Below are 229536 nucleotides of genomic sequence, written 5' to 3'. Positions count from 1 at the left end.
TAAACGAGAATGGGTGCTTGACCGGGCTGTCGGAGCACATGAACTCTCGTCCACAAATTGTGAATACCGCGACCTTAATCGTGCCCACGGGACCCGGCTCGCCCTGAGCATAGCGCTCGTCCCGCACCATGCATGAATCGGGAAATGTAGAGAAATACAAATCCAATGCAGCCTGCGCATCGCCATCTTGAAACATGAAAAAGGGTCTGGCTGTTGTCACGAAGCACCTCGATGATGGGATTGATTTAACGTCTAAATTCAGTCGTTGCTGCAAGCAGCCTTGAGGAGTTCAAGCGTGCTCGACACGTGGCTCAATTTAGATCCGTCCGATCTTGCGACCCAGTATGCCATTCGTGACGACGCGAGCGGCCGCACTACGAACATTAGATCGCAGCTTGACTGGGCGATGATGCAGCGCGGTATGTGAGCCTATTCTGAAGTGCAGAGAGCCCGCTTCGGCGGCCTCTTTTTTGTTGCTGCGCCGCGGGCAAAATTTGATAGACCGACTGGTTCTCCAAATTGCAGGCCGTACAATCTATTATTGATAATTAATATAACTTTCACAGACCATCAAGCGCTCACTCTCTTTGGTACGAACCAGCCCCTGCTTTTAGGTAGCAACAACAGCAAAGCAGCCACTACTTCGGCAAAAAGCCCATAGGTACCTTTCAATAGAGCGAAAAATGGGAGTGGTCCAATAATCACCGTAATTATTACCCCTTGTATAAGAAATACGGCCAGCAGAGTCGACACAATCACCACCGCAATTCTTGCCCAATTTTTGCGTGCCGATAATTTAAAAGCCAAAAATAATTTCAGAGCACCGAATGCGTATAATATTAACCCAATCCCGATTATTGCGGCGACTGGAATGGCCGGCGTGGAAACTGGCTCTCTTATAATTTTATGTGGAAAAATTCCACCCATCGTAGCGTAGAGATACTGCAAAGCGGCAAACCAGTAAATCACGATTGCAATTTTTGCAAAAACAGGGGCACTTTTTAGAACGATTAAATTGATTCCGAGAATATTTTTCATTATTATGGCGCCTTCTATTGAGATTAATTTACATGAGCCGTCATTCTGAAAAAATCAATGAACCACATTAAACCGTAACGTCCATAAATATGGACTGAACTGCTTCCAGTTTCAAGTCCAGCGCGTAGGATCGAATCTGCCATGGTCGTTCTTCTCCCCGATCCAGGTACCGGTGTCGACCGGCCGTTATGGGCCGTACGATTGATCGAGCCTAACGTTACCCCACCGCCGGCGTCTGCACGACGAAATTCAGCGATGAGCACTGCATTGAACGACGACCCGCTACACACTGCCGCCGTATCGCCCGGCCGCCTGTTGTTGCCGCCGGAGGCGCCGACCCTCGCACCCGGCATCGTGCACAGCAATTTCAGCGTTCAAGGCGACGCCCGTCAAAGCTTCCTCGCCTGGCAGGAGCGTATGAGTCCTGAGGTCGTTCCCTGATGCCGCCTCGCTGCATGGCCGCTGGGTTCACGCCACCACTCCTTTGACACGCATGCTGGTCGAGCATCTGGTGGCGCTAAAGCGGCAAATCGTCGGACTGAGCAAAGAGGAAGCGCATCAGTCCTGCCTCACCGCGGTAGAGCTACTCGTCGCAGCGTTCAGCCGTGAAGCGGGTCTTTCCGGCAACGGCCGCGCGGCGGTACGTGCTGCTGTTTATGGACAGGTGCGGCGGCATGTCGAGACTCATCTGCACGATCCGGATTTGTCGCCTGACAGCGTATTGGCATCGCTGCATCTCTCGCGCGCCAGCGTGTACCGCATATTCGAGCACGAAGGCGGGCTGGCCGCCTATATCCGCAGCCGCAGGCTGCGAACGGCGGCCGATGAACTGGTGCGCTTTCCGCATATCGAGGTACAGGACATTGCCTCCGGGCTGGGTTTCAATGATGCGTCGACCTTTACGCGCGCATTCCGTCGCGCCTTCGACGTCGCGCCATCGGAATTGCACGAGTACGCACCGTTGCTCCAGCGCGGCCATGCGAGGGCGGAGCGCTTCACATAGACAGGCAATGTGTTGGCCACTCGTTCTCGTACCGCGTCTGATATCGACAGCACGCGAAACCTATCGGCGCCTACGGGTTTTTACTGATCTCGACCTGTGTCGATACTGGCATCGTCGAGTCGTCGTAAGGGTATGTCCAACTTCTCCACGAAAGGCGAGCACACCATGACTACCGGCACAGTCCATCTCCACCGCGTCCTGCGCGCGACTCCCGAACGCATCTATCGGGCCTTCCTCGAACCCGATGCAATAGCGAAATGGCTTCCTCCCTACGGGTTCACCTGTCAGGTCCATCACATGGAAGCCCACGTTGGCGGCACTCACAAGATGTCCTTCCGTAACTTCGGCACCGGCAACAGCCACTCGTTCGGCGGCGAATATGTCGAACTGGTGCCGTTCGAGAAGATCCGCTACTCGGACCGATTCGACGACCCTAACCTGCCCGGCCAGATGCATGTCACCGTTTCGTTGCGGCAGGTGTCCTGCGGAACCGAGCTCACCATCGTGCAAGAGGGCATACCCGAGGTCATCCCTGTGGAGATGTGCTACCTCGGCTGGCAGGAGTCGCTTGTTCAGCTGGCAATGCTGGTCGAACCCGTCATCCCTGGCTGACAACGCTGGCACAGGCATGTACGCCTCTGCCTGAAGTGCCGCGCGGCGACCGCCATCGGCGGTTCGTCAAAGAAGGGGCGACGGTCCGCGATCGGCGCCCTCAATACCGCCCTCCTGTCGCGCCGTGATCACGGCGCGATTCGCACATTCGCCCCCGCCGGAATCACGACAAAACACCCCTCACCAAACCTCAAATGCGACGGGACGCCTGCGTCTCGCGTTGCAAAACACCATCCAGCCGCGTAACGGCTTGTTGTAGTTTTTTTGCTCGGGCAATAATGACTTCGCCGGATGGTCATGTGGATTGCAACAGTGACTTTGCGATGCCTCCCATCGGGCGTGGTAATGGGCGCTCAGTTCGCGCCAGCATGCATTTCGATCAGGGTTAACCCATCGAAAGGATGCGGCGCAGTGCATACGGTTTTTTTGCATGCCAGTTGTCCTCAGACGCGGGCGCATCTCCATCCAGGAGTGTCCAGCGGTGTTTCCTCCGTTCCACGAACTCAAAGGAGATGACAGATGGAAATCCGCGATCCTTCACCGGGCCTCTACAACGAAGATCTCGCACCGGCCAGGCAGCGCAACTGGGGAGCCTTCAGCATCTTCAATGTGTGGACCTCGGACGTGCATAGCCTCTGGGGCTACTACCTCGCCGCCAGCCTGTTCCTGCTGTGCGGCAGCTTTATCAACTTCGTGCTGGCCATCGGGCTCGGCTCGCTGGTGATCTTCGCGCTCATGAACCTGATCGGCTACGCGGGTGAGAAGACCGGTGTGCCTTACCCGGTGCTGGCGCGCGCCTCCTTTGGCGTGTGGGGCGCCAACCTGGCCGCACTGGTGCGCGCCGTGGTGGCCTGCTTCTGGTACGGCGCACAGACGGCGGCCGCTTCCAGCGCGATGGTCGCGCTACTGATCCGCAGCGACAGCCTGATGGCATTCCACAAGGGCACACACTTCCTCGGCCACTCAGGGCTGGAGGTGATCTGCTACGTGATTATCTGGGCGCTGCAATTACTCATCATCCAGAAGGGCATGGAGACGGTGCGCAAATTCCAGGACTGGGCCGGCCCGGCGGTATGGATCGCGATGCTGATCCTGGCGATCGGCTTGTGCGTCAAGGCCGGCGGTTTCTCGTTCACCAGTGGCATTCCGATGAACGTGTTGCTCGAGAAGACCAGCGACGCCGGCGTCAGCGGCGAGCCCGGCTCGTTCTGGGCGCTGATGGCGGTGGGCGCAACCTGGATCACCTACTTCGCGGCGCTCTACCTGAATTTTTGTGACTTCTCACGCTACGCGAAAAACCGCGACGCAGTGAAGAAAGGAAATCTGTGGGGGCTGCCGGTCAACCTGATCGCGTTCTCGCTGGTGGCCGGCGTCACGACCATCGCAGCCTTCAAGGTGTACGGCGAAGTGCTGCTCCACCCCGAACAGATCTCGGCCAAATTCGACAGTTGGGTGCTGGCGCTCATCGCGGCGCTGACCTTCGCGGTGGCGACACTGGGCATTAACGTGGTGGCCAATTTCGTCTCGGCGGCGTTCGACATCTCCAACACGTTCCCCAAGCAGATCAGCTTCAAGAAAGGCGGCTACATCGCCGCGGCCATCGCGCTGGTGCTCTACCCGTTCGCGCCTTGGGAAGGCAACGCCGCACACTTCGTCAACGCCATCGGCGCCACGATGGGCCCGCTGCTGGGGATCATTCTGGTGGACTACTACCTGGTGGCCAAGGGCAACATCAACGTCGCGGCGCTCTACCAGGAGTACGGTGAATACCGCTACGAGGGCGGCTGGAACGTCAACGCGCTGGTCTCCGCGGCGGTCGGCAGCGTGTTTTCGACCTTCCTGCCTAACTTCACCAACCTGCTGCCGGTCTGGTGGAATACCTATGGGTGGTTCTTCGGCGTGGGGATCGGCGGCGGCATGTACCTGATCATGGCGACGCTGCGCCCGCGTGCCGCGATTGCGCCGACTGGTGCCTGAAGGGGGTTTCTGGGGAGCGTCTGGGGGAGCGAATCGGGGTGCCAAAGGCACGCGCAACAGGCACGGCAACAATGCTGATGGCTGGCCGTCTCCGGTCATGCTAGGATTTCCTCAAACAACTCCGGAGACTGCTATGCCGTTCATCTGCGAAAACGTTGAATGCCGCGCCGTGCTGGCCCGCGGGCAGGTCAGATCCATTCAAGAGAACGAGGGATGGTGCTTCTACTGTCCAGACTGCAAAGCGAGGAACGCGTTAAAAGATATCGGCGAGCCGGGCGGTCCTGTCGAGTTGATCCAGCCGGAGAGATCCGATCTCCCGCACAAGGTAATTGCCACTGCTCGCCCTTTGGAGGACGGCAGGTATGCGGCGCAACTACGCGTACAAAGGGCGCTCGGTATGAAGGGGACTTACGCAGTCGAAGAAAATTGGGAACAACTCGGTGTATTCCCAGACCCGCACGAGGCCGTCGCGCACGCGAAGTCCATTGCAGCAGACTTGCTGGACCGGAAGGCATAGTCCCGCACGGAACGCTGGATCAGCGGTGCGCACCGTGCGCAAATCTTTAAGCTTCGGCGGGAGCGAGCTTGACGAATAGTCGGGCCGCTTCGTTGCCGTGCGACAAAGCACGCTGTGCAAGGGTGAGCGCTAACTGCGCGTCGTGGGCGACTGCGCTACGGTCCTGATCGAACAGCTTGACGGCGTGGCGCATATGCTGCCCCGCCTGATCGTGAAGCTCCGCTGCCGCTGTGTGATGTTTTGCCGCGTCGCTGTTTGTCGCAGGACCGGTCGAGGCAGGTGTTGCCTGAGGTGTACTTGCGCTGTGTGCGCCCGCGGCGTGTGCCTGATCGATCGCGTGTAACGTGTGGCCGTGGGCCACCATCGCCTGGTGTGCGGCGTGGGCATAATCTTTACCGGCCTCGAAATGCCGCGCCGCCCCGCGGTGATATTGCGCTGCCTGCTCGTGATGTGACGCCGCGGCTTCAAGATGTTCTTTTTTGCTGTGCTTCGTGCTCATACCGGCTCCTGTAAAACTGTTGGACTTACTCCGATGATGGTTTGCGCATCATCCGGCGAAGGCGAAATCAAACGCACTCAAACCCGCCACGCCGGCCCATCAGGAAAGTCATACTGATCGAGCGACGCCGCATGCATTTCAATGCTGTAGCCAGAACGTTGCGGCGGCATATAACGGCCATTTCGGATCACGACAGGATCGACAAAATGCTCATGCAGGTGATCCACGTACTCGAGCACCCGGTTTTCTAGCGACGCCGACACGCAGATATAGTCAAAAAGCGAAATGTGCTGCACGTACTCGCACAAGCCGACGCCGCCCGCGTGCGGACACACGGGCACGCCGAATTTCGCCGCCATCAGCAGGACGACGATTACCTCATTCAACCCGCCCAGGCGGCAGCTATCGACCTGACAGAAGTCGATTGCCTGCGCCTGCAGCAACTGCTTGAACATCACGCGATTCTGGCAGTGTTCGCCCGTCGCCACGCCGATGGGTCGAATCCGCTCGCGGATGGCCGCGTGGCCAAGAATGTCGTCGGGACTCGTGGGTTCTTCGATCCACCACGGATCGAATTGCGCCAGGCGCCGCATGTTCCCGACCGCTTCGTCGACATCCCACACCTGGTTCGCATCCATCATCAGCTTGCGGTTTTCGCCGATTTCTTCGCGCAAGATGCGGGCTCGGCGCATGTCTTCTTCGAGATTGCCGCCCACTTTCTGTTTGAAGTGCGTCCAGCCCTGCGCGACGCCTTCACGTGCGAGCCGGCGAATCTTGTCGTCGTCGTAGCCGAGCCAGCCCGCTGAAGTCGTGTAGGCCGGATAGCCGTGCGCGAGCATCTCCTTTTCGCGCTCGCCCCGGGTCTTTGCATGGCGGTGCAACATGGCGATGGCTTCCTGCGGCGTGATCGCATCGGTCACATAGCGGAAGTCGAGGCAACGCACGAGTTCTTCGGGGCTCATGTCGACGAGCAGCTTCCACACGGGCTTGCCTTCCGCTTTCGCCCACAAATCCCAGGCCGCGTTCACGACAGCCGCCGTCGCCAGATGAATGGCGCCCTTGTCCGGGCCGATCCAGCGCAACTGGCTGTCTGATGTCAGCGCGCGCCAGAAAGCGCCCATGTTCGCTGCAATATCCTCGAGCGTTTTGCCGACGACGAGGGAGCTAAGTGCCTGCACCGCACTCACACAGATCTCGTTGCCGCGCCCGATGGTGAAGGTGAGGCCGTGACCTGTCAGCGCCTGCGGCGAATCGGTTTCGAGCGTCACATAGGTGGCGGAGTAATCCGGCGCGGCGTTCATCGCATCGGAGCCATCGAGTGAACGCGAGGTAGGAAACCGGATGTCCCGGACGGACAGCTTGGTGATCGTGGGCATTAAACCCTCTCCTCTACGACAGCTATCGACTTCTGCCTATCAGCAAAGAGGGTCGCGGCATCGGAAGACGCCGCGACCCCTTCTCTCTCTCCGTACCGCGTGGCGACGTTCAATCGTAGAGCACAGCGGCAATCTTGGGATCGCTCATATTGCTCTTGTCGTACCAGTAGAAGCCCGTGTCCACTTTCTTGGGCAGCTTCTCGCCCTTCAACGCCTTCACGGCGGAGTCGACCACGCATTTGCCAATGCCGACCGGGTTCTGCGTAATGGCGCCGGCCATCAACCCTGAATTGATATCGTCTTTTTGCTCCTTGCCGGAGTCGTAGCCAATCAGGACGAGTTTCTTGCCCGATTCCTTGACGCCGATCGCGGCCCCCTCCGCCGAGCCTTCATTCGCCCCGAAAATGCCCTTGAGATTGGGATTGGCCTGAATCATCGTCTTGGCGATTTCCGCCGACTTCAAATGGTCGCCGCCGCCATACTGGACTGAGACGATCTTGATGTTCGGGTGCTTCGCTTTCATCTCATTCAGGAAGCCGTCGCGGCGATCGATACCGGTGCGGCTCGTCTGGTCGTGCACGACCAGGCCGACTTCACCGGCATTGCCAATCGCCTCGGCCATCTTGTCGGCGGCGAGCGCGGCCGCGGCAATGTTGTCGGTTGCGCACGTGGTCAGCGGAATGTCGCTGTCGACGCCGGAGTCGAAGGCAATGACCGGTATTTTGGCGGCCTGCGCCCGCTTCAACAACGGAATGGCCGCTTTGCTATCGAGCGCGGCGATGCCGAGCGCCTGGGGTTTCTTGGCGAGCGCGGCCGAGAGCATGTCGATCTGCTTATCAACCATGGCCTCGGTTTCCGGACCCTCGAAGGTGATCCTGACGTTGTGCTCCTTGGCCGACTGTTCCGCACCGGCTTTGACGGCCTGCCAGAACTGGTGCTGAAAGCCCTTCGAGATGAGCGGGATGTAGACGTCCTGCGCGTACGTCACACTCGTCCCGCCAATGAGCGCGCCAACGCCGACCACGACACCGATTAGTTTTCTTTTCAACATGGGGTTTCTCCTCCTAAGTTGGCCATCAACCTTCAGCCGTTGGGGGAGCCTTTGGCGCTCCCTTTTCTTGATCTTGTTCCGCGCAATACCAGCCTTCGTCAACCTTCGTCAGCTTTTCCTGCGCCGTAAAATATCGGCATAGACCGCGAGAATGATGATGAGGCCAGTCACCACGATCTGCCATTCCTGCGCGACGGACATGATGCGCAGGCCGTTGGTCAGCACGCTCATGATGAAAGCCCCGATGATGGTGCCGAGAATCGTGCCCGATCCACCGCTGAGCGAGGTCCCGCCGATGACCACGGCCGCGATCGCTTCGAGTTCGTAACCTTGTCCTAGCGCCGGCTGCGCCGAATTCAGGCGCGACGCGATGAGCAGCCCGGCGACGCCGCAAATTGCCCCAGCGAGACCGTAAATGGCGATCTTCCACCGGTCGACGTTCACGCCGGAAAGGCGCACGGCTTCTTCGTTGCTGCCGAGCGCAAAGGTGTAGCGGCCGAGCGCCGTGCGATTGAGCGTGATCGAACTCGCAACCGCAAGAAAAAACAGGATCAGGACTGCATTCGGCACGGGCAGGCTCGGCAGTACGTAGCCGATCAGCGAATCCTGAGAGATCCGGTAGAAGTTTTCGGTATCGCTGAAATAGATCGGCTTGTCGGCCGAGACAACAAGGGACAGCCCTTTCAGCAGCAGCATCATGCCTAAGGTGGCAATGAACGGCGGTATTTTCATTTTCGCCGCGAGGGTGCCCGAAATACTTCCGCAGATCGCGCCGGTTCCAATCGCCGCCACGACGCCGGTCCACATCGGCAAATGCCAGTAGGTCAGAAACACGCCGCAAATGACCGCCGTGAAGGTCATCAGCGTGCCAACGGACAAATCGATGCCGCCGGTGATGATGACAAACGTGCAGGCAATCGCCAGAACGCCGTTGACCGCCGTCGCCTGCAGAATCCCGAGCATATTGTCCATCTGCATGAACGCGGGAGACGCAAAGCTGAAAAAGATCAGCAGCAGGATCAGACTGCCGAAGGCGAGCAGCTTTTGCAGCGCGGTCGGCGTGAAGACGCGGGCCTTAAGGCCGGACAAGCGTCCCTGGTTAGCGAGCGCCGAAGTATCCGATGGCAGTGTCATAAACTGAACGTCTCCTCTTCAGGCTCACGCCGCTTTCAAGGTTTCACGCTGCGTCGCCAGTTGCATGATGCGCTCCTGCGTCGCCTCCGTCGCCAGAAGTTCGCCGGTGATGCGGCCCTCGCACATCACGACGATCCGGTCGCTCATGCGCAAGATTTCCGGCAACTCCGAGGAGATCATCACAATCGCCTTGCCTTCCTCGGCGAGTGCGCGCAGCAACTTGTAGATTTCGCTCTTGGCGCCGACGTCGATGCCGCGCGTCGGCTCATCGAAGAACAGCACATCGCAGTTGCGTTCGAGCCATTTCGCAATGACTATTTTCTGCTGATTGCCGCCCGAGAGAAGCCGCACCTCCTGCGCCGCGGAGGGCGTACGAATGGCAAGCAGATTGATGAAATGGGAGGCTGTCCGGCGTATCTGGGCGCGGCGCAAGAAAAAATTGAGCGACAGAAACTTGCGCAAATTGGACATCACGATGTTCGATTCGACGCTCATTCCAGTCGCAAGGCCGAAGCGCTTGCGGTCTTCCGAGAGATAGCCAATACCGTGCGCCACCGCATCGCTCGGATTCCTGATCGGCACCTTCACCCCTTTCACAACAATTTCGCCGGATTCGATCGGATCGGCGCCGAACACCGCTCGGGCAACCTCCGTGCGCCCCGCGCCCATCAAGCCGGCAAAGCCCAATATCTCGCCTTTTCGCAGCGCGAAACTCACGTCCCTGACCAGTGGCCCGGCATTCAGATTTTTGACTTCAAGCGCGATCTCGCCCTTGCCTGCCTCGTTGCGAGAAGGCGCTGCGTCGGTCAAGGTTCGCCCGACCATCATGCCGATAATCGCGTCGACGCTGGTGTCTCTCACGGTGACGGTGGCCACGTATTCGCCGTCACGCAACACGGTGACGCGGTCGGCAATCTGCTTCAGCTCGTCCATCTTGTGCGAGATGTAGACGATCCCCACACCCCGGCTCTTCAGCTCGCGAATGATGCGGAAGAGCTCGGCGATCTCGGCGTCGTTGAGCGCCGAGGTCGGCTCGTCCATGATCAGGACGCGCGAATCGAAGGACAACGCTTTGGCGATCTCGACCATCTGCTGCCTGGCAACGGTGAGGGTGCTGACAACCGCGCGCGGATCGAGCTTCACATGCATGCGGGCAAGAATGTCGCGGGCTTGTGCGTTGAGCTTGTCTTCATCGAGGAACAGGCCGAGGCGTCCGCGCGGCTCGCGGCCGATAAACATATTCTGGGCGACGGTCAGATGATTCATCAGCTGAAGTTCCTGATGAATGATGCCGACGCCCAGGGTTTGCGCCTCGCGCGGGCTCAAGAACTCGACGGGCTGACCGTCATAGAGGATTTCGCCGGTATCCCGGGTGTAAACACCGGCAAGGATTTTCATCAGTGTCGATTTGCCGGCGCCGTTCTCGCCCATCAACGCGTGGACCTCTCCCGCCATGAGCTCGAACTGGACTTCGTGAAGCGCTCTCACGCCGGGAAAGCTCTTGTTGAGCCTTTTGACGGAAATGAGCGGGGTCATGGCGCGGATTGAACGACAATTCCGCAACCGCCGCTGGCCTCATGGTGAGGAGCGGGTCGAAAAAGCGTTGGACGCCGTTGTGCCGGGCGTTGCCGGGTATTGCAGCAATAATCGCGGCAGAAATCGCGGCAGAAATCGTAACGAGAAGCCAGACACATTGCTGGGCCCCCAAACCGATGTGCCACGATTTTACGCTGCCGGACGGCAGCGGCTCAATTAGGCATTCCCTGGTATCGTCAGGCAAATGGTGCGGGATTCAGTAGGCAGTCAACGAACCCCGTCTTTCGTCTGCCGATGGGACAGCCTGACGCAGCACTACGCTTCTTCGGCCAGAATCTGCTGGATGACCTGCTCGAAGGTTTCCACGGGTTGTCCGCCGCTCACCAGATAGCGGCCGTTAAAGATGATCGCCGGCACCGACTGGACGCCCTTCGCCTGGTACTCCCGTTCTTCCGCGCGAACCTCGTCGGCATAGTCTCCGCTTCGCAGCACCCTGCCCGCTTTCTCGGCGTCGAGCCCCACGGATCGGGCCGCGTCGATCAGGACTTCGTGATCGCTCGGATCTTTGCCCTCGGCGTGATAGGCCCGCAGCAGCGCCAGTTTGAGTGGCAACTGCTTGCCCTCGATACCGGCCCAATGCATCAGGCGGTGCGCATCGAAGGTGTTATAGACGTGCGTACGCGGGCCGAAAGTAAAGCCGACGCTGGCCCCGCGCTCGCGGATCATGGCCTGCGTTTCGGCGATCTGCGCCGGTGTGCGGCCATATTTTTTGCCGAGATAATCGACAATGGCCTCGCCGTCCGGACCCATCTCCGGATTCAGCTCGAAGGGATGTACCACTATCTGGGCGTCGACCGCTTCGCCAAGACGCGATAGCGCAAGTTCGAGCGACGACAGGCCGATTGCACACCACGGGCATGCGATATCGGAGACGAAATCGATTGTTAGTTGCTGAGTCATAGCTTTCCTGACGGGAATAACCTGTGGCACGGCCGCCCCGGCGCGACGCAAAGACGGCCCACGGAGTAGCCTAGCCTGAATCGCCAATATTTGCAGCGCCACGCTCCGGACCTACGCCGAAGCGGCCATCCGCGTGGCCTCAGTCCGGCATTCCGTTGTGGTCGCCGAGCGGCCGGGTGGGCCAGTCTACCCAGCGGTCCTTGCGGGTCAGCTCGTATGTTTCATTGCGCGGGTAGCGAATGCGGTTGTCGTCGCGCGGAGGTTCGCCGATCACCATCAGTCTGACTTCGTCCTTCGTATTGTTGATGAAGGTGTGGCAGATTCCAGTGCCGGCCGGAAATGCGACGGAATCGCCTTCGGCAATGGCATGAAGCACGCCGTCGATCCAGACATCGGGCTTGCCTTCGAGCACGTAAACAAACTCCTGCTCGGTACTTTCGGCATGCGGATAGGATGTCCGCCGGCCGGGCAGAAGCCTCACATGATGAATGCCAATACGCGTAATGCCGAGCGCGGCGGAAAGCGGCGCGTCTAGCGCCATCTTCTCGGTATCGCCGCGATAGGAATGCGCATCCGGCTCTTCGAGTTCCGTCCAGTGCTTGATGAATTCGGGTCGGCTCATCGGGTGTTCTCCGTTAGGAACGACAGTTGATGATAGCCGCTTGCACAAGTCCGAAACGCATTCGGACCCGCAACGGAAATCCGCATCGACGCCAGGTCATTTCGGCGCACGAATGTTGAATGGTTTTCCCGGCACCCAGGCCCAGGTCGCAATAACCTTCGCGCCCTCAGGACCCGCGGTGGTGACATGGACGACGCCGGCGGGCATCCGGTAGCTCTCGCCCGCGTGCACGACGCGTGTGGGTTGACCATCGACCTGCACGGTAACCTCGCCCTCGAGCACGTAGGCGACCTCAGGCCCGGTCGCCTTGTGCCGCGGCTTCGAAGCGTTCGGAGGAAATTCGGCCATGCCCATGCCCATTTCGCGATCGGTTCCTGGAACCGGGACCCGTTGCAAAACGACGGTGTCTTTCGCCGCCGGTGCGCTTTCGGCAGCTTCGACCGATGGTTGGACACACATGAGCGCCGAAAGAACAAGCGGAAGGTAGCGAGCGCTTTTCATCGAAGATGGTCCTGCTTATTGGCCGTCGCTGGCGAGTGACGTGAGAATCCGGTATGCAGCGGTGACCCGCTCATTAATCGGGAAATTCTTGTTGGCGAGAATGACGATCCCCAGCCGCTTCTGCGGAATAAACGCGATGTACGCGCCGAAGCCGTTGGTCGAGCCGGTTTTATTGATCCAGACGTCTTCGCGAGGCGGCTGCGGCGGCGTGATTGCCGTAACCGGCGTTGCGTTGAAGATCATTGCCGATGAATTTCCATCCTGAAGCGTCTGCAATTTGACGGGATAGGGATATTGCTCCCATATCAGGTCCTGGGTCATCGGCCCTGCTTTGAAGTATCCGGTGTGGGTATCGGTGATCGCGCGCTGGAGTTTCGGGTCCAGCTTGATGAGATTCATGTTGGCTTCCACAAAGCGAATCATGTCGGCCGCCGTGGTCCTGATGCCGTAGGCTTCATCGGATAGCACCCCGGGCGCCATTCTGATCGGCGCACCTTCTTTCGTGTAGCCCTGAGCGTAGTCTTTCAATTTCCCAGCGGGCATGTTGATGTAGCTGCTCTTCATATCGAGCGCGGGAAACAGACGCTTTTCCACCAACACGCTAAAGTCCTGACCCATACTCTTCGCCGTTATCAGGCCAAGCGCGCCAATGCCGGGATTGGCATAAGTCCGATACGTTCCAGGCGCATAGGTGGGCTGCCACTGCCTGAAATATTGCATCAACTGATCGTTGTTGCGGATGTTGTCGGGCACCTGCAATGGGAGCCCTCCGGGCGTATGCGTGCCCAGATCAAGAAGGCTGACATTGCCGAACTTGCTATTTCGCAGTGACGGGAGGTACTTGCCCGACTGATCCGACAAAGACAGATAGCCGCTCACCTGCGCATAGGAGGCCAGCGTCGCCGTCAACGTCTTGCTGACAGAACCCAGTTCGAACAAGGTGTCACGCGTGACGGGCTGTCGGGTTTGCGTCGACGCCAGGCCGTAGTTGAATACGTAATGCCTGTCACCGTCGATGATGCCAACCGCCATGCCGGGAATGCCATAGCTCGTCATGACCGGTTGTATGGCGCGATTCACTGCACTCGCGATTCTGTTTTGCTGATCGTCGGCGGCGTGGCTGACGACCGCGGTTGCACAGGCAAAAAAACTTGCTGCTAAAAGGCTGACGGTTCTAAGCTTCATTTCCCTAATCTGTCAATTTCGCGCAGGTGGGCGAGATCCGGGCGGGTTCGCTGAGAAAGGAGTATGCGTGCTCGCGGATTCATCGACTATCGACGATATCTTGTTCGTGGCGAAAGAAAAACTTTCGCGTGACACGCGATATCCTTCCACCGCTTGCCGGCAATTCCCCACCCGCGCTCAGAACCGATCCATCGAACAGGGGTATGCGGGCCGCACGGCCAGCGTTACTCAAACTACCGCCGACCGGTGGCGCGCCCGCCCCGTGCGCCGACGATCAGTAAGATCCCATATAGTCGCGCTTGCCGATTTCGACGCCGTTGTGACGCACAATCGCGTAGGCCGTCGTTACGTGGAAGAAGAACTGGGGCAAGCCATAGTTTTGCAGATAGGCGCTGCCGACCAGCTTCTTCTCTTTCGGCGTGCCCGGACGCAGGACGATTTCCTTGTTCTCGCTACCTTCGAACTGGGCGGCCTCGAGCGTGCCGATGTACGTCAACGCCTTGGCGATAAGCGCTTGCAGGTCTGCAAACGTGACTTCAGTGTCGGGCCACGACGGCACTTCGACGCCGGCCAGACGCGAGCTGATACCTTTGGCGAAATCGGCAGCGATCTGTACCTGACGCACGAGGGGGAACATGTCCGGGAACAGGCGCGCCTGCAGCAGCGCGTTCGGATCGATGTTTTTTTCGGTGACGTGTGCTTCGGTTTTCTTCAGCACTTCGGACAATGCAGTCAGCATCTGCTTGAAAACTGGGACGGATGCGCTGTAGATGGAACTCGTCATGATTGCTCTTTCGGTCGATGTGGGATGCCGGCGCGGAAGATACCGCGTCGGCCGGTTTAATGTCTGGCTGGCGATTGACCGTGTTGGCCGTCGTGCGACATGCCTGAAACGGGGGAAGATTACCATCGTCCTGGTTCGAACGTTGGCGCGACCCTGTCAGCGAATCCAGGCGCGGACACGGTCCGTCGCGCAGTTCGGGCGGTTCGGGCGGTTCGGGCGGTTCGGGCGGTTCGGGCGGTTCGGGCAGGTGATATTCTTGCCGCTCGCTGTATTTCTGCACGCGGATGCGTGTGTTAAACGTTCCCGATCGAACACCAGCGGCCGAAACAACAACGCTTTCTTGCGTCGTCCGGCACAGTACTGCCAGATCGGCTTCAGACGAAGACGAACAAACAGGATTGAACGTCATGAACGACAAGCCAGATGTGGCGCCAGACAGCACAGCAGCGCGAGTGGCCTTGTGGCGTGCGCTGCATGTCGAGGCCGATTCCCCGCCGCATGTGCTGGACGACAAAATCGGCCTTAAGCTGCTGGCTCCGGACGAAAACTGGCGCAGCCGCGGGGACATGGACCCGCAGTTCACGCGTCCCTTCCGCGCGTCAATCGTGGCCCGCGCTCGCTTCATTGAGGACCTGGTCGTGGAACAGGCCGGCCGCGGGCTGAGTCAATATGTCATTCTCGGCGCGGGCCTTGACACCTTCGCACAGCGTCGGCCGGAGATCGCATCCCGCCTCAAGGTGTTCGAGGTCGACCCGCCAGGCCCTCAGGCATGGAAGCGTGAGCGCCTGATCGAGCTCGGTTTCGGCGTCCCGGACTGGCTGCGCTTCGTGCCGGTCGATTTCGAGGCAGGGGGAACCTGGCGGGACGGGCTCATGGCCGCCGGCTTCGATGACAGCAAGCCGGCAATCGTAGTCTCCACGGGCGTCAGCATGTATCTCACCAAGGAGGCGAACGCGGCCACGCTGCGCCAGGTCGCGGCCCTCGCCCCAGGATCGACGCTCGCCATGACCTTCCTCCTCCCGCTGGAAATGGCGGACCCCGAGATACGTCCCGGGCTTGAGATGGCGGAAAAGGGAGCGCGAGCAAGCGGGACACCGTTCCTCAGCTTCTTCACCCCGCCGGAGATCCTGGCGCTGGCCCACGAAGCAGGCTTTACGGAAGCACGGCACGTCTCAGCGGCCGATCTTACCCAGCGCTACTTCGCGGGAAGAACAGATGATCTGCGTCCGCCAAACAATGCCGAAGAACTGCTGGTCGCCAATACATAGCTGCCGCATACTTTCCGGCATCGACATCAGCCCCGCGCCGGCGAAGCGCGCGAATGAGCCAGGTCAATGAATACTAGCGACCTCGTCGGCGAACCCAAACCAGCAGGCCCGTGGCGACGCCTGCTATGGCTATGGATCGCGTTCTGGCTGCTCATGCTGGCAGTTGGAATGCAGGAATCTTTGTGGACAGGCAAACTGCTTGTCTGGCAGCCGCTCGTCGACTACGGCTCTTCAGCGCTCGGCGCCACCGTGCTGGCTGCCGTGCAGAAGGGACGCGCGGACCGGTTCGACAGTTTTCTCAACCAGCCACTGCAATGGTTTCTCCGCGTCTGGGCATGGATGCCACTGCAACTGGTCCTTTACGTCACTGCCGTGTACGCGTTGCGGATCGGCGTCTACGCACTCGCTGGTGTAAGGTTCCGGCACGGGCCGTGGGCCGAAGTGGCGGCGTACGAAGTGACGCAATTCGTGCTGTTCTACGCGTTGCTCGGGGGTGTTCAATTCGGCCTGCGTTCCTATAGAGCGTGGTCCGCCGAGCGGCTACGCTCCGCACAGCAGGCAAACCTGGCACGGCAGGCACAACTTGCCCAGTTGACCCAGCAACTGCAGCCACACTTTCTCTTTAACGCGCTGAACACCATTTCGTCGCTGATCCACAGCGATCCCGACACGGCCGACATGCTGCTCACCCGGCTCGCGACATTGTTGCGCGCAGCCACCGACGCGAGCCGGCATCCCGAACAGTCACTGGCCGACGAACTGACGCTGCTTCACGCCTATGCGGACATCATGGTCCGGCGTTTCGCCGATCGGGTCCAGATTTCGTGGGAGGTCGATACCACGGCACAGACTTGCCGTGTCCCCACGCTCGGACTTCAGCCGCTGCTGGAGAACTGCTTCCGGCACGTCGTCGAGCGGCGCAATGCGTTCACGCACATCGCGATACGCATACAGCGTAGCGCGAGCCATCTGCAGATCGAGATTGAAGATGATGGAGATCTGCAGCGTCTTCCCGATAGGCGCGGTGTGGGGCTTGGCAACCTCGAGGACCGTTTGCAATCGTTGTACGGCGCGCAGGCGAGTCTCGAATTGCGACTGCGCCCGGGTGGCGGCCTGATCGCCGGGATGAGACTGCCATGCGCGTACTGATTGTCGACGATGAGGCGCTCGCTCGCAGCAAACTGCTGCGCATGCTCCAGGCATTTCCCGACGTCGAGGTCATCGGCGAAGCCTCCGACGGCGCGGCGGCACTGACGCTTGCAGAAAAACTGCGTCCAGACGTGATCTTTCTCGACATACAGATGCCCGAGATCGACGGCTTCGACGTGGCCGCGTCGCTGCCGGACGACGGTCCGGCGCTGGTATTCGTGACCGCGTTCGACCAGTATGCGTTGCAAGCATTCGACGCTCACGCAGCCGACTACCTGCTGAAACCTGTCGAGCCGGAGCGCCTGCAGCGCGCCGTGCAGCGCTTGCGCAAATCGCTCCCCGGCACGGCACGTCCAAGCGTCGGCATGCCCGCCCATCTGATGATCGCCGACCGTGGGCAAACGCATGTCGTGCGTTGCGCGGATATCGAATGGCTGGAGGCTGCCGACAACTACGTCAACATCCATCTACCCGGGCAGAGTCTGCTGATACGCCGTACGCTCGCCGCCCTGCTCAATGACCTCGACGCTGCCTTTGTCCGTACGCATCGCGGCGCTGCCGTGGCGCTGGGCGCCGTGCTCACTGTGCGGCCACGCGGAAAGGGCGATGCCACAGTCGTTCTGCGCAGCGGTGCCGAGGTGCCCTGCAGCCGGCAGCATCGGGAGATGCTGATGCAACGCCTCCGGCGATAGTGCCGATCGCGCAATCCGCCCCATCGCAGACCCAACTCGTCCCAGTTCGATTGCGGATCAGGAGGCGTGAAACTACGCTGGCTGGCATCACGATAAGGATGATCCGGTCATGGCTGCGTTGCTCACGATACTTAAGTTCGCTATCGTCCTCGTCCTCGCCTCCTCATTGGCCGAGGCGCTGGTGCTTTCTGCCCGGCGCGGCTGGCGCGGCTACGACTGGCGGGCGGCCAGTGTCTCGGTGGCTGACTATCTCGTTCGTGAGTATCCGTTGCAATGGTTGCTGCCGCTTGCGTTCTGGAGCGACGCTATGAGCTGGTTCTGGCGGCACAGGCTCTGGACTTTACCGATGAACCATTGGAGCGGTTGGCTGGCGTGCTTCGTTGGTCAGGAGTTCTGCTATTACTGGTATCACCGTGCAGCCCATCGGACACGCTGGTTCTGGTGCACCCACGCCGTCCACCACTCACCCAACGAACTCAACCTGTCCGCCGCGTATCGTATTGGTTGGACCGGCCGTCTTACCGGCTCGCTGCTGTTTTTTGTGCTCGCGCCGCTATTCGGTATGCCGCCCAGGATTGTGCTGATGCTGCTTTCGCTCAACCTGCTCTACCAGTTCTGGCTGCACGTCACCTGGATTCCACGCCTTGGACCGCTGGAATGGATTCTCAACACGCCTTCCGCGCACCGAGTGCATCACGCGGCCAACATTGAATACCTCGACGGAAATTACGGCGGTGTACTGATCGTGTTCGATCGACTATTCGGTACCTACATCGCAGAACGGCACGACGTACCGTGCCGCTTCGGTCTGGTCCGGCCGACAACGACTTATAACCTGCTGACCATCGAGTTCGATCATTGGCGCGCGCTGTGGCGCGATCTCATGACCGCGCGTTCCATCCGCGAGGTATATGGCTATGTGGGCAAACCACCTGGCTGGCGGCCGGACAACAACGGGGAAACGACCGAAGATCTACGACGCCGGGCAGAGGCGCCATCCTTCGGCGTGGAACAGGGATAGGGGCTCACATCGGTATGAGATCGGTATGAGAGATGGGCAATCGACGGCACTAGAGCTGGGCTTCGATCGCCGCCTTGTCTATCACTGACCATACGTGCTCGATCTTTCCACGCTGAAATTGATAGAACACGTTTTCGGTAAAGGACACTGTCTTCCCGTTTACGTTGAGGCCAAGGAATTTTCCCTTCGGCGTACAGGCGAAGGCCAGGCGGCTGGCTATATAAGACGAATCGGCAACCAGCAGCTGAATGTTGAAATGAAGGTCTGGAATTTCATTGAAGTCTCTCTCCAGCATCTCGCGATAACCCGACAAGCCGATCCGCTGACCGTTGTAGCACACGTCGTCATGAACAAACTCCCCCAGCTTTGGCCAGTCCTGTTGATTCAGGCAGGCAATGTAGCCTCGGTACACGTTGGAGAGGTCGGCTTTATTCATGGCAATTGCCCTTTCCTTTTACGAGGTCCTGCCGCAATGTGGAACGAGTTGACACGCTGCAGCCAAGAATAGCACCTCGAAAATCGAATCGCGCCGTGTCCGTCATGCGCCCCCTGTGCCGCGTTCAGCTTTTGGGAAATAACGCGATTGCCCCTCAACAATGACAGCGCGCGGCCGATAACACAGGTGACGCTTTGGCGAATTGAATGTCTTCAATGATTCATGCGCTCAGGTGTAAGCTATGCGAAATTCAAGAATCCACCCCGCCTCGTTCGCCGCAAACGACAGAACGACCGGATGACGGGAGGGCTAAACCTGCCGTCCAGACGGACGGCAGGTTAATGGAAGGTTATATTTAAGCCACCTTCTCGCGCTGGAGACACTGTGATTCGACATGGCCTTGGCGGTTTGCTGCTTGCACTATGCTGTCTTGGCAGTGCAATGGCGGCCGGTCCCGATTGCTCGCGTTCATTTACGCTCGCCTTGCACGATCACGGCCTGCTCTATTCCGTCGATACCGACACTGGCATCGACAAAGATTTCGCCGACGAACTCATCCGCCGCAGCGGCTGCCAGATCCGGGTCAGCCTCATGTCGCGTGCCCGTATCTGGAAACTGATCGAGTCCGGCGCACTTGATTTCAGCCTGTCCGGAATTGCCAACGACGAGCGCAATCAATACGCGGATTTCGCCTGGTATTTCCGGAACAAATATTATTTGCTGGTGCGCAAGGATGCCGGCATCCATCAACTGACCGATTTCGAGCATAACAAGCAGTTTCAGCTTGGCGTCATCCGCAGCTTCCGTTACAGCGACTCCGCCAACCGGCTGGTCGATAAACTATCGGCCGAAAACCGCGTCAGCCAGGCAGGCGGCCTCGATCCGCTGTATCAGGCACTGATCCTCCGGCACATCCAGGGCATGATTATCGAACCCTTCGACTATCCCGCGCTCGATGAAAAGAAAATCCGCGACGTGACAACCATCGTGGAGTTCAATGACCCCGCCGTACCGCACGGCCTCATCATGTCGAAACGGGCACTGTCGGCAACCGAGCGGGAAAAGTGGCGTGCCCTCGTGAATGACATGCGCGCGGACGGCACCGTCCAGCGCATCTTCGAGAAGTACTTCAAATCCGACCTCGCTGATTCGATGGTCGACCTCCAGACGCCACCGTGAGCTGGGCGCGCCTTGTCCTGCTCCCGTTAATGGTCTTGTCCGCTTCACTCAGTGTTACCTGGATACTTTGGGACCACGAACGGCAAGCTGCCCGCCATGAACTGCTCGCCCAGTTCAACTTCTCGCTGGGCGACGCTGTCAGCCGGGTCGAACAGCGTATGGCGACCTATGAGCTCCTGCTGCGCGGCGTGCAGAGCCTGTTCGCCGCCACCGGCGAAATCAACCGTGACACATTCCGCAGCTACGTCGGCACGCTCAATCTCGACGCGAACTTCTCCGGCATCCAGGCCATCGGCATCGCCGAATGGGTACCGGCGACGCAGAAGGATGTTCATGTGGCCGCCATGCGTCAGCAAGGTCTGACCGGCTACACCATTGAGCCCCAGGGCTCGCGCGACAACTACGCGCCCGTCATCCAGCGTGAGCCGTATATTGGTCTCAATCGCGCGTCGCTGGGCCTCGACGCATGGGCCGACCCGGTGCGGCGGCGCGCCATGGAAAAGGCGCGCGATTCCGGAATGGCAAGCATCTCCGGGAAGGTCCGTCTTTGGGTGGATACGGAGGCCAACGCTCGCGCCGGTTTCATCATGTACCTGCCAATCTACGCACAAGGGCAATCGCAGGACAGCGTCGCGCAACGCCGGGCGCACCTGGTCGGCTGGGTCTACGCCTCGTTCCGCATGCACGACGTCGTCGCAAGTCTGTACGGCGATCAGCCACCGGGACTCACCATCGCCATCTACGACGGCATTGAACCGTCCCCTGCGGCACTGCTGCACAGAACACCTGCAACAGGCGGCCGGCGTCCGCCCGCGATCATTTCGGCTAACGAATATCTGGTCATTGGCGGACACGACTGGATGCTTTCGATGAGCGCTCAGGACGACTTCAAATCCCGTTTCGGCCGCAACGCTGAACTGCTGATCGCCAGCGCAGGCATCGGTCTTAGCCTGCTGCTCGCGCTGCTCACCTGGCTCATGATGACGGGTCGCGGCCGCGCGCTGCGGCTCGCCTCCACGATGACACAGGAATTGCGCGAGAACGAGGAGAAATTCCGCGCGATCGCCGACTGCACGGTCAACTGGGAGGTCTGGTGGGGGCCGGACGGCAAGCCTCGCTGGATCAACCCTTCCGTGCGGGAATACACGGGATATACGGTCGAAGAATGCATGGCCATGCCCGACTTTGCAGGCACCCTGATCTATCCGGACGATCGCTCGCGGGTTGCCCCTGAGTTTATGAAGGGACTTCAGGGCTTTCGCGGCGATGACCTCGAGTTTCGTTGTGTTCGCAAGGATGGCTCACTGGTCTGGCTTTCCGTTTCGTGGGTTCCAATCAGCGATGCCAAAGGCGATTTCATTGGCTTTCGCACCAGCGGGCGCGACATTACCGAGCGCAAACAGGTCGAGACCGAACTTCGAATCGCTGCCGTCGCCTTCGACTCGCAGGAGCCGATGATGATCACCGACGCCAACGCCAACATCCTGCGCGTGAACTCGGCTTTCACCGAATGCACCGGCTATACAGCCGGCGAAATCGTGGGCCAAACACCGCGAATACTGCAATCAGGCCGCCACGGCACCGCTTTTTTCCGCGAAATGTGGGAAGCCATCCACCGGGCTGGCGGATGGCAGGGAGAAATCTGGGACCGCCGCAAAAATGGCGAGGTGTATCCCAAGTGGCTCACGATCTCCGCGGTAATGAGAGCAGATGGTGTTGTCAGTCACTATGTCGGCACGCATCACGACATTACCGAACGCAAAATCGCGGAGGAAAAAATCAGGGAGTTGGCCTTCTTCGACGCGCTGACCCGTTTGCCCAACCGCACCCTGCTGCTGGATCGGCTGAAGCAGGCGATCACCTCCAGCGCCCGAAGCGAAGCGTGCGGCGCCTTGCTATTCATCGACCTCGATCACTTCAAGACGTTGAATGACACCCTCGGCCACGACAAAGGCGATTTGCTGCTGCAGCAAGCGGCGCAACGTCTGGCGGCCAGCGTACTCGAGAGCGACACCGTGGCGCGGGTGGGCGGAGACGAGTTCGTGGTGGTGCTGGGAAGCTTGCATGAAAACCGCGAGGAGGCGGCCAGCCAGACCGAGGCTCAGGGCGAAAAAATTCTCTCTGTCCTTGGCATGCCGTATCAGCTTGGCGACATTGAATACCGCAGCACCGCGAGCATTGGCGCCACTGTCTTCATGGGGCAGCAGGCCTCCATCGACGAGCTCCTGAAACAGGCCGACCTCGCGATGTACAAGTCGAAAGAGAGAGGACGCAATGCCGTGTGCTTCTTCGATCCGGACATGCAGACGGTCGTCGTGGAGCGGGCTGCGCTTGAGGCGGGACTACGCAATGCAATCGAGGAAGATCAATTCCTGCTTCACTACCAGGCGCAGGTCGACGGCGCTCGCGTCACGGGCGTCGAAGCGCTGGTGCGTTGGCAACATCCCTTGCGCGGCATTGTGCCGCCCGCCGATTTCATTCCGCTCGCTGAAGAGACCGGATTGATTCTTGCACTGGGAGGCTGGGTTCTGGAAGCGGCCTGCACGCAACTGGCGCAATGGGCAATGCGGCCGGAGATGGCTCATCTCACGATTGCGGTCAACGTCAGCGTCCAGCAGTTCCGCGAACCCGACTTCGTGGACAAGGTGTTGGCCACTATTAACCAGACAGGCGCAAGAGCGGACAGGTTAAAACTGGAACTGACGGAAAGCGTGCTGGTGGACAACGCGCAGGACATCATCCAGAAGATGGGTGCGCTCAAGGCGAAAGGCGTTGTCTTCTCACTGGACGATTTCGGTATCGGGTATTCGTCGCTTTCCTATTTGAAGCGTCTGCCTTTGGATCAGTTGAAAATCGACCGGTCGTTCGTGCGTGATGTCCTCGTCGATCCCAACGACGCGGTGATTGCCAGGACCATCGTAGCGCTTGCGCAGAGTCTCGGCCTGGGGGTCATCGCCGAGGGTGTGGAGACCGAAGCTCAGCGAGACTTCCTCGCTGCTGCGGGATGTCATGCGTACCAGGGCTACTATTTCTGCCGCCCGCTTCCCATCGAGGGCTTTGAAGCGTTTTTCAGCAAGCTCGAGTCGCGCCAGTGCGTGGCTGAATGATCTCGGCACGCCAGATTTAACGCGCCGTCCGTCCCCATCACCCACCCGATTCGCGCCGGACATGAAGGCCGGGGCGTCGCTCGCCGACGCTTATACCGGGCTTCAGCCAGAGCCCCGTCCGAGTGCCCGGCGTCGCGCGCGTTCAGGTGAATGGGATCCATGTACGTGACAAAATCATCCTGTTAAAGTGGTGGCATTATTCAGGTATACGCCCCAGGAGCTTACGCATGCCCCATGTGAATGACGGCGAGAACGGCAACCGGCTCGGCAACTATCTGAAGAACCGGCGAACCAAGCTCGATCCCGCTTCCTTCGGCATTTTCGGTGGACGGCGGCGGACGGCGGGACTGCGCCGGGAAGAGGTGGCGCAGCGCGCCAACATCAGCGCGGCCTGGTACACCTGGCTGGAGCAGGGTCGCGGCGGCAATCCGTCGGCGGACGTGCTGGACCGCATCGCCAAGGCACTCATGTTGACCGAGGTCGAGCGCGAACATGTGTTCCTGCTCGGCCTCGGCCATCCGCCCGAAGTCCACTATCGCGGTGGCGACGCGATCACGCCGCGACTGCAGCGCCTGCTCGATGCGCTGCCCTATAGCCCGGCGATCGTCAGGACTGCGACGTGGGACGTGGTAGCCTGGAACCGCGCCGCCGCGACCGTGCTCACCGACTACGGCACGCTGCCACCCGAAAAACGCAACATCTTGCGCATGATTTTCAGCGATCCTCGCGTCCGTGCCGCGCAGTTCGATTGGGAAAGCGTGGCGCGCTTCGTGGTGAGCGCCTTCCGGATCGATGCCGCGCGCGCAGGCGCCGACGCCGAGGTGGCGCCGCTCGTCGACGAACTGTGCCGCTCAAGTCCCGAGTTCGCCGCGATGTGGCGGGACAATGAGGTACAAACCCACGGCGACGGGGTCAAGCACCTGCGCCACCCCGTGCTGGGGCCAATTTCGCTGGAATTCTCGTCCTTCGCGATCGACGGGCGGCCGGATCTTCAGATGATCGTCTACAACCCTGCGACACCGGTTGATCAGGAGTTGATCAGATCGCTGATCGAGAGAGCGCCGGCAATCGCTGCGCAGTGAGTTCTGAAAGGTAGGGTGGGTAGCATACGAGGCAATCTCAGGAATCCTCCTTTCAATCACATATCGCTTACATTTCATTTTCGATGGCTACCTACATCCTGCTCGGCGGCGGCTTCGGCGTGGCTTTGCTCATTGCAGCGTGGGGAATCTGGCGCTTGAGATAGCGGCAGATCACTCGCCCGCAAGAAGTTGCTGTCATCAATACGCCGCACGTCTACGGAAATATCCATAGGTCGCGCCTCCGCTGAAATACTCAACCTAGAACACCTATGTCCTCCACTGCACTCAGCGCGGCCTCTTCTGCAAAAAAAGCCGCACCCGGCCTCGTGCTCGGCGCCATTGGGGTTGTGTTCGGCGATATCGGAACCAGCCCGCTCTATACGCTGCGCGAGTGCCTGAAGGCAGCAGGCGGCATCACCCAAACCAACGTATTCGGCATTGTGTCGCTGATTCTGTGGTCGATCATCATTGTCGTCACGCTGAAATACGTCAGCTTCGTGATGCGTGCGGACAACGATGGTGAGGGCGGCATTCTCGCGCTCACCGCACTTGCATCCGGCATCGCGCCGGTGCGGTTGCGCCGTGTTCTATTGACGCTCGGGGTCTTCGGCGCGGCCATGTTCTACGGCGATTCGATGATCACGCCGGCCATTTCGGTGATATCCGCAGTGGAAGGCGTGACGCTCGTGGACCCTCATCTGACCGAATGGATTGTCCCCATCTCGCTCGTCATCCTCACCGGACTTTTCAAAATTCAGAAACGCGGCACGGGCGCGGTTGGCAAAGTTTTCGGGCCGGTGATGATCGTATGGTTCGTGACACTGGCGGTGCTCGGCATATCCCATATCGTCACGCATACCGCCATTGTGCAGGCCGTCTCGCCGCTCTATGCCGTCAGATTTGTCGCTCACGCGCCGGCCACCGCATTCGTTGTGCTGGGTTCGGTTTTTCTCGCGCTGACCGGCGGCGAGGCGCTCTACGCCGATATGGGCCATTTCGGAAAAAAGCCGATCTGTCTCGCGTGGCTGCTTCTCGTGCTCCCGAGCCTGGTACTGAACTATTTCGGTCAGGCTGCGCTGGTTCTCGAAAAGCCTTCAGCGATTGCTCAACCATTTTTCCAGTCGGCTCCTGGCTGGGCGCTCGTACCGCTCGTCCTGCTCGCCACGGCGGCCACGATTATCGCGTCGCAGGCTGTCATCTCGGGCGCCTTTTCGATGACCAAGCAGGCCGTACAACTCGGCTTTCTGCCGCGCATTCCGGTCGTTCACACGTCGACGCACGAAATCGGGCAGGTGTATGTCCCGTTCATCAATGTCTCGCTTTACGCCGCCGTGGTTTTTCTCGTGGTGTTTTTCAAGTCCTCTGACAATCTGGCGGCGGCTTACGGTATCGCGGTGGCATCGACCATGCTGCTGACGACCTTGCTGATGTACTTCATCACCCACTGTCTGTGGAACTGGAAGCCGCTTGCAACCGCGGCTGTCATCGGGCCTCTCGCCCTCGTCGACGCGGTATTCGTCTCGAGCAACGTCAGCAAGGTACTTGAAGGCGGCTGGTTTCCGCTGCTCGCCGGGGGCGTGCTGTTTACCGTGATGACAACCTGGCATAAGGGACGTGAAACAGTTGTCGACAGGATGAAATCCGACAATATGCCGCTGGTGGCATTGATTCACTCCCTGTGCGACGGCGGGCACCCACCGCCGCGCGTAAACGGTACGGCCGTTTTTCCTGGTGGCGTCATAGACATGGCGCCATCCGCGTTTCTGCACAACCTGAAGCACAACGGCGTCATGCATCAGACCAACATCTTCCTTGCTGGCATGACGGACAACGTGCCGCATGTTCCCGACGAGCGGAAAGCGGCGGTTGTCGACCTCGGGCACGGATGCTACGCCGTCACGGTTCACCATGGCTTCATGGAAATTCCGAACGTTCCCGCCATTCTCGAACTGGCGCAGAAACAGATGCCGAACTGGAAATACGAACCTGCGGATACATCGTTCTTCCTCGCGCGCGACACCATCATGGCGACCGGTGAAAGCAAATCGATGCCGCTCTGGCGTGAGAAGCTGTTCGCGTTTCTTGCAAGAAACGCGGCGCAGGCTGCCGAGTATTACAGCCTGCCCGCTAACCGCGTGGTGGAAATGGGCGGTCAAATCAACATCTAGGCGCTGACGGTACTTGCGACAAACGCCCAGGTTCGCCGGACCCAGGGAAATCCCTTGCAATGCAGGCGGCCGCCTGAAACGCCGCCAGGCGCATGGACTACGTGATCTCGTGCGCAAGTGCAACGCGTAGCTATCGTTGCGCGTGGTAAATTCCGCCGTCAGGAAAAGAAACATCGAAAGCTCGGGTGGGTTGAACAGGCCCACCGCTCCCCTCGCTCAGGCTAAGCGCAGGCGAAATAAGGTGGATCGATGATCGACGTTAACCAGCGTATTGTCCGGCGGCTGGGCGTATGCGTCGCGCTTTGCGGCAGCGCCGCAGTGGCCGGCTGCATGGTCGGCCCGAACTACCACACGCCCGCCGCGCCCGCTACCGACACCTACACCGCCGCGCCAATGCCCGAGCAGACGGCCTCTTCTCCGGGGGCCGCCGGTTCGCCGCAGCGCTTTGTGCCGGGACAGGACATTCCCGCCGCCTGGTGGGCGCTCTTTCATTGCGAGCCGCTCGATACGCTGATCCGTCAGGCCCTCGTCAACAGCCCGAACATCGTCGCGGCGCAAGCTGCTTTGCGGCAGGCGCGCGAAAACTTCTCGGCGCAAGCCGGTGGCTCCCTTCTGCCCAGCGTCGACGCGCAACTTGGCGCCACGCGCGAAAAAGTAAACGGCATCGCGTTCGGCGAGCCTGGATTGGTCGATGAGTTCAATCTCTACAACGCATCGGTCAACGTGTCGTACAAGCTCGACGTGTTCGGCGGCGCGCGGCGCGAACTTGAAGCGTTGCACGCGCAAATCGATTACCAGCGCTTCCAGTTGCAGGCCGCCTATCTCGCGATGTCAGCCAACATCGTGACCGCGGCCGTCAAGGAAGCGTCTCTACGCGCGCAGATCGAAGCAACCGAGCGGATCGCCGCGGAAGAAGACGAGCAACTGGGCGTACTCGGCAAGCAGTTCGAACTGGGCGGCGTGGGCCGTACGGCGGTACTCGCGCAGCAGACCCTGTTGGCGCAAACCCGCGCAACGCTGCCGCCGCTGCAACAGCAACTCGATCAGGTGCGCCACCAGCTCGCTGTGCTGGCCGGCAAACTGCCCAGCGACGCCGCCTTGCCCGAATTCAAGCTCGAGATGTTTTCGTTGCCCGAGACGCTGCCCGTCAGCCTTCCGTCGGCACTGGTGCAGCAGCGGCCCGACATCCTCGCCGCCGACGCCGTACTGCATCAGGCCAGCGCGCAAATCGGCGTGGCGACCGCGGCGATGTACCCGCAGATCACGCTGTCCGCCAGCTACGGCGCCGAGGCACTGACGCCGGCGCAGGTGTTCAAGGCCGGCAGCACGATCTGGAGCCTGGGCGCCGGTCTGCTGCAACCGGTCTTCCACGGCGGGCAACTGAGCGCACAGAAGCGCGCGGCCGAGGCGGCGTACGAGCAGGCCGACGCCCAATATCGTGAAACAGTGCTGCTGGCGTTCCAGAACGTCGCCGACTCGCTACGCGCGCTCGATCACGACGCGACCGGCCTGAAAGCGCAGACGGACGCCTGGCACTCCGCTAACGATTCGTTGGAACTGACGCGCGGACAATATCGCGTCGGCGGAGTGAGCTACCTGTCGCTTCTCGATGCGCAACGCCAGTACCAGCAAACGGTGGTGAGCCTCGCGCAGGCACAGGCCTCCCGCTACGCCGATACCGCAGCCCTCTTCCAGGCGCTCGGCGGCGGCTGGTGGAACGCCGCTGCGCCGGCCACCGCTGCCGCAACAACGCATTGACACATCGCAGAACGGAACACTCGCTTCATTGCTCTTCGCAACACGCGCTGTCAGGAACGCTAAGGAACGCAACGTCCGGCGCCTCGCGCCAATGCCGTGCAAGGACATCACGATGACCGAAAGAAAACCGATGACAAAGCGGATGGTGATCATGCTGATCTGTGTCGGCCTGCTGCTGGCCGCACTTGTCGGCTTCAACCTGTTCCGCTCGCACATGATCGCGAAGTTCATGGCGGGCAACTCGGCACCGCCCGCCACTGTCTCGGCGGTCGTCGCCAGCTATCAGTCGTGGCAACCGCAGCTTGCGGCGGTCGGCAGCCTGCGCGCCGTGCGCGGCGTCGACGTCACCACCGAAGTCGCGGGCCTCGTGCGCGAAGTGGCGTTCAACTCGGGACAGGAAGCGAAAGCCGGACAGGTGCTCGTCAGGCTCAATGCCGACAGCGACGTGGCGCTGCTCCAGTCGCTCCAGGCAGCAGCAGAACTGGCCCAGACGGTCTACCAGCGCGACAAGGCGCAGTACGACATCAAGGCGATCGCCAAGGCGCAGCTCGACGCGGACGCCGCCGACCTGAAGGGCAAGAAGGCACAAGTCGCGCAACAGGCCGCGCTCGTCGACAAGAAAACCATCCGCGCACCGTTTGCCGGGCGCCTCGGCATCACCACGATCAATCCGGGGCAGTACATCAATCCGGGCGATGCGATCGTCACGCTACAGGCCATCGATCCGATCTACGCCGATTTCTACCTGCCTCAGCAGCAACTCGGCCTGCTCGCGATCGGCCAGACCATCGTGGTCGACACCAATGCGTACAGCGGGCAAACGTTCGTGGGCAAGATCCAGTCGGTCAGCCCGAAAGTCGACACCGCCACGCGCAACGTGCAGATCGAAGCCAGCGTGGACAATCATGAGCGCAAGCTGCTGCCGGGCATGTACGCGAACGTGAAGATCGACGCGGGCGCCGGACAGCGCCACCTGACGCTGCCGCAAACGGCCATCACCTACAACCCCTATGGCGCGACCGTGTTCATCGTCAAGCCGGGCACGCAACCCAACGCACAGGGCAAGACCTTGCCCGTCGCGCAGCAGGTGTTCGTCACGCCAGGCCCAACGCGTGGCGATCAGGTTGCGATCCTCAAAGGCGTCGAAGCCGGCACGCAGGTCGTGACGAGCGGGCAGCTCAAGCTCAAGAACGGCACGCCGCTTATCATCAATAACAGCGTGCAGCCAACAGACAGTCCGAACCCGACGCCTCAGGAACAATAGAGAGACCGCGCGATGACATTCACCGATCTCTTTATCCGGCGGCCCGTGCTTGCCTCGGTCGTCAGCCTGCTGATTCTCGTGCTCGGATTGCGCTCGCTGGCCGCCCTGAAAGTCAGCCAGTATCCGCAGACCGAAAACGCCGTCGTGACGATCAGCACGGCTTACTATGGCGCGAACGCCGACACCATCGCCGGGTTCATCACGCAGCCGCTCGAGGCCGCGATCGCCCAGGCGCAGGGCATCGACTACATGTCGTCGACGAGCAGCACCGGCGTGTCGACCATTACCGCAACACTGCGCCTGAATTACGATGCGAACCGCGCACTCACCGAGATCAATACGCAGATCGGCTCCGTGCGCAACCAGTTGCCGCCGCAGGCGCAGCAGCCGGTGCTGACAGTCCAGACCGGGCAGACCACCGACGCCATGTACATGGGTTTTTACAGCGACGTGCTGCCGAGCAACAACGTCACGGATTACCTGCTGCGTGTCATCAAGCCCAAGCTCGATTCGATCGAAGGCGTGCAGACAGCCGAAATCCTCGGCGGCCGGCAGTTCGCGTTGCGCGCATGGCTCGATTCAACGCGGCTCGCCGCGCACGGCGTGACGGCAACCGACGTCTTCACGGCGCTCGGCAACAACAACTACCTCGCGACGCTCGGCACCACGAAGGGGCAAATGGTCAGCGTCGACCTGAACGCGGGCACCGACCTGCATACCGTCGACGACTTCAAGCAACTCGTCGTCAAACAGAAGAACGGCGCGATCGTGCGCCTTGAAGACGTGGCGAACGTCGTGCTCGGCGCCGACAGCTACGACTTCAACGTCGCGTTCAGCGGCAAGCGTTCAGTGTTCATCGGCATCAAGGTCGCCCCGGATGCCAACATCCTCGACGTGGCCAAGCGCGTAAAAGCCGTCTTTCCCGGGCTGCAGAAGCAGTTTCCGACCGGCATGACGGGCGATATCGTTTATGACGCGACCGATTTCGTCAACACGGCAATCGTCGAGGTCATCAAGACGCTGGTCGAGTCGCTGCTGATCGTCACCGTGGTGATTTTCCTGTTCCTCGGCAGTTTCCGCGCGGTCATCGTGCCGCTGATCGCCATGCCGCTGTCGCTCATCGGCACGTTCTTCGTGATGCAGTTGCTTGGCTATTCGATCAATCTGCTGACGCTGCTCGCGCTCGTGCTCGCGATCGGGCTCGTCGTGGACGACGCCATCATCGTCGTCGAAAACGTCGATCGTCATATGAAGGAAGAAGGCAAGGCGCCACTCGACGCCGCGCTGATCGCCGCACGGGAACTCGGCGGACCGATCCTCGCGATGACCGTCGTGCTCGTCGCGGTGTATGCGCCAATCGGTTTTCAGGGCGGCCTGACGGGTGCCCTCTTCACCGAGTTCGCCTTCTCGCTCGCCGGCGCGGTGACGGTGTCCGGTGTGATCGCGCTGACGTTGTCGCCGATGATGTGCTCGCGCTTCTTTCGTGCGGACCAGGAGTCGGGGCGCTTCGCGCGCTTCATCGACCGCCAGTTCGATCGTGTTCATCGTAGCTACGGCCGTCTGTTGCACGCGACGCTCGACACCTGGCCCGTGTTCATCCTGATGGGCGCGCTGCTGCTCGCCGGCATGGTCTACCTGTTCATGACGTCGAAATCGGAGCTCGCGCCGCAGGAGGATCAGGGGATCGTCCTGTCGCAGATCCAGGGGCCGCCGAACGCGACGATCCAGCAGATGCAGACCTACGCAGACCAGGTGTTCAACATCTCCAAGGCGTTGCCTGAATACTCGCAGATGTTCCAGCTCACCGGTGCGCCGACGCTCAACCAGGGGATCGGCGGGGTGCTGTTCAAGACATGGGACCAGCGCAGCAAGGGCGCGACCGCTTTGCAGCAGGAATTGCAGCAGAAATGGAATGAGATCGCCGGTGCTCGCGTCGCGGCATTCCAGTTTCCGCCGCTGCCGGGCTCGCAAGGTTTGCCGGTGCAGTTCGTCATCAGCACGACCGAACCCTTCGAGAACCTCAACGAAGTATCGCAGGCAGTCCTGCAGAAAGCCCGCGCGAGCGGGATGTTTTTCTTCGTCGACAGCGATCTCAAGCTCGACAAGCCGGAAGCCACGCTCATTGTCGACCGCGACAAGGTCGCCTCGCTCGGCCTCTCGCAGAGCGACGTCGGGCAAGCACTCGGTTCGGCGCTCGGGGGCGGCTATGTCAACTACTTCTCGATCGCCGGGCGCTCGTACAAGGTGATTCCGCAGGTGTTGCAGACCGACCGCCTGAATCCTTCGCAGGTGCTCGATTACTACCTGCGCACGCCGGACGGCAGTGTCATTCCGGCTTCGACGGTTGCGCATCTCGAACACAACGTCGTGCCGGAATCGATCAACCACTTCCAGCAACTCAACTCGGCGACGATCTCGGGCGTGACCGTGCCAGGCGTGTCACAAGGCGAGGTGCTCGATTTTCTGCGCAAGGCAACCGCCCAGGCCGCACCAGCAGGTTATTCGGCGGATTACTCGGGGCAATCGCGACAATTCGTACAGGAGTCCGGTGGTTTCGTCATCACGCTGCTGTTCGCGACGATCATCGTATTCCTCGCGCTCGCGGCGCAGTTCGAAAGTTTCCGTGACCCGATCGTGATCCTGGTTTCAGTACCGATGGCGCTCTTCGGCGCGCTCATCTTCATCAACGTCGGCTTGACGACGCTGAACATCTACACGCAAGTCGGACTCGTCACGCTGATGGGGCTCGTCAGCAAGCACGGCATCCTGATCGTCCAGTTCGCCAACGAATTGCAACACGCCGGAAAATCGAAGCGCGAGGCCCTGGAAGAAGCGGCGGGCGTGCGGCTGCGCCCGATTCTGATGACAACAGCGGCCATGGTGCTCGGCGTCCTGCCGCTCGTGATCGCCTCGGGCGCGGGCGCGGCGGGCCGCAATGCGATGGGGCTCGTGATCTTCACGGGGCTCTCGATCGGCACACTCTTTACGTTGTTCGTGGTGCCGGCGATGTATATGTTCCTCGCCGCCGATCATCATCAGGACGCTGCAGCGGCGAAGGCGAGTTAGCGCTGTGTTTCGCCAGGTTCCTGGTCACACATCCGCCGCTTCACGCCTGCGCCTGCTTCCATTGCCGATAACGCCGCGTCAGCCGACGCGCGCGCAATTGATCGAGGATCAAGGTCAGGACCGCGGAATACCGGGCAGGTGCCGACCGTCCCGCACCGAGAGCACGTAAATGGCGTTTGACGAGTGCCATGCGGGCGAGCCCCGTGAGTGCCCGGTCGCGCCATTCAATCGGCTGAATGTGCGCCGCCAGATCAGCACCTGCCCGCCAGCGTGCGGGCAGATCGGGCATCACAGCGAGCGCCGTGGCCATGCCGACGACTGCGACGCCACTGTTCAGCACCTGTTCAGCCACAGCGCGGCGCCGGATGCCGCCGGTGGTCATGACAGGCATCGCGGCGACGCCGGCCAGATCTCTGGCGAATTCGAGGAAATAGGCTTCGCGCGCAAGGGTGCGCCCGTCAGCGGTATCACCCTGCATCGCGGGGCTTTCATAGCTGCCCCCGGATAGCTCGACCAGATCGACCGGCAGGTCATTGAGCCACAGCACGACTTGCCGCGCATCGTCTTCCGAAAACCCACCGCGCTGAAAGTCAGCGGAGTTCAGTTTGACGGCCACGCAAAAACCCGGTGAGACCATTGCGCGTACCGCGCGCACCACTTCCAGCAGCGGGCGGGCACGGTTGGCGAGATTGCCGCCCCAACGGTCGGCGCGGTGATTGGTCAGTGGCGAAAGGAACTGCGAGATCAGATAACCATGTGCGGCGTGAATTTCCACGCCTGTGAACCCCGCCTGTTCGGCAGCGTGTGCCGTCGCCGCAAAACGGCCGATGGTCTCGCTGATCTCGTCTTCGCTCATCGCGCTCGGCTGCGCGAACAGCTTGCTGTGTTTGCCGAGCGCCATCGGGACAGCCGAGGGCGCCCACGCGTTGCCGCCCATCGCCGCCAGCACCTGCCGGCCCGGATGATTGATCTGCATCCACACCTGGGCGCCGTTGCTGCGTGCCGCCTGCGACCACTGCATGAACGGTGCAAGGGGCGTATTGGCCTCAAGCACAATCCCGCCAGGCCCGGTCAAAGCCCGACCGTCGATCATCACGTTGCCCGTGACGATGAGACCCGCGCCACCTTCCGCCCACGAGCGGTATAGGCGATGGATGGTCTCGCCAGGCAGTTGCCCCGCGTCGGCAAGGTTTTCTTCCATCGCCGCTTTGGCCAGACGGTTGGGCAGCCAGGTGCCGTTGGGCAACTGCACGGGTGTAAACAGCGATGTAGTCATGGCAAAGTCAGTGTGCGAGATGGACGATGCCGCTATACTAAGATTAAAGTCAACTTGAAGGTCAAGCGCTATGAGAATCGGCGAACTCGCGGAAAAAACCGACCTCGCGCCGTCCGCCATCCGCTTTTATGAGCAGAGCGGCTTGCTACCCGCGCCGGAGCGCAGTCCTAACGGATATCGCGTCTACTCTGAGATGGCCGTTGGGCGCCTGCGTATGGTGCAGTTGGCGCAGAATCTGGGCTTCCCGCTCGACAAACTGCGCGAGGCATTCGCCAGTCACGAGACTTATCCGAAAGATGATTTGCTGCGCCAACTCGACACGCGGCTCGACGAGATCGAACAGCTCATGACCGCCCTGCGTGCGCAGCGAAAGACGCTACGCACGCTTCGCACCACACTCGCCGAAACCTGGGCGGCAGGAGATTGCGTCGACGGCTTTGAGTTGGCCAGCCGCCTCCTGGCAGAACAGCCGGAGCCGTCAGGCCGATCAAAACGTCGCGCGCAATAGCCCTTGGCAAAGCTATCCGAGATAGGGATATGCGCACGTGATACAGGGACAGCAGTTCGTATTACTCAACGTTCCGCTCTTGCTCGTCTCTCCTCGTCAATATCGGGCTGGATACGGCGTCGTACGAAACCGTCACCGTATCGAGCGCGGCGAGAAAATCCCTGGCATCAAAAATTTCTCCAAGACTTAAGACACCCCCTCGCGGCCCGGCCTTGCCGCTCAGCAATCGCTCAGTTGCCTCCACGATGATCGGTGCACTGACCGCATAGATATCGCGTCCCGTTGCCGTAATACGGCGCGTCGTCCCGTTCTGTTCGATCACGACGTCCACAATGAATTGCTGAGCCGATCGTCCCTGCTCATCGTGCGGCCGGGGTGTCGGCGTATTGGGATCACGAATGTCGCGCAGAGCCGAGAGCGCGAGCCAGGACTCGACCGTGTCGATGCGCAGATGACGCGAGACGGTGAGAACCTCCGTAAAGGGGAGCATCACCACCTCCATGGTGCCGAGCGGCGCCGGAAAAGACCACACGCCTTCGGGCGCTGGCTGCGGAACAGGCGCCAGTCTCCCCTCCGCCTGGATGAGCCGTCTCGCCCGATTGCGTTCGCCGGTCAGGCGCGTTCCGGGCGTCGGATGCCAACTGTCGAGCCCGATGGCGATATCAACCCTGTCGAGCGGCTTATCCTGATCTGCAGCCGCCGTCACCAGCAAATCGGCGAGTCCGCCATAGAACGCCGCAGCAGGTATGAGCGCCACTCCCGCGTCGCGTGCGCTCGTATCGCGTTGATCGACCAGCATCTGGAGCGCGGGCTGTTCGGCCGCGAGATCGAGATAAGGAATCCCGGCGCGCAACGCGGCGTCAACGACTGGCAGCGCGGTATCGAGAAAAGGTCCGGCGCAGTTAATGACGGCGTCCGCGCCACGGATCGCCGCGTCGAGTTGCGCAGGGTCCTCGATGGCAGCGACGCGCCATGGCGTCGAGTCACCGGCATCGCCTTCCCTCAGGCGCGCTGCATCTCGCCCTATCCGGACAACACCGATACCACGCCGCTTCAATTCCGCCACAACAAAACTTCCCGTGTGGCCAGTGGCCCCGTAAACCGCAACAGTCTTTCGGTCGCTCATTGTTGACTCCGGTACATGGTTGATAGCGATACAGACCTGTCTGTTTTATAATACAGATCTGTAGCGCTGTCAATCCTCCAGTGCTATGATCGAAAAAAGAGTTTCGGCATGACAAATCTTTCAAGGTTGACCTGAATGAAGAAGGGAGAACACACGCGCGAACCCGTGCCTGATACGCGTGAGCGCATTCTGCGGACCGCCAGCGAGCTTTTCTATCGGGAAGGCACGCGTGCTGTTGGCGTCGACCTTATCGTGGCGCAGGCGGGTGTCGCCAAGACGAGCCTTTATCGTCATTTCGGAACGAAAGATGACCTGATCGAAGCCTTTCTTCTTCTCGAAGACGAAGACTTCTGGCGGCATTGGGATACGGTTGCCGCCCAGCATAAGGGCGCGCCGCGTGAGGAACTGAACGCGCAACTTCAATGGATTGGCGAACGCATTGCGCGTCCGGGTTATCGCGGCTGCCCGCAGATCAACATCGCCGCGGAATATGCGGACGACAATCACCCCGCCCGCAAGGTCGCGGTGGCGCATAAGCGGGAACTGCGGCGGCGGCTCGCGGATCTTGCGCGAGCCTTGCGCGTCGATGAGCCGGAGACTTTTGCTTTACGGCTGGGAACAGTCATTGACGGCGCACTCAGCAGCGGGCACGCGCTGCACGCAGAGGGACCCGTACGGTTCCTGCAGGAATTGGCGCAGCTACTGATTCCGAAGAAAACGAGGAAAGTGACCGGCGCATCCTGATGCGTGGGCCGGCGCTTCGTGCAGAATGCCGGCCCAAGCTGCTACGTGCGTTACTCGCCGCTTCTCAAGCCGAGACCCGGCAGCGCGCGCGTGCCTTCCAGGGCAACGGAATGCAGCAGATGCGGATCAAGATCGAACGCCTTCAGGATGGTGGGCGCGACCTGCGTGGTCGTGACGCGCTCATCGATCCTGCGGCCGGGGTGGTGCAGCCCAGCATACGAAACGACGAGGCCGAGATGGCTGTCGTCGGGCGCATTGCCGCCGTGCTCTTCATCTTTCGCCGTGCTCGACGTGTAGATCACGCCGGGGTTCGGCTGCACGATGATATCGGGCGTGCGGCCTTGCGCCGGATCGCCGAAGCGGTTCACCAGTGAGGGGCCGTAGAGGATATACGCTTGCGGGCCGTCCGCGCAGATCCCAGGCGCGTTGCACGAGAGATTCTTCTTGAGCGTCGTGACCACCGCGTCGCGCTGCGATTGATCGCGCAGCCAGATGAGGCCGACGTCGTCGGTCTGCACCAAGCCTGTGTTGACGAGACCCGTGCCGTCGTTCAGGTTGCCGCTCTTCGTGTTGTTCTGGCCGAAGTTGCCGTTCGGATCCAGATAGTTGTTCGCTTCGAGCAACTTCGTGAGCGTGTCACCGTTCTTCACGAGTTTCGTGTGATCGGTGGGCGACTGGCCGTGCTTGGCGGTCACGATGATGAGCGTGGACGAGTAGAGGTTCTGCTGCTGGAGCGCGGCCACGACGCGGCCGAGCGCATTGTCGAGATAGCTGATTGCGCCCGTCACTTGCGGACCCGGCGTGAAGTCGGCGTCGAGATAGCCGCCGCCCGTCGCCACGGTGGCTTTCTGCGCCACGCTCAGCGTCTGGAAGTTGGTGCCGAAGAGCGTCGGCACCGGTTCGTCGCGCGTGCCGGTGGAGTCCTTGCCGCCGATCTCGTTGATGAGCGCCTGCACGTGATAATCATCGAACTTCTCGGTATGCGTATACGTGTCGAGGTAGTACGTTCTGGTAGCGGGGTCGATCGAATTGATCTCGGTGCGCGCAAGATCGTCCACGCCGCGGCCCGACGGGCCGTTCAGCCAGTCGTAACCCCACGCGTGCTTGTCGGCCCACGCGGTGTACGAATTGGGCATGTTCTCCTTGACGACCTCGAAGACCGTATTCGTCTTCACGTAGTCGTGCGGGTAGACGGGCACGCACTTCGCGCCGACGCGCGCACGCGGAATGGCCTGCGGATTGAACGCGCCGCCGCCGTCGAGGTGCACCAGTGGACCGCCGTTTTCGCCGTCCTTGCCGGTGGTTTCGTCGAATACGACGTTCCAGCCCTGCTTGCCGACGCAACCCGAGTCGTTAGGCGCGTAGAGCGTGCGGTCATATGAAACGTCATAGAAAAGGCCGGCGGATTTAGGCGAGCCGCCCGTTACGAGTGCTGTGAGGCCCGGGAACGAATCGGAAAGTCCGGGCGTAAACGCGTTCGCGTACGTGATGCCCGATTTCGCGAGAAGCGCGAGATTCGGACAGGCATTGCCGGCTATGCAACGCGCTACATCCTGCTCATGCAAGCCGTCGAAGCTGATGAGCAAGACATGTTTGACACCCTCCGTCTCACTCGCCTGTGCAGGCGCGAGTGCACCACCTAAAGCGAGCGCACTTGCGCCAAGCGCCGCCACACCTGCAGACCATCTCCGTGTCGTTTTCATCGTTACCTCATTTGCTCGTTGGGGGAAATCGTGCGAACGAGGTGCAATTTGCAGACAAATTACGTCGAAGCGATGAATTTAGACTTTCAATTACATTTTATTACACGGATCTTCGTAACCGCTAACCTTGAATCTGCAGGCTGAACAACTCGCCAGATTGCAGATGATGCGCGCCTCTCGACGAGCCGCTCAATCCGCCATGAGCAAACTGATTCTATCTGACCCGCAATAATCTCTTTCGAGCACCGATCATAGAGTTGCGTGGTGCGATGCCGTTTCCAGTTCCGCAAGACGCTTGCGCAGCAAGCGATCTTCCTGGAAGCGGCTGGTTTCGTCGCGGATCACTGCGACGATGCCGGTGAGTTCGTTCTGCGGCGAATGGAGTAACGCAACCGTAAAGGCAATCGATAGTGATCGCCCGTCCTTGTGCGCGGCGGGGACACGCAGCACGTCGTTGCCATAACGGGTTTCGCCTGTTGCCATGGTCTTGTGATAGCCGTCCCAATGGCGGCCGCGCAAACGTTCCGGAATGATCAAATCTAGCGACTTTCCCAGTGCCTCACTTTGCGTAAAGCCGAACATGCGCTCGGCAGCAGGGTTCCACAATGTGATGCTCCCGCTGGCATCGGAGATGATGATCGCGTCGCCGATCGCGTTGACGAGTTGCTCGAAGTCGATGGCTGCTTGCATGGCACTCCCCCGAATGAAAAATGCAAATCCTTAAATTGAATACGGCGCCCGCGAAGGACGCCGTATCCGCAGGCCCGAGCAGACAGAAGGACCCGCGGCGCGACACCGTTAAACCGCTCTGACTTCGCGTAGGTTGAAGATATCCTGCTTGCTGTAGCCAAGGCTCGCCAGTACTTCGTCCGTGTGTTCGCCGAGCAACGGCGACGCGGTGACTTCCGGCTTCATATCCGAGAATTTGATCGGACTGCCGACCGTCAGATACGTGCCGCGTTTCTTGTGCGGCACTTCGACGATCGTGCCGCTCGCGCGCAACGACGGATCATTGGCGAGCTCCTTCATCGTCAGCACCGGCGCGCACGGAATGTCGAACTTGCGCAAGATGTCGACCGCTTCGAACTTGGTCTTGTCCGCGAGCCAGCCTTCGATGGTGCCGAATATCTCAAAGATATGCGGTTGACGTGCTTCAGCAGTCTTGTAGGCTGGGTCATCGATCCACTCGGGTTTGCCGAGTGCCTTGCAGATCGGCTCCCACGCATGGCCCTGGATCGTGAAGTAGATGTATGCGTTCGGATCCGTTTCCCAGCCCTTGCACTTGAGCACCCAGCCCGGCTGACCGCCGCCGCCCGCGTTGCCGCCACGCGGCACTACATCGCTGAATTCGCCGTGCGGATACTGCGGATATTCCTCGAGATAACCCACGCGCTCCAGCCGCTGCTGGTCACGTAGCTTCACGCGGCACAGGTTCAGTACACTGTCCTGCATCGACACCGCGACCTTCTGGCCCTTGCCGGTTTTGCCGCGTCCAATCAGTGCGGTCAGAATGCCGATCGCCAGATGCATACCGGTGTTGCTGTCGCCGAGTGCCGCGGCGCTGATGGTCGGCGGACCGTCCCAGAAGCCGGTGGTGGACGCCGCGCCGCCTGCGCATTGCGCGACGTTTTCGTAGACCTTCAGGTCGTCGTAGTGATGGCCGTCGCTGAAACCCTTCACCGAAGCAACGATCATCTTCGGATTGAGTTCGTTCAGGCGTTCCCACGAAAAGCCCATCCGGTCCAACGCGCCCGGGCCAAAATTTTCGACCAGCACGTCTGATTCGCGAATCAGTCTTTCGAGTACTTCCTTGCCTTCGGGCTTTTTTGTGTCCAACGTCAGCGACTTCTTGTTGCTGTTGAGCATCGTGAAGTACAGTGCGTCGGCGTCGGGGATATCGCGCAACTGGTTGCGCGTCACGTCGCCCGAACCCGGTCTTTCAACCTTGATCACGTCGGCGCCGAACCAGGCGAGCAACTGGGTGCACGCAGGGCCGGCCTGAACGTGGGTGAAGTCGATGATCTTGATGCCTTCGAGAGGTTTGGTCACTTTGATATCTCCGTGGTTACGCTGGATCACTTTTTCATTGCCGCGCTTTGCGGATTCAGATTGGTCAGGCGGCCGCTTTCGGTGCCCGCCGCTTCATCGATGACGGCATTGATCAAGGTCGGCTTACCCGATGCGATCGCTTCGAGCAGTGCCTTCGTCAGTTCTTCCGGTGTGGTCGCGTGGTGGCCGACACCGCCGAATGCCTCGATCATCTTGTCGTAGCGCGCGCCCTTCACGAACACGGTCGGCGCGACGTCCTTGCCGCCTGTCGGGTTCACGTCGGTGCCGCGATACACGCCGTTGTTGTTGAATACGATCGTGCAAACCGGCAAGTCGTAGCGGCAGATCGTTTCGAGTTCCATGCCGCTGAAACCGAACGCGCTGTCACCTTCGATCGCAACAACCGGTTTGCCGCTCGTCACCGCCGCGCCGATCGCGAAGCCCATGCCGATGCCCATGATTCCCCACGTGCCCGAATCGAAGCGTTTGCGCGGCTCAACCATATCGATGATGCTGCGCGCGTAGTCGAGCGTGTTCGCGCCTTCGTTGACGACGTTGATGTCCGGACGCGTCTTCAGCACATCGCGGATTGCGCGCAACGCACTGTGGAAATTCATCGGTGACGGATTCTTGTCGAGCGTGGCGGCCATCTTTGCGAGGTTCTTGCTCTTGCGCTCGGCGATCGCACCGGTCCACTCGGCGCTCGGCTTCGCGTAGCTCGTGTCGAGGCCCGCGCGCAACGCCGCCACGCACGAGCCGATATCGCCGATCACCGGCGCCGCAATCGCGACGTTGCTGTCGATCTCGGTCGGCGAAATATCGACCTGGACGAATTTTTTCGGCTCTGCGCCCCACGTTTTGCCCTTGCCATGCGAGAGCAGCCAGTTCAGACGCGCGCCGATCAGCACGACAACATCGGCTTCCTGCAGCACGAACGAGCGCGCCGCCGACGCCGATTGCTCGTGCGTATCGGGCAACAGACCCTTGGCCATCGACATCGGCAGATACGGAACGCCGCTTTGTTCGACGAACGCGCGAATCTCGGCGTCAGCCTGCGCGTACGCCGCGCCCTTGCCGAGCAGGATCAGCGGACGCTTCGCACTCTTCAGCACATCGATCGCACGCTTGACCGATTCCGGCGCCGGCAACTGACGCGGCGCGGCATCGACCACTTTGACCAGCGACTGTTGCGCCTTCACGGCGTCCAGCGTTTGCGCGAGCAGCTTGGCCGGCAGATCCAGATACACGCCACCCGGGCGGCCCGACACTGCGGCACGGATCGCACGCGCCACGCCGATGCCGATGTCTTCCGCATGCAGCACGCGATACGCGGCTTTGGCGTACGGCCTGGCCGCATTCAACTGATCCATCTCTTCGTAATCGCCCTGCTGCAGATCGACGATTTCGCGTTCGCTCGAACCGCTGATCAGGATCATCGGGAAGCAGTTGGTGGTCGCGTTGGCGAGCGCGGTCAGGCCGTTCAGAAAGCCCGGCGCCGACACCGTCAGGCAGATGCCTGGCTTCTGCGTCATGAAGCCGGAGATGGCCGCTGCATTGCCCGCGTGCTGTTCGTGACGAAAGCCGATGAAACGCATCCCTTCCGCTTGTGCAAGCCGCGCGAGGTCGGTGATCGGAATACCGACCAGTCCAAAGATGGTGTTGATGTCGTTCAGTTTCAGCGCGTCGATGACGAGATGGAATCCGTCGGTCGTCTCGGTTGCCTGTTGCTTCAGGGTATTTTCTGCTGCAGGGCTGTCGGCTTCTGCCATGATGTCTCTCCTTGGTCGCGGGACGTTTATGGGGTTTATCGCGAGCTGCGCGCTCGCGTTGTCATTCATTCAGATGGGGCGCCGGACGACGGCCGCAGCCGCGCCTCGGCGATGACCACGTCAGCCGGCGCGCCCGAGTTCTCGATCCAGCGCTTTCTCATGGGTGCGAGGATGAATTTCGCGGACACGGCTGCCGCGATCGACACCACCGCAGCCGAGATGAACACCGTGCTCCACCCACCGTTCGCCGACAGCACTGATGCGATCGGCACCAGCATCGACGCGGTACCCTTCGCGGTATAAAGCGTCCCCGCATTGGCGGCGGCGTATTTGCTGCCGAACGTGTCCGCGCAAGTCGCCGGGAAGATCGAAAAGATTTCGCCCCAGCACAGGAACACGGCGGCGGCGAAGAACATGAATGCGTAGGGGTTGTGGCCGAACTGCATGAGTCCCAGCAGCGCGACGCCTTCGCCGAGAAAGATCATGAACATCGTGTTTTCGCGGCCAATGCGGTCCGACAGAAAACCGCACAATGGACGCGTGAAGCCGTTGCACAGGTTGTCGATCGACAGCGTCATCGTGAGCAGCGGCAGCGTGATGCCCAGCAGACTCACCGGCAGTTTGGCAAAGCCGTATTCCTTCGCGATGGGCCCAAGCTGCGCCGTCGCAATGATGCCGCCGGCCGCGACGAACACGAACATCAGATACAGCACCCAGAAGAGCGGCGAACGAATCATCTCGCCGGGCGTGTAGTCGATCTTGCTGGCAACCACGCGTTTAGCCGCGACCGCGGTTGCGGGCGGCTTCGGCCGTATCAGCATGGTGGCGAGCAGCAGAATGCAGACGCCCTGAAAAATGCCGAAGAACATGAACGTGTGCGCGTAGCCCGAGCGCTGGATCATGTTGGCGATTGGAATCACGGTGACCGCCGCGCCGGCGCCGAAACCTGCCGCGGTCAAACCGGCTGCGAGGCCGCGCTTGTCCGGAAACCATTTGAGTGCCGTGCCGACGCAGGTGCCATACACACAACCCGCGCCGATGCCGGCGATCACTGCCGCGACGTATAGCTCGGCGAGACTGCTCGCATGCGCATCGATGATCCAGCCGAGCGCCGCGCATAGCGAACCGCCGATCACAACCGGGCGCGGCCCGAACTTGTCGACGAGCCAGCCCTCAACGGGCACGAGCCAGGTTTCGGTGACGATGAAGACGGTGAACGCGGTCTGGATCGCCGCCTGGCCCCAGTGGTGAGCGTTGTCCATCGGTACGACGAACAATGTCCACGCATACTGCAGATTCGCGACGAGCCCCATGCACACGATGCCAATCGCCAGTTGCACCCAGCGGTGATGCCAGAACGCCGTACCGCCGCTCTGGGATACGTTGGAATGTCCCATGTCATTCGTCTCCTGTAAATTCCGTCGCGCTCGAGCGGCGCGTTGGACTGACGTGATCGAATCGCTTCATTGCGGTTTATCTACGGGCAACGAAGCGCCAGTGGTCGGCCAGAAGGAATTGCACTAACGAAAACCCTTGCCCGTCGATCGCACGACGACTGGGTTAAAGGTGTTTGGCGTAGAGCGCGTCTGAAGGATGCTGCGCGAGAACAGCGATAAGCGAAAGTTAAAACATTTTATGGTTTGCATTAGGCATACCTAATAGATAGGTCTGCCGCTTCTGGCTACGGGGTGGTGATCAGGGCAACGCGACTGCCCAGGCGACAGATTTCGTCCCTGACGTAGATGGCAAACCGATGTATACGCAAAAAACTATGATTTTTCGCAAAAACTTTAATTATTGTTTATCTATGCCCCGGCCTACTCTTGGTCATGCCACTTTCCTCAAGGAGACGACCATGAACCCGTCCCAGTTCGATGTTTGCGACAGCGCGCATGATGCGGAAATCAAGGCGCAACTGTGCGCCTATAACAGCGCATTCGATGAACTCGGCCTGCGCTTCCGTTGGGATGCGAGCACGTTGTCGTCATTAGCCGGGATCGACGGTGAGGAGGCGCAGATTGCTGCGTATATTGAAGCGCACCATCCGCACTTGCTGACAGCGTATAGCGCGGGGTTTCTGAGCCGGGCTATTCTCGAGAAGAAAACCGCTCGCTATCCAGCACGCCTGCCGATGCGCGTTGAAAGCGCATCGCCTCCGAACCATGTGGAACGTCAGCCGCAGATGAGCAGCCGGCGCGAGCGCGTGTCGTACGAGGTAGAGCTGCCGGCGCTGGCTGGTGTTTAGACGCGGCACGTCCTGCCTGTCGGGTCTGTCGTTTCCTGGCGCCTCATCGACGAGGTCGGTGAACCTGCTGCGTCAAAGCGTAAGCGGCCACAACAGCCGCGGTAAAGCCCGATGCCGAGCGATCAGCGTGCCGGCCGCCGGGACCCGATAGTTAAAGCGCCTTAGCGAACGAAAGACGCCGGTGACCGTTGCGGTCACGAACGCTCTGGCTTATGCCCGCCGTGCAGGCGACCAAATAGTCGCGCGCAAAGCAGCCCCATGGCCAGGATGCCGAGCCCGAACGCAACGACATCGCCCGTGATCCTCAATCCGAAATCGCCGACGCGGCAGACGAGCACGTAGCCGACGACAATATTGAAGAAGCCCCAGAGCACGTTCACGGTCGAGGAAGAAAGCCCTTGCCCCGGTGGCTTGGCGAACGGGCTCTGGAACGGCTCTCCCATCACACCGCTGACAAAATGCGGCACGGCGTTCGTGAGAAAGGCACCCCCAAAGAAGTAAGACACAAGATTCAGCCATTCCATTTTCACGCGCTCCTCGTTCCAGGTAGATCCATGATTTCCTGAGTCGTGCCCGTTTCGCCCAGTGTCGCGAACACGTATCTGCGAACGGCTCAGAAGTCGGCGAGCCGCTGCAGCAGTTTCACCGCAGACGCGAGTGTGTCCTGTTCTTGAGGGGACAGTTGCGCTTGCAGGGCACGGACCAGCCAGTCGTTTTTGGCGGCCCGGCTGGCATTGACGGTTTTCCGGAAAGTGGGGGTCAGGGCGATCAGGGTTTGCCGACCATCGGCCGGATCGGGTTCACCACGGATGGCCCCCATCGCCTCCAGAGCAGCCACCGTGACGCGCATGGACTGCGGGCGCACGCTCTCCGCCCGCGCGAGGGCGGAGACGGTTGCAGGGCCGTCACGATCCAGGCGGAGTAGAACCGACTTCTGAGCGGAGGTGAAGTCGCCCGGATGCGCCTGCTCCCGCACCCGTCGAATTAGTTTGCCCACGGAAATGCGCAGCTCACCCGCCAGGGCGGCCAACTGGGGATCGTCGGATGTGCGTGATTGTTTAAGCATGAGCCGACGGTAGCATATATACAGCTAATCTGTACAGTTTAGCTGTATATACGTGCATGACGGAATTTGTCAGTGCGAAGGCATTACCTTGAAAGCGGCTGGATATACGTGGAAAAAAATCGCTTCGCATCAATGTACGTAACTTCCTGCCGTGCTTCGAACGCCGATGTCGCAAAACCTATATTGACCGGACGAAGGAGCCTTTGAAGGCGCACTCTGACCACACTTTGCGACAGGTCTTAACACGGAGAAGGCGATGTCCGGCTTAGCGATTCAAGGCAACTATTCGACCAGCCCGATGGACTACCTGAGCAATCTGGATTCGCTCTCTGGAACGTCCGAATTGAACGGCAGCGGTTCCAGCGGCGCCATGAGCGAACAGCAGATCATGCAGTTCCTCCAGGAACTGATCGCCTTGTTCCAGCAGGCGCTGCAAAATTCAAATGGCGGAGAGTCCGACGGTGGCGGCTCCCCGGCGGTCGGAGGCAGTGGTGGCGGCGCGGGCGGTATGCCGTCGTTGCCTGCCTCCGGTTTGGGTGGCGGCGTGCCGTCTGTGGACGATGGCCCAACGGCGGCGACGCCCGCGGCAGCCGGGACGCCTTCGCCGGCTAGCACGCCTGCGGTGAATGACCTGGCAAGTTCGACTTCGCCGTCGAACGGATATAGCGCCACGCCGCAGCCTGCCGCGGCTGTTCCTTCCGCGACCTCGAATAATGCCGGCGGCGTACCTCAGGCCGCCGCGATCAGCGGCGTCAATCCTGCATCGACTCAGACGGTCAATACGGGGACGGGAAGCGATAAGACATTCAACGTCACCAACAATACGAATCGCACGGAGTCGTTCACCTATTCCGTCCAGGGCGCCAACAAGGGGACCATTACCCTGGCGCCAGGTCAGACGGGGGCGTTCACCGCCGGATCAGGCGATATCGGCGCGCGGATTTCGCCGTCGGATGCCAGCGGCAACACGCACCCGAATGAAGTTCTATACGAGGATGGCGGCGCGGACAACGGCCAGGCAACGGGTGTGGGCAACCCCGATGTGAGCAAGGTGGACGGCGACAAGGATTTTGCGGGCAATGATGAGAATATGACTGTCACCTTGTCCGATGGGCGCACGGCAGGTGATGGCGACGCGATCAGAGCCTACATGAACCCCACCGATGATGCGGCTGCGATGGGTTTGGCCGGGGACCCGAGTAAGACGGTGAATATTTCGATGTCTGATGCTGCGGGGAATACGTAGGGTGGACGAAATCGCCGATGACGCCGTCATTTCTGTAGAGGGCAAAAGGCGCAGAACGGCAGATTCAGTCCATCCTCGTTGTGGCTATACTCAGCGCTCGCACGGCCGTCATGCGCCGTACGCTCGCGCAGCCGCGCCCGGAGGAAAACAAAGAATGCCGAAAGACCATCGCACCAGGATAATTCACGGCAGGACGCCGGAATCAGCAGCCATGTTGGCGAACGTCAAACGAGCGATGGCGATCACCGCCACGCTTAACCGTTTGACGTTCAACGATGCAGACGAAGTTCGTGCCCTGTTCAGCGAACTTATCGGTAAGAAAGTAGACGAGAGCTTTTTGCTGATCCCTCCTTTTTATACTGCCGGTGGGGACGAAATTCGCGTCGGGCACAATGTCTTCGTCAATCAGAACTGCACTTTCTATGACCTTGGCGGCCTCGATATCGGAGACGATGTGATGATCGGGCCAAACGTGAGCATCATCACGGCGGGCCATCCGCTTGAACCCTCGCAGCGACGCACCGCCACAATCGGAAAGCCCATTGTGATTGAGAGAGGCGTGTGGATTGCGGCCGGCGCGACCATCATCGGTGGCGTAACAGTAGGCGAGAATTCAGTCGTCGCGGCAGGGTCGGTCGTCACCAGGGACGTTCCCCCGAATACGCTAGTCGGAGGAAATCCGGCGCGGGTCATTCGTTCGATTGCTGATTAAGGGAGTGTCCGCGAGAGATCGCGGCGCCGGCCCTTACTCGAACGCGGCGCGGCGCGGTGCCGAAGTCGAAGCCGGCGCGAACGGTGCGCCGCCGCTAGCGTCGGCATCGCCCACGTGGAAGGCCGCGGCCGCGCGTTGCAGACTCATCGCCTGCTCCCTCAGCGACTGCGCCGCAGCGGCCGCCTGCTCGACGAGTGCCGCGTTCTGCTGCGTCATGCTGTCCATCTGGGTGACCGCGAGATTCACCTGATCGATACCGGCGCTCTGCTCCGCCGCGGCCGCCGCGATCTCCTGCACGACGCCGGTCACGCGCATGATCGCGTCGCGCGCTTCGTCGATCGTCGAGCCGGTGTTTTCGACCAGCGTCGCGCCGCTGCCGACGCTGCCCACAGCATGACTGATCAGCTCACGGATTTCCTTCGCCGCGGTCGCGCTACGCTGCGCGAGGCTGCGTACCTCGCTCGCGACGACCGCGAAACCACGGCCCTGCTCGCCCGCACGCGCCGCTTCGACTGCCGCATTCAGCGCGAGGATGTTGGTCTGGAACGCAATGCCCTCGATCGTCGCGATGATCTCGACCATGCGGCCCGATTCGCTGGAGATGTTCTTCATCGCCGCGACGGCCTGCGTGATCATGTCGCCGCCGCGGTTCGCGATATTCGCGGCGCCGGCCGCGAGCTCGCTCGCGGTGCGCGCGTTGTCCGCGGTCTGACGCACCATCGCCGTCATCTGCTCCATGCTGGACGCCGTCTCCTGCAACGACGCCGCCTGGCTCTCGGTGCGCGACGACAGGTCCGCATTGCCGTTCGCGATCTCGTTTGCACCGCACGCGACGTTGTCGGACGCGTGCTTGATCTGGCAGATGGTGTCTGTCAGCGCGTCGCGCATCCGCTGCATCACATGCAGCAGGCTTGACGTGTCACCGTCACGCGTGCGGATCGCCACCGTCAGGTCGCCCGAGGCGATCGCATCGGCCACGTTCGCCGCGTAGGCCGGATCACCGCCGACCGTGCGCCCGATGCTGCGGTTAGTCACCGCGACGAGTGTCACGAGCGCCACCGACACCGCCACGAAAATCGCGCCGATCAGCCACAGCGACGTCATGAACGCAGCGTCGATGTCGTCGACGTAAGCGCCAGTCGCAATGATCCAGTCCCACGGCGCATAGCGCACCACATAGCCGATCTTACCGACCGCCTGAGCCGACGCCGCGCCCGAATGCGGGAACACATAGTCGACGAAGCCGCCGTCAGGCGCCTGCGCGACCGACGCGAACGTCACGTAATGGTGACGGCCGTCGGCATCGGCGCTGCTCGCAAGATCCTTACCTTCGAGTGCCGGCTTGATCGGATGCATCACCATCTGCGGCTTCGAGTCGATCACGAGGAAGTAGCCGTCTTCGCCATAGCGGACGCCGCGCAGACGCTCGAGCGCCTGCTTGCGGGCATCCGCCTCCGGCAGCGCGCCGCTTTGCGCCAGCGCCGCATACTCCGTCACGATGCTAAGCCCGACGTGCGCGACGTTCGTGAGGTCGTGCCTGCGTTCCTCGATGCGCGTCTCACGTGACTGCCACGCCGCCGACACCGAGACCGCGAGCAACGCAACGAGGCTGATGATCAGTGGCAGCCACAGCTTCTGCGTAAAACTGAGTTTGTGCATCCTGAGTCCTCGTCCAACGAATGAAAATCGCGCAGGGCTGTCGTGCAAAGCGGCACGTGAATGGGCGCGCCCAGTGGCGCCGGTGGACTAATCGGCGTCCAGGTGGTTCTTGCCCGAGTTATCGGCGCACACGCGCGAAAGCTTCATCCTGTGAAACCCTCGGTCGCCACCGTTCGGCTGCCAGCGCGGAAAAGCCGGGATCAGCAGCCATATCGGCAAACATCAAACCTGTGCAATACGCTCACCAACGGTCATCGACAGCCGCCCCGCCGCCAGATCGTCCGCGCCCATCGGTGCCACAAAAAACCCTACCTGCGTGCAAACACGGATCGACCGCAAACGCGGATCCGATGCCAGCGCCTGCTTAGCGAAAACACCATCTTGCACCTCATTTATGGTGCGAGTATATTGAACTACACCATCAACTATTTCTATGCGATATTAAATGACTAAAGATATCCTGTTGTCTAGTCATGGCCGCGTTGCGGTCATCACGCTCAACCGTCCCGAAAAGCTGAACGCGTGGACGACCCCCATGCGTAACGCGATCATTGAGGCACTGGATCGCTTCGACGCCGACGACGAAGTGGCGGCAATCATCATGACGGGCGCCGGCAATCGCGCCTTTTCGGCCGGGCAGGATCTATCGGAGGCGCATGACTTCGATGGCGAGCGCGCGGTTGCCTGGGTCAAGGAATGGCAGCGTTACTACGCTGTGCTGCGCGGCCTGAAGAAACCGCTGGTCATGGCACTGAATGGCACCGCGGCGGGCTCGGCGTTTCAGGTGGCACTGCTTGGCGATATCCGGATCGGTCACCCGGGCGTACGCATGGGCCAGCCGGAAATCAACGCGGGGATCGCGAGCACGACGGGCCCGTGGATCATGAACTCAATGCTCGGTATGTCGCGCACCATCGAACTGACGCTCACAGGCCGCCTGATGGACGCCGATGAATGCAAGAACATCGGTTTGATCCACCACGTCGTGGCGGAAGAAAAGGTCTTCGAAAAAGCGCTCGAGATCGCGACTGAACTCGCCAACAAGCCGCCGGTCGCGATGCGTCTCGACAAACAACGTTTCCGTGAAATGACTGAAGCAGGTTTTCAGGACTGCATCGAAGCGGGCCTTCGCATCCAGCGCGAAGCCTACGACTCGGGCGAGCCCGCCCGCATGATGGAAGAATTTTTCCGCAAGCGCGCGAAGTGAGCTGAGCGCAGTCCATTTTACCCCGCCATCCATCGAGCAGGAGACCACAGCAATGACGCAAGACTTCAACGAAAAGCGGCGCCGCATGTTGCAGGGTGCGGGGGCACTCGCGCTCGCGGGCGCAATGCCGGTACTGGTACGCGCCGACGACAGGCAGATCGTCGTATCGGATCCTGGTGGTCCTTACACGGCGGCCTACCGTCAGGCTTTCTACGACCCATTCGAGAAGGCGACCGGCATCAAGGTGGTGAGCGTGGCGCGCGAATCGCAGCCGGTCGCGCAGTTCGAGGCGATGGTGAAGACCCGGAATTATGTGTGGGACGTGACGACGCTCACGCTCTCCGCCGACATTCCGTACCTCGAATCGAAGGGCCTGCTGGAACCGATCGGCCTGAAGGCCTCGGACTTCCCGGACGTGATGCCTGAAGCGGTGACGACCGACTGGCTCGGTGTCGACGTGTATTCGACGGTGCTTGCGTACCGCACCGACAAGTTCCAGAACAACGGTCCGAAATCGTGGGCAGACTTCTGGGACGTCAAGCGCTTTCCGGGCCGCCGCTGTCTGCGCCGCAGCCCGCTCGACACGCTCGAGCAGGCATTGCTGGCCGATGGCGTGACGCTCGACAAGCTCTATCCGCTGGACGTGGACCGCGCTTTCAGAAGTCTCGACAAAATCAAGCCCCATATCGCCATCTGGTGGACTTCGGGCGCGCAATCGATGCAGGCGATCCAGAGCGGCGATGTCGACCTGATCTCGCTGTGGAATGGGCGCGCGCAATCGGCGATCGACGCCGGTGCGCCGGTCAAAATCGTCTGGAATCAGGGCTTGTATTCGATCGAAGGCTGGGGCATTCCGAAGGGCACGCCGCACGCCGAGATGGCCAAACAGTTCGTGCGTTTCTGCGCCGATGCAAAGCGCCAGGCCGTGCTCACCCAGACGCTGGCTTACGGTCCAACCAACCGCAAATCATTCGACGCGATTCCGCCCCAGCGCGCGTCTTTGTTGCCGACCGCGCCAGACAATATCCGCAATATGAAGCTGCCGAGTCCGCAGTGGTGGCAGGACAATCGCCAGAAGGTCACGGAACGCTTCAATTCATGGATCATTTCGTAAAGGTGCCACGATGAGCGCAAAGCTGGAAGCGATCGGCCTTTCCAAGCGCTACGGCAACACCGTCGCTCTGGAGCCGACCAGTTTGACGGTGCAAGCCGGCGAGTTCCTGACGCTGCTGGGTCCTTCGGGATCGGGCAAGACCACGCTGCTGCAGATGATCTCAGGCCTCGTCGCCCCCAGCGCCGGACGCATCGAGATAGACGGGCGGGATGTCACGCACGTCGAACCGGGCAAGCGCGGCATCGGCATGGTGTTCCAGAGTTACGCGCTCTTTCCGCATATGAGTGTGTGGGACAACGTCGCGTACGGCTTACGGATGCGCCGCAAGTCGCGCGACGAGGTGCGCGAGGCCGTGGACGGCGCCCTCGCGATGGTACGCATGAGCGAATACGGGACGCGTTTTCCGAAGGAACTGTCTGGCGGGCAGCAGCAGCGCATCGCACTCGCGCGCTGCTTCGCCTATCGCCCGTCAGTGATTCTGCTCGATGAGCCGCTCGGCGCACTCGACAAAAAACTGCGTGAGCACATGCAGGCGGAAATACGCCGCCTTCACAAGGAACTCGGCGCGACCTTCGTCTATGTGACCCATGATCAGGACGAAGCGCTGACCCTGTCGGATCGCATCTGTCTGATGAACGACGCGCGCATCGAACAGATCGGCACGCCTGCAGATCTGTACGACCGACCGGCGACGCGCTTCGCGGCCGGCTTCATCGGCCACTCGAATCTGCTCGAAGGCGCGCTGGCGGACGCACCCGACGCGAGCGGCGAGCCGATCCTGCTCGCAGCCGGCGGCCGCATTCCGCTGCCACGTACCTCGAAGATCGGATCGGCCGCGCGTCATACGCTGCTGCTGCGGCCCGAGGCGCTGCAATTCGTCGAGCCGAAGCACGGTTTCGTCGACGCCTGCATCGACGACGTGGTGTTCTTCGGCAGCGACACGCACGTGCAACTGTCGCTGCCCGACGGCAGCGAACTCATGGCGCGCTGCGCGCGCACGCTGAGCCCGCGTGTCGGCGATACGGTGGGTCTGATCTGGGATCCCTACCGCACCACGCTACTGCATGCATGACGGTTCGCGCCGCAAAGGAATTCCCATGACCCTCGCTACACACGTGCTAGGCCCGACCGATACGCCCCGGCGACACAGCACGTGGCTCGCAGCTTCGTTGCGCATCGCGCCGGCGGTACCCACGCTGCTATTCCTGCTGGTTTTCTTCATCGTGCCGGTCGGGGAAATCCTGCAAGGTGGACTCGTCAACAGCGACGGCACCTTCGGCTTCACGCAGTTCGCCCGTATCGCGCACACGCCCGTCTATGCCAAGGTGCTATGGATCACCTTCGCGATCTCGCTGCTCACGGCGGCGTTCTCAGTGGTGCTCGGCTATCCGGTCGCCTATCTGCTGAGCCGCGTGTCGGAGCGCGTGCGCGAGCGCTGGCTGCTATGGATCATGCTGCCCTTCTGGACCAGCTATCTGGTCAAAACGTACGCGTGGATGTTGCTGCTGTCGAAGACGGGCGTTCTTTCCACAATCGCGCTCGCGCTTGGCCTCGTGCATGAGACGACCGGAACGATCCCGTCGCTGACGGGCGTGCTGATCGGCATGGTGCATTCGATGCTGCCGCTCGCCGTCATGACGATGCTGCCGGTGATGCGCGGCATCGACGAGCGCTTTTCGCAAGCGGCCGAGACGCTCGGCGCCGATCGCAGTACGAGCTTTTTCACGATGTTTCTGCCGCTCTCGTCGCCGGGTGTGGCGGCTGCGGGCCTGCTCGTGTTCGTTTCCAGTCTCGGCTTCTTCATCGTGCCCTCCCTGCTCGGCTCGCCGCGCGAGACGATGATCGCGCAACTGGTGATTTCAGCGGTGCTCGAACTGTTCGACATGCGTTTCGCCGGCGCACTCTCCACTGTGCTGCTGATTTGTTCGATTGCGATTTTCTTCCTGTACGACCGCGTAGTTGGCCTGACGTCGCTGACGGGGGAAGTGCGTGAGCGCGTACGCGCGTCGCGTGCGCAAGGATTCAAGCTCGCGATGCTGATCTGGGCCGGGCGGATCTGCGCGCCGCTGGTCAAGCGACGCGGCACGTCCCCGCGCACCGGTGGCGTACGTGTATTCAGCCCGCTTGGCCTCTTCACGGTGGCGGTCCTGATCGTGCTGGTCGTGCCGGTGCTGTCCGTGATTCCCTATGCCTTTACGAGTGGCGACTTCATCGCCTTTCCGCCGAAGCTTTTCAGTCTGCGCTGGTTCGGCACCTTCCTCAGTTCATCGGTCTGGCAGAGCGCGGTGATCCGGTCGTTCGAAGTGGGATTCGGCACGGCGGTACTGTCGGTCGCGCTGGGTTTCGGCGCGACACTTGCGATGACGCGCATGTCGCAGCGTGCGGTCAAGCCAATGTTCGCGCTGATGGTCGCGCCGCTGATCGTGCCGCGCATCGTCGTCGCGGTTGGACTGCTGTATCTGCTGAGCCGCTTCGGGTTGACCGGTACCAACACCGGTCTGATCATCGGCCATACGGTGCTGGCCATTCCGTACGTCGTCGTGACACTCGCGGCCGGCTTTCAGCGCTTCGACTGGCGCCTCGACGACGCCGCTCGCGTAATGGGCGCGTCGTCATCGCAGCGCATTCGCACGGTGGTGCTGCCACTGCTGATGGCGAGCGTGAGCGCCGCGTTTCTGTTCGCTTTCCTCGTCTCGTTCGACGATCTGACGATCGCGATCTTCGTGAGCGGCGGCATCAATACCACGCTGCCCAAGCAGATGTGGGACGACATTCAACTGGCGATCACGCCGACATTGGCCGCGGTTTCGACGACGCTCATCGTCTTGATCGCGCTGGTGATTTCGGTATCCGCCTGGCTCAAGCGCCGCGTGCGTTGACCTTGCAAGCTTGATAAACGATAAGACATGCATTGCTATTCAGACTACTTTGCGAACCGTCATCCGCAAGACGAACTCGACTGCGTGCCGCTGCTGGCGGCCGGCCTCAGCGCTGATCCCGCGCATGTTTTCCTGCATTACGAAGACCGCGCAATTTGCTGTGCGGAAGCGGCCGTGCACATCGCCCAACTACAGGCGTGGTTCGAGCGCTGCGAACTTGCACAGGGCGACCGCGTCGCGGTGATGCTCGGGAATAGCCCGGAGCATATTTACCTGATTTATGCACTGATGCTGAGCGGGATTGTGTGGGTGCCGGTCAATACGAGGCTGCGTGCAGCGGGCCTCGAATACCTGCTTCAGCATGCCGAGCCAAAGCTGCTCGTCATCGACGAGGAGTTCGATGCGGTGACGTCGCAGATCGATTGCGGCAAGACGCGGCTCACGCGTTTGCCGGCCTTCGATGCCTCCGCGGCGGCACCCACGCTGCGCACGCCGGTCATCGGCCTACATAGTCCGCTTTGCATCATCTACACGTCCGGCACGACGGGCGCGCCCAAAGGTGTGCTGTTTACGCACCGGATGATGCGCATTGCCAGCGAAGCCGCCTTGCGGGTGGCCGACGTGCGTCAAGGCGACCGTCTTTTCATGTGGGAGCCGCTGTGCCATATCGGCGGCGCCCAGATGTTGCTGCTGCCCTTCCTCGTACCGGTCAGTCTCCACGTAGTGCCGCGCTTCTCGGCCTCGCAGTTCTGGTCACAGGTGACGCAAGCGGGCGCGACGCAGTTGCATTATCTGGGCGGTGTGCTCGACATCCTGATGCAGTTGCCGCCCGATGAGCAGCCACGTGACCATGCGCTGCGCGTTGCATGGGGTGCGGGTGTAGGGGCGGCCGCGTGGCACGCCACCGAGGCGCGCCTGGGTGTACGGCTGCGCGAATGCTACGGCATGACCGAATGCTCGAGCTTCGCGACGCTCAATTCAACCGGCAAACCCGGCTCGATCGGCAAGGTCCTGCCATGGTTCGACCTCGAACTGCTGGACGAGCACGGCCGCCCGGTCGCGGACGGCGAACCCGGCGAAATCGTGTTGACCAGCAAAGTGGATGGCGCGCTGCTGCCGGCCTATCTGAAGAACGAAGAGGCGACTCGCGCCGCGTTGCGCGACGGCAAGTTGCACACCGGCGACCATGCGCGACGTGACGCGGACGGCGATCTGTTTTTCATCGGACGGGGAACGGACAGCATGCGCGTGCGCGGCGAGAACGTGTCGGCATGGGAGATCGAACGTGTTTTTGCGGGGCATCCGGCGGTCAAGGCGAGCGCGGCAATCGGCGTCGCCTCGACGATAGGTGAACAGGACATCCTTCTGAACGTGCAGTTCAAGGGCGCAGCGGTGGAATGGGAGGCCTTGCACGCGTGGGCCGGCGAGCGCCTTGCAAGTTTTCAGTTGCCGCGTTATTACCGGGCGGTCGAGCAGTTCGAGTTGACGGCGAGCGAGCGGATCCGAAAGCATCTGTTGTCGCGAGACGTTTGCGATGCGTGGGATCGCCTGCAGCGCTGACCTCGCCACCCGGGCGAGAGCGGATTGCACTGACGTTTATCTCATTCCAGGAAAATCCATGTGGTATGCAATAATATCTATTCGCCACAAAGCAATTCCGGGAATGAGAACGTGAAACCCGCCCAGCCGACAAGCCGCCGCAAACGCACCACCCCACCCGCTGCTCCCGGCGAGGAGACGGCGATCGATCCGACGCAATCGTCGCTGTACGTGCAATCGGTGGAAAAGGCGATGCGGGTACTGATTGCATTCGACGGCACCAAGCGGCAATTGTCGCTTTCAGAAATCTCGGTGCTGACCGGCTTCGACATGAGCGCGACGCAACGCTTCACCTTCACGCTGGCGGCGCTCGGCTATCTGTTCAAAGATCCGGACAGTCGCAAGTACGAATTGTCGCCCAAGCTACTCGATTTCACTTACCACTATCTGACCTCCAACGAACTGGTGAGCCGGGCCACGCCCTATCTTCAGCAACTCGGGTCCGAAACGGAAGAGGCCACCAACCTCACGGTGCTCGACGACATCGACATCGTATTCGTACTGCGCATTGTCAGCCGCAATGTCTTCAACGCGCATGTCATCACCGGCTCGCGTCTGCCGGCTTATTGCACGGCGCCCGGCCTCGCGATCCTGGCCACGCTATCCGATGGCGAGGTCGACGATATCCTGTCGCGTACCAATCTCGTCCAGTACACCGCGTCCACCGTGCATCAGCCGCGCAAGATCAAGGAGCGCCTCGTGCAGATCCGCAAACAGGGCTATGCCCATACCGAGGACGAGTATTTCGTAGCCGACATATCCACTGCCGCGGCGATTACCAACGCGCACGGCCGTGGCATCGGCGCGGTCAACATCGCGATCACGCGTTCGCGCTGGCAAGCAGATCGCGATGAAAAGCGCTTCGCGGATCTGGTCGTTTCAACGGCTTCGGCTATTTCCGTACGTCGACGCGTGGACTAGATATTTGCTTCGGCGATCCCCCGCGCAGTCGGAACTTCGGGGATCGTCAGAATTCGGTTACAGGGCGCCTTTCACAACGTGCTTTCCGGTCGACCTTGCCCGATTGCGAACTCGGCAGTGACTGTCGTCCCCGAACGCCCAGCGTCCATTCTCAAGAGCCGGCGTTGGGTAACAATTCGATCGACGTATTCAGAGCCAGTCGCCAATCCGGGCGGCCAGCGTGCGCGTGCCGCGCAGTACAAGGTAGGCATCGTCGGGACTGACCGCAACACCTTGCGCGTCGCACATCCTCGATATCGATTTGTTGACCGTGGCCGGCATAGTTCAGTCGCCTGACAGCGCTACGATCTTGCGAAATAAGCATTCCTATTCGTACTGTCTCGACTTTTCCTGATTTTCGTTACCGCGACAGATCCGACCATGGATGGCCTGGCAGGACTCTGCCCTTATTTCGGGCAGTTGGTGGCGAATTGATCTGCGCGGCGCAATCAGGCGGTAACCGCTAGAATTGCGGTTTTAGCCCGGAATACGTGAATGTCTTTTGCCTCGCTTGGCCTGATCGACCCCTTGCTGCGTAATCTGCAAGACCTCAATTACCAGACACCTACGCCGGTGCAGGCCAAGGCGATTCCTGCTGTGCTCAGTGGCAAGGACGTCATGGCTGCGGCACAGACCGGCACGGGCAAAACGGCGGGTTTTGCGCTGCCGCTGTTGCAACGGCTGGTGCAACACGGCCCGGCGGTGTCCAGCAACCGCGCGCGTGTTCTGGTGCTGGTGCCCACCCGTGAACTAGCCGAGCAAGTGCTGCAAAGCTTTATCGATTACGGCAAAGGCCTCGACTTACGATTTCTGGCCGCCTACGGCGGTGTAAGTATCAACCCGCAGATGATGACGTTGCGCAAAGGCGTGGATGTGCTCGTTGCCACGCCGGGCCGTTTGCTCGATCTCAATCGCCAGAACGCAGTGCAGTTTGATCAGGTACAAACGCTGGTGCTGGATGAAGCCGACCGCATGCTGGATCTGGGCTTTGCGCGTGAACTGAACACCGTCTTTGCTGCCTTGCCCGCCCAGCGCCAGACCCTGCTGTTCTCTGCCACGTTTACCGACGATATCCGCGCCATGGCCGCGGGCATTCTGCGTGGCCCGGTCAATATTAGCGTCAGCCCGCCCAATGCCACGGCCAGCAAGATCAAGCAGTGGGTAGTGACGGTGGATAAAAAGAACAAGCCTGACCTCTTCATGCACCTTGTGGCTGAGAACAACTGGGAGCACGCGCTGGTGTTCGTCAAAACCCGAATTGGCGTGGATTACCTGGCGGCCATGCTGGATGAGGCGGGCTATGCGGTCGACACCATCCACGGCGACAAACCACAACCCGCGCGCATGCGCGCGCTGGAGCGTTTCAAGACGGGCGAAGTCCATATGCTGGTAGCCACCGATGTGGCTGCGCGCGGGCTGGATATCGACGACCTGCCGCTGGTGATCAACGTTGATCTGCCGATCGTGGCGCAAGACTATGTGCACCGTATTGGCCGTACCGGCCGCGCGGGCGCCAGCGGCGTGGCGGTGTCCCTTGTGTGTGCCGATGAAGCGCCGCAGCTGGCCGCGATTGAAGCGCTGATCCGGCAAACGCTGCGCCGTGAAGAAGAGCCGGGTTTTGAAGCCGAGCACCGCGTGCCCCAAACCAGCGCGACGGGCGAGATCATCAAGAAACCCAAAAAGCCCAAGAAGCCCAAAGCGCCGCAAGCTGCGCCGGGTGCCGTACCGGTGCTCGGCAAAAAACCGCGCCCGCCAGGTGGAGAAAACAAACACAAGCCTGCGACGCAACGTGCTGTGGCTGCGGGCAAAGGCACAAGCTCGTCCACTGGTAACCCATTCAGCGCGCAAAAGCCACGCAGCAAACCCGCCAGCAAGCCAGCTGCGGGTTCACGTAAGCCGGCTGGCAAACCCGCTGGTAGCGGCGGCAAACGCCAGCCCTCCTGAGTCAGTCCGTCAAGCCTTTGGTGGGGGCGTTAGGTTGCGGGAAGGATCCCGCTGAGCTACCAGGCATGGCAGAGCGCTTCTGTCACAATAGCGCTCTGCCGTTTCGCTGACGTACCGTCGGCAACGCCTCACAACTGACCTTCTCGTCAATGCGCATCTTCGGAATCAGCCTTTACGTCATCATCGCCCTGTTCTTTGCGGTGCATGCCGTGCGCAGCCAGCAGAACATGTACTGGCTGCTGATCCTGTTTCTTTTCCCAGGCCTTGGCAGTGCGGTCTACTTCTTTGTCATTTACTTGCCCTCCCTGCGCCAGTCGCGCGGGGCAAGGGCGGCAACGAGGGCCATCTCGCAGCTTGTCGATCCCAACCGAGCGGTGCGCGAGGCGCGCACGGATTTCGATCGCGCGCCGACCGTCGAGCATCGCATGCGGTTGGCTGCAGCGCTGCTCGATGCAGGAAATGCCGCCGAAGCCCTGGAGCATTACCAGGCGGCGACCAGCGGGCCGTTCTCATCCGATCCGGCTTTACTCCAAGGGCTGGCGCGTGCGCAGTTTGCCAACGGCAATGCTTCGGCCACGCAGGACGCGCTGGAAAAACTGTTCGCCGCCCATCCTCTCACCCGCCGGCAGCCGGAGCCTGCGTTGCTGTATGCGCGGGCCTTGGCCGCGATAGGCGCGCCAGGCACACGCGGCGCGTTCGAGATTGCGCTCGCGAGCGCAAGCGACGCTGCACCGCGTTGCCTGTACGCCGATTGGCTAGCGGCGCAGCCCGACGAGGCCGACCGCCAGCGTGCGCGCGAACTTTACGCTGAGATTGTGCAGGATGCCAGGCATTGGCCACGCCACGCCCGCGAACACAACAGCGAGTGGCTGCAACGGGCCCAGGCCGCCCAGAGCCGATAATCCACGGGCGCTCGCTGCAGAGCGGCAGACCTTTGGCTGCGAGGTCGATCCGGGCCGAAGTCTGCCGAAGGCCGCATTGATCCGGATGGATTCGAAAACGACCGGTTCATACGGTCTGCGCGCAAGCCGCGGTACATCGCAAACGTCAAGGAACGGACGACCGCAATCTGGCATTCCCAAGTTTCTTCATTCTGAGTCGAGCGCGTGACTGCCGACATTGAATTGCGGCTCCCGTGAGGCGTTTTCGAAGCCGCCGTGTGCGTGGTTTGCCACGCTGTCATTGATTGCGGCGACCCGCCGCGTCAGCCGCGGGTGGGTCCGGCAGATTTCAGTGAGGAAACCGAAGATGGGCGGCACCATCTTTTCCTGAGCCATAAACGCCTTGGATTCCATCGATGCATTCAAGCGTCGGCAGCCGCAACCCAGCATCTGCAATGCACCGCGCGACGCGTGGGTATCCTTTGATAGATAGGCGCCAATGCTGTCGCATGTGTATTCCCGGGAACGCGAGTAAGCCTTGCCGAGAAATGGGACGACGTGCGCCGGCAGCTTGAGCCCGTTGATCCACGGGTTCAAATGTCCCGCCGCATGATGGCCCAGCTCGTGACCAATCACGAAACGCACTTGGGCATCGCTATTCGCTTCGACGAGTGCGCCGGTCAGGAAGACATAGCGGCCGCCGAGCAGGCGCCGCGCAAAGGCGTTAAAAATGCCGTTCGAATTGTAGATGAAGGTTTTCGGCGGTTCGGACAGGCCGATCTCCCGCGACGCTTCGACGACCATCGCGTGGAACTCCGGGAACTGCTCGTTGCTGAGCAGCACCATGTTGCCGAATGCGGACGCGCGATAGCCCGCGGACGCCAGCCAGTAGAAGATCGCGGCCGCGATGCCATATCCCACGTAGAGGTGGACGAAGTGTCCCGCCTTGGGATCATTCCAATGATTGTAGATTGCCCGTGCAATGGCGAACCAAAGAAGGACGCCAATCACGATCATGACCCATTGATAGCGCTTCTCCCGCTTGTTTCTAAGCAGATCGAATGTATTCGTCATTCTGATTTCCCCCTGCCGCAAAGTTGTTAATTGGTTTTCTTCCAGAGCGGTATATCGGGCCACAGTAAGCGTATAACGTGTTTCGAATTTGTGCGCAAGCCGTTGAAGGTCGAGCGTAAGGTGTGAGCGCCGAGAAAGCGCTCGGTAGCGAGGAGAGTGTTTCCCATGAATCTTTCGACGTCGGGCGCCCGCTGTGGAGACTCCCGAGAATCTCTTGTGGATCCGCTTATGCCTATCGCATCAGGAAATGACCGGCCAGAAAGGGACGCTCGACGGGACTGCCTACATCGTCGACAATTGATCTTCATTTCGCCGACGATATCGTGCCCATGTTGAGAAGCAGAGCATTCACGACCTTTCTGTGCATCGCTTTGTTCGCGAACAGCGCAGCAGCTTCGGAGCAGTCACCGAGGCCACCAGGACCGGTAATGATGGTCCATTTCGATTACTACCCCAAGGACCTGCCACGAATTCACGTTCTAGAACATCGGCTGGAAAACGCGATCAAGCTTGCGGGCGCTGGCGAACTCGGTGAGACCGAATTTCACCTGGATGGCAATGACGGTTATTTGTATATGTACGGCCCTGATCCAGATCGACTGTATGTGGTGGTAAGTCCTATTCTGAAATCGTCCAGACTAATGACGGACGCAGAGGTCACGAGGTGGCATGGCTCCCGCACGGAAACGTTCGTGATACACCGAGGCGACGTGCGATAACGGCGCGACGCTCGAACTCGCCACTAGCGAGCGAGCCAAATGGACATCAATGAAGCTCCGTTGCCTGATGAAATTAGGTGTGGACGCGATATGAGGGGACTTAGTGTACTGTTCCGCCGTCAGTCTTCCGCAGTGGGAAAAGGGGTGACTGTCGCTGACAAGACAGACGATCTCGTCAAAAAACAGATTCGATAGCCGTAACTGTTCCGGCGGATCAGTCCAGTTTCCGACAACCAGATCTAAATCGCCCTGTTCCAACGCAACCTCGAAATCGAAATCCGTAGCGAGAGGATGCAACTCCAGCGTAGCGTGTGGCGCGGATGCTCGAAAGAGCTCAACCACGGCCGGCAAGAAGGCGACGTCCAGATAGTCAGGACATCCCACACGGAAGCAACGCAGCGACAAGGCCGCCTCGAACGGTAACGGCCTAGCTCCGAGACTGACTATGTCGCGCAACGCATTTTGAGCCGGCCCTAACAAGCTAAGGCCATACTCGGTAGGAACCATTCCGGACTTGCCGCGTATCAACAGTGGATCGCCGGTGATGTCGCGAAGACGTTTTAATGCGCTACTGATCGCTGGTTGAGATTCGTTCAGCGTGGCCCCCGCGCGTGTGACGCTACGCTCTGTCAGAATCGCGCACAGGACTCGCCGCAGATAGATATCGATTACTTCGCGTTGCCGGCTCATCTTGAGTTCCGTTCGGTCCAGGTTATCTCATGTCGACTGGATCGGATTGCCCAGCCACTTCGCATCAGTCCCAGTTCAACAATGTCAGCACCGGGCGGATCGAGCCGTGAGCGTATCCACTCACGGAGCTCCGCTAGAACTTGAGGCGCATGCCGGTGGTTACGAGAAACTCGGACGTGGAACTCGACGGACTTGTTGAGAAGATCTGCGCATGCGTTGCGGCGCCTCCAGCTCTCTGATACATGCCAACCAGGAACAGGTCGGTGCGTTTGCTTAACGAGTACACGCCGCCGATATTGATTTGCGCGTAGCGAGGCTCCGGTCCTGCCGAGTATCGGCCGAAGGTGTAGGCGTACGAAACGCCAGCCAGTAACGCGGGCGTGAACTGGTGCGTCAGTGTTGCTTCGAGGTTTTGCAAGCGCAGGCCTGTCGAATCCTGGTAGTCGAACAGCACGTTCGAATAGCCGAGTGTGGCCTGGACGATTCCAAAGTCATAGCTCAGCCCTGCTGCGGAGATTCGTTGCCGGGCGACCGCCGATCCGCCAGGACTTTGAACAAAGGGTGAAGTGAAACCGTACGATGCGTTGTCTACGGCACCTTGTGGGTTGTCCAGCGATGCGGGCTGGTTGTACTGCGCCATCGCGGCACCGAATTTCAGCGGACCGTTCACATAGCTCGCGCCAAAACTAAAGCCGCTATTGTTGGAGAAACCGTTCGTGGAGTTCGAGAACGCATACTGACCCGCAAGCGAAAGCCCGGTTATCGGCTGGACGGTATAGCGAACGGAATTGTTGAAGCGCACCGTGTCAAAGATATTGTCGTTATCGCCCACGTGCGTTCCGAACGCCGCGAATTGAGCGGCGGACTCGGACCAATAGAGTTGCTGAGATAACTCGTCATACTGACGGCCAAGCGTCAATGTGCCAAGGCGCGTACTGGACAAGCCAACGTAGGCTTGTCGTCCAAACATGCGCCCCCCCTGGCTCGTCGAACCATTCGTAATCGAGAAGCCGTTTTCCAGCGTGAAGACCGCCGAGGTGCCACCGCCCAGATCTTCCTTTCCTTTGATCCCCCAGCGTGGCAGTTGCTCCGGCCCGCTAATCATCGAGTAAAGCGACTTTCCGCCCTGGTTGGATGTGTAGCCGACTCCGATCGATATAAGTCCATAGAGGGTGACAGAACTCTGCGCATGCGAGGCCGCCGTGCACAACGATAGCCCAACCAGCATGACTGCCTGCATGGTCCGCACGCTGAGTTGTGCGGAATTTGTTCCAGTACGATCATGGTTTCTCATATGTAATCCTAACAATAGTAAATTGAATATATTTTGGTTGCTTGTTCCGCAATGTGTTCAAATTATTAGCGTCGACCGACTTTGCTGCGCGTCGTCTTCTACGTCGTCGTTGGCACTCCTGATGGGTTTGGAGACGAGCAGGAGATAGGCAAGCATCGAAAGAAACGCGATGACTGAAGCCAGCAAAAACGCATTCGCAATAGACTGGGTGCGGTCGAGTATCCAACCCGTTATAACCGGGGCGAAAGAACCGCCGAGGAAGCCGACAAAATTCTGCACGCTGCCTAGAGAAGCGACAAGATGACGGGGAGCGGCAACGCTCACCAAACCCCACGCGGAGCCGCCGGCGAAGTTGATAAAGAACATCGCGAGCGAGAGGTATCCCACTGCCAGCCACAGGCTGCCGGAAAATACGGTCGGAATAACAAAGATTGCGCCACCCGTGAGACCGACGCACAAAGGCAATTTACGGCTATTGATGGGTGTCCATCCGCGTGCGACTAGCCAATCCGCAACGTACCCGCTGGAGAACATCCCCACAGTGGCAAACAGGTAGGGAATGGTGAGAACCCAGCCGGTCCCGACGATGCTCAAATGCCGCTCGCGTTCGAAATAACCCGGAAGCCAGGCAAGGGTAAGCAGCACCATATACATCACACCGATGAAGCCCAACGCGATGCCCCAGGTGGTACGCTGCGTGAGCAGCCCTTTCCACTCTGCCGCGGTCGGTTTCATCTCTGCCCGTGCGGTGTCTTCCCCGTCCATGAAATACCTGGTGTCGTCAGAGGTAAGACGAGCGCTGTCACGGTCCCGGTACATCGAAAACCACAGGCCTGCAAGCACGATCCCTACGACGCCCATGATGACAAACATGCCACGCCATCCAAACGTGACCATGAGAACCGTTAGCAAGGGTGGCCCAACCATCGAACCCATGGTGGTCGACGCGAGGAAGATGCCAATGGGTACGCCGCGCTCGCGGATATTGAACCAATCGCTAATAGCCTTGACTCCGCCGATATACTGCGGTGCCTCCCCAACCCCAAGCACGGCGCGCACGGACAGAAGTTGACCCATAGAAGCGGTGACACCGCAGAGCGCCTGGGCGGCAGACCAGATCGACAAGGCGATGCCTAGCGACCACCGCGCGCCGCATCGATCAAGCACCGCCCCCAGCGGCAACTGTCCGAATGCATAAGCCCAGGAAAAGGCGGAGAAGATCAACCCCATCTGGGTCGCTGAGAGCAGTAGATCCCGGCTGATCAGGTGGTTCGCAATCGAGATCGTGCTGCGGTCAAGATAATTAACGATACCCATCAGCATGAGCAGCGTTACCGCGACCCATTGCATCCGGCGCACCCGTGCCGACTTTGAGACGTTCATCGTGTGGCTCCATGGCGGAAGACCGATTCATCTGATTTCGAACGGTCTTCCAAGGGTTGAGGTTGGACTTCACATCCGTGTAGCGACGCCGTTGATGTAGGCCGGTTGAAGATGGGGCCAAAACTCTACGATTAGTTGGTCAATTTCCTTTGCGAATGACGCTTTCAGATTTCTCTTGTTGCTTTCGTCGAGCCACGTCGCCTCAACGCCCGCGAGAGCCAGTTGTCGTGCTTCGGCGATACCCCAGCCGGTATGCTCGAACAAGCGCGTCCAGGAGTGCGCAAGGTCGGTGTGATGCAGATAGGGGTCGTCTGTGCCAATGTTGATAATGAGGCCCGCGTCGTGCATGAGCTTTATCGCTTTCGGGCGGTTGGCCGCATTGCTTTTCTTTGCGGTACAAACGGTTACGCAAAACTTGACACCTAGATCTCGCGCATACATGACATCCACCGGGTCGGCGAGAAGGTTATAGCCGTGATCGACCCGATCGCATTTCAGCTCCTCGATGCATACCCGAAGGTGCCGAGGCGGCGCGAAATTCAAGGGCTGATTGTCTTCACAAACATGGGCAGTCCGGCGCAATCCGCCGCGCTCGGCGAGGCGATATGCGTTGATGAATCGCTCAGGCGGCCCTTTTCCCTCCGCGAAGTCCATTCCTATGCCAACAACGAGATTGCGCCTTTGCTTGACGACTTCGGCGACCATGTCTTCGGCCAGTTGCGCGGACTTTTCCCTATCGATGCACGGAATCAGCAACGACGTCACCCCAAAATCCCGTTCGGCGGCCTGCATGCCGGCGATTAATCCGTCGACCATCGTTCCGTAGCTCACGTCGTTGAAAAAAAACTCCGTAGGATTGAAGAACAACTCGAGATGCCTGCAGTTGCCTGTGACGTGGGCATCTTCCACGACTTCATAGGCGACTCTGGAGAAATCTTCGTAATTCACAAGGCACTGAGCAGCGACCCGCAGAACCTCGAGAAATTGGGGAAAGTCTGCATATTCGTACAGCTTGTCGACGCCGCGTACGGGCAGCGGAACGCCATGTTTGTTGGCCAGGGCACCGATCGTGGCGAGACGGATCGACCCGAGAAGATGAATGTGCAAATCGGTTTTCGGAATGCGGCGAAGAAACGCCTTCCACTGCTCGTCAGAGTGCATGAGGACTACCTTTTCGTTGCAATCGGGGGTTGATGCTGGCTTGAGCGGCATGCGCCTTGATTCATTGCGATGTCGAAAGGATACAAGTGCGTAGATAAATTCAATTTGATTTTTCTATAGGTTCATTAAATAATATTTAATTGGAAAGAGGGAGGCAGCAAGGATGGTCGACGATCAACAGTCCTCGAGGAGACTGCTAACGGCAGTGTCGCTGCGTCAGATGCACTATTTCGTCACGTTGTGCCGAAAGCTTAACTTTCAGGTCGCTGCCGAGGAGCTTGCACTTACGCCATCTGCACTGAGCATCGCCATCAAGGAGATGGAGCGTCTGGTGGGGGCCCCGTTGTTTGTCCGCCAGGGGCATCGCGTCACGATGTCGGACGTAGGCAGCGCGGTGCGTCCTATTGCGGAACATCTCGTCAACACGGCTTCGAATGCCTTTGCCGACATGGCGCGACTTGCTCACGAGCATCAACAAACGGTCCGCATCGGGCTCGTCCCATCGATCGCCCGGTGGGCGTTCGAACGGCTTTCAGCGTTGAGCGCACAGCACCCGCAACTGAGGTTCGAATTTTTCGATCGACCCACCGGCATATTGGTGAGCGATGTTGAAGAGGCCAGGGTCGACTTTGGGATCGGGGTCGGAGGCGCAGAATTTGCCGCGCGGCTGAAGAGCTTCCGGCTGATGACCGACGAAATCGTCGCCGTGGTCCGGAAAGACGATCCGCTTGTCAAGCAGGCGTCTGTTACGTGGTCCGAATTGATCAACTGTCCCATCGGCCATTTCATTCGTGGTGGCGTGATGGATCTGGCCGGCGGATCGCTGAAATCGAGGCAGGTGGTGGTCAATGCACGCTACCAGGTTGCATTCACCGAAACACTCTATGGTTTGGTGCGCGCGGGCTTTTGCGTTGGATTGGTACCGCGGTTGACTGCCACCAGTTTGATGGACTCTGCGCTGACGTGGATCCCTGTCGCAAAGCCGCGGCTCACCCGGGACATCGTCCTGCTGACGAGCAATCTCCCTGTTCGCCATGCCGCTGTAACACAGTGCGTGGACTTCCTGAGGTCAGCTGACGCTTGATAAAAAGGGTTAGAGGAAATGTCGACTCGCGCGAGTTGCCACCTTTGACGGTTAGGCCCTGGTAGCAGCGTCGATTGAAGTTCAGGCCGGGGAAGCCTTCATTCACTCAAGACGCATTCCAGTGTCCCGTCAAGCGACGTTCGCAGGGCGCGAATTCGGGACACGTACCGACCGCAAGTGGCCGCTTTTGAGTTATCGAAGCGTGCTGAAGTCTGGGGACATGTCTTCGCCGCAGCAAGCGGCCGCTTACTGAAGTACTCCGTTCGGCGTAGCGCTGAACGAGATGAACCGAGCAATGGACCACTTGCCATCGGGCTGCCGTTTGAAAATGTCCATCCCCGCTTCGGTAGTCACGCTCGACTCGCCACCCTTCCGCGCAGTAAGCGTCCAGAACAGCCGGACTACGGCGATATCCCCGGAAACAATGATCTCGCGAAGATCGGGACTGTCGTAATGGAGTTGCAACTCAGGTTTTGCCAACACAGCACTGAGCCTCTCGCAGAGCGCGTCTCGGCTCCCATCAAGCGCTTCGGGAACGGTCGAAATCAGGTCGGGGGCGAACACGTCGCAGACCCCTGCAGCATCGCGAGCGTTGAATGCCACCGCCCAACGCTGCAGCCGATCCGTGATGGCGGCCCTGTCTGAATTCACGTCTGCGTGAGCTGGAGTCACCGCGCCGACGGCGGCAAACACGACGGCCATCGCCAGCAGCAATCTGATCATGGGAGGTCTCCAAATTAATGGGATTTGTTGCGATTTTTATAGGGAATAGCTCCCGCAAGAGATTAACAACAATGAAGGTGGTTAGCAGGGCTGTCTTCCTCGGGCTCTCTGTTTCCTGGTCGGATTCACGCCTCGCCCCACCTTTCAGCTCGTCAGTATGCAAGGATCGTCCATCGTTGGATTAAATCGATCGGGCTAGACGACACCGCCGACGGCACACACACGATGCGGCGAACGAAAGCATCATTGATTTACCGCCGTACCAGGAACCTCAGCGTCGTACAGTTGCTGCTCGGTCACACAAAGCTGGAGGTACGGTCCGATATCTCGGCATCGAGGTCGACGACGCGCTTGAGATGGCCGAGCAAACCGAAGTGTGAGCATGGATCGGGTTGGGCAGCAATCAACGCTGTGCGGCCGGTCGGCCGTCACGGCGCAACGTGGTCGAGCGCACAGACTACCGATGGAGCTTCGTGGTCTGGTCGAAGGGTTTGGACTCCCCCCGACCCACCAAAAATATTCCCTTCAGACGGCGCACTGCGCAACCACAATGATGAGTACATGGATACATGAGCTGCCGTTATGGTTGATGGCACTTGTCACTTTCGGTACGATATTTCTCGCGGGCGCGACCATCCATCTCGTCACCGGATGGCTTGCTGCCAGTCGATATGGGCGATCATTCAAGGCAATTTCGCCCGGTCTGCTTTCTCCACTCGGTATCATATTTGGCTTATTTATCGCCTTCACAGCCTCGCAGGTCTGGAACGATACAGCGCGAGCCAATGTCGCGGTCGCCACTGAAGCGAGTGCGCTGCGATCGGTTGTTGTCATGTCTGCCGTTTTGCCAGAAGAGGCCCAGACCGAGCTGCGAAGGATGGTCCGAGACTACATCCAGTACACCGCGACAACTGAATGGCCGCTTGAGGCGAAGGGAGCCGTCACACTTAACGTTACTCCTCCCACGCTGTATAACGCGCTGAAGTTCACGCTATCCCTGCCAGTCGTTACGCCCGGGCAACAGACAGCGCAGCGCGAGGTCGCAGTGTCCCTGCAGCATGCTCTCGAAGTGCGTAGCGAGCGCATCCTGATCAGTCGCAGCGAAGTGAATGGCGTCAAATGGTTATGCTTGACGTTTCTGGCGGTGTGCCTGCTGTTCGCCATCGCGTTCGTTCATTGCGACGACCGGCTGACATCTGCGGTGGCAATCGGTCTGTTTTCGGCGGCACTCGCCACAACCGTTTTGCTCATCCTCTCCCATGATCGACCCTTTACAGGGGAAGTCGCGCTGACGCCGGAACCGTTGTTGCAGGTGATGCCTGAGAATCGCTGACCGTTGTCGGCAACCCGTCCGACTTTGAACCAGCGGAGTGAGCTGTCATTGACCAGTCCGCGTCGGACAGAAGGCGACCGATGCGCGCGACGGGCAGCGCAATCTTGCCTTCCAATCTGTTCATTCGTGACCTCTTGTATGCCTGACTACCAGGTGGTTGAAGAACGTGATCCACGAGACCCGTCCTCACCATAGGAGAACGGGGGTCCGCTTCAACCAGACGTTAGTCGCCAGTTGCTCCACAACGAACCGAGCGACATCGGTGCGTGCGATCTTCCCGCCGTTGACGCCGGCGAGGTCAACGATAGCCCTGACGCTTCCGCGAGCTGGATCGTTGGTGAACATCGCGGGCCGGACTATGACCCAATCGAGTGAGCTGGCGCGGATCGCGGCTTCCTGACGCCCCTTGTCTTTGTAGGCATGGCGAAGCAGCAAGGGCTGGAATAGCCGGTCGAATACGAAGCCGCCGTGGCCACGGCTGTCTCCTACCCCCAAGGGCCGAGATGCAGATAAGACGGCGCACGCCGCTGCGGGCCATCGCCGGGAGCAGCGCGCGTGTCGCTTCGGTCAGAACGCTGACTTCGCTGAAGGGGCTAACGCCCGTGCCCAGCGAGCTGACGACGGCATCGCAGCCTTTCAAGGCGCGCATCAGGGCGCCTTCGTCGCAGGCATCCCCCTCAATGAGGTCTGCCCCTGGGAAGTCGGGCGCGCGCGCCTTCGAGCGAACCAACGCGACTACGGAATGACCCTTCTCCAAGGCGTCGTGGACGATCAGCCGTCCGGTTCCGCCCGTTGCACCCAAAACAAGAACCTTCATAGTCGATCTCGATAGTTGCTGGTATGAACGCCGCATTTCATAAGGAAATGGGCTCTTTTGGTTGTTCTGCCAGAATCACGATGGGGTAAGAATTTCCGGAGTAGATTTCCAAAGTCGTATCCCATCGCTGATCCGCTGACCTATTCTGTAGCGGCCTTCAGGGCCGCCGCGAAGACATCGCGGGCAGACGTCGCGCCGGGGACGTGCTCCGTACCCTCGACGCCGAGGTCCATCCAGCCTGAGTTGACGGCTTCATACATCGCTTCGGCCGGTCCCGTCTGGCCCTTCGGAACGCCGAGCTGCTCGAACGCTGCCGGCCACCCGGCCCGCGGTACAGCAAAAGCGTTGACGTCGACCTTCAAGACTTCACCCAATTGTGTCGCTACTTCATCCGCACTGACCATCGAACCGAGCTCGATGGCGCGATGCCCCGACCATGCCGGCCCGGTCAGAAGCGCTGCGACTTCGGCGCCGATGTCGTTGGTCGCGACCATGGTCGATTTCCGATCGGTCGGGTTGTAGTAGACGGGGAGCGTGCCACCTTGGGCAACATGCAAGCCGTAGAGGAAGTTTTCGAAAAATCCGCCGGCGCGCACATAAGCGATCGGCAATGTCAGGCCGCGAAATCCTTGCTCCAGAAGCGACAGCGCCGTGATCATCCCCAGCCCGCTGGTTCTGTTCGCCCCCATCGACGAAAGCGCAACCACTCGCGGCGGCGACGCCCTGGTGAGCGCCTCGACATAGTTTGCAATCACGCCTCTGGCTTCTTTGAAATCAGGCGAGGGCGCCCAGACAGCCGGCAACATGACGAACGCGCCTTCGACGCCTTTGAGCGCGTGCTCGATGGCTACCGAATCATTCCAATCGCCGTCTACCAGTTCCACGCCCTGGTTCGCCCAGTGAGCCGCCTTCTCGCGATTGCGGACCAGCGCGCGTACTTTCTTGCCGTGCGCCAACAGATGTTCTGCCGTTGCGCCGCCTACTTTTCCCGTGATTCCCATTACTAAAAACATATGCATTCTCCGGATATTGAGGGACAGAGGACTGCCCCGGTTGGCTTAACGAATGAGCGGCAGAATGGCTCGGATACGGGAGTTGCGCGCGTAAAGGCCGCCCCATGTCAACGCGCCCAGAACCAGCGAAATGATTTCTGGCGGCGATCCCAACTCACCAATGCGGATATGGGCGCAGATGGCACCTCCCAAATAGCCCGTCACCAGGATCGCGCCAAGGACGGCGGTAGCCGGGATGGCGTAAAGGATGGCGCAGGCAAGGACGATCGGACCCACGACGCGGGTAACGTCCATCGCGAACCCGGTTTCCTGCAACATGCTCGCGATCTGTGCTGGCACAAAAAGCTGAATAATCCCGTCTGCCACCAGAGCGATAACGACAAACGCGCTCATTACCCGGCCGGCCCACAGGGCGCGATGCAAGGTCATAGTTTCAGTCACTTGTTGTTCTCCGATGTGGGTCTCAATTTCGAAGCTTATTGTGTTTCTCATATATGATAAACGCCGATAAAGTGAACTAACTGTTCTCTTTGAAGTGAACAATACCGAGGCGCGAAAATGCAGAATCTCGAACCCCTCCTCATATTCGTAACGGTCGCGGAAATGGGGAGCTTCACCCGCGCGGCCGACAGCTTGGGCATCCAGAAGGGGAGGGTCTCAACAGCGGTCCGGAAGCTGGAAGAAGATGTCGGTGTCAGACTCCTGCACCGGACGACGCGGAGCGTGCAGTTGACAGAGGACGGACGTGCGTTTCATGCGCGCGCCCGCGATCTGCTTGCTGAAGTCGATGACCTGCACTCGATGTTCGCAGGCGAGCACGTGGCACTTCGCGGGCGTCTAAGGGTGGATCTTCCGTCCGAAGTGGCGCGCACCACGATCGTGCCGGCCTTGCCGGAGTTCATGGCGACTCACCCCGAGTTGGAGCTGGAGGTGTCGAGTACGGATCGGCAAGTCGATCTGGTTCAAGAGGGATTCGACTGTGTATTGCGGCTTGGACCGATACGGGACGAGACGCTGATTGCCCGCCCACTGGGCCAGCTGCGCATGGTCAACGCTGCCAGTCCCGCCTATCTGGCGCGCCATGGTGTCCCTCGATCGCTAGAGGATCTCCAGCGTCAGGGACATCGGGCAATTCATTTTTCGACGATGCTCGGTTCAAGACCTTATGGATGGGAATATCCGAACGGCGACAGCTACGCGACGCTTCAGTTGCCGGGTACGCTACACGTCAACAACGCGCAGATCTACGAAGCCTCTGCGCTCGCCGGCCTCGGCCTGATTCAGGCGCCACTCCTGGGGATTGGCCGATACTTAGAAAGTGGGACGCTTGTGGAGGTTATTCCCGACTCTCGTCGCCGGGCGCTCGCCGTGTCCCTCGTCGTAGCACATCGGAGTAATCTGTCGCGCCGAGTCCGCGCATTCATGAAATGGATCGAAGTTGTGCTGACGCCGTATCTGGAATGAGGGGTGGCGGATAAACGTTGATCGAGAGTGCCCTGGAATTGACGGCTCCGAAGCTGCCACTCGTCGGGGGCTGCAGTGGGTCGATCAGAGCCGGTCGTCTTAGGGCCCCGGTTCGGCCAGGAGCGGCTCGTCGACACAGCGGTGTGGGTCGTTGACAATCACGAACTCAGCTCTTCGCGATAGGGTCGCGCACATGACGAACTTCGAATGGAAATACAAGTCTGCCTGGGAAATGGCGGCGGCGCTGGCGGCCAGGGAGATTTCGGCCTGCGAACTTGCGGAAGCTGCCATTGCCCGAATTGAAAGCCTTGACGCGAAGCTGAATGCGGTCTGTGTACGCGACTTCGATCGAGCGCGTGATGCAGCGCGCGCCGCCGATGACGCATTGGCGACGGGCGAGCGGCGGCCCCTCCTGGGCATTCCGCTGCTCGTCAAGGAATCCTTCAATGTCGCGGGCCTGCCGACGACGTGGGGCTTTCCGCAGCACAAGGATTTCGTTCCAACGGAGGACGCCCTGCCGGTGGCGCGTGTAAAGGCCGCGGGCGGCGTGGTCCTCGGCAAGACGAACGTTCCGTTCGGCCTTGGGGACTGGCAGAGCTACAACGACATCTACGGCACGACCAACAATCCCTACGACCTGACCCGCTCGCCGGGCGGGTCATCGGGCGGGTCGGCCGCTGCGCTTGCCGCGGGCTACGTGCCGCTCGCGCTCGGCTCCGATCTCGGCGGATCGCTGCGCATGCCGGCACATTTCTGCGGCGTCTATGCCCATAAGCCTACGCTCGGGGTCGTGCCGGCACGCGGACATATCCCGCCGCCTTACGCGCCCCTGCCCGATACGGTCGATCTCGCGGTTATCGGGCCGATGGCGCGTTGCGCCGCGGACCTTGCGCTCCTTTTCGACGTCATGGCCGGCCCGGACGAGATCGATACGGGGATCGCTTACAGGCTCGACCTGCCGGCTCCGCGGCACGAGCGGCTGAGCGACTTTCGCGTGTTGGTCCTCGACTCGCATCCGCTCCTGCCGACCGACAGCGCCGTGCGGCTCGCGATTGGGTCGCTTGCCGAACGCCTTGGGGGAGCCGGCGCTCGGGTCGCCAAGGAAAGCGAACTGCTTCCCGATCTCGGAGATAGCGCGCTGCTCTACATGCGCATGCTGATGTCCCTTCTGGCCTTGAACTGGCCCGCGGACGTCTATGCCAATCTTCAGAAGCAGGCGGCGGCGCTGCCCACAGAGGCCTGCGGCCTGGACGCCGAACGGGTTCGTGGGGTGGTGCTGAGCCACCGCGACTGGATCGTAGCGAACAACGCCCGTTGCCAACTGCGTGCGCAATGGCGTGGGTTTTTCAAAGCGTTCGACGCACTGATCTGTCCCGTCTCGCCCGTGACTGCGTTCCCGCACGATCATTCGAATAGGGAAACACGGCGGATATTGATCGACGGTGAGCCCCATCCCTACGGTAACCAACTCATATGGCCAGGCGTCGCCACGCTTCCGGGCCTGCCGGCGACGTCCATCCCCATCGGTATGTCAGCGGAGGGCCTTCCAATCGGCGTTCAGATCGTCGGACCGGCATTCGAAGATCGGACGCCGCTCAAGCTAGCCCAATTGATAGAGGCTGAATTCGGCGGCTTCGTTCCGCCGGCAGACTTTTGACCCGCAATTTGCGAAGTAACAGCGAGATCGCACCATGACTACTGCAAGCACGAACCTTCAGCATCAACACGTCGTCCTGCTGGGTGGCACGTCGGGAATCGGCCTTGCCACGGCCCATGCCGCGCTCGCGGCCGGCGCCTCGGTGACGGTAGTTTCATCGCGCAGTCAGCGTGTCACGGAGGCCGTCGCCGGGCTCGGCGACCGGGCCAAGGGATACACGGTCGATCTGAGTAATGAATCCGCTGTGCGCGAGCTGTTCGAACAACTCGGACCTTTTGACCATCTGGTCTACAGCGCGGGAGATTCGCTGCAAACCGGGGCGCTCGCCGACATGGATCTCGATACGGTCCGTCGGATTTTCGATGTGCGAGTCTTCGGCGCCATTGCCGCCGTCAAACATGCGGCGCCGCATCTGCGTCCTGGCGGCTCCGTGGTGTTGACCAGCGGTGTCGCCAGCTTGCGGCCACAAAAGGGTTGGGTGGCGCTTGCCGGTGTCTGCAGCGCGATGGAAGGCTTGACTCGGGCGCTCGCCGTGGAGTTGGCGCCCATTCGCGTCAACCTGGTGAGTCCCGGTTTAGTGCGCACTCCGCTGTGGGCCACCCTGTCCGAATCTGAACGCGAGGCACTTTACGCGGCACGTGGGGCGGCTCTGCCCGTAGGGTATGTCGGCGAGGCTGAGGACCTCGCGCAAACCTACCTCTATTTGATGACCAATCGCTATGCCACGGGACAAACCGTCGTCGTGGATGGCGGTGGCGTGCTGGTCTGACAGGATTGCCGGCCGCCGGCACACCGCACGTTGAGGCTATGGTGTTATCACGGTCATCCTGAACGGGCCGCCGTTCGCCGCAGCATGCGCGACCGCCTCGTTCGCGTCATCGAGCGCAAACGTCGTCACGTCGAAATGCCCCAGGTCCAGCAGCCCACTGCGGATGAGACCCGTCATCAACGTCACCGCTTCCTTCGGATACATCCACTTGCCGCGCAGCGTGATGTCGTTGCGCATGATCCACGGATACGGCAGCTCGAGTCCCGGACCGCCCAGCATGCCGACTCCGCCCATCAGCACCACGCGCCCATATGAGCGGACCGCCATCACTGCGGCACGCACCGTGGTCGCGGGCACCGACGGCGGCATCAGATCCACGACGCAATCGATAGGTCCCGGTGCCGCCCGCTGCATGCGTTCGCGATCCGTGGCTTCGTCGCCGGTCAGTGCAACGGTGCGCACACGTTCGCCGAAGCGTCGCTTGAGATCCGCGAGCGCCTTTGCGTTGCGGCCCGGCGCGACCACGCACCGCGCGCCCATTGCAAGCGCCACCGCGACGCATGCGCTGCCGAAGTTGCCGGTCGCGCCGCTCACGAGCAGGATCTCGCCCGCCCGCAGATCGGACGCGAGTAACCCGCCATACGGTACGAGTAGCGTGTTGAGCGCGCACCAGCGAGCGGCGTCGGCCGGCTCGATGTCGCCGATGCGAACCGCGTTCTCAGTCGGCACCCGTAACCGCTCCGCAAACGGCCCATCGTGAAAATAGCGCCGCAGCAGCTTGCCACCCTCGCCGCGTGAGCTCCAGCCTTGCAGCACGATGTCGGGCATCAGCGCATCGTCGCGCGAGCGCACGGTCGGATCGCAGAATACCCAGTCGCCCGGCTGCAGCTGCGTCGCGTCCGGACCGGTCGTCCTGACGCGGCCGATGGCGCCGCAGCCGGGCACGATCGGCAATTCGATCGGATAGCGACGCTCGCCGCTGAACACCTCTTGCGCATAAGACAAGACCGGCGTCGCGACGACATCCACGATGACCTCGCCGGTGCCAGCTGAAGGATCCGACATTGATTCGATCGCGAGCGGAATGCCGAGCGTCTTCAGAATCGCAGCTTTCATGGTTTTTCCGTTGAGTGTGGGGGGACGGGACGATTCTGGCAGGCTTAGAATGAGCAACAAGGACCGGCACACTCCCAGGATTGCGCGATACCACCCTGCACGAAATAAAACCGATGACCGCCACGACTCGAACCCAGTTCGGCGACTTTCTGCGCTCCCGGCGCAAGAAACTGACACCGGATGCCGCAGGCCTGAACGGCGGGCGGCGGCGCCGTACGCCCGGCCTGCGGCGCGAAGAGGTCGCGGAACTGGCGGGCATCGGCGTCGACTGGTACGTGCGGCTGGAACAGGGGCGCGTTGGCAGCCCTTCAGAGTCGACGCTTGATGCGCTTGCGCAGGCATTGCGGCTCGACAAGGCCGAAGCAGCCCATCTGCGCGCGCTCGCGCGGCGCGACGAACCACGCGCGTTCGTGCGGGAGAGCGTGCCACCCACCATCGAGCGGCTCGTCGCGAGTCTCGACCTGCCAGCTTATGTGACCGGCCGGCGCTGGGACCTCCTCGCGTGGAATGCGGCCGCGGCGGACCTGCTCGGCTTCCATCGCCTCGCCGAGGCGGACCGCAACATCCTGATCTACATGTTCATCGAGCCCGAAGCGCGGCAGCTCTTCGCTGCAAGCTGGTCCGACGAGGCGCAGCGCATGATCGCGCTGTTTCGCGCGAGCCACGATCTTCATGCGGGCGACCCTGCGTTCGTCGCACTGGTGGAGCGACTGTGCGCAAACAGCGGCGAGTTCGCGAAGTGGTGGAGCACACACGACGTGCGCAGCGGCGTGTCGGGGCAAAAAGTGCTCGTGCATGCGCAGCGCGGCACGCAGCGCTACGAGTACGCGACGTTTCAGGCGAACGACGATCCCGCGCTAAAACTCGCGATCTATACGCCGGTTAGCGCCGACGCCGACGCCAGCAGCGAGTAAGCTCGCGAGCGCCCCCGTCAAAGGGGGCTTCAAACTGGGCATCTGGTTGCAATGATGCCGCGTTGGCACCGCTAACTCATTCCCCCGGCACCCTCACCCACCCTTCCATCAACACCCGCGCACTCCGGCTCATGATTGCCTTGGTGACTGTCCACTCGCCGCCTTCCTCCTGCGCCTCCGCGCCGACGCGCAACGTCCCCGACGGATGCCCAAATCGCACTGCATCCCGCGCGCCACCACCCGCGGCCAGGTTCACCAACGTTCCCGAAATCGCCGCCGCCGTACCAATCGCAACAGCGGCCGTCCCCATCATCGCGTGATGCAGCTTACCCATCGACATCGCCCGCACCAGCAGATCGACGTCACCCGCCGCAACCCGCTTGCCGCTCGACGCAACATAATCGGCAGGCTTGGCGACGAACGCAACCTTCGGCGTATGCTGCCGCGTCGCGATCTCATCGATATGTTTGATGAGCCCCATACGCACCGCCCCATGTGCGCGAATGGTCTCGAACATCGCCAGCGCCTTGTCGTCGCTATTGATGGCGTCCTGTAGTTCGGTGCCCTTGTAGCCGATCGCTTCCGCATCCACGAAAATGGTCGGAATACCGGCATTGATCATCGTCGCCTTCAGCGTACCGACACCCGGCACCTCGAGGTCATCGACCAGATTCCCCGTGGGGAACATCGCGCCGCCGGCACCCTCTTCTTCGGCAGCCGGGTCCATGAATTCAAGCTGAACCTCGGCAGCCGGAAACGTCACACCGTCGAGTTCAAAGTCACCGGTTTCCTGCACTGCGCCATCGGTCATCGGCACATGCCCAATGATCGTCTTGCCGATATTCGCCTGCCAGATGCGCACAATCGCCACACCGTTGTGCGGAATCCGGCTTGCGTCGACGAGACCTGCGCTAATCGCAAACGGGCCTACCGCAGCTGAGAGATTCCCGCAGTTGCCGCTCCAGTCGACAAACGCCTTATCGATAGAAACCTGCCCGAACAGGTAATCCACATCGTGATCCGGCTTGCTGCTCTTCGCGATGATGACGGTCTTGCTCGTGCTCGACGTCGCGCCGCCCATACCGTCGATCTGCTTGCTATACGGGTCCGGGCTGCCGATCACACGCATCAGCAGCGCGTCGCGCGCGGCACCCGGCACCTGGGCGGCCTCCGGCAAATCCTGCAACCGAAAGAACACGCCTTTGCTGGTACCGCCGCGCATGTACGTCGCCGGAATCTTGATCTGAGGTTTGTGGGCCATAAAAGTAGTGTCCTGATGAGGGTGGGCTTAAAAAGCTTTAAGCCGCCGCCTTCGTCGATTCAAGAAAGTCCTGCGCAAAGCGTTGCAACACGCCGCCGGCTTCGTAGATGGACACCTCTTCCGCGGTGTCCAATCGGCACGTCACCGGCACGTCTACACGCTCACCGCTCTTGCGATGAATCACGAGCGTCAGGTCGGCGCGCGGCTTGCGTTCACCGATCACGTCGAAGGTTTCGGTACCGTCGATAGCGAGCGTAAGACGATTCACGCCGGGTTTGAATTCCAGCGGCAACACGCCCATGCCCACCAGATTCGTGCGGTGAATCCGCTCGAACCCTTCAGCAACGATCGCTTCCGCGCCGGCAAGTCGCACGCCTTTCGCCGCCCAGTCACGCGACGAACCCTGACCGTAGTCGGCCCCGGCGATCACGATCAGCGGTTGCTTGCGCGCCATGTAGGTTTCAATCGCTTCCCACATGCGCGTGACCTTACCCTCAGGCTCGATGCGCGCCAACGAACCCGCCTTCACCTGACCGTCTTCCAGCACCATCTCGTTCTTCAGAGTCGGATTCGCGAAGGTGGCACGCTGCGCCGTCAGGTGATCGCCGCGATGCGTTGCGTACGAATTGAAGTCCTCTTCCGGCAAGCCCATTTTGGCGAGGTACTCACCCGACGCACTGTTCGCCATAATCGCATTCGATGGCGACAGATGGTCGGTGGTGATGTTGTCGCCCAGCACAGCCAACGGGCGCATGCCCTTCAACGTGCGCTCCCCGGCCAGCGCCCCTTCCCAATACGGCGGACGGCGGATATACGTGCTCATCGGACGCCAGTCGTAAAGCGGATCGGCCTTCTCACCCGTATCGACGGACACCGCGAACATCGGCTCATACACTTTGCGGAACTGCTCCGGCTTCACGCTCGAAGCAACGATCGCGTCGATCTCCTCATCCGATGGCCAGATGTCCTTCAGCTTGATCTCGTTGCCGTCAGCGTCGACGCCAAGCACATCCTTCTCGATGTCGAAGCGAATCGTGCCCGCAATCGCGTAGGCCACCACCAGCGGCGGCGAAGCCAGGAAAGCCTGCTTCGCATACGGATGGATACGGCCGTCGAAGTTACGGTTGCCGGACAGCACAGCCGTCGCATACAGATCGCGATCGACGATTTCCTTCTGGATCACCGGATCCAGCGCACCCGACATGCCGTTGCACGACGTGCACGCATACGCGACCACGCCGAAACCCAGTTGCTCCAGTTCCGGCATAAGACCGGCCTCTTCCAGATACAGCGTGACCGCCTTCGACCCCGGCGCGAGCGAAGTCTTCGCCCACGGCTTGCGGGTCAATCCGCGTTGATTCGCGTTACGCGCCAGCAAACCGGCGGCGATCATATTGCGCGGGTTGTTGGTGTTCGTGCAGCTCGTGATCGCAGCAATGATCACCGCGCCGTCCGGCATCAGGCCCGGCTCGTTCTCCACCTTGCCGCTGATACCGCGCGCGGCCAGTTCGGAAACCGGCAAGCGGCGATGCGGGTTCGACGGACCCGCCAGGGTACGCACCACGGTAGACAGATCGAACGTCAGCACCCGCTCGTACTCGGCGTGCTTCAGCGTATCGCCCCACAGGCCGGTTTCTTTCGCGTAGGTCTCGACCAGCTTGACGAGTTCGTCGTCGCGGCCGGTGAGCTTGAGGTACTTGATGGTCTGCTCGTCGATGTAGAACATCGCCGCCGTCGCGCCGAATTCAGGCGCCATGTTGGCAATGGTCGCGCGATCGCCGAGCGTCAGGTTAGCGGTGCCCTCTCCGTAGAACTCGAGGTACGCGCCGACTACTTTTTCTTTGCGCAGGAATTCGGTCAGCGAGAGCACGACGTCGGTCGCCGTAATGCCTTCAGCCGGCTTGCCCGTGAGCTCCACACCGATGATGTCCGGCAGCCGCATATAAGACGCGCGGCCCAGCATCACGCTTTCCGCTTCGAGACCGCCCACGCCGATCGCGATCACGCCGAGCGCATCCACCATCGGCGTATGCGAATCGGTGCCGACCAGCGTATCGGGGAAGGCCACGCCGTCTTTCACCTGCACCACCGGGCTCATGCGTTCGAGGTTGATCTGATGCAGGATGCCGTTGCCCGGCGGAATCACGTCAACATTCTTGAACGCGCGCTTGGTCCAGTTGATGAAGTCGAAGCGGTCTTCGTTGCGGCGATCTTCGATTGCGCGGTTCTTCGCGAACGCGTCCGGATCGAAACCGCCACACTCGACGGCAAGCGAGTGATCCACCACCAACTGCGTCGGCACGACCGGATTGACCATCGCGGGATCGCCGCCTTGAGCCGCGATCGCATCGCGCAGACCGGCCAGGTCGACTAAAGCGGTCTGACCGAGAATGTCATGGCACACCACGCGCGCGGGGAACCAGGGGAAATCCAGTTCGCGCTTGCGTTCGATGATCTGCTTGAGCGATGCAGTCAGCGTGACCGGATCGCAGCGGCGCACGAGGTTTTCGGCCAGCACGCGCGAGGTGTACGGCAGCGTGTCATAGGCGCCGGGCTGAATCGCGTCGATAGCGGCACGCGTGTCGAAGAAATCCAGCTGGGTGCCGGGAAGGCGTTTGCGGTTGGCAGTATTCATGGCGTAGGGGACAAAACAATTATGATTCGGGGACGATGGCGGCAGCCGTGCTTCACATTCCACTGCCCCTCTTTCAAGCGGCGCAACCCTTGCGTGTTAATCGAACAGTCTGTGTAGTTTAGCTTGCGGTGGCGCGCAGGCTTGCAGTGTGTTTCGTTGATGCGCCGCACAAAGTCCCGCGATAAGCGCTGCAAAAAAACAGCCTTGGCTCGGGGTTCCAGCGAGCCAAGGCCCAAACTTCATTACGCCGCGCTCATGAGACGCAATGGAGGAGAAACGCTTGCGGCTTTGCGCTTATTTGCGCTCACTCAAACGCGTTTGGCGAGCGGCACGAACGGCAGATCATCCGGACCGGTGTAATTCGCACTCGGACGAATGATCTTGTTGTCGATCCGCTGCTCGATAATGTGCGCGCTCCAGCCAGCCGTGCGGGCGATCACGAACAGCGGCGTGAACATCGCTGTCGGCACGCCCATCATGTGATACGAAACCGCGCTGAACCAGTCGAGATTCGGGAACATCTTCTTCGCATCTGCCATCACTGTTTCCAGACGCTCGGCGATATTGAAGAGCTTGGTGTTGCCCGCATCCTTCGACAACTTCTTCGCGATTTCCTTGATGACCTTGTTACGCGGGTCGGAGATCGTGTACACCGGGTGACCGAAACCGATCACCACTTCCTTGTTTTCAACGCGCTTGCGGATATCGGCTTCGGCCTCATCGGGCGTCTGATAGCGCGACTGGATCTCGAATGCGACTTCGTTCGCGCCACCGTGCTTCGGGCCGCGCAGCGCACCGATCGCACCGGTAATCGCCGAATAGATATCCGAGCCCGTGCCGGCGATCACGCGGCCGGTGAATGTCGACGCGTTGAATTCATGCTCGGCATACAGGTTCAGCGACACATGCATTGCGTCGACCCATGCCTTCGACGGCTCCACGCCATGCAGCAGGTGCAGGAAGTGGCCGCCGATCGAATCGTCATCGGTTTCGACTTCGATGCGCTTGCCGTTGTGCGAGTAGTGATACCAGTACAGCAGCATCGAACCGAGCGAGGCCATCAGCTTGTCGGCGATGTCGCGTGCGCCCGGCAGGTTGTGGTCGTCTTTCTCCGGCAGTACGGTGCCGAGCACCGAGACGCCCGTGCGCATCACGTCCATCGGGTGCGCGGCGGCCGGAATCCACTCCAGCGCGGCCTTGACGTTCGCGGGCAGGCCGCGCAGCGCCTTGAGCTTCGTCTTGTAGGCGATCAGTTCGGCCTGCGTCGGCAGCTTTTCGTGGACCAGCAGATACGCGATTTCTTCGAATTCGCATGCACCGGCGATGTCGAGAATGTCGTAGCCGCGGTAATGCAGATCGTTGCCGGTCTTGCCGACCGTGCACAGCGCGGTGTTGCCGGCCGTCACGCCGGACAGGGCCACCGATTTCTTCGGTTTGAAGGTGCCTGCGTTCGGCGTGCTGTTATCGGCTTCACTCATGATTTCGTCTCCAACTGCGGGGGTTGCGTTCGTGCGGCAATCAGCGCCGAGCTTGTCTTTCAGGGTGTCAATGCGGTGACCGGTGAAAACGGAGGCTAATAAGGCAAAGAATGGGCCAGGCGCAACACGAGCCGCTAAGTGCCTGATTTAACAAAAAATCGCCTCCTGACCACACCACCTTCTTATTTCATAAGTGAAATCACGAATTTCAAATTCGAAAACGACGAGTGCATAATGGGCGTCCTTCTGATCCTTCCTACCCCTTTTCCCCGACAACGAGCCGCCCGCCGTGAGCACGCCCCCCTTCGATCCCGCGCAACGCCCCCGCATCTGGGCCGTGAGCATCAGCCGCCTGCGTGATCTGTTCTTCGACATCGCCGGCGAGTACGTCGAACGCGCCGATCTGCGCATCGTCGCGCATGGCTTCGAGGACGCCGTGCACGAGCTCGACGTGGTTGGCGCGGGGCGTCCGGACGTCGTCATTGCCGGCGGCTCCAACGGCGCGTATCTGAAAACACGCGTCGGTGTACCGGTCGTGCTGATCAACCCGACGGGCTTCGACGTCATGCACGCGCTGGCGCGAGCACGGCGCGACGGCGCGAAGGTCGCGCTCGTCACGCACGGCGACACGCCCGACGAAGTGCGACGCTTCACCGCCGCGTACGGCATCGACGTAACGCTCGCGTCGTATCAGTCCGCCCAGGATGCGGAGAGTGTCGTGCTCGATCTGCGCGATCGAGGCATCGACGTCGTAGTCGGCCCGGGGCTCGTCACCGATCTTGCGGCGAGTGCCGGCATGGGCGCGGTGTTCCTTTATTCACGCGCGTCGGTACGCGCCGCATTCGATACCGCGCTCGAAGTCGCGCAGGCCACCCGCCGCGAAACAGTTCGGCGTCAGCGGCTCGACAATCTGCTGCAGCATCTGCGCGACGGCGTGGTGGCGCTCGATGCGCAAGGGCGCGTCGAAGCAATGAATCAGCGCCTCTCCAGTGTGCTCGGCCTCGACGCGGCAAACGCAGTGGGCCGCGTGCTGCTCGACCTCGCGCCCGATCTCGCGGGCAGCTTGCCGGACTCGGACGGCGACGCGTTCTGCACGGTGCGTGGCGTGAGTTACGTCGTGCATCGCGGGCCGCTCGCGAGCAGCAACTCAGCGCCGGGCACCGTCCTGACGTTTCAGGAATCGCGTGCCGTCGAGCGGCTCGACCGCACGTTGCGCTCGCGGCAGCGCGTGCAGCAATTCAGCGCGCGTTACCGGCTCGACGATATCGTCGGTGCGGCCGATTCGATCGAACGGGTCCGCACGCTCGTGCAGCGCTACGCCAGATCGGACGCCACCGTGCTGATTCTCGGCGAAAGCGGCACCGGCAAGGAGATGGTCGCGCAGAGCATGCATCAGCTGAGCGCGCGGCGCGACTTCGCCTTCGTCGCCATCAATTGCGGCGCGTTTCCTGAGGCGTTGCTCGAAAGCGAGTTGTTCGGTTATGAGGAAGGCGCGTTCACCGGCGCGCGCAAAGGCGGCAAGGCGGGGCTGATCGAAGTGGCGCACCGCGGCACACTGTTTCTCGACGAAATCGCCGAGATGCCGCTGTCGTTGCAGAGCCGCTTATTGCGCGTACTGCAGGAGCGTGAAGTGGTGCGACTCGGCTCGACGGAGCCGACGCGGGTGGACATTCGGGTCGTCGCGGCAACGCATCGTGCGTTGACCGAGGGCATCGAGGCGGGCAGCTTCCGCGCGGACCTGTACTACCGGCTCAACATTCTGAGCATCGCCCTGCCGCCGCTGCGCGAACGGCCAACCGATCTGCTGCCGCTCGCGGTCGAACTACTGCTGCAGGCCGCGTCGCGTGAACCGAGACTGGCGGCTCGCCTGCCCGATGCGGATGCGGCGAGGCGCGTCCTCGCTACACTCAGTGAGCCGTTGAAGCGATACACGTGGCCAGGCAACGTACGTGAATTGCAGAACGTGATCGAGCGGATTGCGGTTGAGCTGGCGGACGTGGACATAGACACGAACACGGAAGACGGCGCGGCAGAAACCATCTTTACGCCTGACGTACTGCGCACCGTCGCGCCCGAAATCTTCGAGCAGTCCCACGCACGCACGAAAAAAACGGCGCTGACGTTACGCGAACGCAGCCGTCACGTGGAAGCAGACGAAATCCGCGCTGCCCTCGCCGCCTGCGACGGCGATCGCGACGCGGTGTGCCAGGCGCTCGGCATCAGCAAGACGACCTTATGGCGGAAGCTGAACGCGGCGCAGTAGCCTGAACCGCGCCGCCACGCTTCACAGCATTCTTCGCCGCCTTCGCGCCGGCGCGCTCGATGAACATGCTGGGGGTCATCCCGCAACATCGTTTGAAATGCCGGCCGAAGTGGCTTTGATCGAAGAACCCCACCTCGGTCGCGACGACCGATCCCGGCACGCCTTCGAGCAACAAAATTTGCGCCCGCTGAATCCGCAGCCCGCACAGATAACGATACGGCGATGAACCGTACTGCTGACGAAACACCGTCGCGAAGCGCGATACGCTGAGCGCGGACAGCGCGGCGAGTTGCGCGAGCGTCACTGGCTCGTCGAAATGGGCTTCGATAAACGCCCGGGCGGTGTTGAGGCTGAGGGTCTGTTTCATGATGTCGCGCTGGTCGAGCGGGGCGTGGGTTGCTTCGCGAATCGCGTGACGGAAAACACGTCCAGCGGAATCTGCGTGCTGCCGGTGTCGACGAGTTCGGCCAGCGTCTCGCCGACGCCCGGGCCAATCTGGAAGCCCGAACCGCAGAAACCGAACGCGTAGTAAAGACCGTCGACCTGGCTGCTCGGCCCGATCACCGGTTCGCCGTCGGGCAGGTAGCTTTCCACGCCGCTCCACACGCGAATCACATGGAGCGGCGCCATCGCTGGCACGAGCCGCCGCAACTGCGCGAGTTGACGCGCCGTATTACCCGGCACGACCGAAGCGCGGCACGTCACGGCATCCGCCGGGCCACCGGGACCGCCGCCGAGAATGATATTGCCGCGCGGAATCTGACGGAAATAGATGCTTTCTTCCTTGATCGATGTGAATACACCCATCGACGACCTGAACACATACGGCACCGGCTCGGTCACCGCCATCTGCGGTCCGCTCGCGGTCAAGGGAACGGGCTCGCCGAACTGTTCGGAGAGACGGCTCGCCCACGCGCCCGCGCAGATCACGAGTTGCGCGGCCCAATACACGTCGCCGCGCGCACTCTCCACGCGAAACCGCCCACCGTCTTTTTCGACGCGCACGATCTCGGTGTTCTCGATCACCTGGGCACCGAGCCGCGCGGCCGCTCGGCCGAACGCGGGGGCAGCGAGACGTGGATTAGCGTGACCGTCGAGGGGCGAAATCGACGCCGCCAGTACTTCGCGTCCCAGAAACGGAAAACGCTGGAACATGGCTTCGCCATGCAGCACGCTGAGGTCGAGGCCGTAAGCACGGGCATCGATCGCGTACTGGTCGAAGTTCTCGACGTCCTTCTGGTGATAACACACGCGCGTGTGACCCGAAGCCAGAAACTCGATGTCTTCACCGAGCATATCGGCGGAACGTTGCCATGTGCGTAGCGCGCGATTGGCCATCGCCAGTTGCGGCAACGCGCGGCCCTGCCGGCGAATGCCGCCGAAGTTCACACCGCTCGCCTGCTGTCCCGTGAGTCCACGTTCGAGCAGAATCACCGAACGCTTGCGCTGACGCAGGAAGAAAGCCGTCGTGACCCCCATGATGCCGCCGCCGATCACGATGACATCGGCCTCATTCGCAGTCTTCGCGCTCATTCGCTCACCTCTTCGACAAGCGCCACGGGCAGCGGCTTGACTGGCGCCTGGCCGCGCAGCCGTCCCACCGAGGACAACGGCACACAAGCCGCCGCCGCGATGATCTCTGCACCTGCATGGCCGCAGTAGCGCCCCTGGCAGCGGCCCATACCGACGCGTGAAAACGCCTTCGCGCGATTGGCCTCCTGCGCGCCGGTCGCGTGCACCACACGGCGCAACTCACCGGCTGTAATCGCTTCACAGCGGCAGACAATCGTCTCATCCGGCAACGCCGCAGCGAATTTCGCCGGCCACGGAAAGGCTTCGCGCAAGCCCGCGGCAAAGCGCGTGAACCGCGCGAGTTCGGCGCGCAACTGCTCGACGCCTCCGACCTGCATGCCGAGATCGCACAACGCCGCCAACGCCGCGAGACGGCCCGAACGTTCGGCTGCGTCCGCACCGCGCACTCTTGCGCCGTCTCCCGCCAGATAGACGCCCTTGATGCTGCTACGGCCGTCGTGGTCGATTTGCGGAAGCCACTGCTGCGTGTTGTCGTCGAACAGGAAACGGCACCCCGCGAGGTCCGCAAGCTGCGTCTCGGGACGCAGGTGATAGCCGAGCGCGACGGCATCGCACGTGAACGCGAGCCGCTGGCCGTCAGGCAACGCCACCACCACGCCGCTCACGCCGTCTTGCGGCGAGCCTTCGATCTCCAGGGGCTGCACGCCGCGATGAACCAGCACGCGCGCCTTTGCAAGCACGCGTGTCAATGCAATGCCCTTTTTGAGCGCGGCCGGAATCGCCAGCAAACGGGGCAGCGCGGCCACGCGCTGCATGAAGGTCGACGTATCGAGCACCGCGGCCACCTGCGCGCCCGCATTCACGTATTGCGCGGCGACGAGATACAGCAGCGGACCGCTGCCCATCATCACGATGCGCGAGCCGATCGCACAGCCCTGCGATTTCAGCGCAACCTGCGCGCCGCCGAGGCTATACGTGCCGGCCTGGTGCCAGCCCTTGACGGGCATCAGCCGGTCTGTCGCGCCGCTGCAAACAATCAGCGAATCGAAGGTCAGCGTCTGGTAGCGTGTACCGCTCGCCAGATGCAGGGTGTTCCGCGAGATATTCCAGACCAGCGTCTCCGGCAGATAATCGATCTTGCCCTTGAGCGCATCGAAGCTCTGATGCAGTGACGCCGCGCGCGCCGCCTCGGTGCCGTACAGCGTCTCATAGCTGCGCGAAAACCCGTCCGGTTGCCGCCGATAAATCTGGCCGCCGTCACGCCGTCCTTCGTCGACGACCGTCGGCCGCAGCCCGGCTTCGACTAGCGCCTGTGCAGCACGCACGCCCGCCGGCCCCGTGCCGATGATCACTACACGCGGGGCCATACACCCTCCCCCGCAGCCGCCAGCTTCGTGACAATCGACATGCCAGGCGCCGCAGGCGTACTGCATGCCCGCACGCGTTCGCCTTGCGCCGTCCAGACCCAGCAGTCCTGGCAAGCGCCCATCAAACAGAAACCGGCGCGGCGGCCGTCGCCGAATTCGGAATCGCGCAACGTGTTCACGCCGGTCAGCAAGGCGACCATCAAGGTGTCGCCTTCCGCGGCTTCGCGCACGACGCCATCCACCGTGATCGGAAAGGTCTTGCGGCCCGTCTCCGCGAGGCGCACAAATCGTCCGTTCATACCGACGTCGCCTCCGCGGTCTGCAAGCGATTCAATTCGGCCGCGGGATGATGACAAAGAATCTCCGCGCCCGAAGGCAGCTTCTTCAAGGACGGTGGTGTCGTATTGCACATGCCGTCGATGCGCACCGGGCAACGCGCGCGGAACGAGCACAACTCGGGAATATCGGCGCTCGCGCCCATCGCCGGCAACGCGGCACAGCCGATCTCGCGGCGTGCATCGAGCCAGCCGGGTTTCAAGGCGGGCACCGAGTCGACCAGCAATTCGGTGTACGGGTGATACGGCGGCGCCGCGAGCACGTCGCGCTGCCCGGCTTCCACGCGATGCCCCGCATACAGCACGATCACTTCGTCGCAGATGGCGCGCACGGTCGAGATGTCGTGGCTGATGAACATGTACGACACGCCCAACTCGCGGCGCAATTCGGCCAGCAGATCGAGAATCGCCGCGCCGACTACCGTATCGAGCGCGGAAGTCACTTCGTCACAGAGAATCAAGGCGGGATCCGCGGCAAGCGCGCGCGCCAGATTCACACGCTGCTTCTGGCCGCCCGAAAGTCCAGCAGGCGTGCGCGTGGCGATCGATGCCGGCAGTTGCACCAGATCGAGCAGTTCCAGCATCCGCTTCCTCGCGGCCGAGCCACTTAGATGGTGATAGAACGCAAGCGGACGGCCGAGGATATCGGCGATCGAATGGCTTGGGTTCAGCGCGGTGTCGGCGTTCTGGAACACGATCTGGATCTGCCGGTACTGCTCCAGCGTGCGGCGCGACAGTTGCGCGGGCAACGGCTTGCCGTTGAAGAACACCTCGCCGCGTGCGCGGTCAACCAGACCCGCTACAACGCGCGCGAGTGTCGTCTTGCCGGAGCCGGATTCGCCGATCACGCCCAGCGTGCTGCCGCGCGGAATCGACAAACTGACGTCGTCGAGCACGCGCACGGCGGGATTGCCGAAGCGATCGATCCGGCCATAGCCCGCCGAGAGACCGCGGATTTCGAGCAGCGGCGGGATGTGTTTGGCCGTCGCCAAGGGCGTTTCCAGCTCCACTTCCGGGCGACGTGTAGCGGCAAGCAGTTGACGCGTGTAAGCATCCACAGGCGCGTCGAGCACCTGCGCGACCACGCCGTTCTCCTTGACCGCGCCGCCGTTCAGCACCACGATGCGGTCCGCCATCTGCGCGACCACAGCCAGATCGTGCGACACGTACACCGCAGTGGTACCGAGTTCGCGAATCACTTTCTTGAAGGCCGCGAGCACTTCAATCTGCGTGGTGACGTCGAGCGCGGTGGTCGGCTCGTCGAACACGACAACAGCCGGATCGGTGATCAACGCCATCGCGGCCATCAGGCGCTGCAACTGACCACCGGAGACCTGATGCGGATAGCGATCGCCGATCGTCTCCGGCGCGGGCAGCGCGAGCGCGCGGAACAGATCGATTGCCTTCGTGCGCGCCGCATCTTTCGTCATCAACTGATGCAGCAAGGCCGGCTCAGTGACCTGATCCATGATCGTGCGTGCCGGATTAAAGCCCGCCGCCGCACTTTGCGCGACGTATGCCACGGTACGCGCCCGCAACGCGCGACGGCCTTTGGCATCGAGCGACAACACCTCCACGTCGCCGACGCGTACCGAGCCGCCGCTGATCGAACAGCCCGCACGCGCATAGCCAAGCAGGGACAGCGCGATAGTCGTCTTGCCCGAGCCCGACTCGCCGATCAGCGCAAGCACCTCGCCCTTCTTCACCGAAAAATCGACACCGTTGACGATCTCCGTCACCGGCCCCGGCGCCGCACCGGCCACTACCCGCAGGCCCTTCACTTCAATCATGTCCTGATCAGCCATCATGCACCTCCATGGCTACGGCCACGACGCCGCAGGTTGTCGATCAGCAGATTCATGCCGATGGTCAGCGTCGCGATCGCAACGGCCGGCATCAACACAGCCGGCGCACCCTCCGACAAACCGCCGATGTTCTCGCGCACGAGCGATCCCCAATCCGCATTCGGCGGCTGCACACCGAGACCGAGGAAACTCAGCCCGCTCAGCAGCAGCACGATGAACACAAAACGCAGGCCGAAATCGGCGAGCATCGGATGAAGCATGTTCGGCAGCACCTCGACTCGCGCAATATAGAAGATGCCTTCGCCGCGCGCTCTTGCCACCTGCACGTATTCCAGGCCCATCAGGTTCACCGCGAGCGAGCGCGAAATACGGAATGCGCCGGGGATATAGGCCAAAGCGGCAACGGTGGTCAGCATCGTGATAGACGAACCGAACGCGGCGATCACAACCAGTGCCAGCACCTTGCTCGGAATCGAAATCAGCGCGTCAAACAGACGGCTCAGGATTTCATCGACCCACCGTCCGGACACGGCGGCCAGCAAACCGAAGAACGTGCCGATCAAACTGGCGAGCACCGCCGCAGCCAGCGCGAGGCCCACCGTATAGCGCGCGCCGTAGAGAATCCGGCTCAACATATCGCGGCCGAGGTAGTCGGTGCCGAGCGGATACGCCGCGCTATAGCGGCCAAAAATCTCCGTCGACGTCAGCGCGCCGCCTTTATACGGTGCGACCAGCGGCCCGATGAACGCAACGATCAGCCAGAACGCCACCAGTACGAGGCCAATCAGACCGAGCACGGAAAAGCGCTGCACCAGCCGTTTCAGGAGACCCTGTTTCAGCGCGGCCGCTTCGACGACGGGCGGCTCGACGGCGGGTTGATCGCGGCTCATGTCGTATAGCTCCGTGCCGGCGTGGGGAACATGAGGAACGTGGGGATTGGTAGGTTGGCTCATCATCGACGCAGCCTCGGGTTGGATACGATCTGACACAGGTCGGCGATCAGCACGAGCGCGAGATACGCCGCGCAGAACACCATGACGCAGCCCTGCACGAGCGGCATGTCGCGGTTGGTGACGGCATCCACCATCAGGCTTGCGAGGCCAGGATAATTGAAGATCGACTCCACGATCACCACGCCGCCGAACAGATACGACAGGCTCAACGCCACCGCATTGGCAATCGGCCCGATGGTGTTGGGCAGCACATGCCGCAGCACCACGCGCGCGGGCGAGGCGCCCTTGAGCACGGCCATTTCAACGTACGACGAATTGAGCTGATCGAGCACCGCGGCCCGCGTCATCCGCGCCATCTGCGCGACGATCACGCAGCACAGCGTCATCACCGGCATCGCATAGATGCGCAGCAGCGCGCCGAATGAATGGACCTCCGAGAGATAAGACAGCGCGGGCAGCCAGCGCAGCTTGACGGCGAAGATCAGCACAGCGATGGTGGCGATCAGAAACTCGGGCACGGCGACCGTCGACAGCGTGAGCACGTTGAGCGTGCGGTCGAGCAGCGAACCACGGAACATCGCCGACGAAATCCCGATTACCAGGGCCACGGGCACCGAGACCAGTGCCGTCAGACCGGCCAGCACCAATGAATTCGGCAGGCGCGTGGCGATCAACTCGCTGACCGGCAGATTGTTCGACAGCGAAGTGCCGAAGTTGCCGCTGACAATATGAATCAGCCATTCGAAGTAGCGTTGCAGCGCCGGCTGATCGAGGCCGAACTGATGCCGCAATGCCGTGACGGCTTCCGGGGTGGCCGCCTGGCCGAGCGCCTGTTGGGCGGCATCGCCGGGGAGCAGCCCCGTGATGGCGAACACGACCGCCGAGACCAGCAACAGCGTAAGCAGCGCGAGGCCAAGGCGCGCGGCGATGAGTCGTTGCGCATGTGCTTTCATCGAAAGTCTCCTCTGTCGATCGGAGTTAGCGCTTTAGCTGTCGATCGGAGTTCGCGCTTCAGCGCGCTACTCCGATCCCATGCAAAGCGCTTACTCCGATCCCATGCAACGTAGTTGCCGTTGAAGCCGCACGCCGCTCAATCAGAGGCGTGCGTATTGCCGGGTCTGACATTCCAGTTCGTCAGACTGGAAATCCTTCGTTAGTACCTATTAGCTACTACCGTTCACGCGCGTCGGCTTAGGCATCCAGCCAGACGTTTTCCGCGAACATGAAGCCCATCAGGCCAGCCAGCGGAATCGAGCCGAGACCCTTGAGTTTCGTCGTGTAAGCATCGAGCGAGCTCTGGAACAGCGGAATGCCGATGCCGCCGGTTTCATGCACCAGCACCTGCATGTCGCCGTAGATCTTTTTACGCTTCGCATCGTCCGGCTCGCCGCGTGCCGCAAGCAGCATCTGGTCGAACTTCGGGCTCTTCCAGTTCGCTTCGTTCCACGGTGCGTCGGACTTGAAGAACTGGGTGAAGATCACGTCGGCGCTCGGACGCGCGTTGACGCTGCCGAAACCCAGCGGATGCTTCATCCAGTGGTTCGACCAGTAGCCGTCGGCCGGCACGCGCGACACCTGCAGATTCAGACCGGCTTGCGGCGCGACCTGCTGAAGGAACATCGCCATTTCAACCGACCCTTCCGCCGCCGGCGAAGCGAAAATCTGGATCGGCGCGCTGCCGACCTTGGCCTTCTGGAAATGGAACTTCGCCTTGTCCGGATCGAAGGTACGCTGCGGCAAACCGGCCAGGTAGTACTTATTGGTCGGATCGATAGGCTGGTCGTTGCCGATCGCGCCGTAACCCTGGAAGATCGCGCGGCGCATCTGCTCGCGGTCCTGCAGGTACATCATGCCTCGCCGAAAATCGTCGTTGCCGGTAATGCCGCCTTCGTCGCGAACAATCAGGTCGGTGTACTCGCCCGTCTTCGTCTCAAGCACGGCGAAACCGCCGGCGCCCTTGATCTGGGCGGTCGAACGCGGGCTCACCGAGTTGATCAGTTGCACGTCGCCCGAGAGCAGTGCGTTCACGCGCGCGGATTCGTCGCCGATACCAATCAGTTCGACTTCGTCCAGGTGCGGCAGGCCCGGCTTCCAGTACTTCTCGTTCTTCACGCCGACCGTACGCACGCCCGGCGAGAACTCCTTGACCTTGAACGGACCGGTGCCGACCGCTGTTCTGAAATCTTTGGTGCCGTCCTTGATGATCTGAAAATGCGAGGTGGCGAGAATCACCGGCAGATCGGCGTTCGGACCTTCCAGCGTGATCGTCACTTCGTTCGGTCCCGTCGCCTTCACTTCCTTGATCTGATCGGCCAGCGTCTTCGCCTTCGATGCCGTCGCCGGATCCTTGTGCCGCATGATCGAATACACCACGTCCGCCGGCGCGAGCGGCTTTCCGTCGTGGAACTGCACACCGGTGCGCAATTTGGCGACCCACACCGTCGCATCCTTCGTGTCCAGCGAAGTGGCGAGCGCCATCTTCGCGCCGAGATGCGAATCGAGTTCGGTCAGGCAGTTGTAGAACATGAAGCCGCGGACATAGTCCGTCCCGAGCGCGCCCTTCGCGGGATCGAGCGTATCGGCCGCGGAAGCAGATTGTGTCGCCACCCGGATCTTGCCGCCCTGCTTCGGCTTCGCCTGCGCAAAAGCCTCACCACTCGCGCTCAACAGACCGGCGCCCGTGACCGACATCATGCCGGCTGCGGCCATCGCGCGCAGTACGCCGCGACGCGACGCGCCTTTTGACGTCAATCGCTCCAACTCCGTGCCGAGTTGAAGAGCGTCATATTGCGAGTTTTCCTTATTCATCGAACATCTCCGCGAGGGTGACAGGGATAGCTGCGTGGTTTGTACTTACAAATACAACAAGGGGAATCAGTAAAAAATGTCTTTGATGCGGTAGTACGTCCCCACCAGCGGCAGGAACCAGGGTTTGCCGGTATGGCCTGGAATCGCCGGCCATTCGGACTCGCGCCACGGATTGCGTTCTTCGTGGCCGTCCATCACGTCGGCCATCACCTGGCCCATGTGCGTCGACATCTGTGTGCCGTGGCCGCTGTAACCCAGCGAGAAGTAAATCCCGTCGTGTTGTCCGGCATGCGGTAAGCGATCCGCGGTCATGTCCACGAGGCCGCCCCAGCAATAGTCGATGCGGGCATTGCCCAGCACCGGGAACATCGCTGCAAGTCCTTGCTGCAGAATCCGTCCGCTCTTCGCGTCGGATGGCCGCTCGGATGCCGTAAAGCGCGCACGGCCGCCGAACAGCAAACGCGAGTCGGGCGTCACGCGGAAGTAGTTGTGCATCAGGCGCGTGGTGGTGTACGCGCGGCGGTTCGGAAACACCTGCGCCAGCAGTTCCGGCGACAGCGGCTCCGTCACGACGATGAACGAACCCACCGGCGCGAGACGCCGCCGGTACCAGCCAAACGGACCATGTCGCGACGGGCCGGTCGCGATCAACACCTGTTTCGCACGCACTTCGCCGCGTGCGGTGGTGACCTTGAAGCCGCTGCCGTCTTTCGCGATCGCGGTGACCGCCGCGTTTTCATACAGCTTCGCGCCACGGCGAACCGCGGCCTCGGCGAGTCCGACCGTGAACTTGCCCATATGCATCTGGCCGCCATGCCGTTGCAGCAGTCCGCCGTAAAAACTATCCGACTGGATCTCGCTGCGAATCCGCTCACGTCCGATTAATTCGATATCCGTATCGACTTCACGCCGGATCAACTCCGCCGTCTTTTCCAGATGCGCCAGGTGATGCGGTTTCGACGCCAGCTTCAGCTTGCCGGTCGCGCTGTAATTGCAATCGATGTTTTCCTCGCGGATCAGACGCTCGACCGTATCGACCGCATCGGAAAACGCGCGGTAGCAGGCACTGGCCCGCTCCACACCGAGTTGCGAAACCAGCGCGACGAAGTCCTGCGCGACACCGGTATTGACCTGACCGCCGTTACGCCCGGACGCGCCGCCGCCGATGCGCCCAGCGTCGAGCACCGTCACCGAGGCGCCGCGCTTGCCCAACGCCTGCGCCGCCGACAGCCCGGTGAAGCCGCCGCCGATCACGATGACATCGGTCTGACCTTCGACCGGACCTTCACACGCTGAAACGAGCGGCGGTGCGGTGTCGAGCCAATAGGAATCGAGCTTCATCCGGTCTGTCCTTGAGAAGGGCAATGGGGCAAACGGCGTTTACAGACCGAGTTCCGCGGCCAGATGCGGAATGTCGTTGACTTCGTAGTACTGGTAATACGGCGTCGACGGTTCGTGGCCGCGCTTGACGAAGGCCTTGTGCTTGATGCCCAGGTCGTGTGCGGTCATCAGGTCGTAACGCAGGCTCGACGACACGTGCAGCACGTCTTCCGGATTGCAGTTCAACTGGTCGAACATGTATTCGAAACCTTGCATGCGCGGCTTGTACGACTGCGCCTGCTCAGCTGTGAAGACTGCATGGAACGGCGCGCCGAGCTTGTCGACGTTGCTCTGGATCTGGTTGTTCGACGCATTCGACAGAATCACCAGTTTGTACTTCTTCGCCAGACGCGAGAGACCTTCCGGCACGTCCGGATGCGGACCCCAGGTCGGGACGGCCGTGTAAATCTTTTCTGCTTCCACTTCATTGAACTCGACGTTCATGCGCTTGCAGGCGCGGCGCAGTGCGTTGACAACCACATCGCGATACGGCTTCCAGGCGCCGAGCACTTCGTCGCGGCGATAGCCGGCGTAGAACGCGACCAGCTTCTCCAGGTCGTCGCCTTGCAGCACGTGGCCGAACATTTCGCGGGTCATGTCGGCCATGCGGAACTTCGTGAGCGTGCCGTAGCAGTCGAAGGTGATGTATTTCGGTTCGAATTCGATCATGGTGCAGTCCTATCGTTGTGGTGAACTCGCGGCGAGCTCAGTGGCGAAAACAGGGCAACTGTGTTGCATGGGATCGGTGCGCTCTGCGTGGGACCGGAGCGCATCCCTGTAAAAGATTTAATCAGCGCAAAAACATAGATGTTCCTGATTCGAGCGCTCTTGATGACACAAACCATGCGTTTTAGAGCCGTCGCGCAGCACAGTCTGCGGTGGGCAGGCTGCAAGCCCCGTCCGCATTGGCTTTGCGGCGCGCACTCAGGCGCGCAGATCAATCAGCACGCTCTTGAAACGCAGGTTTGCTTCGTAGGCCTGGCGACCAAGGTCCTTGCCGATGCCGGAGCGTTTGTAACCGCCAGTAGGGATCATGAAGTCGGCGGTGCGGCCATAGCGGTTGACCCAGACCGTCCCCGCTTCGAGACCACGCACGAAACGCAGCGCCCGGCCGAGGTCGGCGGTATGCACACCGGCGGCGAGGCCGTACTCGGGATGCTGGGCGAGCGAGAGCGCTTCTTCTTCAGTGTCGAAGGTCTGCAGCGTCAGCACCGGACCGAAGACTTCTTCGCGCACGGCTTCGGAATGGGCCGTGACGTCCGTGAGCAGCGTCGGGGTATAAAACGCGCCGCTCGACGCACCGCCTGCTCCGCCGTCGGCCCGCGTGCCGCCAAAGCGCAGCGTCGCGCCCGCCTCCAGCGTGCGTCCGACGATCCCTTCGATGCGCGCCGCCTGTGGCGCGGAAATGATCGGCGACAACGTGGTGCCGGCGGCCCACGTCGCGCCGGGTTTCAACTCGGCGAAGACCTTGCCGATGCGCTCGGCCAGCGGTTCCGCCAGGCTTCGCTCGACGAGCAGCCGCGAGCCCGCGACACACACCTGCCCAGCGTTGCCGGTAATGGCGCCGGCGATCCGCCTGGCCACGTCGTCGAGACGCGGCGCGTCGGCAAACACGATTTGCGGACTCTTGCCGCCGAGTTCCAGCGTGACCGGTTTGGTGCCGCTATGGGCGCAGGCCGCCATGATCGCCGCACCGGTACGCGTGGAGCCGGTGAAAGTGACCTTGCTAATCTTTGGATGGCGCACCAGTTCGTCGCCCGTGACGCGGCCGTCGCCCTGGATCACGTTGAAGATACCCGCGGGCACGCCTGCCTGCACGGCCAATTCGGCGAGCCGCAAGACCGAGAACGGCGTCATCTCCGAAGGCTTCAGCACGACGGCGTTGCCCGCCGCCAGTGCGGGCGCGATCTTCCACGAAGCCATCACCAGCGGGAAATTCCACGGCGCGATCGCACCGATCACGCCGTACGGTTCAGCGATCGTCATGCCGAGATGGTCGTGATCGGTCGCCGCCACGTCGCCGCCCAGCTTGTCGGCGAATTCGGCGTAGAAGCGGATGCCTTCGGCGGTGAACGGCACGTCCCAGCCAATGGCCTGAGCGATCGGGCGGGTCGAACCGAGCGCTTCCAGCCGGCCTAAGAACGGCGCATCGGCTTCGACCAGCTCGGCGAAACGGCGCAGGATCTTCGCGCGCTCACGCGGCGCCATCCGCGCCCAGCCACTCGTTCTACAAGCCTGCCATGCGTTCTCCACCGCACGGTCCACCATCTCAGCGTCGGCAAGCGGCACAGAGGCGTAGACCACGCCGTCCGAGGGGCGCGCCACCTCGATGCTGCGCACGCCGCTACGCACGTCGCTACGCACGTCGCCATCGACATACTCGCCGCCGATGAAATGTCCGCTGCGAATCGCGACGTCGTCCGGATTGAAGCTGTCCATGAGAAAAGTTTCCTTGTGACTGGCTGAGGGGTCCGCGCGGGGGCTTTTTGATAACGCCGCCGCCATGACAAAATCGTAGAGCCGCGGGCGTGGCATATGTCGCCGACAAAAATCCTCGCGCAGCAGAACGCGCCTGTAATGAGCGATCAAACGGGGTGTTTTGCATCGATTTGCGATGCGGCCCTTTCGAGCGCCCCGGATAAAAAGATCGTCCTAGTCACACCGCGCACCGGATGACACAGTGACGGCGTAAGCCTTCAGTCATTCAGGGAGTACGGCGTGTCCGATTCGATTACCTATAGACGCTTCACCCACGACGACATCGCCGCCGCGCATGCGCTGACAGTCGAGCTCAAATGGCCGCATCGCACGGACGACTGGAGATTCGTGGCGCAACTGGGCGTGGGTTTCGTCGCGGAAGATGCGAGCGGCGTGATCGGCACGGCCCTGTGCTGGAAGTACGGTGCCGACCGCGCCTCGCTCGGGATGGTGATCGTCGCCCCCGAGCAGCAAGGGCGCGGCATCGGCAGAAAGCTGATGAATCTGGTGCTGGAAGAACTCGGCAGCCGGGTCACGTTCCTGCACGCCACCACGGCAGGGCAGCCTTTGTATGAAAAGCTCGGCTTTCGCGCGGTCGGCACGCTCGACCAGCATCAAGGCGCCGCATTCCAGCCCCCGCTCGTGTCATTGCCGCCAGGAGAACGCCTGCGCCCGCTCGGTTCGAGCGATACGGCGCGGCTGGTCGAACTGGCGTCGCAGGCAAGCGGCCTGGATCGCGGCGAAATCTTGCCCGCACTGTTGAGCGCCGCCGACGGCATCGCCCTCGATCGCGACGGCGAGCTGGTCGGCTTCGCGTTGTTTCGCCGCTTCGGACGGGGCTTTGCGATCGGGCCGGTGGTCACGCCCGCGTCAAAAGATTCGAGCCGCGCCAAGGCGCTGATCAGCCACTGGCTTGCGCTCAACGAAGGCGTGTTCGTGCGCATCGATACGCCGGGCGAGAGCGGGTTGACCGAATGGCTGGAGCAGTTGGGGCTGCCGCGGGTGGACACGGTCGTCAAAATGGTTCGGCAGGCCGGTCCTGCAAGCGCGGGCAATACCAGCACCGGCGGCGGCGCCGGCAAGGACGCCCCCTATCTGCAATACGGCATCATCAACCAGGCGATCTGCTGATCCAATATGGCCTTCCTTTATAAAGCCGACCCGGCGCGTGGCGCGCAATGGGCCAAACTGTTCGCGCAGAAGGCACCGGACCTGCCGTTTCACATATGGCCCGACCTTGGCGATCCCGCTGCGGTGCGCTATCTCGCCGCCTGGCAGCCGCCGGAAGACCCCACCCGCACCTTCCCTAACCTGGAAGTCGTGTTTTCCGTGGGCGCGGGCATCGACCAGTTCGATCTGTCGGGCGTGCCGGCGCATGTGCCGGTGGTGCGGATGATCGAACCGGGCATTGTCGAAGGCATGGTCGAGTACGTCACACAAGCCGTGCTGACGATTCATCGCAATCTGTTCGATTATGGTCTGCAGCAACAACAGCAGATCTGGCGCGAACTGCCGCTCGGGCTGGACAGCGCTCGCCGCGTTGGCGTGCTCGGACTCGGCGTGCTGGGCACGGCCGTGCTGGAAAGGCTGCGTTTGTTCGGCTTTGCCTGCGCGGGCTGGAGCCGTTCGCCGCGCGAGATCGAGGGCGTTGATTGCTACGCGGGAGAAGGCGCCCTGGATGCGTTCCTCGCCCGTACCGACATCCTGATCTGCCTGTTGCCGCTCACGCCCGCCACACGTGGCCTGCTCAACGCCGGGCTGTTCGCGAAGCTGCCGCGCGGCGCGTCGCTGATTCAAACGGGCCGCGGTCCGCATCTGAATCAGCACGATCTGTTGGCGGCGCTGGGCAGCGGCCAGCTGCACAACGCCATTCTCGATGTCACCGATCCGGAGCCGCTGCCCGCCGGTCATCCGTTGTGGACGCATCCACGTGTCCGCATCACGCCCCATATCGCCAGCTCGACGCGGCCCGAAAGCGCCGTCGACGTGGTGCTCGAGAATCTGCGCCGCCATCGCGAAGGCCTGCCGATGCTCGGTCAGGTTGACAGGACCCAGGGATATTGAACGCGGCGCTGATGGAACGCCTACTGGCGCGGCTTTTCAGCGTCCGCAGCAGAAAATGCTAAGGCTGTGCATCAAAACGCGTCGGGCGCGCTTTTCAGGCAATTGTTTAGGTGAGCAGGTGATCGTCGTGGGTCAGTAGTATGGAACGGTCAACAGCCCTTTTCCGCGACGAGAAACCATCATGCCGATCCATTCGCTCATTGAAGCCGACCGCAAGCATCTGATTCACCCGGTCATCAATTACCGCACGCACGAAGCCCGTGGCGTTACCGTCCTCGAATCCGCCAGCGGCGCATTCCTGCGCGACGCGGCCGGCAATGAACTGCTCGACGCCTTCTCCGGCCTATGGTGCGTCAATGTGGGCTACGGCCAGCAAAGCATTGTCGACGCCGCCACCGAGCAGATGAAGAAGCTGCCCTACGCGACCGGCTATTTCCATTTCGGCTCGGCGCCGGCGATCGAATTGGCGCAGAAGCTGGTGGATGTGTCGCCCGCTTCGCTGCAACACGTGTACTTCACGCTGGGGGGCTCCGATGCGGTCGATTCGGCGATCCGTTTCATCACGCACTACTTCAACGCGACCGGACGGCCGTCGAAGAAGCACATCATCGCGTTGCAACGCGGCTATCACGGCTCGTCGACGATGGGCGCGGGGCTCACCGCGTTGCCCGCCTTCCACCGCAATTTCGATCTGCCGCTGCCGAACCAGCATCATCTGCCGTCTCCGTATGCGTACCGCAACGATTTCGCCGACGACGCCGCGCTGATCGCCGCCTCGGTTGCCGCGCTCGACGCCAAGGTGGCCGAGCTCGGCGCGGACAACGTTGCAGCCTTCTTCTGCGAACCGATTCAGGGCTCGGGCGGCGTGATCGTGCCGCCGGTCGGCTGGTTGAAAGCGATGCGTGCGCGCTGCCGTCAGCTCGGCATTCTGTTCGTCGCCGATGAAGTCATCACCGGTTTCGGCCGTACGGGTCCACTATTCGCGTGCCAGGGCGAAAACGTCGAACCGGATCTGATGACGGTGGCAAAGGGTTTGACCGCCGGCTACGCGCCGATGGGCGCCGTGCTGATGTCCGACGAAATCTATCAGGGCATTGCCGATGGCGACGCAGAAGCGGTTGTCGGCCATGGCCATACGTATTCGGCCCATCCGGTCAGCGCGGCAATCGGTCTCGAAGTGCTGCGCCTGTATCACGAAGGCGGCCTGCTCGCGAACGGCGTGGCCCGTGCCCCGCGTTTTGCACGCGGCCTCGACGCGCTGCTCGCGCATCCGCTAGTGGGCGACTCGCGCCATCGCGGCCTGCTCGGCGCGCTTGAACTCGTATCGGACAAAGACAGCAAGGCAGGTTTCGATCCCGCGCTGAAACTGTCCGATAGGATCGCTGCCGCCGCCTATGAAAACCGCCTGATTTTCCGCGCGTTCGGCGACAATATTCTTGGTTTTGCGCCGGCGCTGTCGTACACGGAAGCGGAGTTCGACCTGATGTTCGAGCGCCTCGAAAAAACCCTCGACGACGTTCTCGGACAAGCCGATGTCCGGGTCGCCTTGAAGGTCAAAAATCATGCCACTGCGTGCTAGAGTAGAGGGGCCTTCGAGACCCTTTCACCCATCGCCGGAGCGATAACGTTACGATGAGCAGCGACAGCAAGCTGGACCGGATTGACCTGCGCATACTTTCACAGTTGCAGAAGAAAGGCCGCATAACGAACGTCGAGCTTGCCGACGCAGTCGGCCTTTCGCCCAGCCCTTGCCTGATTCGCGTCAAGCGTCTGGAGAAAGCCGGTTACATCATCGGCTACGGTGCGCAGATCCAACTCGAAAAGCTCGGCGACGTACAGATCGTGTTCACCGAAGTCACGCTCGCTGATCATCGGCGGGAAGACTTCATCAAGTTCGTGAATGCGATTAAAGACGTCGACGAGATCGTCGAGTGTCATCTGGCAAGCGGCGGCTATGACTATTTGCTGAAGTTCGTCACGCGCAGCGTGAGCCATTATCAAAGCATCGTCGAGGGCCTGCTGGAGCGCGATATCGGCATCGAAAAATACTTCAGCTACGTGATCATCAAGTCGCCGTTCGTGAAGAGTCACTACCCGCTCGAAACGTTGTTCTCGCAGAACCACAACTAGTTCAATGCTCCGGTTTACGGATAATCGCTAAACCGGGATACCGGTTCGCTTTCTGTTGTTGCCGGTGTATAACCCGGCACGCTCGCGCGAAACTGATTGAGCAAACCATTGTCGACCTGCGAAAAGCCTTTAAGCTGGAGTTGCATCAACACGCGCGTGCCGGTGCTGGGCGACGTGGTCGAACTCGTGGCGTTGGTGTATTTCTCGAACGCAACGCCGAGCGACCAGCAATCCGCGTCGTATTGAAGTCCCAGCAAGCCTGCAATCAGCCGGTGCGTGCTCATGTCGTAATTGACACGCGCAACACTGACCACGTTGTGCAATAGCGGCCACTGCTCCGACACGATGAACTGATTGACCGGTTGATAGTCGAGCGTGCTATTGGCGCGGGTATAGCGATACGCGACATTCAACACCTGCTTCGAGGCCGGCGACCAGCCAAAACCAGCTTCCGCATTTGTCAGGTAGTGGTTGGCCTGGCTGTATTCCACCGCCTGTTCCGCTGAAATGCCCGGGCCCACCTTATACGACGCGCCGGCAATCACACTCGTGCGCGCAACGGTGCCGATTGGATCGTCTGTGTTGAGGGTCACGCGTGGCGTGCGAAAGTCGTACTGCTCCGCAAGAACAAAACGGGCTCGCTCGTCGCCGCTCGAAGCGTCGATGAAGCGCGTCGTCAGTGCAGCCGTGACGCGGTTGGCGTCGGACACCCGGTCATTGCCAACAAAGCTGTTGGGCATGAACAGTTCCGCTAGCCCGAAATCGGCCGTCGCCGTATCGAACAATGGCGCGAACGACTGATTCCGGTAAGGCGTGTAAACATAGAACAGCCTCGGTTCGAGCGTCTGAATGTACGATTGCCCAAAGAGCCGCACGTTTCGTTCGAAGCGCATTCCCGAATCGAGCGTGAATGTCGGCACGTTGACGTCAAACGTCTTCGGCTGCCCGGCAGGCGCATCCGATCCAATCGTCGTCAGGTCATACGCGGCGAAATGCCATGCGAGCTTCGGCGTGATGAACCAGCCGGGACGCTCGATCGGATAGCTGATGTAAGGGTTAAAAACGAAGCGGCTGCCTTGTGTCGCGTCGGCCGACGAGATCGTGAAGCGCGTCGCATCCGCTTCGGCGCCGAAGTCGAAGCCCCCCACGTCATAGCGCGCGTACTTAACATTGACCTGCGGTTCGCGGTTATAGGTCGAGTCGCTTGTAAAAGACTGCCAACGTTGCTCGCGAGCCAGCACACTCCACGGCCCGTTCGAGTAAGTCAAACCCGCTTCCTGCTGATACAGCGTGGTGGAACCCGTCGGAAACGCGACACCCGAGGCGAGATCGGTCACCACCGTCGAATCCGACACCTTGTTGTAGTTCACGTACGCGCCAAAGCCCGAACCGAGTTTCCAGGTCTGATTCAGCGCAATCGAATAGCGGTCGGTGTTCGTGATCTCGTCGTGTGGCAACCACGCAACCGAAATCGTTCCCGAATCGTTTGGCTGCAGATAACGGTAATCCGCCGTCAACATCTCGCCTCTTTTCGACATGATGCGAGGCGTCAGCGTCAAATCGTAGTTCGGCGCGAGATTGAAGTAATACGGTAGCGCGACATCGACGCCGTTGGTCGAACTCATCGAGAACGTCGGCGGCAGCAAACCGCTGCGCCGTGCGCCAGACAAGGGAAACGATAGCCACGGGCTCGCCATCAGCGGCACGCCCTGGAAAAACAGTACACCGTTGTGCGCAATCCCCTCGTCGCTGCCGCTATCGATATCGAATTCGGACGCCTTCAGATACCACGCCGGATCCGACTCACATTGGCAGGTGCTATACGTACCGTGGTGAACGACCGTGCGCTCGTTATCGAGCAGATCCACCCGTTGAGCGCTGCCCCATCCACCCGTCAGATGAAACCGGTACTTGGGCACGCTCATATAGCCTTCATTGGCGCCGACGTAAAAATGCGCGTCGGGGCCGTCGAACACGTTGCCGTTGTTGACCAGCCGCACCTGGCCGTAAGCGTCGACCTTGTCGCTATCGACGTCGTAGTGCAAGGCATCGCCTTTAACGATCGACGCGTAGCGCCGCAGTTGCGCGTGACCTTTCAGCGAAACGTCCGTGTCGGTAGTCGTGGTCACCGAATCGGCAATGGCCGAGGTAACGGGTTTGTCGCCCGGCCGTAAAAGCTGCTCGGTCAGCTGTGGATCAAGCCGCAGGCTCCAGACGCCGTCGAGCGGCTCCGGGATCGCAGACGCGCCGACCAGTTGCGCATATCCGGCAAGCGGCACGCATCCCGCCGCACCCAGCATGAACGAAACGAGAGGCCTTAAGCGTAGGCGTCGAAATACACCGCGTAGTATCAAAAGAGGTAAGTATTGGAAAGGATGGCAGATGCTGCAAGGCGAACAAAATCCCTGACTTGCGTCACGATGAACAGCGGTGAGTGCGCGCGGCGCTATTGGAGCGTGACGTCGCTAGCGCGGGGTTCCGGCGCGCTTGCCGCGCTCGCTGCACCACCCAGCGCCTGCAGCAAATAGGGAATCTGGTCCGCGGGCAACGAGAACGACAGCCCCGCGCTGCCGGATAGACGGAAGCGGATCACCACCATTCCCATACCGTTCAATCTGCCGACTTCCCAGCCCTGGCAGTGCAAGGCGAAACCCATTTCCTGATTGTTATGAATTACGCGATCGGCATGCTCGATTGCATTCGGGAGCGCCATCAGCAGCTCATTGAGCACCGAACGATGAAGCGCTGCCGTGGGCTGATTGCCGTGTATCAGCAGATATTGGCCGTCCGCCGTCAGTTGCATATCGGTGATCGAATTCAGCATGAAGGTCGACGGCTCAGACACGGCGTGCACCCTCCTGCACTCCTACGGAGCGGCCCTCCGCCGCGCTGGCCGTGCCACCGGACACGTCGCGCAGCATACGTATCGATGCCATTGCCAGATGCATTGAAAAGATCGGCGATGAGCTGACGCGCAAGACAGCCGAAAGAACCGCCGGTGAAAGAAATTCGATCATGATCAGCTCTCCAAAGGGTGCTACGAAGGTAGCGGAAGTTGACCATTTCACGATACCAGCGCAAGCACAGCGCCAGGTTACGCGCGCACTACACCCCCTTTGGATCTGTAACGCATTATTTCGACGTGCCTGTTGCAATCCGCGCCAGCCCGAGCAGGCGGCGCGCCGCGCCCGTTAGCACGCTTAAGGGGCGGAAAGTTTTCAGCAGCGGTTCGCACGGAAACACGATCCTATACTTCGCGCTTTCCCGAGCCATGGAACGTCGTTTCGAATGCATCGCTCGCTGTCGAGCGTTCTCGTTTGCGCGTCGCGCGCTGCATCAGGACAGAACCCCAAGATGAATCTTCAAGCTTTAACGAGCCGTATCGTGGGCGCGCTCTCGCTCGCCGGCATCACGCTGACCACCGGCACGGCCCACGCGGCACAGCCGTTCGTCGTGAAAGACATCCGGATCGAAGGACTCAAACGCATCGAACCCGGTACCCTGCTTGCCTATCTCCCGATCAAGCAAGGCAGCATGTTTAGCGACGATAAGGCCTCGGAAGCCATTCGCGCGTTGTACGCCACCGGCTTCTTCAACGAAGTACGTATCTCGGCTGAAGGCAATATCGTCGTCGTTCAGGTTCAGGAGCGCCCGGCGGTGGGTACGATCGACTTCGCCGGCATTCATGAATTCGACAAGGAAAACCTGACCAAGGCGCTCAGTTCGGTCGGGTTATCACAAGGCCGCTACTACGACAAGGCGCTGGTCGACAAATCCGAGCAGGAACTGAAGCGCCAGTACCTGACGCGCGGATATTACGCTGCCGAAGTCACCACCACGCTCACGCCAATCGACCGCAACCGCGTGGCGATCCTGTTCTCGGTCGCCGAGGGCCCGAGTGCGAAGATCCGCCAGATTAACTTCATCGGCAACAACGTATTCAGTTCGGACACATTGCGCGACGAAATGCAGATGTCCACGCCGAACTGGTTCTCCTGGTACACCAGGAACGACCTGTACGCAAAAGATAAGCTGACCGGCGACCTGGAGCACATTCGCTCGTACTATCTGAACCGCGGCTATCTGGAGTTCAACATCGAGTCGACCCAGGTATCGCTTACGCCGGACAGGAAGGAGATGTATCTCACGGTCACGCTGCATGAAGGCGAGCCGTACACGATTTCGTCGATCAGGCTCGCGGGCGACCTGCTCAATCGCGAGGCGGAACTGAACAAGCTGGTCAACATCAAGCCAGGCGAGCGCTTTTCCGCTGAAAAACTTCAGGCTGCCACCAAAGCCATCGTGGACAAGCTCGGTGAATATGGTTATGCGTTCGCCACGGTCAATGCATTACCTAAGATCGATCAGGAACATCATATGGTCGATCTGACGCTGCAAGTGGACCCGAGCCGCCGTGTGTACGTGCGCCACGTCAACGTGGTTGGCAACACGCGCACGCGCGATGAAGTCATACGCCGCGAAATGCGGCAACTCGAGAGCTCATGGTTCGATTCGAACCGGCTCGCGCTGTCGAAAGACCGGGTCAACCGCCTCGGTTACTTCACCGATGTCGACGTGACCACGGTGCCGGTGGAAGGCTCGCCGGATCAGGTGGATGTGGACGTGAAAGTAACCGAAAAGCCGACTGGCGCGATCACGCTGGGCGCGGGCTTTTCGTCGACGGACAAGGTGGTGTTGTCGGCCGGTATCTCGCAGGACAACGTGTTCGGTTCCGGCACCAGTCTCGCCTTGAACGTGAACACCGCGAAGACATACCGTACGTTGACGCTCACGCAGGTGGACCCGTACTTCACGGTGGACGGCATCAAGCGGATCACCGACGTCTATTACCGCACCAGCTATCCCCTCTATTACTACACGGATACGAGTTTCAAGATCGTTACCGTGGGCGCGGATCTTAAGTTCGGTATTCCGTTTTCCGAGGCCGACACCGTCTATTTCGGCGTCGGCCTCGAGCAGAACCGCTTGTCTATCGATTCCTCGACGCCTCAGAGCTACAAGGATTACGTCGCCGAATTCGGCCATGTGGTGAACAATGTGCCGATCACGACGGGCTGGGCTCGCGACAATCGCGACAGCGCGCTCGTGCCTAGCCGCGGCTATTTCCTGCAAGGCAATAGCGAAGTCGGCACACCCGCTGGCGGCACCGAGTATTACAAGGCAGACCTTCAGGCACAGTATTACTATTCATTCTCACGCGGCTTCATTCTCGGCCTGAATCTTCAGGGTGGATACGGCAACGGCTTTGCCGGCAAGGCGTATCCGATCTTCAAGAACTACTACGCGGGCGGCATCGGCTCGGTACGCGGCTATGAAGCAGGTTCGCTCGGACCGACCGACAAAACGACCGGCGATCCTATCGGCGGCTCCCGCATGGCTGTCGCCAACGTCGAGATGACCTTCCCGTTGCCCGGCACCGGCTGGGACCGCACTCTGCGCGTCTTCACGTTCCTGGATGCGGGCAACGTCTGGGGCAGCGAAGGCAACAGCACGGGCGCCAACGGATTGCGGTACAGCTACGGCGCGGGTCTCGAGTGGATTTCGCCGATCGGCCCGCTCAAGCTGTCGCTTGGCTTCCCGCTGATCAAACATTCCACCGACAAGTACCAGGTATTCCAGTTCCAGATCGGCACATCGTTCTGATCGTCTACGCTCGCGGTCATTGCACTGCGACCGCGCAGCATCACGTCGCCCATTCTGTCGTATTGCCAGGCGCCTGCGTGGCATGAATCGCTTCGCGGCCCGTTCAAAGCGCCGCATCTTCGCCCTCCTGCTCCGACTTCACAAAGTCTCCTCAAATTCGCCATTGTTGCTGCGACATTAATACTTATTATTTGCTCATCATCAGGTTGACCGCGTACGGTCCGCCTTCTGAGTTCGATATGTCGTTCCAAAGTGGCGTGTTGCCGACCGTGAACATCGCGCGGACTGCCACCGTCGATTCCGGTTTGGGGGTATTGCAGAATTATGACTATCAGCCTTCTTGTAGTCGAACCGGATCAATCAGTCCGGGATCAGTTGCGCTTTCACCTTCACAAGAATCAGATCACGCTCTCAGTACTGTATAGCGTGGCTCAGCTTGTCAGCCGGGTGGAACTGGAGTGTCCCTCTGCGATTCTATTGCGCGCCGAGTCGCCGATGGCCGAGGCGCGAGAGGCGCTGCGGCAACTGCGCTTAGGGGGCTACGACATGCCCATCTTCGTACAAAGCACCTCCGATGAGATCGTCGACAAAATCGTCGCTTTCGAATTGGGTGCGGACGACTATATCGTCGACCCCGTCGATCCATACGAATTGACCGCCAGAATCAAGCGCGCCGTGCAACGCAACAACCGGGCGCTTTGCGATGCGCCGGAAATCCGTGAGAAGGTGTCGTTCGGCAGTTACCAGATAGACTTCGCTACGCGACGTCTGGTCAAGGACGGCAGCGAAATCTCGTTACGATCCGGCGAGTTTGCCTTACTCAAACTATTCGCAAGCAATCCAATGCGAATATTGACCCGCTCGATGGTCAACAGCCAGCTAGGAAGGGCGGAGAGCCAGAAGGCCAGTCTGGATGTTGCAGTTTGCCGCTTGCGTGGCGTAATCGAGGCAGATCCGTCCGCCCCCAGGTTCATTCAGACCTTGCGCGGACGAGGCTATATGTTTGTGCCATCGCCGGAGTCGTCACCCTCGCATGGGGCGCGCGAAAACGCGAGTATTGCCGTGCACAGGGAGTTTGGCGAACGAAGCATCGGGGCCGTATAACGGCTGGGTCGACTTGAAGAAAATTTGATTTGCAACTCGCGTCGTGGAAGAGATATGACGCATACGTTGCACGAGGGAGGGTATTGCGAGGTGCCCGCGAGCAGAAACGTGTAACGCTTTGCGTGCATGCATGCCCCATGCAGCCATGCAATCCTACTTTTGACCTTCCGCCACGGCTAGCTGCATGATGGGCAACGTCATTGCGGCGTCGATCACGTCGATTATGTCGGAGTCGCCGAAATAATCGGAATACCGGTCACCGCTCGCCGCCAGCAGACCGCCAAACCCATAATGGAAATCCGCCGAAACAATGGGCCTGAACCCCGAGGCATAGTGGGGCCGCGAGACGCACCCGCGCAGATCATCCGCGATACCCGGCGGGCCGCTGCCATTACCGGGCGTGGAAGTATTCACGCTCTCCAGGCGCAACCCATGGAAGACCGAAGGAGAACAGATCGACGCCACGGCCAGAACGAGTACGAGGATACGCATAGGGAAATACTCAGAGTTGATCTTGTAAGTCAGACAGCCATAGGACACCGAAGTTTTTTTGGCTCAATTACAATCCCTTCCCACTGAACAGACATACTTGCGACACCGGGATTCGACAATGCCCAACGCTCAGCCGCGCCGCAGACGTACGCGGCCCGCAGGCGTAGCAGGGTCGTCCGTCAGGGTGTGACGCTGACCGCTGCGATGCAGACGCACGCACTCCCTGATCTCGGCCACGGTCGCGTCGCCGCGCACGGCAATGCAGGAATACTCACCGCTGCGATTGATCCATTCGACGATCCGGCAGCACTCGCCCCACAACTGCATGAGCGGCGCGGAGACGCGGCACCCGCGTATCTTCACGACGTCCGCAGCCCGTGGGGCGCTAACGCCGTTTTCAGCCTTGCCGCGGACGCTGGCAGCGGCGGTTGACTTTCGGCCGGGCCGGAAACCGCGCGACTCGGCGCGGCTTACAGGTGAGGCGACTTGCATAAGATTGCTCCACTGACGGAACTGACCACCGGAGATGGCCTCTTTGTCAGGCCACCGTAAAAGTGCCGTACCATCATAGCCAGACAACACGCAGACACCGCGAAGAAAGGATGGAGAAGTTGTGGAGATTCGCCCGCAACTGCGGATTGACCTGGCATTCATCTAAAATTCAGCCATGCAAAGTGAAACCATCCGAATTCGTCGAGACCACCCTTTCGGGATCTTTCTTTCGCGCATGCGGCAACAGCCGCGACTCAACATGCGCTTTGGCATTACCTGGAAGATGTTCCTCGCGGTACTGGTCGCTTGCCTGGCGATTTCTTTAACCATGGGCTACGCCCTGCGCGTGAGCTTCGAAAACGGTTTCCTGCACTATGTTCGGGAGCGCAACGCCGGGCGCATCAAGGCCGTCATGGCGAAGGTCACCAGCGAATACGCCGCTCACGGCAACTGGAATTTCCTGCGGGATCATCCCGACGCATGGCTCGTGCTGCTGGACGGCGCCGCACATGACGCCCTGCGCGAAGAACTCGCCACTGCGCAGACGGGCAAGCTGCCGGGCTGGCGAACCTTTCCCGGGAGCGGCAGCGTCCAGCAACTGCTCGGACCGTTGTCGGGCCCGTCTGAAGGGCCCCACTGGGGCATGCGCCTGCCGCCGGCGCCGCCGTCCAATGCGGACATTGCGATAGATCGGGACCGTGTGTCGTCAAGCAGTGTCGTGAGCGGCGACAGTCGCTATGACCGGGCGCCCCCACCAGCCCCTTCGATGCCGCCGCCCTCCTCGCCACCGTCGCGGGACGGTGCGGCTCGCGATACACCGCCCGAGGGACCACCCGTCACGCTCTACGACGCCAGCCACGAACTCGTGGCGAGCACCGGCCAGCCTCCGCCCCCCGGCAGCACGATGAGACCGGTTGTCTACAGCGGCAAGGTAGTGGGCTGGCTTGCCGTGAGCGGACCCGACACCCTGTCGGACGCCGCGGACATCGCATTCCAGGCGCAGCAGAAACGCGCGACCTGGGAAATCGCGGGCGTCGCGGTCGTGCTCGCGGCGCTCGTCGCGCTGATACTGGCGCGCATCGTTCTCGCGCCAGTCAAGCGCCTGATGAATGCAACCCACCGCCTGGCTGGCGGAGACTACACAACGCGGGTGCCGGCCGGCAGACGCGACGAACTTGGCCGGCTTGCGGGCGACTTCAACGTATTGGCCGATTCGTTGCAAAAAGCCGAGCGCTCCCGGCGCGATTTCATCGCGGATATTTCACACGAGCTGCGCACGCCGCTCGCCGTGCTCCGCGGCGAGCTGGAAGCCATAGAAGACGGTGTCCACATGTTCAACCGCGATTCGCTCACTTCCCTGCAAACCGAAGTGAACATGCTCAACAAGCTCATCGAGGATCTATACGAACTCTCTCTGAGCGACGTCGGCGCACTCAGCTATCGCAAGACACCGACCCATGTCGCGCAACTGGCGCGGGCTTCGATCGAGGCCATGCGGGAGTCGTTCAAGGCGAAACGCATCGAGCTCGACCTGACCTGCGCGCCGGAAATGGCCAGCACAACTTTCGCGGTCGATCCCGCGCGTTTCGTACAACTGCTGAAAAATCTGCTGCAGAATTCCTTGCGTTATACCGATCCTGACGGCCATGTGCAGGTGTCGCTTTCGCAAAGCGCCAGTGGTTGGCAACTTGACGTGCAGGACTCGCTGCCCGGGGTGCCCGAGGCCGCGCTCAAACATCTGTTTGACCGTTTCTATCGCGTGGACGAATCACGCAGCCGTCAGAACGGTGGCGCGGGCCTGGGCCTGTCGCTGTGCCACGCTATTGTGACCGCGCATGGCGGCACGATCGACGCCAAGGATTCGCCGCTAGGCGGCGTCTGGATTACTGCCCGCTTTCCGCCGGAAGGAGATTGATAACATGACCGAAGGGCACCCGCCGCACATCCTGATCGTCGAGGATGAACCGAAGCTCGCCGCCGTGCTCGAAGCGTATTTGCACCTCGAGGGCTTCGTCACCACGATCCTCGACGACGGCCATCAGGTGATGCCATTCATTCGCTCAACGCCGCCGGCGCTGATGCTGCTCGACCTCATGCTGCCCGGGCGCAGCGGCATGGATATTTGCCGCGAGCTACGGCAATTTTCGGCATTGCCCGTCATTATCCTGACCGCGCGTATCGACGAAATCGACCGTTTGCTGGGTCTCGAGATAGGTGCCGACGATTACGTCTGCAAGCCGTTCAGCCCACGCGAAGTGGTGGCGCGCGTCAAGGCCATCCTGCGCCGCGCAACGCCTGCCGCCGCCAATGCGGCTGCGACTGCGGACGGTTTGCCACAGACGCCACACGGTCTCGAGGTCGACGAGGCATTTCATCGTGCATTACTCGACGGCAAGGAGCTCAAGCTCACGCCGCTTGAATTGCGGCTCCTCGCGCTACTGATGAAATCGCCGGGACGCATTTTTCCCCGCGACTATCTGCTGAGTCATCTCTATGCGGATCACCGGGTGGTCACCGACCGCACGATCGACAGTCATATCAAGAACCTGCGCCGCAAGCTGCAGGGAGCACGGCCGGATAGCGAGCCTATCGCGTCCGTGTACGGCGTGGGTTACCGTCTGGAACTCTGATCTGTAGAGCCGGATGCCTGAATGTCGTGCTCATCGGGCGCCGGGCATGTTCGGACTCAGGTCGCCTGCCCCACAGCCGGCGTCTCAGGCGGCGGGCTCCATTGCGCGAACTCCTCGCTCAGAAAGTCGACACACACCCGTACCTTCGCCGACTGCGCAAGCCGAGCCGGATACACCGCCCACAGGTTAGCCGGTTGCGTGACCTCGGGCAGAACCTGCTGCAACTGGCCGCCATCGAGCAGCGGCCGCACATCCCACATCGAGCGCAGCACGATCCCGCGTCCGGCCATCGCCCATTGCACCGCCACTTCGCCGTGATTGGTCGACAACGGTCCCGTGACCTTGATCGACGCCGTTTCGCCGCGCACATTCAAGCGCCACAGACCGAATGGATGGTCGCGCTCCTTGATCGCGAGACACGCATGCGAGGAGAGATCGGCGAGCTGCCGTGGCGTGCCATGCCGCGCGAGATAAGCGGGCGACGCGCACAGCACGCGGTGATTCGACGCGAGCCGCTTGGCAATCAGATGTGGCGCGATTTCATCGCCGATGCGGATATCGAGGTCAAAGCCTTCGCCGCCCACGTCGACGAGACGGTCGAACAGATCGAGCCGCACACTCAGTTGCGGATAACGCTCGGAGAACCGGGCGAGTGCGGGCGCCACGAAACGGCGGCCAAACCCGAAACTGCTTGAGATGCGCAGCTTGCCGCCAGGAATGCGGCGCGTGGTGGAGACGTCTTCCACCAGTTGGTCGACGTCGTCGAGAATCTTTTCGGCCCACGTATAGACGCGCTCGCCAGCCTCGGTAATCGCGACGCGCCGCGTAGAACGATGCAATAAACGCGTACCGAGCGTAGTCTCGAGCACATTGATGCGCTTGCTGACATATGCCGCGGACACCGACAGCGCCTCCGCCGCCGCGCTGAAGCTCGATTTGCGCGCCACTTCACAAAACACGCGCAAATCGCCGAGATCGGGTGACGGGTTGGCATTCATAGGTCGCCTGGTCGCAAATGAGTTTGTACACGAATCGTGCACAGTGGCTTAACTAAAGCGACTATTTTATGCTTAAACAGCAGGAATAAAATAAGCCCTATCAGATCGTTGAAACATCGAACGCCTTAATGGAGGAGCAGGAACATGTCGAAGACCTATCGGATTGCGGTCATACCCGGCGACGGTATCGGTGTCGAAGTGATGCCGGAAGCCATTCGCGTGCTGGACACGGTGAAAAAGCGCTTCGGCATCGAGCTGGAGTATCAGCACATCGAGTGGGCAAGCTGCGATTACTACGCCAAACACGGCAAGATGATGCCGGACGACTGGAAAACCCAGTTGCAATCCGCTGACGCGATTCTGTTCGGCGCGGTCGGCTGGCCCGACACGGTGCCTGACCATATCTCGCTGTGGGGCTCGCTATTGAAATTCCGGCGTGAGTTCGATCAGTACATCAACCTGCGCCCTGCCCGGCTTTTCGCGGGCGTGCCTTCGCCGCTCGCGGGCCGCAAGGCGGGCGACATCGACTTCTGGATCGTGCGCGAAAACACCGAGGGCGAATATTCGTCGGTGGGCGGCGTAATGTTCGAGGGCACCGAGCGTGAGTTCGTGTTGCAGGAATCCGTGTTCACGCGGCACGGCAGCGAGCGCGTGCTGAAGTTCGCGTTCGATCTCGCGCAACGGCGCGAACGCAAGAAGATCACCGTGGCGACAAAGAGCAACGGCATCGCGATCAGCATGCCGTGGTGGGACAAATGCGCGGCCGGTGTCGCGGCGCAATACCCGGATGTGACATGGGACAAGCAGCATATCGACATTCTCTGCGCGCGCTTCGTGCTGAACCCGGATCGCTTCGACGTGGTGGTCGCGACCAATCTGTTCGGCGACATCCTGTCCGATCTCGGTCCTGCCTGCACGGGCACGATCGGCCTCGCGCCGTCGGGCAATCTGAATCCGGAGCGCAAGTTTCCGTCGTTGTTCGAACCGGTGCACGGTTCGGCGCCCGACATCGCCGGCAAGAACATCGCCAATCCGATTGCGATGATCTGGTCGGCCGCCATGATGCTCGACTTCCTCGGCAATCACGAAGGCACGGAACGCGAGGCGCATGACGCGATTCTCGCGGCGATCGAGGCCACGCTGATCGAAGGTCCGCATACCGGCGATCTCGGCGGCAAGGCGAACACCACCGAAGTCGGTCAGGCGATCGCGGCGAAACTCGCCTGAGCCGCTCTATCCCACCCCTCTGCGAGGACACTCTCGAATGAGCATGGAAGCCTATCCCATCGAAGTCGAATTCCCCGATATCTCGGCACACGAACAATCGTCGTCCGGCATTGCGTATGTCCATACGTTCGACTCGGGCGTGCCGGGACCGCATGTAATGATCAACGCGCTCACGCACGGCAACGAAGTGTGCGGGGCGATCGTCGTCGACGACCTGCTGCGCCGCGCGTTGAGGCCGCGTCGTGGACGCCTCACGCTCGCCTTTGCGAACGTCGCGGCCTATCGGCGCTTCGATTCAACGAAGCCCGATGCGGCCCGCTTCGTCGATCAGGACTTTAATCGCGTGTGGACCGCCTCGGTGCTCGACGATACGTCGCGCACGTCGAGCGAACTGGCCCGCGCACGCGAGATGCGCCCGGTGATCGACACGGTCGACGCACTGCTCGATCTGCATTCGATGCATGAGAAGAGCAAGCCGCTGATCGTGGCGGGACCGCTGCAGAAAGGCATCGACCTTGCCGTGCGTCTCGGCACACCCGCCACGGTGATCTGCGACGAGGGCCATCCCGAAGGCCGCCGCATGCGCGATTACGAAGGCTTCGGCGACGCGGATAGCACGAAAAACGCGTTGCTGATCGAATGCGGCCAGCACTGGGAGCACTGCGCGGTTGCCGTGGCGCGCGATACGACCGCGCGCTTCCTGCTGCTCGCCGGCGTGATTGACGAAACCGATCTGCCGGATGGCTGGCTGGCGCCGTTGCCGCCCGTTCAGCACATTGTTCGCGTAACACAGCCGGTGGTCGCGACCAGCATGGATTTTCGTTTCGCAGCGCCCTACACCGGCCTGGAAATCTTTCCGCACGCCGGCACGGTCATCGGCTGGTCGAACGGCGAAGCGGTGGTCACGCCTTACGACAACTGCATGCTCGTGATGCCGTCGCTGCGGCAATTGCGCCCGGGCGTCACCGTCGTGCGACTGGGCAAGATCGAACAAACCGTGACGAGCGCCAGCGCAAACACAAGCACGAATACGAGCGGCCTGTGAACCGGCTCAAGCACATTCAAAAGGTAACGTAAAGATGAAGGTTCAAAGCATCAAGCAAAGCGTGAATCTGCAGAATCTGGAGGATTGGGGCACGGCCGGGCTGCCCGGCACGACGCCGCTGCAGGTTTCGGGCGTGCAGCGCGTCATCAGGGGCAGTGAATCCATCGACACCGGTATCTTCGAATGCACGGCGGGCACGTACCGCCGCTCGGTCAAGCAGGCCGAGGTGATGCATTTCCTCGCGGGGCGCGGCCGCTTCACGCCCGACAACGAAGAGACCGTCCATTTCGCAAGCGGCGACACGCTCTTTTTCGAAGCCAATACAGAAGGGCTTTGGGAAGTCGAGGAAACGATGCGTAAGGTGTACGTGATCTTCTAAACGCTGCAAGGAGCGCCGCGTGCCGGCGCTCTTCTCCCACGCTCCATCCCCGCCTTATCCCGGCGCGTCTTATGCGCCGCGGCACTCGCAACACTTCGTGCCGCCCGATCCCCTACGAGCACTGATGCGCACCTGCAACATAGTCGGGTTATCCCGCGTTGCCCGGGAATATCAAACTGCTTACAGTGCCGCATGTTCGCATAAAGAATCACAGTTCTTTATGCGAACAAAACCACCGATAAAAAATTATTCCCCGACCGAGTCGCAAAACGTCCTCACCGGTCGAATTGGAGAGCACTTAATGAATCGCACCATCACATTGAGCCGGATTGCCTGCGCGGTCACCGCTCTCGCCAGCGTGCCGGCCTTCGCGCAAAGCAGCGTCACGCTGTACGGCATCGTGGATACGGGTATCGGCTATCAAAGCAGCCAGACTTCCCTTGGCTCGACGTCCGGCGGCAAATCTGCCGTCAAGATGATCAACGGCGTATGGGCCGGCAGCCGCTTCGGCCTGAAGGGTGCGGAAGATCTCGGCGGTGGCACCAAGGCCATCTTCCAGCTGGAATCCGGTTTCAACTCCGCCACCGGCGCGCAGCAGTACACGAACGCGCTGTTCGGCCGCCAGGCATGGGTCGGCGTGACGAACCCGACCTACGGTACCTTGCAGGCCGGCCGTCAATACACGGCGTATTACACGCTGCTGTCGCCGTATAGCCCGACCACATGGCTCACCGGTTACTACGGCGCGCACCCGGGCGACGTCGACGCACTCGACACGATCTACCGCGCGAACAATTCGCTGGTCTATACGTCGCCGAAACTGTACGGCTTCACGTTCAGCGGCTCGTATGCTGTCGGCGGCGTGCCGGGCAGCCTGAACCGCGGCTCGACGTGGAGCGGCGCGATCCAGTACCTCAACGGTCCGGTCGGCGTCGCAGTCGGCTTCATGCGTATCAACAATTCGACGCTGGGCGGCGGCGCGTACGGCGCGGATTCGACCGTGTCGAACAACGGCGCACAACCGGGCGTGTCGGCCGTGACCAACGGCTATCAGACGGCGCAAGCGCAGCAGCGCTTCGCGGTCACCGGCGGCTACAACTTCGGCAACGGCTGGGACGTGTCCGCTGCGTACTCGAACGTGCAGTACATTCCGGGTGTAGGCTCGAGCTTCCGCGATACGGCGATCTTCAACACGGCCGGCGTCGTGCTGCACTGGAAGCCGACGATCGCGTGGGACTTCGCAACGGGCTATAGCTACACGCGCGCAACGAAGGCGAATGGCATCACGAGTTCGGCGCAGTACCAGCAGGTCAACCTGTCCGAGTACTATGCACTGTCGAAGCGCACGGGCCTCTATGCGTTGCAGGCATTCCAGCGCACCAACGGCAACACGCTCGGCACGGCAGGTTCGGGCCACATCATCACGGCGACCGCGAGCCTCGGCGATGGCTTCCAGAGCGCGCCGTCCTCGTCGCGCAGCCAGTTCGCAGCCGGCGTGGGTATCGTGCACCGCTTCTGAACGGCGTACGATCGTAGAAGAAAGGAAGGCTCGTTACGACGAGCCTTTTTTCGCAATCAGGAGACCATCATGAGCCGCAGCTCCGCTGTGAACGTTCAAACGTTTATCAACGAACATCCCTTCTCGCCGTTCCAGTGGCTCATCTTTTTCATGTGTTTCATCATCGTCCTGCTGGACGGTTTTGACACCGCCGCGATCGGTTTCATTGCGCCGTCGCTGATCTCCGAATGGGGTATCACGAGACCGGCGCTCGCGCCGGTGCTCAGCGCGGCACTGTTCGGCCTCGCGTGCGGCGCGCTCGGCTCAGGGCCGCTGTCCGACCGCCTCGGGCGGCGCTCGATGCTGCTCGGCTCGGTGCTGCTGTTCGGCGTGGCCTGCTTCGCCTCGGCGTTCTCGAACAGCATCGAACACCTGACGATCTTGCGCTTCATCACCGGCGTCGGCCTCGGTGCGGCCATGCCGAACGCCGTGACGATGATGGGCGAGTATTGCCCGGATCGCCGCCGCGCGACCGTCATCAACCTGATGTTCTGTGGCTTTCCGCTGGGCGCGGCTTTCGGCGGCTTTCTCGCTGCGTGGATGATTCCGCACTTCGGGTGGCGCAGCGTGCTGCTGCTCGGCGGCATCACGCCGCTGTTGCTGCTGATCGTCCTCGTGCTGAAGATGCCGGAATCGGTCCGCTACATGGTGGCCAACAGCCAGCCGGTGGAACGGATCCGTGCGGCGCTGGCGCGCATTTCGAGCGAAGCAGCACAAGCCGCAAGCTTCGTCATGACCGAAACCGCGCCGCAAACCGGCGGCAAGGGCATGGGCGTGGTGCTCTCGCGTTCGTACATCATCGGCTCGGTGATGCTCTGGATTGCCTACTTCATGGGCCTCGTGATCTTCTACGCGTCGATCAACTGGATGCCGATTCTGCTGAAGGACGCCGGACTCACGCCGCAACGCGCGACGCTGATTTCGGCGCTGTTCCCGCTCGGCGGCGTGGGCGCCGTGCTGTGTGGCGTGCTGATGGACCGTTTCAACGCGAACCGCATCATTGCGGCCTGCTATGCGCTGACCGCGGTGAGCGTGTACTTCATCGGCCAGGCGGTCGGCAATGTCGGCGCGCTGGTGTTCATCGTATTCGTCGCGGGCGTGCTGATGAATACCGCGCAATCGTCGATGCCGGCGCTGGCTGCGGCGTTTTATCCCACCGAGGGGCGCGGCACGGGCGTGGCGTGGATGCTGGGGATCGGGCGCTTCGGCGGGATCGCGGGTTCGTTCCTCGTGGCCGAACTGACACGCCGCCACTTCACGTTTGGCGGTATCTTCGCGATGGTCGCGGTAGCGGGTCTGATTTCATGCGTGGCCTTGCTGATCAAACAGGCGGCGCGGCCGCATGTGACAACGGCGGCTGGGGCAAAAGCGGAGTCGTTCGGCCACTGAGTTGGATAGTTAAACGCTTCTATCCGGCCACCACACGGTTGCGGCCATTGTGCTTGGCCTGGTAGAGGCGCTCATCGGCGACTCGCAGGAGCGTGTCGATCGTGTCGCCGTCGCGGCCGAACTCGGAGACGCCCACACTGACGGTAACGGCGACGGGCCGTCCGGTTCCGGTATAGAACTCCTCCGTAGCCACGGCGCCCCGGACGCGCTCCGCGATCGAACGTGCCACGTCTAGCGCGGCTTGAGGCAGCAGCACCATAAACTCTTCGCCACCCACTCGCGCCACACCGTCATACGGTCGAATGGCATCAAGGCATTTCTGCACGAAGCGCTGCAACACCTCGTCGCCCACCTGATGCCCGTAATTGTCGTTGATCAATTTGAAGTGGTCGAGATCCAACGCAAGCAACGAAAACGGCGCACCACTTCGCCTGGCTCGTGCAATTTCCGCTTCCACTTGCTGGATAAACTCACGCCGGTTCGCGGCACCCGTCAGCGGATCAGTCGCAGCGAGATGCTCAAGCTTGTGATTGGTGCGTTGGAGCTCTTGTAGCGCGCTTTCCGTGCGTGCCATCGCCTCGGCGAGGCGAGCCATCAGCTCTTCCTGGCTGTAGATCGTCGAAAAGGACCGCGTCGTGCGAAACGCTTGAACGACGCCATAGCTCAGCAGGAAAAAACCGGCTGCGAAGATCGCGTGTGCCAGCCACCACATATGATTCCAGGGTTTGCCGAGAATGAACGCGAGAGACGCAAGCGCGAAGAAGGTGATCGAGATGCCGTAGATCACCATCAGCGGCGAGCGAATGCGACGCAGCATCAGCGTCATGACGTTCAACGTCGAGAAGATGAGCGCCCCGCCCTCCATCGAGAGTCGCACTGCGAGGTTGCCCGCAATTGGCGAGTTCGCAATGAACCCGACAACGATGTCAATCAGGACGAACACAGCGATCCACGTCAGCCACGGGCGCGGGTTCGCGCGCCGCTCGACCGCGTCCGGCGCGCGGTGGTACGAGTAAAGCCCGACCAACAGCAGCACCGACATCACCAGACGCGATGCCGGTCCATAGAGCAGGAATAGCCAGATATTATGGTGAGCCATGCCGGTGAACGCGCCGTGCAGCGCATAGACCATCACAAAGCCCAGAAAGCCCAAAGTCAGCCACCGCAGCAGCGGTTCACCCGACGACAGATAGCAACGCCAGGTCACATAGGTGACAAACAGCCCCTCGAGCGTCGCCGCCGCGATCGCGATTTCGTGGAACACATGGTTTTCGAACTTGAGGCTCGGGTCCTGAAAGAAAGCCAGATAAGCAATCAGGTAGGCGGGAACGAGCGCAAATCCAATGACCAGCAAAGCCGAGTAGACCTTGGTCACGATCCCGATGATGCGGGGCGGCTCTTCGATTGAGATGATCGTGCTCATGTGCCCGTCTCCGACAATATTGCTGTGATTTTTCACATCGCCGGGCGATTGACGCGTGAATCGGCCGACTCGGACGACGGCGCCATGCCGTCTTGCAGATCCAAGCATACTGCGCAGCTGACTACCTTCAGGTGATTGGAAGTATAAACGTCAGATTTCTTCTAGCGCCGTCTTTCATTGTGTGTCTACGAAGACGGGAGGTCTCGCTACCCGATTGCTACGGACCTCATACCGCCTCGAATGCATCGTCACGGTTGCTCCCAACCCCGGCCAGACCTCGTCGTGCATTATCTTTTGAGCGTGAGTAAAAAAGCGCCGCGCCTCACTTCCCGATAAACTACGCCGTTATTTGATTCGTTCGGTTGCCGCGATGGCGGGATACCACCGCTTTTGCACCGTCGCCCATCTAACGACAGGATTCTGGTAATGAAACGTGTAGTTGTATTGACCGTGCTCGCGGTGTGCCTCGCCCAGCCGGCAGTCGAAGCCCTTGCACAAACAGTCAGCGATCAATGTTTTTCGATCGGCGATATCGCCGGCCAGGTGGCGTCGTGGCGAGCGCACAAAAAGACGAAAGAGCAGGCGCTTGATCAGGCGGCAAAATACTACAAGGGAGAGTCCGACCGGCAGGCGGTCGCCGGCATCATCGAGAAGATCTACAGTCCCGGCGCCCCGCACATGACACCCGATCAGGCCAGCATGGCGTTCACATCGGAATGTGCTGAACAGCGCAAACAGCAGGCACCCACGCAGTAGCGCCTGCTGTTTGCGCGGATATTTCACCGCCCTATCGCCACGGTCTGGTTACCGTTATCGCTACCGCTTGCGAAACGCATCCAGCGATGTCAACGCGTCGCCGTGAAAATCGAACAACGTGTTGTTGTCCCATTGGTCACCCGCACCGACCTTCCATCCGACGTTCGGCGTCGGGATCCACGCGACCAACGATCTGCTGGCGATCGGCGCGGCACAGGCCTTGATCACGCTTGGCCGCGCCGTGCCGAACGACGTGTCGGTCATCGGCATTACCGACATTCAACTGGCGCACCAGGTGCACCCCGCGTTGACGACGGTTGCGATCCAGACGGCGGCCATTGCGGAGTTGTCGGTTGGGAGTCTGATCCGGTTGATTCAGGCGCCTGAACAGCAACCGTCGATGGTGCTCGCGCCACCGCCGCAACTCGTCGTACGCGCTTCGACGGGGCCGCGACGGATACGTTGACATGGCACTTTGACTGCGCTCCGCAGACCGGAATCCAACAAATCCGCTTCATTCCGTTTACAGTTTGCGGCAAGTACTTAAAATAAGCCGCTCGAGACAACGGCGTCTGAACGGATCCCGAGGTTGATGGCGATTCAACGGACCGCCTTCGATGCACACCGCATCGACAATCAAACGGAGGAGACATGCAGACAGGACGCAAGCTCGCAGCAGTCATCGCGTGGACCGTCACGTGGGCCGCAACAACAGCGCTGACGTGCCACGCCGCCAGCGCCGATGAAGTCCCTGTGCAAACCGTCGCACTCGCGGGCCTCGCGCAGCCCTCGGACATTCTGATCGACCACTGGGGCGTGCCGCACATCTTCGCGGCGAACGAAAGCGACGCCTTTTTCGTGCAGGGCTTCAACGCCGCACGCGACCGGCTCTTTCAGATCGACTTATGGCGCCGCCGCGGCCTCGGCGAACTCGCCGAGGTATTCGGTCCGGCGTATGTCGAGCAGGACAAAGCCACGCGACTGTTTCTCTACCGTGGCGACATGAACGCCGAATGGCAACGCTACGGTCCCGACGCGAAGCCCGTGGCCACGCGCTTCGCCGCCGGCGTCAACGCGTACATCGACTTGCTGGCGGCGCACCCGGATCAGATGCCCTATGAGTTTCGCAAAGTCGGCTACTGGCCGGCGAAATGGTCGGCCGACGACGTCGTGCGCGTCCGCAGCCACGGCCTTACGCGCAACCTGACGAGCGAGGTCGCGCGTGCGAAAGTGGCCTGCAACAGCTCGCTCGATCGACTCGATCCGCTTCGGCTTGCAGCCGGCCTGGCAGCCGCATAGGCCCGAGGGGCTCGACCCCTGCCTGCCTGACGATGTGCTGAAGGTCTTCACGCTCGCCACCCAAAACGTACGCGTGACGCGCGAATCGTTGAAGAGCGCCGACGCGTCGACCACCGTCATCGCCGCCGCCGACAACCCCGAGGAAATCACCGAAGGCAGCAACAACTGGGTGATCGCGCCGGACAAATCGGCCACCGGCCGCGCGATCATGGCGAACGACCCGCATCGCGCGTATGCGGCGCCGAGTCTGCGTTATATCCAGCAGATCAGCACGCCGACGCTCGACATCATTGGCGGTGGCGAGCCGTCGGCGCCTGGCGTGTCGATCGGACACAACGGCGCGATCGCGTTCGGCCTGACGATCTTCAACATCGATCAGGAAGACCTCTATGTCTACGAATTGAACCCGGCCAATCCGCACGAGTATCGCTACAAGGGTCACTGGGAGCCGATGCATATCGTGCGGGAGACCATCGCCGTGCGTGGCGGCGCACCCGTTGTCGCCGATCTGGCGTTCACCCGGCATGGTCCGGTGATCTACACCGAAGACGCGAAGCATCGGGCCTTCGCCGTTCGCACCGCGTGGCTCGCGCCCGGCATGTCGCCGTATTTCGATTCGGTGCGTTACATGCGCGCCAAAAATTTCGCGCAGTTCAAGAGCGCGCTATCGACATGGGGCGCGCCGACCGTCAATCAGGTGTATGCGGATACGCATGGCGACATCGGCTGGGTGCCAAGCGGTCTCGCGCCGAAGCGTCCGAACTGGGACGGCCTGATGCCCGTGCCAGGCGACGGCCGTTACGAATGGGCCGGCTTCTGGCCGCGTGACGACATGCCTTCGGCCTATAACCCGAAAGCCGGTTATTTCACGACGTCCAACGAGATGAACCTGCCCGCGGACTATCCCAATGCCGAGCGCAAACTCGGTTTCGAATGGACGAACAGTTCACGGCATCAACGCATCGACGAAGTGCTCAAGGCACTCCCCAAAGTGTCGATTGAAGACTCCGAGCGCTTGCAGAACGACATCGAATCGATCCCGGCCCGGCGCCTCGTCGCACTCCTCACGCCGCTCTCGAGCGACGACCCGGACACGCGTGCCGCACTCGCCATGCTCAAGGGTTGGGACGCGCAGATGCGCGCCGATTCCGCGCAAGCCGCGCTCGAAGAGGTGTGGCTGAGCCGGCATCTCGGCAGCGCGTTCAAGAACGCCGTCTTGCCGAAGGCTGCGGCGGCGTCGTTCGGTGCGCCGGATACCGCCGTCATGCTGGACGCCCTCGAACATCCCCAGGCTCGCTTTGGCGAGCAGGCCGAGACGAAACGCGACGCGGTGCTGCTGGCAAGCCTGCATGACGCCTACGGCGAGATGGTGCAACTGCAAGGCTCGGATGCAAGCCGCTGGCAGTGGGGCAAGCTGCAAACCAACCTGAACGCGCATCCGTTCGCCGATCTCGTCGATGCCGACATGCGCGCCAAGCTGAACGTCGGTCCGCTCGGCAAAGGCGGAAGTGCCTACACGCCAAATCAGTCGACGTATCGCGCGAGCGACTTCCGGCAAACCAATGGGCCTTCTTTCCGGGTCATCGTCGACGTCGGCAACTGGGATAACTCACGTGCCGTGAACTTGCCGGGCGAATCCGGCGATCCGGACAGCCCGCACTACCGCGACCTTGCGCAGATGTGGCTCAACGGCCAGTATTTCCCGCTACTTTATTCGCGCGCGGCCGTCGAGGCCGCCACCGAAAAGCGCATCCACCTCGTGCCGGGCGCACAGACAAATTGATCTGCTCCCCCGCTGTCGCAGCAGAAAATGCTGTGGCAGCGTGAAAAAAGGCGCCGCGCACCGTCAATGCCCCCATGGGATGATTTCATTGACTGCCGCGTACGCGTAGCATCAACGTGTTAATCGCCCGCGATACACCCGATGTGCGCGGCCGCGCCGCCGCATCGATGACTCGCCCTCGCCTCGTCCAGGGCAACCCGAAGGAGCAACCCGATGTCTCTCGCATTGACTCGCAATGAACTGATTCGCCCGCAGAATCTGATTGACGGCAAGTGGATTGACGCCGCCGACGCCGCCCGTTTCCCGGTCACCAACCCGGCCACCGGCGAATTGATCGTCGACGTCGCGAACAGCGGCGCAACAGATGCACGTGCCGCCACCGACGCCGCGTCCCGCGCGTTCCCCGCATGGCGCGACAAGCTGCCGCGCGAACGCGCGGAGATTCTGCACCGCTGGCACGCGCTGATCGTCGCCAATACCGAAGACCTCGCGAAGCTGATGTCGCGGGAACAAGGCAAACCGCTCGCGGAAAGCCGCGGCGAAGTCGCCTACGGTGCCTCGTACGTCGCCTGGTTCGCGGACGAAGCGACACGCATCTACGGCGATCTGATCCCGCAGCAACAGCGCGGCAAACGCATGAGCGCGGTGAAGGAACCGGTCGGCGTGGTCGCGGCGATCACGCCGTGGAATTTCCCGCTGGCAATGATCGCGCGCAAGATCGCGCCCGCGCTCGCAGCCGGATGCACGGTGGTGGCTAAACCCGCCGAAGACACGCCGCTCACCGCGCTCGCCCTCGCGGCTCTCGCGCAGGAAGCGGGCTTGCCGGACGGCGTGCTGAACATGCTGTCGGCTTCGCGCGAACAGGGGATTGCGGCGGTCGCTGACTGGCTCGCCGACGCGCGCGTGCGCAAGATCACATTCACGGGTTCGACGCCGGTCGGCAAGCATCTCGCCCGCGAATCGGCTGGCACGCTGAAGAAACTGTCACTGGAATTGGGCGGTAACGCGCCCTTCATCGTATTCGACGACGCCGATCTCGACGCGGCGGTCACCGGTTTGATGGCCTCCAAGTTCCGCAACGGCGGTCAGACGTGCGTGTGCCCGAACCGCGTCTATGTGCAGTCCGGCGTCTACGCGCGTTTCGCCGATCTGCTCGCGAAACGCGTCGCTGCGCTGAAGGTTGCGCCCGCAACCGATCCGGACGCACAGATTGGCCCGATGATCAACGAACGTGCCATCGACAAGATTGCCCGCCACGTAGAAGATGCCGTCAAACACGGCGCAAAAGTGCTGACGGGCGGCAAGCGCCTGACCGACCTGGGCCCGAACTACTATGCGCCGACCGTGCTGACCGATGCGCGGGAGGACATGATCTTCTGTTGCGAAGAAACCTTTGGGCCGGTGGCGCCCCTGTTCCGCTTCGACGACGAAGCCGACGCGCTCCGCCGTGCCAACGACACGCCGTTCGGCCTCGCGGCCTACTTCTACACGCAGGACGTGCGGCGTATCAATCGCGTGGCGGGCCAACTCGAAGCGGGCGTGATCGGCATCAATGAGGGCGCCGTGTCGAGCGAAGCGGCGCCGTTCGGTGGTGTGAAGGAATCGGGCTATGGCCGCGAAGGATCGAAGTACGGGCTCGACGATTACATGTCGATCAAGTACCTGTGTCAGGGCGGTCTGGATTAACAGGCCCCCGCGTGTTCTGCATTCTGCCGCATTGCCGGATTGCCTCGCGTCGCGCGTGGCGATTCGTCAAAGCGGCAGTCGCCAGTCAGCGGCTACTTCTGCAGCAAGGCCTCCTGATGCGCCTTCACCAGATCGGCCATGCTGTTGAAGCGAAAGTCGATCCTCGGCTGCATGCCCGGATTCATCGTCGCACCGAAGCCCTGCTTGGCGTGCCGCCGATAGATCCAGCATGATGCCAAACCGAATTCGTTCGCCGGCTTGTGGTCGTGAAACAGGCTCTCGGCCGTATGCAGGATTTTCTCTTTGCTGATGCCCCAGTCGCCCAGTTTCTCCAGCATGTACTCGAAATTGCGCGGTGACGGCTTGTATGAGCCGACGTCTTCGGCCGTGATGATTGCGTCGAACTCGACCTGAATTTTCGCGTTGCTATGCGTAAAACTTTCGTTGTCGATGTTCGACAGGATCACGAGCTTGTAGTGCTTTTTCAGGTACTGCAACGCACCCGCTGAGTCTTCGAACGCCGGCCAGTTCTGAATGGACTTGCCATACGCGATGCAGTCGTCGAGCGTGAATGGAACCTGCCATTCTTCGGCGAGCCGCTTGTAGACGATCGGCAGCAGCTCCTGATAGCGCCTCGCCGGCGTGTATTTCTGTTGCGAGGATTCGTGGCGCGCGTGCGCTTCGAGCACCTGGTCGCGCGTCAGCGGTTGCTTGACGCGTTCGAGAAGCGGCCGCAGGCCCTCGAAGATGCCCGTCTCCCAGTCGATCAAAGTCCCGTAGCAGTCGAACGTCAGCGTATCGAAGTCGGTAAGTTGCATTCCAATCCCCCTCAGTTGTTCCCAGGATGAAATCACAGTGTAGGGGTTTGTGACCGCACCCCGGTACACGGCGTCTCCCTCCCTCGTCATGCATCCCATTCATGACGCCCATTTTTGTCCCTAATTTGACCGGGTTTTCTCGCGGCTCTAAGGTTCGGCCATGCCTGCCGGACTCGTATCGCCGCTCCCGCCGATCAGCATGGCCGGGACGCGGAACCCTCAACATCATGACCTTCCCCATGCCATGAACTCTGACGCGACCGCCGCTCTCACACCTCTGCCCGCTGTTCGGCCAACCAGCAAGGTTCGTCGCGCAGTGACGACCGCGGTGCTCGGCCAGATCCTCGAATGGTATGACTTCTTTCTCTATGGAACCGCCGCGGCGCTGGTATTCGGCAAGCTGTTCTTTCCGGTCGGCAGCGATCCACTGACGGGCACGATCGCGGCATTCGGCGGCTTTACGGTGGGCTTCATCGCGCGGCCCATCGGTGGCGTCCTGTGCGGCCATATCGGCGACCGCTACGGCCGTAAGACCGTCATGATGCTGACGCTGCTGGTGATGGGCACGGCCACCGTCTGCATGGGTCTTCTGCCGACCTACCAGCAGATCGGCATCGCGGCACCCGTCATGCTCGTGCTGCTGCGCATCCTGCAGGGCCTGGCGGCAGGCGGGGAATGGAGCGGCAGCATCCTGCTGATTCACGAGAGCGCGCCCGCCTCGAAGCGCGGTGCGCTGGCGGCGTGGAGTCCGAGCGGCGCGGCATTCGGCTTCGTGCTGTCGACCGCTGCATTCCTGCTCGTGCAGACGCTCTCGCCTTCCGACTTCCACAACTGGGGCTGGCGTGTGCCGTTCCTCTGCAGCGCCGTGCTGGTCGCCCTCGGTCTATGGATGCGTCGCTCCGTCGACGAAAGCGCGGAGTTCGCCGAAGTGAAGGCCACGCGCCGCGACAGCCGCATGCCCATCGTCGAGGTGCTGCGTCAATGTCCGCGCGAAGTGCTGACGGTGTTCGGCCTGCGCTTCGGCGAAGGCGCCGCGTCATACATCTTCTTTGCGTTCTCGATTGCCTATAGCCAGTTCATCGGCATCAAATCAAGCTGGGTGTTAGGCGGGCTGACCTTGTCGATGCTGCTGATGATCCCCGTTTCGCTGTTGATGGGACGCCTCACCGACAAAATCGGCCGCAAACCCGTCTATCTCGCCGGCGCGATCGCGATGGTGCTGGTCGCGTATCCGTACTTCACGCTGCTCGGCTCCGGCGTGCTGTGGAAAGTCATCGCGGCGCTCGTGCTCGCCAACAGCATCACGCTCGGCATTCTCGAAGGCGCGCAACCCGCCTTCATCAGCGAATTGCTGCCTGTCCATCTGCGCTTCTCGGGCTTGGGCATCGGCCGCGAGATTTCGTCCGTACTCGGCGGCGGCCTCTCGCCGATGGTGGCGACCGCGTTGCTCGCCCATTACCGCAGCGCCACGCCCGTCGCCATTTATCTCGTCGTGCTGGGCTTGATCACCGTGCTCGCGACGTGTCTCGCGCCCGAGACCTTCCCCAAAGCGCTGCGACTTCAGGCGCAACGCAAAGAGCAGGACAACGCCTGACGTCCCGCCGATGTCGCGTCATCAACCCCTCATTCATTTCCCCACGTTGCCATCATGCAAAGCCTTCAAAGCAACAGTCTTTCGACGTACGCCTACGAACCTCGCGCGACCGATCACGCGGATCCTTATCCTGAGTACGCAGGTCCGATTACGCTCGACGCGCTGATCGGTGAGATCGAGCGTCGCCGGGACGAATTCGATCAGGTGTCGCATGTTCCGCGCGACATGGTTGCGAAGATGAAACGCGCCGGGATTTTCCGCGCGAGCACGCCACAGCGTTTCGGCGGCGACGCGCTGCCGCCGCCGCAATTCCTGCGCATCCTCGAGCGCATTGCCATCGCTGATGGCTCGACCGCCTGGGTCGCCGCGTTCGGCTCGGCGAACACGTATCTCGCCGCGCTGCCGATCGAAACGCAGCAGCACATTTACGCCGCCGGCCCGGACCAGGTCTTCTCCGGCGGCCTCTATCCGTTGCAACCGGCCACGAAGGTATCCGGCGGCTTCACGGTCAGCGGCCAATGGCGCTTTGCCAGCGGCTGCAAGGGCGCGGACTGGATCGGCGTCGGGATCGGCGGCACACCGGCAAGTTCAGGCGATGTCGGCGCGGGCAAGCCGTTCACCGCGGTATTTCCCGCGCATGAGGTTGAGATCGTCGAGAACTGGAATGTGGTCGGTATGCAGGGCACCGGCAGCCATGACTTGCGTTTACACGACAAATTCGTCGATACGCAATGGACTTTTGTACGCGGCGGCCAGCCGTTGATCGACGAACCGCTCTATCGCTATCCAGCTGTCGCCTACCAGGCGCAAGTGCACACCGCCGTCAATATCGGCCTCGCGCGCGCGGCACTCGATCTGCTGACGGCCATGTCCGGGTCGACCAAAACCACGACCGGCGCGCCGCGTCTCGCGGATCGAGGTTATTACCGCTCGGGCCTGGCGAAAGCAGAGGCCAACTGGCGCAGTGCCCGTGCGTTCTTCTACGAGTCTGCCGAGGCAGCATGGCAGACCATCGTTGCCGGCGATCCCGTCACGCAGGAACAGGCCAATTTGCTGCGCCTGAGTGCGACGCATGCCGCGCAGATAGGCGCCGAGGTCGTGATGCAGGCCTACCAGATGGCAGGGGTCGCCGCGATCTATCGCGAGAACCGGTTGCAGCGTCTGGTGCGGGATTCGATCGTCGTGACCCAGCACGCGTTTCTTGGCGAAGGGACTTACGACGCATCCGGCGCGCTGTTCGCAGGCGTGCCGCCGGTCACGCCTTATCCCTGATGCCTCTGACGCCCCTGACGCCCCTGAGGCAACTCGCACTCCCCAACCACGAGGCAGACAACGTGACGATCGAAGACACCAGACAGCGTTTCCGCGACGCCATGGCGTGCCTGCCCGCCGCCGTCAACGTCATCACCACGGATGGCCCAGGCGGTCGCTGCGGCATCACAGCGAGCGCCGTGTGCTCGGTGACGGACTCGCCGCCGACCATGCTCGTCTGTATCAATCAGGCCAGCTATGTCCACGACGTACTGCATCGCAACCGCAACGTGTGCATCAATGTGCTCGCCGCCGGGTACCAGGATCTCGCGCGTGATTTTGCCGGCATGACGGCGTGTTCGATGGACGAGCGGTTCGGACGACATGCATGGGCGAGCGGACACACTTCGGTGCCCGTTCTCTCGGATGCGATTGCCAGTCTGGAAGGCGAAATCGTCGACATCAAGACGGTCGGCTCGCACTCCGTCATGTTCGCGCAGATCCGGCATATTGCGCTGCGATCCGATGGTGACGGGCTGATCTATTTCGGGCGGCAGTTCCATCGCCTGACGCGGCCGGCAGCGGCAACGCCATCCGTTAGCACGCATACGGCGAGGTAAACATGGAGGTCTGCTTGTTTCTTCTCGCCCACTGCGATGACACGGACAAAGCGCAACCGTCTATCGACCCGTCGTTGCTCGAAGCGGCATCGCGTGAAATAGAAGGGCTTGCCCCAGGGCTGACGCGTTTCGTGATCCATCTCCCTACGGCGTCGCCGAATGGCGACCCTCTGTCGAAGCCCCCTGCTTCGGGCCCCTGCTGCGCATTGCAATGGTATTTCGACGATCTCGGTTTGCTCGAAACAGCGCTGCAAACCAACGGCGCGATGCACGGGATCGTTGATCGCATAACGCACGCTGCCAAAGTCAATCTCACGTTCGCACAGCAAGTCATGGCGGTCAGGCCATTCGCCACACCGAATCCAGGCGGCGCCGGCCATCGCGCTGAACGATGCACCTATCTCGTCAGCTACGAAGGCGAAGCGGAAGATTTCAACGCATGGCTGACGCACTACCTCACCCATCATCCGCCGCTGATGGCGCAACTGCCCGGTATTCGCGAGCTGGAAATCTATACGCGACTCGAATACCGATCCGGCCTGAGTATTCCGCGCGCCACCGCCATGCAGCGCAACAAGGTCGTCTTCGACAATCCCGAAGCACTCGCCGCGGCGCTGGCGTCGCCGATCCGCGCACACATGAAACAGGATTTCAACGCATTTCCGCCGTACAGCGGACCCACCCCGCATTTCCCTATGCGCAGCATTTACGGTAATCTGAAACCGACATAAACGCCCCTCATTGCCGCGATCCGAACGTCATGACCAAGTCGCACCCCGGCATTACGGATTTGAATCTGCTGCGCGTGTTTCTGGCCATCTCCGATCTGCGCAGTCTGACCGCCGCGGGTGAGCGCCTCGGACTCACGCAACCAGCGGTCAGCCATGCGCTGCGCCGTTTGCGTGTCTTGTTCGACGACCCCCTCTTCGTTCGAACGCCCACCGGCATGGTCCCGACCGACGCGGCTTTGCGCTTGCATGCGCCCCTCACACAGGCGTTTGGGATCATCAACGTAGCGGTCCAGCAACTCGCGAAATTCGACCCCGCCACCGCGCAACGTGTATTCCACGTTTCCATGTCGGACATGTCGGAGTTCTATTTTTTGCCCCCCCTTCTCACGATGCTCGAGCAGAACGCGCGTGGCATTCGCATCGAGATCGCGAACTTCCCCGTCGACTCGGTCAGCGCCGCCATGCGCAGCGGCAAGATCGATCTGGCGCTCGGCTACGTGCCGGGCCTTGATCCGGGCTGCGTGAGCAGGACCCTCTTTGTCGACGAACATGTCTGCGTGGTGCGGGCAGGCCACCCGCTACGCAAACAGAAGCCGACCAAGGAAGACCTCGCAGGCTTGCGCTACGTCTACGCCAGCACAAACGCAACCGGGCACAGGATGGTCGAGCAATGGCTGGAAGAACTGAATCTGCGCCGGGATATCGTATTGCGCCTGCCCCATTTCGTGGTGGCGCCCGAAATCGTTCAACATACCGATCTCGCCGTCATTTTCCCCAGGAGCATCGCGCAGCGCTTTAACCGCAACAAGGCCTTTCGCATCCTTCCGTTGCCGTTCTCCCTGCCGCCCATCGAAATTCAGGTCCATTCGCACTCGCAATTCTCGGCGGACCCGGGCATTGCATGGCTCCTCGATGCGATTTACACCATGTTCCATCAGCCGTCAGTCGGTACAGAGACGAGAGGTCTATGAATCCTGGGGCGTTACAGTGCGTATGTTGTTCGATGCAGCGTGGCGGTCAGGCTTCAGTGTTATGGATGAAATACGGCGGCACGTCCGGTCCCCACAAATACAGCGAGTCTTCAGGCGGAAAATCGCCGGCCGGCCAGACATGGCCCTCGGTCACGAAATCGATGTCCGCGGAAAATTCGGAGAACGAACCCCACGGGTCCATCACGTAGTGGAAGTAGTTCGAACCGAGCACATGGCGGCCCGTCCCCCAGCCGCGCGTGTAACCCGCGGCCGCCATTTGCGACGAGCCGGCGCCGACTTCATCGATACCGTCGACATCCCATGCGACGTGATGCCAGCCCTTCGCGCTGCTCTTCGCAAACGCGACGAGATGATGATCGCTGCCGTGCACACCGTGCATGAAGGCGATGATGTCGGCCGAACGGTCGGATAGACGCAGGCCTAACGCGCGCTGATAGAAATCGGTTGCACGCAGCGTATCCGGCGTGAACAGCAGCACGTGGCTCATGCGCCGCGGCCTCACGATATGCGCCTGCGAACGCGGATGCGAGCCGCGGTGATCGGCATCGATTTCAGCGCGGCCAAATGGCGTTTTTTGGGCCGGCGTGGTTTTCGGTCCGACGCCGACGTGAATCAGATTGCCGTCGGGATCGACGAACCACAGACCGTTATCCGTATGTTGCCGCCCTTCAGCAAGCGCCGCGGCGTCAGCACCGACACGGCCGCCCGCTTCGCGCACCTGGCGCTCCAGCGTATCGAGATCGCCTTCGAAGCAATTGAAGCTGAGATACGCGAGCGATTTGTTCGCGGCGGGGAGAATACGCGCCCAACGGTGTTCGTCCTGGGCGCGCAACTCCAGTTGCGTATCGGGGCCCTCGCCGATGTCGCGCACGTCGAGACCGAACGCGCCGTAGAAATGCCGCGCGTCAGCGATCGAAGGCACGTTCAGCGCGAAATGATCGATTGAATGAACGGCGGCGCGGCGCGTGGATGCATCCTCGCTCATCTCTGTCTCCAGCGAGATAGTGCCCAACTCCCCAGCTCCTGGCGCGGCACCGGTAGCGGCCTCCAGGGACCGAGCGACGGCGCCGCGCGATGAACCACCCGGGCGCGTCAGCCGCGCGCGAGTTCCTGCACGATCGGATTACGCAGCGGCATGAATCCGTCAACGCTGACTTCGCACACGTCACCTGGCTTCATCAGCAGCTTCGGCTCACGTGCCCAGCCAATGCCCGATGGCGTGCCGGTCACGATGATGTCGCCCGCTTCGAGCGTGATCGCTTCGCTGATCGTGGAGATCAGCGTTTCGATGTCGAACACCATGGTGTCGGTCGAGGCGGACTGCACGACTTCGCTGTTCAGGCGCGTTTCCAGTTGCAACCCACGCGCGCCGTGCGGCACTTCATCCGGCGTGACGAGTTCGGGACCGAAAGCACCGGTGCCGTCGAAGTTCTTGCCCACCGTCCATTGCGGCGTCTTGAACTGATAGTCGCGCACGGAGCCGTCATTGAAAAGCGCGTAGCCCGCAACGTGCGAGAGTGCGTCCGCCTTCGCGATATGACGGCCACCGCTTTTCAGCACGACAGCTAGCTCGCCTTCGTAATCGAGCGCATCGGACACGTTCGGACGCACGATCGGTTCGTTATGCGCCACCAGGCTCGTGTTCACGCGCAGGAACAGCGTGGGGTAGTCCGGCTGTTCGTATTTGCTCTCCTGCGTGTGGTCGCTGTAGTTCAGACCCACACAGATCACCTTGCCTGAGCGCGTGAGCGGCGGCAGAAACTTCAACGCCGCCACGGACCGCTCGCCACTGACTTCAGCGCCGGCCGCGTAGGACACGAGATCGACGCCTCTTGCCAGCAGGTCGTCGAGCGACGCCGGGCCCAGCACTTTCACCTTACCGTCTTTCAGCAGACCCAGCTTGCGCTGACCCTCTTCTTCAAACTGCACGAATCGCATTTCGTCCTCCTCCCATGTTGAGAACGATCTTAACGAAAAAATATATATAAAACAACTTTAAATATTTTTTATTGTCGACGCACGCAACGCTTCGGCGACCAGTCGCGCGGTTGTGCCGAAGTGATCCGCGAGCAGCGAACCCGCCAGTTCGACGTCATGCGACAGCACCGCCTCGACAATCGCCTCGTGCTCGGCGGCGACATTGCGGTCGTGCCCATGCGGCGCGGTAGCCGACAGATGCCGGTAACGCGCGGTCTGATCGCGCAGCATGGTTGCGAACTGCGTCAGCCAGGGCGACTGGCAGCCGGCGATCAGCGTTTCGTGGAACCGGTTATGGGCAATTTCCCACTCTGGATTGAGCCGGTCGGGGTCGGCTGGGTCGTAGACAGGCAGGCGCTGCAGCAGATGATGCGCAGCCAGCAGTTCGCCCTCCCAGCGCGCATCCCGGCGGCGGATCGCCCGTGTGATCGCCAGCCGCTCGATGTCCTGGCGCGTCTGCGTGATGTCTTCCAGCTCGTCCAGCGAGACCTCGGCGACGCGAAAGCCTTTCTGGTCGATCGCCACGACAAAACCGCTCGCGCTCAGACGCGACAACGCCTCCCGCAATGGAATGGCGCCCACGTCATAGCGTTCGCCAAGCTCCCGCACACGCAGCTTGCTGCCCGGCTCCAGCAGACCGGCGATGATGTCGCGCCGTAGCAGGGTTTCCAGCGCGGAAGCTATCGTGCGGCCCGAGCCGTCGTCGAGTACTGCTGTCGCGTCGCTCATGGCCGCGTCCTCAATCTGATGGAAGTGATATAAATGCCAATTTTATATATATTTTTTGATTTTACCAGCTTCATCGCCGAGCAACTGCAGTGGCATCGCGACTTCCTCCCCGGCGCGTGGGCATTGCATCGTCCGCGGCACAACCCGCTATCCTTTGGCTACCGAAGATCAGGAAAAAAATGGATATGAATCTCAGGGCGTTACAGTGCTTCGTGATTCTGGCAGAGGAGCTCAATTTCAGCCGCGCCGCCGAACGCCTGCATATCGCGCAGCCCGCGCTCAGCCAGCAGATCCGTTCGCTCGAAGAACGGCTCGGCACGCAACTGGTCGATCGGGCGCGGCGCCCACTGAGTCTGACCGAGGCCGGCCACTATCTCTGCACAGAGGCGCGTCAGATACTGGGTTCGTTGGAACAGGCGAGCCTGGTGGCGCAGGAGATCGGCGTCGGCCGGCGCGGCTGGCTCAGCATCGGCTTCACGCGCTCGGCGATGTACAGCATCCTGCCGCCCGCGCTCAAGGCGTTTCACCACGCGTTCCCACAGGTCGAACTCAAACTCTTCGAGCTGCTCACCGAGGAGCAAACCGACGCGTTGCGCGACATGCGCATTCACATCGGCATCGGGCGGCAGCCGCTGGCGATTGATGGCTGCACGTCCTATCCGCTGCTGCACGAGCGCGTCATGGTCGCGCTCGAACCGGGCCATCCGCTTGCAGCGCACAAAACCGTGCGGATTGCCGATCTCGCCGATACGCCCTTGATTCTGTATCCGAAGCACCAGAACGCACAGTTCAAACGCTCGGTGCAGACGCTCTATCGCGATGCGGGCGTGACACCGGTAGTCGCTCACCAGGCCTACGAAATTCAAACCGCGATCGCGCTCGTGGCGGCGGGCCTGGGCGTCACGCTCATCGGCGAATCGGTTGCGCGGCACGGACGCACCGACGTCGTGTTCCGCCACCTCTCCGGTCCCGGTTCCTCGTACCGGTCGACGCTCGCGGCCACCTTTCGCACCGACGACGCTTCACCGCATCTACGTGCTTTCCTGACCTGCCTCCCCGCTCCGCTTGCTGACGCCGCACTATAAGTAAAAACCTATACAAGCATAAGCAAGCGGTCTTGGACTCTCCGTCCGCGCATTCTTATCATGAAGTTCTTTGCTTCAGCCCCGCCCGTTCATGAGCGTATCAGCCCATGCAGACACGCGTGGCGGCCCCTGAAATCCGGCCGCCAATCGCGCGGCCAACGGACACAGCTGGCATTCGATCCGGCAGGCCGATCATAAGAACGCAGCCACGGCTCCGGCCGTCGCCGCAAGGTAGGAGACAGCATGACCTCATTCGATGAAGCCGCAACCATGCGCAAGGTGTACGGGCGATTAATGCCCCTGCTCTTTGCGATGATGTTCTTCAATTATCTGGACCGGATCAACATCGGTTTCGCCGCGCTGGACATGAACAAGGAGCTGGGTTTCAGTCCGGCCGTGTTTGGTTTCGCGGGCAGCATTTTCTTCTTCGGCTACATGTTGCTGGAAGTGCCGAGCAACCTCTTGCTGCATCGGGTCGGCGCGCGCCGCTGGATCGCGCGCATTCTGCTGACGTGGGGCGCGGTCGCGGCAGCCACCGCCTTCGTGTTCAACGATTCGAGCTTCTATGTTTTGCGCTTTCTGCTGGGCGTGATGGAAGCGGGCTTTCTGCCGGGCGTGGCGGTCTATCTGACCAAATGGTTTCCGGAGCGCTACCGGGCTCGTGCGGTGGGCGGCTACATCATCGCGGGATCGTTTTCCGCGGTGCTGGGCGGTCCGATCTCGACGACGTTGATGACCTACGCGAACGGCGTACTCGGTTTGCAGGGATGGCAATGGATGTTCATCCTCGAAGGCGTCCCGGCGATGGCGCTCGGTCTCCTGACGCTGCGCATCATGACCGAACGTCCGGCCGACGCTAATTGGCTTTCCGACGACGAAAAGCGCTGGCTCGAATCGACGCTCGCCGCGGAACGCGAGGCGGTCGGCGGTAGTACCCATTTCCCGCTGCTGCGCGTGGCGAGCGACATCCGCGTATGGAGCCTCGCGTGCCTCTTCGGCTGCGCGTTGGTTGGCATTTATGGTCTGTTCCTGTGGCTGCCGCAGATCGTCAAGAGTCTCGGCCATCTGAGCAATATCGAGGTCGGCTTTCTGTCCGCCGCGCCGCCGTTGCTCGGCGTGCTGGGCACCTTCCTGATCAGCCGCAGCTCTGACCGCACCGGCGACCGCAAGAAACACCTCGCCTTCGTGTACGGCATGAGCGCACTGGCGATTGCCGGTAGTGCCTACGCGCCGAACCCCGTGATCGCCTATGCACTGCTGTGTCTGACAGGGTTGTTCATCTATGCGGGCAACCCGCTGTTCTGGAGCCTCGCGTCATCGTTCAGAACCGGTGCCGCGGGCGCCGCGACCATCGCGTTGATTAACACCATTGCGCAGTTCGGCGGACTGGTCGGCCCCTGGAGCATCGGGTTGGTACGCAATGCGACTGGCAACTTCAAGCTGGCCTTGCTGACGATCGCGGCGTTTCTGGTGGTCGCGACGATCATCGCACTGGTGATGCGCGTCACGCCGGCTGACGATGAAGCCGCGCCGCTCGCGACCGGCGACGCTGCCCCGCGCGGCTGAAAACCGCTTGAAAACCGCAACGCACGAAATAGCGAATGCACAACGCGGCCCCACAGGCACACGCAAGCACAGGTAAGCACAGGTAAGCACAGGTAAGCACAGGTAAGCACTCTCAAGGATACCCAACGGGTTCATACCATGATCATCGATTGCCACGGTCACTACACCACTTCGCCGAAGCAGCACGAGGCTTGGCGCGCGCAGCAGATCGCCGCGCTGAAGGACGGCGGCTCGCCGCCGCCGCGCCCCGTCATTACCGACGACGAAATTCGCGAAAGCATCGAAACCGGCCAGATTCGCATCCAGCGTGAACGCGGCACCGACCTCACGATCTTTTCGCCGCGCGCCGCCGGCATGGGACACCACCTCGCCCCCGCCGATGCCAATGCGGTCTGGTCGAGCGCATCCAACGACCTCATCCATCGCGTGGTTTCGCTGTTCCCCCGTAACTTTGTCGGCGTGTGCCAGTTACCGCAGGCACCCGGCGCAGCGCCGGCCCATTGCATCGCCGAATTGCGGCGATGCGTGGAAGAGCTGGGATTCGTCGGCTGCAATCTGAATCCGGATCCTTCCGGCGGCCACTGGTCGGGACTGCCGCTCACGGACCGCTCGTGGTATCCGCTGTATGAAGCGATGGTGGAACTCGACGTGCCGGCAATGATCCACGTGTCCTCTTCGTGCAATCCGAATTTTCATGCGACGGGCGCGCACTACATCAACGGCGACACCTCCGCGTTCATGCAACTGCTGCAAGGCGATCTGTTCGCCGACTTCCCGACCCTGCGCTTCATCATTCCGCATGGCGGCGGCGCGGTGCCCTATCACTGGGGGCGCTATCGCGGGCTCGCGCAGGACATGAAGCGGCCGCTGCTCAGCGAATACCTGATGAAGAACGTGTTCTTCGATACCTGCGTGTATCACCAGCCCGGCGCCGAACTGCTCGCCAAAGTCATTCCGGTCGAAAACATCCTGTTCGCGTCGGAAACCATCGGCGCGGTTCAGGGTATCGATCCGGAAACCGGTCACTACTACGACGACACGCGACGCTACATCGACGCGATCGAATGGCTCAGCGACGCGGACCGTCGGCGTATTTACGAAGACAACGCCCGCGCGGTGTATCCGCTGCTGTCCCGTCAACTCGAGCAACAATTCGCCACCCAAGGGGCAACGTTATGAATTCCGCTACGAATCCCATCGGCTGGCGCGAACACGAATCCGCGCCTCAGGCCAACCCGGCAACGCTCGACACATTGCGTGAACTGGCGGTTTCGCTGCTCAGCGACAACATGGCGCGCGCAAGCGGCATGGTCGGCTTGCGGCCCTATCATCTGCCCAAGCCGATGGCCGGCACCGCGGTCACGGTGCATACCCGCCCCGGCGACAATCTCGCGATCCATCGCGCGTTCGACTTTTGCCGGCCTGGCGATGTGCTCGTGATCGACGGCGCCGGAGATCTGACGCAAGCGCTGATGGGTGAGATCATGGCCACCTTCGCGGAGAGCCTGGGCGTGCAGGGTCTCGTCATCGACGGTGCGATCCGCGATGTCGGCGCGCTACGTCAGCGCGATTTTCCGGTGTACGCGCGTGGTGTGACGCACCGTGGGCCTTACAAAAACGGGCCTGGCGAGATCAACGTGCCGGTTACGGTCGGCGGAATGGTGGTTCATCCGGGGGATATCATCGTTGGCGATGAAGACGGTTTGCTTGCGATCTCGCCCGCTGACGTGGACGCGGTGATCGAAGGCGCACGCCGGCAGCATGCGAAGGAAACAGCGGCGTTGAAGTCGATCGCCAATGGGAGTTTCGACCGTTCGTGGGTCGTGCCTCATCGCGACCGGATGATGAACAACTGACTTCACGCGCGGCGCCGCAGCGTGCATGATGGTGCTGGTTCGCTGCGTACCATGAGTCGCGGCGAATCAGCCATCATCGTCCCAACCCGCAGGAAACATGTACCCCATGGCGGAATATCTGAACGCTGCAACGCTCCTTGAACTCGCGCAACGCGCGGAACAGCACGACGTCGCACCATGCACGTGTACGAAAACATCACTGGACGGCTGGCTTTCGCAACCGCTTTCTCTCGATGAAACGCAGTTGAAGGAAATCGGCACGCTTGCACCGGACGACGATCCTGAACCCACGTTCAGCGAGTATCTGCCGGGCAAAACGACCTACTGGTCGGCCGGCGCACCTATCGCGCCACATTACTTCCCGTACAACCGCTGTACCGTCTGGCAGTGCTCGCTGTGCAGCCGTCTTTATCTGCGATACACGGAAGGGGGTGGCTACTTCGTCGATCGCAGGATTCGCGCTTTACAGTCGGCGTTGATCGAGGACGTTCCGCTTCCTGAGTAAAGCGCCTGTCTAGTGCCCGGGCTTCAGCGCCGCATACGTCCCCGGTGTAATCCCATAGGCCCGCTTGAAAAGTCGGTTGAGATGGCTTTGATCGTAAAAGCCGACAGCCGCGGCGGCCGTCGCCGCGCTATGCCCCGTCGCGAGCAGCCGTTTTGCCGCGAGCAGCCGCAACTGTGTTGCATAGGCATGCGGCGGCAGCCCAAACTCCTTGCAGAAGGCACGCGTAAGGTAGTAGCGGCTCAGCCCCACCAGTTCCGCCAGTTCGTCGACCGGGATATCGCGCGCATAGTTGGTGGCGACGTACTCACGCACTTGCGCCATCTTGCGGGCTTCGGGCCGCGCTTCGCCGAGTTCGAGCCTCGATTGCCCATATCGTCCGACCAGCATTCCCATCGCGGCCCACCAGTTCGCCTGCCGCTCCATCAGCGAAACCGAACCGTGTTCGTCGAGGCTCGCATGCGCCTTGACCAGCAGACCGGCAAGGTGCGCATCCTGATAGAGCCCTGGCGGGATCAGAAGCGGTTTGTCGGGACGCGAGTCGGGTGAAAACACAGCACCCAGCGCACCCAGACCCTCCATGTCGAGATAGATGGCGCGATAAATCCATTCGCGGCCTTCCCACACTTCGCCGCTGTGATACTCACCCGGTCCGAACACGAGCACGCTGCCAGGCCCGGCAACGTCGCTGCCGGTGCGCGTATGACATTGGCCCGCACCGGTTTGCGTCATGACGATAACGAGTTCGTCGTGCAGATGCCGGTCGAATTTGTGCTCGCCATAACGGGCACTCGCGAGACAGGCGCCGTCGAGCGCGCCGTCTCGCCAGCACACTACCTCCGGGCCATTTTTATCCGCTGTGTCCATGGGTCGCTCTCCCGGGATGCCCTTCAAACCAGCTCTATTCTGACCCGGCGATTGCGTCGCCCCTTGTTCTCGATCTTCACGATGCGGATCGGTCTCGATTGTGCCGTATTGGTCAGATGCGTGCCGCCGCAAGCCTGCCTGTCAAGGTCGCCGATTTCGACGATCCGCACCGTACCGTCGGATGTCGGCGGCGGCGCCACTGACAGGCTGCGGATCAAGCCCTGGGTCGACTTTGCTTCCGTTGCGCTCACGTAGTAGGTGCGCACGTCCATGGCGCTGCGGATCACTTCATTGACGGGCTCTTCCAGCAGACGCAACGCGTCGTTATCCGCTTCGGGCAGATCGAAGTCCATGCGGGCGGTTCCGTCGGCATTGATCTGCGCGCCGGTCACCAGGGCGCCGGCGAAGCGCTGATACACGAGGGCGTTCAGAATATGCGTAGCCGTATGAAGCTGTGCGACGGTGGTGCGCCGGGCCGCGTCGACGGCCACGTGCACGTTGCCGTTCAGTTCGAGCCGCTCATCGAGCAGATGCCATAGCATGCCGCCTTCCGGCGCGATGCCGGTAATGCGGACAGCGCCGTGCGCATGCGTCAGCGTCGCCGCGTCCGACACCTGACCTCCGCCGCCTGGGTGCAAGGCCGAGCGGCCCAGCACGACTGCGCCGGGCCGCGAGGCGATCACGCTCGTGTCGAACTCGAGCAAGTCCGGCTGCTCATGGCAAAGATAGTGCGGCACTTTGATGTCCTCGCATGAATTGACTGATTACGGCTAGCATAACCAGTCTCAGGCGAGGTCGTCTTGGTTAAAAATGCCCTTTAAGGCTGGGGCCGGATCACGGCCGCTGGCGGGCCTACTCATGCGCCACGCCTTCACTCGCCAACAGATTGGCCCGCATCCACGCCTCGAGATCTCCGACTTCAATGCCATGTTGCGCGTTGAACGTCCGCGCCTTGTCCCACGCCACGCCAGTTCCTTCGGCAAACACGAGCCGGTACTTCCTGATCGAATCGCCGGGTTGCTGGGCCAGTTCCCCGCTCAACTGCGGCACGCTCCACTGCACACGCTCGACCTTCAGGCCCAGCATCGCATCGACTGCGTCCGCCAATCGCCGATAGGTCACCGTGTCGCCCGCGACGTAAACAATCTGCGCGGCAATGCGCGGTTCAGCGAAGACGATCTCCGCCGTCAGCATGCCGATGTCGGCGGCGGTTGTCACGGTGACGGCGTTGTCCCAGCTTCCCAGTGCGTGCACCGTGTTTTGCTCCAGGTTCACTACGCCAAAAGACGGCTCAAACAGGAAGCTGGTGAACATGCCTGTCGACACGATCACCCACTCTGTCTGAGTTTGTGTGCGTAAGAGATCGCGCACGTCCAGTTGTTCGTCGAACAGATCCTGCGCGCTGCCCCGACCAATCACGTCGTAATCCACGCCGAATTGCCAGGGGAAATATCGCTTGACGCCGGCTTCGAGCACGGCACGGGCGATCTTGAGCTGCACGCCTTTGCCGCCGACAAAACCCGTGCAGGAGATGACGGTGTCGAAGCGTCGGAAAACAGCAGCGAGCGATGCTTCGGATTGGTCCGCCAGATCGCCCGGGACCAATTCGATGTTGAGTGCGCGCAGTTCGGCGACATCCTTCTGCTTGAGCGGATCGCTAGAAGCAATGGTCGACAGGCGCAGGAGAGCGGCGATCGAAACGCCCGGCCGCGAGGCAGCGTGGCGCGCAAGACTGCGCAGAACGGCCATGCCGAGTTCACCGGCGCCGAGGACGAGAATGGAATTTTTGTACGACATGAATAGGACCTTTTCGAAGCTTGAGAAATGTTGTCAGAAGCGTCCGCTTACGCGAGCCGCCGTCACGGCACGACACTTCGCAGTGGCTTGCGCTGGAGGTCAACCGGACGATCTGGAGTGTAGGTGCGCTATCTGAAGGAATATGGAGAACCCGAGACCGTGAGCGGGCTCAGTACCCACCGCGCGATCAATTACATATCGAATGCGACCGGCAGACCGCTAGACTGGCGCTTCAGCGTGGACGGCGAAACGCTCACCATGACCATGCAAAGCCGTTTCGCTGTCAATGAAACCGAAGCCTACCTGCAATGCGGCCTGGAAGGGTTGGGACTGATCCAGCTATCGGAGTTCGTAGCGTTGCCCTACCTGAAAACAGGCCGTCTGAAGGAGGTTCTGGCACACGCGAGATGCTCGCCGGTGCCCATTTCCCTTGTTTATCCACACGGCCGGCACGCAAGCGGTGCCACCCGAGCGTTTGTCGATTGGGTCGTGGAGATTTTCGAGCAAAATGACATCCGACGAGGTACTTAACCGGGATACAGCCAGCGCGTTGCGACAGGCCTAAAGTCAGCCCAACCGGTCCATTGCCATCTTCGTAACGATGTCGAAGGCCTTCTGTGTCGCCCCGACGTCGGCCTTACCTTTGCCGTGGATGTCGAACGCTGTGCCGTGCGCCGGCGTTGCGATGGGCACCGGCAAACCGCCGTGCACGGTTACCCCTCGCCAGAAACCCATCAGCTTCATCGCGATCTGGCCTTGATCGTGGTACATCGTGACGACACCGTCGAATGCTTTCTGGTCGCGCGCCCGCACGAAGATCGTGTCGGCGGGGAACGGCCCCTGGGCGTCGTAACCGCGCTTGCGGGCCACTTCAACCGCGGGCGCGATCACGTCGATTTCCTCGCGGCCGAACGCACCGTTGTCGCCGTTATGCGGATTGAAACCACATACCGCGATACGTGGGCTGGGATTGCCGGCGCGCTTCAACCCATCGTGGATCAGTTGCACCGCGCCCGCGATCCGCGCCTCCGAGAGTTTCCCGCTGACGTCCTTCAGCGCTATGTGGGAGGTGACGCGCGAGGTCCACAATTCGTCGAGCACATTGAACTCGCAGAAGCTGCCGGTATAGCCGAGTTGCTTCGCGAACCACTCCATTTCGTCACCCGTTTCCATACCGGCCATATGCAGCGACGTCTTGTTCACCGGCGCGAATAGCATGCCCTGTGTCGTGTTCCTCTGCGTCAACGCAAGTGCCTGTTTGAACGCGTCCAGACTGTAGCGCCCACCGCGCTCGGTCGAGGTGGCGCGCTCATACGGTGCGTCTCCAGCGAGGCGGAAATCGATCAGCGAAGGCACACCCGGCTGCTTGAACGCCGCGTCCGCGTTCTCGACCACCCGGTACTCGAAGCGCTGACCCGCGATCTCCATTCCGGCTTCCAGTTCGCGCCGGTCGCCGATGATCAGCAGTTCGCCGCGTGCGCGATTCTCAGCTTTCGCAAGCAAACGTGCGATCAGTTCGGGACCGATGCCGGCGGGATCGCCGAGCAGGACTGCAATGCGTGGGTTCATGGTGTTCATCCAGTGAGGCGTCTTATTCGATGATATTGAAGTCGTCGAGATGCTTGTCGCTCAACGTGATGCCGAGGCCCGGCGTCTCGTCCGACAGTTGCAGGAAGCCGTTCTCAGGACGCGGCTCGCCTTCGAAGATGTAGTAGAACAATTCGTTGCCGACTTCGACGTCGAATACCGGAAAAAATTCGGACATCGGACTCGCGGTGCTCGACATGGTCAGATGATAGTTGTGCATCTGCCCCGCGTGTGGAATCACCGGCACCGACCACGCTTCGGCCATCGCGTTGATCTTGCGGGCCGTCGTAATACCGCCGACACGGTTCGTATCGTACTGGATCACGTCGAGCGCGCGACGTTCGAGCAGATCCTTGAAGCCGTAGCTCGTGAACTCGTGTTCACCGCCTGACACGGGCATGAGGTTCATCTTCTTCAGTTCCTGATATCCCTCGACGTCGTCGCCGATCACCGGTTCTTCGATCCAGCGCGGATTGAATTCGGCGAGACGCGGCAGCATCCGTCGCGCGTATTCGAGGGTCCAGCCCATATAACATTCGAGCATGATATCGACCTCGTCGCCGACCAGTTCACGCAACAGACGCACCTGCTCGATATTTTTTGCCATGCCCTTTGGGCCGTCTTTGGGACCATAGCCGAAGCGCATTTTCATTGCCGTGAAACCTTCGTCCAGGTAACCCTTGGCCTCGCCGAGAAACGCGTCACGATCGTCGTTGTTGTAAAGCTTCGAGGCGTAGCACCAGATCTTCTCTTTCGTACGGCCGCCAAGCAACTTGAACACGGGCTTCTTCACGGCCTTGCCCATGATGTCCCACAACGCAATGTCTACTGCGGAGATCGCGGCCATGCCGATGCCTTTGCGACCCCATGCGAGCGTGCGGCGATACATTTTCTGCCAGATGTATTCGTTGTCGAACGGGTCTTCGCCGATCGCGATCGGCGCGAGATAGTCGTCGATGATCTGCTTGGCGACGCGTGGCGCCAGCGCGCAGTTGCCGATGCCGACTGTGCCATCGTCGCATTCTATTTCCACCACTAACCACCCGTGGAAACGGAACGAGCCCATCGCATCGCCGCGCTCATAGAGAATGTCCACCGCGTTCGTGCAGAAATGCGCTTGCGGCGGTACGACCTTGCCTTTCCATTCAAAGACGCGCGTGCGGATGTGCTTGATTTTCATGATCGAGGGTGTCTCCCGTGTCGTTCGATACCCTGTAGTGTGCGAAACTATGCAATAACTGACCATTGAATAAATCGAATCAGCTGATTCCCTGGAGTTATCGCTCACATGATCGCGCCCGCCGCCGCCATTCGCAAACGTCTGCGTCTGCGCCACCTGCAGCTCATGGTCGCGCTCTCGGAGACCGAGTCATTACGGCGCGCCGCCGACGACCTGGCCATGACCCAGCCCGCCGCGACCAAAGCACTGCAGGAACTGGAGGATACGATCGGCGTTTCGCTGTTCGTTCGGCACGCGCGTGGCATGGAGCCGACCGTTTTCGGCGAGGCCGTCATGCGTTATGCGCGCGTGGTGTTCGAAGATCTCGACGAGTTGCGCGAGGAACTGGCGGGCATCGAGGCCGGCGACATCGGCAAGGTGCGTATCGGGGCGGTGATGGCGCCGTCGCCCGATCTGCTGACGCGTACCATCGTGACGTTGAAAGAGGCCCATCCACGCCTGCAGATGACAGTGACGATCGACACCAGCGACGTGCTCGTGCAGGCCTTGCAGCAGGATCAGCTGGATATCGTGATCGGACGGATTCCGGACGGCTTTCCGGCACTTGATCTCAGCTTCGAGACCTTGTCGGAAGAGGCCTTGTCGATTGTTGTGCGCCCCGACCATCCGGTTGCGCACGCAACGGTCCGGCCGAAGCTGGCGGAGCTCGCGCGGTATCCGTGGATCGTTCAGCCGCATCCAAGCCCGATGCGGCAGGTCATCGACCAGACCTTTCGCGAGTCACGTGTCGCGGCGCCGGTCAGCACGGTTGAAACGTCGTCGATTCTGACCACGTTGTCGTTGTTGCGCGACTCGGACATGCTCGCCGTGCTGCCCGATTCGGTGGCGCAGTACTACGTCGAGCTCAAAGCGATCGCCGCGGTGTCCACGCCACTGCGTGGACGGCTCGCGCCGTACGGGTTGATCCTGCGAAAGAATCGCCGCATCACGCCCGCCACTCAACTCGTGATCGACTCGATCCGCGCGGCAGCGTGAGCCGTGCTGACGTAGCCGTGCTTCGACGATTCGCACCGGCCGCGTAACCGGATGCCGTGATTCGTGACCGGGTGGCGTGTGATTCAATGGCCTGGACGATCGGCCAACGTCAGATCATTGCTGTTTGCCGCGTCAGCGGGTGAGCGTGCCGCATCGAGCGGGATGTCCGGCCGCATGAAGAACGTCGCGACAATGCCGAGCGCGAGCAGCGCCAGCGAACCGGCAAACGGCAACGTCCAGCTACCGGTGCGGTCCACGATGAGGCCGAATACGATCGGCGTGAAAATACCGGCCACCGCCGATCCCGCGTTCACCAGCCCACTCGCCACGCCGACGTGTTTCGGCGTGATGTCCATCGGCACGGCCCAAATGGGCCCAATCGTCATTTCGAGGAAGAAGAACGAAAGGCTCATGCATGCCGCCATGACCGGCAATGACTTCACGACCATCACTGGCGCCAGGAATACAAGCGCGCCGAGAAACGCACAGATGATCACGTTGCGCCGTGCCGCAACAACGTTGTGGGTCCGCTTGAGCACGCGATCGCTTATCACGCCGCCCGCTGTATTGCCGACTACACCGGAAAGAAACACGCCAGCCGAAAACATCGCGGAGCTCTTCAGGTCGAGACCCCGGCCGTGCATGAAGAAGGTCGGCAGCCAGGTGAAGAAGAGCCAGCCAGTCCAGCCATAGCAGAAATAGACAAGCATGGTCGGCCCGATGCGCTTGAGCAGCCGTCGCCACGGTGTCGGCTCGCGCGTCTTCTCGATGACCACCTTGCCGGCCGGCGGCAATTCGGCCTCTTCTTGCGCTGTCATATGACGATGCTTGCGTGGGTTGTCGGTGAAATACCATGCGTAGACCACCACCCACACCGCCGTCAACGCACCGACGACCAGGAACGACGCACGCCACGACGAGAACGCCACGAGCAAAGCGACAAACGGTGGCGTAATCGCATTGCCGAGACGGGAGAACGAATGCGTGAGGCCTTGCACGAAGCCACGCTTGCTGGACGGAAACCAGTTGGTCAATGCCCGGGCCTGCGCCGGTAAAGCCGCGCCCTCGCCGACGCCGAGCAACATCCGTGCGCAGAAGAGCGACACGATACCGCCCGCGAGACCAGTCGCGACCGTAGCGACGATCCAGATCGTCGCGCAGGTGATCAGCGTGAACTTCGCGCCGAAACGGTCGCTGACCCAGCCGCCAATGACCTGACAGATTGCATACGTGTAGGCAAACGCGGCGAATACGAGGCCGACGTTGGTATTGGTGAGATGCAGATCATCACGAATCAGACCCGCGGCGGCAGAGAGGTTGACGCGGTCGAGATACATGATGAACGACATCGCGCACATGATCGCGAGAATCGCTCGACTGACTTTCGGTCGATGGAACATTGTCTCCTCCGGATTTCCGCTTCGCTGCCCCGTGTGACTCAGGGTGCGGGCAGCCTCGTACGCGGTGCTATGTTTTGTGGACACATTATGTGAAAGCCGGCGATATATGACTAATGAATTGTTTCGATACAGCGATCACCTCAGGTTATCGCTGCAAATGCGCCTGCCTGGCCGCTCCAGCCACCACGCGGAGCTACCGACAGCATTTCACGCACGGCGCAAACTATTTAACTGACGGGCCGGTGGGATGCCGTCCTGAGGAAGGCCGGCGGTTGATATAATTTTCCAGGCGCACATGACCGGGCACGCTCGCCATCAGCCAATATTTCGCCCGTCATACGCCAATCTGACTGGAAGATTCGATGTCCCAACAAATTGCCAACACGAGTCGACCGCCCACCCTTACCGGGCTTTTCCTTATATTCAGCCGTATCGGACTCACCAGCTTCGGTGGCGGCCTGAGCGGCTGGCTGCTGCGAGAATTCGTCCAGGATCGCGACTGGATCAGTGAAGAAGACTTTTTGAACGGCCTCGCCATTTCGCAGGCGCTGCCGGGCATCAACGTCAAGAACATGGCAATCTGGATCGGCCACCGTCTGCTCGGCTGGCGCGGCGCGTTGCTGGCGGTCACCGGCATCATCGTTCCGCCCGCCATTCTGATTATCATTCTCGGCACGGTTTTCGAGCGTCTGCTGCACTTCCCGATCGCTCACGTCCTGCTTGCGGGCGCGGCGGCAGCGGCCACTGGCCTGTCGCTGTCGATGGGCGTGACGACCGCACTCCGGGTGCCACGCAGATTCATCCCTCTGCTCTTCCTCGCGGGTACCTTCGTCGCGGTCGGCATACTGCGCCTGCCGCTGGTGTGGGTCGTAATCGGCGCGGGCGGTCTGAGCGTGCTTGTCGAATACATCAAATTACGTAAAGCCTAGCCATGTCGAATCGCGTTCTTCTGCAGCTAACGGCAGTTTTCGCGCCCCTGTCATTGGTCACGATAGGCGGTGGCCAGGCCATCATCGCCGATATCCAACGGCAGGTTGTCGACGTGCATGGATGGATGACGCATGCCCAGTTCGGTGTCGACTTTGCCATCTCGCGCATGGCGCCCGGCCCAGGCTCGCTCCTGGCGACCTTGATCGGCTGGCAGATTGCCGGGTTCTGGGGCGCTGTCGTGGCCACGCTGGCATTGCTCCTGCCGACTGGCATCCTGATCTACGGCGTGACCCACGTCTGGACACGCTATCAGGGCGCGGCGTGGCAACTGGCGCTCGAACGTGGGCTACGGCCGGTTGCCTCCGGCATGATCCTCGCCGCGGGTTGGGTCTTGCTGAAGTCGCTCGACGGCGGGCTTCCGGCCAAAGCGATTGCTCTCGTTTCAGTCGCGACGCTGCTCAGCACGCGAATCAATCCGCTGCTTCTATTGCTGTGCGGCGCATTGCTGCTGCTCGGTATGTCTGAGCTCAGTGCCAACCTGCCGTCCATGCTTCAGGTGCACACAGCGAGCTAGGCGCTAGCTTCCATTATGGCGTCTGCAGCGTGCCGTCCTTCAAGCGCGTTTGTGTCCACGTCGTCACGGTGTTTTCGCACGGATATTTCGCGGCCTCGGCTTCGTCAATGTCGACGCCAAGCCCAGGTTTGTCGTTGGCATAAACGTGCCCGTTCCTGAACGCGGGCAAACCTGGGAAAACCTCCAGCAACGCCTCTCGCGGCCCTTTGAGTTCCTGGATCACGAAGTTAGGCGGCTCGGTCCCCGACCATTCCTGCACGCCAAAATTGCGTGCGGCGAGATCGATATGGATGTTCGCCGCATGCGCCAACGGCGACATGTCGCCCGGACCGTGCCATGCGGTCCTCACCCCGAATTGCTCGGCAAATATCTGCAGCTTGCGTCCTGCCGTAATGCCACCGATCTGGCTGAGATGCACGCGGATGAAATCGATCAGATGCTCGGTAATCAGAAACCGCCATTCGTACGGGTTATTGAAAAGCTCGCCCTGCGCCAACGGCGTGGTCGTTTTGGCACGTAATTGGCGCATCCATTCGCCTTCCTCGAGCGCGATCGCGTCTTCGAGAAAGAACAGTTCGTACTGCTCCAGTTCGCACGCGAAGCGAATCGCTTCGACCGGTTTCAGACGTTCGTGCACGTCATGGCACAACTCGACGTCAAAACCGACTTTGCTGCGAATGCCATCGAACAGCTTGAGCGTTTCCCGCATGTACTTCCTGCTGTCGAGATAGACGCCGTCCGCAGCACCTTGAGGCGCGCTCGCGGGCGCCTTGCCGAAGCCGCCTCCACCATAGCCGCCACTTTGGCAGCGAATATGCGTGATGCCCTGCTCGCGATACTTCTGGATGTTCTCGCACAACTCGTTCAGGTCGCGACCATCCGCATGGCGATAGATCGGCACGCCTTCGCGGCACTTGCCGCCGAACAACTGATAGAGCGGCATGTTCGCCATCTTGCCCTTGATGTCCCACAGCGCCATATCCACACCGGAAATCGCGTTGTTCTCGATCGCGCCATTGCGCCAGTACGCGTTCTGATGCATCAGTTGCCACAGTTCCTCGATCGCCTCGGCGTCGCGGCCGATCAGCAACGGCCGTAGATATTCCTCGATGAGGCACTTCACCGTCACGTGCCGGTAGGCGAACGTCGCGCATCCGAGACCCACCAGGCCGGGCTGGTTGGTTTCGATCTTCACGACGGTCAGGTTGATGCCTTCCGGCGCGGTCAGAATGACCTTTACATCGGTAATCAGGGTTGCCATGTTCTATCTGCCAAAATCGGATCAATGAATCTGACGCGCGTTGCCTGGTTATTCATCAGAACGTGATCTGCACTTTCATCTGCGCGCTGCGATCCGCCGCGAGATCGGTTGCTTCACGCGTACGACGCCGAAGCCGCCATGCAGGTAATAGTGCAGGTCGGACCCGCAAATTCCGCCAGCGCCGATGCGAACCAGCACCTGATTCTCCCCGATGTCCGCCACGTCGACGGCCTCGATCCGCAAATCTTTTTCTGCGTGCAAAACGCAGGCGCGCGCTTCCATAAACGACTCCTGTTTCAATATTTGCGTTGACCCCAAAGATCACGCCACTTCAAGCGAATCATTCGGGCAACACGATCCGTTCGATCTTGCCGACGATAAAACCATAAGACAGCGCACCGATGAGCGCCAGGGACCCGATGAATACCAGCGCCGATTCAAAGTGCCCGTCCTTGACCAGCATGCCGATCACGATCGGCACGGCGATGGCCGAGAGATTGCCCATGAAGTTGAACATTCCGCCGGTAAGGCCAATCAGGCTCTTCGGCGCGAGCGCTGAGACAAATGCCCAGGTGATCGACGCCATGCCGTTGCCGAAGAAAGCCAGTGACATGAACAGAATGACGACGGCCTGGTCCTGAACATAGTTGGCTCCCACGATCGATGTTGCGAGCACCAACCCGGAAATGACCGGCACCTTGCGCGCAAAGCCAACCGAGAACCCACGTCCAAGCAGAAAGTCCGACAGAAAACCTGAGCAGAGAATGCCGACATAAGCCGCGAGGAACGGCACCGATGCCATGAATCCCATCTTGATGGTGGTCATCCCGCGATACTTGACGAGGTAGGTCGGGAACCAGGTGAGGAAGAACCACAGGATCGACGACAGGCAAAATTGCCCGATGAACACGCCCCAGATATTGCGGTTCTTCAGCACATGTTTGAAATCGGCCCAGCCGCCTTTTCGGGTGTCGCTCTGCTCGCCGGCATCGACCAGACCGCCGCCCTCCCGGATGTAATCGAGTTCGGCTTCGTCGGCCTTGCTGTCCTTCGGATCGCGGTAAAAAATGAACCACACCATGCTATACACGACACCTGCGGCGCCCGTGAAGAGCAGCATGCCGCGCCAGCCGAATGTCGCCTGAATATAGACGAGCAGCGGCATGAAAAACGCGATGCCGACAAACTGCCCCGAGGTGTAGAACGCAATCGCCGTGGCGCGCTCGCGCTCGGGAAACCACGTGGTGACGACGCGGTTATTGGTTGGATACGAAGGCGCTTCGAACGCGCCGAGCAGCACGCGCAAACCGAACAGGGCCGAGAAGCCGTTCACGGCCGCCTGCAGGCAGGTCGCCACCGACCATCCGCACAGCAGGATCGCATACAGGAAGCGCGGTTTCACACGGTCGACGAGCATGCCGCCCGGAATCTGCAGAATCGCGTACGACCAGCCGAACGCCGAGAAAATCAGCCCGAGCTGCACAGGGTTCAGATTCAGGTCGCGTCCGAGCAGGGGAGCCGCCAGTGAAAGATTGCTGCGGTCCATGTAGTTGACGGCGATGCCGAGGAACAGCAGGAAACCGACAACGAAACGTTTTTTCGTGGCTTTGCCCGCAACCGCTGAACGCGTCGGCTCGGTGCTTAAGCTAGAGGTACCCTGGAATTTCATCAGCAGTCCCTTTGATTGGGTCGCCTGCCGTACGGGCAGGCGGCTGCCAGTCCTGCTCGGATTAAAGCGCCGGGAACGCAGGACTGGTACGTGCAGTTCATTAAGCGTTACGTGCGATGCAACGACAATGAAGCGTCACGTTTGGCGTGCTCGTCTGCATTCGCGGGCACGGTCATCATCAGGATCACCGAGAGCAGCAAACCGGCCGCCATGAAAATGTACGAAGCCGCCGGACTGCCGGTCGCGCCGTTCAGATAGCCCACTACCCACGATCCGAGGAATGCGCCCAGCGCACCACATGCGTTGATAAGGCCGATCGCGCCGCCCAGCACGTTGCCCGGAATCAGTTCCGGCACCAGCGCGAAGAACGGGCCATACGGCGCGTACATCGTGGCGCCCGCAATGACCAGCAAAACGAACGAGATCCAGAAGTGCGAGCCGCCGACCAGATAGGAAGCGACGAACGCGATGGTTCCGACGAGCAACAGCGGCCACACGAACAGCTTGCGATTGCGCGTTTTGTCCGACAGCCACGACGCGAGCAGCATCAGGATAATCGCCGCGAGATAGGGCACAGCCGCGAGCCAGCCGACCGAGACGATATCGATCGTCGAGGCGGCTTTGAGGATCGACGGCAGCCACATGATGAAGCCGTACACGCCAATACTCCACAGTGCGTGAATCGCGCAGAACTTGATCACGATCGACGAACGGAACGCCGCCTTGTAATTGCGTACCGGCGCGATATGGGCTTGCTCGGCCGTCAGGCGGGCTTCGAGTTCGGTTTTTTCTGCGTCGCTCATCCAGGGCGCGTCGGCCGGGCGGTCCTTCACCGTGAACCACCAGACCACCGCCCATGCGATTGCCGGCATGCCTTCGAGGATAAACATCTCGCGCCAGCCGAAGCTGCGAACCAGATAACCGGACACCACCGACATCCACAGCACAGTCACCGGATTGCCGAGAATCAGAAAGGTATTGGCCCGCGAGCGTTCGCTACGCGTGAACCATCGGCTGATGTACATCAGCATCGACGGCATCACCGCGGCCTCTACCACGCCGAGCACGAAGCGCAGCACCATCAGCATCGGAATATTGCTGACCATGCCGGTCGCCGCCGCACACAGTCCCCACAGAATCAGGCTGAAAAAGATCAGCTTCTTCACGCTATTGCGTTGTGCGTAGATCGCGCCGGGCACCTGAAACAGGCAGTAACCCAGAAAGAACAGCGAGCCGATCAGCGACGACGTACCGTGCGAGATGCCAAGGTCCCTATCGATTCCGGCTGCGGCAGCGAAGCCGTAGTTCGCGCGGTCGAGATAGGCAAGGCTATACGTGATGAAGATGATGGGCATCAGATACCACCATCTTTGAGTTGCTACGGGTTTGACGCTTTCCATGATGTCTCCGGATCGGTACGGCGCACGAACTATCTGGCGCGATGGTTTTTTGTTTTGCTCTATCCGCGCGAATCTACGTTTAAAGAACGGCCAGCCAGCCACCGTCGACGTAGATGATCTGGCCGTTCACGTAGCTCGATGCCGGCGAAGCCAGATACACCGCCGTGCCGACGAGTTCTTCCGGTTTGCCCCAGCGTTGCGAAGGATTGCTGCTTTTGACCCACGCGTCGAAAGCCGCGTTTTCGATCAGCGGCTTGTTCATGTCAGTCAGGATGTAGCCCGGCCCGATCGCGTTCGCCTGAATGTTCGAGGCCGCCCACTCGGCACTCATGGCGCGGGTCAGCATCTTGATGCCGCCCTTCGCCGCCGTATACGCACCGACTGTCGCGCGCCCGGCTTCGCTCGTGAGCGAGCCGATATTGATGATCTTGCCGCCCGTGCCACGCGCGATCATGCGACGTGCAGCCTGCTTCGCAACGATGAAAGCGCTCGTCAGATTGGTATCGATCACGCGTTGCCAGTCGCTCAGTTCGAGCTCGACGAGTGGCTTGCGAAACTGGATGCCGGCGTTGTTGATCACGATGTCGACCTGCACGCCGTCCTTGTCCCACTGCGCGAACGCTTCGGCGACGGCGCTTTCGTCGGTCACGTCGAAGGCGCGGCCTTGCGCATTAAAACCCTTGTCGTTGAGCCGGGCGACTGCTTCTGCGACCGTATCGGCGCGCGTGCCGTTCAGAATGACGTTCGCACCGGCAGCGGCCAGTCCCTCGGCAAGCGCGAAGCCGATGCCGCGCGCCGAGCCGGTAACAAGCGCCGTGCGGCCGCTCAGATCGAATAACTGTGTCATGCGTTTTTCCTCTCGATGTTCAGAAACGAGGCGCGAGTGCGCCCCTCGCGATCGTCATGACGGTCGCGATGAAATGGGTTACGGAGATCACAAAGAAGGTTGGTCGTTGGCGGTTCGGTTCAGCAGAGCGCGATCCTCGAAGTCCTGCTCAGCGCGCTTGATGAGCGTGAGCACCGCCTCCTCAGCCGCCTCGGGATCGCCCTTCTCGATCGCGACGCACAGTGCCTCGTGCATCGGCAGCGAACGGGCCGGCCCTCCGGCGATTTCAGAACTGAGTTCGAAACTGGTGCGCAGGATCGCCGACAACGCGTTCTGCATCTGCTGGACGAACTGGTTGTGGCAGGCGACAAGAATGGCGCCGTGAAATGCGAGGTCGGCGGGAACGTACTCGCCGTGGCCGGCGACCGCGCGCTCCATTGCCTTGAAAGCCCGCCGGACCGCCATGCGGTCTTCGTCAGTCGCACGTTTCGCGGCAAGCCTGGCTGCGTTCGGCTCGATGATCATGCGCAGCTCCATCAGATCTTCGATGAGGCCAGGCTCGACGGCGCCCGCACGCGCGCGCCACATGATCACGTCCGGGTCGAACAACTGCCATTGCGCGCGCGGCAGCACCACCGTGCCATAGCGGCGGCGTACCTGCAGCATGCCCTTCGCGGAGAGCGACTTCATCGTCTCGCGGATGGTGATGCGGCTCACCTGCATCTGCTCGGCCAGAACCGGCTCGGCGGGAAGAATGTCGCCGGGCATGAATTTGCCTGAACAAATCTGCTCGCCCATCTGATTCAGAACCTGCCTGTGCAACGTCGCCACGATTTGCTCTCTATGTCATACGTATGATGTAGAAAGATAAACGTGAGAAAACCCCGTGACAATTCGGGTTGACCCGGAGTGTCGGTCGGAAGGGGTTGCCAGCTCAGACCTTCGCGAGGTGCGTCTCGGCGATCGCGTGGACGTCGATGCGGCGCGGCAGGATAGCGTCGCGATCCGCGCTATCGGCGACTTTCTGGAGTGCGGCGATATCCGCCTCGGTCACGAAGTGCTGTTTCAACGACGCGCGCTGCGTGATCTGTTTGGCGGCTTCGAGCGGCGAGCGCGTCAATGTCGAGTAAACCTGCGCGTAAGCGTCTGGGTTCGCAAGCGCCCAATCACCTGCGCGTTGAAACCGGAGCAGAACGTCTGCGATGGCTGCGCGTTTGCGCGCATCCGCAAGCGCGGCGCCCGACGCAGTGATGAAGCCGAGACCACTATTGATGCCCGACCCGTCGCGCAAAATGCGTGCGCCACGTTGGACAGCGATGCCGTAGTAGGGATCGAACGTCGCCCATACTTCGATCGAGCCGGACGCGAATGCAGCAAATGCGTCGACGGGCAGAATGAAACGGACCTTGATGTCGTCCTTCGAGAGCCCGGCTTCGGCGAGCGCACCATACAACTGGAATTGCGAAATGCTGCCGCGCGCCGACGACACGAACACGGTGCACCCCTTCAGACCCGCGACCGTGCGAATCCGCGAATCGCGTGCCACCAGAATGCCGAGTTGCGCGCCCGAGCCCACACGCGTCGCGACGATCTTCAAGGTCGGATCGCCGACAGCCGCCGCGAGCACCGGCAAGTCACCCGCCGGGGCAAGATCGACGGCGCCTGCGCGTTGCGCCTCGAAGAGTGGCGCCGCCCCCTGGAAGTTGGCCCAGCGAAATGCGTATGGCGTGCCGTCGAGCACCTTCGCCGCTTCGGCGAGCGCCCGTGTACCACCGGCCTGATCGCCGAGCACGAGCGTTACCGATGCCAGATCGGCAGCCTGCACGTTGCGTGAATGAAATGCGCCGGTTGCGGCAAGTGCCGGCACTGCACTGAGCAGTTTCAGCGTTCGTCGCCGCGTTGAAAAAGATGTAGAAACAGAAACAGCCATATGCCCTCGCTTGCACTATTTCTGCAAGCGTAGCGATCAGGATGCGTCATGAGAATGATTCAATTCCGATATCTATATCGCGACCGGGCAGCTATCTTCTTCACCCAGGCGCGAGCCCGCCACTTACGACTTTTCGAATATGCCGCGATAGCCGCTGTACATCGACAGAACGATCAGCGCGCTGACTAACGGCATCACCACCAATCCGCGCACGAGCAACGGCGCCAAGCTAGCCAGCAATACATTGCCGGCGGCCACGATTGCGTACACGGACGCAACCCGCCAGTTGCGCACGACGGCACGCAAACTTGCCGTCATCGCGTTCAGCGGTGAGACGTTGTTCAGAACCACCAGCGTCGGCGCAAACCATACCAGCGAAGCCGCGACCGCATAGGCCAGCATATCGAGCACAGGCTCCAGTGCATTGCCCGTGCCGTTGCGCGTACCGTAGACGATCGTCAGATCATGCAGACCGTTCGGCGTAACAGATGCCTTCATGGAGACGTGGAACGCCGCGAACGAAATCAGCTGGCCCGCACAGGCAACAGCGGCGCCGCACAGCCCGATCGTGATCAACGCATTGCGATGCACATTGACGGCCTCGATCGTTTCGCGAATCGACCATGGGCGCGCATTGCTCGAACGCTCCTGCATCAGGACCAAACCGGCGACGAGGATCGGCCCGACGAGCACGGCCAGCACGCGCAACGGCGGCGCCAGTTCGAATAGCGTCACGAAATCGGCGCAACCGAGAATGGCCACGAGCCACAGCACCGGATTCGCACGAGCGATACGAAACCCGTCCGCGAACCAGCCGGCAACGCTTTGCACGCTGACCACGCGACTATCTGGATAGCGCAGCCCGGAAGCATGTTGCGGGTCTGCCTGGACTGCCGTACCGCCTGAATAATGCATGTTCATGACCGCTTCCTTTTCGTCGAACGAGGATAGAGACGTCAGTCAACCTGCGCCGTACCTCAGGCGGATTGCCCTTCGTCGAGTCGAGCCGTAATAAGATCAAGTTGCCGCTGAACGTAGCGGACCAAGGCGCGCCATGTGATGCGCGTCAACCACAAACACAGCCATAAGCCGACGATGCCTGCCACCAGCATCGCGATTCCGTAAATCATCGCGCCGATGCCCGAGCCATGCGACCCGACCATCACGACGCCATCTGAACCGTCCTTGATCGAGATGTGGTCGCGGTCGAACACGACCGAATCCGACCCGCTGTGGATCGCCAGACTCTTACCGCTGCCGTCCGCGCCTTGCACGAAGGACACATGGTCGCCGTGGTTCCTGATGTCCCATGCCATCGACTTCGCACCGGTTCCGATACGCGCGACCGCTACGTGATCCCCTTCGTCGTCCTTGAGATCGAGCGCAACGATGTCGGCGGATGCGATAGACCATGTGCCGTCCGGCTCGACTGTGAACAGATCACGCGCGCCGCCAACGGAATTGATCTTGAGTTTGCCGTCGTCATTCTTCACGTCGATCGGACCGGCACGCGTCACGATGGAAATCCGTGTGGCTGCATCCGGGCGTAGCAGGAAACGGTCGCCAACCACTTTGAATACCTTCATATTCGCTGTTGCCAGCCGCGCGTCGCCCTGCGCGGAAGAGTCATCCGCGTCGTCATCGTCACCGTCGTCATCGTCTTTCGAGGCTTTGTCGTTGCCTTTGCCACTCGCCTGCTGATCCGTTATCCCGTCACTGCTCTCGAAGCTGAACGGCAATGACTGGAACGACGGCCACCCGAACAGGTGATGACTGCCGAGCGCGATCACCGTCACCAGCCCGGCAACCGTCAACGCACCGGAAACCGCGTAGCCGATCGTCAAAATCAGCAGATAGATCATGAACGGGATCAGCAACAGCAATTGCAACAAGCCGAGCCCCGCAATCGACGCGACCACCCGCATGAGATTGCCGAACGACCGCCGCGTTTCCCACTGGCGGAATGTCGCCTGCGCCTTCAGTTCGCGTGCGAGCTTGACCGGGTCGCCGAGCGCTGCGACCACCTCTGCCTCGCTGCGGCCCGCTGCGAGCGCGTCGCCGAAGTACTCACGATAGTCGGCAACAATTTCGTCGACCACCTGCTTCGGCAAACTCCGCAGTTCGTGGCGCAATTGCTGGATGAATGCGTCCTGCGTCATTGCTTTTCCCCTGTTCCTGAGGGCGTGCCGGACAAGGCCAGCACACCGTTGACTTCATCGACAAAACTGCGCCATTCGCTTTGCATTTCCGCTAGGCTGCTGCGGCCTGCCGCAGTCAGCGAGTAATACTTGCGCGGTGGCCCCGAACTGGATTCCACGAAATACGTCGACACCCATGCCTCGGCCTGCAGCCGGCGCATCAGCGGGTAAATCGTGCCCTCGCTGATCTCCATGGTTTCGGATAGCGTCGAGACGAGCTCGTAGGCGTAGCTGTCGCCGCCGGCGAGGACAGCTAACACGCACATGTCGAGGGTTCCCTTCTTCAGCTGCGTTTTCATTCAATTCCATTACATTAGCGTGCATGGCACGGTACCTTGCTATGCACTGAAGCGGAGCACACTGACCCGCCAGATGACGAACGAACTCTAGCACTCGGTATTGTTTAATGCAAGGTACTGTTTTATACACAGGACAAGCAATCTGACCAGAGCGCCGTGAAAAAACCCCACGCGCCGGCCCGTCCGGCCGGTCTTCCAGCGAGGCTGGACGGGCTGTCAACCGCACGAAGCCGCTCACCAGACAGGCCGTCCGACCATTCGCCGCGTTAATACAAAGGATTAGAAAACAGACTTTTACTTATTGTTTTTGGCCTCCGATAAAGGCACCAGACCATGCGCGCAATGGTCGCGTTCATCCGCTGAAATCACGCCACCCAATATTTACGCCGCTAACGATCGGTATTAGAACAATGAAATTGACGGACACTGACACGCTAACGAACACTATGCGCACTACAGCAAGCGAGAACCAGGGAGTCTTCTGAAATGCAATCCACGCCAACACCCGATCGAATGAGCGATAAGCCGGCGCCGCTCGACGCCGAACAGCAGGTACGCGAGGAACTGGCGGCGCTCTACCGGCTGGCCGCTCACTTCCGTATGACCGACATGATCGACACGCACATCACGGCACGCCTGCCCGGTGCGCCGGGCGAGCCGCCGGCATTTCTGATCAACCGCTATGGCGTGCTGTTTCACGAAATGCGCGCATCGGATCTTGTGAAGATCGATCATCTCGGCAACGTCGTCGACGAGCGTGCACACAGCGAGCCGGCACTGTTTCGTGTGAACGCTGCGGGGTTCACGATTCATTCAGCCATCCACGCGGCACGCGACGATCTGCATTTCGTGATCCATACGCATACTGCCGCCGGAACAGCGGTATCGGCCCAGGAGCAGGGGCTGCTGCCGATCAGTCAGCATGCGTTGAAGTTCTACGGGAAGCTCGCGTATCACGATTACGAAGGCATCGCGCTCGAACTCAGCGAGCGCGAGCGTCTGGTGCGCGATCTCGGTCCCTGCAAGGCGATGATCCTGCGCAATCACGGGCTGCTTGCGGCAGGCGCCACGGCAGCCGAAGCGTTCCACGAAATCTATTTCCTCGAGCGGGCCTGTCAGGCGCAAATCCAGGCGCTGGCCGGCGGCAGCGCGCTGCGCATCCCGCCGCGAGAAGTGTGTGAGTTGACCGCGAGTCAGTTCGCGCGCGAAGACTCCGCGGAAATTTCGGAGTTGGCATGGCACGCGGCGTTACGGTTGATCGACGACCCGCAATCCGACTACCGCAGCTAGGCCCGTTTCTTCGATTCGATGCAATGACCAAACTCGTTCTGATGAGCCGTGACTACGACATGTCACATCTGGTGCAGCCGATTCTGCGCGCCGCCCCTGATCTCGATGTCGTGATGCACGGCGAGCACTCCGCCGCCGATGCCGAAATCGCCGTGTGCTGGAATCCGCCCGCCGGCGCATTGGCTGCGCTGCCCAAACTGCGGCTCGTGCACAGCATCGCCGCGGGCGTCGACAATATCCTGTCTGACCCTGCCCTGCCCGCCGTGCCGCTGTGCCGCGTCGTCGATCCGCAACACGCACGCGGAATGGGTGAATTCGTTACGTGGGGGGTGCTGCACTTTCATCGTCAACTCGATCGCGTGCTCGCCAATCAGCGTCTCGACCGCTGGTTCCGCCACGAACAGCGTGACGCTTCCGAATGCGCCGTCGGCATCATGGGACTAGGAGAAATCGGCAGCCGCGTCGCCACGGATTTGCAGCGCTTCGGCTTCGCGGTGCGCGGATGGGCACGCAAGCCTCGTGAACTGCCGGGCGTGACAACCTTTTCCGGTCCCCATGAGTTCAAGCCTTTCCTCCAGGGGACGGACATCCTCGTGTGTCTCCTGCCGCTCACGCACGAAACCCGCTGGATTCTCAACGCGAACACGTTCGAACACTTGCGGCCGGGCGCGAAACTGATCCACGTCGGCCGGGGCGAGCATCTGGTGCCCGCGGACCTGATCGCCGCGCTGACGAGCGGGCAGATCGGCGGGGCGATCGTCGACGTGTTTCCGACCGAACCGTTACCCCGCGAAGATCACTTATGGCGGGCCCCGAATCTGATTGTGACGCCTCATATGGCGTCAGTGGCAAGCTCGGAAACGATCGGCACGCAGGTGGCGCACAACGCACGCAGGCTGATCCGCGGCGAACCGCTGCAGAACGTGGTCGACGTCACGCGTGGCTATTGAGTATGGCTATTGCGCGCCGCGCTGACGGTCGGCACCTTCCGCCTGGCCGTCGATGAACGCATTCAGCGCATCGATAAACGCGGTTTCAGCAGCGCTCAGCTTGCGGTCCAGTGACCACAGCATATAAATATCGAGGTCGGCTACACCTTCATCCGGCGGGAGCCGCTGAAGGCGGCCTTGAGCGATGTCATCGCGCACGACGTGTTCCGGCAGGCAACCAATACCGAAGCCTGCGAAGATGAAACGCCTCACCTCGGTCATGCTCGACGAAGAGCCGACCACGCGCCCGGTGAACCCCATCTCGTCACGAAAAAAGGTGAGTGGCGACATGTGGTCGCCGACTTTGTCGCCGGTGAAGGAGACAAACTTCTCGCCGGCCAGATCGGCGACCCGAAGATCGCTGCGCCCAAAGAGCGGGTGATGACGTCCGCAGAAAAGTGCATACCGTTGACGCAGAAACACGCGGCTGTCGACCCGTTTAGGCAATGCGCGCCGCGGCGTTAGTCCGAGCGTTGCGGACTTTTGCTGGAGGCTGTTCACCACGTCGGCACTGCGCATTGCCTGGCTTTCGAGTTCGATACGCGGATACGTGCGATGGAACTCCGCGAGAAACGTGTCGTAAGCCGGAAAATCGATTCCGCTGACGGTGCTCACGCGCACCATGCCGGAGATATCGTGACCGCGATCCACCTCGGCAAGCGACAGACGCGAGATCATGCCGTACACGTCTTCAGCAATCTGCTTCACTTCGATACCGGCCTGCGTGACCTCGATGCGCGGACCGTGGCGATCCACGAGGCGCAGCCCCAACTGTTCCTCCAGCCGGCGCAAGGCCTGGCTCACCGCGGGCTGCGTCAGATGCAGCTTCGTCGCCGCGCGACTCACGCTGCCTTCTTTCGCAATGGCGAGAAAAGTACGCAGCAGGTTCCAGTCAAGGCGGTCGTTCAGATAGGTGTCCGGGCGGTCTTTGCTCACGACAGGTCTCACTTTTTTCATCATCCGAAAAAATTATACTGAGGATCGGGACTAGAAATGAGACTTATAGTTTTTGACTAGAGCGAGCATTAGCCATTCTGATAGTGAAGATTAAAAATGCGAATTTTGCGGGCGTATTTCGGCGACCGATAAAGACAGGAGTCAAGCCAACGCTGCTCGTCCATCAACAGGATTCCCATGTCCCATTCTGAACAGACTCATCAGCCCGTGCGCGCCGCCACCGCGGCTTTTATCGGTACGGCCGTCGAGTTTTACGACTACTACACCTATGCGACCGCCGCCGCGCTCGTTCTCGGCGAGGTGTTCTTCCCGAGCAGCAATCACTTTCTGAGTACGATGGCTTCGTTCGGTACGTTCTTTGTCGGCTTCATTGCACGCCCATTGAGCGGCGCGGTATTCGGACATCTCGGCGACAAGCTGGGCCGCAAGAAGATGCTGCTGCTGACCATGTTCCTGATGGGGATCGCCACCACCGGCATCGGCCTGCTGCCCGGTTACGCCAGCATCGGCATCTGGGCGCCCATCTCGCTCGTGCTGTTGCGCATTCTCCAGGGCATAGCCGTGGGCGGCGAATGGGGCGGCGCGGTTCTGATGGCGAGCGAGCACGCTCCAACTGGCCGCAAAACGCTCTTCGCCTCGTTTCCGCAGATGGGCAGCCCGGCCGGGTTGATTCTTTCGCTCGTGTCGTTCCGGCTCGTCACCTCGCTCGATCACGAAAGCTTCGTTGCCTGGGGCTGGCGCCTGCCGTTTCTGGCCAGCTTCGTACTGCTCCTGATCGGCATGGCGATCCGCCTCGGCGTCAAAGAGTCACCCGAATTCGAGCAGCTTCGCAAGAATCGCGAGGTGCTGAAGTCGCCCGTCAAGGAAGTGCTGAGCACCGCGTGGTATCCGATTGTCATGGCGGCGATGGCGACGACGATCGGCTCTGCCGGGTTCTTCTTCACCAACACGTTCATGATTTCGTATGTCACCGGTTATCTCGGCATGTCGAAATCGTTCATTCTCGATTGCCTGTTTATCGTGACCCTCATCCAGTTGGCGTCCCAGCCGATTTCGGCGCTGTTGGCGCAGCGTGTTGGAGAGACCCGCTTTCTGACCTGCGCCGCCCTGCTGTCCATGCTCACGCCCTACCCGATGTTCCTGCTAGTCCAGACACATAACCCGGTCGCGATCGTGGCGGGCATCTCGCTCGCGGTGGTGGTCCTGTCCGCCATCTATGCAGTCATCGCCGGTTTCATGACGCCGGCATTTCCGACGCAGGTCCGGTACTCCGGCATTTCGATTGCTTACCAACTGTGCGCGACGATCGCCGGCGGGACGACACCCTTGATCGGCACGATGCTCGCGCAGAACTACAAGGGCGAGTGGTTGCCACTGGCGATTTTCTTCAGCGTGCTTTCAGCTGTGTCGCTGGTTGGAATCGTGGGGCTCGGACGTTATCGCAAAGGGATACGTTCGGAGGGGTCTGTTGCGATGGTTGCTAATTAAGGCTGGCTGACAAGGGGCGATCGGGGAAAATCATGTCGGCTGGCCATTGCTGCGATGCGAATAGACGCGAACCGACGGAATACGCGCGCTGGTGAAACGCGCACGGGGATGCTCGAAGTGACATAATTGCCGCGTCGTTGCTTTGCAACGCAACCACTACTTTCAAGCCGCAAAACCAGGAGATACACATGAGCAAGGGATATTGGGTGACCGCATACCGCGCGACGAAGGACCCGTCAAAGCTCGCCGCGTATGCGCAACTGGCAGCGCCTGCGGTGGCGGCCGCTAACGGCAAATTCATCGTGCGCGGCGTCGCCGACGAAGCACATGAGCAAGGTTTGAAGGAGCGGACGGTCGTGATCGAGTTTCCGACCTACGAGCAGGCCGTTGCCGCCTATGAGAGCGACGCCTACAAGAAAGCGCTTGAAGCGCTGGGCGACGGTGTCGAGCGCGATCTGCGTATCGTTCGCGGCGTCGAGTAACGATGCGTGCCGCTCAGCCGGCCGCAGCGGCCTGCACGAGCGCGCCGACGCCGTCGACAGCTTTCATCAGCTCTACAGGCGCGCCATGTCGCGCCTGTAGATAGCTCGTTGCGTTATACGAGAGCCACACCCGGCCATCGTCGTCCTGCCACACCAGCACCTTGAGCGGCAGATCGAGCGCCACAATCGGCACGGCTTGCATCAGCGGCGTTCCAGCCCGCGGATTACCGAACACGAGCAATTGTGACGGCTGCATTGCAAGCCCCGCACGCTGCGCATCTGCCGCGAAATCGATACGGGCGAACAAGACAATGTTTTTTGCTTCTATCAGCGACGCGAGTGTGTCGGCGGCTTGCTCGACCGTGTGTTGCGTGGGCACCGTGACGATGCCGTGATCGGCTGTGTGAGTGGACATGGCTTTCTCCAGAAATCACGAAGACAAAGCGAATATGAGCGATGGACTTCACCGATGGCCTTCCGCGTATCGTGAGACACGTTGGCGAGTCGCCTTCCGAGTTTAACGCCGGGCCGCAGGCCTTGATGATTGTTGACAATAAACAAACTGCCACGTATGTTCAAGGAAGCCGACGGCTCGTTATCTCATCCTTTGTTCTTATTCGCCGCTCATGACCACACCAACAACATCCAGCGCCATCGAACTGCTGCAGCGGCATTCTCTCGCGACACTCGTCCAGGAAACCCTCGAGCGCAGCATCGTCTCAGGGGAATTCGCCCCAGGGGAGAAGTTAAACGAAGTCGAAGTCTCTACGCGGTTGAATGTATCGCGCGGCCCACTGCGCGAGGCGTTCCGCGCATTGGAACAGGCAGGATTGCTGAAGACGGAGAAGAACCGCGGTGTCACGGTGCGCGCGCTGTCGCTACGCGAGGCCGAAGAGATCTATGAAGTCCGTGCGATGCTGGACGAATCGGTCGTCCGCGCACTCGCCAATCGGATGACACCCGAAACGCTTGCAACGCTCAAAGGCATCATCACATCGATGAAAGCCACGAAGAAAGATCACGATCTCACGCGCTATACGGCATTGAACGTCCAGTTGCACGATGCGATGGTGGCGGGCGTGGGTAACCAGCACCTGATCGCAACCTATCGGCATCTCGTCCGTCAGCTCGGCTTGCTCCGTCAGGCCGCGATCGAATCGGAAAAGAGCGCACTGGCGACGTCGGTCACGGAACACGAAAAAATCGTCAACGCGCTCGCGAAAGGCGATGCGGAGCTCGCCGTCACGCTTGTGCGCGAACACGTTGCCCATGGCCTCGCGAGAATGCGGCACGCCCATGAGCACTGGGTCGCATCGGCAACGAATACCGCTTAGCACTGAAGCAGGCTGGGCGGATGCGCACGCGCACCACGCCCAGCGCACTCGGCGCTGCGGACCCGCAGCCGTGTCCTACGCTTTATCCGACTTCCCCGCAGCATTGGCGAGCTTGCTCAGCAAGCGGTCGACCAGCCAGGGCTGGCGGTCTTCGTCTTCCGCGCGCTCCTTGCGCCGAATCGCGTCGCGCACGGTAATCGAGCCGACGAACCGGATCGGTTCTGGCGGGAAATAGCCCAACGGTCCGGTCGCCAACGGACTGCGCGTCCATTCGTTGTCGAGCTCGAGCAACAGCGAAGACAAAATCTGTCCGCCCATATAGGTCGGTCCAACACCATTACCGGAATAGCCAAATCCGTAGAGCACGTTCGGTGCGTCGTCGAGCCTGCCGAAAAACGGAAAGCCGGTAACCGACCGATCCGACGGACCGTTCCAGCTCGCCGTCACCGGCACGTGGCGCAACGCCGGGAAGAAATCGTGCAGGCTGCGCGTCAGATCGGCTTCATAGGGCGAGCGCTGATCGAACACCGGCGCGATCCGGCCGCGCCAGGCAAACGTATTGCCACCCTTGCCGAGCATCAGCCGGCCGTCCGCCGTGCTGCGATAGTAGTAAACGAAGATACGTGAATCGAGTACGGACACGCCGTCTTTCAAACCCATCTGATGCAGCAACTCCGGGCATTTCTCGGTGACGATCATGTCACTGGAGACAACGGCAAGCGTGCGTTCGAACTGCCGGAAGCGGCTCGCCATCCACGCATTGATCGCGAGCACCATTTTGGAAGCCGTCACGCTGCCAGCCGGCGTATGCACGGTCACGCATTCGCCGGAAGTGAAGTCGAGCATCGGCGTGCGTTCGTAAATACGAATACCCATTTCGATCGCGACGCGCCGCAAGCCGCGCACGAGCTTGCCCGGATGAACCGTTGCCGCGACCGGCGAATACACGCCGCCGAGATTGCGCGCCGAGCCGGAACGGCTCGCCACCTCGTCCGGCGAAAGATGTTGATACGAATTGATGCCATGCTCGCTCAGTGCGGCAATCACCGGATCGAGCAGTCCGACTTGGGCGCGCGAAGTCGCGGTGTAAAGCGTGCCGTCAAGCCGAAGCTCGGCATCCACATCGTGCTTGACACAGAAGTCGTGAATCCGCCCAACAGCAGCCTCGGACGCTTTCACCAAACGGATCGCTTCGGCCTCACCAAACAGGCGCCGCAGCGTGAAGAACTTGGTCGACCACGTCAACAGGCAGCCACCGTTGCGGCCACTTGCGCCCGCGCCGCACAAATCGCTCTCGATGATCACGATGTCGAGATCGGGCTTCTTCTGTTTCGCCTGGATGGCCGTCCATAAACCCGTGAAACCGCCGCCGACAATGCAAACATCAGCAGTGGTCGCGCCTTGCAGTGCGGGCGCCAGTGATCCATCGGCAAAGAGTGCTTGTTCAATCCAGAACGGACGCATGAATTGCTCGCATTGATACAACGGTTTAACGCCACGCGTCGAACAGAAAGACTTCTCCCCGCGCCAACGGAAAGAAGCCTTTGCACGTGGACATGGACTCGTCAACTCACTCCAACTCAGGCCACCGCCTGCGCCGATACCCGCGTGATGCCCATCGCCTTCAGCGTATCGGCGATAGCGGCGACCGCGCCGGGGATACCGGATTCGCCGAAGTGTCCAATACAGCCGACACGGAATGTCTCCAGTTGGGTGAGCTTGCCCGGATACAGGATATAGCCGCGCTTTTTCACTTCGGTGTAGAACGTCTTGAAGTCGTATTTGGGATCGTCAGGCGCATGGAAGGTGACGATGATCGGCGCCTGAATCGCCGGGTCGAGGAAGGTTCGAAAGCCGAGCGCGGCCATGCCGTCGACCAGAGCCCGGCAATTGCTGGCATAACGTGCGCCGCGCGCTTCGAGACCGCCCTCTTCCACGTATTGCGCGATCGCCTGATCCAGTGCCGCGACGACGTGGGTGGGCGGCGTGAAGCGCCATTGCGTCGTGCGGTTCATGTAGGCCCACTGATCGTACAGATCCATCGCGAGCGACGGGCTATTGCCTTCGCATTGCTCCAGCGTGCTGCGGCGAATGATCACAAAACCCATGCCAGGCACCCCTTCCAGACATTTCCCGGAGGCGGCCACGACGGCGTCGAAAGGCGTTTCACGCGCGTCGATGTCGATTGCGCCGAACGAGCTCATCGCGTCGACGATCAGACTGCGGCCATGCTTCGCGACAACCATGGCGATCTCATGCAGCGGATTGAGCACCCCGGCGCCGGTTTCGCAATGCACCAGCGCAACATGCGTGATGCCCGGATCGGCCGCTAATGCGCGGTCGACATCCGCCGCTTTGACCTGCGTGTCCTCGGGATAGTCGAGCGTCTGGTGACGGCGGCCGAGCGCCTTGCAAATCTTCGCGATCCGCTGGCAATACGCGCCGTTGTTCGGTATCAGTACCTGTCCGTCACGCGGCACTAGCGTGCCGATCGCGGCTTCGACCGAGAACGTGCCGCTGCCTTGCAAGGGCACGCATTCGTGCGTGTCTTCGCCATGCACGATACGCAGCGTCTGCTGACGGACACGGGCGGTAATCTGATTGAAGTCACCGTCCCACGATCCCCAATCGCGCAGCATCGCCTGACGCGTACGGTCGGAGGTCGTGAGCGGACCGGGGGTAAGCAGAATGGGCTGGGAGGGCAGATTCACAGTAGCTCCTTATAGATCTTGATGAAGACTCGTTTCAGCCACGGCGCGGCGTACGCCATGCCTGGGTCCTACGTAATACGCCATGCGACACGCAGGCAAACAGCACACAGGCGAACGCGGCCGTCACGAGGACCAGCGTGGCCATCGCGGCGGCCGGTCCAATCTGTCCAGCGTCGTCGAGATTGAGAATGGCGACGGAGGCCGGTTGCGTATCGGGTGAATAGAGAAACGCGACCGCCGACACCGTGGTCATGCCGTTGACGAACAGATAACGCGCGATCTGCAGGATCGACGGCAGGCACACAGGCACGGTGACGCGAAAAAACGTCTTGTAGAAAGGCACTTTCAGCGAAGCCGAGACCGCTTCGAACTCGTTGTCGATCTGACGAAGCGCAGTGACCGCGGTCAGGTGGCTAGACGAGTAGTAGTGCACCACCGTGACGATCGCGAGCAGCGCGAGCGTGCCGTAAAGACCGTTCAATGGGTTGGAGGGCGAGTTGAACAGAAAGATGTAGCTGATGCCGAGCACGAGACCCGGCACGCCCATCGGCAGGATCGCGCACAGATTGATAAAGCCGCGTAACCAGCGCGGCCCGCGCGTCTTCTCGACGAGATACGCGCCGCCGAACACGATGATAGTGCCGCCGATCGCCACGCACGCGGCCATCTTCAGACTGTTCTTGTAGGCGTCGAAGATTCCCGCGCCGATCAGTCCCATCTTGTAGTGCTGCAAGCCGAGGCTCATCTGATACGGCCAGAACTTCACGAACGAAGCGAACACCGAAATGCCGACCACCGCCAGCAGCAGCAGGCAGACGAAGCCGCAGTACCCGAGCATCGCCATGTCGAAGCCACGCGTGGGCTTCGGCTGATACGGCGTCGAGCGCGCGCCGAGTTGCGATTGCTGCTTGCGGCGAATGAAGAAGTCGACGGCGAACGCGACCAGCGCCGGACAGAGCAGCAGCAGGCTGACCACCGCACTCCGGTTGAAATCCTGCAAGCCGATGATGAGCTTATAGATGTCGGTGGAAAGCACCGAATAAGGTCCGCCGATCACAACGGGCACGCCGAAGTCGTTGATGCAGATCGTGAACGACACCATCGTCGCGCTGATCAGCCCATACTTCGCGCCCGGCAGGGTGATCGTGAAGAATTTGCGGGTGCGGCGTGTGCCCATCGCTTCGGCCGCTTCGTATAAGCGACCGTCGGACAACGACAGCGCCGTCACGAGAATCATCAGCACGTGTGGAAACGAGGCGTAGACCAGACTGCATACGATGCCCGGCAGCCCATAGATCGAATGCCCATGAAGCAAGGGTTTCAGGATGCCCGAGTTACCGAACCAGTAGATGAACGACACTGCGGACAGCAGCGTCGGCGCGAGCAGCGGAAGCAGCGCGACGGTGCGCACGGCGTTCTTCATCGGCATGCACGAGCGGGTCAGTGCGTACGCAAACGTAAAAGCCATCGGAATCACGATCACCGTCACGAGGCAGGCGACCGTGACCGAATGCAGTGTCGACGTCCACACACCCGAATCCACCAGATAGCCGCTGAAATTGGCAAGTCCGACGAAATGGCCATCCGCATCGACGAAACATTTCCCTATGACCAGTCCCAGCGGCACCAGCAGAAACATGCCGAGAAACGCGGACATCAGCAGGAGGGCCAACTGCGCGATCCGGTCATGCCAATGGCTCTTCTGGCGCACCTCAGCGTGACCTTCCTCGCCGCTGCGGCGCTCGATCAGAACGGCGCTCATTGAAGTCGCTCCTTCGCGGCGGAGAAGACGCACACGTGTTCGCGGTTGATGGCCAGATTGAAACGCGACCCCGGTTGCAGGCGGGTACGATTCATTTCATGGAACGACAGGTCGGCGACGACCTCCTGCTCACCGAGCCCGTCCACCTTGAAGCTGACCCGGCAGAACGCGCCGAGAAATTCCAGTTTTTCGACCGAGGCAGGCAGCAGGTTGTCCGCCTCACTACCCGGCGCGCTGAGGTGAATGTCTTCCGGGCGCACGAACGCCGACACTTTCGACCCAAGGACCGCGCGCTCCGATCCGCACCCGTAGCGCAACGCGATGGAACCCGCCTTGAGACTGCCGTCGTGCGCCACTTCAGCCGGAATCAGATTGACCTTGCCGATGAAATCGGCAACGAACGGCGAGGCCGGCTCGCGATAGATTTCGTGCGGCGTGCCGATCTGCTCGATCACGCCTTGGTTCATCACCACGATCCGGTCGGCCATAGATAGCGCTTCTTCCTGATCGTGCGTCACCATGATCGTGGTCACGCCGAGGCGTTGCTGCAACTGACGGATTTCCTGACGCAGGCGCACACGCACTCGCGCGTCGAGTGCCGAGAGCGGCTCGTCGAGCAACAGCAGCCCCGGTGATGTGGCCAGCGCGCGCGCCAGCGCGATACGTTGCTGCTGGCCACCCGACAACTGGTTCGGATGCTTACGCTGCGCATCCGGCAAGCCCACCAGTGCGAGCAGTTCGTTCACACGATCGGCGATCGCCGCGCGCTTCATCCTGCGATTCACCAGGCCATAGGCCACGTTGTCGAAGATGGTCAGATTCGGAAACAGCGCGTACGACTGAAACACGATGCCGTAATCGCGAAGCTGGGGCGGCAGGCGTGAAATATCGCGGCCGTCCTGCATGATCTGTCCGGCGCTCTGTGTTTCCAATCCGGCAATGATCCGCAGCAAGGTGGTCTTGCCACATCCCGACGGGCCGAGAAAGCAGAGCATCTCTCCCTTCTTCACGCCAAGATTGATGTCCTCCAGAACCGGCGTGTCGTTGAACCGCTTATAGACCTGCTGCACGCTCAAATACGCTGTCATCATCTCCTCCGGTACCGCTTATCTGCATGGCGACGATGCACTGCCGTTGCATCACCGCATCGTTCGGGGCCGCGCAGCGCGCAGCCCGGCGCTCGTCTACACCTGGCGGAACCCGGCCTTATTTTTGTTCCTTGTCGCCGTAGCGTTTTTGCCAGTCCGCGAGAATGGCGTCGCGGTTCTTTGCGGACCATGTGAAATCGTTCTTCACGAGCAATTCCGAATAGTTATCGGGGATGCCCGAGAGTTTCTTCGCGACACCCGGGTACGCAACGATCGCCCACCATTGCGCGGTGATTTCATTGGCCTCTTTGCTGGCCATAAAGTCCGCGAGCTTTTTGGCCGCTTCCGGCTGCTTTGTTGTTTTCATGATGCCGGTCGCTTCCATGTCCCAACCCAGCCCTTCTTTCGGGAAGATCAGGTCAATGGGAGCGCCTTGCGCCTGCAACTCGTGGCCGCGGAATTCGAACGAGATACCGATCGGAAATTCGCCGGTGCCCGCCAGCGTGCAGGGCTTCGAGCCTGAGTGCACGTATTGCGCAACGTTCTTGTCCAGCGCATCCATGTACTTCCAGCCCTTGTCGGCGCCGAACGTTTGCAGCCATGACGTCACGTCCAGATAGCCGGTGCCGGACGACACCGGACTCGGCATCACGACCATGCCCTTATAGATCGGCTTGGTCAGGTCTTCCCATGACGTCGGCTTAGGCAAGTGGCGCTTCTCCGCTTCGATGCGGTTGTAGCAGACCGTCGCGCCCCATACGTCCATGCCAACCCAGTGCGGCGGCGTGTTCGCGTCGCTGTACTTGCGCGTCAGACTGTCGAACCCCTTCGGCGCGTAGGGCATCAGCATGCCCTGCAGATCGAGCAGCGTCAGGCTGGATGCCGCGAGTCCGAGCACCACGTCGGCCCGTGGATTGCTCTTTTCGGCGATCAGCTTTGCGGTGACCGCGCCGGTCGAATCGCGAACCCAACGGATTTCGATATCCGGATTGGCCTTTTCGAACGCGTCTTTATAGGGCTTCATCGCTTCGTCTTCGAGCGCCGTATAAACCAGCAACTGCGTTTTTGCGTACGCGAACTGAACCGCGCCGAGCGTCACGGCAGTGGCGACCAGACAGCGCAGCGCCATATTCAGACGACCTCTGCAACCTTTAAACCCCGACTTTTCCTTCATTTCCAGACCCCTTCAAAAAGTGGCGTCGCGGCCAGCGACGAAAACGACCGGTGCTACGGGACTACTGCGTGTTGCAACCCTCCAGACGACCACCCCTTAGAATCTGCGATTTGTTGTCTGTTGTTGACAATCTACAAAGTATCAATTTTAATGTCAAGTATTGCCACACTTTGCCACATAACGCCGCACTGCCATCACCCGAATTACCCCTAGCCCAGAGGACATGTCATGAGCGAAACACCGGTTTCTATTGAAGTGAACGGCCGCAGCTACAACTGGATGCGCAGACCCGTCGTCGTGGTCTGCGTGGACGGCTGCGCCTATGAATATCTGGAGATGGCGGCTGCGGCCGGGGTCGCGCCCTTTATTGGCAAGCTGCTGCATCCCGGCACTTCGCTCAAGGGCGACTGCGTCGTGCCGAGCTTCACGAACCCGAACAATCTGTCGATCGTGACGGGCGTACCGCCCGCTGTGCATGGCATTAGCGGCAACTACTTTTTCGATCGCGACAGCGGCACCGAGGTGCTGATGAACGATCCAAAGTACCTGGTCGCCCCTACCGTGCTCGCCGGTTTCGCCGACCAGGGCGCGAACGTTGCGGTGGTCACGGCAAAAGACAAACTGCGCCGGCTGCTTGGCAAGGGTCTGAAGGGCGTCTGCTTCTCGGCGGAGAAAGCCGACGAAGCGACGCTCGAGGAGAACGGCATCGACAACCTGCTCGAACTGGTCGGCAAGCCGGTGCCGAGCGTCTATAGCGCGGAGCTGTCCGAGTTCGTGTTCGCGGCCGGCGTGCGGCTGCTCGAAGCCCGCGACATCGACCTGATGTACCTGTCGACCACCGACTATGTGCAGCACAAGTGCGCCCCTGGCACCCCGGGTGCGAACGCGTTCTATCAGATGATGGACGGCTATCTGCAGCGGCTCGACGAACTGGGTGCGATCGTCGCGCTCACTGCCGACCACGGCATGAATGCAAAGCACAACGAAGACGGCGAGCCCAATGTGATCTATCTGCAGGAGCGCTTCGACGAGTGGCTTGGCGAAGACGCTGCCCGCGTGATCCTGCCGATCACGGATCCCTACGTCGTGCATCACGGCGCGCTCGGATCGTTCGCGACGGTCTATCTGCCCGCCTCAGTCGACCTCGAAGCAATGCGCCTCCGGCTTGCAGCGGAACCCGGCATCGAAGTCGTGCTGACGGGTGCTGAAGGCTGCGCGCGCTTCGAACTACCGCCTGCGCGCATGGGCGACCTCATCGTGATCTCGACGCGCGACGTGGTGCTCGGCACGCGACGCATCAAGCACGATCTGTCCGGGCTCGACGTGCCACTGCGCTCGCATGGCGGCCTTGCCGAGCAGATCGTGCCGCTCCTGTTCAATCAGCCGGTCGCGAAGTCGGTCACGCAGCGGGCTCGGCTGCGCAACTTCGACATCATCGATATCGCGCTCAATCACCTTCAATGAACGGGGATCAGAAATGAATGCTGTGGCTGAAATCAAGAATCAATTGCAGGTGCGTCATGAAGCGCTGCGTATCGGCGGCGAAAAAATCTTTCGCGATGAAGTGATCGAAGTGCGCAACCCTTACGATGGTTCGCTCGTCGGTACCGTGCCGAAAGCGACACTCGAGGACGTGCGACGCGCGTTCGAATTCGCACGTGCATATCGCCCTGCACTGACGCGCTATGAGCGCGCCGCGATCCTGCGTCGCGCGGCCGACGCGGTGCGTGCACGCACCGAGGAAATCGCCGCCGTCATCACGGCGGAAGCCGGCTTGTGCAAGAAGGATTCGATCTACGAAGCCGGCCGCGTCGCGGACGTGCTGGTGTTCGGCGCCGGCGAAGTGCTGAAAGACGACGGACAGATCTTCTCGTGCGATCTCACGCCTCACGGCAAGAAACGGCGCGTCTACACGCAACGCGATCCGCTGCTGGGCGTGATCTCCGCCATTACACCTTTCAACCATCCGATGAATCAGGTCGCGCACAAGATCGTGCCGTCGATTGCCACGAACAATCGCATCGTCGTGAAACCGTCGGAGAAAGTGCCGCTGTCATGCTATCTGCTCGCCGACATTCTCTATGAAGCCGGCTTACCCGTGCAGATGCTTCAGGTGCTGACGGGCGACCCGAGCGTCATTGCCGATGAGTTGATCACAAACCCCGCTGTCGATCTCATCACGTTCACCGGCGGCGTCTCGATCGGCAAATCTATCGCCTCGCGAATGGGCTACCGGCGCGCCGTGCTCGAACTGGGCGGCAACGACCCGATCATCGTGATGGAGGACGCCGATCTCGACGAAGCCAGTTCGCTCGCCGTATCGGGTTCGTACAAGAATTCGGGCCAGCGTTGCACCGCGATCAAGCGCATGCTGGTGCATGAGGCGGTTGCCGACCGCTTCACGGATCTTGTCGTAGAAAAGACACTCGCCTGGAAATATGGCAATCCGGCGGACAGTTCAGTCGATATGGGAACGGTCATCGACGAAGCTGCCGCGCAGTTCTGCGAACGCCAGGTCAACGACGCCTTGTCGCGCGGTGCCCGTCTGCTTGCGGGCAACGTTCGCAATGGCGCGCTTTACTCGCCGACGGTAGTCGACCGTGTCACGCCCGACATGCCGCTCGTCAAGTACGAGACGTTCGGACCCGTGTCGCCGATCATGCGCTTTGCCAACATCGACGAAGCGATCCGCATGTCGAACTGCACGGACTATGCGTTGTCGTCGTCGGTCTGCACGAATCGTTTCGATTACATCACGCGGTTCATTACCGAACTGGAAGTGGGCAGCGTGAATGTGCGTGAAGTGCCGGGTTACCGGCTTGAACTCACGCCGTTCGGCGGCGTGAAAGACTCGGGGCTCGGCTACAAGGAAGGGGTGCAGGAGGCCATGAAGAGCTTTACCAATACGAAGACCTACTCGCTGCCATGGTGATGGTGGAATGAGGCCGGGAAGCGCCGACGCGCTTCCCGGCATGCAACCGGTGCAATGAAGATGCAGCGGTGCGGCTGCGGAATTCACGTTGAGAGGGAACGTGATGCGCGACGCAGCCGTCATTTTTTCAAGTTCCGTTGGGGTAAGATCAAAGGCAAGGGCAACTGAAAATTCCTGTACCACGCCGTCGACACTAGGCAATACGGTCAACCGGCGACATGACTTGAGGAGCCGGGCCAATGGGAAGCACCAACGCAGTTGCGGTGGCGGCAATCGCCTTCGTGGGTAGTCACTTTGTCTTGTCCCATCCGCTGCGCAAGCGTCTGGTCGGCGCAATCGGCGAATTGGGGTTCCTGGGCGTCTATTCGCTAGTTGCTTTCCTGACGCTCGGCTGGATGATCGTGGCCTACCGGAAGGCGCCCCTGACGGAATCATTATGGCCGGTCGGAAACGGGCTCTGGGCGCTCACAACCGTGCTCATGCTGATCGCGTCAGTCCTCCTGATGGGCTCTCTGATCCGTAACCCGGCGCTCCCCACCGGTGGCCGGCCCGGCCCATTCCCGGATACGGCGCGCGGCGTGTACGCGGTGACGCGTCACCCGATGATGTGGTCGTTCGCACTTTGGGGGCTGTGCCACATCGCCGTGTTCCCGGTGACCAAGAACATCATCATCGCAACGGCGATCATTCTTCTCGCGCTCCTCGGCGCCGCATTGCAGGACCGGAAGAAGGAGCAGCTCCAGCCCGATCTCTGGCCCGTATGGGAATCGAAGACGAGCTACCTGCCGTTCGCCGCAATCGCCACTGGCCGCGCGCGGCTGGGCGGATTCGGTTTGCACGCGCTGTTGGGCGGCCTCGTCGTCTGGCTCGTTGCGACCTGGGCGCATATCCCCCTCGCCGGTTGGGCCGCGGGCATCTGGCGCTGGCTGTAGTGGCTGCTACACTCGCGGTTGTTCCCTGCGCTGAGAGAAACCGTGCCTGCCATCACTTGCATCGAAGATTTACGCCAGCTCGCTCAACGGCGTGTACCACGCATGTTCTACGACTACGCCGACAGTGGCTCGTGGACAGAAGGTACCTACCGCTCCAATGAAAGCGACTTCCAGCAATTGAAGCTGCGCCAGCGCGTGGCGGTCAACATGACCGGCCGCAGCACGCGAACGGAAATGGTCGGCCAGGAAGCCGCCATGCCTGTCGCGATCGCACCGACAGGATTGACCGGCATGCAACATGCCGACGGCGAAATCCTCGCGGCACGCGCGGCGGAAAAGTTCGGCGTGCCGTTCACCTTGTCCACCATGAGCATCTGCTCGATCGAGGACGTGGCCGCTGAGACCAGCAAACCGTTCTGGTTCCAGCTTTATATGATGCGCGACCGCGATTTCATTGTGCGATTGATCGAGCGCGCTCGCGCGGCGCGGTGCAGTGCCTTGATGCTGACGTTGGACTTGCAGATCCTCGGCCAACGCCACAAGGACATCAAGAACGGGCTGTCGGCGCCGCCGAAATTGACCCCCGCGAATCTCATCAACCTCGCGACCAAGCCGCGCTGGTGCCTCGGCATGCTCGGCACCAAACGACGCACCTTCGGCAACATCGTCGGCCATGCAAAGGGGGTGGGCGATCTGTCGTCCCTCGGTTCGTGGACCGCCGAGCAGTTCGATCCGACGCTGAGCTGGGCGGACGTCGAGTGGGTCAAGAAGCTGTGGGGCGGCAAGCTCATTCTGAAAGGCATCATGGATGTCGAAGACGCACGCCTTGCCGCCGACAGCGGCGCTGACGCGTTGATCGTCTCCAACCACGGCGGCCGTCAACTCGACGGTGCGCCCTCGTCGATCTCGGCACTCCCCGAGATCGCACGCGAGGTCGGCTCCCGTATCGAGGTGTGGATGGATGGCGGCATCCGCAGCGGACAGGACGTGCTGAAAGCCGTTGCACTCGGCGCGAAGGGAACGCTGATCGGCCGCAGCTTCCTTTATGGCCTGGGTGCGATGGGCGAGGCGGGTGTCACGCAGTGCCTGCAGATCATCCAGAAGGAACTGGACATCACCATGGCCTTTTGCGGCCACACCGACATCCGCCAGGTGGACGGGCGAATCCTGCTGCCTGACACGCCCATTAAAACGCGATAAAAGCTGTGCGGGGGGCGGACGGCGCTGCCCCCTTTGACCTCACACATCCACGATGACCTCGAAGCCACCGTAGATCAGCCGCTTGCCGTCGAAAGGCATCGGATTCACGTCAGGCTGCAAGCGCGGATCCGCCATCACGGCTTTCATGCCTTTATCCCGGACCTGACGCGACGGCCAGACAACCCACGAGAACACCACCGTTTCGTCATCCTTGCGTTTGACGGCCATCGGAAACGAAGTCAGCTTTCCCTCCGGCACGTCGTCCCCCCAGCACTCGACCACCTGCAACGCACCGTTCTCCTTAAAGACGCCCGCGGCCATCGCAGCCTGTTTTATGTATTTTTCGCGGTCGATCGTAGCTACCGGCACGACAAATCCATCGACGTAAGTCATGAACGCGCTCCTTTCTGGTTGAAAGTCGAATAGGGGCGGAAAGCGACGACACCCGGACCGGCGTCAGCGCACCACCATCCTATAAGCACGACGAACGACACGCGATGAAATCGACCGCGACCGTACCGTCTTCAACCGGGCCCCAGGGGAAACAACTAGTGGACGGGCGAACCGCATGGTGTAGCATCCAATCGTTACATTGATCAATGTAACAATAAAAAATGTCATCATGACGGGTCGCCGCACGCCGTCGGACAGCATATTCGGGAGGCAGGTATGGGTGATAGGGCCATTCCAGACGTCAACGTGGACGAACTGGCGCAATTCCGCGAAGTCCAGCAACTGGCCTATCGGTGCGTCGAGAGCGTCGGCGACATGCTCCAGCCCGGCATGACGGAAAAAGACGCCGCCCGGCTGCTGACCGAATGGTTGCAGGATCACGGCGTGCGCGACTGGCTGCACAAACCCTTCGCCTGGTTCGGCGACCGGACCGCCTTCGAGGGGTTTTCGGGGCTATCGCATATGGCTGGCTTTAACCTGGCTTTTTTCCCGAGTTCGCGCCGGCTGGAAGAAAACATGCCGGTGATTCTCGACGTAGCGCCGGTGTTAAACGGTGTCATCGCCGATGTCGGCTACGCCACCTGCGTCGGCACAAATCCCATTCTCGAGCAGCTGAAAGACGATCTCGCCGAGCACCGCGAGCTGATCGTCAGCATGGTGAAGCAACGGCGCACGCTTGCGGATGTAGCGCGCGCGGTCGATCAGTTATGCAGAAAACAGGGCGTGGAGCCACGTCACAAGGCCTATCCGCTCAAGGTCCTGGCGCACCGTGTCGCGAAGCTGCATAAGCCCGCGAAGCCGCGCTTCGTGGCGCGTTTCGGCCTGAACGCCACGCGCAATCTCGTGCTCGACCAGGTTAGCGCAGGCAGGAAGGAAGGCTGGTCGCCGTTGTGGTCGATCGATCGCCGCTCCGATCACGCGCCGACGCCAGGCCTGTGGGCTGTCGAGCCGCATCTCGGCTTTCAGGGTGTGGGCGCCAAGTTCGAAGAACTGCTGGTCATCACCGATGACGATGCCTACTGGCTCGACGACGACCTGCCGCACGTGCGCCGCTGGGCGCAGCGCAGGCAGGCGTTGGTCGCGGCATGACGGAGGCGCCCATGCAGCTCCTGACCGAACCCGTACCGTCCACGCTCTATGAGGCGCCGCCGGCCACACGTCCAACCCGTTTCACGGTGCCCTCAGGCGACGTCACGCTCGCCGCCAGAGCGTGGGGGGACCCCACCCGACCGACCGTGATGCTGGTACACGGTTACCCCGACAACAGCGAAGTCTGGGACGCGCTGGCCGCGCTGCTGGCAAACGATTTCCACGTCGTGACCTACGATGTTCGCGGCGCGGGCCAATCCACTGCGCCAAAGCGCACATCGGCATACCGGCTGGACAAACTCACCGACGACTTTATCGCTGTCATCGACGCCGTAAGCCCTCAACGCGCCGTCCATCTGGTCGCGCACGACTGGGGCTCGATCCAGGGCTGGGAATTCGTCACCGAAGAGCGCTTGCGCGGACGCATTGCCTCGTACACGTCATGCTCCGGCCCATGCCTCGATCACGTCGCTTACTGGATACGGGCGCGGCTGTTGCGCCCCACGCCACGCTCGATCGGCAAGCTTATGGGTCAGCTGGTGCGCTCCTGGTATGTGCTGCTGTTCCACTTGCCGGTGCTCCCTGGACTGACCTGGCGCTTGTGGCTCGGCCGCGCATGGCCGCGGGTGCTACGTCGTGTGGAGAAGACAGCGATCATGCCTCGCCCGACGCAAACGCAGGACGGCATACGTGGCGTATCGCTGTACCGCGCCAACTTCATCCGCTGTCTGTTCACGCCGCGCAAGCGCTACGCGCACACACCGGTCCAGGTGATCGTGCCGACGCTGGACAAATACGTCAGCCCGGCGCTATCCGAAGATCTCTCGCGATGGGTGCCGACATACTGGCGCCGTGAACTGATTGCGCGGCATTGGGTGCCGGTCACCCATTCAGAACAGATGGCGCAGATGGTGCGTGAGCTGGTCAATCACACCGAAGGCGGCCCCGAACCGGACACCCTGCAACGCGCCCGCATCAGCATGGTGCCGCGCTGAAATCAGCGCGGCCGTCACCAACCGGACGCCGGAGACCGTCATGACCCAGGAACACACGCAACACAAGATCAAGGCACGCCATGTGAAGTTCGACTGGAGCCAAACGCCCATCCAGTGGATTCCTGGCGACCCGTCGAGCACGCACATCATCAATGTGCTGAACCTGCTGTTCCCCGCCGGCGAACTATGGTTCTGCCGCGTCTACAACAAGGCCCTGCCGCTCATCACCGACCCGGCGTTGCACGACGATGCACAAGGGTTCCTCAGGCAGGAAGCGGTACATTCGCGCTCGCATGGCGGTGTCCTGACGCATTACTACAAGGCTCATGGCATCGACACGCAACCCTTCACGCGAAAACTCGACTGGCTGTTCGGCAAGCTGCTCGGCGAGCAACCGCTTGGACTGAAAATCGGCAAAACGCGCTTCTGGCTGCGCCAACAGCTTGGTGTCATCGCCGCACTGGAACACTTCTTTGGTTATCTCGGCAATTGGGTGCTCAATGCCGACGGGCTCGACGCCTCCCATGCCGACCCGACCATGCTCGACCTGCTGCGCTGGCACGGCGCCGAAGAAGTCGAACACCGCACCGTCGCCTTCGATATCTTCCGGCACATGGGCGGCACTTATTTCGAACGCTGCTTCCATATGCTTTCGACAGTCATGCTTCTGCTGTACTTTCTCACTAGCGGTGCGCGCTTCATGCACCGGCGCGATCCCGATGCTGGCCCATACCGAGGCTTTATCCTCGCCTGGCGCGCGGGCGCGCGACGTGGTTGCCTGCCGTCGTTCTGGAAGATGATCGCGGCAGCGCTGCGCTATTTCAATCCGCGCTATACGCCGCATCACGAAGGTTCCACCGAACAGGCGCTGGCTTATCTTGCAACCTCGCCCGCTGCACAGGCCGCGGCGCATGGGGGCAACTGGGTGCGTGAGGCGAATTGAGAACGAACTATCCTTAACGCTGTAGAATCCGAGCGAATACTCGCTTCCTCTCGGATCGCACCATGGCGACAAATCGGCGTCAATCATTAAAGCCACGAAAGATTCCACAGCAATCCCGCGCGGAACAGACCGTTGCCGTCATTCTGGAGGCAGCGGCCCGGGTACTTGAAACGAAAGGACTGGACGGCCTGAATACCAACGTCGTCGCGCAGCGCGCGGGCGTCAGCGTCGGTACCCTGTATCAGTATTTCCCCGGCAAAGACGCAATTATCGTTGCGCTGAGTCAGCGTGAAGGCGCCGTGTTCTTCGCGGAGGCTAAGGGCGCTCTGAGCCAGCCAACCGGTCAGCAGGCGTTGAAGTATTTGATTACCGTCTCGGTGCATCAGCAACTGCGTCGTCCCGCGCTTGCACGCGCGCTCGATTTCGAGGAAAACCGCCCCGCCATTGCGAATGAACTGATGGCATTGAAAACCGCTTTTGGCGAGTTGATGCGACAGATTCTGGCCCATGAGGACATTCCGCCGCCACTGAGCCCCGAGATAGCGATCGACGACCTCCTTGCCATTCTGCGAGCCATCGTAGATGGAGCGGGAGAGCGTGGGGAAGTGGACCGCGGAGCGCTGGAATCCCGTGTGGGCCGTGCTTTATTCGGATACCTCGGGATCGTGGATCAACCGCCCGCGCAAGCGCGCACCAGGAAAAAACGGACGCCCCAGACCGCCTGACGCCGTCCTCGCAGGTCGCCCCGTTACCTGCGCGCATATCCTGAAGCCGAAATCCCGGAACCTTTTCGGCTCATTCAAAATACGAGCAATTGTTCACATCGATGCCGTGACATACGGCCCAAAGCCCCGCCAGTATTGCATTACACAGCAGCAAAACTGCATTGTTTAATGCGAGTTTCAGAATCGAGTAATTACTCGCAAAATAAGTTCTGTGGAATCACGTGGTCCGCCTGATCGCCCAGGTCAGGTAGATGACCACTTTCCACAAAACATTTCATCTTTCTGCGAGACCGATCATGAATCTTCGTAAAGAAGCGAAGCTGAATCACCTGAGCTTTCCCACTACCAACGTAGCCGAGACGGCTGCATTTTTCGAGCAATACCTTGGCTGCGAGATCGTTGCCGCTGGGGACAGTTGCCTGCTCAAACGGAATGGTTTTGACATCGTTCTGGACCACGTCAAAGAGGAGGTACCGGTGTGGCCTGAAAACTTCCACTTCGGGCTGGAGGTCGATAGTCTGGATGACGTCCATACCCTCTACAAAGAATTTCTCGAAGGAGGTGTTCGCATGGAAACGGAGGTCTTCAACAACTCGCGCGGATCGCGGTTCTTTTGCCGCTCACCCGGTGGCGTCCTGATCGAAGTCAACACACGGGCAGATATGCAGAAGCAGGATCAGTGGCAAAAGCTGTTTTAGATCTTCGACGAGACGGAAGCCGGGTTCGGACCAGATTAAACTTCCTCAGATCGCAAGGTGCACAGTGCCGGGCGACGCAATACACTAGCGATCGCATGAGGCAAACACGCAGACCGCGCCCCATGCCGCCTTACGACACGCGAGGAGAAAAATCCATGACCGCTCCGGCCAATCACGCACCCGACTTTCGCCGTCAGCGCTCTGTCGGCATTACCGGCATCGCAGTCGCCTCGCTGCTTGCTCTCGGGCTCTGGCTCGGCATCGATCTTTTGATGTCGCCGCTGCCGGGCATGGATAGCCTCGGCGCGCGGATGCTGCTGACGCTCAAATGCTGCTGTGTTGCCGTGCTGTTCAGTCTGGTGACCGGCGTCGAAGCCGTGGCGCACGAGCGATTGACCTCACCCGCCTTTGATCCGCTGGCGGGTTTCGAGACACATAGGTTGCGCGTCAATCAACGATACCTGCAGAACACGGTGGAACAGATTATCGTGTTTGCGGCATCACTGTTCGGCCTTGCCGCTTACTGCCCCGACGGCTCGTCCATGCGCGCAATCGTGGCCACGACCGCGGTATGGATCGTCGCACGGGCCGCATTCTGGCTCGGCTATCATCGAAGCGCCGCGCTACGCGGGCTCGGCGCGCCGGGCATGGCGCTCAGCATGATCGTGCTGCTTTATGTGACGAGCCGGTTTGGGCATGAGATCGCGGGGACGGTGGGGGCGATTGTGCCGCTTGTTCTATTTTTCGCGGTCGAGGCCGTGCTGTTCTGGGGGACGCGGCCGGTGAAAGAGGTTTGATTCAATCCTCAAGCTTCGCGCCGCTCAGCCTGCTCACGAATTGCGGCTGCGAATCTGTCCGCGCTCCAACCTTCTGCTAGCGCCCGCCGGAATAGTCCCTGCTGGCTCTCCGGCGCCAGTCCACCCTGCGGAGGGTCGCGGTCCAGGTTCGTCGGAAACGGATAACCTTCGGCGCACGACGCAATCACCGCGTCGGCCTCTTCCCGCGTGATGTTCGTCGAGCACCTCCGCTCCAGTAGGACTGGATACAGCGCCTCACACATCTTCGTGCGATTCAGCGACTCCATCGCCCGCCCGTAGGCCGAGGAAATCTGCAGGAGATTGGCCATGCGCTGAACAGAAGTCGTGCGGTTCGAACCGGCTGCATGGAAGAGCGCGGGATTGAAAAACAGCGCATCGCCTTTTTCGAGCGGAAGCTGCACGTAGTACGTTTCAAAGTAGTCGCGAAAATCCTGACGACGCCATGCGAGGTACCCCTCGGCATAGCGCTGCGAGTAAGGCAGCAGCTTGGTCGGTCCGCTTTCCACTGGCATGTCGGTGTGGGCAACCGCCCCTTGCAGCGTGAGAAAGGGGGACATCGCATGAACGTGAGCCGGATAGCGCTCAGCTTCCGCCACGGTCTGGAATCCAAGGTGGTAATCCCGGTGCGCCTGTTGCGCCTGTCCGCCGGGTCGTACGACGTTGACCTGCGAGGTCACCTGAAAGTGCGGACCCAGCCACGCCTCAGCTATCGCACAAAGAGCCGCGCTCTCGAAGTAGCGGGCGAACACCGCAGGCGCGCGCAGGCAAAGCTTTTCTTGCGCATTCCAGATGCGGTCATTCGCGCCCGCTTTTGCGAAATGGTCTGCAGCGGCGCTGCCGGCCTCGCGTTCCTCCTGGATGAGCGACTCGAAGACTCTTGTCGCTTCATCGACCGGTGCTGTGTCGGTATAAACGCGCTTCAGCACCAGCACGCCCGCTCCCACGTTCAATACCTTTGCCCACTCGCTCTGCAGGTCCGCGCGCCGCAATGCATCTTCAAGGGCACTACCAAGCTCACGGCAGTCGTACACCGGAATGTGGTCGACTATCGCAGCGGCGAACCTTAGGCTGTCGTCTTCTGGACGGGGGCGAAGCGCAGCGATGAAGTCGTGGAGCCTGCAATCCTGCTCCCGGTATCCATTGCGTACTGGGGCGTCGCGACGCGAGTCAGTGGCCTTCATGGTGTCTCCTTCTGTTCTTGCCACAAGAATAGTCCTTCAGCGGGCGCTTGGGGTACGACAGACGCTTCAAAAACACTTCAGGGGCAACGTTGAGTTACGGCGTGAAAGAAAACTCAACGTCATGCCAAACCATAGTTCGCGACCGGACGGCGATCAAATTCAGCCCGAACTATCAACTTTTAAGTCGCGCTGATAGGGACATCAACAGCCTTACAAAGCTGCCATTTACATGACGCATAACTTAAGTTGTGCTTTCCATATGATTCGCCTCGAAAACGTTTTTCCTCTCATCGTCTATTCCACCTTTCCCAGTGAAGAATCGGTAATCATCAAGTAACCGAAAACCGATCTCACTCTCCTACACTGCGCAATCAACGTAGTCCGGGAGTGCCACATGTCACCGCCAGTCGCATTAGAGATTCATTCTCTGAACTCGTTTGAATTGACCGCGGACGGCCAGTACCTGATGTTCAAAGGTAACCAGCCCGAAACTATCGCCTTGCATTACTCGGTCATGCACGAACTCCTGGCGGCGCTTTCCAATGCCATCGGCTGGTCACAACGCGTTCGCCGGAAAAAGGACGACATGAAATTCGCCATGCCGTGCGAGGCATGGGCGATCGGCGGAGACAAAGACGAATCCTCTCATCTGGTCCTGACATTTCGTCTGCCAGGTGGTGCCGAGCTGTCGTTTCGAATGCATCGCGCTGAAGCGCGCCACATGACTGAAGTGCTTTCGCTCGTGACGGGGCTGACCCGGGTAAAGGAAACATCGTGCAGCAAACTTCAATAGTGCGTCACGCACTGACACCCCGTTGACCCGTTCAGCGCAAGGCAGGCGCAAGCCCACCATGCGTCTGCGCCCGCCCTTTTGTGCATCCCTCCTGTCTGTCTGTATGAACTTTGAAACGCTATTGACCCGCAGCGCCCGGGCGCTAACTCTTATTGGCCTGAGCGTGACAGCAGCGCCGAGTTTCGCCGCAGACTCGTTCGTGGTGCGCGACATCCGGCTCGAAGGCTTGCAACGCATTGAGCCCAATACGGTTTTTTCGTATCTGCCCATCAAGCAGGGCGATACGTTCACCGCTAACAAGGCATCGGACGCGATCCGTGCGCTCTATGCCACGGGCTTCTTCAACGACGTCAAGATTTCGGCCGAAGGCGACGTTGTCGTCGTACAGGTGCAGGAACGTCCTGCGATCGGCACGATCGACTTCGCCGGTGTCCACGAATTCGACAAGGACAATCTGGTCAAGGCGTTGAATGCGGTTGGGCTGTCGCTGGGCCGCTACTATGACAAGTCGCTCGTCGACCGCGCGCAGCAGGAGCTCAAGCGCCAATATCTGACGCGCGGTTACTACGCGGCTGAAGTCACAACAACAGTCACGCCGATCGATCGCGATCGCGTGGGCCTCCTGTTTTCAGTCATTGAAGGTCCAAGCGCGAAGATCCGTCAGGTCAACTTTATCGGCAACAAGGTCTTTAGTGACCGCGAACTCCACGATGAAATGGAGTTATCCACGCCGAACTGGTTCTCGTGGTACACGAAGAACGACCTGTATTCGAAAGACAAGCTTGCCGACGACCTCGAAAAGATCCGCACGTATTACCTGGATCGCGGCTACCTTGAGTTCAACATCGAGTCGACCCAGGTATCGCTGTCGCCGGATCGCAAGGACATGTACCTGACGCTCACGATTCACGAGGGCGAGCCTTACACGATCTCCGGCATTCATCTGGCGGGTAACCTGCTGAATCGCGAGGCTGAGCTCTCGAAGCTCATCAAGATCAAACCGGGTGAACGTTTCTCGGCTCAAAAGCTGAAAGACGCCACGAAGACCGTCGTCGACAAGCTCGGCGAGTATGGCTATGCGTTCGCCACCGTGAACGCGCAGCCACAAATCGATCAGGAACACCATAAGGTCGACCTGACACTGCAGGTGGATCCGAGCCGTCGCGTCTATGTGCGCTCGATCAACATCACCGGCAACACACGCACTCGCGACGAAGTGGTCCGCCGCGAAATGCGTCAAATGGAAAGCTCGTGGTTCGATTCAAACCGCCTTGCCCTGTCGAAAGATCGTATCAACCGTCTCGGCTACTTCACCGACGTCGACGTGACGACCGTGCCGGTTGAAGGCACGCCGGACCAGGTCGACATCGACGTGAAAGTCACGGAAAAACCGACTGGCTCGATTTCGCTGGGTCTCGGTTACGGTTCCGGCGAGGGTCCGATCATTTCGGCGGGCGTGTCGCAGGACAACGTGTTCGGCTCGGGCACGAGCCTCGCGCTGAACGTGAATACCGCCACAACGTTCCGTACGCTGACGGTCACACAGGTCGATCCCTACTTCACGGTGGACGGCATCAAGCGTATTACCGACGTCTACTACCGGACAAGCGAGCCGTTGTATTACTCGAACGTGACCGACACGAGTTTCCGTGTCATCACGTTAGGCGCCGACCTGAAATTCGGTATCCCATTCTCCGAATCGGATATGGTCTACTTCGGCACAGGCATAGAACAGAACCGCCTGGATGTCGACGCGAACACGCCGAAAAGCTATGTCGACTATGTCAACTCGTTCGGCCGGGTGTCAAATAACGTGCCGGTGACCGTGGGCTGGTCGCGCGATAACCGCGACAGCGCGCTGGTGCCAAGCCGCGGTTACTTCACGCAGTTCAACGCGGAATACGGCACACCGCTCGCCCGAACCAACTACTACAAGACCGATGTGCAAGCCCAGTACTACTACTCCTTCGCACGCGGCTTCGTGCTCGGCCTGAACTTCCAGGGCGGTTACGGCAATGGGCTCGGCGGCGATCCTTACCCAATCTTCAAGAATTACTATGCCGGCGGTATCGGCTCAGTGCGCGGCTATGAGCCGAGCTCGCTGGGTCCGCGCGATGCAACGACGGGTGACCCGATCGGCGGCTCGAAGATGATCGTCGGCAATGTGGAACTCACATTCCCGCTGCCAGGCACGGGCTACGACCGCACGCTGCGCGTCTTCACCTTTGTCGACGGCGGTAACGTCTGGGGCACGGAAGGTAATAGCGTCGGCGCCAACGGCCTGCGTTACAGCTATGGCGCGGGTCTCGAATGGATTTCCCCGATCGGTCCGCTGAAGCTCGACTTCGGTCTGCCGATCGTGAAGCACGCGGGCGATCAGTACCAGAAATTCCAGTTCCAGATTGGGACTTCGTTCTAACGCCTGCGATCGCGCTGCCTGTCATCGATTCCAGCAGTCCGGCAGGAGTAAACCCCGGTAATGGACGCTGTAACTCAAGTAACGTGCGCTGAATCTAGACTGTGTCCAGTTCAGTAAGCAGTACTCGTTCATGACCTGGCAAGCGCTTCGCCAACTGTTGGAAGTGCGCCAATCGGATGTATCTATGTGGCAGGCAACCCAGCCAGTATCTCGTGTGGCCTTGATTCTTTCACCGGCAGTGGGCGATTCTCTGTTGATGATGACGGTTGCGCGCAACCTCCAGCAAAACGGCATCGCAACCACTGTGTTTGGCCAACATGCACATGCTTTGCATGATTGGTTTCCTGGTGTCGATATACGGGCAGAGTTGAGCGAAGATCATCTTGCGGAGAAACTGCATGGCTTTGATACGGTCATTCAGATGCACAGCAATAGGCCCTTCGCGGGGCTGGATCGCTTGCACCCGCGAGTCATTCTGCTCGATCACATTTGCCGCGCCCGTTCGTCAGAATCGATGGCAGACAGACTTGCACTATTTTGTCGCGATGAGTTTGGCCTGCTGGATGCCGGAAAAAGTAACGGCATCACACCGCCGCCAGGACTTGAACACCGTAAATACCCGCTTCGCGTCGCCATCCACCCGACGGCAAGCACCGTGGACAAACGCTGGCTCGCGTCACGCTTCATTCAACTGGGCGTGGAACTGCGCGACCAGGGTTTCAGCCCAGAGTTTGTGGTTGCATCGCACGAGCGTGCGGACTGGAAACATGTCGAGCGTTTAGGTATCGCGCTGCCCGATCTCTCTTCGCTTGATCACGTCGCCGCGTGGCTTTTCGAGTGCGGGTGGTTCATCGGTAACGATTCGGGCATCGGCCATCTTGCATCAAACCTGCAAATTCCCACCCTCTCATTGTTCATGCGCCGCGGTATCGCGCGCACGTGGCGCCCCGACTGGGGGACAGGACGCGTGCTGATTGGCGGCGCTTATCTGCCCACGGGACGTCTGAAAGAGCGTTACTGGAAATATCTCTTGTCCGTTGGCAAAGTGACCCAGGCGTTCGAGCAACTACGCGCCAATTTCGCATGAATTCGCTACCCTTCCTCCGCATGAGCGGAGACGGACCCAGACGGATCGCGGTGGTCATGTCGAACGCAATGGGCGATACGCTGGTGTTGATGGTCATCGTACAAAATCTTTTAAGAAACGGCATTGATGTCACCGTATTCGGGCGCCCAGCTCATGCATTGCGACACTGGTTCCCCGAGGTCACGATTCAACCGTTGCCGGACGAGGCGGAATGCAAGGCAATGCTGGCGCCGTACGACACTGTTCTGCAAATGCATCGGAATCAGCCGATGCCACGCCTGACGGAAGCCCACCCCTGTGTTCTTGATCTGGACAAGGTCGTATTCGGGGACCGCTCGGGGTGTATGGCGGAGCGCTTCGCCGACTTCTGCCGCGACGAACTTGAGCTATCGAATGTCGGCTTATACAACGGCATGACACCCCCGCCCGCACTAAGACATCGCCAGCACATTCGCCGGATCGCGATTCACCCCGAAGCCAGCACGGAGGACAAGCGCTGGCTATCGCGACGATTCGTGAAATTAGCCCACAATTTGCGTCGGCGCGGCTATGACGTCCACTTCGTGATTGCACCGCACGAACGCGAGCGCTGGTTCGAACTGGAGAGATGGGGCATCCCCGCGCCGGAATTTAGCAACCCTCATGAATTGGCGTGCTGGCTATACGAGTCCGGCTGGTTTATCGGAAGCGATTCCGGCGTCGGACACCTGGCGTCAAGTCTCAGCATTCCGACCATCAGTCTGTTCCGGCGCCGCCGCGTATCAGAACGCTGGCGCCCGGCGTGGGGAACGGTCAACGTTGTTTTGCCCTGGCAATGGGTTCCGACCGCGCGGCTCAAGGAAAAATTCTGGCGTCAAACACTCACGTGCGCGCGTGTATTGTCGGCGTTTCAGCGCATGGTTCGAGAAGACGGCAGCACAGCGAAGCCTGGTTCAGGTCAGCTATAAAGCGATTTTTTGTTCTGAAACGACAATACGTTGCGTTGTTGCTTGAGCCACGTTGTACGGACACCGTTGGCGCTCCACCGGCTGAGGCCCTCTCCGGTTGGCGTATGAAGGAATGCTTTCCCTCGCGCGAGGGTTCAGAACAAGTTACCGGAACTCAACTTACATTACGCTCGATGACGTCAGAAACCAAAACAGTGTTCTTGCATGCCGGATACAGAACGGCGGGCACATGGTTATGGTCGTGCTTTCGCCACCTCAACGAAGTCACGGCCTACTACGAACCATTGCACGAGATGTTGTCGACAATCGACTCGGCAAATCTGGCTGCGAGTACGGCTGACAGTTGGCATTCAGGTCATCCAAAACTGGAGAAACCGTATTTCGCCGAATTCGCTCATTTGCTTGAACCTGGTGGACGGGGCATCCCTGGCTATGAAGCCCGCTTTTCAATCGATTGCTTCACGGGACAAACGCCAGATGGGGCCGACCGGCTTGAGACCTATCTACGCGACCTGATAGGGGCCGCTCATGAGCAAGGCGGCGTGCCTGTCTTCAAGTTTTGTCGATCGCTCGGTCGACTCCAATGGTTCCGCAGCACCTTTCCGGATGCCGTGCATATCGTGGTCGAGAAAAACCCGATTTCTCAGTGGCAGTCCTGTTGGGATCTGCTCGCCACGCACGGAAACCCGCATTTTGTGGCTATCCCGTTTGCCGTTCTGGCATTGAACAGACATACGCCGATGGTCGACTGGGTGCTCGATGCACTGCATATCGATCTGCCGGAGGTATCGCGGGCGCCTGGAGAAGAAACGTTTGGACCATACCTTGATTTTTTCAAGCAACACGCGGTGAATGTTGCACCCGCCGCTGCGTATCGCGCTTTTCTTGGACATTGGCTCCTGACGTTACAGCATGCGGCAACTCATGCACATGCGATCTTTGATTGCGACCTCGCAGCCCGGTCGCCCGCTTATACGGAGGCCGCCGAACGCTGGGTGGCCGATCTAACGGGACTTGAACCTTCGTTCGGAAGCGTGCATCAAGCGCGTGGCGACGATCGTCACTGCGGGTTCGACGCGTCGGAAGGATTGAATATCCATCTTGAAGCCATGCATTTCGGCAAGGAGATGGTGCGCAGCGGCGCCGTTCATCCCGATACATTTTCGCTCTGGGCCAGCAAACTCGCGCAGGCGACGCAGGTGTTGGCCTTTGGAGCACGGGCGAACTGGCCGCAGACGCAGGTTCCTCTTCATCGGGCTACACGTATCGTGGATATCGCGCTAATCGACGGCGCCGGATTTGACACAGTGTTAGCAGGTGAGCTCGCGGCAACACGGGCGGCTTTAGGAGACGTGAGGCGACAACTAGCCAGCCTGCAGCGTTCGCCATTCTTGCGCCTGACGGAGTCGGTACGCCAACTGTGGTCGCCGAAACGTTCCGCGAATTCCGTCCACGGCGGATGAAGGGCGCGATCTCGCGAACGCAAAGCAAAACAAGAACAAAGGGGTGCAACCCTTCCCTATTCATAGCCGAAACTCGTTGACTATGCAGGACGGCCCGCGTCGTACTCGGTGCGCACTCCGTTGGGCAGCCACGGCTCCTTATGGCAACACCAAAGCTCGTAGTCCGGCTCGTACAAGCCTACGCGATCGAAGCTGCCGAGCGGCAAATCCAGTTCGTCGCTGTCGAGAAATTCCATGAATGCAACAGACCCGCAAGTTGGGCAGAAATGCCTGCGCGCACCGGGCGAACTCTCCCATGCTTGAGTCAAGCCGGAGAATTCCACGGCACCACGCTCGAACATTGCATAAGCGCCAAACACGTTGCCGTGGATCCGTCTGCACGTCATGCAGTGACATATCGATACTCGCCTGGGTAGCGCGTTGACGCGGAATCGCCATGACCCGCACGCACATCCGCCGGTTTCTTCGATGGGGTCGTTCCTTGTCCTCGTTTTCATTACCCGCCCTCCCTAACCAATGCTGCAATGCAGTCCCGGTCCGTATGATGGTCTCCAAAGTGTAAGTCCGAAGGCGCACGACGAAGCTCATACACGGCGCGCGCCGCTCGCTTGCAGAACGAGCAATTGATGGACCCGCCAGGCTGCCATGTCGCTGCCGCCACCGGCCGGACCGCCACCAACGCCAATGGGGACACAGGCGGGTGCGGTTCCAGGCCTTCCGTGAGAGTATCTCAATGCAATCGGAAGAACGTGTCGTCGAGGCAGCCTGTTATTCCGCCCGACGATTCGAATGCACTTCATGAAAAGGCTTACACCATCCGTGACTCAAACAGATTCACTTCAATCTCTTCCCGATATCCTTGGACCTGGCTTATCAGTGGTATTTTGCGGCATCAATCCAGGCGTCCTTGCGGCGTCGACCGGCCACCACTTTGCCGGCCGAGGTAACCGGTTCTGGCGGGCCCTTCATCTGGCGGGTTTTACGCCTGAACAGATTTCTCCCGAGAACGATCGCACGTTCCTGCAGTACGGTTGTGGCCTGACCACCGTGGTCTCGCGTCCGACTGCACGAGCGGACGAACTTTCACAAGGGGAGTTCAAAGCGGCTGCTGTGGAATTCGAGCGGAAGATTGAACAAATTGCGCCGCAGTGTGTTGCCTTCCTTGGAAAGATGGCGCTCTGCGCAATGTCGGGCAAACGTGACATCGATTGGGGCCTGCAACCGGCAACGTTCGGCGGCGCGCGTGCATGGGTGTTGCCGAATCCTAGCGGCCTGAACCGAGGCTTCAGCCTGGACGCACTAGTGATTGCCTACCGGGAACTTCGGCTTGCCGTTACGCCGGCGGGTTCGGCTTTGGGAATTCGCGCGGTAGATTAGGCCACACGTCAATTCAATTCGCTGCTACTTCGCTTGGTTCGCATTGATGCAAAAAGCGCAGTCACCCAGTCGATGAACACCCTCACCTTAGTGCTATATCTTCGGCTGGGCGGATAGGCGACATACACCTGAAGCGGATCACACCGCCACTCAGCGAGAATGGGGACTAGTTTTTTCTGCTTGATGGACGGGCGCACCATGAAATCCAGCGTATGAACGATGCCCAGCCCGGCGAGCGCCGTAGCAAGATGGGCATTGCTTTCGCTGACAAGCACATCGTTACGTAAGCGCTCCAGCGTAAGCTTCTCGTCCCCTCGACAGAATTCAAGCGGCTGGATAAGACCGGTGTTTGCAGAGAAGTATCCGACAACAGGCATGTTTTTTTCGGCGATCTCGCGGGGATGCTTGGGCGTTCCATACTTCGCCAGATAGGCCGGACTCGCGCAGGTTGTCCACGCGAGCGTGCCGATCGGATGGGTCACCAGGCCGGGATCGTCTGCCGTGCTTCGAATCGCACAGTCGATGTTTTCCGCAATGAGATCGGCAGTCCGGTCCGTAACGCTCAATTGCACCTGGATATCGGGGTATCGCTCACGAAATGCGGGTAGCGCAGGAATAAGTATTCCGCTGGCGGTCGACCCACCCGCGTCGACCCGCAGCGCACCGCGCGGGCTTGCCTGGGCACGGCCAAGCGTCGCTTCTATATCATCGAGTTCACTGAGCAGGTGGCGGGTGCGTTCATAGTAAGCCGCACCATCTGTTGTAACGCTGACGCTCCTCGTGGTTCGTTCCAGCAATTTCACGCCCAGATGCGCCTCTAGCGATCTGATCCACTTGCTCACTGTGGCATTGGGCATTTTCAGCGAGGCCGCAGCCCGTCCGAAACCACCTGTTTCAACGACCCGGACAAAAATGCGAATGGCCTGCAAATGGTCCATCAACTTGTCTCCCCGGATTATTCACGTGTGTGAACAAACAAACCACATTATCCATCTTTATCCCTCCATGCGTTTTCACTAAGCTTGAGTCATTGATCAAGGCCCAAAGGAGGCTCTGAATGACTGCTTCTCTCTACACCAACGTCCATTCGACGAAACACGCCGGCAAGGTTGCGCTCATTACCGGTGGCAGCACCGGTATCGGCCTGGCCACCGCCAAACGTCTTGCTCGCGAAGGCGCCACGGTGTTCATCACGGGGCGGCGCCAGGCGGAGTTGGATACCGCTGCATCGGAAATCGGCCACGGCGCACGTGCGATTCGTGGTGACATTTCTGTTGCTGCCGACCTTGAACGCATCGTGGAAATCGTTTCGGCGGCTCACCAGAAAATTGACATCCTCTTCGCCAACGCTGGAGGCGGCGAATTCGCACGCCTTGGCGAGATTACCGAAGCGCAATTCGACAAATACTTCGGCATCAACGTGAAAGGCACCTTGCTCACCGTGCAAAGCGCACTGCCGTTCATGCCGGCAGGCAGCGCAATCGTGATAACAGGGTCGATCACATCGATACAGGGCGCGCCCGCATTTGGTGTCTATGCGGCCACCAAAGCGGCCTTGCGATCGTTCGCGCGCACCTGGGCATCCGATCTCAAAGGCCGCGACATTCGCGTCAATGTGGTCGCGCCTGGCGTCGTCGTCACTCCCGCCTACAAGACCGAACTCAAGCTGAGTGATGAGCAGATCGAAGCGTACTGCAAGGAAGTTGCGGAAACGACGCCGCTTGGCCGGGTCGGCACCGCCGACGAGATCGCGAAGGCGGTATCGTTCCTCGCCTCCGATGATGCCAGCTATATCACCGGCATCGAAATGTTCGTCGACGGCGGGCGCGCGCAAGTCTGATTCTTCAGCGTCGCACTCATCCGAACGTGGGTACGACATAAACAGGAAAACACCATGAATTCGTCTGAGAACCTCCGCCTCGCCCAACAGTTTCTTGAAAAGATGGGCTCGGGCGCCAGCGCTGAGGAGATTGCTTCGCTGTGCACACCCGATCTTGACTGGAATATTCCGGGCGACTCCCGCGCGCTGCTGACCTGCGGTAACCGGGTGAACGGCGTCCAGCCCACGGGATTTAGGCCTTTTTCCGAACGATCAGACGCTGTATCCGCTTGCTGGAGGATGCGCTGATGACATCCTGCTCGAGAAGCACATTGCCAAAGAAACATTCGAACGGCCGCCGAGTTACGCGCTCGCTGCTGCCAATCGCAGAATCCTATAGGCCGCCGGGTTTTCAAGCGGCGGCCTAAATACAAAAGCCTGAATTCATTCGAATATGTTATGCCGGCGAACCTGAGCATTTGCCCCAGGACTTATGCCTGGTCACCCTTCCCAGAAAGACCAAAAATCGCCTGCAGTGCGACGACGCGCGCCTGTGCGAACACCATGCCTTTCCATGCGTCGTTATCGCAATAGAAGACGTCTTTCAGGTCCCGACCGATCTGCTCCGACTTTTCAGCGGATACGTCCGGATGCCGATGCAGCCAATGGTCCGCGCGTAACGCCTGCAGAACCCGCGACGTCTCATAGGTTCCAAATTCGAGGCCGAGCGTGGTCTTTTCAACTGTCGGAAATCCGTCGTAGACGGTATTCATCAACGGCCCATCGATAACGGCCGAAACTGAACGCGGGTCGACGATCTGTTTGACATCGACGCCCCACCAGTTGCGCGCTCGCCGCAATTCAGGCGCGTCGTCTCTCATGAAGATTTTCTCGCCGTGACCATGGGCACCGAGACCGGTATGGATGTCCACCCACGCCAAACGATCGTAGTTGGGCAGGTGCGCGCCGAGAATCGCATTGACCTCACGTGTGCTCCAGCATCGCGAACGTCCGCCGTAGAACATGCCGTCAGGCACTTCGTATTGCCCCTTCGTCGCGGTCTCGCGCAACTTGCGCTCGCCATGCTGCCGGATGTAGTTGGCAAGCGCATCATTGTCGGCATCCGTCGGAGGCCACGTCTCGGGCAGGAGCAATGCGTCGAGCGCCCTGTAGTCCGGGTTGGCGCCGACAGCAGTGTTGAAATCAACGCAGTTGCGATTCAGATCGACATTGTCTTCGTTCACTCTGCGCAGATGCGCAAACCCATAAGGATTGACAGCGTGAATGAGGAGCAGCGCGACCGCCTTGTCCCGCAGGTCGTCCAGAAATTCGGTGTCGTGCAGCAAGCCGACCTGACATCCCGATCCACAAAAACCCTCCACGCCGTGCGTTCCAGACGTTAAGACGAGCAGTGACCTGGCGTTGTCGGGCGAGAACAGGGCTGAATCGATCGAAAGCGCTGCTCCATCGGGCCCGATCTTGTGCGGATGAAATGCGCGCCCAACGGTCATGCCCAAGGCTTGAGCCGCCTTGATAAATTTCTCTCGCGCTTCTACGTATGTGGCTGAAAAATAATCTTGCACCGCCATTTCCAGGCCTTTAATCTTTGTATGAAAGTTGAGCGAGGACGTCATTCGCTTCCTCGCTGGAGAATATTGCTGGGTCGCTCTCACTCGTTCCGCCCGCCGTACGCTGGATCGAGAAAGACTCGAACCCGCTACGCCGCATCACCCCCTGGTCCATCAGTGACCCATCGGCGTGTCCGCAAATGGATCGTCTGTAGCAGGCCACAATGATCTGCCCGCCTTTGCATAAGACCGGGTGGCAAAGTCTCTTTCGAGCGCGCCTGGCGCATCGACGTGAATAATGTCTTTAGCGAGCGGGGCAAAGGCCGCGTGGAAGTGATTGAGGGACTTCACGACAATGATCTTGAACTGACTCGGATCGAGTCCCAACGCGACGATGAATTCCGGGTGGAAGACCTGCGTTCGATGCGTGTTCAGAATCAGATTGACGTTACCGGTGCTGACCCATACGGCGTCGCCGATACTGATGGGGACGAGGCCAAATCTCTGCGTGATGCCGGACGCGATCCGGCGCACGGTAACGTCCAGATCCAGCGGCTGGCCCGAAGCGGCACCGACTTTTCCCCCAATGCGAAGTTTCAGTCTCGCGCCTTCGCCGGCCTCCTGGCAGAAACGGACGGCAACCGGATCCCAGTACAGGGCGCTAATGACATTGTCGATGCCCCGCTCCAGGATTCTCTGCAGAATAAAAGTCGAGTCGCCTGGTGCACCGCCACCTGCGTTATCGGACACATCGGCAAGAACAATCGGCCCCTCGGCGGCGGCGCATGCGCGATCCAACGCTTCGTCTATCGATTTGAAAACCGGCGTGAGGGCCGCGCGTTTGCTCCAGACCTCCTCGCCCAGTGCCGCGGCCAAGGTAGCGGCCTTCTGTTGGTCACCGTCGGCGATCACGAGCATCTTGGCGCCGACGTCCGCGACATCGCCCCATGGGAAGCCATGCACGAAAGATATGGAGAGAATGCCGTCGGCGCCTTCCATCGCTTTCATTCTTTCGACGAACTCGCGCAAAGGCTGATCCTGGGTCCTGAAGATGCCTAGCATCCGGCAATCGAACATCGCCATTTGAGGCCTGACTTTACCGGCTACCGTGTCGGCAACGAGTTCGAAGAGTTGAGCCGCACAAATCTCGATATCGACATGCGGGTACTCCTTGTACGTGACGATTGCCGTGGCCTTGTCGAGCATCAGCGTGGTGAGGTGGGCGTGCAGGTCCAGTTCCACGCCGATCGGCAGGTCGGGGCCGACAACATGCCGGATATGGCTGAGCAGATCGCCTTCAACGTCGTCATAACCGTCGGCCACCATCGCGCCATGCAGCGCGAGGATAACGAAGTCGACTGTGCCCGCAGCCTTCAGATCGGCAACGATCCTTTCCCGAAACTCTTCATACACGGCGCGGCTGGTAATGCCGCCCGGTTCCGCCACCGCGCAGAGACTTTCGACCGCCGTCCAACCTCGCGCATCGGCCATCTGCTTCCAGGTTGCAAGCTGGGCTGAGCAGCAGTTCAGTTGACGCTGCGTGGCGTCGCCATAGGCGAGCAAGAGCTGCTCGAAGCTTTGCCGCCCGGTGGGGATAGGCGAAAAAGTATTGGTTTCGGTGTCGAGCCCAGCCATGAAGAATTTCATTTTGTCTCTTTCGATGATTGTCATCAGGCCGGGGTGCGCCCTGCCAGTGCCTTCTATTGTACAGAACGATAAAAATATTTCCATTTAGGAAAATTCACCTACCTGCAACCACGTCGAGAGCCCGTGGCGTGCGGCCGATCTCGCCGATCGCGACCGGGATGATGTGCTTTCCCAGGTTGTCCGGGACGGCTTAAATACCCATTTTTGAAAATCTTTTTCTTTTTAGGATAATTTTTGCTACCTTGTGCACGTGGCCCGGTACAAGGAGCGGTAAAGATCCGGCCGGCCCACTCCAGCCAGTTGAACCGAGACCATGGAATTCAAGGAGGAGACCCATCGTGGGTATAAAGACCAAGCAGAACAGGCCCCCGCGGGGAAAACACAACGACGGCCGCGCTGTCGTGCGGCCCGTGGGCGGACGCTATGCGTCGATGCTCGTCGGGCCCGCTGTCGGACTGACGGTACTGTGTGCACATGCGCAAACGGCGCCCTCTATTCCAACGCCGGCTTCCGCACCGGTCGCCGCGAGCGCCACCAACGCGGCGGCGCCGGCCAAACCTCAGGCGTCGGCGAAGAACGCTGCAACCGGAAATGCCACGACCCTGAACACCGTCGAAATTACGGCGAACCGCCGCCGGGAACCGGCGCGTGAAGTACCAATGCAGGTGAACGCGTTGAGCTCGGAAGAGCTTCAACGCAAGGGCGATGCGTCGATGCGCGACTACCTGACGAAAGAGCCGGGCGTATCCCTCTCCTCGGTGGGCGCGGGCAATGCCCAGATCACCATGCGCGGGGTCACGACCGGCACGGACATCTCGCCGACGGTCGGTGTCTACGTCGACGAAGTGCCGTTCGGCTCCAGCACGATCTATGGGTCCGGTTCACAACTTTCACTGGACATGGGGCTGCTCGACCTCAACCACATCGAGTTGCTGCGAGGTCCGCAAGGCACGCTGTACGGCGCGGGTGCAATGGGCGGGCTGCTGAAATATGTGACAAACGAGCCGGACACCGAAGGCGGCGTCACCGGTCATGCAGGCATCATGTTCTCGGGCACCGACCACGGCGGCCTCAACCATACCGAGAGCGCGGTGGTGAATGTTCCCATCAAGCAGGATGTCGCCGCCCTGCGAGTCAGTGCATTTAACCAGCAGGATGGCGGTTACGTGAACCGTGTCGGCAGCGATCCGGAAAAAGGGGTGGACGGCGCCAGCACGCGCGGCGGCCGGGCATCCCTGACAGTCACGCCAACCAATGCCCTGACGGTGCGCCTGACCGCAACCACGCAGCAGATCAAGCGCGATGGCACGGCGTCCGTCGACTACGACTTCTACACGCGGCAACCGGTCTACGGCGACCTTACCCAGAACCGGCTGGTCGATGAACCGTTCGACCAGATCATCGAGCTTTATTCCGCGAACATTGAGTACGATTTCGGATGGGCACGCCTGAACGCCATTTCGGCCTATCAGACCATACGCTCCAGCCAGACCAGCGACGATTCGTCTGTCTATCCTGGCATCCTGAACGCCCAGTTCGGCGCGCCGCTGTTTCGTACGACTGCCGCGAATCTGGCTATCTCAACGGATAAGTTCACTCAGGAATTGCGCCTCACCTCCCCGGCCAATCGTAAGCTCGAGTGGATCGCAGGGCTTTTTTACACAAGCGAACGCACCAGCCAGAATCAGTCTCTCACCGCCACTGGGCCCGCGACATCGCTCACTCTGCTCACGAATCAATTTCCGTCGACCTACAAGGAATACGCCGCCTACGGCGATCTGACCTATCACTTCACCAGCCGATTGTCCGCAACCGCCGGTTTGCGGGTTGCCCACAACGATCAGACATTCAGCGCCATCGCATCGGGCCCGCTCGCCGGATCGGGAAATCAACCGGGCCAGTCTGCTGACACGAGCAAGACGTATCTCTTCACGCTCGGCTATCTGGTAACGCAAAACAGCAGTCTGTACGGGCGGATTGCAAGCGGCTACCGCCCCGGCGGTCCGCAACCGAGCTATCACGATCCTGTTACTGGGCAAATGTCGCCGGGAACGTTCAACCCCGACACGCTGACCAGCTATGAAGTTGGCTACAAGGCCGACTTCCTGGATAAGCGCGCGTCGGTATCCGTGTCGGCATTCGATATCGAATGGAAGAACATCCAGCTCAATACCATCATCAATACCCTCGGGGTAGTCGCCAATGGCGGCAAGGCCCGTTCAAGGGGACTGGAGTTCTTCGGCACACTGAATCCGACTCCGCAGTGGCATCTGGGCGCGGGCCTCACCTATCTCGACTCGCGGCTCACCCAGGATGTGTTGGGCATTGGGGCAATGTCGGGCGACCGCCTGCCCAATACGCCCGATCTGTCGGCCACGATCAATGCCGACTATCTCTTCAACGTCGCCTCGTATCGCGCCTACGTGGGTGCGACCGAGGCCTACATCGGGCAACGCAACTCGAACTTCCCCGGAAGCAAGACCGCGCCGAACTTCAAGATGCCGGGCTATTTCACGACGGACCTGCGCGCCGGCATCGATCTGCGCAAGGCGAACGTCTCTCTCTTTGTTCATAACCTGTTCAACAAACGCGGCATGCAAGCAGCGGGCAGCTCCTTTGTTCCGCTCGGAGGGCCCGCCTCGGTCATCTTCATCCAGCCTCTCACGGTGGGCATGCAGATTGACGTGCCGTTCTAAAACGGATCATGGGCGCGGAGATTGCCGGTGTCTCCGCAGCGGCGCGGCCTGCATCGTCGGCTCGCGCCGCCATACCGAAGGGGGTGCGCTCCACCCCAAGCCACACGCGTTGCCCATTCGAACCGGCGTCACTGAGATAGTCCATGTTTGAATCCAATGATTTGTTATCCGAACTAAGATCGCGGCAACCGCTGCTGTGGCTCAACCCGAATGCCGGTTGCCCGTTGCCGACGGACGCTCCCACGGTGGACCAGATCACGGAAGCCGAGAACCGGCTGGCGCGCTGCGAGCCGTTGATGGCGCAGCTGTTTCCCGAACTCCGCGCGACCGCGGGGAAGGTCGAGTCTCCGCTGGTACCCGCCGACCGTCTGCAAGCCGCATTGACGGATCCGGGCAAGCCCCAGGGCACGTGGTTCATCAAGCGCGACGATGCGCTACCGGTTGCAGGTTCCATCAAGGCGCGCGGCGGTTTTCACGAGGTGCTGGCACTGGCCGAGTCGATCGCCATCGAACACGGCCTCGCGGATGCGACCAGTGATCGCCGGCTCCTTGCTTCACCGCCGGCGCGGGCGCTGTTTGCGCAGCACACGGTCACGGTCGGCAGCACCGGCAATCTCGGTTTGAGTATCGGCGTGATGGCGGCGGCGTTGGGGTTCGAAGCGGTCGTGCACATGTCCACCGACGCGAAACTGTGGAAGAAGGAGCGCCTGAGGCAACGTGGCGTTCAGGTCGTCGAACACGAGGGCGACTATGCGCAGGCCGTTGCGGGCGGACGCGCGCAGGCGCTGGACATGCCTCGATGTCATTTCGTCGACGACGAAGGTTCGTTGATGCTGTTTCTCGGCTACGCAGCGGCTGCCCGCCACCTGGCCAGGCAGCTTGCCGAGGCGGGTCGCAGCGTCGACGCAGCGCATCCGCTCTTCGTGTACATCCCGTGTGGCGTTGGCGGTGCGCCAGGCGGCATCACCTACGGCCTGACCGCCTTGTTCGGCCAGCATGTGCATTGCTTCTTCGCGGAGCCCGTGGCTTCACCTTGCATGCTGGTTCAACTGGCGGCCGGTTGCGATGAACCGGTGTCCGTGTATGACATCGGCCTCGACAATCGCACGGATGCAGATGGACTCGCGGTCGGGCAGGCGTCGTATCTTGTCAGCCCGCTCATGGCCGCGCAGCTCGCCGGCGTATTCACAGTCAGCGACGACGAGCTCTACACGCAGTTGCACGTGGTCAAACGGACCATGGAGATTGAGCTTGAACCGTCGGCAGTGGCGGGCCTCGGCGGTCCGGCGTGGCTGAGCGAATCGAACGCCGGTCATGACTACTTGCGTACGCGCAATCTGGACCTGAGCGCCGCGACGCACGTGATCTGGACGACGGGCGGATCATTGGTGCCGCCCGAGGAGCATCGGCGTTTCCAGGCTCGCGCAAAAGCACCGGACGTTCCTCAGGGCTAAACGGCCGGTAAGCTTTGCGCCGGTGTGCCTCTTCAGCGCTTCATGCGATACCCAGTGATGCGTTCGGTATGACACGAACGCAACTCAAACGCGCTCCCGTGCTCCGACGTCCCACTGGGCAACGGCCTGTTCCGCTCAATTAAAAGCGAAGTCGATCGCGCGACCGAGCGCCGGCCACGGTGCAAGCCCATGCCCCTGTTTGGCGAAGACCGCGTAGTCCTCAACCTGATAACCATTCGAGCCGCGCAAGGCCTGCAATCTGGCGGTGAGTTCACGCGCGTTCCCGACCATCCGGTTGCTGAGAACGCGCGCGTCGAGTTCGGCCTGAGCCATGGCGAGTGCGGCTGGCACAGGAGTTGGCCTCTCCTCCTCGCTCCCCATGGTCACGAGCACCCGTGGACTGGCCGTGCCGGCGCTCACCGCGGCCGAAAATTTTTCCTCATTCGCCAGCACCGCTTTCTCGCTCCACCAGATCGACGGACTTGCCGCGATAAAGGTTCGGAAAGCGTTCGGTTCGACAAATAACGCGTGGAGAACAGCCAGACCGCCCAGCGAATGCCCGAAGATCGCCTGGTTCGAACTGTCGATGGAGACCATCTCAGCGACGCGAGGCTTGACCTCCGTTTCGATCGTGGCAAGAAAGTCGTCGAGACCGCCAACCCGATCCGGTGTCAGATTGAAACCCGGTATCTGCTGCGTAGCCAGGACATCGGCACTGACCGGCAAGCTGAGGTCGTACATTCGCTTCAACCCGAAAGCGTAGGACATCGACGTCAGTTCGTTCAAGCCCGGCAACGCCCCGAGCGGCTCAATGGCCTTTTTGATAAAAGCAGGATCGCTGGGATAGCCAATACCAACGACCACCACGTCATGCACGTTGGCGCGAACCGCTTCCATGGCGCTCGCGAAATAGGCATGCGCGTCGAGCACATAGAGCACCCGGTAGCCGCGTTCAGGCGCCGGCAGCAACGGCAATGCCACGCTGATCGAGTATTCATGGCCATTAACCCCGGAAACAAAATCGATTTTCCGGGTATTCGGGATCGAAACAGGCTGAGCTTGCGTCATACGCTTCATCTACCTCAATGATTGGTTAGGGTCTGCACAACACAGACTCCATCGTGCTGGGAAACAAAAGTGACGGGCTCGGGTCCCGTCACTGGCATTCATGATTCCACGTGTATTCCTGGTATGAGCGGATACCGGCCATGGCTTAACGTATCTGTTTCCGCTCGAACGTGAGATTTCTGGTGCGCGGCAAGTTGATCTGGAATCCTGTCATTCTCCCGCCCTGCTTTAAAAAGCTGAACGCGGCGCACCAACCCATCGCGGAGGGCGCGAGACATGCGAGCGTCTCGCCCAGACAAATCAGCTCGCTCTCGGTTTGCCCATACGCATCGCCGCAGCGAAGCACGATCCGTTCACCGTCCTGGGCGATAACTGCGGTGCAGTCGGCGTCGGCGCTGTAGTACTGGCCCATGACCGCTTCGACGAAAGCTTCAGCGTCGGCGGTATCTCGCGCGACCTTTCGATAGACCGCGGATTGTCCGCCGAACCGGATCGTCAACTCGTGGCTCCTGGCCGCATCGTCCAGCCCGAGCTCGACCTCACCCATGCCTACGGCCGGCAAGATGACCCGTCCGTCGGGTGCTTTTCTCAACGGCACCCCTTGCGATGCCCCGCACATCGACAGCTTCAGCACGCCCTCCTCGTCGACCAGGCCATAGATCATGCCGGTATCCGCGGACCACCAGTCACCGAGCAGATCCTTGTAGTCAGCCGCTGCGATCGTAGGGGCGCGCTCACCCAGATGGTCGGCGAGGATGAGATCGAGCGCCTGCTCGGCCAGCTTCACCGGGCTGCACGCAGGTGCGCCGTTGGCCATGATCACGATATCGAGCCCATGGTCGGGCGCCGTGAGCATCTGGCTCGACGCGCCGATCACGCCGCCGGAGTGATGCACGACACGCACACCCCGATAGGACTCGACCACCAGACCCATGGCATAAGCTCCGACCGTTCCGTCTGGAAAGGGCACACGTTCGGTCAGCGTAGTCCACGTTGCTGCCGAGCCGAACCGGTCTCGCGTACGAAGATGTTCGGTCCAGCGCAGCATGTCGTCGATCGTCGAGACGATGGCGCCCTCGCCGCGATTCTCCTCCGAAGGAAACAGGCCACGCCGCCAGCCGCCGCCCGGCGCCGGGGTATGCATCGTCGCAATGCCCGGCGTGATGCTGTAATCGCTTGGGATCGCCTCGGTATCGAGCATCCCCAAGGGATGGAACAGCCGCTGCCTGAGTTGAGCTTCGAACGATGCACCGCCCACTCGTTCGATCGCGATCGAAACCAGGTGATAGCCACCGTTGTTGTAAAGCATCGTGTCGCCGGGCGCGAAGTTACGACCCGTCTGGCGAACCTGCGTGGCGAGGCCGGTCCCGACCGGGGGCACCGCAAGTCCGCGGCTGAGGATGCCGATGTCGACAAAGCAGCGCGAGCCGCCGCGATGCAGGAGGAGTTGCCGGACCGTGGGGTCGCCGCCTGGGCCAGTGAGTTCGGGAATGACGCTTCGGATCGGCGCGTCGAGATCGAGTTTGCCTTCCTCGACCAGCAGCAGGGCCAGGAGAGCGGTGAAGTGCTTGCTGATCGAGGCGATTCGCATGCGCGTGACCGGCGTATTGGCCACTGCGTGCTCCAGGCTGGCGAGCCCGAGGCCACGCCGGTACAACAGCTTGCCGTGCTGCGCAATGCCCACCACCAGGCCCGGTGCATCACTGCGATTGAAAGGGGCAAAAAGACCGTCAAGGGCACTGCTGACATCCGCATTCAACTCTGGACCCACCATTAGCGCTTCTCCACAGATTTGGCGCCGTAGCGGCGCGATGCCATGCAATATATGGCTATAAATTCCGGCCTGGAAATTCTTCCAAACCGGGTATTCATGCACTCGGACGTTGCCTGACCCGGACAGGGACTCAGTCTGAGTGCCTGCGTTCGAACGAAAGGTTCCGCGTTCTCCCCGAGTTGATCCGAAATCCGCTTATTCGCCCGCCTTGCTTCGAAAAACTCAACGCGCAGGACCACCCTGCGAGGGAAGGCGCGGTGCATGCAAGCGACTCGCCCAGACAAACCAGCTCGCTCTCGATTTGTCCGTAAGCATCGCCGCAGCGAAGCACGATGCGTTCACCGTCCCGGGCGATGACGGCTATGCAGTCGGCGTCGGCGCTGTAGTACTGACCCGCGACAGCTTCGACGAAAGCTTCGACGCTCGCGAGGTCCTTCGATACCCTTCGATAGATTGCGGATTGGGCGCCGAACCTGACCGTCAGCCCATCGCCGCGAGCGGCTTCGTCCAGCCCGATTTCGACATCGGCCATGCCCACACCGACGCCCCGCGCAACCGCCCGGCCGTTAAGTCTTTTCTCCAACGGCAACCCCTTCGGACTGCTGCACAGCGAGAGCTTCAACACACCCTCCTCGTCGACCAGGCCGTAGATCATGCCGGTGTCCGGTGACCACCAGTCACCGAGCAAGTCTTTGTAGTCAGCCGCCGCGATCGTAGGCGTGCGCTCACCCAGATGGTCGGCGAGGATGAGATCGAGCGCCTGCTCGGCCAGCTTCACTGGATAGCACGCGGGTGCGCCATTGGCCATGATCACGATGTCGAGCCCATGGTCGGGCGCCGTGAGCATCTGGCTCGACCCGCCGACCACGCCACCGGCGTGATGCACGATTCGCACGCCCCGATAGGACTGGACCATCAAGCCCAACGCATAAGCTCCGACCGTTCCGTCTGGAAAGGGCGCAAGGTCGGTCAGCGCAGCCCAGGTCGCGGGCGAGCCGAACCGGTCTCGTGTACGAAGATGTTCAGTCCAGCGCAGCATGTCGCCGACCGTCGAGACGATGGCGCCCTCGCCGCGATTCTCCTCCGAAGGAAACAGACCGCGCCGCCAGCCGCCGCCCGGCGCCGGCGTGTGCATCGTCGCAATGCCCGGCGTGATGCTGTAATCGCTTGGGATCGACTCGGTATCGAGCATCCCCAAAGGATCAAACAGGCGCTCCTTTAGCTGGGTTTCGAACGACGCACCACCCACCCTTTCGATCGCGATCGAAACCAGGTGATAGCCGCCGTTGTTGTAAATCATCATGTCGCCGGGCGCGAAGTTGCGACCCGTCTGGCGAACCTGCGTGGACAGCGCGGTACCAAGGGGTGCAATCGCCAACCCGCGGCAGAGGAAGCCAATGTCGAGATAGCAGCGCGAGCCGCCGCGATGCATCAGGAGTTGCCGGATCGTCGGGTCGCCGCCCGGGCCGGTAAGTTCGGGAATGTAGCTTCGGATCGGCGCGTCGAGATCGAGTTTTTCCTCCTCGACCAGCAGCAGAGTCAACAGACTGGCGAAGTGCTTGCTGATCGAGCCGATCCGCATGCGCGTGCCCGGCGTATTGGCCACTTCATGCTCCAGGCTGGCGAGCCCGAAACCGCGCCGGTACAACAGCTTGCCGTGCTGCGCGATGCCCACCACCAGGCCAGGTGCATCGCTGCGATTGAAGGGTGCAAAAATTGCGTCAAGGGCACTGACATTCACGTTCAACACTTGAACCACCATAACGCCTCTCTCCACATGACATAGCGCCACAGAGGCGCAACAGTTGGTAGTACGTTGGAGAATTTTCCAACAGAGAATCATTTGCAAACCGGATAGACCGGACCAACCGAAAATATGAGAATCCCGGCGAAGGCGCCAGTCTAACGGCTATGGCCGCGAGCACTCACTGGCCATATGACCTCAACGCGCCCCCGCCGAAAGACAATGATCTCGTCATGCAAGTTGAGCGTCGGGTCGCAATGGCCTGGCACCAGTAAAAGCTGGCTGCCCAGCGCAGGTTTGACGACGTCGCGATTGAGCATCTGCACACTTCCATGTTCGTCGTTTACGACCGTGTAGTGCAAGGTACTGCTTGCGCCGTCATCGCCCCAAACCGTCGGCAAACCGGAATCGACGGCGAGAGACTTGAGTCCTGCGTCGACCACCACGACCTGTCCCGCGTCACTATTGCCAACGCTGATCACCGACGCGGCGAGAAACAGGCTGTGTTCGAAACGCAGTGCATCGGTATAGACGTTGCGACCGTAGTCCCCATCCATGAAGGCGTAAGAACCGGGCTGCACTTCGGTGTAGACCCCACTTGCGAGATCGAACTCGACGCTGCCGCTGCCGCCGCCGGTGACAACCGCGCAGACCACACCATCACGGCGGAGCGCGTCGACGACCTCGGCCGTGCGAGCCGCGGCGCCCCCCGAGGCATCACGCCGCTCGGCATAATCGCGGATGTGCTGGATACCGCCGTGATACGCCTGCAAGCCTTTGAACGTCAGTTGAGCATGGGCGGACATCACCTCAAGCAACTGCAACACCTGCCTGGCATCGTCTACACCGCAGCGGTTCTGGCCGACGTTGATTTCGACGAAGACATCGATACGGCTGCCGTGCGCGGCAGTAGCCGCCGCTAACGCCATCACTTGATCCGGGTGGTCGACACAAACGCTGAAGCGCGCATGCAGCGCCATCCGCGCCAGCAGGTCCAGCTTCGCCGAACCGATGATTTCGTTGCTGATGTGAATATCCGTGACGCCGGCATGAAGAAAAGGCAGCGCCTCGCTGACCTTCTGGCAGCAGATGCCCACTGCGCCACGCTGGATCTGCGCGAGCGCGATCGCCGGGCATTTGTGCGCTTTGGCATGCGGACGCAACGCCACGCCGGCCGCATCGGCTCGCGCCTGCATGACATCCAGATTGCGCTCGAACGCGTCGGCGTCCAGCAGCAGCGCAGGTGTATCGATAGTTGTTATCGGATTCCCCGGACTGGCTGCCGGTAGAACCTGAATAGTGTGAATGCTGCTCATAGTTCAATGTAGATGCAGTCGGATCGTGTGGTTGGCCGTTGACGGACTCGCTCGCGAATTTCCAGGCTGCCGGCACCTGGCAACGCAGCCGACATAGCGTGAGCGGTCCGGGTAAATAAAACTCAAGCGTCCCGAGTTGGCTTGGCAACCTGCTCAGACCTTTCTCGCACGACATCTTCATGGAGTGGCCAAAGGTGCTGCGCGAGGCGCGAACGAGGAAACGATGCGACATCGGCTGAACTCAGCCCCGGGCTATCGACGGTAATGATTGCGGAGGCCAGCGCCTGGAATCCCGCGCGGAAATGGTTGGAGCTTTTGAGCGCAACGATCTTGCGGCAGTTCACGTCGATACCATGAAGCAGCAACATTGCGTGATCGAAGGTTTGCGTCGGACGCGAGATAACAATGACGTCGACGCCCTCGATGATGAGCCTGCACGATGTCCCGAGATCGAATTGAAGGCCTTCCAGCATGGACCCTGGAAGATTCGTGAAGCGGCCGTCGGTAACGGCTTTGACATACGCTTGCGCAACGATGGGAGCGCCTTGCATCTTGCCGAGCTTCCCGCCGAGTTTGACTTCTATCGTCGCGCCGACGCCGGCACGCCCAGCTTGTTGCGCGACGTCTGGATCGTGAATCGCCACGAAGCACGCGGTCTCGGGCGGAAGCTGCGCGTGCAGAAGCGCCCGCAACAAATGCGTCGCGTCGCCGGGCGCGCCACCACCTGGGTTGTCCGAACTCTCGTTGATCACGACCAGACCTGACTCGACCGCAAGGGCTTGCCTGACACCCTCGTCCGGAGCAAGGACCTTGGGTCTGAACGCCTCCCGGTTCGCCCAGATCCAGTCGGCAACTTCATCGGCGTAGCGTTGCGCGAGGTCAAAGTCGCCATCTGTCGTACACACCACTGTGGGGCACGGCGCGGGAATATCAGCGTACGGAAAACTATGGAACCAGGAGCAATCGATCACCCCCGGTCGTTCACCGATACGTGCGCACAAATCGTTGACGTCCGCCGCGGGCAACCCGGAATCCGTGCTCATGACGATACCCAGCATGGGCAACTGGTGCATTGCGGTGACCGGCCTGATCGCGCCGCGGGCTGTCTGGGCCAGCAGTTCGACAGCCTCGACGCCGCGCTGGAGGAGGTCCGTGTGCGGATAGAGCCGGCACGGCAGCGTCAGGTCGCCGTAGATACGCATCGGGTCCGTCATCTGCCCATGCAGATCGTAGACTGATGCGATGGGCACGTTGTCGCCCACCAGTTCGCGTACCGCCGCAAGCAGGTCGCCTTCGAGATCGTCGATTCCCTCAACCACACCCGCTCCGTGCGGCGCCATCAAGACGCCATCAACCGGGAGTGCGTCCCTGATCCCGGCGAGCACAGATTGCTTCAGCTGTTCGTAGACACTCGCGCCAATGGTTCCGGACGGCCACGCGAAAGCCAACGTCGAGTAAACCAGTTCGATCCCCGACGCGCGGGCCGCTTCGATGTAGCCGCCTACCGAACGATTGGTTCCTGCGTACTCCGCCTCAACCTCATCGCCACTGACACACATGAAGTCGGAAAGCTGCGTGTAACCCGTGAACTCCGTCGCATAGGTATTGGTCTCGTGGCAGATTCCGGCGACGACAAATCTCAGGGTTGCGTTTGCATTATGCATGGGGCCTTTTTAGTTATATGGGTCAGGTGCTACGCAATGCGAGCTTCCACAGTCGTGCCAGCGTGGCCGCTGCGCCATTGCCTGCGACGGCGTCAAATGCATTCAACGCTTTCCCCTTTTGACCGGCAAGGTAGTAAGCAATGCCAAGATGCAAGCGCGCTTCATTCGGATCTGCAAGGCCGCCTTTCGCGAGGCCCGTCTCGATCAAGGCGATGCCTTGCTGATTTTTTCCCGAGAGCGCCTCGTTGAAGCCGGTTTCGACCAACGCGGCGCCGTTGCCTGCCGTAGCGGCCGGCTGTGGCTGAGCTGCCGGTTTGGTGGCGAGGTTCCTGAGCCGCTCGCCGCGTCCCGCATCCGCGCCTTTGCCCAGCACGCCTGAGTTGAACCCCTGGTTCACCACACTCAATGCCTCCGCGCCATGCCCCGCGAGGATCGCGAGCTGCGTCATCTCGATGTAGTCACTTGCGCTACCTAGATTGTTGGTGGCTTGCTTGAGACGATAGACATCGAGTTCGAAACGTCCCCCGAATTTTGGATCTGCCTGCAAGCGGTTGAGTAACTCGCCCCAGTAAGCCGGCGTTGGATAATATTTGACGAGTTGTTCGAGCATCGCGGTGTAGCCGGCGTTGTCATCCTGCTTCTGATAGCAACTCTCCAGCAGTTTCAGCGCGTCAGCGTCCGGTGCACGGCCGGCGCGCAGCTCCGCGTCCACGGCAGGCCGGAGGAGTTTTTCCGCCGCGCCGGCGTTGCCCGCCATGTAGTACGACTGCGCGAGCAGCGTTTTCATATGCGGATCGCCTGCTCCCGCGCTCTGATAGCGCTGGCCCCATTGCACGGCCTGCGCATAATTTCCCTGCTGATAGGCGAGACTCGTCAGAGCCGCCATCATCTTCTGCTGTTCCGCAACCGGCTGGCGGCCGCTCTGGATCAGAAATCCGTAGTCGCGCGCGGCCACTGCGAGGTCGCCGGCGGCAACGGCGGCCGCGCCGCCCATCTGGGCAATGAGATCGCTCTCGTATTGCGACTTGCCGGGCACGGCCTCTGCCTGCGCCACGCTCGCCAGCGCATCCTTGTAGCGTTGCGCCTGGTACAACGCACGCGCAGTCTGCAATGGCTTGGCGACCTCCGGCCGGAGGGTCTCTGCCGGAAACGCCGACGTGCTGACGAGCACAGCGCTCACCCCGATCGCTAGAAACAGCGCGCGCAGCAGAGCGGACGACAGGCGTCCATAGCTAAGTCCACGACTCATTTTCCACCTATCCCAGACGTTCCTACTGCATGAATTGCTCATTGCCGACGAGCGCGATTTTGGTGACCCCCTGCCGCTGCGCCGCCGCCATCACAGCAGCCACGCGACGGTACGGCACCAGCCGGTTGGGTCTGAGATGCAGCTCCGGCTGGTCCGCTTGCGCCGCCACCGTCTTCAGGTGCTGATCGAGATCCCCGAGGTCCCCGAGGGGCGCACCGTTCCAGCTAATGGTGCCGTCGAAGTCCACGTCAACCTCTACCACTGGCGGCGCCTGCACGACGGGAGGCGGCGTACCCACGGGCATATTCATCTTCACCGCGTGCGACTGAATCGGAATCGTGATGATCAGCATGATGAGCAGCACTAGCATGACGTCGATTAATGGCGTCGTGTTGATCTCAACCATTACTTCGGGTTCCTGATCACCACCCGCCGGAATGTTCATTCCCATTTCTGCCTCCTCAACCGCCGTGCGTAGCCGGATTCGTAATGAAGTCTACCTTCGCGATGCCGGCTCGCTCGCACGCCACCACGACTTTACCGACGTATTCGTAACGCGCGTTCTCGTCACCCCGGATCTGAACCTCTGGCTGCGGTTGCTGTACGGCAACCTCTTTCAACCGCGCGACCAGGGTCGGCATATCGACGTGCTGTTCCGACCAGAACACGTCGCCGTCGCGATTGATCGCAAGCACGATGTTCTTCGGCGTGGTCTGCAACGGCTGGACTGTCTGCGTCGGCAACCGGACGTTCACCGTATGCGTGGCTACCGGAATGGTGAGCAGGAAGATGATGAGCAACACCAGCATCACGTCCACCAGCGGCGTGGTGTTGATCGACGACATGACCTCGTCGTGGTCTTCGCTGCCTTGTCCTGCACTCATGGCCATGATCTGCTCCGTTTACGACGTTGCTGCCTTCATGGAACGCCTTGAGGCCGCGTCGTCAGGAACGGAATACGAAGAACTCTTCGTGGCCGTGCCCGCTCCGCTCAGGAGTACGGTATGCAGTTGCGCGCCGAAGCCGCGCACCCGTTCCATGACTGAGCGGTTGCGACGTATCAGGAAGTTGTAGCCGAGCACCGCCGGCACGGCGACCGCAAGGCCGATGGCCGTCATAATGAGTGCTTCGCCCACCGGCCCCGCCACCTTGTCGATCGACGCCTGTCCAGCAATACCGATTGCCGTCAGCGCATGATAGATACCCCAGACCGTACCGAACAGACCCACAAAAGGCGCGGTCGAGCCGACTGTCGCGAGAAACGCGAGGCCATCCTGCAAGCGATTGGAAACAATCGCGGTTGCGCGTTCGATCGACACGCTGATCCAGGTATTGAGATCGACTTTTTCGAGCAGCGCCCCTTCATGATGGCGACTGGCTTCAATCCCTCTGCCTGCTATGAAACGAAATGGGCTGGCTTCGTCCAACTGTTGCATCCCGGCTTCGAGGGACGGCGCATCCCATACCTTCTCGTCAGCCGAACGCGCACGGCGATTGGCGCGGAATTGCTCGAAAAATTTGGTCACCATGATGTACCAACTGCCCATCGACATGATCACCAGGATGACGAGCGTGCCCCGCGAAACAATGTCTCCCCCTTTCCACAGCGCGTCGAGGCCATACGGATTCGACACCGCTTCGGTCATTGCCACCGGCGGCGGAGTAGGCTGGTCGGCCTGCTCTGCCGGCGTTTGCGCAGCGGGTGCGGCGCTCGTCTGTGCGCTCGGCGTGCCTGCCGTGCTGCTGGCGGACTGCGCATAGGCAGTCCCGGTCTCGCTCAGCAGTGCCACAGAGGTCAGGGCGAAAATAGCGCTTGCCGCAATGGCGGCCAAACTCGGGTTCTTCATGTCATCACTCCAAGATCGTTCTTCATAGACCTGGCAGGTAGCGCCCGCCAGCATTGCTTGACGTTGCCTTCAGTTCAGATTGAACGAGAACGGTACCTGTACACGAACATCCTCTCCTTGCGCGACACAGTTGAACTGCTTGACTGCATTCACTGCGGCCCGGTCAAGAAGCGGATCCGCCGACTTCACAACCTGTACGTCCTGCATGTTTCCGTGTGCATCCACCACGAACTCCACGAGTACGTCGCCCGTAATGTTGTTGCGCTGAGCTTCACGCGGGTAATGCATCGACTGCCTGACCTGCTGCGAATTCGGGCAAACCACGCCCACTTCCGTACGCACCGTATGGGCAGGCGCAGCCGCAACAGCCGGCGCGGGCATGGGCGCGGACTGCGGCTGAGGCGTGGCCGAGCGCTGCGCCACGACCGACTGCTGCGCTTGTGCGGGAACCACCACTTCAGGGGGTGGAATGAACGGCGGTGGGGGCGCGAATTTCGGCGGGGGTGGCAAGACGATCGCCGGCTTGGGCGCAGGCGGTTTCACCTCTTCGACGATTCTTGTTTCGATGGGCTTGCGGATCACCTCAATCACCTTCGAGGCGAGACCGTTCACCAGAATGTAGATGAGCCCCACGTGTAGGAGTGCCACAAATCCGATGCCGCCAAAGCGGCTGGCGGAATAGTGACGCTGACCAGCGTATTTCATTTGTCTCTCCTCCAGGCACCCGCGCCTTGTCCGCGCTCCCCGGGTGTCATTTCTCATATCTCTATCGCCAGCCGGTTTGCTTGTTCGTACGCTTGCTGGCCGCTGCGACCGTTCATTGCCAGCAGCGGATGGCGACTGACTACCGGCTTGCCGAATTTTCACATCGCAGCCACACCGTTAGCGCTGCGTGACCCACACATTACACCAACAATTTTCCAAATAGAACATTTTTTTCCACAATGAATAATTTGGGACGTAATGAACGTGTAATGAAAATTTTTGGCATACTGATCGCTTATGCGGAAAACACCTATGCGGAAAACTCTTGCTACCCACGATCCATCCAGTCTGAGCAAGCCCGGCCAGGCGATTCGCGCGCTGCGTAACAAACTTGGGCTGACGTTGCAGGAAGTCAGCCAACGAACCGGGCTCGCCATTTCAACTATCTCGAAGCTCGAGATGGGACGGGCGTCCCTGTCCTACGAGAAGCTCTCGCTTGTGAGCGCCGGTTTGGGCGTCAACATGTCGGAGTTGCTTGGACTTCTCGGCGAAAGCCCGGGCGGCGAAGCTGCCCCGTCGGTGCCAGGCAGACGCGTCATCCAGCGCCAAGGTGAGGGCGTGGCCGTGCGGACTGGCCCCTATGTGGAGACATTCCTTGCCGTGGAGCTGCTGAACAAGCAACTGGTCCCGCTGATTGTCGACGTACGAGCCCGCACCATCGAGGAATTCACCGACGAATTCGGTGGCCTGATCAGGCATTCCGGCGAGGAATTTATCTACATACTGGAAGGTGAAGTCGAGTTTCATACGGAGTTCTACGCGCCTGTGCGGCTCAAGCCTGGCGAGTCGGTCTACTTCGATAGCAGCATGGGACACGCGTTCCTTGCAGCATCTGATAGTCCATGCCGCCTCCTGTCTGTGTGCACAAGCGCGGAGCAGCGCGTCATCGAGCAGCTTCAGAAGCAGGAATGACCCGAGGTTCTTTGCGCTAGCAAAGGGCCCCTGGTCGCGTCTGACGCGACAACGCTCAACGTCGGCCGACGATGCGATTCAGCCGGGCGGCTGCCCGGCCTGCATGAAGTTTCGCTCTCGCGTGTTTTTCCGGTCACGCCTCAAATGGGTTCTCAACGCGCGGCCAGTAGTTGAGGCTGCGAACGCGATACGGGATATTGACGAAATCAGGCGTTAATGCCCCCGGTGTCGACACATAGAGCACCTCTCGAGCAATCGGCGCAAATTCCGCATGGAAATGCTGCGAGGATTTAACCACCACAATGCGCTTGCTCGCCAGATCGATTCCGAGTCCGGTAAAGGCAGTTGGCGCAATGGTTTGTTCGCGCACCGTCATCAACACAACGTCAATGTTGTCATCCGTCGACACCCACGCCGCCGAACCCAATGGGCGTGCCATAGCGCCCATGCTTTGATGATGTTCGTCCGCTAGCGCACGAACCGTTACCACCAGGTCCAGCGGCGCACCGGAACTCACTCCCAACTTACCGCCGATCCGAAGCGTAAGCCGCGTGCCGACACCCGCTTCCCTGCAGACCTGGACCGAGCCGATGTCGTACATGCAGCCAAGCGCTACGTCTGCGATACCGCGCTCGATGAGCCGCCGCAGAATGAACGTGCTGTCGCACGGCGCGCCGCCGCCCGGATTGTCAGCGAGATCGGCAAGCACCACCGGACCGCCGTCGCCAGCCAGCGCGCGATCCAGCGCGTCGTCGATCGACAGGTGCGCCGGGCGTGCCGCTTCACGCATGTCCCATAACTCCTGGGCTAGCTGCGCCGCGATGCGCTGAGCCGTGGCTTCATCGTTGTCGGTGACCACCCAGATCCTGGCGCCCGTCTCCGCCACGTCTCCCCATGGAAAACCATGGCCGAACGACACGGACAATATGCCGTCGCGTCCCTCCAGTGACTGCATGCGCCTAACGAAGCCGATCATCGGTTCGCAGGTGGTATGCCATTTACCTACCATGCGGCAATCATGGACCGCGGTCACGGGACGCACGCGCCCTTCCGCAGTCGCGACAGTCAGCGCGAACACCTCTCGCAGGCGCTCGATAATGTCCGTATGCGGATATTCCTTGTAGCAGATGATGACGTTTGCGTTGCGCTGCATCTGCTCGGTAAAGTGGCAATGCAAATCGAGCTCCACGCCGATCGGCACCTCGTCACCGACCAGTGCGCGAACGGCCTCGAGCAAATCTCCTTCGCAATCGTCACAGTGTTCCGCGACCATCGCACCATGCAATATCAGCAGCACGGCGTCGACGGGAAGCGCCGCGCGCAGATCCGCGAGAATTTCCTCGCGAAACCGCTCGTACACTCGCTGCACGGTGCGCCCCGCCGGTTGCGCCATCGTCGACAGGCTCTCGACTATTTCGTGACCTTGCGCGGCCGCAAGTCTGCGCAATTCGGCTATTCCCACCCCGAGTCCGTCCGGCGCCACCGTGCTGGCATCGCCGTGATAAATCCCGAATGCCTCGTAGCCGCCAAGTCCGGTCGGACTCGGCGCGAAGGTATTCGTTTCGGTGATCAGCGTTGTGGTAAAAATTTTCATTATTCGCACTCCTGATTCGCGTTGTCGTCAACCCGTGCGAAATGCAGATTCATCGAGCGGGTGGTACTCAACCGGAAGCCGCGCACCAACCCCGCGTCTTCCCGCTCGACAACCAGCACCGCGGGCACGCTCAACTCCCCTGGCTTAACAGAGGTTGCAGCAACGTCGCGCGATATGACCTGCAGCTCACTGCTCCAGCCGCCGCGCGTGCCCCTGACGGCGAGTGTCGCCCTGCTACCGTCGAAGCTGATCGTTCCGCTCGCGGCAAGATCGTTCGACACGTAATTCCCAATAAGCCCGCTGGCGAATTCCGTGACAGGCGGCGGAACGTCTGGCAGGCGCACCAGTCGATCGACGTGCCCGCAATTGGATAACTCAATGACCGGCGCATCGCTTAGCAGCGAGGTCGGCACATGGCGAAACGAGAGCGGTCCCATACCAGGAAACGTCACGCAATACCGGCCTTGGTCGGCGACCACCGGCAACGCTATCGAGTTGAGCAGATTGAAGCCAAGATCGCCTTTATCGTCGAGTATTTCGACGAGCGTTCGCGTGTCCTGCGACCAGTAGCGCCCGAGAAGCCCGGCCAGCTCGGCCGTTTTGACGCGTGGCGGTGCGGCCTCCAGCACGCCATCGCCAAGCAGCCGGTCGATCACCTGCCACGCAAGCTCTGTCGGACTAACCGGGGCGCCGTTCGTGATCACGATGATGTCGAGTGCGTGCGCCGGCACCGTAATCATCTGCGAAGCGCCGCCAGCCACCGCCCCGGCATGGTGAATCACCTCGACACCCCGATATTTCTCCCGCTCCAGCCCAAGGCAGTACGTACCCACCACACCGCTCGAGTAACGGGCAGGCGACAGCATCTGCACCCAGGTTGCGTCGCTGCCGATCCGCTTGGTGCCGCGCAAATGCGCGAGCCATATGAGCATGTCAGCCACGGTCGAGACGATCGAGCCTTCGCCCAGTAGATCTTCCAGCGGCAGAACACCGCGACGATAGCTGCCGTCCGGCTGCGGTACGTGCGGCGTGGCCCTGCCCGGCACCACGGTGAGGTCGCTCGGCACGGAATCGGTATCCACCATGCCGAGCGGTTCGAAGATACGCTGCTTCAGGAAGGCTTCGAACGCCATGCCGCTGGCGCGCGCGATAGCGATCGACAGTAAATGGTAGCCGCCGTTGCAATACGCCATGCGCTCGCCTGGCGCAAAGTTCACGTCCTGTTGCGTGAGTTGGTACCTGAGCGCGTCACCTTTTTCCATCATCGCGCCGACGTTACCTAGCACGCTCAGGTCCAGATAGCACCGGTAGCCACTGGTATGCGTCATGAGCTGGCGCAGTGTCGGTTCGCCGGCCAGCACCGGCAGCTCGGGGATATAAGTGCGAATGCTCGCCTCAATATCGAGCTTCCCATCTTCGGCGAGCAACAGCGCTGCGAGACAGGCGAAGTGCTTACTCGTCGAGCCGATGCGCATACGCGTGCCCGGCGTATTCGCTACGGCCAACTCCACGCTTGCGAGCCCGAAGCCACGCCGGTGGAGCATGCCATGTTGTGCAATGCCAACCACCAGGCCCGGCGCATCGCTGCGATTGAATCGCGCAAAGATGTCGTCGAGGGCACTCACTCGTGAATCTGGATCTGCGTCCGCCATCGGTCTCCTCCGCAGGTCGGCGCACGCCACCGGCGCACTGGCACGCAGTATATTGACCAATTTTCCAATAAGTCAATTTTTTCTAAAACAGATAAATTCGGCCTCACCCGAGGTGCCGTCGGCATAGTTCGCGACACTGACAAAGCCATCGCATTACGCCACAAGCCCCGCCCGACAGGGGCAACACCTTGATCAACAACGGTCTCCCAGTCAGTCGCTGACCGAATCCGTCACCGACGTCGCAGTAACGGAGAAAAGTCCAAGAGCATTTTCCATATTGTAAATATTTTTCTTATTTGGCACTATGCAGAAAACCACCGTGCCGACATCGGCCGGCCGGGACACTCGCATCCCAGGATGCCTAACAGGAATTGGCATGTCATCTACTTCGAATTCCAGCCGCGGTATCAGTCTGATGCGCCTGGGCGGATATGGCGCGGGCGGATCCGCCAACGCGCTCGCCGCTACCCCGGTTCCCATGCTGCTTCTGTATTTCCTCACCGAATACGTGCATCTCGAACCATGGCTTGCCGGGATGATTCTGGCGGCGCCCAAGCTGTGGGACGTCCTTGTCGACATGCCGATCGGACGTTATTCGGACCAGTTGGCGTTGCGCGCGGGCGGCCGTCTGCGCGTCTGTATCCTGAGCGGGCTCGCGCTAATGGTGCTTCTGCCCCTAACCTTCTTTCACCCCGCGATTACCTCCAAGCCGCTGCTTGCCGCCTTTTACGTGCTGGTCCAGATTCTGCAAGCGACCTGCTATACCGTCTTCGGCGTTACTTTTCTCGCGCTGGCCGGTGACCTGGCAACGGACTCCCTCCAGCGCAACAAATTTCTTACCGTCGGGAACCTCGGCGCCGCCCTCACTACGATTGCGCTCGTGGTTTGCGTGCCGATCCTGATCCGGTTCGGCGGCGGTGGCGAGCGGGGCTACCTCACCATGACGCTGGTGGTAGCGCTGGCGATGGCGTTCATGTACGCCTGGTTTTACAGCGCGGTCCGTAACGCCCCAGTTCATCCCGCTGCGTTATCAGAATCCTCCGCGGAAATGTCGCTGCGTGACGGCATCGTTGCCGTCCTGCGTAACCGGGCGTTTCTTGCGCTCATCATCGTGATCATCGCTCTCGGCACAGCGGGAGGCTGTCTGAATTCCCTGATTGCCTATGAAAACCAATATCTGCTTGGACGCCGCCCCGAGGACCTGTTCCTGCTCGCGGGACCCGTGCTGATTGGCGGGCTCCTGGGTCTGCCACTTGCCGTTCCGGTATTGCGCCGCCTTGGCGACAATGGAACGCTACGGGTCGGCTTTCTCGTCACCGTCGCCGCATTTATCGGGTACTGGGCCGGCCTTGCCACTGGGTTGATACCGGTGGTCATGGTGGCCGGCGCGATCTACGGCATCATCTGTTCGGTAGCGGGCGTGGCCCTGACGGCCTCGGTGCTCGACACCGTAAAATCGGCCAGGGGAGGACCGTCTCTTGGGCTTTACCTGGGCATGTTCATGTCCGCGCAAAAACTCGGCCTGTCACTCGGTGGCGTAGTCTCGGGCGGTCTCCTGTCGCTCATCGGCTACCACGCAGGCGCGCCGGCCACTGTCGAACTCCATCATCGAATTGCCCTGTTGGGCCTGGTGGGTCCTCTGGTTCCCCTGCTGATTGCCTGTGTCGCCATCTGGATGTTCGGGATTTATAGCCAGCAGCGTTTGACCGACAACAATCCGGTCGACACTTGCGCCGAAACCTCCTGAGCGATGCCGGGCAGCGCGGGACGCCAATGGCACCAGACGCTCGCCGCCGCTCATCGCGGCCGTCGGCGTCGATCGGCGAGCAGATCGCCAACATGCTGAATCGCATTGGCGCTGACATGAAACGAATCACAAGGAACGAGCGATGAAGTTCGATACCATCGTGCTCGGCGCCGGCATAGTGGGTGTGTCGGTGGCCGCGCACCTGCAAAAACGCGGCCGGTCAGTTGCGCTGGTGGACCTCAGGCAGCCCGGCAACGAGACGTCATTCGGCAACGCTGGACTGATTCAGCGCGAAGGCGTCTATCCGTATGCATTTCCGCGCGGCTTGCAGACCCTCTTGCGCTACGCACGCAACCAGTCAACCGATGTCAGGTACCACCCGGACGCGATGCTCAAGCTCGCGCCTTTCCTGTGGCAGTACTGGCGCAATTCGCACCCGCGCCGCCATGCGGCCATCGCCCGCTCTTATGCCACGCTGATCGAACACTGCGTGACCGAGCACCGGGCGCTTGCGCAAGAAGCCGGCGCGAGTTCGTTACTGCGTCCGATCGGCTGGATGAAGGTTTTTAGAACGGCAGCCAAACAGGACGAGGAGACGAGGCTTGCCGAGCAGTGGCATCGTGAATTCGGCATCGAGTTCGATTCACTCGACACCACGCGCTTGCGTCAGACGGAACCGGACCTGGATACCTCACTGTTGGCCGGGCTCCGATATGTCACGTCCGATTCGGTGAGCGATCCCAATGCGCTAGTGACCGCCTATGCAAGGTATTTTGAGCAACTAGGCGGTCGTTTTTTCTTTGGCGATGGCACGACGCTCAAGGACAAGTGGGCAGTGTCTACCCATGAGGGCGTGATCGAAGCCAGCTCCGTCGTCGTTGCGATGGGGCCGTGGTCGGACCAGGTGACCTCGCGGTTGGGTTATCGCTTGCCGCTGGCCGTCAAGCGTGGCTATCACATGCACTATGAAGCGCAACCGGGAGCGCGCCTGAACCATCCGGTGCTCGACGTCGAGCATGGTTACCTGATTGCTCCAATGAGCCGCGGAATCAGGCTGACCACAGGCGCCGAGCTGGCACGTCGCGATGCGCCCCGCACGCCAACCCAACTGAATGCCGTTGAACCGATTGCGCGCACGCTGTTTCCGCTTGGGGCACGTATCGACAGCGAACCATGGATGGGAGCACGCCCTTGCACACCCGACATGATGCCGATTATCGGACCCGCAAGCCGCCACAAAGATCTCTGGTTCGCATTCGGCCACGCCCATCACGGATTGACGCTGGGCGCCGTCACCGGACGCCTGGTTGCCGAGATGATTACCGGCGAATCCCTAGTGGTGGATCCGCACCCGTTTCGTGCCAACCGGTTCAGTGAATAAGGTCGGCACCGAGGTGGGTTCCATCGCGGTAAAGGAGTCTGATCGTATCGATACGCGGTACAGCTTAATGCGACAAAACAGTTTAGCGGGTGCGCCTTAGCAAGCATCTTCGTAGGTAGCTTCCTCGCGAAACATATCTGCTAAAAACCGCCACCGTCCGACGGACTTTGATGGCGGTGACGCATGCCTAGAACCGCGCGCGAATCCCCACTCCCGCAGTCTCGCCAGACGACAAACCGGCAAAATGGTCGTACATGTACACGGCGTAGAGGTCGGTGCGTTTGGAGAGCGGGTAGTCGTATCCCAGCGATGCCGTCTGGCGGGTCTGATTGAGTCCGCCGGAATCGCGCGAATACGCATACGACGCCAGAATCCTGCCCATTCCGACAGCGATTGCCGCGCCGCCTTCGAACATGTTGACGTGGAAATCCTTGCTGATCACATTGTCGTTGGTATAGGTGTATTCGCCGTATAGCTTCGCAATCGAAAACTCGTACGAAGCTGCGAGCTGGGTCGCTGTCTGACTGTGAAAACCCTTCAGCAGCGAATTCAGGTCGCCCGCCGTCGAGTTAAAGTTCGCGTACTGGTAGACGGCGCCGGCGGCAAAGGGACCGTTCCGATAAGAAGCCTGCAGCGCGTACTGCTTGCTGCCGTTCCCCGAGCTGCTGTCGCCGAACGCGTAGATTGCGTGGCCGATGAATCCGTGCAGATCAGGGGTGGCATATTGCACCGCATTGCTCCAGGCGGTCCCGCCGACGATCCCCTGATCGGTCTTGTACGCCGGATAGGTACCGAGGCCGGCATACATCTGGACGACGGTCGGCGAGAACGTGAAAGAGGCGTAAAACGGATTGAACTGGCATGCCTGCAAATACAGCAGGCTGCTCTGGCGTCCAAGCGAGACGGTGCCGGCGGGTGTCGTGAGACCGACATAGGCGTTGCGTGAGAAAAACGGGTCGCCGTTGAAGGAGCCATACGCGCCGTTCTGTGGACGGAAAAATCCCTCGATAGCAAAGATCGTCTTGTAGCCGCCACCAAGATCCTCCTGACCACCGAAGCCCCAGAACGAGGTAGACAGACCACCGCCGCCTTCCTGCCAGCTAGCAGCCTTGCCGGGATATTTCTGGACGCCGACCCATGTATCGACGATGCCATATAGCTGCACGCTCGATTGCGCGTATGCGTGAGCGCCTATCACCATAGAGGCGATTATCGCGGTAACGCGGCAGACCCTTTTCAGCAAAGCAGTGCAAGCACTTTCTATAAGCATAGTATTACCTCTTTCGCTCTTTTAAATGACGAGTGGGTGCCGACGTCATGATTGACGTCTCGAAGCCTGGGGTAATTGCGGGCGCAACTGATACTTGAGGCCGAATTCGAGGCCTGCGGTCTGGCAGCAAATCAAATGCGGCAGCGTGCCGGATGCGACCTGCAGACGATCACAAACAATCGATTGTTTGGGGAGCCGACTTTGATGTTCCCCCTGTTGGCACGTGCGCAGCGTCGATTTTGACGCGGCACGCAAACCTGGACGATTGCCATCGGCTCAGCCGCTGGCAACCGCCTCGGTTCAAAAGCGCTGACGCGAATAGGACCGATGTTCCAACGATCTTCGGTGATACGACACGATCGCAGTTTTGATTTTCTGGAACAGAAAGAAATAGAGTTTGATGTACTGCCCCACCAGAATGGCATTCATGAACGTGCCTTCGCGGATGAATTTGGGTCCGCCAAGCAGAGTGAACCCGATTACCGCACTGACGATCAAAAGTGTGCAGTCAAAGGCCGTCTTTATGTCACCCCACTTTCGTCCCGTGCGCTTGAAAAGCGTATTGACGAACATGTCGATCGGCATAAGTACGAGATTCGCGCGGATCATCAGGAACAGGCCGAAAGCCAGCAATGCATCTGCGAAAGCTAACAGGAAGAATTTCGGGAGATAGTCCTGAAAACCGATCGACCTGGTCAGCATCAGGTTCAGATCCAGGCACGTAGCCAGCACAAATGCCGGAATCAACGAGGCGAAGTTCTTCAGTTTGAAGTCTTTCCGCGCGGCCAGATAAGTCAGGAACAGCATGAACAACTCAAGCATGAAGTTATACGTTCCCTGGCTCAGACGCGGGTACACGAGGGTCATCGTCCGGGTCAGGCTGCTTTGCGGTGAAATGCCTATGCCAGCCCTGATCGCCAGACTGATGCCCAGGGTCAGTATGTAAATGCCAATCACGTACGTGATCCAGCGCCGTTTCAGGCTCCCGGTATCAATGACTTCAGCTTCCCTTGCATGGTGCGCCATTACTGCCCCTTGGTTGTCTTCCTACTTTTGTCCGGTGCTGGTCGCCTTTTCTGATGATGGAGCACCGCGCTATTGCGGGGAGTTTTTTGCGGTGTACCGGAATGAAGGCGCCGGTTACATCCTCAGCTCCCACGGCCGACGGGGCACTAGCGTACCCGCCGGCCTTCTCCTGTCAGATTGGCATCAAACCATGAAACCGAAGCGGTCCAGCGAGATGAACAAGGTCAAGAGCTTGTTCACCACGGGCTCGCCCTCATTGCGATTGCCCATCGCCTCCAACGCGGCGTCGATGGCGCGGGTCGCGGTGATCAGTTCAGGAAGGTTCATATTGGCCATGACGCCGTAGATATCCAGCGGCAGCACCGCCTTTACCTCCTTGTTTTCGGTGACGATGCAGCCGCCCGCATAAGCATCGACGCGCTGGAGGCAATGGCACATTTCCGCGCTGTCCTGTCCGACCGCGACGAAGTAGGCTTTGGGCGCCGGCCAGAACGTCGCGACGGCGCCGCGCTCGATGTCAACACCTTTGAACAGACCGTTGACCACATGACGCTTGCCGTCGGCATAGCGCTGTACGACCGAAATCCGGTTGAGCTTGACGCCCCCTACTTCGGCGACGACTTTGCCGTCCCGCAACGGCACCCAGAGTTCCTGATAGAACTTCTCGTGGCCGCGGCCATAGACGTCGAACAGGTACACCTTCGCCTGCTCGCCATCTGCCGAGATCTCCAGCGGAACAAGGTCCAGTTGTTCCGGCGTCAGATCGCCAAGACCCGGAACCGGCTTTTTCACCATGCTGGAATAGTCGATATCGGCTTGCTTCAACAGCTTGCGATCTTTGGCGACCAGTTCGCCATCCTTGAAAACAAAACGCGGGTTAATCTTCGACAGGCTGTCGGTCAGCACGATATCGGCAAACCGGCCTGGCGTCAGCGAACCGAACTTGTTGTCCATCCGGAATGCACGCGCCGTATAAAGGGTCGCCATCTTGATCGCCTTGATCGGATCGATGCCCATTTCGGCGCACAGCGAAACGATCCAGTCCATGTGGCCCTTGGTCAACAGGCGGTCGACCGAGATATTGTCCGCGCACAGTTGAAAATTCTCGGCAGGCCACTTACGTTTGACAATCGCGCGCAGCATGATTTTAATCACCTCGCTGCTGCCGACGCCGAACTTGATTTGCGTCTGAAGGCCGTACCGGACGCTTTTCTCGATGTCGTCCTCCTTCCAGACATCGTGGTTGGCGAAGGCGCCGATCGCGGGCATGTAGTTCAGCATCATGTCCGACAGCGTAGTCACGCCCCAGTGAGTGTTCATGAAACCGCCCTTGGCGCGCCCCAATGCCGATTTGCGGAAATCGTCATCATTGCCCACGCTGTAGGTCAGGTGCGCGAGCTCGCCCAGGCCGATCACCGGATCCATCTTCAGCAGGGCGTCGGTGACCGCCACGGAAGTTTTCTTTCCGGGTGCGAATGCATACACCCGATAGGGTAGGCGTTCGTGGTTCTTGAACAGTTGCTCGGTGGCCTGCACCGCTTCTGCGCCCGCCGCACTCACAAAATCGAGGCATTCGGAAAAAATGGTGGTCGTACCGCAAGGGACGATGGCCTCGGCAAACGCTGCCGGATGGGCCAATTGCGCATCGAAGTGAACGTGAGCGTCGATCAAACCCGGAATGGCGTAAAGGCCTTCACCGTCAAAAACCTCGCGCACCTTGATAGCCGCTTCGTCCGGATTCAATGCGACGATGCGCTTGTCGTAAACCAGAATGGATCCTTGATAGACAGTTTCGCTGTGGACATCGAGGATATTCAGATTTTTCAGGAGAAGATCGGCTTCTTTTTTTCCATTGAGAACATCGAAAATCCCTTTCACCTGGTCGTAGTGGGCAGTCACCTGGCCACGTTGCCCGGATGCTGTGGCGTTTCTCTCGCTGACTTCTTGATACATGGTTGTCTCACTTTCATCAATTGGTTTGAGCTTGCTTTTTGTCGCGCCGCCGCGGACCAATTTGTTGGAATAGATCCAAACAATATTTGCGGAAAAACCGGTCGGGAGCGTGCTGGGTAGGTCATTTCAGATCACCAGCGGCTGCCACTGCGACTGGTGCAATTAAGACTGAAGTGAGCGTTTCTAAAAAGAAGCGTTTTTTGCACGGAGCGTGCACTTTTCGAGTACGCTATGCCGACCAGAGAGGCAGGCGACCGACCAGGGAGGCAGCCGAACATGCTCCATTCACGATTGCTGCGCTACCTCGACGAAGTTGCACGTTCCGGCTCGATCCGCGGTGCTGGCGAAAAGCTGCACATTGCCCCTTCTGCCATCAATAAGCATCTGCTGCTCCTTGAAGAGGAGATCGGCGAACCGCTGTTCGAGCGCCTGCCGCGCGGACTGCGACCGACGCAGGCAGGGGAAATCCTCCTTGCCCATGTGCGCAAAACCATTCTGGAATACCGCCAGGTCGAAGCCGAGATACGCGACCTCAAAACGCTGCAGAAGGGCGAAGTGATCATTGCCACCGTGACTGGGCTCGCCAGCGGAATCGCCTCCACTGCAGCAGCAAGTTTCTGTACGCACCACCCTCATATCAAGATTTCGATCACGGCCATGTCCGCGCGCGAAATCCTGGACGCGCTTGTCAGCGGTGAAGCCGATCTGGGCCTGGGCTTCAACCTGGCGCCATCGCCACAACTCGAAATCCTTTGGGAGATGGACACGCGCCTCGGTGCTGTGATCGCACCGAACCATGCATTGGCGCGCATGGAGTCCATACCGCTCGCCTACTGCACCTCTTATCCACTCATCTTCGCCGACCGATCCATGCTTATGCACGGCATCGTCGCCGATACTTTCGCGGAAGCGGGACTCAGCGTCGAGCCAGCCTTTCGAACAAATTCGATCGAGACGATGAAACGCCTTGCCGCTGCGAGCGAAAGCATTGCGTTTCTCAGCAAGTTCGACATCGCGGAGGAGCACCGCCAGGAGATTCTCACTTACCGACAGATTCGTGACCGCGTCTTCAGCAAGAACGTCCTCTCCCTCGTGCGCCGCGAAAAGCTCGGACATGGCCTTGCGAGCTTGCTGCTCGCGGAGGAAATCATGAGCGTATTGGGGGCGATGAGCGGATGACGCTGATCCACGAAATGGGGATCTGTCGCGCTAAGTCGTTCAGGAAATATTTGGACTCCTGAATTTATGAAAATTGTGAAGACCGGCCCCCGCTAAGCGCTCATTTCGATTCGGACGCTGGCCACCGTTTTACGCGAGTGGCGCCAACAAGCAGTGCACCTCGTCTATCGACTGCCCGTCGACACTCCCGTGCAAAAGCCAGCATCTGCAAGATGGCATGATTGCGCGCACCATTCCGCAACACTCGTCACCATGTTGGCTCAAGAGCGCGACCGGATAAACCCGCCCGCGCTCCGTCTCGATGTTTTTGCTATTCAGTGGCGATGGCACCTGCATCCTCGCAGGTGTAGCCCAGTGCTTCGGCGACCTCGGGACAGGTCACTTTGCCGAACGCGACATTCAGGCCGCGACGCAGATGTTCGTCATCGGTAAGCGCCTTGCGCCAGCCCAGGTCGGCGATTTGCAGGACAAAGGGAAGCGTCGCGTTATTCAACGCATAAGTGGACGTGCGCGGTACACCGCCGGGCATGTTTGCGACACAGTAGTGTACGACTTCGCCAACTTTGTACGTGGGGTCCGCGTGAGTCGTAGGCTTCGCGGTTTCGCAGCATCCTCCCTGGTCGATCGCGACATCGACGATGACGGAGCCGGGGCTCATCGCATCAACCATCTTGCGCGTGACGAGTTTGGGCGCAGCGGCGCCGGGGACGAGCACGCCGCCGATCACGAGGTCGGCATCGAGCACGTGTCGTTCGATGTTGTCCTGATTCGAATACACGGTGGTCACGCGTGCGCCCAGCAGCCGGTCCATGCGTCGCAACGCATCGACATTGCGGTCGATTACGACGACCTGCGCACCCGTACCGACAGCCATCTGCGCGGCATTGGTGCCGACCACGCCGGCGCCGAGGACCACAATCTTCGCGGAGGGCACGCCCGCCACGCCGCCAAGCAGGATACCCTTGCCACCGTGCGCGCGTTCCAGGCTGAACGCGCCCGCCTGAATCGACATGCGGCCCGCAACCTCGGACATGGGCGCGAGCAGAGGCAGTCCGCCGCCGCGTTGCGTGACGGTCTCATAGGCGATGCAGACCGCGTTGCTTCGGACGAGATCGGCGCACTGCTCGGGGTCCGGCGCGAGGTGCAAATAGGTGAAAAGAATCTGTCCTCGGCGCAGCATCGCCCGCTCGGGCGCCTGAGGCTCTTTCACTTTGACGATCATGTCGGCAGCGGCAAACACCGCTTCTGCGCTGGGCGCAACCTGCGCCCCCGCGGCCCGGTACGCGTCGTCCGTTGCGCCGATGCCTGCGCCGGCGCCTGTCTCCACGTCCACGCTGTGTCCATGCGCGACGATCTCGCGCACGGAAGACGGCGTGAGACCGACACGATACTCGTGGTTCTTGATCTCCTTCGGAACGCCTATGTGCATATTGCCTCCTGTATGGGACTGCCGGTCTGCCGCGAAATAATCTGAGTCCTCACACGCCCAGCACGAGCGGCGAGCGTTGACGAGGGAGGCGTCGACGACGCTAACGCACGCACGCACGCACGCACGCACGCGGCAGGATCGCAAGAAACGATCTCCACCATCTACTCGATTTCACCTGTTAGCGATGCCATCGCCGGGCGCGTGGCCAGTAGCAGGTTGTGACGGGTAGCATCGGGACGCGATGCATGCGGAAATCGAGCGTGACGTAGGTGCTATAGCCGGCTAAGCGTAGTGATTTCCACAATACTATCGACGGTGTCGCAGGGGTTGTTAATGTAATTGTGGTGAATTTTGGTTGAAACGCCTGAACCGGGCGACAGGTGTCCATCATCTTACATCGCATACCTAAGGGTTTATATCTAGTCCCGTCTCTTCCATGTCTCCCTTCGATATGGATTTAGCCCGACGCCATGTGGGTCTTTTCTATTTCGCTTGCAACGCTGCTGTCATGACGATTCGGGCGATACCTTGAGCTTTTTGAACACTGTCACGACACGAAAGAAAACAGCGGATACCGCACCGCGCGAGACTGCCGAGATGCTGCGCCACTGGCACGACGCGGTGCCGAACGACGCCTCGCGCACCTCGTCAAAGACGCTACGCGTTCACTCGTGCGCGCGCTGCAAATGCGGCTCACTGAGCACACGGTATCGTTCGGGCACTGGACCCTCTTGCGGATACTGTGGGAGAGGGACGGCCTGACGCAGCGTGAGTTGAGCCTGCAGGCCGGCGTAATGGAACCAACGACGTTCGCCGCAATGAAAGCAATGGAAACGTTAGGCTATGTCGAGCGGCGTCAAATGCCCGACAACAAGAATGTGCATGTCTTTTTTTAGGGATGAAGGCAGTGATCTCATTGTAGAGACCGCGCGATATAGAGTTCGGCCACGGTTCACTTTGCCGGTCTCAGTTCATATTACGAAACGACTAGGCGCAACATTAGCGTCTCGTGGGAGTGGTTTCGCAAAGGTGGTCCCTCTTTTGCGCGCAAATGTTGCCCCCACGAAGATCGGACAACAGATGTAACCCAACGAAAATCGGGCAGGCACTTTTTCAATGAATTAACTTCGAGGTGGAAGATTTATGACTCCCTCTACGGAGACGCCCCGGGAAGCTCAAGGAACGTTCCGGCGGAAGGCAGCCGATTCCAACAACCGGCTGCAATGCCCCGCCAGGTTTGACTCCCGCACACCCCGGCCGCAGCCTACCCATTATCCTACCCATACTGCAAAATCAACAGCCGCGACAAACCAGAAAAGGCCGCGTGGCGTGTCCGATCCGGTCCTGGTGGGCTAGCCTCAAATCCCCACTCGAGGGATAACAGGAATCCGTACAGCCGAAGCCGCGCTTCATACACTGGCTCATGCCCTCATCATTCCGCGAGTCATGCGCGAGCGCGTGCGACAGGATCCTTAGTGCCCGGCGCGTCACACGCAAGCTGCCCTCCCCAGCTTTGGAACTGGACTATTTGCTGGGTCGGGGCCAGCCACCACTCTCACTTGCGCACACGTAGACGATTCTTGACCGTCTTGACACCTGACACCGACGCTGCGGTGTCCCCCGCCAACTGAACGGCCTCATTGCTTCTCAACTGGCCTCTCAACGTCACGACCCCATCGCGCGCTCTGACCTTGACATGCGACAGATCGATTCCCACGGAATTAAGTGCATTCCCCACATCCTCGACCATTTGCTTGTTCAGGGCGTTAGCCGCGATGATTTGCGACGCGGCCTCCGGCGTTAATGGCGACCCGCCTTGCGCGTATGACGCACTACCCGCAATTGTCAGTGCGCCCGAGACTACCCAAAGGCAAAGCTTTCGCATCATCATTCTCCGTTTCCTTGAATACTCTACGAGTTGAAAAACTCGTCACGATCGAAACACATTGAGCCCGTCATTTCCCTCCGAACAATCACAGCAGGCTGCTAGTAACCGCGAACCTCTCATGCGTTACGGCGACACCGCTGTATCTGTTGGTATATGAGACCGCACTTGACGAGAAACGCTCGATCTTCGCCGTATTGCTTTGCCGATCGATAAATCCACCCATGCCGATCGCACAGGCGCGCCCATTCCTATCAGTGACGAGTGCGGTCAATGCAATACTTTGAAGCCTTTCGCGCGGATTGGGGTCCGTGAATCCTTGCACGCGCACGGACGTCAGATCTTGTTGAGTCAACGCTCCAGTGACCAGGCCCGCATCGTCATAGGTATAGCTGAGCGCCCTGAAAGGCGAATCCGGACAAGCGTTCAACCACTCAACACTGACTTTATTTTCTGCCGTTCCAAAGGCAAACGACTGTCCCCCCGGCAAGCGCTCACTTAGCGGACTGAAGGTCAGCGACTCCGTGTAGATACCCGGGCCATAAATATCGACGGCTTCATGCAAACTGGAAGCAACCAGTCCGTGCAACAGTTGCTGCTGTCCTGTGATCGGCTCGTCAAGAAACAGCGTGCCCGTCATAACCGACATCCAATGCCAGCTCGGATCGAAGACCTGACTATCGGTTGGACGCCAAAAGACGGAAAGAGAAATCGGCTGGCTAGCTCCGGTCCCACCGTGTGCGTAACCGTTCATCGGATAAATGCCGGACGCTCCAGTGTCGGAGCGGTATATGCCCCGAAAACTCCCATCGGCGTCGCAGTCGTGAATCTCCAGGACCGAGCCATACTGATTACCCCACTTGCCAACCAGATTCATGTTCATTGGATTCCTGTTTATATTCAAATGAACGGCATTACATGAAGTAATGTCCGTAGAGTCGATCCAGTCTCAACCAAGCGTCATCAGGTTGGCATTGCCGCCCGCCGCTGCCGTGTTCACGCTGACGGTCCGCTCGTGGACGAGGCGTTCAAGCAAATAGTTGTCGGCAAGTTCCTCCGGTTGGCGATCGAAGGTGCCCGTGGCGACACACTGCACCGGCACGATCGAACCCGCCTGCGCGTCAATCTGTTTCACTACGCCGAGAAGGGCATCGCTATCCCCTTCAAACAGAACCGCCTCGTAGGCGTCTTCCTTTCGGTGAATAGCCACATGGCGCTTAATCGGATCTGGAAGTGCATCGATCAAGGCGGCACCCGCTTCTGATCTGAACAAAACCCGATTTCCGGCGGCAAGCGCCGCTGCCAATTGCACCCGGGCGCCTCGGGTGGTCGTGGAAATACAGCGCACTGCGCCACGCGCGTGGAGCGAGTACGTATTCGTTTCACCCGTCGGACCGGAAAGTGCTACGGAGAAGTTTCGCAATGCGTACGATGCGAAATGACTGCAGTAGGCCGCCGCTATGGCGTCGCCCTCTGCCAGGAAGAAATCCCCGAGCACGCGCAGTTCGCCAGACGGCTCGCCGGCGGGCATGCCCTCCCGTTGGTAAGCCATCAACGTCTGGGGCAAGCCAGCTGGTCGTCTTGCCAGCAGGCGGTAG

Annotated in this window: 200 protein-coding genes and 7 pseudogenes (1 of these 207 only partly in view); 98 read left to right on the top strand and 109 right to left on the bottom strand. The window is 60.7% G+C overall.

Annotation, left to right across the window (positions count from 1 at the left end):
• Both PQQ52_RS04250 and PQQ52_RS04245 read right to left on the bottom strand, forming a co-directional pair.
• Positions 1 to 220 carry the 5' portion of a VOC family protein gene (locus PQQ52_RS04250; protein ID WP_408207164.1) on the bottom strand. Its footprint begins 179 nt before the window's first position, so 220 of the gene's 399 nt are visible here — the first part of the coding sequence; it begins with the start codon at positions 218 to 220; its stop codon lies beyond the left edge, outside the window.
• Between the two features lie 350 nt (positions 221 to 570).
• The gene (locus tag PQQ52_RS04245) at positions 571 to 1038 is read right to left on the bottom strand and encodes a hypothetical protein (protein WP_408207162.1); all 468 of its coding nucleotides are present in this window, start codon (positions 1036 to 1038) and stop codon (positions 571 to 573) included.
• 255 nt (positions 1039 to 1293) lie between these two features.
• Between PQQ52_RS04245 and PQQ52_RS04240 the strand changes: the two genes are divergently transcribed.
• From PQQ52_RS04240 to PQQ52_RS04220, 5 genes are all read left to right on the top strand, one after another.
• Entirely contained in the window at positions 1294 to 1479 is a 186-nt protein-coding gene (locus PQQ52_RS04240) for a hypothetical protein (RefSeq protein ID WP_408207160.1), read from the top strand.
• A gap of 52 nt (positions 1480 to 1531) precedes the next feature.
• Entirely contained in the window at positions 1532 to 2041 is a 510-nt protein-coding gene (locus tag PQQ52_RS04235) for a helix-turn-helix transcriptional regulator (protein WP_408207158.1), read from the top strand.
• 165 nt (positions 2042 to 2206) lie between these two features.
• A complete protein-coding gene (locus tag PQQ52_RS04230; protein ID WP_408207156.1) occupies positions 2207 to 2653 on the top strand; it encodes an SRPBCC family protein in 447 nt (148 codons plus the stop codon).
• A 519-nt stretch (positions 2654 to 3172) separates the two neighbouring features.
• Positions 3173 to 4630, top strand: coding sequence for an NCS1 family nucleobase:cation symporter-1 (locus PQQ52_RS04225; RefSeq protein ID WP_408207155.1), 1458 nt, complete (start codon positions 3173 to 3175; stop codon positions 4628 to 4630).
• Positions 4631 to 4763: 133 nt separating this feature from the next.
• Positions 4764 to 5147 (top strand): hypothetical protein, encoded by a 384-nt coding sequence (locus tag PQQ52_RS04220; RefSeq protein WP_408207153.1) that lies wholly within the window; start codon positions 4764 to 4766, stop codon positions 5145 to 5147.
• Between the two features lie 46 nt (positions 5148 to 5193).
• Here the strand turns inward: PQQ52_RS04220 and PQQ52_RS04215 are convergent, their stop codons facing one another.
• The 10 genes from PQQ52_RS04215 to PQQ52_RS04170 all read right to left on the bottom strand — a co-directional run bounded on the left by PQQ52_RS04215 (position 5194) and on the right by PQQ52_RS04170 (position 14795).
• Positions 5194 to 5646, bottom strand: a complete 453-nt coding sequence (locus PQQ52_RS04215) for a hypothetical protein (RefSeq protein WP_408207151.1) — start codon at positions 5644 to 5646, stop codon at positions 5194 to 5196.
• A gap of 77 nt (positions 5647 to 5723) precedes the next feature.
• A complete protein-coding gene (locus PQQ52_RS04210) occupies positions 5724 to 7022 on the bottom strand; it encodes an L-fuconate dehydratase (protein ID WP_408207149.1) in 1299 nt (432 codons plus the stop codon).
• Positions 7023 to 7131: 109 nt separating this feature from the next.
• Entirely contained in the window at positions 7132 to 8073 is a 942-nt protein-coding gene (locus PQQ52_RS04205) for an ABC transporter substrate-binding protein (protein ID WP_408207718.1), read from the bottom strand.
• A gap of 108 nt (positions 8074 to 8181) precedes the next feature.
• On the bottom strand, positions 8182 to 9207 hold the full coding sequence (locus tag PQQ52_RS04200; RefSeq protein WP_408207147.1) for an ABC transporter permease: 1026 nt from the start codon (positions 9205 to 9207) through the stop codon (positions 8182 to 8184).
• A gap of 24 nt (positions 9208 to 9231) precedes the next feature.
• On the bottom strand, positions 9232 to 10743 hold the full coding sequence (locus PQQ52_RS04195; RefSeq protein ID WP_408207145.1) for a sugar ABC transporter ATP-binding protein: 1512 nt from the start codon (positions 10741 to 10743) through the stop codon (positions 9232 to 9234).
• Between the two features lie 315 nt (positions 10744 to 11058).
• Complete coding sequence (locus PQQ52_RS04190) at positions 11059 to 11703, bottom strand: DsbA family oxidoreductase (RefSeq protein WP_408207143.1); 645 nt, start codon at positions 11701 to 11703, stop codon at positions 11059 to 11061.
• 139 nt (positions 11704 to 11842) lie between these two features.
• On the bottom strand, positions 11843 to 12325 hold the full coding sequence (locus PQQ52_RS04185; protein WP_408207141.1) for a cupin domain-containing protein: 483 nt from the start codon (positions 12323 to 12325) through the stop codon (positions 11843 to 11845).
• Positions 12326 to 12421: 96 nt separating this feature from the next.
• Entirely contained in the window at positions 12422 to 12826 is a 405-nt protein-coding gene (locus PQQ52_RS04180) for a cupin domain-containing protein (protein ID WP_408207139.1), read from the bottom strand.
• A gap of 15 nt (positions 12827 to 12841) precedes the next feature.
• On the bottom strand, positions 12842 to 14011 hold the full coding sequence (gene ampC, locus PQQ52_RS04175) for a class C beta-lactamase (RefSeq protein WP_408207137.1): 1170 nt from the start codon (positions 14009 to 14011) through the stop codon (positions 12842 to 12844).
• Between the two features lie 274 nt (positions 14012 to 14285).
• On the bottom strand, positions 14286 to 14795 hold the full coding sequence (locus PQQ52_RS04170; RefSeq protein ID WP_408207135.1) for a DUF1993 domain-containing protein: 510 nt from the start codon (positions 14793 to 14795) through the stop codon (positions 14286 to 14288).
• A gap of 407 nt (positions 14796 to 15202) precedes the next feature.
• Between PQQ52_RS04170 and PQQ52_RS04165 the strand changes: the two genes are divergently transcribed.
• From PQQ52_RS04165 to PQQ52_RS04150, 4 genes are all read left to right on the top strand, one after another.
• Positions 15203 to 16063: a class I SAM-dependent methyltransferase gene (locus PQQ52_RS04165; RefSeq protein WP_408207133.1), complete on the top strand. Its 861-nt coding sequence runs from the start codon at positions 15203 to 15205 to the stop codon at positions 16061 to 16063.
• Positions 16064 to 16129: 66 nt separating this feature from the next.
• Complete coding sequence (locus PQQ52_RS04160) at positions 16130 to 17212, top strand: sensor histidine kinase (RefSeq protein ID WP_408207131.1); 1083 nt, start codon at positions 16130 to 16132, stop codon at positions 17210 to 17212.
• The gene (locus PQQ52_RS04155; RefSeq protein WP_408207129.1) at positions 17200 to 17904 is read left to right on the top strand and encodes a LytR/AlgR family response regulator transcription factor; all 705 of its coding nucleotides are present in this window, start codon (positions 17200 to 17202) and stop codon (positions 17902 to 17904) included. The genes PQQ52_RS04160 and PQQ52_RS04155 overlap by 13 nt, the downstream gene beginning before the upstream one ends.
• A 109-nt stretch (positions 17905 to 18013) precedes the next feature.
• On the top strand, positions 18014 to 18925 hold the full coding sequence (locus tag PQQ52_RS04150) for a sterol desaturase family protein (RefSeq protein ID WP_408207127.1): 912 nt from the start codon (positions 18014 to 18016) through the stop codon (positions 18923 to 18925).
• Positions 18926 to 18974: 49 nt separating this feature from the next.
• Here PQQ52_RS04150 and PQQ52_RS04145 read toward each other — a convergent pair whose 3' ends face one another.
• A complete protein-coding gene (locus PQQ52_RS04145) occupies positions 18975 to 19361 on the bottom strand; it encodes an ester cyclase (protein ID WP_408207125.1) in 387 nt (128 codons plus the stop codon).
• A 384-nt stretch (positions 19362 to 19745) separates the two neighbouring features.
• Between PQQ52_RS04145 and PQQ52_RS04140 the strand changes: the two genes are divergently transcribed.
• The 3 genes from PQQ52_RS04140 (at position 19746) to PQQ52_RS04130 (ending at position 24729) form a co-directional block, all read left to right on the top strand.
• A complete protein-coding gene (locus PQQ52_RS04140) occupies positions 19746 to 20540 on the top strand; it encodes a substrate-binding periplasmic protein (protein WP_408207123.1) in 795 nt (264 codons plus the stop codon).
• On the top strand, positions 20537 to 23647 hold the full coding sequence (locus PQQ52_RS04135; RefSeq protein WP_408207121.1) for a bifunctional diguanylate cyclase/phosphodiesterase: 3111 nt from the start codon (positions 20537 to 20539) through the stop codon (positions 23645 to 23647). Before PQQ52_RS04140 ends, PQQ52_RS04135 begins: the two co-directional genes overlap by 4 nt.
• Before the next feature lie 227 nt (positions 23648 to 23874).
• Positions 23875 to 24729, top strand: coding sequence for a helix-turn-helix transcriptional regulator (locus PQQ52_RS04130; protein ID WP_408207119.1), 855 nt, complete (start codon positions 23875 to 23877; stop codon positions 24727 to 24729).
• 74 nt (positions 24730 to 24803) lie between these two features.
• Here PQQ52_RS04130 and PQQ52_RS04125 read toward each other — a convergent pair whose 3' ends face one another.
• A complete protein-coding gene (locus tag PQQ52_RS04125) occupies positions 24804 to 24959 on the bottom strand; it encodes a hypothetical protein (RefSeq protein WP_408207117.1) in 156 nt (51 codons plus the stop codon).
• Between the two features lie 39 nt (positions 24960 to 24998).
• Between PQQ52_RS04125 and PQQ52_RS04120 the strand changes: the two genes are divergently transcribed.
• The 4 genes from PQQ52_RS04120 to PQQ52_RS04105 all read left to right on the top strand — a co-directional run bounded on the left by PQQ52_RS04120 (position 24999) and on the right by PQQ52_RS04105 (position 32985).
• Positions 24999 to 26897 carry a potassium transporter Kup gene (locus PQQ52_RS04120; protein ID WP_408207115.1) on the top strand — a complete coding sequence of 633 codons (1899 nt, stop codon included), beginning with the start codon at positions 24999 to 25001 and terminating at the stop codon, positions 26895 to 26897.
• Positions 26898 to 27146: 249 nt separating this feature from the next.
• The gene (locus PQQ52_RS04115; RefSeq protein WP_408207113.1) at positions 27147 to 28655 is read left to right on the top strand and encodes an efflux transporter outer membrane subunit; all 1509 of its coding nucleotides are present in this window, start codon (positions 27147 to 27149) and stop codon (positions 28653 to 28655) included.
• Between the two features lie 112 nt (positions 28656 to 28767).
• Positions 28768 to 29919 carry an efflux RND transporter periplasmic adaptor subunit gene (locus PQQ52_RS04110; RefSeq protein WP_408207111.1) on the top strand — a complete coding sequence of 384 codons (1152 nt, stop codon included), beginning with the start codon at positions 28768 to 28770 and terminating at the stop codon, positions 29917 to 29919.
• 12 nt (positions 29920 to 29931) lie between these two features.
• Positions 29932 to 32985 (top strand): efflux RND transporter permease subunit, encoded by a 3054-nt coding sequence (locus PQQ52_RS04105; RefSeq protein WP_408207109.1) that lies wholly within the window; start codon positions 29932 to 29934, stop codon positions 32983 to 32985.
• A 40-nt stretch (positions 32986 to 33025) separates the two neighbouring features.
• On the opposite strand, the gene PQQ52_RS04100 is transcribed toward PQQ52_RS04105, so the two are convergent.
• Positions 33026 to 34261, bottom strand: coding sequence for an NADH:flavin oxidoreductase/NADH oxidase family protein (locus PQQ52_RS04100; RefSeq protein ID WP_408207107.1), 1236 nt, complete (start codon positions 34259 to 34261; stop codon positions 33026 to 33028).
• Between the two features lie 70 nt (positions 34262 to 34331).
• Between PQQ52_RS04100 and PQQ52_RS04095 the strand changes: the two genes are divergently transcribed.
• Positions 34332 to 34769, top strand: a complete 438-nt coding sequence (locus PQQ52_RS04095; protein WP_408207105.1) for a MerR family transcriptional regulator — start codon at positions 34332 to 34334, stop codon at positions 34767 to 34769.
• Between the two features lie 61 nt (positions 34770 to 34830).
• On the opposite strand, the gene PQQ52_RS04090 is transcribed toward PQQ52_RS04095, so the two are convergent.
• Positions 34831 to 35895, bottom strand: coding sequence for a saccharopine dehydrogenase family protein (locus tag PQQ52_RS04090; protein WP_408207103.1), 1065 nt, complete (start codon positions 35893 to 35895; stop codon positions 34831 to 34833).
• 135 nt (positions 35896 to 36030) lie between these two features.
• Here PQQ52_RS04090 and PQQ52_RS04085 point away from each other — a divergent pair, with 135 nt between their 5' ends.
• Positions 36031 to 36639: a TetR/AcrR family transcriptional regulator gene (locus PQQ52_RS04085; protein WP_408207101.1), complete on the top strand. Its 609-nt coding sequence runs from the start codon at positions 36031 to 36033 to the stop codon at positions 36637 to 36639.
• Between the two features lie 50 nt (positions 36640 to 36689).
• On the opposite strand, the gene PQQ52_RS04080 is transcribed toward PQQ52_RS04085, so the two are convergent.
• The 5 genes from PQQ52_RS04080 to oxlT form a co-directional block, all read right to left on the bottom strand.
• Complete coding sequence (locus PQQ52_RS04080; protein ID WP_408207099.1) at positions 36690 to 38342, bottom strand: alkaline phosphatase family protein; 1653 nt, start codon at positions 38340 to 38342, stop codon at positions 36690 to 36692.
• A gap of 249 nt (positions 38343 to 38591) precedes the next feature.
• Positions 38592 to 39032 carry a PAS domain-containing protein gene (locus PQQ52_RS04075; protein WP_408207097.1) on the bottom strand — a complete coding sequence of 147 codons (441 nt, stop codon included), beginning with the start codon at positions 39030 to 39032 and terminating at the stop codon, positions 38592 to 38594.
• A gap of 108 nt (positions 39033 to 39140) precedes the next feature.
• The gene (gene frc, locus PQQ52_RS04070) at positions 39141 to 40391 is read right to left on the bottom strand and encodes a formyl-CoA transferase (RefSeq protein ID WP_408207095.1); all 1251 of its coding nucleotides are present in this window, start codon (positions 40389 to 40391) and stop codon (positions 39141 to 39143) included.
• Between the two features lie 26 nt (positions 40392 to 40417).
• Positions 40418 to 42160, bottom strand: coding sequence for an oxalyl-CoA decarboxylase (oxc, locus tag PQQ52_RS04065; RefSeq protein ID WP_408207093.1), 1743 nt, complete (start codon positions 42158 to 42160; stop codon positions 40418 to 40420).
• Between the two features lie 65 nt (positions 42161 to 42225).
• The gene (gene oxlT / locus PQQ52_RS04060) at positions 42226 to 43557 is read right to left on the bottom strand and encodes an oxalate/formate MFS antiporter (RefSeq protein WP_408207091.1); all 1332 of its coding nucleotides are present in this window, start codon (positions 43555 to 43557) and stop codon (positions 42226 to 42228) included.
• Between the two features lie 458 nt (positions 43558 to 44015).
• Here oxlT and PQQ52_RS04055 point away from each other — a divergent pair, with 458 nt between their 5' ends.
• Complete coding sequence (locus tag PQQ52_RS04055; RefSeq protein WP_408207089.1) at positions 44016 to 44405, top strand: hypothetical protein; 390 nt, start codon at positions 44016 to 44018, stop codon at positions 44403 to 44405.
• Between the two features lie 194 nt (positions 44406 to 44599).
• Here PQQ52_RS04055 and PQQ52_RS04050 read toward each other — a convergent pair whose 3' ends face one another.
• Complete coding sequence (locus tag PQQ52_RS04050; protein ID WP_408207088.1) at positions 44600 to 44929, bottom strand: hypothetical protein; 330 nt, start codon at positions 44927 to 44929, stop codon at positions 44600 to 44602.
• Positions 44930 to 45018: 89 nt separating this feature from the next.
• A complete protein-coding gene (locus PQQ52_RS04045; protein ID WP_408207086.1) occupies positions 45019 to 45471 on the bottom strand; it encodes a MarR family winged helix-turn-helix transcriptional regulator in 453 nt (150 codons plus the stop codon).
• Between the two features lie 256 nt (positions 45472 to 45727).
• Here PQQ52_RS04045 and PQQ52_RS04040 point away from each other — a divergent pair, with 256 nt between their 5' ends.
• Positions 45728 to 46717, top strand: a complete 990-nt coding sequence (locus PQQ52_RS04040) for a hypothetical protein (RefSeq protein WP_408207084.1) — start codon at positions 45728 to 45730, stop codon at positions 46715 to 46717.
• A gap of 154 nt (positions 46718 to 46871) precedes the next feature.
• On the top strand, positions 46872 to 47429 hold the full coding sequence (locus PQQ52_RS04035; protein ID WP_408207082.1) for a sugar O-acetyltransferase: 558 nt from the start codon (positions 46872 to 46874) through the stop codon (positions 47427 to 47429).
• 33 nt (positions 47430 to 47462) lie between these two features.
• Here PQQ52_RS04035 and PQQ52_RS04030 read toward each other — a convergent pair whose 3' ends face one another.
• Positions 47463 to 49088, bottom strand: coding sequence for a methyl-accepting chemotaxis protein (locus PQQ52_RS04030; RefSeq protein ID WP_408207080.1), 1626 nt, complete (start codon positions 49086 to 49088; stop codon positions 47463 to 47465).
• 445 nt (positions 49089 to 49533) lie between these two features.
• Between PQQ52_RS04030 and PQQ52_RS04025 the strand changes: the two genes are divergently transcribed.
• From PQQ52_RS04025 to PQQ52_RS03990, 8 genes are all read left to right on the top strand, one after another.
• Entirely contained in the window at positions 49534 to 50295 is a 762-nt protein-coding gene (locus PQQ52_RS04025) for an enoyl-CoA hydratase/isomerase family protein (protein WP_408207078.1), read from the top strand.
• 52 nt (positions 50296 to 50347) lie between these two features.
• Positions 50348 to 51409 carry an ABC transporter substrate-binding protein gene (locus tag PQQ52_RS04020; protein ID WP_408207076.1) on the top strand — a complete coding sequence of 354 codons (1062 nt, stop codon included), beginning with the start codon at positions 50348 to 50350 and terminating at the stop codon, positions 51407 to 51409.
• Between the two features lie 10 nt (positions 51410 to 51419).
• On the top strand, positions 51420 to 52481 hold the full coding sequence (locus PQQ52_RS04015; protein WP_408207074.1) for an ABC transporter ATP-binding protein: 1062 nt from the start codon (positions 51420 to 51422) through the stop codon (positions 52479 to 52481).
• 25 nt (positions 52482 to 52506) lie between these two features.
• On the top strand, positions 52507 to 54288 hold the full coding sequence (locus tag PQQ52_RS04010; RefSeq protein ID WP_408207072.1) for an ABC transporter permease subunit: 1782 nt from the start codon (positions 52507 to 52509) through the stop codon (positions 54286 to 54288).
• A 27-nt stretch (positions 54289 to 54315) separates the two neighbouring features.
• A complete protein-coding gene (locus PQQ52_RS04005; RefSeq protein WP_408207070.1) occupies positions 54316 to 55848 on the top strand; it encodes an AMP-binding protein in 1533 nt (510 codons plus the stop codon).
• 111 nt (positions 55849 to 55959) lie between these two features.
• Positions 55960 to 56808 (top strand): IclR family transcriptional regulator, encoded by an 849-nt coding sequence (locus PQQ52_RS04000; protein WP_408207068.1) that lies wholly within the window; start codon positions 55960 to 55962, stop codon positions 56806 to 56808.
• Positions 56809 to 57342: 534 nt separating this feature from the next.
• Complete coding sequence (locus PQQ52_RS03995) at positions 57343 to 58791, top strand: DEAD/DEAH box helicase (RefSeq protein WP_408207066.1); 1449 nt, start codon at positions 57343 to 57345, stop codon at positions 58789 to 58791.
• A gap of 149 nt (positions 58792 to 58940) precedes the next feature.
• On the top strand, positions 58941 to 59693 hold the full coding sequence (locus PQQ52_RS03990; RefSeq protein WP_408207064.1) for a hypothetical protein: 753 nt from the start codon (positions 58941 to 58943) through the stop codon (positions 59691 to 59693).
• Between the two features lie 186 nt (positions 59694 to 59879).
• Here PQQ52_RS03990 and PQQ52_RS03985 read toward each other — a convergent pair whose 3' ends face one another.
• The 5 genes from PQQ52_RS03985 to PQQ52_RS03965 all read right to left on the bottom strand — a co-directional run bounded on the left by PQQ52_RS03985 (position 59880) and on the right by PQQ52_RS03965 (position 66044).
• Positions 59880 to 60809 (bottom strand): M48 family metallopeptidase, encoded by a 930-nt coding sequence (locus tag PQQ52_RS03985; RefSeq protein WP_408207062.1) that lies wholly within the window; start codon positions 60807 to 60809, stop codon positions 59880 to 59882.
• Positions 60810 to 61384: 575 nt separating this feature from the next.
• Positions 61385 to 62155: a LysR family transcriptional regulator gene (locus tag PQQ52_RS03980; RefSeq protein ID WP_408207061.1), complete on the bottom strand. Its 771-nt coding sequence runs from the start codon at positions 62153 to 62155 to the stop codon at positions 61385 to 61387.
• A 133-nt stretch (positions 62156 to 62288) separates the two neighbouring features.
• Positions 62289 to 63395 (bottom strand): porin, encoded by a 1107-nt coding sequence (locus PQQ52_RS03975; RefSeq protein ID WP_408207059.1) that lies wholly within the window; start codon positions 63393 to 63395, stop codon positions 62289 to 62291.
• A 111-nt stretch (positions 63396 to 63506) separates the two neighbouring features.
• Complete coding sequence (locus PQQ52_RS03970; protein WP_408207057.1) at positions 63507 to 64832, bottom strand: MFS transporter; 1326 nt, start codon at positions 64830 to 64832, stop codon at positions 63507 to 63509.
• A 69-nt stretch (positions 64833 to 64901) separates the two neighbouring features.
• Positions 64902 to 66044, bottom strand: coding sequence for an adenosine deaminase family protein (locus PQQ52_RS03965; protein ID WP_408207056.1), 1143 nt, complete (start codon positions 66042 to 66044; stop codon positions 64902 to 64904).
• Between the two features lie 112 nt (positions 66045 to 66156).
• Between PQQ52_RS03965 and PQQ52_RS03960 the strand changes: the two genes are divergently transcribed.
• Entirely contained in the window at positions 66157 to 67077 is a 921-nt protein-coding gene (locus tag PQQ52_RS03960; protein WP_408207054.1) for a LysR family transcriptional regulator, read from the top strand.
• 246 nt (positions 67078 to 67323) lie between these two features.
• Here the strand turns inward: PQQ52_RS03960 and PQQ52_RS03955 are convergent, their stop codons facing one another.
• On the bottom strand, positions 67324 to 67800 hold the full coding sequence (locus tag PQQ52_RS03955) for a YybH family protein (protein ID WP_408207052.1): 477 nt from the start codon (positions 67798 to 67800) through the stop codon (positions 67324 to 67326).
• A 105-nt stretch (positions 67801 to 67905) separates the two neighbouring features.
• On the opposite strand from PQQ52_RS03955, the pseudogene PQQ52_RS03950 reads away from it, so the two are divergent.
• Both PQQ52_RS03950 and PQQ52_RS03945 read left to right on the top strand, forming a co-directional pair.
• Positions 67906 to 68180, top strand: a pseudogene (locus PQQ52_RS03950) (tyrosine-type recombinase/integrase); the annotation flags it as partial.
• Positions 68181 to 68389: 209 nt separating this feature from the next.
• Complete coding sequence (locus PQQ52_RS03945; protein WP_408207050.1) at positions 68390 to 69133, top strand: bestrophin-like domain; 744 nt, start codon at positions 68390 to 68392, stop codon at positions 69131 to 69133.
• A gap of 186 nt (positions 69134 to 69319) precedes the next feature.
• Here the strand turns inward: PQQ52_RS03945 and PQQ52_RS03940 are convergent, their stop codons facing one another.
• The 4 genes and pseudogenes from PQQ52_RS03940 to PQQ52_RS03925 form a co-directional block, all read right to left on the bottom strand.
• Entirely contained in the window at positions 69320 to 69568 is a 249-nt protein-coding gene (locus PQQ52_RS03940; protein ID WP_408207048.1) for an NAD(P)H-binding protein, read from the bottom strand.
• Positions 69569 to 69626: 58 nt separating this feature from the next.
• Positions 69627 to 69950, bottom strand: a pseudogene (locus PQQ52_RS03935) (NAD(P)-dependent oxidoreductase); the annotation flags it as partial.
• Between the two features lie 140 nt (positions 69951 to 70090).
• Positions 70091 to 70963, bottom strand: a complete 873-nt coding sequence (locus tag PQQ52_RS03930) for an NmrA family NAD(P)-binding protein (RefSeq protein ID WP_408207046.1) — start codon at positions 70961 to 70963, stop codon at positions 70091 to 70093.
• Positions 70964 to 71008: 45 nt separating this feature from the next.
• Positions 71009 to 71404 carry a DoxX family protein gene (locus tag PQQ52_RS03925; protein WP_408207044.1) on the bottom strand — a complete coding sequence of 132 codons (396 nt, stop codon included), beginning with the start codon at positions 71402 to 71404 and terminating at the stop codon, positions 71009 to 71011.
• Positions 71405 to 71521: 117 nt separating this feature from the next.
• Here PQQ52_RS03925 and PQQ52_RS03920 point away from each other — a divergent pair, with 117 nt between their 5' ends.
• The 3 genes from PQQ52_RS03920 (at position 71522) to PQQ52_RS03910 (ending at position 74853) form a co-directional block, all read left to right on the top strand.
• Entirely contained in the window at positions 71522 to 72427 is a 906-nt protein-coding gene (locus PQQ52_RS03920; protein WP_408207042.1) for a LysR family transcriptional regulator, read from the top strand.
• Between the two features lie 193 nt (positions 72428 to 72620).
• Entirely contained in the window at positions 72621 to 74084 is a 1464-nt protein-coding gene (locus PQQ52_RS03915) for an amidase (protein ID WP_408207040.1), read from the top strand.
• A gap of 34 nt (positions 74085 to 74118) precedes the next feature.
• A complete protein-coding gene (locus PQQ52_RS03910; protein ID WP_408207038.1) occupies positions 74119 to 74853 on the top strand; it encodes an SDR family oxidoreductase in 735 nt (244 codons plus the stop codon).
• 36 nt (positions 74854 to 74889) lie between these two features.
• Here the strand turns inward: PQQ52_RS03910 and PQQ52_RS03905 are convergent, their stop codons facing one another.
• Positions 74890 to 75969 carry an alcohol dehydrogenase catalytic domain-containing protein gene (locus tag PQQ52_RS03905; RefSeq protein ID WP_408207036.1) on the bottom strand — a complete coding sequence of 360 codons (1080 nt, stop codon included), beginning with the start codon at positions 75967 to 75969 and terminating at the stop codon, positions 74890 to 74892.
• Positions 75970 to 76082: 113 nt separating this feature from the next.
• On the opposite strand from PQQ52_RS03905, the gene PQQ52_RS03900 reads away from it, so the two are divergent.
• Positions 76083 to 76883 (top strand): helix-turn-helix transcriptional regulator, encoded by an 801-nt coding sequence (locus PQQ52_RS03900; RefSeq protein WP_408207034.1) that lies wholly within the window; start codon positions 76083 to 76085, stop codon positions 76881 to 76883.
• Positions 76884 to 76959: 76 nt separating this feature from the next.
• Here PQQ52_RS03900 and prpF read toward each other — a convergent pair whose 3' ends face one another.
• The 3 genes from prpF to prpC form a co-directional block, all read right to left on the bottom strand.
• Entirely contained in the window at positions 76960 to 78144 is a 1185-nt protein-coding gene (gene prpF / locus PQQ52_RS03895; RefSeq protein WP_408207032.1) for a 2-methylaconitate cis-trans isomerase PrpF, read from the bottom strand.
• Positions 78145 to 78181: 37 nt separating this feature from the next.
• Positions 78182 to 80779, bottom strand: a complete 2598-nt coding sequence (gene acnD / locus PQQ52_RS03890; RefSeq protein WP_408207030.1) for a Fe/S-dependent 2-methylisocitrate dehydratase AcnD — start codon at positions 80777 to 80779, stop codon at positions 78182 to 78184.
• A 308-nt stretch (positions 80780 to 81087) separates the two neighbouring features.
• On the bottom strand, positions 81088 to 82257 hold the full coding sequence (gene prpC / locus PQQ52_RS03885; RefSeq protein ID WP_408207028.1) for a bifunctional 2-methylcitrate synthase/citrate synthase: 1170 nt from the start codon (positions 82255 to 82257) through the stop codon (positions 81088 to 81090).
• A 289-nt stretch (positions 82258 to 82546) separates the two neighbouring features.
• Between prpC and prpR the strand changes: the two genes are divergently transcribed.
• Complete coding sequence (gene prpR, locus PQQ52_RS03880) at positions 82547 to 84520, top strand: propionate catabolism operon regulatory protein PrpR (protein WP_408207027.1); 1974 nt, start codon at positions 82547 to 82549, stop codon at positions 84518 to 84520.
• On the opposite strand, the gene PQQ52_RS03875 is transcribed toward prpR, so the two are convergent.
• The 11 genes from PQQ52_RS03875 to PQQ52_RS03825 form a co-directional block, all read right to left on the bottom strand.
• The gene (locus PQQ52_RS03875; RefSeq protein WP_408207025.1) at positions 84477 to 84887 is read right to left on the bottom strand and encodes a helix-turn-helix domain-containing protein; all 411 of its coding nucleotides are present in this window, start codon (positions 84885 to 84887) and stop codon (positions 84477 to 84479) included. The genes prpR and PQQ52_RS03875 overlap by 44 nt on opposite strands.
• A complete protein-coding gene (locus PQQ52_RS03870) occupies positions 84884 to 86053 on the bottom strand; it encodes an NAD(P)/FAD-dependent oxidoreductase (protein ID WP_408207023.1) in 1170 nt (389 codons plus the stop codon). The genes PQQ52_RS03875 and PQQ52_RS03870 overlap by 4 nt, the downstream gene beginning before the upstream one ends.
• A complete protein-coding gene (locus tag PQQ52_RS03865; RefSeq protein WP_408207021.1) occupies positions 86050 to 87420 on the bottom strand; it encodes an FAD/NAD(P)-dependent oxidoreductase in 1371 nt (456 codons plus the stop codon). Before PQQ52_RS03865 ends, PQQ52_RS03870 begins: the two co-directional genes overlap by 4 nt.
• Complete coding sequence (locus tag PQQ52_RS03860) at positions 87405 to 87719, bottom strand: (2Fe-2S)-binding protein (RefSeq protein WP_408207019.1); 315 nt, start codon at positions 87717 to 87719, stop codon at positions 87405 to 87407. Before PQQ52_RS03860 ends, PQQ52_RS03865 begins: the two co-directional genes overlap by 16 nt.
• Complete coding sequence (locus PQQ52_RS03855; protein WP_408207716.1) at positions 87716 to 89560, bottom strand: ABC transporter ATP-binding protein; 1845 nt, start codon at positions 89558 to 89560, stop codon at positions 87716 to 87718. Before PQQ52_RS03855 ends, PQQ52_RS03860 begins: the two co-directional genes overlap by 4 nt.
• Positions 89560 to 90516, bottom strand: a complete 957-nt coding sequence (locus PQQ52_RS03850; RefSeq protein ID WP_408207017.1) for an ABC transporter permease — start codon at positions 90514 to 90516, stop codon at positions 89560 to 89562. The genes PQQ52_RS03855 and PQQ52_RS03850 overlap by 1 nt, the downstream gene beginning before the upstream one ends.
• Positions 90513 to 91466, bottom strand: a complete 954-nt coding sequence (locus PQQ52_RS03845) for an ABC transporter permease (RefSeq protein WP_408207015.1) — start codon at positions 91464 to 91466, stop codon at positions 90513 to 90515. The genes PQQ52_RS03850 and PQQ52_RS03845 overlap by 4 nt, the downstream gene beginning before the upstream one ends.
• 238 nt (positions 91467 to 91704) lie before the next feature.
• Positions 91705 to 93321: an ABC transporter substrate-binding protein gene (locus PQQ52_RS03840; RefSeq protein ID WP_408207013.1), complete on the bottom strand. Its 1617-nt coding sequence runs from the start codon at positions 93319 to 93321 to the stop codon at positions 91705 to 91707.
• 66 nt (positions 93322 to 93387) lie between these two features.
• A complete protein-coding gene (locus tag PQQ52_RS03835; RefSeq protein WP_408207011.1) occupies positions 93388 to 94662 on the bottom strand; it encodes an NAD(P)/FAD-dependent oxidoreductase in 1275 nt (424 codons plus the stop codon).
• A 39-nt stretch (positions 94663 to 94701) separates the two neighbouring features.
• On the bottom strand, positions 94702 to 95370 hold the full coding sequence (locus tag PQQ52_RS03830; RefSeq protein WP_408207009.1) for a haloacid dehalogenase type II: 669 nt from the start codon (positions 95368 to 95370) through the stop codon (positions 94702 to 94704).
• 255 nt (positions 95371 to 95625) lie between these two features.
• Positions 95626 to 97140, bottom strand: coding sequence for an aldehyde dehydrogenase family protein (locus PQQ52_RS03825; RefSeq protein WP_408207007.1), 1515 nt, complete (start codon positions 97138 to 97140; stop codon positions 95626 to 95628).
• Between the two features lie 279 nt (positions 97141 to 97419).
• Between PQQ52_RS03825 and PQQ52_RS03820 the strand changes: the two genes are divergently transcribed.
• The 4 genes from PQQ52_RS03820 to PQQ52_RS03805 all read left to right on the top strand — a co-directional run bounded on the left by PQQ52_RS03820 (position 97420) and on the right by PQQ52_RS03805 (position 101373).
• Positions 97420 to 98310, top strand: a complete 891-nt coding sequence (locus tag PQQ52_RS03820) for a GNAT family N-acetyltransferase (RefSeq protein ID WP_408207005.1) — start codon at positions 97420 to 97422, stop codon at positions 98308 to 98310.
• Positions 98311 to 98316: 6 nt separating this feature from the next.
• Positions 98317 to 99243: a 2-hydroxyacid dehydrogenase gene (locus tag PQQ52_RS03815; RefSeq protein ID WP_408207003.1), complete on the top strand. Its 927-nt coding sequence runs from the start codon at positions 98317 to 98319 to the stop codon at positions 99241 to 99243.
• Between the two features lie 181 nt (positions 99244 to 99424).
• Positions 99425 to 100822, top strand: a complete 1398-nt coding sequence (locus PQQ52_RS03810; RefSeq protein ID WP_408207001.1) for an aspartate aminotransferase family protein — start codon at positions 99425 to 99427, stop codon at positions 100820 to 100822.
• 53 nt (positions 100823 to 100875) lie between these two features.
• Positions 100876 to 101373: an Lrp/AsnC family transcriptional regulator gene (locus tag PQQ52_RS03805; RefSeq protein WP_120295970.1), complete on the top strand. Its 498-nt coding sequence runs from the start codon at positions 100876 to 100878 to the stop codon at positions 101371 to 101373.
• A 14-nt stretch (positions 101374 to 101387) separates the two neighbouring features.
• On the opposite strand, the gene PQQ52_RS03800 is transcribed toward PQQ52_RS03805, so the two are convergent.
• From PQQ52_RS03800 to PQQ52_RS03790, 3 genes are all read right to left on the bottom strand, one after another.
• Positions 101388 to 103673 (bottom strand): LPS-assembly protein LptD, encoded by a 2286-nt coding sequence (locus tag PQQ52_RS03800; RefSeq protein ID WP_408206999.1) that lies wholly within the window; start codon positions 103671 to 103673, stop codon positions 101388 to 101390.
• A gap of 146 nt (positions 103674 to 103819) precedes the next feature.
• Positions 103820 to 104218 (bottom strand): hypothetical protein, encoded by a 399-nt coding sequence (locus PQQ52_RS03795; protein ID WP_408206997.1) that lies wholly within the window; start codon positions 104216 to 104218, stop codon positions 103820 to 103822.
• Complete coding sequence (locus PQQ52_RS03790; RefSeq protein WP_408206995.1) at positions 104211 to 104390, bottom strand: hypothetical protein; 180 nt, start codon at positions 104388 to 104390, stop codon at positions 104211 to 104213. Before PQQ52_RS03790 ends, PQQ52_RS03795 begins: the two co-directional genes overlap by 8 nt.
• Positions 104391 to 104727: 337 nt before the next feature.
• On the opposite strand from PQQ52_RS03790, the gene bamA (PQQ52_RS03785) reads away from it, so the two are divergent.
• Positions 104728 to 107037, top strand: coding sequence for an outer membrane protein assembly factor BamA (gene bamA, locus PQQ52_RS03785; protein ID WP_408206993.1), 2310 nt, complete (start codon positions 104728 to 104730; stop codon positions 107035 to 107037).
• Between the two features lie 324 nt (positions 107038 to 107361).
• Positions 107362 to 108141: a winged helix-turn-helix domain-containing protein gene (locus PQQ52_RS03780; protein WP_408206991.1), complete on the top strand. Its 780-nt coding sequence runs from the start codon at positions 107362 to 107364 to the stop codon at positions 108139 to 108141.
• Positions 108142 to 108294: 153 nt separating this feature from the next.
• Here the strand turns inward: PQQ52_RS03780 and PQQ52_RS03775 are convergent, their stop codons facing one another.
• Both PQQ52_RS03775 and PQQ52_RS03770 read right to left on the bottom strand, forming a co-directional pair.
• Complete coding sequence (locus tag PQQ52_RS03775; RefSeq protein WP_408206989.1) at positions 108295 to 108633, bottom strand: hypothetical protein; 339 nt, start codon at positions 108631 to 108633, stop codon at positions 108295 to 108297.
• Positions 108634 to 108762: 129 nt separating this feature from the next.
• Entirely contained in the window at positions 108763 to 109125 is a 363-nt protein-coding gene (locus PQQ52_RS03770; RefSeq protein WP_408206987.1) for a DUF2866 domain-containing protein, read from the bottom strand.
• 259 nt (positions 109126 to 109384) lie between these two features.
• Between PQQ52_RS03770 and PQQ52_RS03765 the strand changes: the two genes are divergently transcribed.
• Complete coding sequence (locus PQQ52_RS03765; RefSeq protein WP_408206985.1) at positions 109385 to 111040, top strand: ATP-binding protein; 1656 nt, start codon at positions 109385 to 109387, stop codon at positions 111038 to 111040.
• 4 nt (positions 111041 to 111044) lie between these two features.
• Entirely contained in the window at positions 111045 to 111755 is a 711-nt protein-coding gene (locus PQQ52_RS03760; protein ID WP_408206983.1) for a response regulator, read from the top strand.
• 56 nt (positions 111756 to 111811) lie between these two features.
• On the opposite strand, the gene PQQ52_RS03755 is transcribed toward PQQ52_RS03760, so the two are convergent.
• A complete protein-coding gene (locus PQQ52_RS03755; RefSeq protein WP_408206981.1) occupies positions 111812 to 112753 on the bottom strand; it encodes a LysR substrate-binding domain-containing protein in 942 nt (313 codons plus the stop codon).
• Positions 112754 to 112897: 144 nt separating this feature from the next.
• Between PQQ52_RS03755 and PQQ52_RS03750 the strand changes: the two genes are divergently transcribed.
• The 5 genes from PQQ52_RS03750 (at position 112898) to PQQ52_RS03730 (ending at position 118351) form a co-directional block, all read left to right on the top strand.
• Positions 112898 to 113980, top strand: coding sequence for a tartrate dehydrogenase (locus tag PQQ52_RS03750; protein WP_408206979.1), 1083 nt, complete (start codon positions 112898 to 112900; stop codon positions 113978 to 113980).
• Positions 113981 to 114017: 37 nt separating this feature from the next.
• Positions 114018 to 115025, top strand: coding sequence for a M14 family metallopeptidase (locus PQQ52_RS03745; protein WP_408206977.1), 1008 nt, complete (start codon positions 114018 to 114020; stop codon positions 115023 to 115025).
• 34 nt (positions 115026 to 115059) lie between these two features.
• Entirely contained in the window at positions 115060 to 115404 is a 345-nt protein-coding gene (locus PQQ52_RS03740; protein ID WP_408206975.1) for a cupin domain-containing protein, read from the top strand.
• Between the two features lie 301 nt (positions 115405 to 115705).
• Positions 115706 to 116923 carry a porin gene (locus PQQ52_RS03735; RefSeq protein ID WP_408206973.1) on the top strand — a complete coding sequence of 406 codons (1218 nt, stop codon included), beginning with the start codon at positions 115706 to 115708 and terminating at the stop codon, positions 116921 to 116923.
• 69 nt (positions 116924 to 116992) lie between these two features.
• On the top strand, positions 116993 to 118351 hold the full coding sequence (locus tag PQQ52_RS03730; protein WP_408206971.1) for an MFS transporter: 1359 nt from the start codon (positions 116993 to 116995) through the stop codon (positions 118349 to 118351).
• Between the two features lie 19 nt (positions 118352 to 118370).
• Here the strand turns inward: PQQ52_RS03730 and PQQ52_RS03725 are convergent, their stop codons facing one another.
• The gene (locus tag PQQ52_RS03725; protein WP_408206969.1) at positions 118371 to 119774 is read right to left on the bottom strand and encodes a GGDEF domain-containing protein; all 1404 of its coding nucleotides are present in this window, start codon (positions 119772 to 119774) and stop codon (positions 118371 to 118373) included.
• A gap of 426 nt (positions 119775 to 120200) precedes the next feature.
• Here PQQ52_RS03725 and PQQ52_RS03720 point away from each other — a divergent pair, with 426 nt between their 5' ends.
• The gene (locus PQQ52_RS03720) at positions 120201 to 120530 is read left to right on the top strand and encodes a hypothetical protein (RefSeq protein WP_408206967.1); all 330 of its coding nucleotides are present in this window, start codon (positions 120201 to 120203) and stop codon (positions 120528 to 120530) included.
• Between the two features lie 60 nt (positions 120531 to 120590).
• Here PQQ52_RS03720 and PQQ52_RS03715 read toward each other — a convergent pair.
• A pseudogene (locus PQQ52_RS03715) lies at positions 120591 to 120710 on the bottom strand (arabinogalactan endo-1,4-beta-galactosidase); the annotation flags it as partial.
• On the opposite strand from PQQ52_RS03715, the pseudogene PQQ52_RS03710 reads away from it, so the two are divergent.
• The 3 genes and pseudogenes from PQQ52_RS03710 to PQQ52_RS03700 form a co-directional block, all read left to right on the top strand.
• A pseudogene (locus tag PQQ52_RS03710) lies at positions 120706 to 120996 on the top strand (substrate-binding domain-containing protein); the annotation flags it as partial. The pseudogenes PQQ52_RS03715 and PQQ52_RS03710 sit on opposite strands and share 5 nt — an antisense overlap.
• Before the next feature lie 185 nt (positions 120997 to 121181).
• Positions 121182 to 123612: pseudogene (locus PQQ52_RS03705) on the top strand (penicillin acylase family protein).
• Between the two features lie 213 nt (positions 123613 to 123825).
• Complete coding sequence (locus tag PQQ52_RS03700; RefSeq protein WP_408206965.1) at positions 123826 to 125298, top strand: NAD-dependent succinate-semialdehyde dehydrogenase; 1473 nt, start codon at positions 123826 to 123828, stop codon at positions 125296 to 125298.
• Positions 125299 to 125390: 92 nt separating this feature from the next.
• Here the strand turns inward: PQQ52_RS03700 and PQQ52_RS03695 are convergent, their stop codons facing one another.
• The gene (locus tag PQQ52_RS03695; protein WP_408206963.1) at positions 125391 to 126116 is read right to left on the bottom strand and encodes a haloacid dehalogenase type II; all 726 of its coding nucleotides are present in this window, start codon (positions 126114 to 126116) and stop codon (positions 125391 to 125393) included.
• Positions 126117 to 126360: 244 nt separating this feature from the next.
• On the opposite strand from PQQ52_RS03695, the gene PQQ52_RS03690 reads away from it, so the two are divergent.
• The 5 genes from PQQ52_RS03690 to PQQ52_RS03670 all read left to right on the top strand — a co-directional run bounded on the left by PQQ52_RS03690 (position 126361) and on the right by PQQ52_RS03670 (position 131283).
• A complete protein-coding gene (locus PQQ52_RS03690) occupies positions 126361 to 127710 on the top strand; it encodes an MFS transporter (RefSeq protein WP_408206961.1) in 1350 nt (449 codons plus the stop codon).
• 54 nt (positions 127711 to 127764) lie between these two features.
• Positions 127765 to 128982, top strand: a complete 1218-nt coding sequence (locus PQQ52_RS03685; protein ID WP_408206959.1) for an acyl-CoA dehydrogenase family protein — start codon at positions 127765 to 127767, stop codon at positions 128980 to 128982.
• 101 nt (positions 128983 to 129083) lie between these two features.
• A complete protein-coding gene (locus PQQ52_RS03680; RefSeq protein WP_408207714.1) occupies positions 129084 to 129581 on the top strand; it encodes a flavin reductase in 498 nt (165 codons plus the stop codon).
• 2 nt (positions 129582 to 129583) lie between these two features.
• Positions 129584 to 130312: an EthD family reductase gene (locus PQQ52_RS03675; RefSeq protein WP_408206957.1), complete on the top strand. Its 729-nt coding sequence runs from the start codon at positions 129584 to 129586 to the stop codon at positions 130310 to 130312.
• A gap of 29 nt (positions 130313 to 130341) precedes the next feature.
• Positions 130342 to 131283, top strand: a complete 942-nt coding sequence (locus PQQ52_RS03670; protein WP_408206955.1) for a LysR family transcriptional regulator — start codon at positions 130342 to 130344, stop codon at positions 131281 to 131283.
• 46 nt (positions 131284 to 131329) lie between these two features.
• Here the strand turns inward: PQQ52_RS03670 and PQQ52_RS03665 are convergent, their stop codons facing one another.
• The 3 genes from PQQ52_RS03665 to PQQ52_RS03655 all read right to left on the bottom strand — a co-directional run bounded on the left by PQQ52_RS03665 (position 131330) and on the right by PQQ52_RS03655 (position 134010).
• A complete protein-coding gene (locus tag PQQ52_RS03665; protein ID WP_408206953.1) occupies positions 131330 to 132289 on the bottom strand; it encodes a VOC family protein in 960 nt (319 codons plus the stop codon).
• Between the two features lie 107 nt (positions 132290 to 132396).
• On the bottom strand, positions 132397 to 133242 hold the full coding sequence (locus tag PQQ52_RS03660) for a fumarylacetoacetate hydrolase family protein (RefSeq protein WP_408206951.1): 846 nt from the start codon (positions 133240 to 133242) through the stop codon (positions 132397 to 132399).
• 57 nt (positions 133243 to 133299) lie between these two features.
• A complete protein-coding gene (locus PQQ52_RS03655) occupies positions 133300 to 134010 on the bottom strand; it encodes an FCD domain-containing protein (protein WP_408206949.1) in 711 nt (236 codons plus the stop codon).
• Positions 134011 to 134195: 185 nt separating this feature from the next.
• Between PQQ52_RS03655 and PQQ52_RS03650 the strand changes: the two genes are divergently transcribed.
• The 5 genes from PQQ52_RS03650 to PQQ52_RS03630 all read left to right on the top strand — a co-directional run bounded on the left by PQQ52_RS03650 (position 134196) and on the right by PQQ52_RS03630 (position 139022).
• Entirely contained in the window at positions 134196 to 135095 is a 900-nt protein-coding gene (locus PQQ52_RS03650) for a LysR family transcriptional regulator (RefSeq protein WP_408207712.1), read from the top strand.
• A 243-nt stretch (positions 135096 to 135338) separates the two neighbouring features.
• On the top strand, positions 135339 to 136661 hold the full coding sequence (locus tag PQQ52_RS03645) for an MFS transporter (protein ID WP_408206947.1): 1323 nt from the start codon (positions 135339 to 135341) through the stop codon (positions 136659 to 136661).
• A 138-nt stretch (positions 136662 to 136799) separates the two neighbouring features.
• Positions 136800 to 137840, top strand: a complete 1041-nt coding sequence (locus PQQ52_RS03640; RefSeq protein ID WP_408206946.1) for an amidohydrolase family protein — start codon at positions 136800 to 136802, stop codon at positions 137838 to 137840.
• Entirely contained in the window at positions 137837 to 138517 is a 681-nt protein-coding gene (locus PQQ52_RS03635) for an RraA family protein (RefSeq protein ID WP_408206945.1), read from the top strand. Before PQQ52_RS03640 ends, PQQ52_RS03635 begins: the two co-directional genes overlap by 4 nt.
• 106 nt (positions 138518 to 138623) lie before the next feature.
• Positions 138624 to 139022 (top strand): hypothetical protein, encoded by a 399-nt coding sequence (locus PQQ52_RS03630; protein ID WP_408206944.1) that lies wholly within the window; start codon positions 138624 to 138626, stop codon positions 139020 to 139022.
• A 9-nt stretch (positions 139023 to 139031) separates the two neighbouring features.
• On the opposite strand, the gene PQQ52_RS03625 is transcribed toward PQQ52_RS03630, so the two are convergent.
• The 3 genes from PQQ52_RS03625 to PQQ52_RS03615 form a co-directional block, all read right to left on the bottom strand.
• Positions 139032 to 139886: an AraC family transcriptional regulator gene (locus tag PQQ52_RS03625; protein WP_408206942.1), complete on the bottom strand. Its 855-nt coding sequence runs from the start codon at positions 139884 to 139886 to the stop codon at positions 139032 to 139034.
• A gap of 23 nt (positions 139887 to 139909) precedes the next feature.
• Positions 139910 to 140623, bottom strand: a complete 714-nt coding sequence (locus tag PQQ52_RS03620; RefSeq protein WP_408206940.1) for an alanyl-tRNA editing protein — start codon at positions 140621 to 140623, stop codon at positions 139910 to 139912.
• 115 nt (positions 140624 to 140738) lie between these two features.
• The gene (locus tag PQQ52_RS03615) at positions 140739 to 141683 is read right to left on the bottom strand and encodes an aromatic alcohol reductase (RefSeq protein ID WP_408206938.1); all 945 of its coding nucleotides are present in this window, start codon (positions 141681 to 141683) and stop codon (positions 140739 to 140741) included.
• A 123-nt stretch (positions 141684 to 141806) separates the two neighbouring features.
• Here PQQ52_RS03615 and PQQ52_RS03610 point away from each other — a divergent pair, with 123 nt between their 5' ends.
• Positions 141807 to 142214, top strand: a complete 408-nt coding sequence (locus PQQ52_RS03610) for a LysR substrate-binding domain-containing protein (RefSeq protein WP_408206936.1) — start codon at positions 141807 to 141809, stop codon at positions 142212 to 142214.
• 36 nt (positions 142215 to 142250) lie between these two features.
• Here the strand turns inward: PQQ52_RS03610 and PQQ52_RS03605 are convergent, their stop codons facing one another.
• Both PQQ52_RS03605 and PQQ52_RS03600 read right to left on the bottom strand, forming a co-directional pair.
• Entirely contained in the window at positions 142251 to 143252 is a 1002-nt protein-coding gene (locus tag PQQ52_RS03605) for a 4-hydroxythreonine-4-phosphate dehydrogenase PdxA (RefSeq protein ID WP_408206934.1), read from the bottom strand.
• 22 nt (positions 143253 to 143274) lie between these two features.
• On the bottom strand, positions 143275 to 144450 hold the full coding sequence (locus PQQ52_RS03600) for an L-rhamnonate dehydratase (RefSeq protein ID WP_408206932.1): 1176 nt from the start codon (positions 144448 to 144450) through the stop codon (positions 143275 to 143277).
• Between the two features lie 108 nt (positions 144451 to 144558).
• Between PQQ52_RS03600 and PQQ52_RS03595 the strand changes: the two genes are divergently transcribed.
• Positions 144559 to 145485, top strand: a complete 927-nt coding sequence (locus tag PQQ52_RS03595; RefSeq protein ID WP_408206930.1) for a LysR family transcriptional regulator — start codon at positions 144559 to 144561, stop codon at positions 145483 to 145485.
• An 83-nt stretch (positions 145486 to 145568) separates the two neighbouring features.
• On the opposite strand, the gene PQQ52_RS03590 is transcribed toward PQQ52_RS03595, so the two are convergent.
• Positions 145569 to 146885: an MFS transporter gene (locus PQQ52_RS03590; protein WP_408206928.1), complete on the bottom strand. Its 1317-nt coding sequence runs from the start codon at positions 146883 to 146885 to the stop codon at positions 145569 to 145571.
• Positions 146886 to 147247: 362 nt separating this feature from the next.
• On the opposite strand from PQQ52_RS03590, the gene PQQ52_RS03585 reads away from it, so the two are divergent.
• The gene (locus PQQ52_RS03585) at positions 147248 to 147814 is read left to right on the top strand and encodes a chromate transporter (RefSeq protein WP_408206926.1); all 567 of its coding nucleotides are present in this window, start codon (positions 147248 to 147250) and stop codon (positions 147812 to 147814) included.
• Between the two features lie 2 nt (positions 147815 to 147816).
• Complete coding sequence (locus tag PQQ52_RS03580; protein WP_408206924.1) at positions 147817 to 148389, top strand: chromate transporter; 573 nt, start codon at positions 147817 to 147819, stop codon at positions 148387 to 148389.
• A gap of 13 nt (positions 148390 to 148402) precedes the next feature.
• Here the strand turns inward: PQQ52_RS03580 and PQQ52_RS03575 are convergent, their stop codons facing one another.
• The 10 genes from PQQ52_RS03575 to PQQ52_RS03530 all read right to left on the bottom strand — a co-directional run bounded on the left by PQQ52_RS03575 (position 148403) and on the right by PQQ52_RS03530 (position 157972).
• Positions 148403 to 149650: an enolase C-terminal domain-like protein gene (locus PQQ52_RS03575; protein ID WP_408206922.1), complete on the bottom strand. Its 1248-nt coding sequence runs from the start codon at positions 149648 to 149650 to the stop codon at positions 148403 to 148405.
• A 75-nt stretch (positions 149651 to 149725) separates the two neighbouring features.
• Positions 149726 to 149932, bottom strand: coding sequence for a hypothetical protein (locus PQQ52_RS03570; protein ID WP_408206920.1), 207 nt, complete (start codon positions 149930 to 149932; stop codon positions 149726 to 149728).
• A gap of 58 nt (positions 149933 to 149990) precedes the next feature.
• Entirely contained in the window at positions 149991 to 151319 is a 1329-nt protein-coding gene (locus PQQ52_RS03565) for an MFS transporter (RefSeq protein WP_408206918.1), read from the bottom strand.
• Positions 151320 to 151426: 107 nt separating this feature from the next.
• Positions 151427 to 152719, bottom strand: a complete 1293-nt coding sequence (locus tag PQQ52_RS03560) for an MFS transporter (protein ID WP_408206916.1) — start codon at positions 152717 to 152719, stop codon at positions 151427 to 151429.
• Positions 152720 to 152798: 79 nt separating this feature from the next.
• Entirely contained in the window at positions 152799 to 153566 is a 768-nt protein-coding gene (locus tag PQQ52_RS03555; protein ID WP_408206915.1) for an SDR family oxidoreductase, read from the bottom strand.
• An 87-nt stretch (positions 153567 to 153653) separates the two neighbouring features.
• Positions 153654 to 154376 carry a FadR/GntR family transcriptional regulator gene (locus tag PQQ52_RS03550; protein WP_408206913.1) on the bottom strand — a complete coding sequence of 241 codons (723 nt, stop codon included), beginning with the start codon at positions 154374 to 154376 and terminating at the stop codon, positions 153654 to 153656.
• 103 nt (positions 154377 to 154479) lie between these two features.
• Entirely contained in the window at positions 154480 to 155475 is a 996-nt protein-coding gene (locus PQQ52_RS03545) for an ABC transporter substrate-binding protein (protein ID WP_408206911.1), read from the bottom strand.
• A gap of 123 nt (positions 155476 to 155598) precedes the next feature.
• Complete coding sequence (locus PQQ52_RS03540) at positions 155599 to 156396, bottom strand: BPSS1780 family membrane protein (protein WP_408206909.1); 798 nt, start codon at positions 156394 to 156396, stop codon at positions 155599 to 155601.
• A gap of 56 nt (positions 156397 to 156452) precedes the next feature.
• Positions 156453 to 157634, bottom strand: a complete 1182-nt coding sequence (locus PQQ52_RS03535) for a DUF1700 domain-containing protein (RefSeq protein WP_408206907.1) — start codon at positions 157632 to 157634, stop codon at positions 156453 to 156455.
• A complete protein-coding gene (locus tag PQQ52_RS03530) occupies positions 157631 to 157972 on the bottom strand; it encodes a PadR family transcriptional regulator (RefSeq protein ID WP_172313504.1) in 342 nt (113 codons plus the stop codon). The genes PQQ52_RS03535 and PQQ52_RS03530 overlap by 4 nt, the downstream gene beginning before the upstream one ends.
• Before the next feature lie 513 nt (positions 157973 to 158485).
• Between PQQ52_RS03530 and PQQ52_RS03525 the strand changes: the two genes are divergently transcribed.
• Together PQQ52_RS03525 and PQQ52_RS03520 are read left to right on the top strand one after the other, a co-directional pair.
• Complete coding sequence (locus PQQ52_RS03525; protein WP_408207710.1) at positions 158486 to 159262, top strand: class II aldolase/adducin family protein; 777 nt, start codon at positions 158486 to 158488, stop codon at positions 159260 to 159262.
• A gap of 23 nt (positions 159263 to 159285) precedes the next feature.
• Positions 159286 to 160212: a 2-hydroxyacid dehydrogenase gene (locus PQQ52_RS03520; protein WP_408206905.1), complete on the top strand. Its 927-nt coding sequence runs from the start codon at positions 159286 to 159288 to the stop codon at positions 160210 to 160212.
• A 6-nt stretch (positions 160213 to 160218) separates the two neighbouring features.
• On the opposite strand, the gene PQQ52_RS03515 is transcribed toward PQQ52_RS03520, so the two are convergent.
• A complete protein-coding gene (locus PQQ52_RS03515) occupies positions 160219 to 161187 on the bottom strand; it encodes a LysR family transcriptional regulator (RefSeq protein WP_408206903.1) in 969 nt (322 codons plus the stop codon).
• 198 nt (positions 161188 to 161385) lie between these two features.
• Here PQQ52_RS03515 and PQQ52_RS03510 point away from each other — a divergent pair, with 198 nt between their 5' ends.
• Both PQQ52_RS03510 and PQQ52_RS03505 read left to right on the top strand, forming a co-directional pair.
• Positions 161386 to 162696, top strand: a complete 1311-nt coding sequence (locus PQQ52_RS03510; RefSeq protein WP_408206901.1) for an MFS transporter — start codon at positions 161386 to 161388, stop codon at positions 162694 to 162696.
• 188 nt (positions 162697 to 162884) lie between these two features.
• On the top strand, positions 162885 to 163178 hold the full coding sequence (locus tag PQQ52_RS03505) for a DUF1330 domain-containing protein (RefSeq protein WP_408206899.1): 294 nt from the start codon (positions 162885 to 162887) through the stop codon (positions 163176 to 163178).
• A gap of 13 nt (positions 163179 to 163191) precedes the next feature.
• Here the strand turns inward: PQQ52_RS03505 and PQQ52_RS03500 are convergent, their stop codons facing one another.
• On the bottom strand, positions 163192 to 163593 hold the full coding sequence (locus tag PQQ52_RS03500) for a DUF302 domain-containing protein (protein WP_408206895.1): 402 nt from the start codon (positions 163591 to 163593) through the stop codon (positions 163192 to 163194).
• A 211-nt stretch (positions 163594 to 163804) separates the two neighbouring features.
• On the opposite strand from PQQ52_RS03500, the gene PQQ52_RS03495 reads away from it, so the two are divergent.
• Positions 163805 to 164512, top strand: a complete 708-nt coding sequence (locus PQQ52_RS03495; protein ID WP_408206893.1) for a phosphonate utilization associated transcriptional regulator — start codon at positions 163805 to 163807, stop codon at positions 164510 to 164512.
• Between the two features lie 75 nt (positions 164513 to 164587).
• Here the strand turns inward: PQQ52_RS03495 and PQQ52_RS03490 are convergent, their stop codons facing one another.
• From PQQ52_RS03490 to PQQ52_RS03470, 5 genes are all read right to left on the bottom strand, one after another.
• Positions 164588 to 165976, bottom strand: a complete 1389-nt coding sequence (locus PQQ52_RS03490; RefSeq protein WP_408206891.1) for an FAD-dependent oxidoreductase — start codon at positions 165974 to 165976, stop codon at positions 164588 to 164590.
• Between the two features lie 116 nt (positions 165977 to 166092).
• Positions 166093 to 167223 carry a 2-aminoethylphosphonate--pyruvate transaminase gene (locus tag PQQ52_RS03485; protein ID WP_408206889.1) on the bottom strand — a complete coding sequence of 377 codons (1131 nt, stop codon included), beginning with the start codon at positions 167221 to 167223 and terminating at the stop codon, positions 166093 to 166095.
• A 34-nt stretch (positions 167224 to 167257) separates the two neighbouring features.
• A complete protein-coding gene (locus tag PQQ52_RS03480) occupies positions 167258 to 168985 on the bottom strand; it encodes a putative 2-aminoethylphosphonate ABC transporter permease subunit (protein ID WP_408206887.1) in 1728 nt (575 codons plus the stop codon).
• Positions 168982 to 170073 carry a putative 2-aminoethylphosphonate ABC transporter ATP-binding protein gene (locus PQQ52_RS03475; RefSeq protein WP_408207708.1) on the bottom strand — a complete coding sequence of 364 codons (1092 nt, stop codon included), beginning with the start codon at positions 170071 to 170073 and terminating at the stop codon, positions 168982 to 168984. Before PQQ52_RS03475 ends, PQQ52_RS03480 begins: the two co-directional genes overlap by 4 nt.
• Before the next feature lie 118 nt (positions 170074 to 170191).
• Entirely contained in the window at positions 170192 to 171202 is a 1011-nt protein-coding gene (locus tag PQQ52_RS03470; RefSeq protein WP_408206886.1) for a putative 2-aminoethylphosphonate ABC transporter substrate-binding protein, read from the bottom strand.
• Positions 171203 to 171475: 273 nt separating this feature from the next.
• Here PQQ52_RS03470 and phnA point away from each other — a divergent pair, with 273 nt between their 5' ends.
• The 4 genes from phnA (at position 171476) to PQQ52_RS03450 (ending at position 176311) form a co-directional block, all read left to right on the top strand.
• A complete protein-coding gene (gene phnA / locus PQQ52_RS03465; protein WP_408206884.1) occupies positions 171476 to 172711 on the top strand; it encodes a phosphonoacetate hydrolase in 1236 nt (411 codons plus the stop codon).
• A 13-nt stretch (positions 172712 to 172724) separates the two neighbouring features.
• Positions 172725 to 174179, top strand: a complete 1455-nt coding sequence (phnY, locus tag PQQ52_RS03460) for a phosphonoacetaldehyde dehydrogenase (protein WP_408206882.1) — start codon at positions 172725 to 172727, stop codon at positions 174177 to 174179.
• 239 nt (positions 174180 to 174418) lie between these two features.
• Positions 174419 to 175111 (top strand): NnrU family protein, encoded by a 693-nt coding sequence (locus PQQ52_RS03455; protein WP_408206880.1) that lies wholly within the window; start codon positions 174419 to 174421, stop codon positions 175109 to 175111.
• 42 nt (positions 175112 to 175153) lie between these two features.
• Complete coding sequence (locus PQQ52_RS03450; RefSeq protein WP_408206878.1) at positions 175154 to 176311, top strand: alpha-hydroxy acid oxidase; 1158 nt, start codon at positions 175154 to 175156, stop codon at positions 176309 to 176311.
• A gap of 39 nt (positions 176312 to 176350) precedes the next feature.
• On the opposite strand, the gene PQQ52_RS03445 is transcribed toward PQQ52_RS03450, so the two are convergent.
• Positions 176351 to 176704: a DUF1428 domain-containing protein gene (locus PQQ52_RS03445; protein ID WP_408206876.1), complete on the bottom strand. Its 354-nt coding sequence runs from the start codon at positions 176702 to 176704 to the stop codon at positions 176351 to 176353.
• A 276-nt stretch (positions 176705 to 176980) separates the two neighbouring features.
• Between PQQ52_RS03445 and PQQ52_RS03440 the strand changes: the two genes are divergently transcribed.
• The 6 genes and pseudogenes from PQQ52_RS03440 (at position 176981) to PQQ52_RS03415 (ending at position 182011) form a co-directional block, all read left to right on the top strand.
• Complete coding sequence (locus PQQ52_RS03440) at positions 176981 to 177853, top strand: M24 family metallopeptidase (protein WP_408206874.1); 873 nt, start codon at positions 176981 to 176983, stop codon at positions 177851 to 177853.
• Between the two features lie 11 nt (positions 177854 to 177864).
• Positions 177865 to 178827, top strand: a pseudogene (locus PQQ52_RS03435) (alpha/beta fold hydrolase); the annotation flags it as partial.
• A 61-nt stretch (positions 178828 to 178888) separates the two neighbouring features.
• The gene (locus PQQ52_RS03430; protein ID WP_408206873.1) at positions 178889 to 179791 is read left to right on the top strand and encodes a metal-dependent hydrolase; all 903 of its coding nucleotides are present in this window, start codon (positions 178889 to 178891) and stop codon (positions 179789 to 179791) included.
• A gap of 62 nt (positions 179792 to 179853) precedes the next feature.
• Entirely contained in the window at positions 179854 to 180516 is a 663-nt protein-coding gene (locus PQQ52_RS03425) for a TetR/AcrR family transcriptional regulator (RefSeq protein ID WP_408206871.1), read from the top strand.
• 296 nt (positions 180517 to 180812) lie between these two features.
• Entirely contained in the window at positions 180813 to 181214 is a 402-nt protein-coding gene (locus PQQ52_RS03420; RefSeq protein WP_408206869.1) for a VOC family protein, read from the top strand.
• 155 nt (positions 181215 to 181369) lie between these two features.
• On the top strand, positions 181370 to 182011 hold the full coding sequence (locus PQQ52_RS03415) for an MAPEG family protein (protein WP_408206867.1): 642 nt from the start codon (positions 181370 to 181372) through the stop codon (positions 182009 to 182011).
• Positions 182012 to 182019: 8 nt separating this feature from the next.
• On the opposite strand, the gene PQQ52_RS03410 is transcribed toward PQQ52_RS03415, so the two are convergent.
• The gene (locus PQQ52_RS03410; RefSeq protein WP_408206865.1) at positions 182020 to 183213 is read right to left on the bottom strand and encodes a phytanoyl-CoA dioxygenase family protein; all 1194 of its coding nucleotides are present in this window, start codon (positions 183211 to 183213) and stop codon (positions 182020 to 182022) included.
• A gap of 394 nt (positions 183214 to 183607) precedes the next feature.
• On the opposite strand from PQQ52_RS03410, the gene PQQ52_RS03405 reads away from it, so the two are divergent.
• The 5 genes from PQQ52_RS03405 to PQQ52_RS03385 all read left to right on the top strand — a co-directional run bounded on the left by PQQ52_RS03405 (position 183608) and on the right by PQQ52_RS03385 (position 189922).
• Complete coding sequence (locus PQQ52_RS03405) at positions 183608 to 184006, top strand: hypothetical protein (protein ID WP_408206863.1); 399 nt, start codon at positions 183608 to 183610, stop codon at positions 184004 to 184006.
• Positions 184007 to 184109: 103 nt separating this feature from the next.
• Complete coding sequence (gene bamA, locus PQQ52_RS03400) at positions 184110 to 186425, top strand: outer membrane protein assembly factor BamA (RefSeq protein ID WP_408206861.1); 2316 nt, start codon at positions 184110 to 184112, stop codon at positions 186423 to 186425.
• 130 nt (positions 186426 to 186555) lie between these two features.
• Positions 186556 to 187512, top strand: a complete 957-nt coding sequence (locus tag PQQ52_RS03395) for a glycosyltransferase family 9 protein (protein ID WP_408206859.1) — start codon at positions 186556 to 186558, stop codon at positions 187510 to 187512.
• Positions 187513 to 187568: 56 nt separating this feature from the next.
• Positions 187569 to 188459 carry a glycosyltransferase family 9 protein gene (locus PQQ52_RS03390; RefSeq protein WP_408206857.1) on the top strand — a complete coding sequence of 297 codons (891 nt, stop codon included), beginning with the start codon at positions 187569 to 187571 and terminating at the stop codon, positions 188457 to 188459.
• 173 nt (positions 188460 to 188632) lie between these two features.
• A complete protein-coding gene (locus tag PQQ52_RS03385) occupies positions 188633 to 189922 on the top strand; it encodes a hypothetical protein (RefSeq protein ID WP_408206855.1) in 1290 nt (429 codons plus the stop codon).
• Positions 189923 to 190002: 80 nt separating this feature from the next.
• On the opposite strand, the gene PQQ52_RS03380 is transcribed toward PQQ52_RS03385, so the two are convergent.
• Positions 190003 to 190419 (bottom strand): GFA family protein, encoded by a 417-nt coding sequence (locus PQQ52_RS03380; RefSeq protein WP_408206853.1) that lies wholly within the window; start codon positions 190417 to 190419, stop codon positions 190003 to 190005.
• 301 nt (positions 190420 to 190720) lie between these two features.
• On the opposite strand from PQQ52_RS03380, the gene mug reads away from it, so the two are divergent.
• Positions 190721 to 191299 carry a G/U mismatch-specific DNA glycosylase gene (gene mug / locus PQQ52_RS03375; RefSeq protein WP_408206851.1) on the top strand — a complete coding sequence of 193 codons (579 nt, stop codon included), beginning with the start codon at positions 190721 to 190723 and terminating at the stop codon, positions 191297 to 191299.
• A gap of 8 nt (positions 191300 to 191307) precedes the next feature.
• Here mug and PQQ52_RS03370 read toward each other — a convergent pair whose 3' ends face one another.
• On the bottom strand, positions 191308 to 192237 hold the full coding sequence (locus PQQ52_RS03370; RefSeq protein ID WP_408206850.1) for a LysR family transcriptional regulator: 930 nt from the start codon (positions 192235 to 192237) through the stop codon (positions 191308 to 191310).
• Positions 192238 to 192356: 119 nt separating this feature from the next.
• Between PQQ52_RS03370 and PQQ52_RS03365 the strand changes: the two genes are divergently transcribed.
• Together PQQ52_RS03365 and PQQ52_RS03360 are read left to right on the top strand one after the other, a co-directional pair.
• On the top strand, positions 192357 to 193139 hold the full coding sequence (locus PQQ52_RS03365; protein WP_408206848.1) for an SDR family oxidoreductase: 783 nt from the start codon (positions 192357 to 192359) through the stop codon (positions 193137 to 193139).
• 54 nt (positions 193140 to 193193) lie between these two features.
• Positions 193194 to 193427, top strand: coding sequence for a hypothetical protein (locus PQQ52_RS03360; protein WP_408206846.1), 234 nt, complete (start codon positions 193194 to 193196; stop codon positions 193425 to 193427).
• A gap of 182 nt (positions 193428 to 193609) precedes the next feature.
• Here the strand turns inward: PQQ52_RS03360 and PQQ52_RS03355 are convergent, their stop codons facing one another.
• Positions 193610 to 194707: a M14 family metallopeptidase gene (locus PQQ52_RS03355; RefSeq protein WP_408207706.1), complete on the bottom strand. Its 1098-nt coding sequence runs from the start codon at positions 194705 to 194707 to the stop codon at positions 193610 to 193612.
• Positions 194708 to 194860: 153 nt separating this feature from the next.
• Positions 194861 to 196357, bottom strand: coding sequence for a M81 family metallopeptidase (locus PQQ52_RS03350; RefSeq protein ID WP_408206844.1), 1497 nt, complete (start codon positions 196355 to 196357; stop codon positions 194861 to 194863).
• A gap of 407 nt (positions 196358 to 196764) precedes the next feature.
• On the opposite strand from PQQ52_RS03350, the gene PQQ52_RS03345 reads away from it, so the two are divergent.
• The gene (locus tag PQQ52_RS03345; RefSeq protein WP_408206842.1) at positions 196765 to 199029 is read left to right on the top strand and encodes a TonB-dependent receptor; all 2265 of its coding nucleotides are present in this window, start codon (positions 196765 to 196767) and stop codon (positions 199027 to 199029) included.
• 143 nt (positions 199030 to 199172) lie between these two features.
• The gene (dsdA, locus tag PQQ52_RS03340; RefSeq protein ID WP_408206840.1) at positions 199173 to 200483 is read left to right on the top strand and encodes a D-serine ammonia-lyase; all 1311 of its coding nucleotides are present in this window, start codon (positions 199173 to 199175) and stop codon (positions 200481 to 200483) included.
• A 135-nt stretch (positions 200484 to 200618) separates the two neighbouring features.
• Here dsdA and PQQ52_RS03335 read toward each other — a convergent pair whose 3' ends face one another.
• The 10 genes from PQQ52_RS03335 to PQQ52_RS03290 all read right to left on the bottom strand — a co-directional run bounded on the left by PQQ52_RS03335 (position 200619) and on the right by PQQ52_RS03290 (position 211850).
• Complete coding sequence (locus tag PQQ52_RS03335; RefSeq protein ID WP_408206838.1) at positions 200619 to 201551, bottom strand: alpha/beta hydrolase; 933 nt, start codon at positions 201549 to 201551, stop codon at positions 200619 to 200621.
• A 145-nt stretch (positions 201552 to 201696) separates the two neighbouring features.
• Positions 201697 to 203325 (bottom strand): serine hydrolase domain-containing protein, encoded by a 1629-nt coding sequence (locus PQQ52_RS03330; protein WP_408206836.1) that lies wholly within the window; start codon positions 203323 to 203325, stop codon positions 201697 to 201699.
• A 130-nt stretch (positions 203326 to 203455) separates the two neighbouring features.
• On the bottom strand, positions 203456 to 205087 hold the full coding sequence (locus tag PQQ52_RS03325) for a serine hydrolase domain-containing protein (RefSeq protein ID WP_408206834.1): 1632 nt from the start codon (positions 205085 to 205087) through the stop codon (positions 203456 to 203458).
• A 140-nt stretch (positions 205088 to 205227) separates the two neighbouring features.
• A complete protein-coding gene (locus PQQ52_RS03320; protein ID WP_408206832.1) occupies positions 205228 to 206385 on the bottom strand; it encodes a DSD1 family PLP-dependent enzyme in 1158 nt (385 codons plus the stop codon).
• A gap of 122 nt (positions 206386 to 206507) precedes the next feature.
• Positions 206508 to 208049: a M81 family metallopeptidase gene (locus tag PQQ52_RS03315; RefSeq protein WP_408206830.1), complete on the bottom strand. Its 1542-nt coding sequence runs from the start codon at positions 208047 to 208049 to the stop codon at positions 206508 to 206510.
• 22 nt (positions 208050 to 208071) lie between these two features.
• On the bottom strand, positions 208072 to 209340 hold the full coding sequence (locus tag PQQ52_RS03310; protein ID WP_408206829.1) for a tetratricopeptide repeat protein: 1269 nt from the start codon (positions 209338 to 209340) through the stop codon (positions 208072 to 208074).
• Positions 209321 to 209749, bottom strand: coding sequence for an ExbD/TolR family protein (locus tag PQQ52_RS03305; protein WP_408206827.1), 429 nt, complete (start codon positions 209747 to 209749; stop codon positions 209321 to 209323). Before PQQ52_RS03305 ends, PQQ52_RS03310 begins: the two co-directional genes overlap by 20 nt.
• A gap of 10 nt (positions 209750 to 209759) precedes the next feature.
• On the bottom strand, positions 209760 to 210188 hold the full coding sequence (locus PQQ52_RS03300; protein ID WP_074283261.1) for an ExbD/TolR family protein: 429 nt from the start codon (positions 210186 to 210188) through the stop codon (positions 209760 to 209762).
• A gap of 12 nt (positions 210189 to 210200) precedes the next feature.
• Entirely contained in the window at positions 210201 to 211145 is a 945-nt protein-coding gene (locus PQQ52_RS03295; protein WP_408206825.1) for a MotA/TolQ/ExbB proton channel family protein, read from the bottom strand.
• Between the two features lie 69 nt (positions 211146 to 211214).
• The gene (locus PQQ52_RS03290; protein ID WP_408206823.1) at positions 211215 to 211850 is read right to left on the bottom strand and encodes an energy transducer TonB; all 636 of its coding nucleotides are present in this window, start codon (positions 211848 to 211850) and stop codon (positions 211215 to 211217) included.
• Between the two features lie 312 nt (positions 211851 to 212162).
• On the opposite strand from PQQ52_RS03290, the gene PQQ52_RS03285 reads away from it, so the two are divergent.
• Entirely contained in the window at positions 212163 to 212822 is a 660-nt protein-coding gene (locus PQQ52_RS03285) for a helix-turn-helix domain-containing protein (RefSeq protein WP_408206821.1), read from the top strand.
• A 133-nt stretch (positions 212823 to 212955) separates the two neighbouring features.
• On the opposite strand, the gene PQQ52_RS03280 is transcribed toward PQQ52_RS03285, so the two are convergent.
• Positions 212956 to 214416, bottom strand: coding sequence for a M81 family metallopeptidase (locus tag PQQ52_RS03280; protein ID WP_408206819.1), 1461 nt, complete (start codon positions 214414 to 214416; stop codon positions 212956 to 212958).
• On the bottom strand, positions 214416 to 216068 hold the full coding sequence (locus PQQ52_RS03275; protein ID WP_408206817.1) for a serine hydrolase domain-containing protein: 1653 nt from the start codon (positions 216066 to 216068) through the stop codon (positions 214416 to 214418). Before PQQ52_RS03275 ends, PQQ52_RS03280 begins: the two co-directional genes overlap by 1 nt.
• Before the next feature lie 415 nt (positions 216069 to 216483).
• Between PQQ52_RS03275 and PQQ52_RS03270 the strand changes: the two genes are divergently transcribed.
• Together PQQ52_RS03270 and PQQ52_RS03265 are read left to right on the top strand one after the other, a co-directional pair.
• The gene (locus tag PQQ52_RS03270) at positions 216484 to 217815 is read left to right on the top strand and encodes an MFS transporter (protein ID WP_408206815.1); all 1332 of its coding nucleotides are present in this window, start codon (positions 216484 to 216486) and stop codon (positions 217813 to 217815) included.
• A 142-nt stretch (positions 217816 to 217957) separates the two neighbouring features.
• The gene (locus tag PQQ52_RS03265) at positions 217958 to 219196 is read left to right on the top strand and encodes an NAD(P)/FAD-dependent oxidoreductase (RefSeq protein ID WP_408206813.1); all 1239 of its coding nucleotides are present in this window, start codon (positions 217958 to 217960) and stop codon (positions 219194 to 219196) included.
• Positions 219197 to 219383: 187 nt separating this feature from the next.
• On the opposite strand, the gene PQQ52_RS03260 is transcribed toward PQQ52_RS03265, so the two are convergent.
• From PQQ52_RS03260 to PQQ52_RS03250, 3 genes are all read right to left on the bottom strand, one after another.
• The gene (locus PQQ52_RS03260; protein ID WP_408206812.1) at positions 219384 to 220466 is read right to left on the bottom strand and encodes a porin; all 1083 of its coding nucleotides are present in this window, start codon (positions 220464 to 220466) and stop codon (positions 219384 to 219386) included.
• Positions 220467 to 220766: 300 nt separating this feature from the next.
• On the bottom strand, positions 220767 to 221492 hold the full coding sequence (locus PQQ52_RS03255; RefSeq protein WP_408206810.1) for a YczE/YyaS/YitT family protein: 726 nt from the start codon (positions 221490 to 221492) through the stop codon (positions 220767 to 220769).
• A 183-nt stretch (positions 221493 to 221675) separates the two neighbouring features.
• Entirely contained in the window at positions 221676 to 223445 is a 1770-nt protein-coding gene (locus PQQ52_RS03250; RefSeq protein WP_408206808.1) for an adenine deaminase C-terminal domain-containing protein, read from the bottom strand.
• 231 nt (positions 223446 to 223676) lie between these two features.
• Here PQQ52_RS03250 and PQQ52_RS03245 point away from each other — a divergent pair, with 231 nt between their 5' ends.
• Positions 223677 to 224624, top strand: a complete 948-nt coding sequence (locus PQQ52_RS03245) for a LysR family transcriptional regulator (protein ID WP_408206806.1) — start codon at positions 223677 to 223679, stop codon at positions 224622 to 224624.
• Positions 224625 to 224934: 310 nt separating this feature from the next.
• On the opposite strand, the gene ald is transcribed toward PQQ52_RS03245, so the two are convergent.
• Positions 224935 to 226053, bottom strand: coding sequence for an alanine dehydrogenase (ald, locus tag PQQ52_RS03240; RefSeq protein WP_408206804.1), 1119 nt, complete (start codon positions 226051 to 226053; stop codon positions 224935 to 224937).
• Positions 226054 to 226724: 671 nt separating this feature from the next.
• Between ald and PQQ52_RS03235 the strand changes: the two genes are divergently transcribed.
• Complete coding sequence (locus PQQ52_RS03235; RefSeq protein ID WP_408206803.1) at positions 226725 to 226949, top strand: MarR family transcriptional regulator; 225 nt, start codon at positions 226725 to 226727, stop codon at positions 226947 to 226949.
• A gap of 659 nt (positions 226950 to 227608) precedes the next feature.
• On the opposite strand, the gene PQQ52_RS03230 is transcribed toward PQQ52_RS03235, so the two are convergent.
• The 3 genes and pseudogenes from PQQ52_RS03230 to PQQ52_RS03220 form a co-directional block, all read right to left on the bottom strand.
• On the bottom strand, positions 227609 to 227944 hold the full coding sequence (locus tag PQQ52_RS03230) for a BON domain-containing protein (RefSeq protein WP_408206801.1): 336 nt from the start codon (positions 227942 to 227944) through the stop codon (positions 227609 to 227611).
• An 82-nt stretch (positions 227945 to 228026) separates the two neighbouring features.
• Positions 228027 to 228821 carry an avidin/streptavidin family protein gene (locus PQQ52_RS03225; protein ID WP_408206799.1) on the bottom strand — a complete coding sequence of 265 codons (795 nt, stop codon included), beginning with the start codon at positions 228819 to 228821 and terminating at the stop codon, positions 228027 to 228029.
• A 66-nt stretch (positions 228822 to 228887) separates the two neighbouring features.
• Positions 228888 to 229536: pseudogene (locus PQQ52_RS03220) on the bottom strand (trifunctional transcriptional regulator/proline dehydrogenase/L-glutamate gamma-semialdehyde dehydrogenase); the annotation flags it as partial.

It is taken from the genome of Paraburkholderia sediminicola, assembly GCF_046030555.1.
Taxonomy (GTDB): Bacteria; Pseudomonadota; Gammaproteobacteria; order Burkholderiales; family Burkholderiaceae; genus Paraburkholderia; species Paraburkholderia sediminicola_E.
Note: the sequence above shows the minus strand (reverse complement) of the source record. Positions and strands in the feature narration are given on the sequence as shown.

What these genes read in the sequence shown, in the direction of transcription:
- PQQ52_RS04245 (WP_408207162.1), bottom strand. Translation starts at nt 1,038, where the DNA reads ATGAAAAATATTCTCGGAATCAATTTAATCGTTCTAAAAAGTGCCCCT.
- PQQ52_RS04240 (WP_408207160.1), top strand. Translation starts at nt 1,294, where the DNA reads ATGAGCACTGCATTGAACGACGACCCGCTACACACTGCCGCCGTATCG.
- PQQ52_RS04235 (WP_408207158.1), top strand. Translation starts at nt 1,532, where the DNA reads ATGCTGGTCGAGCATCTGGTGGCGCTAAAGCGGCAAATCGTCGGACTG.
- PQQ52_RS04230 (WP_408207156.1), top strand. Translation starts at nt 2,207, where the DNA reads ATGACTACCGGCACAGTCCATCTCCACCGCGTCCTGCGCGCGACTCCC.
- PQQ52_RS04225 (WP_408207155.1), top strand. Translation starts at nt 3,173, where the DNA reads ATGGAAATCCGCGATCCTTCACCGGGCCTCTACAACGAAGATCTCGCA.
- PQQ52_RS04220 (WP_408207153.1), top strand. Translation starts at nt 4,764, where the DNA reads ATGCCGTTCATCTGCGAAAACGTTGAATGCCGCGCCGTGCTGGCCCGC.
- PQQ52_RS04215 (WP_408207151.1), bottom strand. Translation starts at nt 5,646, where the DNA reads ATGAGCACGAAGCACAGCAAAAAAGAACATCTTGAAGCCGCGGCGTCA.
- PQQ52_RS04210 (WP_408207149.1), bottom strand. Translation starts at nt 7,022, where the DNA reads ATGCCCACGATCACCAAGCTGTCCGTCCGGGACATCCGGTTTCCTACC.
- PQQ52_RS04205 (WP_408207718.1), bottom strand. Translation starts at nt 8,073, where the DNA reads ATGTTGAAAAGAAAACTAATCGGTGTCGTGGTCGGCGTTGGCGCGCTC.
- PQQ52_RS04200 (WP_408207147.1), bottom strand. Translation starts at nt 9,207, where the DNA reads ATGACACTGCCATCGGATACTTCGGCGCTCGCTAACCAGGGACGCTTG.
- PQQ52_RS04195 (WP_408207145.1), bottom strand. Translation starts at nt 10,743, where the DNA reads ATGACCCCGCTCATTTCCGTCAAAAGGCTCAACAAGAGCTTTCCCGGC.
- PQQ52_RS04190 (WP_408207143.1), bottom strand. Translation starts at nt 11,703, where the DNA reads ATGACTCAGCAACTAACAATCGATTTCGTCTCCGATATCGCATGCCCG.
- PQQ52_RS04185 (WP_408207141.1), bottom strand. Translation starts at nt 12,325, where the DNA reads ATGAGCCGACCCGAATTCATCAAGCACTGGACGGAACTCGAAGAGCCG.
- PQQ52_RS04180 (WP_408207139.1), bottom strand. Translation starts at nt 12,826, where the DNA reads ATGAAAAGCGCTCGCTACCTTCCGCTTGTTCTTTCGGCGCTCATGTGT.
- ampC (WP_408207137.1), bottom strand. Translation starts at nt 14,011, where the DNA reads ATGAAGCTTAGAACCGTCAGCCTTTTAGCAGCAAGTTTTTTTGCCTGT.
- PQQ52_RS04170 (WP_408207135.1), bottom strand. Translation starts at nt 14,795, where the DNA reads ATGACGAGTTCCATCTACAGCGCATCCGTCCCAGTTTTCAAGCAGATG.
- PQQ52_RS04165 (WP_408207133.1), top strand. Translation starts at nt 15,203, where the DNA reads ATGAACGACAAGCCAGATGTGGCGCCAGACAGCACAGCAGCGCGAGTG.
- PQQ52_RS04160 (WP_408207131.1), top strand. Translation starts at nt 16,130, where the DNA reads ATGAATACTAGCGACCTCGTCGGCGAACCCAAACCAGCAGGCCCGTGG.
- PQQ52_RS04155 (WP_408207129.1), top strand. Translation starts at nt 17,200, where the DNA reads ATGCGCGTACTGATTGTCGACGATGAGGCGCTCGCTCGCAGCAAACTG.
- PQQ52_RS04150 (WP_408207127.1), top strand. Translation starts at nt 18,014, where the DNA reads ATGGCTGCGTTGCTCACGATACTTAAGTTCGCTATCGTCCTCGTCCTC.
- PQQ52_RS04145 (WP_408207125.1), bottom strand. Translation starts at nt 19,361, where the DNA reads ATGAATAAAGCCGACCTCTCCAACGTGTACCGAGGCTACATTGCCTGC.
- PQQ52_RS04130 (WP_408207119.1), top strand. Translation starts at nt 23,875, where the DNA reads ATGCCCCATGTGAATGACGGCGAGAACGGCAACCGGCTCGGCAACTAT.
- PQQ52_RS04125 (WP_408207117.1), bottom strand. Translation starts at nt 24,959, where the DNA reads ATGGATATTTCCGTAGACGTGCGGCGTATTGATGACAGCAACTTCTTG.
- PQQ52_RS04120 (WP_408207115.1), top strand. Translation starts at nt 24,999, where the DNA reads ATGTCCTCCACTGCACTCAGCGCGGCCTCTTCTGCAAAAAAAGCCGCA.
- PQQ52_RS04115 (WP_408207113.1), top strand. Translation starts at nt 27,147, where the DNA reads ATGATCGACGTTAACCAGCGTATTGTCCGGCGGCTGGGCGTATGCGTC.
- PQQ52_RS04110 (WP_408207111.1), top strand. Translation starts at nt 28,768, where the DNA reads ATGACCGAAAGAAAACCGATGACAAAGCGGATGGTGATCATGCTGATC.
- PQQ52_RS04105 (WP_408207109.1), top strand. Translation starts at nt 29,932, where the DNA reads ATGACATTCACCGATCTCTTTATCCGGCGGCCCGTGCTTGCCTCGGTC.
- PQQ52_RS04100 (WP_408207107.1), bottom strand. Translation starts at nt 34,261, where the DNA reads ATGACTACATCGCTGTTTACACCCGTGCAGTTGCCCAACGGCACCTGG.
- PQQ52_RS04095 (WP_408207105.1), top strand. Translation starts at nt 34,332, where the DNA reads ATGAGAATCGGCGAACTCGCGGAAAAAACCGACCTCGCGCCGTCCGCC.
- PQQ52_RS04090 (WP_408207103.1), bottom strand. Translation starts at nt 35,895, where the DNA reads ATGAGCGACCGAAAGACTGTTGCGGTTTACGGGGCCACTGGCCACACG.
- PQQ52_RS04085 (WP_408207101.1), top strand. Translation starts at nt 36,031, where the DNA reads ATGAAGAAGGGAGAACACACGCGCGAACCCGTGCCTGATACGCGTGAG.
- PQQ52_RS04080 (WP_408207099.1), bottom strand. Translation starts at nt 38,342, where the DNA reads ATGAAAACGACACGGAGATGGTCTGCAGGTGTGGCGGCGCTTGGCGCA.
- PQQ52_RS04075 (WP_408207097.1), bottom strand. Translation starts at nt 39,032, where the DNA reads ATGCAAGCAGCCATCGACTTCGAGCAACTCGTCAACGCGATCGGCGAC.
- oxc (WP_408207093.1), bottom strand. Translation starts at nt 42,160, where the DNA reads ATGGCAGAAGCCGACAGCCCTGCAGCAGAAAATACCCTGAAGCAACAG.
- oxlT (WP_408207091.1), bottom strand. Translation starts at nt 43,557, where the DNA reads ATGGGACATTCCAACGTATCCCAGAGCGGCGGTACGGCGTTCTGGCAT.
- PQQ52_RS04055 (WP_408207089.1), top strand. Translation starts at nt 44,016, where the DNA reads ATGAACCCGTCCCAGTTCGATGTTTGCGACAGCGCGCATGATGCGGAA.
- PQQ52_RS04050 (WP_408207088.1), bottom strand. Translation starts at nt 44,929, where the DNA reads ATGGAATGGCTGAATCTTGTGTCTTACTTCTTTGGGGGTGCCTTTCTC.
- PQQ52_RS04045 (WP_408207086.1), bottom strand. Translation starts at nt 45,471, where the DNA reads ATGCTTAAACAATCACGCACATCCGACGATCCCCAGTTGGCCGCCCTG.
- PQQ52_RS04040 (WP_408207084.1), top strand. Translation starts at nt 45,728, where the DNA reads ATGTCCGGCTTAGCGATTCAAGGCAACTATTCGACCAGCCCGATGGAC.
- PQQ52_RS04035 (WP_408207082.1), top strand. Translation starts at nt 46,872, where the DNA reads ATGCCGAAAGACCATCGCACCAGGATAATTCACGGCAGGACGCCGGAA.
- PQQ52_RS04030 (WP_408207080.1), bottom strand. Translation starts at nt 49,088, where the DNA reads ATGCACAAACTCAGTTTTACGCAGAAGCTGTGGCTGCCACTGATCATC.
- PQQ52_RS04025 (WP_408207078.1), top strand. Translation starts at nt 49,534, where the DNA reads ATGACTAAAGATATCCTGTTGTCTAGTCATGGCCGCGTTGCGGTCATC.
- PQQ52_RS04020 (WP_408207076.1), top strand. Translation starts at nt 50,348, where the DNA reads ATGACGCAAGACTTCAACGAAAAGCGGCGCCGCATGTTGCAGGGTGCG.
- PQQ52_RS04015 (WP_408207074.1), top strand. Translation starts at nt 51,420, where the DNA reads ATGAGCGCAAAGCTGGAAGCGATCGGCCTTTCCAAGCGCTACGGCAAC.
- PQQ52_RS04010 (WP_408207072.1), top strand. Translation starts at nt 52,507, where the DNA reads ATGACCCTCGCTACACACGTGCTAGGCCCGACCGATACGCCCCGGCGA.
- PQQ52_RS04005 (WP_408207070.1), top strand. Translation starts at nt 54,316, where the DNA reads ATGCATTGCTATTCAGACTACTTTGCGAACCGTCATCCGCAAGACGAA.
- PQQ52_RS03995 (WP_408207066.1), top strand. Translation starts at nt 57,343, where the DNA reads ATGTCTTTTGCCTCGCTTGGCCTGATCGACCCCTTGCTGCGTAATCTG.
- PQQ52_RS03990 (WP_408207064.1), top strand. Translation starts at nt 58,941, where the DNA reads ATGCGCATCTTCGGAATCAGCCTTTACGTCATCATCGCCCTGTTCTTT.
- PQQ52_RS03980 (WP_408207061.1), bottom strand. Translation starts at nt 62,155, where the DNA reads ATGAGCCGGCAACGCGAAGTAATCGATATCTATCTGCGGCGAGTCCTG.
- PQQ52_RS03975 (WP_408207059.1), bottom strand. Translation starts at nt 63,395, where the DNA reads ATGCAGGCAGTCATGCTGGTTGGGCTATCGTTGTGCACGGCGGCCTCG.
- PQQ52_RS03970 (WP_408207057.1), bottom strand. Translation starts at nt 64,832, where the DNA reads ATGAACGTCTCAAAGTCGGCACGGGTGCGCCGGATGCAATGGGTCGCG.
- PQQ52_RS03965 (WP_408207056.1), bottom strand. Translation starts at nt 66,044, where the DNA reads ATGCCGCTCAAGCCAGCATCAACCCCCGATTGCAACGAAAAGGTAGTC.
- PQQ52_RS03960 (WP_408207054.1), top strand. Translation starts at nt 66,157, where the DNA reads ATGGTCGACGATCAACAGTCCTCGAGGAGACTGCTAACGGCAGTGTCG.
- PQQ52_RS03955 (WP_408207052.1), bottom strand. Translation starts at nt 67,800, where the DNA reads ATGATCAGATTGCTGCTGGCGATGGCCGTCGTGTTTGCCGCCGTCGGC.
- PQQ52_RS03945 (WP_408207050.1), top strand. Translation starts at nt 68,390, where the DNA reads ATGGCACTTGTCACTTTCGGTACGATATTTCTCGCGGGCGCGACCATC.
- PQQ52_RS03930 (WP_408207046.1), bottom strand. Translation starts at nt 70,963, where the DNA reads ATGTTTTTAGTAATGGGAATCACGGGAAAAGTAGGCGGCGCAACGGCA.
- PQQ52_RS03920 (WP_408207042.1), top strand. Translation starts at nt 71,522, where the DNA reads ATGCAGAATCTCGAACCCCTCCTCATATTCGTAACGGTCGCGGAAATG.
- PQQ52_RS03915 (WP_408207040.1), top strand. Translation starts at nt 72,621, where the DNA reads ATGACGAACTTCGAATGGAAATACAAGTCTGCCTGGGAAATGGCGGCG.
- PQQ52_RS03910 (WP_408207038.1), top strand. Translation starts at nt 74,119, where the DNA reads ATGACTACTGCAAGCACGAACCTTCAGCATCAACACGTCGTCCTGCTG.
- PQQ52_RS03905 (WP_408207036.1), bottom strand. Translation starts at nt 75,969, where the DNA reads ATGAAAGCTGCGATTCTGAAGACGCTCGGCATTCCGCTCGCGATCGAA.
- PQQ52_RS03900 (WP_408207034.1), top strand. Translation starts at nt 76,083, where the DNA reads ATGACCGCCACGACTCGAACCCAGTTCGGCGACTTTCTGCGCTCCCGG.
- prpF (WP_408207032.1), bottom strand. Translation starts at nt 78,144, where the DNA reads ATGGCCCACAAACCTCAGATCAAGATTCCGGCGACGTACATGCGCGGC.
- acnD (WP_408207030.1), bottom strand. Translation starts at nt 80,779, where the DNA reads ATGAATACTGCCAACCGCAAACGCCTTCCCGGCACCCAGCTGGATTTC.
- prpC (WP_408207028.1), bottom strand. Translation starts at nt 82,257, where the DNA reads ATGAGTGAAGCCGATAACAGCACGCCGAACGCAGGCACCTTCAAACCG.
- PQQ52_RS03875 (WP_408207025.1), bottom strand. Translation starts at nt 84,887, where the DNA reads ATGAAACAGACCCTCAGCCTCAACACCGCCCGGGCGTTTATCGAAGCC.
- PQQ52_RS03870 (WP_408207023.1), bottom strand. Translation starts at nt 86,053, where the DNA reads ATGAGCGCGAAGACTGCGAATGAGGCCGATGTCATCGTGATCGGCGGC.
- PQQ52_RS03865 (WP_408207021.1), bottom strand. Translation starts at nt 87,420, where the DNA reads ATGGCCCCGCGTGTAGTGATCATCGGCACGGGGCCGGCGGGCGTGCGT.
- PQQ52_RS03860 (WP_408207019.1), bottom strand. Translation starts at nt 87,719, where the DNA reads ATGAACGGACGATTTGTGCGCCTCGCGGAGACGGGCCGCAAGACCTTT.
- PQQ52_RS03855 (WP_408207716.1), bottom strand. Translation starts at nt 89,560, where the DNA reads ATGGCTGATCAGGACATGATTGAAGTGAAGGGCCTGCGGGTAGTGGCC.
- PQQ52_RS03850 (WP_408207017.1), bottom strand. Translation starts at nt 90,516, where the DNA reads ATGATGAGCCAACCTACCAATCCCCACGTTCCTCATGTTCCCCACGCC.
- PQQ52_RS03845 (WP_408207015.1), bottom strand. Translation starts at nt 91,466, where the DNA reads ATGAAAGCACATGCGCAACGACTCATCGCCGCGCGCCTTGGCCTCGCG.
- PQQ52_RS03840 (WP_408207013.1), bottom strand. Translation starts at nt 93,321, where the DNA reads ATGAATAAGGAAAACTCGCAATATGACGCTCTTCAACTCGGCACGGAG.
- PQQ52_RS03835 (WP_408207011.1), bottom strand. Translation starts at nt 94,662, where the DNA reads ATGAAGCTCGATTCCTATTGGCTCGACACCGCACCGCCGCTCGTTTCA.
- PQQ52_RS03830 (WP_408207009.1), bottom strand. Translation starts at nt 95,370, where the DNA reads ATGATCGAATTCGAACCGAAATACATCACCTTCGACTGCTACGGCACG.
- PQQ52_RS03825 (WP_408207007.1), bottom strand. Translation starts at nt 97,140, where the DNA reads ATGGACAGCTTCAATCCGGACGACGTCGCGATTCGCAGCGGACATTTC.
- PQQ52_RS03815 (WP_408207003.1), top strand. Translation starts at nt 98,317, where the DNA reads ATGGCCTTCCTTTATAAAGCCGACCCGGCGCGTGGCGCGCAATGGGCC.
- PQQ52_RS03810 (WP_408207001.1), top strand. Translation starts at nt 99,425, where the DNA reads ATGCCGATCCATTCGCTCATTGAAGCCGACCGCAAGCATCTGATTCAC.
- PQQ52_RS03805 (WP_120295970.1), top strand. Translation starts at nt 100,876, where the DNA reads ATGAGCAGCGACAGCAAGCTGGACCGGATTGACCTGCGCATACTTTCA.
- PQQ52_RS03800 (WP_408206999.1), bottom strand. Translation starts at nt 103,673, where the DNA reads ATGCTGGGTGCGGCGGGATGCGTGCCGCTTGCCGGATATGCGCAACTG.
- PQQ52_RS03790 (WP_408206995.1), bottom strand. Translation starts at nt 104,390, where the DNA reads ATGATCGAATTTCTTTCACCGGCGGTTCTTTCGGCTGTCTTGCGCGTC.
- bamA (WP_408206993.1), top strand. Translation starts at nt 104,728, where the DNA reads ATGAATCTTCAAGCTTTAACGAGCCGTATCGTGGGCGCGCTCTCGCTC.
- PQQ52_RS03780 (WP_408206991.1), top strand. Translation starts at nt 107,362, where the DNA reads ATGACTATCAGCCTTCTTGTAGTCGAACCGGATCAATCAGTCCGGGAT.
- PQQ52_RS03775 (WP_408206989.1), bottom strand. Translation starts at nt 108,633, where the DNA reads ATGCGTATCCTCGTACTCGTTCTGGCCGTGGCGTCGATCTGTTCTCCT.
- PQQ52_RS03770 (WP_408206987.1), bottom strand. Translation starts at nt 109,125, where the DNA reads ATGCAAGTCGCCTCACCTGTAAGCCGCGCCGAGTCGCGCGGTTTCCGG.
- PQQ52_RS03765 (WP_408206985.1), top strand. Translation starts at nt 109,385, where the DNA reads ATGCGCTTTGGCATTACCTGGAAGATGTTCCTCGCGGTACTGGTCGCT.
- PQQ52_RS03760 (WP_408206983.1), top strand. Translation starts at nt 111,045, where the DNA reads ATGACCGAAGGGCACCCGCCGCACATCCTGATCGTCGAGGATGAACCG.
- PQQ52_RS03755 (WP_408206981.1), bottom strand. Translation starts at nt 112,753, where the DNA reads ATGAATGCCAACCCGTCACCCGATCTCGGCGATTTGCGCGTGTTTTGT.
- PQQ52_RS03750 (WP_408206979.1), top strand. Translation starts at nt 112,898, where the DNA reads ATGTCGAAGACCTATCGGATTGCGGTCATACCCGGCGACGGTATCGGT.
- PQQ52_RS03745 (WP_408206977.1), top strand. Translation starts at nt 114,018, where the DNA reads ATGAGCATGGAAGCCTATCCCATCGAAGTCGAATTCCCCGATATCTCG.
- PQQ52_RS03740 (WP_408206975.1), top strand. Translation starts at nt 115,060, where the DNA reads ATGAAGGTTCAAAGCATCAAGCAAAGCGTGAATCTGCAGAATCTGGAG.
- PQQ52_RS03735 (WP_408206973.1), top strand. Translation starts at nt 115,706, where the DNA reads ATGAATCGCACCATCACATTGAGCCGGATTGCCTGCGCGGTCACCGCT.
- PQQ52_RS03730 (WP_408206971.1), top strand. Translation starts at nt 116,993, where the DNA reads ATGAGCCGCAGCTCCGCTGTGAACGTTCAAACGTTTATCAACGAACAT.
- PQQ52_RS03725 (WP_408206969.1), bottom strand. Translation starts at nt 119,774, where the DNA reads ATGAGCACGATCATCTCAATCGAAGAGCCGCCCCGCATCATCGGGATC.
- PQQ52_RS03720 (WP_408206967.1), top strand. Translation starts at nt 120,201, where the DNA reads ATGAAACGTGTAGTTGTATTGACCGTGCTCGCGGTGTGCCTCGCCCAG.
- PQQ52_RS03700 (WP_408206965.1), top strand. Translation starts at nt 123,826, where the DNA reads ATGTCTCTCGCATTGACTCGCAATGAACTGATTCGCCCGCAGAATCTG.
- PQQ52_RS03695 (WP_408206963.1), bottom strand. Translation starts at nt 126,116, where the DNA reads ATGCAACTTACCGACTTCGATACGCTGACGTTCGACTGCTACGGGACT.
- PQQ52_RS03690 (WP_408206961.1), top strand. Translation starts at nt 126,361, where the DNA reads ATGAACTCTGACGCGACCGCCGCTCTCACACCTCTGCCCGCTGTTCGG.
- PQQ52_RS03685 (WP_408206959.1), top strand. Translation starts at nt 127,765, where the DNA reads ATGCAAAGCCTTCAAAGCAACAGTCTTTCGACGTACGCCTACGAACCT.
- PQQ52_RS03680 (WP_408207714.1), top strand. Translation starts at nt 129,084, where the DNA reads ATGGCGTGCCTGCCCGCCGCCGTCAACGTCATCACCACGGATGGCCCA.
- PQQ52_RS03675 (WP_408206957.1), top strand. Translation starts at nt 129,584, where the DNA reads ATGGAGGTCTGCTTGTTTCTTCTCGCCCACTGCGATGACACGGACAAA.
- PQQ52_RS03670 (WP_408206955.1), top strand. Translation starts at nt 130,342, where the DNA reads ATGACCAAGTCGCACCCCGGCATTACGGATTTGAATCTGCTGCGCGTG.
- PQQ52_RS03665 (WP_408206953.1), bottom strand. Translation starts at nt 132,289, where the DNA reads ATGAGCGAGGATGCATCCACGCGCCGCGCCGCCGTTCATTCAATCGAT.
- PQQ52_RS03660 (WP_408206951.1), bottom strand. Translation starts at nt 133,242, where the DNA reads ATGCGATTCGTGCAGTTTGAAGAAGAGGGTCAGCGCAAGCTGGGTCTG.
- PQQ52_RS03655 (WP_408206949.1), bottom strand. Translation starts at nt 134,010, where the DNA reads ATGAGCGACGCGACAGCAGTACTCGACGACGGCTCGGGCCGCACGATA.
- PQQ52_RS03650 (WP_408207712.1), top strand. Translation starts at nt 134,196, where the DNA reads ATGAATCTCAGGGCGTTACAGTGCTTCGTGATTCTGGCAGAGGAGCTC.
- PQQ52_RS03645 (WP_408206947.1), top strand. Translation starts at nt 135,339, where the DNA reads ATGACCTCATTCGATGAAGCCGCAACCATGCGCAAGGTGTACGGGCGA.
- PQQ52_RS03640 (WP_408206946.1), top strand. Translation starts at nt 136,800, where the DNA reads ATGATCATCGATTGCCACGGTCACTACACCACTTCGCCGAAGCAGCAC.
- PQQ52_RS03635 (WP_408206945.1), top strand. Translation starts at nt 137,837, where the DNA reads ATGAATTCCGCTACGAATCCCATCGGCTGGCGCGAACACGAATCCGCG.
- PQQ52_RS03630 (WP_408206944.1), top strand. Translation starts at nt 138,624, where the DNA reads ATGGCGGAATATCTGAACGCTGCAACGCTCCTTGAACTCGCGCAACGC.
- PQQ52_RS03625 (WP_408206942.1), bottom strand. Translation starts at nt 139,886, where the DNA reads ATGGACACAGCGGATAAAAATGGCCCGGAGGTAGTGTGCTGGCGAGAC.
- PQQ52_RS03615 (WP_408206938.1), bottom strand. Translation starts at nt 141,683, where the DNA reads ATGTCGTACAAAAATTCCATTCTCGTCCTCGGCGCCGGTGAACTCGGC.
- PQQ52_RS03605 (WP_408206934.1), bottom strand. Translation starts at nt 143,252, where the DNA reads ATGAACCCACGCATTGCAGTCCTGCTCGGCGATCCCGCCGGCATCGGT.
- PQQ52_RS03600 (WP_408206932.1), bottom strand. Translation starts at nt 144,450, where the DNA reads ATGAAAATCAAGCACATCCGCACGCGCGTCTTTGAATGGAAAGGCAAG.
- PQQ52_RS03595 (WP_408206930.1), top strand. Translation starts at nt 144,559, where the DNA reads ATGATCGCGCCCGCCGCCGCCATTCGCAAACGTCTGCGTCTGCGCCAC.
- PQQ52_RS03590 (WP_408206928.1), bottom strand. Translation starts at nt 146,885, where the DNA reads ATGTTCCATCGACCGAAAGTCAGTCGAGCGATTCTCGCGATCATGTGC.
- PQQ52_RS03585 (WP_408206926.1), top strand. Translation starts at nt 147,248, where the DNA reads ATGTCCCAACAAATTGCCAACACGAGTCGACCGCCCACCCTTACCGGG.
- PQQ52_RS03580 (WP_408206924.1), top strand. Translation starts at nt 147,817, where the DNA reads ATGTCGAATCGCGTTCTTCTGCAGCTAACGGCAGTTTTCGCGCCCCTG.
- PQQ52_RS03575 (WP_408206922.1), bottom strand. Translation starts at nt 149,650, where the DNA reads ATGGCAACCCTGATTACCGATGTAAAGGTCATTCTGACCGCGCCGGAA.
- PQQ52_RS03570 (WP_408206920.1), bottom strand. Translation starts at nt 149,932, where the DNA reads ATGGAAGCGCGCGCCTGCGTTTTGCACGCAGAAAAAGATTTGCGGATC.
- PQQ52_RS03565 (WP_408206918.1), bottom strand. Translation starts at nt 151,319, where the DNA reads ATGAAATTCCAGGGTACCTCTAGCTTAAGCACCGAGCCGACGCGTTCA.
- PQQ52_RS03560 (WP_408206916.1), bottom strand. Translation starts at nt 152,719, where the DNA reads ATGGAAAGCGTCAAACCCGTAGCAACTCAAAGATGGTGGTATCTGATG.
- PQQ52_RS03555 (WP_408206915.1), bottom strand. Translation starts at nt 153,566, where the DNA reads ATGACACAGTTATTCGATCTGAGCGGCCGCACGGCGCTTGTTACCGGC.
- PQQ52_RS03545 (WP_408206911.1), bottom strand. Translation starts at nt 155,475, where the DNA reads ATGGCTGTTTCTGTTTCTACATCTTTTTCAACGCGGCGACGAACGCTG.
- PQQ52_RS03540 (WP_408206909.1), bottom strand. Translation starts at nt 156,396, where the DNA reads ATGAACATGCATTATTCAGGCGGTACGGCAGTCCAGGCAGACCCGCAA.
- PQQ52_RS03535 (WP_408206907.1), bottom strand. Translation starts at nt 157,634, where the DNA reads ATGACGCAGGACGCATTCATCCAGCAATTGCGCCACGAACTGCGGAGT.
- PQQ52_RS03530 (WP_172313504.1), bottom strand. Translation starts at nt 157,972, where the DNA reads ATGAAAACGCAGCTGAAGAAGGGAACCCTCGACATGTGCGTGTTAGCT.
- PQQ52_RS03525 (WP_408207710.1), top strand. Translation starts at nt 158,486, where the DNA reads ATGAGCGATAAGCCGGCGCCGCTCGACGCCGAACAGCAGGTACGCGAG.
- PQQ52_RS03520 (WP_408206905.1), top strand. Translation starts at nt 159,286, where the DNA reads ATGACCAAACTCGTTCTGATGAGCCGTGACTACGACATGTCACATCTG.
- PQQ52_RS03510 (WP_408206901.1), top strand. Translation starts at nt 161,386, where the DNA reads ATGTCCCATTCTGAACAGACTCATCAGCCCGTGCGCGCCGCCACCGCG.
- PQQ52_RS03505 (WP_408206899.1), top strand. Translation starts at nt 162,885, where the DNA reads ATGAGCAAGGGATATTGGGTGACCGCATACCGCGCGACGAAGGACCCG.
- PQQ52_RS03500 (WP_408206895.1), bottom strand. Translation starts at nt 163,593, where the DNA reads ATGTCCACTCACACAGCCGATCACGGCATCGTCACGGTGCCCACGCAA.
- PQQ52_RS03495 (WP_408206893.1), top strand. Translation starts at nt 163,805, where the DNA reads ATGACCACACCAACAACATCCAGCGCCATCGAACTGCTGCAGCGGCAT.
- PQQ52_RS03490 (WP_408206891.1), bottom strand. Translation starts at nt 165,976, where the DNA reads ATGCGTCCGTTCTGGATTGAACAAGCACTCTTTGCCGATGGATCACTG.
- PQQ52_RS03480 (WP_408206887.1), bottom strand. Translation starts at nt 168,985, where the DNA reads ATGAGCGCCGTTCTGATCGAGCGCCGCAGCGGCGAGGAAGGTCACGCT.
- PQQ52_RS03475 (WP_408207708.1), bottom strand. Translation starts at nt 170,073, where the DNA reads ATGACAGCGTATTTGAGCGTGCAGCAGGTCTATAAGCGGTTCAACGAC.
- PQQ52_RS03470 (WP_408206886.1), bottom strand. Translation starts at nt 171,202, where the DNA reads ATGGCGCTGCGCTGTCTGGTCGCCACTGCCGTGACGCTCGGCGCGGTT.
- phnA (WP_408206884.1), top strand. Translation starts at nt 171,476, where the DNA reads ATGAGCGAAACACCGGTTTCTATTGAAGTGAACGGCCGCAGCTACAAC.
- phnY (WP_408206882.1), top strand. Translation starts at nt 172,725, where the DNA reads ATGAATGCTGTGGCTGAAATCAAGAATCAATTGCAGGTGCGTCATGAA.
- PQQ52_RS03455 (WP_408206880.1), top strand. Translation starts at nt 174,419, where the DNA reads ATGGGAAGCACCAACGCAGTTGCGGTGGCGGCAATCGCCTTCGTGGGT.
- PQQ52_RS03445 (WP_408206876.1), bottom strand. Translation starts at nt 176,704, where the DNA reads ATGACTTACGTCGATGGATTTGTCGTGCCGGTAGCTACGATCGACCGC.
- PQQ52_RS03440 (WP_408206874.1), top strand. Translation starts at nt 176,981, where the DNA reads ATGGGTGATAGGGCCATTCCAGACGTCAACGTGGACGAACTGGCGCAA.
- PQQ52_RS03430 (WP_408206873.1), top strand. Translation starts at nt 178,889, where the DNA reads ATGACCCAGGAACACACGCAACACAAGATCAAGGCACGCCATGTGAAG.
- PQQ52_RS03425 (WP_408206871.1), top strand. Translation starts at nt 179,854, where the DNA reads ATGGCGACAAATCGGCGTCAATCATTAAAGCCACGAAAGATTCCACAG.
- PQQ52_RS03420 (WP_408206869.1), top strand. Translation starts at nt 180,813, where the DNA reads ATGAATCTTCGTAAAGAAGCGAAGCTGAATCACCTGAGCTTTCCCACT.
- PQQ52_RS03415 (WP_408206867.1), top strand. Translation starts at nt 181,370, where the DNA reads ATGACCGCTCCGGCCAATCACGCACCCGACTTTCGCCGTCAGCGCTCT.
- PQQ52_RS03410 (WP_408206865.1), bottom strand. Translation starts at nt 183,213, where the DNA reads ATGAAGGCCACTGACTCGCGTCGCGACGCCCCAGTACGCAATGGATAC.
- PQQ52_RS03405 (WP_408206863.1), top strand. Translation starts at nt 183,608, where the DNA reads ATGTCACCGCCAGTCGCATTAGAGATTCATTCTCTGAACTCGTTTGAA.
- bamA (WP_408206861.1), top strand. Translation starts at nt 184,110, where the DNA reads ATGAACTTTGAAACGCTATTGACCCGCAGCGCCCGGGCGCTAACTCTT.
- PQQ52_RS03395 (WP_408206859.1), top strand. Translation starts at nt 186,556, where the DNA reads ATGACCTGGCAAGCGCTTCGCCAACTGTTGGAAGTGCGCCAATCGGAT.
- PQQ52_RS03390 (WP_408206857.1), top strand. Translation starts at nt 187,569, where the DNA reads ATGTCGAACGCAATGGGCGATACGCTGGTGTTGATGGTCATCGTACAA.
- PQQ52_RS03385 (WP_408206855.1), top strand. Translation starts at nt 188,633, where the DNA reads ATGACGTCAGAAACCAAAACAGTGTTCTTGCATGCCGGATACAGAACG.
- PQQ52_RS03380 (WP_408206853.1), bottom strand. Translation starts at nt 190,419, where the DNA reads ATGAAAACGAGGACAAGGAACGACCCCATCGAAGAAACCGGCGGATGT.
- mug (WP_408206851.1), top strand. Translation starts at nt 190,721, where the DNA reads ATGAAAAGGCTTACACCATCCGTGACTCAAACAGATTCACTTCAATCT.
- PQQ52_RS03370 (WP_408206850.1), bottom strand. Translation starts at nt 192,237, where the DNA reads ATGGACCATTTGCAGGCCATTCGCATTTTTGTCCGGGTCGTTGAAACA.
- PQQ52_RS03365 (WP_408206848.1), top strand. Translation starts at nt 192,357, where the DNA reads ATGACTGCTTCTCTCTACACCAACGTCCATTCGACGAAACACGCCGGC.
- PQQ52_RS03360 (WP_408206846.1), top strand. Translation starts at nt 193,194, where the DNA reads ATGAATTCGTCTGAGAACCTCCGCCTCGCCCAACAGTTTCTTGAAAAG.
- PQQ52_RS03355 (WP_408207706.1), bottom strand. Translation starts at nt 194,707, where the DNA reads ATGGCGGTGCAAGATTATTTTTCAGCCACATACGTAGAAGCGCGAGAG.
- PQQ52_RS03350 (WP_408206844.1), bottom strand. Translation starts at nt 196,357, where the DNA reads ATGACAATCATCGAAAGAGACAAAATGAAATTCTTCATGGCTGGGCTC.
- PQQ52_RS03345 (WP_408206842.1), top strand. Translation starts at nt 196,765, where the DNA reads ATGCTCGTCGGGCCCGCTGTCGGACTGACGGTACTGTGTGCACATGCG.
- dsdA (WP_408206840.1), top strand. Translation starts at nt 199,173, where the DNA reads ATGTTTGAATCCAATGATTTGTTATCCGAACTAAGATCGCGGCAACCG.
- PQQ52_RS03335 (WP_408206838.1), bottom strand. Translation starts at nt 201,551, where the DNA reads ATGACGCAAGCTCAGCCTGTTTCGATCCCGAATACCCGGAAAATCGAT.
- PQQ52_RS03330 (WP_408206836.1), bottom strand. Translation starts at nt 203,325, where the DNA reads ATGGTGGGTCCAGAGTTGAATGCGGATGTCAGCAGTGCCCTTGACGGT.
- PQQ52_RS03325 (WP_408206834.1), bottom strand. Translation starts at nt 205,087, where the DNA reads ATGGTGGTTCAAGTGTTGAACGTGAATGTCAGTGCCCTTGACGCAATT.
- PQQ52_RS03320 (WP_408206832.1), bottom strand. Translation starts at nt 206,385, where the DNA reads ATGAGCAGCATTCACACTATTCAGGTTCTACCGGCAGCCAGTCCGGGG.
- PQQ52_RS03315 (WP_408206830.1), bottom strand. Translation starts at nt 208,049, where the DNA reads ATGCATAATGCAAACGCAACCCTGAGATTTGTCGTCGCCGGAATCTGC.
- PQQ52_RS03310 (WP_408206829.1), bottom strand. Translation starts at nt 209,340, where the DNA reads ATGAGCAATTCATGCAGTAGGAACGTCTGGGATAGGTGGAAAATGAGT.
- PQQ52_RS03305 (WP_408206827.1), bottom strand. Translation starts at nt 209,749, where the DNA reads ATGGGAATGAACATTCCGGCGGGTGGTGATCAGGAACCCGAAGTAATG.
- PQQ52_RS03300 (WP_074283261.1), bottom strand. Translation starts at nt 210,188, where the DNA reads ATGGCCATGAGTGCAGGACAAGGCAGCGAAGACCACGACGAGGTCATG.
- PQQ52_RS03295 (WP_408206825.1), bottom strand. Translation starts at nt 211,145, where the DNA reads ATGAAGAACCCGAGTTTGGCCGCCATTGCGGCAAGCGCTATTTTCGCC.
- PQQ52_RS03290 (WP_408206823.1), bottom strand. Translation starts at nt 211,850, where the DNA reads ATGAAATACGCTGGTCAGCGTCACTATTCCGCCAGCCGCTTTGGCGGC.
- PQQ52_RS03285 (WP_408206821.1), top strand. Translation starts at nt 212,163, where the DNA reads ATGCGGAAAACTCTTGCTACCCACGATCCATCCAGTCTGAGCAAGCCC.
- PQQ52_RS03280 (WP_408206819.1), bottom strand. Translation starts at nt 214,416, where the DNA reads ATGAAAATTTTTACCACAACGCTGATCACCGAAACGAATACCTTCGCG.
- PQQ52_RS03275 (WP_408206817.1), bottom strand. Translation starts at nt 216,068, where the DNA reads ATGGCGGACGCAGATCCAGATTCACGAGTGAGTGCCCTCGACGACATC.
- PQQ52_RS03270 (WP_408206815.1), top strand. Translation starts at nt 216,484, where the DNA reads ATGCGCCTGGGCGGATATGGCGCGGGCGGATCCGCCAACGCGCTCGCC.
- PQQ52_RS03265 (WP_408206813.1), top strand. Translation starts at nt 217,958, where the DNA reads ATGAAGTTCGATACCATCGTGCTCGGCGCCGGCATAGTGGGTGTGTCG.
- PQQ52_RS03260 (WP_408206812.1), bottom strand. Translation starts at nt 220,466, where the DNA reads ATGCTTATAGAAAGTGCTTGCACTGCTTTGCTGAAAAGGGTCTGCCGC.
- PQQ52_RS03255 (WP_408206810.1), bottom strand. Translation starts at nt 221,492, where the DNA reads ATGGCGCACCATGCAAGGGAAGCTGAAGTCATTGATACCGGGAGCCTG.
- PQQ52_RS03250 (WP_408206808.1), bottom strand. Translation starts at nt 223,445, where the DNA reads ATGTATCAAGAAGTCAGCGAGAGAAACGCCACAGCATCCGGGCAACGT.
- PQQ52_RS03245 (WP_408206806.1), top strand. Translation starts at nt 223,677, where the DNA reads ATGCCGACCAGAGAGGCAGGCGACCGACCAGGGAGGCAGCCGAACATG.
- ald (WP_408206804.1), bottom strand. Translation starts at nt 226,053, where the DNA reads ATGCACATAGGCGTTCCGAAGGAGATCAAGAACCACGAGTATCGTGTC.
- PQQ52_RS03230 (WP_408206801.1), bottom strand. Translation starts at nt 227,944, where the DNA reads ATGATGATGCGAAAGCTTTGCCTTTGGGTAGTCTCGGGCGCACTGACA.
- PQQ52_RS03225 (WP_408206799.1), bottom strand. Translation starts at nt 228,821, where the DNA reads ATGAACATGAATCTGGTTGGCAAGTGGGGTAATCAGTATGGCTCGGTC.